235 protein-coding genes and 6 pseudogenes (1 of these 241 cut by a window edge) are annotated in these 230,686 nt (G+C 42.7%); 88 read left to right on the top strand and 153 right to left on the bottom strand.

Features of this window, described 5'->3' with window-relative positions:
- The 9 genes from H8Z79_RS05205 to rpsA all read left to right on the top strand — a co-directional run.
- Positions 1 to 857: the 3' portion of an acyl-CoA carboxylase subunit beta gene (locus tag H8Z79_RS05205; RefSeq protein WP_015542634.1), read on the top strand. The gene continues 580 nt to the left of window position 1, outside the view; the window shows 857 of its 1,437 coding nt (coding positions 581–1,437); its start codon lies off the left edge, out of view; it ends in the stop codon at positions 855 to 857.
- 13 nt (positions 858 to 870) lie between these two features.
- A complete protein-coding gene (locus H8Z79_RS05200) occupies positions 871 to 1,614 on the top strand; it encodes an OadG family transporter subunit (protein WP_015542635.1) in 744 nt (247 codons plus the stop codon).
- A gap of 22 nt (positions 1,615 to 1,636) precedes the next feature.
- Complete coding sequence (locus H8Z79_RS05195) at positions 1,637 to 2,005, top strand: biotin/lipoyl-binding carrier protein (RefSeq protein WP_015542636.1); 369 nt, start codon at positions 1,637 to 1,639, stop codon at positions 2,003 to 2,005.
- Positions 2,006 to 2,021: 16 nt separating this feature from the next.
- A complete protein-coding gene (locus tag H8Z79_RS05190; RefSeq protein WP_005424527.1) occupies positions 2,022 to 3,170 on the top strand; it encodes a sodium ion-translocating decarboxylase subunit beta in 1,149 nt (382 codons plus the stop codon).
- Between the two features lie 88 nt (positions 3,171 to 3,258).
- Positions 3,259 to 4,671, top strand: a complete 1,413-nt coding sequence (locus H8Z79_RS05185) for an oxaloacetate decarboxylase subunit alpha (protein ID WP_015542637.1) — start codon at positions 3,259 to 3,261, stop codon at positions 4,669 to 4,671.
- 58 nt (positions 4,672 to 4,729) lie between these two features.
- Positions 4,730 to 5,986: a BaiN/RdsA family NAD(P)/FAD-dependent oxidoreductase gene (locus tag H8Z79_RS05180; RefSeq protein ID WP_015542638.1), complete on the top strand. Its 1,257-nt coding sequence runs from the start codon at positions 4,730 to 4,732 to the stop codon at positions 5,984 to 5,986.
- A complete protein-coding gene (gene cmk / locus H8Z79_RS05175; protein ID WP_015542639.1) occupies positions 5,983 to 6,672 on the top strand; it encodes a (d)CMP kinase in 690 nt (229 codons plus the stop codon). The genes H8Z79_RS05180 and cmk overlap by 4 nt, the downstream gene beginning before the upstream one ends.
- Positions 6,662 to 7,528 (top strand): 4-hydroxy-3-methylbut-2-enyl diphosphate reductase, encoded by an 867-nt coding sequence (gene ispH, locus H8Z79_RS05170; protein WP_015542640.1) that lies wholly within the window; start codon positions 6,662 to 6,664, stop codon positions 7,526 to 7,528. Before cmk ends, ispH begins: the two co-directional genes overlap by 11 nt.
- Complete coding sequence (rpsA, locus tag H8Z79_RS05165; RefSeq protein WP_015542641.1) at positions 7,509 to 8,585, top strand: 30S ribosomal protein S1; 1,077 nt, start codon at positions 7,509 to 7,511, stop codon at positions 8,583 to 8,585. Before ispH ends, rpsA begins: the two co-directional genes overlap by 20 nt.
- 81 nt (positions 8,586 to 8,666) lie before the next feature.
- Here the strand turns inward: rpsA and H8Z79_RS05160 are convergent, their stop codons facing one another.
- Positions 8,667 to 9,689, bottom strand: a complete 1,023-nt coding sequence (locus H8Z79_RS05160; protein WP_118039699.1) for a ribonuclease H-like domain-containing protein — start codon at positions 9,687 to 9,689, stop codon at positions 8,667 to 8,669.
- A gap of 193 nt (positions 9,690 to 9,882) precedes the next feature.
- On the opposite strand from H8Z79_RS05160, the gene rsxC reads away from it, so the two are divergent.
- The 17 genes from rsxC (at position 9,883) to H8Z79_RS05075 (ending at position 24,878) form a co-directional block, all read left to right on the top strand.
- Entirely contained in the window at positions 9,883 to 11,205 is a 1,323-nt protein-coding gene (gene rsxC, locus H8Z79_RS05155; protein WP_015542643.1) for an electron transport complex subunit RsxC, read from the top strand.
- A gap of 15 nt (positions 11,206 to 11,220) precedes the next feature.
- On the top strand, positions 11,221 to 12,201 hold the full coding sequence (locus H8Z79_RS05150; protein ID WP_015542644.1) for an RnfABCDGE type electron transport complex subunit D: 981 nt from the start codon (positions 11,221 to 11,223) through the stop codon (positions 12,199 to 12,201).
- On the top strand, positions 12,198 to 12,818 hold the full coding sequence (locus H8Z79_RS05145; RefSeq protein ID WP_118039700.1) for an RnfABCDGE type electron transport complex subunit G: 621 nt from the start codon (positions 12,198 to 12,200) through the stop codon (positions 12,816 to 12,818). The genes H8Z79_RS05150 and H8Z79_RS05145 overlap by 4 nt, the downstream gene beginning before the upstream one ends.
- Positions 12,815 to 13,525, top strand: coding sequence for an electron transport complex subunit RsxE (gene rsxE / locus H8Z79_RS05140; protein WP_118039701.1), 711 nt, complete (start codon positions 12,815 to 12,817; stop codon positions 13,523 to 13,525). The genes H8Z79_RS05145 and rsxE overlap by 4 nt, the downstream gene beginning before the upstream one ends.
- Entirely contained in the window at positions 13,522 to 14,097 is a 576-nt protein-coding gene (rsxA, locus tag H8Z79_RS05135) for an electron transport complex subunit RsxA (RefSeq protein WP_118039702.1), read from the top strand. The genes rsxE and rsxA overlap by 4 nt, the downstream gene beginning before the upstream one ends.
- A gap of 12 nt (positions 14,098 to 14,109) precedes the next feature.
- Positions 14,110 to 14,901: an RnfABCDGE type electron transport complex subunit B gene (locus H8Z79_RS05130; protein WP_178705249.1), complete on the top strand. Its 792-nt coding sequence runs from the start codon at positions 14,110 to 14,112 to the stop codon at positions 14,899 to 14,901.
- Between the two features lie 161 nt (positions 14,902 to 15,062).
- Positions 15,063 to 15,674, top strand: coding sequence for a Holliday junction branch migration protein RuvA (gene ruvA, locus H8Z79_RS05125; RefSeq protein WP_015542649.1), 612 nt, complete (start codon positions 15,063 to 15,065; stop codon positions 15,672 to 15,674).
- Positions 15,675 to 15,692: 18 nt separating this feature from the next.
- On the top strand, positions 15,693 to 16,697 hold the full coding sequence (ruvB, locus tag H8Z79_RS05120) for a Holliday junction branch migration DNA helicase RuvB (protein ID WP_118039704.1): 1,005 nt from the start codon (positions 15,693 to 15,695) through the stop codon (positions 16,695 to 16,697).
- Positions 16,698 to 16,801: 104 nt separating this feature from the next.
- The gene (zapA, locus tag H8Z79_RS05115; RefSeq protein WP_015542678.1) at positions 16,802 to 17,209 is read left to right on the top strand and encodes a cell division protein ZapA; all 408 of its coding nucleotides are present in this window, start codon (positions 16,802 to 16,804) and stop codon (positions 17,207 to 17,209) included.
- A gap of 72 nt (positions 17,210 to 17,281) precedes the next feature.
- Complete coding sequence (locus tag H8Z79_RS05110) at positions 17,282 to 19,453, top strand: peptidase U32 family protein (protein WP_207726326.1); 2,172 nt, start codon at positions 17,282 to 17,284, stop codon at positions 19,451 to 19,453.
- 5 nt (positions 19,454 to 19,458) lie between these two features.
- A complete protein-coding gene (locus tag H8Z79_RS05105) occupies positions 19,459 to 20,829 on the top strand; it encodes an FtsW/RodA/SpoVE family cell cycle protein (RefSeq protein WP_118039705.1) in 1,371 nt (456 codons plus the stop codon).
- 61 nt (positions 20,830 to 20,890) lie between these two features.
- Positions 20,891 to 22,234, top strand: a complete 1,344-nt coding sequence (locus tag H8Z79_RS05100; RefSeq protein ID WP_118039764.1) for a peptidoglycan D,D-transpeptidase FtsI family protein — start codon at positions 20,891 to 20,893, stop codon at positions 22,232 to 22,234.
- Positions 22,235 to 22,332: 98 nt separating this feature from the next.
- Positions 22,333 to 22,785, top strand: coding sequence for an NUDIX hydrolase (locus tag H8Z79_RS05095; RefSeq protein ID WP_015542680.1), 453 nt, complete (start codon positions 22,333 to 22,335; stop codon positions 22,783 to 22,785).
- A 133-nt stretch (positions 22,786 to 22,918) separates the two neighbouring features.
- Entirely contained in the window at positions 22,919 to 23,230 is a 312-nt protein-coding gene (locus H8Z79_RS05090) for a hypothetical protein (RefSeq protein WP_118039706.1), read from the top strand.
- A gap of 4 nt (positions 23,231 to 23,234) precedes the next feature.
- Positions 23,235 to 24,260, top strand: coding sequence for a DUF2953 domain-containing protein (locus H8Z79_RS05085; protein ID WP_118039707.1), 1,026 nt, complete (start codon positions 23,235 to 23,237; stop codon positions 24,258 to 24,260).
- 2 nt (positions 24,261 to 24,262) lie between these two features.
- Complete coding sequence (locus tag H8Z79_RS05080; protein ID WP_015542683.1) at positions 24,263 to 24,655, top strand: GerW family sporulation protein; 393 nt, start codon at positions 24,263 to 24,265, stop codon at positions 24,653 to 24,655.
- An 85-nt stretch (positions 24,656 to 24,740) separates the two neighbouring features.
- The gene (locus H8Z79_RS05075; RefSeq protein ID WP_159431345.1) at positions 24,741 to 24,878 is read left to right on the top strand and encodes a hypothetical protein; all 138 of its coding nucleotides are present in this window, start codon (positions 24,741 to 24,743) and stop codon (positions 24,876 to 24,878) included.
- A gap of 97 nt (positions 24,879 to 24,975) precedes the next feature.
- On the opposite strand, the gene rpmB is transcribed toward H8Z79_RS05075, so the two are convergent.
- Complete coding sequence (gene rpmB, locus H8Z79_RS05070; RefSeq protein ID WP_015542684.1) at positions 24,976 to 25,164, bottom strand: 50S ribosomal protein L28; 189 nt, start codon at positions 25,162 to 25,164, stop codon at positions 24,976 to 24,978.
- Positions 25,165 to 25,319: 155 nt separating this feature from the next.
- On the opposite strand from rpmB, the gene H8Z79_RS05065 reads away from it, so the two are divergent.
- The 9 genes from H8Z79_RS05065 to H8Z79_RS05025 all read left to right on the top strand — a co-directional run bounded on the left by H8Z79_RS05065 (position 25,320) and on the right by H8Z79_RS05025 (position 32,542).
- Positions 25,320 to 25,679: an Asp23/Gls24 family envelope stress response protein gene (locus H8Z79_RS05065; RefSeq protein WP_015542685.1), complete on the top strand. Its 360-nt coding sequence runs from the start codon at positions 25,320 to 25,322 to the stop codon at positions 25,677 to 25,679.
- 22 nt (positions 25,680 to 25,701) lie between these two features.
- Positions 25,702 to 27,366, top strand: a complete 1,665-nt coding sequence (locus H8Z79_RS05060) for a DAK2 domain-containing protein (RefSeq protein ID WP_118039708.1) — start codon at positions 25,702 to 25,704, stop codon at positions 27,364 to 27,366.
- A gap of 4 nt (positions 27,367 to 27,370) precedes the next feature.
- Positions 27,371 to 29,416 (top strand): ATP-dependent DNA helicase RecG, encoded by a 2,046-nt coding sequence (recG, locus tag H8Z79_RS05055; RefSeq protein WP_015542687.1) that lies wholly within the window; start codon positions 27,371 to 27,373, stop codon positions 29,414 to 29,416.
- A 30-nt stretch (positions 29,417 to 29,446) separates the two neighbouring features.
- Entirely contained in the window at positions 29,447 to 29,830 is a 384-nt protein-coding gene (locus tag H8Z79_RS05050) for a DUF6465 family protein (protein ID WP_015542688.1), read from the top strand.
- Between the two features lie 170 nt (positions 29,831 to 30,000).
- The gene (locus tag H8Z79_RS05045; protein ID WP_072521173.1) at positions 30,001 to 30,228 is read left to right on the top strand and encodes an alpha/beta-type small acid-soluble spore protein; all 228 of its coding nucleotides are present in this window, start codon (positions 30,001 to 30,003) and stop codon (positions 30,226 to 30,228) included.
- Between the two features lie 212 nt (positions 30,229 to 30,440).
- Positions 30,441 to 30,836 carry a methylglyoxal synthase gene (locus H8Z79_RS05040; RefSeq protein WP_022215179.1) on the top strand — a complete coding sequence of 132 codons (396 nt, stop codon included), beginning with the start codon at positions 30,441 to 30,443 and terminating at the stop codon, positions 30,834 to 30,836.
- Complete coding sequence (gene rsmD, locus H8Z79_RS05035) at positions 30,833 to 31,387, top strand: 16S rRNA (guanine(966)-N(2))-methyltransferase RsmD (RefSeq protein ID WP_118039710.1); 555 nt, start codon at positions 30,833 to 30,835, stop codon at positions 31,385 to 31,387. The genes H8Z79_RS05040 and rsmD overlap by 4 nt, the downstream gene beginning before the upstream one ends.
- 8 nt (positions 31,388 to 31,395) lie before the next feature.
- Positions 31,396 to 31,890, top strand: coding sequence for a pantetheine-phosphate adenylyltransferase (gene coaD, locus H8Z79_RS05030; RefSeq protein ID WP_015542692.1), 495 nt, complete (start codon positions 31,396 to 31,398; stop codon positions 31,888 to 31,890).
- Between the two features lie 19 nt (positions 31,891 to 31,909).
- Entirely contained in the window at positions 31,910 to 32,542 is a 633-nt protein-coding gene (locus tag H8Z79_RS05025; protein ID WP_015542693.1) for a hypothetical protein, read from the top strand.
- Here the strand turns inward: H8Z79_RS05025 and H8Z79_RS05020 are convergent.
- Complete coding sequence (locus tag H8Z79_RS05020) at positions 32,519 to 33,454, bottom strand: hypothetical protein (RefSeq protein WP_147348995.1); 936 nt, start codon at positions 33,452 to 33,454, stop codon at positions 32,519 to 32,521. The genes H8Z79_RS05025 and H8Z79_RS05020 overlap by 24 nt on opposite strands.
- A 111-nt stretch (positions 33,455 to 33,565) precedes the next feature.
- Between H8Z79_RS05020 and H8Z79_RS05015 the strand changes: the two genes are divergently transcribed.
- The 27 genes from H8Z79_RS05015 (at position 33,566) to rsfS (ending at position 56,111) form a co-directional block, all read left to right on the top strand.
- Complete coding sequence (locus H8Z79_RS05015; RefSeq protein ID WP_118039712.1) at positions 33,566 to 35,017, top strand: aminoacyl-histidine dipeptidase; 1,452 nt, start codon at positions 33,566 to 33,568, stop codon at positions 35,015 to 35,017.
- A gap of 106 nt (positions 35,018 to 35,123) precedes the next feature.
- The gene (locus H8Z79_RS05010; RefSeq protein ID WP_118039713.1) at positions 35,124 to 35,939 is read left to right on the top strand and encodes a M23 family metallopeptidase; all 816 of its coding nucleotides are present in this window, start codon (positions 35,124 to 35,126) and stop codon (positions 35,937 to 35,939) included.
- A 99-nt stretch (positions 35,940 to 36,038) separates the two neighbouring features.
- Positions 36,039 to 36,845 (top strand): GTP pyrophosphokinase, encoded by an 807-nt coding sequence (locus H8Z79_RS05005; protein ID WP_118039714.1) that lies wholly within the window; start codon positions 36,039 to 36,041, stop codon positions 36,843 to 36,845.
- A gap of 9 nt (positions 36,846 to 36,854) precedes the next feature.
- Positions 36,855 to 38,765, top strand: a complete 1,911-nt coding sequence (locus H8Z79_RS05000; RefSeq protein ID WP_118039715.1) for a YgiQ family radical SAM protein — start codon at positions 36,855 to 36,857, stop codon at positions 38,763 to 38,765.
- Positions 38,766 to 38,780: 15 nt separating this feature from the next.
- Positions 38,781 to 39,404, top strand: coding sequence for a hypothetical protein (locus tag H8Z79_RS04995; RefSeq protein WP_015542698.1), 624 nt, complete (start codon positions 38,781 to 38,783; stop codon positions 39,402 to 39,404).
- 9 nt (positions 39,405 to 39,413) lie between these two features.
- A complete protein-coding gene (locus tag H8Z79_RS04990; RefSeq protein ID WP_118039716.1) occupies positions 39,414 to 40,406 on the top strand; it encodes an RluA family pseudouridine synthase in 993 nt (330 codons plus the stop codon).
- On the top strand, positions 40,390 to 40,947 hold the full coding sequence (lepB, locus tag H8Z79_RS04985; protein ID WP_015542700.1) for a signal peptidase I: 558 nt from the start codon (positions 40,390 to 40,392) through the stop codon (positions 40,945 to 40,947). The genes H8Z79_RS04990 and lepB (H8Z79_RS04985) overlap by 17 nt, the downstream gene beginning before the upstream one ends.
- A gap of 11 nt (positions 40,948 to 40,958) precedes the next feature.
- Complete coding sequence (locus tag H8Z79_RS04980) at positions 40,959 to 41,492, top strand: Holliday junction resolvase RecU (RefSeq protein ID WP_015542701.1); 534 nt, start codon at positions 40,959 to 40,961, stop codon at positions 41,490 to 41,492.
- 93 nt (positions 41,493 to 41,585) lie between these two features.
- Positions 41,586 to 42,704, top strand: coding sequence for an ATP phosphoribosyltransferase regulatory subunit (hisZ, locus tag H8Z79_RS04975; RefSeq protein WP_118039717.1), 1,119 nt, complete (start codon positions 41,586 to 41,588; stop codon positions 42,702 to 42,704).
- 1 nt (position 42,705) lies between these two features.
- Positions 42,706 to 43,347 carry an ATP phosphoribosyltransferase gene (gene hisG / locus H8Z79_RS04970; protein WP_015542703.1) on the top strand — a complete coding sequence of 214 codons (642 nt, stop codon included), beginning with the start codon at positions 42,706 to 42,708 and terminating at the stop codon, positions 43,345 to 43,347.
- A gap of 20 nt (positions 43,348 to 43,367) precedes the next feature.
- Complete coding sequence (gene hisD, locus H8Z79_RS04965) at positions 43,368 to 44,669, top strand: histidinol dehydrogenase (protein WP_118039718.1); 1,302 nt, start codon at positions 43,368 to 43,370, stop codon at positions 44,667 to 44,669.
- Positions 44,670 to 44,680: 11 nt separating this feature from the next.
- Positions 44,681 to 45,271 (top strand): imidazoleglycerol-phosphate dehydratase HisB, encoded by a 591-nt coding sequence (hisB, locus tag H8Z79_RS04960; protein ID WP_118039719.1) that lies wholly within the window; start codon positions 44,681 to 44,683, stop codon positions 45,269 to 45,271.
- Between the two features lie 15 nt (positions 45,272 to 45,286).
- Positions 45,287 to 46,570 (top strand): bifunctional phosphoribosyl-AMP cyclohydrolase/phosphoribosyl-ATP diphosphatase HisIE, encoded by a 1,284-nt coding sequence (hisIE, locus tag H8Z79_RS04955; RefSeq protein ID WP_118039720.1) that lies wholly within the window; start codon positions 45,287 to 45,289, stop codon positions 46,568 to 46,570.
- A 10-nt stretch (positions 46,571 to 46,580) separates the two neighbouring features.
- Positions 46,581 to 46,910 (top strand): DUF1294 domain-containing protein, encoded by a 330-nt coding sequence (locus H8Z79_RS04950; RefSeq protein WP_015542707.1) that lies wholly within the window; start codon positions 46,581 to 46,583, stop codon positions 46,908 to 46,910.
- A gap of 70 nt (positions 46,911 to 46,980) precedes the next feature.
- Complete coding sequence (locus tag H8Z79_RS04945; protein WP_015542708.1) at positions 46,981 to 47,367, top strand: PH domain-containing protein; 387 nt, start codon at positions 46,981 to 46,983, stop codon at positions 47,365 to 47,367.
- Between the two features lie 40 nt (positions 47,368 to 47,407).
- Positions 47,408 to 47,557 carry a hypothetical protein gene (locus H8Z79_RS04940; protein ID WP_182001867.1) on the top strand — a complete coding sequence of 50 codons (150 nt, stop codon included), beginning with the start codon at positions 47,408 to 47,410 and terminating at the stop codon, positions 47,555 to 47,557.
- A gap of 185 nt (positions 47,558 to 47,742) precedes the next feature.
- Positions 47,743 to 49,614, top strand: coding sequence for a TIGR03960 family B12-binding radical SAM protein (locus H8Z79_RS04935; RefSeq protein ID WP_118039721.1), 1,872 nt, complete (start codon positions 47,743 to 47,745; stop codon positions 49,612 to 49,614).
- Entirely contained in the window at positions 49,598 to 50,305 is a 708-nt protein-coding gene (locus H8Z79_RS04930; RefSeq protein WP_118039722.1) for a TIGR03936 family radical SAM-associated protein, read from the top strand. The genes H8Z79_RS04935 and H8Z79_RS04930 overlap by 17 nt, the downstream gene beginning before the upstream one ends.
- Positions 50,289 to 51,503, top strand: a complete 1,215-nt coding sequence (locus H8Z79_RS04925; RefSeq protein ID WP_243023223.1) for a ribonuclease E/G — start codon at positions 50,289 to 50,291, stop codon at positions 51,501 to 51,503. The genes H8Z79_RS04930 and H8Z79_RS04925 overlap by 17 nt, the downstream gene beginning before the upstream one ends.
- Positions 51,504 to 51,821: 318 nt before the next feature.
- Positions 51,822 to 52,127, top strand: a complete 306-nt coding sequence (gene rplU, locus H8Z79_RS04920; RefSeq protein WP_005422792.1) for a 50S ribosomal protein L21 — start codon at positions 51,822 to 51,824, stop codon at positions 52,125 to 52,127.
- 12 nt (positions 52,128 to 52,139) lie between these two features.
- Positions 52,140 to 52,460 carry a ribosomal-processing cysteine protease Prp gene (locus H8Z79_RS04915; RefSeq protein WP_015542710.1) on the top strand — a complete coding sequence of 107 codons (321 nt, stop codon included), beginning with the start codon at positions 52,140 to 52,142 and terminating at the stop codon, positions 52,458 to 52,460.
- A 4-nt stretch (positions 52,461 to 52,464) separates the two neighbouring features.
- Positions 52,465 to 52,752, top strand: a complete 288-nt coding sequence (gene rpmA, locus H8Z79_RS04910; RefSeq protein ID WP_015542711.1) for a 50S ribosomal protein L27 — start codon at positions 52,465 to 52,467, stop codon at positions 52,750 to 52,752.
- A gap of 76 nt (positions 52,753 to 52,828) precedes the next feature.
- Complete coding sequence (gene obgE / locus H8Z79_RS04905) at positions 52,829 to 54,121, top strand: GTPase ObgE (RefSeq protein WP_118039723.1); 1,293 nt, start codon at positions 52,829 to 52,831, stop codon at positions 54,119 to 54,121.
- Positions 54,122 to 54,139: 18 nt separating this feature from the next.
- Positions 54,140 to 54,430 (top strand): ribosome assembly RNA-binding protein YhbY, encoded by a 291-nt coding sequence (gene yhbY, locus H8Z79_RS04900; RefSeq protein ID WP_015542713.1) that lies wholly within the window; start codon positions 54,140 to 54,142, stop codon positions 54,428 to 54,430.
- A gap of 48 nt (positions 54,431 to 54,478) precedes the next feature.
- The gene (gene nadD / locus H8Z79_RS04895; protein ID WP_015542714.1) at positions 54,479 to 55,126 is read left to right on the top strand and encodes a nicotinate-nucleotide adenylyltransferase; all 648 of its coding nucleotides are present in this window, start codon (positions 54,479 to 54,481) and stop codon (positions 55,124 to 55,126) included.
- A complete protein-coding gene (gene yqeK / locus H8Z79_RS04890) occupies positions 55,119 to 55,715 on the top strand; it encodes a bis(5'-nucleosyl)-tetraphosphatase (symmetrical) YqeK (protein WP_118039724.1) in 597 nt (198 codons plus the stop codon). The genes nadD and yqeK overlap by 8 nt, the downstream gene beginning before the upstream one ends.
- A gap of 39 nt (positions 55,716 to 55,754) precedes the next feature.
- Positions 55,755 to 56,111 (top strand): ribosome silencing factor, encoded by a 357-nt coding sequence (rsfS, locus tag H8Z79_RS04885; RefSeq protein WP_015542716.1) that lies wholly within the window; start codon positions 55,755 to 55,757, stop codon positions 56,109 to 56,111.
- A gap of 124 nt (positions 56,112 to 56,235) precedes the next feature.
- On the opposite strand, the gene lexA is transcribed toward rsfS, so the two are convergent.
- Positions 56,236 to 56,856 carry a transcriptional repressor LexA gene (gene lexA / locus H8Z79_RS04880; protein ID WP_015542717.1) on the bottom strand — a complete coding sequence of 207 codons (621 nt, stop codon included), beginning with the start codon at positions 56,854 to 56,856 and terminating at the stop codon, positions 56,236 to 56,238.
- Positions 56,857 to 57,084: 228 nt separating this feature from the next.
- On the opposite strand from lexA, the gene H8Z79_RS04875 reads away from it, so the two are divergent.
- The 10 genes from H8Z79_RS04875 to H8Z79_RS04830 all read left to right on the top strand — a co-directional run bounded on the left by H8Z79_RS04875 (position 57,085) and on the right by H8Z79_RS04830 (position 65,640).
- The gene (locus H8Z79_RS04875) at positions 57,085 to 58,503 is read left to right on the top strand and encodes an HlyD family efflux transporter periplasmic adaptor subunit (protein WP_225876923.1); all 1,419 of its coding nucleotides are present in this window, start codon (positions 57,085 to 57,087) and stop codon (positions 58,501 to 58,503) included.
- A 30-nt stretch (positions 58,504 to 58,533) separates the two neighbouring features.
- Positions 58,534 to 59,226: a YggS family pyridoxal phosphate-dependent enzyme gene (locus tag H8Z79_RS04870; RefSeq protein WP_015542718.1), complete on the top strand. Its 693-nt coding sequence runs from the start codon at positions 58,534 to 58,536 to the stop codon at positions 59,224 to 59,226.
- 29 nt (positions 59,227 to 59,255) lie between these two features.
- Positions 59,256 to 59,882 (top strand): cell division protein SepF, encoded by a 627-nt coding sequence (locus tag H8Z79_RS04865; RefSeq protein ID WP_118039725.1) that lies wholly within the window; start codon positions 59,256 to 59,258, stop codon positions 59,880 to 59,882.
- A 5-nt stretch (positions 59,883 to 59,887) separates the two neighbouring features.
- Positions 59,888 to 60,640, top strand: coding sequence for a YlmH family RNA-binding protein (locus H8Z79_RS04860; protein ID WP_118039726.1), 753 nt, complete (start codon positions 59,888 to 59,890; stop codon positions 60,638 to 60,640).
- Positions 60,641 to 60,657: 17 nt separating this feature from the next.
- The gene (gene aroB, locus H8Z79_RS04855) at positions 60,658 to 61,749 is read left to right on the top strand and encodes a 3-dehydroquinate synthase (protein WP_118039727.1); all 1,092 of its coding nucleotides are present in this window, start codon (positions 60,658 to 60,660) and stop codon (positions 61,747 to 61,749) included.
- Entirely contained in the window at positions 61,746 to 62,267 is a 522-nt protein-coding gene (gene lspA / locus H8Z79_RS04850; RefSeq protein WP_118039728.1) for a signal peptidase II, read from the top strand. The genes aroB and lspA overlap by 4 nt, the downstream gene beginning before the upstream one ends.
- A gap of 3 nt (positions 62,268 to 62,270) precedes the next feature.
- Positions 62,271 to 63,185 carry an RluA family pseudouridine synthase gene (locus tag H8Z79_RS04845; protein ID WP_118039729.1) on the top strand — a complete coding sequence of 305 codons (915 nt, stop codon included), beginning with the start codon at positions 62,271 to 62,273 and terminating at the stop codon, positions 63,183 to 63,185.
- A gap of 63 nt (positions 63,186 to 63,248) precedes the next feature.
- Positions 63,249 to 63,890, top strand: a complete 642-nt coding sequence (locus tag H8Z79_RS04840; protein WP_015542724.1) for a cytidylate kinase-like family protein — start codon at positions 63,249 to 63,251, stop codon at positions 63,888 to 63,890.
- Positions 63,891 to 64,041: 151 nt separating this feature from the next.
- The gene (gene dtd, locus H8Z79_RS04835) at positions 64,042 to 64,488 is read left to right on the top strand and encodes a D-aminoacyl-tRNA deacylase (RefSeq protein WP_015542725.1); all 447 of its coding nucleotides are present in this window, start codon (positions 64,042 to 64,044) and stop codon (positions 64,486 to 64,488) included.
- A gap of 87 nt (positions 64,489 to 64,575) precedes the next feature.
- Positions 64,576 to 65,640 (top strand): tyrosine-type recombinase/integrase, encoded by a 1,065-nt coding sequence (locus H8Z79_RS04830; protein WP_118039730.1) that lies wholly within the window; start codon positions 64,576 to 64,578, stop codon positions 65,638 to 65,640.
- Here the strand turns inward: H8Z79_RS04830 and mgtE are convergent.
- From mgtE to H8Z79_RS04690, 28 genes are all read right to left on the bottom strand, one after another.
- Positions 65,637 to 67,025, bottom strand: coding sequence for a magnesium transporter (gene mgtE / locus H8Z79_RS04825; protein ID WP_015542727.1), 1,389 nt, complete (start codon positions 67,023 to 67,025; stop codon positions 65,637 to 65,639). The genes H8Z79_RS04830 and mgtE overlap by 4 nt on opposite strands.
- 501 nt (positions 67,026 to 67,526) lie before the next feature.
- The gene (locus tag H8Z79_RS04820) at positions 67,527 to 67,946 is read right to left on the bottom strand and encodes a hypothetical protein (RefSeq protein ID WP_015542728.1); all 420 of its coding nucleotides are present in this window, start codon (positions 67,944 to 67,946) and stop codon (positions 67,527 to 67,529) included.
- A gap of 173 nt (positions 67,947 to 68,119) precedes the next feature.
- Complete coding sequence (locus tag H8Z79_RS04815; protein WP_015542729.1) at positions 68,120 to 69,256, bottom strand: D-alanyl-D-alanine carboxypeptidase family protein; 1,137 nt, start codon at positions 69,254 to 69,256, stop codon at positions 68,120 to 68,122.
- Entirely contained in the window at positions 69,253 to 70,413 is a 1,161-nt protein-coding gene (locus H8Z79_RS04810) for an FtsW/RodA/SpoVE family cell cycle protein (protein WP_118039731.1), read from the bottom strand. The genes H8Z79_RS04815 and H8Z79_RS04810 overlap by 4 nt, the downstream gene beginning before the upstream one ends.
- Positions 70,397 to 70,663 carry a cell division topological specificity factor MinE gene (locus H8Z79_RS04805; protein WP_118039732.1) on the bottom strand — a complete coding sequence of 89 codons (267 nt, stop codon included), beginning with the start codon at positions 70,661 to 70,663 and terminating at the stop codon, positions 70,397 to 70,399. The genes H8Z79_RS04810 and H8Z79_RS04805 overlap by 17 nt, the downstream gene beginning before the upstream one ends.
- A gap of 48 nt (positions 70,664 to 70,711) precedes the next feature.
- A complete protein-coding gene (gene minD / locus H8Z79_RS04800) occupies positions 70,712 to 71,500 on the bottom strand; it encodes a septum site-determining protein MinD (protein ID WP_118039769.1) in 789 nt (262 codons plus the stop codon).
- 94 nt (positions 71,501 to 71,594) lie between these two features.
- Positions 71,595 to 74,504 (bottom strand): penicillin-binding transpeptidase domain-containing protein, encoded by a 2,910-nt coding sequence (locus tag H8Z79_RS04795; RefSeq protein WP_118048760.1) that lies wholly within the window; start codon positions 74,502 to 74,504, stop codon positions 71,595 to 71,597.
- Complete coding sequence (gene mreD, locus H8Z79_RS04790) at positions 74,489 to 75,016, bottom strand: rod shape-determining protein MreD (protein ID WP_015542732.1); 528 nt, start codon at positions 75,014 to 75,016, stop codon at positions 74,489 to 74,491. Before mreD ends, H8Z79_RS04795 begins: the two co-directional genes overlap by 16 nt.
- The gene (gene mreC, locus H8Z79_RS04785; RefSeq protein ID WP_015542733.1) at positions 75,016 to 75,897 is read right to left on the bottom strand and encodes a rod shape-determining protein MreC; all 882 of its coding nucleotides are present in this window, start codon (positions 75,895 to 75,897) and stop codon (positions 75,016 to 75,018) included. Before mreC ends, mreD begins: the two co-directional genes overlap by 1 nt.
- A 19-nt stretch (positions 75,898 to 75,916) precedes the next feature.
- A complete protein-coding gene (locus H8Z79_RS04780; protein ID WP_015542734.1) occupies positions 75,917 to 76,930 on the bottom strand; it encodes a rod shape-determining protein in 1,014 nt (337 codons plus the stop codon).
- 12 nt (positions 76,931 to 76,942) lie between these two features.
- Entirely contained in the window at positions 76,943 to 77,653 is a 711-nt protein-coding gene (radC, locus tag H8Z79_RS04775) for a RadC family protein (protein ID WP_187002738.1), read from the bottom strand.
- Between the two features lie 86 nt (positions 77,654 to 77,739).
- Positions 77,740 to 79,326 (bottom strand): NAD(P)/FAD-dependent oxidoreductase, encoded by a 1,587-nt coding sequence (locus tag H8Z79_RS04770; protein WP_118039734.1) that lies wholly within the window; start codon positions 79,324 to 79,326, stop codon positions 77,740 to 77,742.
- Entirely contained in the window at positions 79,323 to 80,507 is a 1,185-nt protein-coding gene (locus tag H8Z79_RS04765) for a BaiN/RdsA family NAD(P)/FAD-dependent oxidoreductase (protein ID WP_118039735.1), read from the bottom strand. The genes H8Z79_RS04770 and H8Z79_RS04765 overlap by 4 nt, the downstream gene beginning before the upstream one ends.
- Before the next feature lie 19 nt (positions 80,508 to 80,526).
- Entirely contained in the window at positions 80,527 to 81,804 is a 1,278-nt protein-coding gene (locus tag H8Z79_RS04760; RefSeq protein WP_015542738.1) for a methionine gamma-lyase family protein, read from the bottom strand.
- Between the two features lies 1 nt (position 81,805).
- A complete protein-coding gene (miaA, locus tag H8Z79_RS04755; protein ID WP_118039736.1) occupies positions 81,806 to 82,750 on the bottom strand; it encodes a tRNA (adenosine(37)-N6)-dimethylallyltransferase MiaA in 945 nt (314 codons plus the stop codon).
- 16 nt (positions 82,751 to 82,766) lie between these two features.
- Positions 82,767 to 84,779 carry a DNA mismatch repair endonuclease MutL gene (gene mutL / locus H8Z79_RS04750; RefSeq protein WP_118039737.1) on the bottom strand — a complete coding sequence of 671 codons (2,013 nt, stop codon included), beginning with the start codon at positions 84,777 to 84,779 and terminating at the stop codon, positions 82,767 to 82,769.
- 59 nt (positions 84,780 to 84,838) lie between these two features.
- A complete protein-coding gene (gene mutS / locus H8Z79_RS04745) occupies positions 84,839 to 87,457 on the bottom strand; it encodes a DNA mismatch repair protein MutS (protein WP_118039770.1) in 2,619 nt (872 codons plus the stop codon).
- A 790-nt stretch (positions 87,458 to 88,247) separates the two neighbouring features.
- Positions 88,248 to 90,890 (bottom strand): ABC transporter permease, encoded by a 2,643-nt coding sequence (locus H8Z79_RS04740; protein ID WP_118039738.1) that lies wholly within the window; start codon positions 90,888 to 90,890, stop codon positions 88,248 to 88,250.
- A 15-nt stretch (positions 90,891 to 90,905) separates the two neighbouring features.
- Complete coding sequence (locus H8Z79_RS04735; RefSeq protein ID WP_118039739.1) at positions 90,906 to 91,577, bottom strand: ABC transporter ATP-binding protein; 672 nt, start codon at positions 91,575 to 91,577, stop codon at positions 90,906 to 90,908.
- A 135-nt stretch (positions 91,578 to 91,712) separates the two neighbouring features.
- Positions 91,713 to 92,612 (bottom strand): sensor histidine kinase, encoded by a 900-nt coding sequence (locus H8Z79_RS04730; RefSeq protein WP_118039740.1) that lies wholly within the window; start codon positions 92,610 to 92,612, stop codon positions 91,713 to 91,715.
- On the bottom strand, positions 92,605 to 93,282 hold the full coding sequence (locus H8Z79_RS04725; protein WP_117738836.1) for a response regulator transcription factor: 678 nt from the start codon (positions 93,280 to 93,282) through the stop codon (positions 92,605 to 92,607). The genes H8Z79_RS04730 and H8Z79_RS04725 overlap by 8 nt, the downstream gene beginning before the upstream one ends.
- Positions 93,283 to 93,455: 173 nt before the next feature.
- Complete coding sequence (locus tag H8Z79_RS04720) at positions 93,456 to 93,635, bottom strand: DUF2007 domain-containing protein (protein ID WP_225876922.1); 180 nt, start codon at positions 93,633 to 93,635, stop codon at positions 93,456 to 93,458.
- Between the two features lie 195 nt (positions 93,636 to 93,830).
- A complete protein-coding gene (locus tag H8Z79_RS04715; protein ID WP_117738837.1) occupies positions 93,831 to 94,202 on the bottom strand; it encodes a metal-dependent transcriptional regulator in 372 nt (123 codons plus the stop codon).
- 10 nt (positions 94,203 to 94,212) lie between these two features.
- Positions 94,213 to 95,949, bottom strand: coding sequence for an ABC transporter ATP-binding protein (locus H8Z79_RS04710; RefSeq protein ID WP_118039741.1), 1,737 nt, complete (start codon positions 95,947 to 95,949; stop codon positions 94,213 to 94,215).
- Between the two features lie 13 nt (positions 95,950 to 95,962).
- Positions 95,963 to 97,708, bottom strand: coding sequence for an ABC transporter ATP-binding protein (locus H8Z79_RS04705; RefSeq protein WP_187002737.1), 1,746 nt, complete (start codon positions 97,706 to 97,708; stop codon positions 95,963 to 95,965).
- A complete protein-coding gene (locus H8Z79_RS04700; RefSeq protein WP_118039743.1) occupies positions 97,705 to 99,219 on the bottom strand; it encodes an ABC transporter ATP-binding protein in 1,515 nt (504 codons plus the stop codon). Before H8Z79_RS04700 ends, H8Z79_RS04705 begins: the two co-directional genes overlap by 4 nt.
- 5 nt (positions 99,220 to 99,224) lie before the next feature.
- On the bottom strand, positions 99,225 to 99,962 hold the full coding sequence (locus H8Z79_RS04695; RefSeq protein ID WP_118039744.1) for an energy-coupling factor transporter transmembrane component T: 738 nt from the start codon (positions 99,960 to 99,962) through the stop codon (positions 99,225 to 99,227).
- Positions 99,962 to 100,543 carry an MptD family putative ECF transporter S component gene (locus H8Z79_RS04690; protein ID WP_044930260.1) on the bottom strand — a complete coding sequence of 194 codons (582 nt, stop codon included), beginning with the start codon at positions 100,541 to 100,543 and terminating at the stop codon, positions 99,962 to 99,964. Before H8Z79_RS04690 ends, H8Z79_RS04695 begins: the two co-directional genes overlap by 1 nt.
- 224 nt (positions 100,544 to 100,767) lie before the next feature.
- Between H8Z79_RS04690 and H8Z79_RS04685 the strand changes: the two genes are divergently transcribed.
- Positions 100,768 to 101,733 (top strand): AraC family transcriptional regulator, encoded by a 966-nt coding sequence (locus H8Z79_RS04685; RefSeq protein WP_117738842.1) that lies wholly within the window; start codon positions 100,768 to 100,770, stop codon positions 101,731 to 101,733.
- Between the two features lie 111 nt (positions 101,734 to 101,844).
- Here the strand turns inward: H8Z79_RS04685 and H8Z79_RS04680 are convergent, their stop codons facing one another.
- The 12 genes and pseudogenes from H8Z79_RS04680 to H8Z79_RS04625 all read right to left on the bottom strand — a co-directional run bounded on the left by H8Z79_RS04680 (position 101,845) and on the right by H8Z79_RS04625 (position 112,440).
- On the bottom strand, positions 101,845 to 102,117 hold the full coding sequence (locus tag H8Z79_RS04680) for a hypothetical protein (protein ID WP_117738843.1): 273 nt from the start codon (positions 102,115 to 102,117) through the stop codon (positions 101,845 to 101,847).
- A 117-nt stretch (positions 102,118 to 102,234) separates the two neighbouring features.
- Positions 102,235 to 102,438: pseudogene (locus H8Z79_RS17405) on the bottom strand (hypothetical protein); the annotation flags it as partial.
- 422 nt (positions 102,439 to 102,860) lie between these two features.
- Positions 102,861 to 104,654, bottom strand: coding sequence for a DUF4209 domain-containing protein (locus H8Z79_RS04670; protein WP_118039746.1), 1,794 nt, complete (start codon positions 104,652 to 104,654; stop codon positions 102,861 to 102,863).
- 123 nt (positions 104,655 to 104,777) lie between these two features.
- The gene (locus H8Z79_RS04665; RefSeq protein WP_118039747.1) at positions 104,778 to 106,154 is read right to left on the bottom strand and encodes a DUF6034 family protein; all 1,377 of its coding nucleotides are present in this window, start codon (positions 106,152 to 106,154) and stop codon (positions 104,778 to 104,780) included.
- A 110-nt stretch (positions 106,155 to 106,264) separates the two neighbouring features.
- Positions 106,265 to 107,524, bottom strand: coding sequence for a sensor histidine kinase (locus H8Z79_RS04660; protein ID WP_118039748.1), 1,260 nt, complete (start codon positions 107,522 to 107,524; stop codon positions 106,265 to 106,267).
- A 2-nt stretch (positions 107,525 to 107,526) separates the two neighbouring features.
- Complete coding sequence (locus H8Z79_RS04655) at positions 107,527 to 108,186, bottom strand: response regulator transcription factor (RefSeq protein ID WP_118039749.1); 660 nt, start codon at positions 108,184 to 108,186, stop codon at positions 107,527 to 107,529.
- 170 nt (positions 108,187 to 108,356) lie between these two features.
- On the bottom strand, positions 108,357 to 109,151 hold the full coding sequence (locus H8Z79_RS04650) for a CPBP family intramembrane glutamic endopeptidase (RefSeq protein ID WP_015542758.1): 795 nt from the start codon (positions 109,149 to 109,151) through the stop codon (positions 108,357 to 108,359).
- A 69-nt stretch (positions 109,152 to 109,220) separates the two neighbouring features.
- Positions 109,221 to 109,937, bottom strand: coding sequence for an AAA family ATPase (locus H8Z79_RS04645; protein WP_117593977.1), 717 nt, complete (start codon positions 109,935 to 109,937; stop codon positions 109,221 to 109,223).
- A gap of 33 nt (positions 109,938 to 109,970) precedes the next feature.
- The gene (locus H8Z79_RS04640; RefSeq protein ID WP_015542760.1) at positions 109,971 to 110,222 is read right to left on the bottom strand and encodes a DUF6019 family protein; all 252 of its coding nucleotides are present in this window, start codon (positions 110,220 to 110,222) and stop codon (positions 109,971 to 109,973) included.
- A gap of 63 nt (positions 110,223 to 110,285) precedes the next feature.
- Complete coding sequence (locus tag H8Z79_RS04635; protein WP_118039750.1) at positions 110,286 to 110,636, bottom strand: DUF2116 family Zn-ribbon domain-containing protein; 351 nt, start codon at positions 110,634 to 110,636, stop codon at positions 110,286 to 110,288.
- 75 nt (positions 110,637 to 110,711) lie between these two features.
- Positions 110,712 to 110,894 carry a hypothetical protein gene (locus H8Z79_RS04630; RefSeq protein ID WP_225876921.1) on the bottom strand — a complete coding sequence of 61 codons (183 nt, stop codon included), beginning with the start codon at positions 110,892 to 110,894 and terminating at the stop codon, positions 110,712 to 110,714.
- 97 nt (positions 110,895 to 110,991) lie between these two features.
- Positions 110,992 to 112,440, bottom strand: a complete 1,449-nt coding sequence (locus tag H8Z79_RS04625; RefSeq protein WP_118039752.1) for a L,D-transpeptidase — start codon at positions 112,438 to 112,440, stop codon at positions 110,992 to 110,994.
- Positions 112,441 to 112,810: 370 nt separating this feature from the next.
- Here H8Z79_RS04625 and H8Z79_RS04620 point away from each other — a divergent pair, with 370 nt between their 5' ends.
- Positions 112,811 to 113,125 (top strand): hypothetical protein, encoded by a 315-nt coding sequence (locus H8Z79_RS04620; protein WP_182279230.1) that lies wholly within the window; start codon positions 112,811 to 112,813, stop codon positions 113,123 to 113,125.
- Positions 113,126 to 113,213: 88 nt separating this feature from the next.
- On the opposite strand, the gene H8Z79_RS04615 is transcribed toward H8Z79_RS04620, so the two are convergent.
- The 21 genes and pseudogenes from H8Z79_RS04615 to H8Z79_RS04520 all read right to left on the bottom strand — a co-directional run bounded on the left by H8Z79_RS04615 (position 113,214) and on the right by H8Z79_RS04520 (position 135,797).
- Positions 113,214 to 114,962 carry a M56 family metallopeptidase gene (locus tag H8Z79_RS04615; protein ID WP_118039753.1) on the bottom strand — a complete coding sequence of 583 codons (1,749 nt, stop codon included), beginning with the start codon at positions 114,960 to 114,962 and terminating at the stop codon, positions 113,214 to 113,216.
- 6 nt (positions 114,963 to 114,968) lie between these two features.
- A complete protein-coding gene (locus tag H8Z79_RS04610; protein ID WP_118039754.1) occupies positions 114,969 to 115,358 on the bottom strand; it encodes a BlaI/MecI/CopY family transcriptional regulator in 390 nt (129 codons plus the stop codon).
- Positions 115,359 to 115,492: 134 nt separating this feature from the next.
- Positions 115,493 to 116,383, bottom strand: coding sequence for a hypothetical protein (locus H8Z79_RS04605; RefSeq protein ID WP_118039755.1), 891 nt, complete (start codon positions 116,381 to 116,383; stop codon positions 115,493 to 115,495).
- A gap of 410 nt (positions 116,384 to 116,793) precedes the next feature.
- Positions 116,794 to 117,579 carry a class B sortase gene (srtB, locus tag H8Z79_RS04600; protein WP_059085779.1) on the bottom strand — a complete coding sequence of 262 codons (786 nt, stop codon included), beginning with the start codon at positions 117,577 to 117,579 and terminating at the stop codon, positions 116,794 to 116,796.
- Positions 117,580 to 117,647: 68 nt separating this feature from the next.
- The gene (locus H8Z79_RS04595) at positions 117,648 to 124,166 is read right to left on the bottom strand and encodes a SpaA isopeptide-forming pilin-related protein (RefSeq protein ID WP_330607522.1); all 6,519 of its coding nucleotides are present in this window, start codon (positions 124,164 to 124,166) and stop codon (positions 117,648 to 117,650) included.
- A 154-nt stretch (positions 124,167 to 124,320) separates the two neighbouring features.
- Positions 124,321 to 125,586: a DNA primase gene (locus H8Z79_RS04590; protein ID WP_059086887.1), complete on the bottom strand. Its 1,266-nt coding sequence runs from the start codon at positions 125,584 to 125,586 to the stop codon at positions 124,321 to 124,323.
- A gap of 64 nt (positions 125,587 to 125,650) precedes the next feature.
- A complete protein-coding gene (locus H8Z79_RS04585; RefSeq protein ID WP_059085778.1) occupies positions 125,651 to 126,811 on the bottom strand; it encodes an ERF family protein in 1,161 nt (386 codons plus the stop codon).
- A gap of 36 nt (positions 126,812 to 126,847) precedes the next feature.
- Positions 126,848 to 127,561 carry a hypothetical protein gene (locus tag H8Z79_RS04580; RefSeq protein WP_118039756.1) on the bottom strand — a complete coding sequence of 238 codons (714 nt, stop codon included), beginning with the start codon at positions 127,559 to 127,561 and terminating at the stop codon, positions 126,848 to 126,850.
- Between the two features lie 16 nt (positions 127,562 to 127,577).
- Positions 127,578 to 128,096, bottom strand: coding sequence for a hypothetical protein (locus tag H8Z79_RS04575; protein WP_118039757.1), 519 nt, complete (start codon positions 128,094 to 128,096; stop codon positions 127,578 to 127,580).
- A 56-nt stretch (positions 128,097 to 128,152) separates the two neighbouring features.
- A complete protein-coding gene (locus tag H8Z79_RS04570; protein WP_118031066.1) occupies positions 128,153 to 129,265 on the bottom strand; it encodes a hypothetical protein in 1,113 nt (370 codons plus the stop codon).
- A gap of 18 nt (positions 129,266 to 129,283) precedes the next feature.
- The gene (locus tag H8Z79_RS17110; protein WP_005423021.1) at positions 129,284 to 129,415 is read right to left on the bottom strand and encodes a hypothetical protein; all 132 of its coding nucleotides are present in this window, start codon (positions 129,413 to 129,415) and stop codon (positions 129,284 to 129,286) included.
- Between the two features lie 476 nt (positions 129,416 to 129,891).
- Positions 129,892 to 130,119 carry a cold-shock protein gene (locus H8Z79_RS04565; protein ID WP_005423033.1) on the bottom strand — a complete coding sequence of 76 codons (228 nt, stop codon included), beginning with the start codon at positions 130,117 to 130,119 and terminating at the stop codon, positions 129,892 to 129,894.
- Between the two features lie 113 nt (positions 130,120 to 130,232).
- Positions 130,233 to 130,736 carry a hypothetical protein gene (locus H8Z79_RS04560; protein WP_118050886.1) on the bottom strand — a complete coding sequence of 168 codons (504 nt, stop codon included), beginning with the start codon at positions 130,734 to 130,736 and terminating at the stop codon, positions 130,233 to 130,235.
- Positions 130,696 to 131,385, bottom strand: a complete 690-nt coding sequence (locus tag H8Z79_RS04555) for a hypothetical protein (RefSeq protein ID WP_118039758.1) — start codon at positions 131,383 to 131,385, stop codon at positions 130,696 to 130,698. Before H8Z79_RS04555 ends, H8Z79_RS04560 begins: the two co-directional genes overlap by 41 nt.
- 68 nt (positions 131,386 to 131,453) lie before the next feature.
- A complete protein-coding gene (locus tag H8Z79_RS04550) occupies positions 131,454 to 132,110 on the bottom strand; it encodes a hypothetical protein (protein WP_117592333.1) in 657 nt (218 codons plus the stop codon).
- 18 nt (positions 132,111 to 132,128) lie between these two features.
- A complete protein-coding gene (locus H8Z79_RS04545) occupies positions 132,129 to 132,581 on the bottom strand; it encodes a zinc-finger-containing protein (RefSeq protein WP_055066318.1) in 453 nt (150 codons plus the stop codon).
- 91 nt (positions 132,582 to 132,672) lie between these two features.
- On the bottom strand, positions 132,673 to 133,635 hold the full coding sequence (locus tag H8Z79_RS04540) for a S1 RNA-binding domain-containing protein (protein ID WP_118037303.1): 963 nt from the start codon (positions 133,633 to 133,635) through the stop codon (positions 132,673 to 132,675).
- A gap of 437 nt (positions 133,636 to 134,072) precedes the next feature.
- Positions 134,073 to 134,363 (bottom strand): type II toxin-antitoxin system YafQ family toxin, encoded by a 291-nt coding sequence (locus H8Z79_RS04535; RefSeq protein ID WP_117639918.1) that lies wholly within the window; start codon positions 134,361 to 134,363, stop codon positions 134,073 to 134,075.
- Positions 134,360 to 134,638, bottom strand: coding sequence for a type II toxin-antitoxin system RelB/DinJ family antitoxin (locus tag H8Z79_RS04530; RefSeq protein WP_055066319.1), 279 nt, complete (start codon positions 134,636 to 134,638; stop codon positions 134,360 to 134,362). The genes H8Z79_RS04535 and H8Z79_RS04530 overlap by 4 nt, the downstream gene beginning before the upstream one ends.
- Before the next feature lie 227 nt (positions 134,639 to 134,865).
- A pseudogene (locus H8Z79_RS04525) lies at positions 134,866 to 135,348 on the bottom strand (RNA-guided endonuclease TnpB family protein); the annotation flags it as partial.
- A gap of 35 nt (positions 135,349 to 135,383) precedes the next feature.
- Complete coding sequence (locus H8Z79_RS04520) at positions 135,384 to 135,797, bottom strand: sigma-70 family RNA polymerase sigma factor (RefSeq protein ID WP_118034438.1); 414 nt, start codon at positions 135,795 to 135,797, stop codon at positions 135,384 to 135,386.
- A 36-nt stretch (positions 135,798 to 135,833) separates the two neighbouring features.
- Here H8Z79_RS04520 and H8Z79_RS04515 point away from each other — a divergent pair, with 36 nt between their 5' ends.
- Positions 135,834 to 136,028 carry a hypothetical protein gene (locus tag H8Z79_RS04515; protein WP_118034436.1) on the top strand — a complete coding sequence of 65 codons (195 nt, stop codon included), beginning with the start codon at positions 135,834 to 135,836 and terminating at the stop codon, positions 136,026 to 136,028.
- A 260-nt stretch (positions 136,029 to 136,288) separates the two neighbouring features.
- Here the strand turns inward: H8Z79_RS04515 and H8Z79_RS04510 are convergent, their stop codons facing one another.
- From H8Z79_RS04510 to tnpA (H8Z79_RS04465), 10 genes are all read right to left on the bottom strand, one after another.
- Positions 136,289 to 138,703: an ABC transporter permease gene (locus H8Z79_RS04510; protein WP_117738861.1), complete on the bottom strand. Its 2,415-nt coding sequence runs from the start codon at positions 138,701 to 138,703 to the stop codon at positions 136,289 to 136,291.
- Positions 138,704 to 138,717: 14 nt separating this feature from the next.
- A complete protein-coding gene (locus H8Z79_RS04505) occupies positions 138,718 to 139,383 on the bottom strand; it encodes an ABC transporter ATP-binding protein (protein ID WP_187002736.1) in 666 nt (221 codons plus the stop codon).
- Positions 139,384 to 139,580: 197 nt separating this feature from the next.
- A complete protein-coding gene (locus H8Z79_RS04500; protein WP_118041667.1) occupies positions 139,581 to 141,959 on the bottom strand; it encodes an ABC transporter permease in 2,379 nt (792 codons plus the stop codon).
- 14 nt (positions 141,960 to 141,973) lie between these two features.
- A complete protein-coding gene (locus H8Z79_RS04495; RefSeq protein WP_117738863.1) occupies positions 141,974 to 142,639 on the bottom strand; it encodes an ABC transporter ATP-binding protein in 666 nt (221 codons plus the stop codon).
- Between the two features lie 177 nt (positions 142,640 to 142,816).
- Positions 142,817 to 143,848 (bottom strand): sensor histidine kinase, encoded by a 1,032-nt coding sequence (locus tag H8Z79_RS04490; RefSeq protein WP_117996883.1) that lies wholly within the window; start codon positions 143,846 to 143,848, stop codon positions 142,817 to 142,819.
- Positions 143,845 to 144,537 carry a response regulator transcription factor gene (locus H8Z79_RS04485; RefSeq protein ID WP_117738865.1) on the bottom strand — a complete coding sequence of 231 codons (693 nt, stop codon included), beginning with the start codon at positions 144,535 to 144,537 and terminating at the stop codon, positions 143,845 to 143,847. Before H8Z79_RS04485 ends, H8Z79_RS04490 begins: the two co-directional genes overlap by 4 nt.
- Before the next feature lie 4 nt (positions 144,538 to 144,541).
- The gene (locus H8Z79_RS04480) at positions 144,542 to 147,133 is read right to left on the bottom strand and encodes an FtsX-like permease family protein (RefSeq protein WP_225876920.1); all 2,592 of its coding nucleotides are present in this window, start codon (positions 147,131 to 147,133) and stop codon (positions 144,542 to 144,544) included.
- Position 147,134: 1 nt separating this feature from the next.
- Positions 147,135 to 147,797 carry an ABC transporter ATP-binding protein gene (locus H8Z79_RS04475; RefSeq protein ID WP_117715689.1) on the bottom strand — a complete coding sequence of 221 codons (663 nt, stop codon included), beginning with the start codon at positions 147,795 to 147,797 and terminating at the stop codon, positions 147,135 to 147,137.
- A 474-nt stretch (positions 147,798 to 148,271) separates the two neighbouring features.
- Positions 148,272 to 149,528 (bottom strand): RNA-guided endonuclease InsQ/TnpB family protein, encoded by a 1,257-nt coding sequence (locus H8Z79_RS04470; RefSeq protein WP_225876919.1) that lies wholly within the window; start codon positions 149,526 to 149,528, stop codon positions 148,272 to 148,274.
- 55 nt (positions 149,529 to 149,583) lie between these two features.
- Complete coding sequence (tnpA, locus tag H8Z79_RS04465; protein ID WP_207726325.1) at positions 149,584 to 149,994, bottom strand: IS200/IS605 family transposase; 411 nt, start codon at positions 149,992 to 149,994, stop codon at positions 149,584 to 149,586.
- Between the two features lie 443 nt (positions 149,995 to 150,437).
- On the opposite strand from tnpA (H8Z79_RS04465), the gene H8Z79_RS04460 reads away from it, so the two are divergent.
- On the top strand, positions 150,438 to 151,643 hold the full coding sequence (locus H8Z79_RS04460) for an IS110 family RNA-guided transposase (protein WP_172678354.1): 1,206 nt from the start codon (positions 150,438 to 150,440) through the stop codon (positions 151,641 to 151,643).
- A gap of 355 nt (positions 151,644 to 151,998) precedes the next feature.
- Here the strand turns inward: H8Z79_RS04460 and H8Z79_RS04455 are convergent, their stop codons facing one another.
- The 3 genes from H8Z79_RS04455 to H8Z79_RS17580 form a co-directional block, all read right to left on the bottom strand.
- Positions 151,999 to 152,631: a PBECR4 domain-containing protein gene (locus H8Z79_RS04455; RefSeq protein WP_005423087.1), complete on the bottom strand. Its 633-nt coding sequence runs from the start codon at positions 152,629 to 152,631 to the stop codon at positions 151,999 to 152,001.
- A 398-nt stretch (positions 152,632 to 153,029) separates the two neighbouring features.
- A complete protein-coding gene (locus tag H8Z79_RS04450) occupies positions 153,030 to 153,368 on the bottom strand; it encodes a glycoside hydrolase family 95-like protein (RefSeq protein ID WP_227223093.1) in 339 nt (112 codons plus the stop codon).
- Between the two features lie 110 nt (positions 153,369 to 153,478).
- On the bottom strand, positions 153,479 to 153,868 hold the full coding sequence (locus H8Z79_RS17580; protein ID WP_225876929.1) for a group II intron maturase-specific domain-containing protein: 390 nt from the start codon (positions 153,866 to 153,868) through the stop codon (positions 153,479 to 153,481).
- Between the two features lie 272 nt (positions 153,869 to 154,140).
- Here H8Z79_RS17580 and H8Z79_RS04440 point away from each other — a divergent pair.
- A pseudogene (locus tag H8Z79_RS04440) lies at positions 154,141 to 154,539 on the top strand (AraC family ligand binding domain-containing protein); the annotation flags it as partial.
- 105 nt (positions 154,540 to 154,644) lie between these two features.
- Here H8Z79_RS04440 and tnpA (H8Z79_RS04435) read toward each other — a convergent pair.
- Positions 154,645 to 155,073, bottom strand: a complete 429-nt coding sequence (gene tnpA / locus H8Z79_RS04435) for an IS200/IS605 family transposase (RefSeq protein ID WP_118041557.1) — start codon at positions 155,071 to 155,073, stop codon at positions 154,645 to 154,647.
- Between the two features lie 137 nt (positions 155,074 to 155,210).
- On the opposite strand from tnpA (H8Z79_RS04435), the gene H8Z79_RS04430 reads away from it, so the two are divergent.
- Entirely contained in the window at positions 155,211 to 155,684 is a 474-nt protein-coding gene (locus H8Z79_RS04430) for a helix-turn-helix transcriptional regulator (protein ID WP_118041555.1), read from the top strand.
- 47 nt (positions 155,685 to 155,731) lie between these two features.
- On the opposite strand, the gene H8Z79_RS04425 is transcribed toward H8Z79_RS04430, so the two are convergent.
- From H8Z79_RS04425 to H8Z79_RS04390, 8 genes are all read right to left on the bottom strand, one after another.
- Positions 155,732 to 157,090: an FtsW/RodA/SpoVE family cell cycle protein gene (locus tag H8Z79_RS04425; protein WP_118041553.1), complete on the bottom strand. Its 1,359-nt coding sequence runs from the start codon at positions 157,088 to 157,090 to the stop codon at positions 155,732 to 155,734.
- Positions 157,091 to 157,093: 3 nt separating this feature from the next.
- Positions 157,094 to 157,423 carry a PadR family transcriptional regulator gene (locus H8Z79_RS04420; protein WP_055066334.1) on the bottom strand — a complete coding sequence of 110 codons (330 nt, stop codon included), beginning with the start codon at positions 157,421 to 157,423 and terminating at the stop codon, positions 157,094 to 157,096.
- A gap of 487 nt (positions 157,424 to 157,910) precedes the next feature.
- Positions 157,911 to 158,468, bottom strand: a complete 558-nt coding sequence (gene lepB / locus H8Z79_RS04415; RefSeq protein ID WP_055066335.1) for a signal peptidase I — start codon at positions 158,466 to 158,468, stop codon at positions 157,911 to 157,913.
- Between the two features lie 10 nt (positions 158,469 to 158,478).
- A complete protein-coding gene (locus H8Z79_RS04410; RefSeq protein ID WP_070100277.1) occupies positions 158,479 to 158,916 on the bottom strand; it encodes a helix-turn-helix transcriptional regulator in 438 nt (145 codons plus the stop codon).
- A gap of 155 nt (positions 158,917 to 159,071) precedes the next feature.
- The gene (locus H8Z79_RS04405; RefSeq protein WP_118039441.1) at positions 159,072 to 159,299 is read right to left on the bottom strand and encodes a hypothetical protein; all 228 of its coding nucleotides are present in this window, start codon (positions 159,297 to 159,299) and stop codon (positions 159,072 to 159,074) included.
- A gap of 47 nt (positions 159,300 to 159,346) precedes the next feature.
- The gene (asnB, locus tag H8Z79_RS04400; protein WP_118039442.1) at positions 159,347 to 161,206 is read right to left on the bottom strand and encodes an asparagine synthase (glutamine-hydrolyzing); all 1,860 of its coding nucleotides are present in this window, start codon (positions 161,204 to 161,206) and stop codon (positions 159,347 to 159,349) included.
- 521 nt (positions 161,207 to 161,727) lie between these two features.
- Positions 161,728 to 162,834: a DUF4179 domain-containing protein gene (locus H8Z79_RS04395; protein ID WP_055065703.1), complete on the bottom strand. Its 1,107-nt coding sequence runs from the start codon at positions 162,832 to 162,834 to the stop codon at positions 161,728 to 161,730.
- Entirely contained in the window at positions 162,828 to 163,367 is a 540-nt protein-coding gene (locus H8Z79_RS04390; protein WP_092070500.1) for an RNA polymerase sigma factor, read from the bottom strand. Before H8Z79_RS04390 ends, H8Z79_RS04395 begins: the two co-directional genes overlap by 7 nt.
- Positions 163,368 to 163,910: 543 nt before the next feature.
- Here H8Z79_RS04390 and H8Z79_RS04385 point away from each other — a divergent pair.
- Positions 163,911 to 164,588 carry a hypothetical protein gene (locus tag H8Z79_RS04385; protein WP_005424139.1) on the top strand — a complete coding sequence of 226 codons (678 nt, stop codon included), beginning with the start codon at positions 163,911 to 163,913 and terminating at the stop codon, positions 164,586 to 164,588.
- 211 nt (positions 164,589 to 164,799) lie between these two features.
- Here the strand turns inward: H8Z79_RS04385 and H8Z79_RS04380 are convergent, their stop codons facing one another.
- Both H8Z79_RS04380 and H8Z79_RS04375 read right to left on the bottom strand, forming a co-directional pair.
- The gene (locus H8Z79_RS04380; protein ID WP_005424142.1) at positions 164,800 to 165,018 is read right to left on the bottom strand and encodes a helix-turn-helix domain-containing protein; all 219 of its coding nucleotides are present in this window, start codon (positions 165,016 to 165,018) and stop codon (positions 164,800 to 164,802) included.
- 354 nt (positions 165,019 to 165,372) lie between these two features.
- On the bottom strand, positions 165,373 to 166,014 hold the full coding sequence (locus H8Z79_RS04375) for a hypothetical protein (protein ID WP_005424144.1): 642 nt from the start codon (positions 166,012 to 166,014) through the stop codon (positions 165,373 to 165,375).
- A 158-nt stretch (positions 166,015 to 166,172) separates the two neighbouring features.
- Between H8Z79_RS04375 and H8Z79_RS04370 the strand changes: the two genes are divergently transcribed.
- The 6 genes and pseudogenes from H8Z79_RS04370 to H8Z79_RS04345 all read left to right on the top strand — a co-directional run.
- On the top strand, positions 166,173 to 167,630 hold the full coding sequence (locus H8Z79_RS04370; RefSeq protein ID WP_118039443.1) for a DDE-type integrase/transposase/recombinase: 1,458 nt from the start codon (positions 166,173 to 166,175) through the stop codon (positions 167,628 to 167,630).
- Positions 167,631 to 168,112: 482 nt separating this feature from the next.
- The gene (locus tag H8Z79_RS04365; RefSeq protein ID WP_008704785.1) at positions 168,113 to 168,472 is read left to right on the top strand and encodes a BlaI/MecI/CopY family transcriptional regulator; all 360 of its coding nucleotides are present in this window, start codon (positions 168,113 to 168,115) and stop codon (positions 168,470 to 168,472) included.
- 10 nt (positions 168,473 to 168,482) lie between these two features.
- The gene (locus tag H8Z79_RS04360; protein WP_020993729.1) at positions 168,483 to 170,156 is read left to right on the top strand and encodes a M56 family metallopeptidase; all 1,674 of its coding nucleotides are present in this window, start codon (positions 168,483 to 168,485) and stop codon (positions 170,154 to 170,156) included.
- A gap of 54 nt (positions 170,157 to 170,210) precedes the next feature.
- A complete protein-coding gene (locus H8Z79_RS04355; protein WP_008704783.1) occupies positions 170,211 to 170,654 on the top strand; it encodes an RNA polymerase sigma factor in 444 nt (147 codons plus the stop codon).
- A pseudogene (locus tag H8Z79_RS04350) lies at positions 170,641 to 170,730 on the top strand (helix-turn-helix domain-containing protein); the annotation flags it as partial. The gene H8Z79_RS04355 and the pseudogene H8Z79_RS04350, both read left to right, overlap by 14 nt.
- A pseudogene (locus H8Z79_RS04345) lies at positions 170,718 to 171,017 on the top strand (DUF4368 domain-containing protein); the annotation flags it as partial. The pseudogenes H8Z79_RS04350 and H8Z79_RS04345, both read left to right, overlap by 13 nt.
- 466 nt (positions 171,018 to 171,483) lie before the next feature.
- Here the strand turns inward: H8Z79_RS04345 and H8Z79_RS04340 are convergent.
- The 13 genes from H8Z79_RS04340 to H8Z79_RS04280 all read right to left on the bottom strand — a co-directional run bounded on the left by H8Z79_RS04340 (position 171,484) and on the right by H8Z79_RS04280 (position 182,981).
- Positions 171,484 to 171,873, bottom strand: a complete 390-nt coding sequence (locus H8Z79_RS04340) for a HEPN domain-containing protein (protein WP_022388711.1) — start codon at positions 171,871 to 171,873, stop codon at positions 171,484 to 171,486.
- Positions 171,866 to 172,207, bottom strand: coding sequence for a nucleotidyltransferase domain-containing protein (locus tag H8Z79_RS04335; RefSeq protein ID WP_022388712.1), 342 nt, complete (start codon positions 172,205 to 172,207; stop codon positions 171,866 to 171,868). Before H8Z79_RS04335 ends, H8Z79_RS04340 begins: the two co-directional genes overlap by 8 nt.
- 217 nt (positions 172,208 to 172,424) lie before the next feature.
- Positions 172,425 to 172,745 (bottom strand): hypothetical protein, encoded by a 321-nt coding sequence (locus tag H8Z79_RS04330; protein WP_117592288.1) that lies wholly within the window; start codon positions 172,743 to 172,745, stop codon positions 172,425 to 172,427.
- Positions 172,746 to 172,749: 4 nt separating this feature from the next.
- Positions 172,750 to 174,651, bottom strand: a complete 1,902-nt coding sequence (locus H8Z79_RS04325) for a VirD4-like conjugal transfer protein, CD1115 family (protein ID WP_330607521.1) — start codon at positions 174,649 to 174,651, stop codon at positions 172,750 to 172,752.
- Positions 174,648 to 175,643, bottom strand: coding sequence for a DUF6017 domain-containing protein (locus H8Z79_RS04320; RefSeq protein WP_117627843.1), 996 nt, complete (start codon positions 175,641 to 175,643; stop codon positions 174,648 to 174,650). Before H8Z79_RS04320 ends, H8Z79_RS04325 begins: the two co-directional genes overlap by 4 nt.
- A 214-nt stretch (positions 175,644 to 175,857) precedes the next feature.
- Positions 175,858 to 176,691 carry a hypothetical protein gene (locus H8Z79_RS04315; RefSeq protein WP_118039445.1) on the bottom strand — a complete coding sequence of 278 codons (834 nt, stop codon included), beginning with the start codon at positions 176,689 to 176,691 and terminating at the stop codon, positions 175,858 to 175,860.
- A gap of 138 nt (positions 176,692 to 176,829) precedes the next feature.
- The gene (locus tag H8Z79_RS04310) at positions 176,830 to 177,294 is read right to left on the bottom strand and encodes a DUF6100 family protein (RefSeq protein WP_243023216.1); all 465 of its coding nucleotides are present in this window, start codon (positions 177,292 to 177,294) and stop codon (positions 176,830 to 176,832) included.
- Positions 177,242 to 177,850 (bottom strand): phage integrase SAM-like domain-containing protein, encoded by a 609-nt coding sequence (locus H8Z79_RS04305; protein WP_015542796.1) that lies wholly within the window; start codon positions 177,848 to 177,850, stop codon positions 177,242 to 177,244. Before H8Z79_RS04305 ends, H8Z79_RS04310 begins: the two co-directional genes overlap by 53 nt.
- An 89-nt stretch (positions 177,851 to 177,939) precedes the next feature.
- A complete protein-coding gene (locus H8Z79_RS04300; protein WP_147348531.1) occupies positions 177,940 to 179,256 on the bottom strand; it encodes a tyrosine-type recombinase/integrase in 1,317 nt (438 codons plus the stop codon).
- A gap of 319 nt (positions 179,257 to 179,575) precedes the next feature.
- A complete protein-coding gene (locus H8Z79_RS04295) occupies positions 179,576 to 179,962 on the bottom strand; it encodes a hypothetical protein (protein WP_187002735.1) in 387 nt (128 codons plus the stop codon).
- Complete coding sequence (locus tag H8Z79_RS04290; RefSeq protein WP_187002734.1) at positions 179,911 to 181,011, bottom strand: YobI family P-loop NTPase; 1,101 nt, start codon at positions 181,009 to 181,011, stop codon at positions 179,911 to 179,913. Before H8Z79_RS04290 ends, H8Z79_RS04295 begins: the two co-directional genes overlap by 52 nt.
- A gap of 175 nt (positions 181,012 to 181,186) precedes the next feature.
- Complete coding sequence (locus H8Z79_RS04285; protein WP_118039449.1) at positions 181,187 to 182,131, bottom strand: PD-(D/E)XK nuclease family transposase; 945 nt, start codon at positions 182,129 to 182,131, stop codon at positions 181,187 to 181,189.
- A 118-nt stretch (positions 182,132 to 182,249) separates the two neighbouring features.
- A complete protein-coding gene (locus H8Z79_RS04280) occupies positions 182,250 to 182,981 on the bottom strand; it encodes a class I SAM-dependent methyltransferase (RefSeq protein WP_118039450.1) in 732 nt (243 codons plus the stop codon).
- 143 nt (positions 182,982 to 183,124) lie between these two features.
- On the opposite strand from H8Z79_RS04280, the gene H8Z79_RS04275 reads away from it, so the two are divergent.
- On the top strand, positions 183,125 to 183,640 hold the full coding sequence (locus tag H8Z79_RS04275; RefSeq protein WP_118039451.1) for a hypothetical protein: 516 nt from the start codon (positions 183,125 to 183,127) through the stop codon (positions 183,638 to 183,640).
- A 69-nt stretch (positions 183,641 to 183,709) separates the two neighbouring features.
- Here H8Z79_RS04275 and H8Z79_RS04270 read toward each other — a convergent pair whose 3' ends face one another.
- From H8Z79_RS04270 to H8Z79_RS04140, 27 genes are all read right to left on the bottom strand, one after another.
- The gene (locus tag H8Z79_RS04270; protein ID WP_118039452.1) at positions 183,710 to 184,660 is read right to left on the bottom strand and encodes a tRNA dihydrouridine synthase; all 951 of its coding nucleotides are present in this window, start codon (positions 184,658 to 184,660) and stop codon (positions 183,710 to 183,712) included.
- A 3-nt stretch (positions 184,661 to 184,663) separates the two neighbouring features.
- Positions 184,664 to 185,110: a DUF6465 family protein gene (locus tag H8Z79_RS04265; RefSeq protein WP_015542801.1), complete on the bottom strand. Its 447-nt coding sequence runs from the start codon at positions 185,108 to 185,110 to the stop codon at positions 184,664 to 184,666.
- An 86-nt stretch (positions 185,111 to 185,196) separates the two neighbouring features.
- Entirely contained in the window at positions 185,197 to 186,633 is a 1,437-nt protein-coding gene (gene miaB / locus H8Z79_RS04260; RefSeq protein ID WP_118039453.1) for a tRNA (N6-isopentenyl adenosine(37)-C2)-methylthiotransferase MiaB, read from the bottom strand.
- Between the two features lie 130 nt (positions 186,634 to 186,763).
- A complete protein-coding gene (locus tag H8Z79_RS04255) occupies positions 186,764 to 187,660 on the bottom strand; it encodes a M14 family zinc carboxypeptidase (protein WP_015542803.1) in 897 nt (298 codons plus the stop codon).
- Positions 187,661 to 187,764: 104 nt separating this feature from the next.
- On the bottom strand, positions 187,765 to 190,038 hold the full coding sequence (locus tag H8Z79_RS04250) for an ICP22 family protein (RefSeq protein WP_118039454.1): 2,274 nt from the start codon (positions 190,036 to 190,038) through the stop codon (positions 187,765 to 187,767).
- Between the two features lie 96 nt (positions 190,039 to 190,134).
- Complete coding sequence (locus H8Z79_RS04245; protein WP_118039455.1) at positions 190,135 to 191,385, bottom strand: glutamate-5-semialdehyde dehydrogenase; 1,251 nt, start codon at positions 191,383 to 191,385, stop codon at positions 190,135 to 190,137.
- Positions 191,386 to 191,414: 29 nt separating this feature from the next.
- Positions 191,415 to 191,969, bottom strand: coding sequence for a 5-formyltetrahydrofolate cyclo-ligase (locus tag H8Z79_RS04240; protein ID WP_118039456.1), 555 nt, complete (start codon positions 191,967 to 191,969; stop codon positions 191,415 to 191,417).
- Positions 191,947 to 192,168 carry a DUF896 domain-containing protein gene (locus H8Z79_RS04235; RefSeq protein WP_118039628.1) on the bottom strand — a complete coding sequence of 74 codons (222 nt, stop codon included), beginning with the start codon at positions 192,166 to 192,168 and terminating at the stop codon, positions 191,947 to 191,949. The genes H8Z79_RS04240 and H8Z79_RS04235 overlap by 23 nt, the downstream gene beginning before the upstream one ends.
- A gap of 15 nt (positions 192,169 to 192,183) precedes the next feature.
- Positions 192,184 to 193,038, bottom strand: a complete 855-nt coding sequence (proB, locus tag H8Z79_RS04230) for a glutamate 5-kinase (RefSeq protein ID WP_118039457.1) — start codon at positions 193,036 to 193,038, stop codon at positions 192,184 to 192,186.
- 29 nt (positions 193,039 to 193,067) lie between these two features.
- Positions 193,068 to 193,562 (bottom strand): rRNA maturation RNase YbeY, encoded by a 495-nt coding sequence (gene ybeY / locus H8Z79_RS04225; RefSeq protein ID WP_015542808.1) that lies wholly within the window; start codon positions 193,560 to 193,562, stop codon positions 193,068 to 193,070.
- Positions 193,546 to 194,574, bottom strand: a complete 1,029-nt coding sequence (locus H8Z79_RS04220; RefSeq protein WP_015542809.1) for a PhoH family protein — start codon at positions 194,572 to 194,574, stop codon at positions 193,546 to 193,548. The genes ybeY and H8Z79_RS04220 overlap by 17 nt, the downstream gene beginning before the upstream one ends.
- Positions 194,555 to 195,793 (bottom strand): sporulation protein YqfD, encoded by a 1,239-nt coding sequence (locus H8Z79_RS04215; protein WP_118039458.1) that lies wholly within the window; start codon positions 195,791 to 195,793, stop codon positions 194,555 to 194,557. The genes H8Z79_RS04220 and H8Z79_RS04215 overlap by 20 nt, the downstream gene beginning before the upstream one ends.
- A gap of 26 nt (positions 195,794 to 195,819) precedes the next feature.
- A complete protein-coding gene (locus H8Z79_RS04210; RefSeq protein WP_015542811.1) occupies positions 195,820 to 196,101 on the bottom strand; it encodes a YabP/YqfC family sporulation protein in 282 nt (93 codons plus the stop codon).
- 63 nt (positions 196,102 to 196,164) lie between these two features.
- The gene (locus H8Z79_RS04205) at positions 196,165 to 196,716 is read right to left on the bottom strand and encodes a DUF2284 domain-containing protein (RefSeq protein ID WP_015542812.1); all 552 of its coding nucleotides are present in this window, start codon (positions 196,714 to 196,716) and stop codon (positions 196,165 to 196,167) included.
- A gap of 23 nt (positions 196,717 to 196,739) precedes the next feature.
- Positions 196,740 to 197,066 (bottom strand): cupin domain-containing protein, encoded by a 327-nt coding sequence (locus H8Z79_RS04200; protein ID WP_015542813.1) that lies wholly within the window; start codon positions 197,064 to 197,066, stop codon positions 196,740 to 196,742.
- Between the two features lie 71 nt (positions 197,067 to 197,137).
- Entirely contained in the window at positions 197,138 to 197,617 is a 480-nt protein-coding gene (gene rlmH / locus H8Z79_RS04195; protein WP_015542814.1) for a 23S rRNA (pseudouridine(1915)-N(3))-methyltransferase RlmH, read from the bottom strand.
- The gene (locus tag H8Z79_RS04190; protein WP_330360650.1) at positions 197,617 to 200,493 is read right to left on the bottom strand and encodes an FtsK/SpoIIIE family DNA translocase; all 2,877 of its coding nucleotides are present in this window, start codon (positions 200,491 to 200,493) and stop codon (positions 197,617 to 197,619) included. The genes rlmH and H8Z79_RS04190 overlap by 1 nt, the downstream gene beginning before the upstream one ends.
- A gap of 28 nt (positions 200,494 to 200,521) precedes the next feature.
- Positions 200,522 to 201,400 carry an undecaprenyl-diphosphate phosphatase gene (locus tag H8Z79_RS04185; protein WP_015542815.1) on the bottom strand — a complete coding sequence of 293 codons (879 nt, stop codon included), beginning with the start codon at positions 201,398 to 201,400 and terminating at the stop codon, positions 200,522 to 200,524.
- 148 nt (positions 201,401 to 201,548) lie between these two features.
- Entirely contained in the window at positions 201,549 to 202,943 is a 1,395-nt protein-coding gene (gltA, locus tag H8Z79_RS04180; RefSeq protein ID WP_015542817.1) for an NADPH-dependent glutamate synthase, read from the bottom strand.
- Complete coding sequence (locus H8Z79_RS04175) at positions 202,943 to 203,830, bottom strand: sulfide/dihydroorotate dehydrogenase-like FAD/NAD-binding protein (RefSeq protein WP_118039459.1); 888 nt, start codon at positions 203,828 to 203,830, stop codon at positions 202,943 to 202,945. The genes gltA and H8Z79_RS04175 overlap by 1 nt, the downstream gene beginning before the upstream one ends.
- A gap of 107 nt (positions 203,831 to 203,937) precedes the next feature.
- A complete protein-coding gene (locus H8Z79_RS04170) occupies positions 203,938 to 204,699 on the bottom strand; it encodes a ClpP family protease (RefSeq protein ID WP_118039460.1) in 762 nt (253 codons plus the stop codon).
- Positions 204,700 to 204,885: 186 nt separating this feature from the next.
- Positions 204,886 to 205,629, bottom strand: a complete 744-nt coding sequence (locus tag H8Z79_RS04165) for a YebC/PmpR family DNA-binding transcriptional regulator (RefSeq protein ID WP_015542820.1) — start codon at positions 205,627 to 205,629, stop codon at positions 204,886 to 204,888.
- A complete protein-coding gene (locus tag H8Z79_RS04160) occupies positions 205,599 to 206,540 on the bottom strand; it encodes a hemolysin family protein (RefSeq protein ID WP_015542821.1) in 942 nt (313 codons plus the stop codon). The genes H8Z79_RS04165 and H8Z79_RS04160 overlap by 31 nt, the downstream gene beginning before the upstream one ends.
- A 152-nt stretch (positions 206,541 to 206,692) precedes the next feature.
- Positions 206,693 to 207,085, bottom strand: a complete 393-nt coding sequence (locus tag H8Z79_RS04155) for a type II toxin-antitoxin system PemK/MazF family toxin (RefSeq protein ID WP_015542822.1) — start codon at positions 207,083 to 207,085, stop codon at positions 206,693 to 206,695.
- An 89-nt stretch (positions 207,086 to 207,174) separates the two neighbouring features.
- Complete coding sequence (gene alr / locus H8Z79_RS04150) at positions 207,175 to 208,341, bottom strand: alanine racemase (protein ID WP_118039461.1); 1,167 nt, start codon at positions 208,339 to 208,341, stop codon at positions 207,175 to 207,177.
- A gap of 33 nt (positions 208,342 to 208,374) precedes the next feature.
- A complete protein-coding gene (locus H8Z79_RS04145) occupies positions 208,375 to 209,886 on the bottom strand; it encodes an NAD(P)H-hydrate dehydratase (RefSeq protein WP_118039462.1) in 1,512 nt (503 codons plus the stop codon).
- 82 nt (positions 209,887 to 209,968) lie between these two features.
- Complete coding sequence (locus tag H8Z79_RS04140) at positions 209,969 to 210,622, bottom strand: redox-sensing transcriptional repressor Rex (protein ID WP_118039463.1); 654 nt, start codon at positions 210,620 to 210,622, stop codon at positions 209,969 to 209,971.
- A gap of 156 nt (positions 210,623 to 210,778) precedes the next feature.
- Here H8Z79_RS04140 and abc-f point away from each other — a divergent pair, with 156 nt between their 5' ends.
- Positions 210,779 to 212,695, top strand: coding sequence for a ribosomal protection-like ABC-F family protein (gene abc-f / locus H8Z79_RS04135; protein ID WP_118039464.1), 1,917 nt, complete (start codon positions 210,779 to 210,781; stop codon positions 212,693 to 212,695).
- A gap of 67 nt (positions 212,696 to 212,762) precedes the next feature.
- On the opposite strand, the gene H8Z79_RS04130 is transcribed toward abc-f, so the two are convergent.
- Entirely contained in the window at positions 212,763 to 213,971 is a 1,209-nt protein-coding gene (locus H8Z79_RS04130; protein WP_118039465.1) for an NADP-dependent isocitrate dehydrogenase, read from the bottom strand.
- 139 nt (positions 213,972 to 214,110) lie between these two features.
- Complete coding sequence (locus H8Z79_RS04125; RefSeq protein ID WP_015542827.1) at positions 214,111 to 214,947, bottom strand: S8 family peptidase; 837 nt, start codon at positions 214,945 to 214,947, stop codon at positions 214,111 to 214,113.
- A 65-nt stretch (positions 214,948 to 215,012) separates the two neighbouring features.
- Between H8Z79_RS04125 and H8Z79_RS04120 the strand changes: the two genes are divergently transcribed.
- Positions 215,013 to 215,174 carry a hypothetical protein gene (locus tag H8Z79_RS04120; RefSeq protein WP_178706714.1) on the top strand — a complete coding sequence of 54 codons (162 nt, stop codon included), beginning with the start codon at positions 215,013 to 215,015 and terminating at the stop codon, positions 215,172 to 215,174.
- Positions 215,175 to 215,202: 28 nt separating this feature from the next.
- Here H8Z79_RS04120 and H8Z79_RS04115 read toward each other — a convergent pair whose 3' ends face one another.
- The 22 genes and pseudogenes from H8Z79_RS04115 to H8Z79_RS04010 all read right to left on the bottom strand — a co-directional run bounded on the left by H8Z79_RS04115 (position 215,203) and on the right by H8Z79_RS04010 (position 230,485).
- Positions 215,203 to 215,370, bottom strand: a complete 168-nt coding sequence (locus tag H8Z79_RS04115) for a hypothetical protein (RefSeq protein ID WP_015542828.1) — start codon at positions 215,368 to 215,370, stop codon at positions 215,203 to 215,205.
- A gap of 37 nt (positions 215,371 to 215,407) precedes the next feature.
- Complete coding sequence (locus H8Z79_RS04110) at positions 215,408 to 215,821, bottom strand: protein-export chaperone SecB (protein WP_207726324.1); 414 nt, start codon at positions 215,819 to 215,821, stop codon at positions 215,408 to 215,410.
- An 11-nt stretch (positions 215,822 to 215,832) separates the two neighbouring features.
- Positions 215,833 to 216,489, bottom strand: a complete 657-nt coding sequence (locus tag H8Z79_RS04105; RefSeq protein ID WP_015542830.1) for a hypothetical protein — start codon at positions 216,487 to 216,489, stop codon at positions 215,833 to 215,835.
- Positions 216,490 to 216,491: 2 nt separating this feature from the next.
- Complete coding sequence (locus tag H8Z79_RS04100) at positions 216,492 to 216,941, bottom strand: hypothetical protein (RefSeq protein WP_015542831.1); 450 nt, start codon at positions 216,939 to 216,941, stop codon at positions 216,492 to 216,494.
- 132 nt (positions 216,942 to 217,073) lie between these two features.
- Positions 217,074 to 217,478 (bottom strand): helix-turn-helix domain-containing protein, encoded by a 405-nt coding sequence (locus tag H8Z79_RS04095; RefSeq protein WP_015542832.1) that lies wholly within the window; start codon positions 217,476 to 217,478, stop codon positions 217,074 to 217,076.
- Between the two features lie 135 nt (positions 217,479 to 217,613).
- Complete coding sequence (locus H8Z79_RS04090) at positions 217,614 to 217,805, bottom strand: hypothetical protein (RefSeq protein WP_118039467.1); 192 nt, start codon at positions 217,803 to 217,805, stop codon at positions 217,614 to 217,616.
- 28 nt (positions 217,806 to 217,833) lie between these two features.
- Positions 217,834 to 218,805: a radical SAM protein gene (locus H8Z79_RS04085; protein WP_118039468.1), complete on the bottom strand. Its 972-nt coding sequence runs from the start codon at positions 218,803 to 218,805 to the stop codon at positions 217,834 to 217,836.
- Positions 218,765 to 219,721, bottom strand: coding sequence for a nucleotide-binding protein (locus H8Z79_RS04080; protein ID WP_015542833.1), 957 nt, complete (start codon positions 219,719 to 219,721; stop codon positions 218,765 to 218,767). The genes H8Z79_RS04085 and H8Z79_RS04080 overlap by 41 nt, the downstream gene beginning before the upstream one ends.
- 50 nt (positions 219,722 to 219,771) lie before the next feature.
- Positions 219,772 to 219,957, bottom strand: a complete 186-nt coding sequence (locus H8Z79_RS04075; RefSeq protein WP_015542834.1) for a hypothetical protein — start codon at positions 219,955 to 219,957, stop codon at positions 219,772 to 219,774.
- A gap of 166 nt (positions 219,958 to 220,123) precedes the next feature.
- Positions 220,124 to 221,710, bottom strand: a complete 1,587-nt coding sequence (locus tag H8Z79_RS04070; RefSeq protein ID WP_015542835.1) for an AAA family ATPase — start codon at positions 221,708 to 221,710, stop codon at positions 220,124 to 220,126.
- Positions 221,711 to 221,745: 35 nt separating this feature from the next.
- Positions 221,746 to 221,985, bottom strand: coding sequence for a hypothetical protein (locus tag H8Z79_RS04065; protein ID WP_147348990.1), 240 nt, complete (start codon positions 221,983 to 221,985; stop codon positions 221,746 to 221,748).
- A 37-nt stretch (positions 221,986 to 222,022) separates the two neighbouring features.
- Entirely contained in the window at positions 222,023 to 222,895 is an 873-nt protein-coding gene (locus H8Z79_RS04060) for a DUF2806 domain-containing protein (RefSeq protein ID WP_182001876.1), read from the bottom strand.
- A 112-nt stretch (positions 222,896 to 223,007) separates the two neighbouring features.
- Positions 223,008 to 223,232, bottom strand: a pseudogene (locus H8Z79_RS04055) (DUF1653 domain-containing protein); the annotation flags it as partial.
- A 10-nt stretch (positions 223,233 to 223,242) separates the two neighbouring features.
- Positions 223,243 to 223,701 carry a hypothetical protein gene (locus tag H8Z79_RS04050; protein WP_118039470.1) on the bottom strand — a complete coding sequence of 153 codons (459 nt, stop codon included), beginning with the start codon at positions 223,699 to 223,701 and terminating at the stop codon, positions 223,243 to 223,245.
- A 1-nt stretch (position 223,702) separates the two neighbouring features.
- On the bottom strand, positions 223,703 to 224,290 hold the full coding sequence (dcd, locus tag H8Z79_RS04045; RefSeq protein WP_015542839.1) for a dCTP deaminase: 588 nt from the start codon (positions 224,288 to 224,290) through the stop codon (positions 223,703 to 223,705).
- Positions 224,291 to 224,416: 126 nt separating this feature from the next.
- The gene (locus H8Z79_RS04040) at positions 224,417 to 225,001 is read right to left on the bottom strand and encodes an Ig-like domain-containing protein (protein ID WP_015542840.1); all 585 of its coding nucleotides are present in this window, start codon (positions 224,999 to 225,001) and stop codon (positions 224,417 to 224,419) included.
- 116 nt (positions 225,002 to 225,117) lie between these two features.
- Positions 225,118 to 225,861, bottom strand: a complete 744-nt coding sequence (locus H8Z79_RS04035; RefSeq protein WP_015542841.1) for a CpsD/CapB family tyrosine-protein kinase — start codon at positions 225,859 to 225,861, stop codon at positions 225,118 to 225,120.
- Positions 225,854 to 226,600, bottom strand: coding sequence for a YveK family protein (locus H8Z79_RS04030; protein WP_015542842.1), 747 nt, complete (start codon positions 226,598 to 226,600; stop codon positions 225,854 to 225,856). Before H8Z79_RS04030 ends, H8Z79_RS04035 begins: the two co-directional genes overlap by 8 nt.
- 13 nt (positions 226,601 to 226,613) lie before the next feature.
- The gene (locus tag H8Z79_RS04025) at positions 226,614 to 227,615 is read right to left on the bottom strand and encodes an LCP family protein (protein ID WP_187002733.1); all 1,002 of its coding nucleotides are present in this window, start codon (positions 227,613 to 227,615) and stop codon (positions 226,614 to 226,616) included.
- A 168-nt stretch (positions 227,616 to 227,783) separates the two neighbouring features.
- Positions 227,784 to 228,500: a CpsB/CapC family capsule biosynthesis tyrosine phosphatase gene (locus H8Z79_RS04020; protein WP_118039472.1), complete on the bottom strand. Its 717-nt coding sequence runs from the start codon at positions 228,498 to 228,500 to the stop codon at positions 227,784 to 227,786.
- A 320-nt stretch (positions 228,501 to 228,820) separates the two neighbouring features.
- Complete coding sequence (gene gloA2, locus H8Z79_RS04015) at positions 228,821 to 229,204, bottom strand: SMU1112c/YaeR family gloxylase I-like metalloprotein (protein ID WP_118039473.1); 384 nt, start codon at positions 229,202 to 229,204, stop codon at positions 228,821 to 228,823.
- A gap of 72 nt (positions 229,205 to 229,276) precedes the next feature.
- Positions 229,277 to 230,485: a GHMP family kinase ATP-binding protein gene (locus H8Z79_RS04010; RefSeq protein WP_187002732.1), complete on the bottom strand. Its 1,209-nt coding sequence runs from the start codon at positions 230,483 to 230,485 to the stop codon at positions 229,277 to 229,279.
- Positions 230,486 to 230,686: the final 201 nt, after the last annotated feature.

The following is a 230,686-nucleotide window of genomic DNA, read 5'->3' as shown; positions in this document are numbered from 1 at the left end:
TTATCGACGGCACAGGTTCTGAAGAAGAAATCCTCGGACAGATCCGCCAGCTGATTGGTATTCTTCCTTCAAACTTTGAAGACAATGATTCTTTCGTAGAATGCACAGATGATCTCAACCGTACATGCGATGACATCGCAGCATGTGCCGGAGATACATCCATTGCACTTTCCAGAATTGCTGATAATGGTATCTTTTTCGAGACAAAGAAAGATTACGGCAAAGACGTTGTTACAGGTTTCCTTCGTCTGAACGGAGCAACTGTTGGTGCAGTAGCAAACAGAACAGAAGTATATGATGCAGAGGGCAACAAAGCCGAAGAATTCGATGGAACCATCTCTGCAAGAGGCGCAAGAAAAGCAGCCGGATTTGTAAAATTCTGTGATGCATTTGATATCCCTGTTCTGACACTTACAAATGTTACAGGATTCAAAGCAACTCTCTGCAGCGAAAAAATGATTGCAAAAGCAGTTGGCGAAATGATCCATGCATTTGCTGATGCAACCGTTCCGAAAGTAAATGTTGTGATCGGCAAAGCATATGGTACAGCATATGTAGCAATGAACAGCAAATCCGTAGGTGCAGATCTTGTATATGCATGGGACAACGCAGAGATCGGTATGATGGATGCTTCTCTCGCAGCAAAGATCATGTATCCGGGTGAAGAAGCTTCCGTTCTGAACGAAAAAGCAGCTGCATACAGAGAACTTCAGTCCAATGTAGAATCCGCAGCAGCAAGAGGCTATGTTGACACAGTGATTGCTCCGGCTGATACACGTAAATACGTAATCGGAGCTTTTGAAATGCTTTTCACAAAGAGAGAAGACCGTCCATCCAAAAAACATGGCACAGTCTAAGTGAGGTGAGCATATGAATCAGATGTTTAAAAAAGCTTCCTCCGTCCTGACAGCAGTTGTATGTGCCGCATCCATTACATTTTCCGGTGCATCACTGGTTCTGGCAGACGGTGAAATTGACGATCAGACAAAAACAACTATCGAAACAACCGCTGAAGGACTGACCGAAACCATTATTCCGCTGACTGATGAGCAGATTGAAGCATACATGGAATCCGGTGACGAATTTACAGAAAATGCTATGACTGCATGGAATGGTGCAAAAGAAGAACTCGGCGATATGAAAGAGACAGGATCTGTTGAAATCGAATATTCCAATGATGAATATACAGCAACCGTACCTGTTACTTTTGAAAAAGAAGATGCTGAATTTATTTACGTATTCGACAAGAACCTGACACCTACATCACTTTCTGTAGATGTTAAATATTCTTTTGCTACCACTATGAAAAATGCAGCGCTGAATACAGTTATGGGACTTGGAACCGTATTTGTAATTCTTATTATGCTGATTTTCCTGATCTCCCTGTTCCAGTTTATTCCGGGATCCGGAGCACAGGAAGCAAAAGCAAAGAAAAAAGCGGCAGAAGAGGCAGCAGCTCCGACACCGGCTACGGTTGCAGCAGCTCCTGTACAGGAAGCTGACAATTCAGAACTGATTGCCGTGATCGCAGCAGCTATCGCAGCATCCGAAGGAACTTCAACAGACGGATTTGTTGTTCGTTCCATCCGCAAAATCAACCGCAAAAAAAGGTAATTGACAATTAGGAGGATTTAAAATGAAAAGTTATACAATCACTGTAAATGGAACAGCATATGAAGTTACTGTAGAAGAAACAGGCAGCGTTTCCGCTCCGGCAGCAGCACCAGTTGCAGCTCCTAAGGCCGCTCCGGCAGCAGCACCAAAAGCAGCAGCTCCGGCAGCAGGTGCAGGCGCAGTCAAAGTTACCGCTTCCGTACCGGGCAAAGTTCTCAAAATCGTAGCATCTGCCGGCCAGGCAGTAAAAGCCGGTGACAATATCATCATTCTGGAATCCATGAAAATGGAAATCCCGGTTGTTGCTCCACAGGATGGTACAGTAGCCAGCATCGATACATCCGAAGGTGCATCCGTAGAAAACGGAGATACTCTGGCTACAATGAACTAGGACGGGAGGTAATCAAATGTCTTATGTAACAGAAACCTTGTCCAACCTGATCCATCAGACAGCATTCTTCAACCTTACATGGGGAAACTACCTGATGATTGCGGTGGCGTGTGTATTCTTATTCCTTGCTATCAAGAAAGGATTTGAACCGCTTCTTCTGGTTCCGATCGCTTTTGGTATGCTTCTGGTAAACATCTACCCGGACATTATGGCAAATCCGGAAGACATGTCCAACGGTGTTGGTGGTCTTCTGCATTACTTCTACCTGCTTGATGAGTGGAGTATCCTTCCATCCCTGATCTTCATGGGTGTTGGTGCGATGACAGACTTCGGTCCGCTGATTGCCAATCCGAAGAGTTTCCTTCTCGGAGCAGCTGCACAGCTTGGTATCTACGTTGCTTACTTCCTTGCAATCTTCCTTGGATTCAACGGAAAAGCAGCAGCGGCGATTTCCATTATCGGCGGCGCAGATGGTCCTACCTCCATTTTCCTTGCCGGAAAACTCGGACAGACCACATTAATGGGACCGATCGCGGTGGCGGCATATTCTTATATGTCACTGGTTCCGATCATTCAGCCACCAATTATGAAACTCTGTACTACAGAGAAAGAACGTAAAATCAAAATGGATCAGCTTCGTCCGGTAAGCAAACTGGAAAAAATTCTTTTCCCGATCGTAATCACTATCGTTGTATGCTTACTTCTTCCTACAACAGCTCCGCTGGTAGGTATGCTGATGCTCGGTAACCTGTTCCGTGAATCAGGTGTTGTTAAACAGCTTACAGAAACTGCATCCAATGCCCTGATGTACATCGTAGTTATCCTGCTTGGCACATCTGTAGGCGCTTCCACAAGTGCAGAAGCATTCCTTAATGTTGATACTCTGAAAATCGTTGTTCTCGGACTTGTAGCATTCGCGTTCGGTACATTCGGTGGATGTATGCTTGGTAAACTGATGTGCAAACTCTCCGGTGGAAAGATCAATCCTCTGATTGGTTCCGCAGGTGTATCTGCCGTTCCTATGGCAGCACGAGTTTCTCAGAAAGTCGGTGCAGAAGCAGATCCTACAAACTTCCTGCTGATGCATGCCATGGGACCAAACGTAGCCGGTGTAATCGGTACAGCTGTTGCGGCCGGAACATTTATGGCAATCTTTGGAGTTTAATTTGAGGAACTTGATGAAGATGAGCCTCTGGCAAAATCTGAATTTAGTGATTCGAACTTCCGTATAAAAAATATAAGGAGAAAACATAATGGCTGAATTAGAAAAAAAACCTGTAAAAATTGTGGAAACTGTTCTCCGTGATGCGCATCAGTCTCTGATTGCAACAAGACTTACCACAGAACAGATGCTCCCAATCGTTGATAAAATGGATAAAGTCGGCTACCATGCAGTGGAATGCTGGGGTGGAGCTACTTTTGATGCTTCCCTTCGTTTCCTCAAAGAAGACCCATGGGAAAGACTTCGTAAATTACGTGACGGCTTCAAAAACACCAAACTTCAGATGCTCTTCCGTGGACAGAATATCCTTGGATATCGTCCATACGCAGACGATGTAGTAGAATACTTCGTACAGAAATCTGCTGCAAACGGAATCGACATCATCCGTATTTTTGACTGCCTTAACGATATGCGTAACCTTCAGACAGCTGTAAAAGCTGCCAACAAAGAAAAAGCACACGCACAGGTTGCTCTTTCTTACACATTAGGTGATGCATACACACTTGATTACTGGGTAAACATCGCAAAACGTATTGAAGAAATGGGTGCCGATTCTATCTGTATCAAAGATATGGCAGGTCTTCTGCTTCCATACAAAGCAACTGAGCTTGTAGGAGCACTCAAAGATGCTGTCAGCATCCCGATCGATCTTCATACACATTACACATCCGGTGTTGCTTCCATGACATACCTGAAAGCAGTAGAAGCAGGCGTTGATATTATCGATACAGCAATGTCTCCATTTGCTCTCGGTACATCACAGCCGGCTACAGAAGTTATGGTTGAGACCTTCAAAGGTACACCATATGACACAGGATTTGATCAGAAACTCCTCGCTGAGATTGCTGATTACTTCCGCCCGATCCGTGATGATGCACTTGACAGCGGACTTCTGAATCCAAAGAACCTTGGTGTAAACATCAAGACTCTTCTGTATCAGGTACCAGGCGGAATGCTTTCCAACCTGACATCCCAGCTGAAAGAACAGCACGCAGAAGACAAATTCTATAATGTTCTGGAAGAAGTTCCGAAGGTACGTAAAGACCTTGGTGAGCCACCGCTCGTTACTCCGTCTTCCCAGATCGTTGGTACTCAGGCTGTATTTAACGTACTCATGGGCGAGAGATACAAAATGGTTACCAAAGAGACAAAAGACATTCTCTTAGGAAAATATGGTGCAACTGTTAAGCCATTCAATCCGGAAGTACAGAAAAAATGCATCGGTGATGCTGAACCGATTACATGCCGTCCGGCTGATCTTATCGACAATGAGCTGGACAAACTCGAAAAAGAAGTTGCTCCTTACAAAGAACAGGATGAGGACGTATTATCCTATGCACTGTTCCCACAGGTAGCTACTGATTTCTTCAAATACCGTCAGGCACAGGAGAAAAAAGTAGATGAAAAAGCAGCAGATACAAAGAACGGAGCATATCCGGTATAAAACAAAGGTACAGGCCCGTCAGATTATCTGACGGGTCTGTTTTGCAGAAAGGGCAGTTATGAACAAAGTAATCGTCGTAGGTGGCGGTGCAGCCGGAATGCTGGCTTCCATCATAGCAGCAAAAAACGGCTGTGCAGTTACTCTATTCGAAAAAAACGAAAAGCTCGGAAAGAAAATATATATTACAGGTAAGGGAAGATGTAATGTTACAAATAACTGTGATCCCGAAGAATTGCTTCATGCCGTTGTAAGTAATCCCAAATTTCTTTACAGTGCATTTTATTCTTTTTCCAGTCAGGATATGATGCAGTTACTTGAAGATGCAGGTGTTCCCCTCAAAACAGAGCGTGGCAACCGCGTTTTTCCGGTATCTGACCATTCTTCAGATATTATCCACGGACTGGAACGGCTGATGAGAAAATACAGAGTACAGATACATCTTCGAAGCGAAGTCAAAAATCTTCTTACAGAAAATGGAATAGTAACCGGCATACAGCTTACGGATAATAAAGTATCTACTGCCGATGCAGTGATCGTTGCAACCGGAGGTTTATCTTATCCGACTACCGGCTCAACCGGAGACGGCTATCGTTTTGCTGCCGAGACAGGACATACAGTTACAGAATGTATGCCTTCTCTTGTACCACTTACCACAAAAGAGGCATATATTCCTCTGATGAAAGGGCTTTCTCTGCGAAATGTAGAACTTACTGTCAAACGTGGCAAAAAGACAGTTTATCAGGATTTTGGCGAAATGATGTTCACTCATTTCGGAATTACCGGGCCGCTTGTTCTGTCAGCCAGTGCCAGAATCGGTAAATTTCTCCAAAAAGGAGAGGAACTGGACGCTTATCTGGATCTCAAACCTGCATTATCACACGAACAGCTTGATGACCGTATTCTCCGTGAATTTTCTTCTACGCAGAATAAACAGTTCAAGAACGTGATTGGTGTACTTTTCCCATCCTCACTTACTCCTGTAATCATCGGACTCGGCCCGATTCCGGAAGATAAAGTCATTCACGACATTTCAAGAGAAGAGCGGATGGCATTCGGTTCCCTGATAAAATCTTTTCCGTTTACCATTACCGGTCTTGGTGGATTTTCGGAAGCAGTCATCACCCGTGGCGGAGTATCTGTCAGAGAAATTCAGCCCGGAACTATGGAATCAAAAAAAATAAAAAACCTGTATTTTATCGGAGAAGTGCTTGATCTTGATGCTGTGACCGGCGGTTATAATCTTCAGATTGCATGGTCAACCGCATATCTCGCAGCAACAGATGTGTGCAGGAATAAACAGGAGGATACACAATGATCTATAATATTGCAATTGACGGACCGGCAGGTGCCGGCAAAAGTACGATTGCCCGACGTGTGGCAAAGGAATTATCATTTATTTATGTAGATACAGGAGCCATGTATCGTGCCATGGCACTTTATCTTCTGCGCAGAGAAGTCAATAAAGACGATACAGAGCAGATTGGAAACATCTGTCAGGACGCAGAAATTTCTATTGAATATCAGAACGGAGAACAGATCGTACTTCTGAACGATGAGAATGTAAACTCCTATCTGCGTACAGAAGAAGTCGGAAATATGGCATCTGTAAGTTCTGCTGTTCCTCGCGTCCGCGAAAAACTGCTCAGTCTGCAGCGTAAACTTGCCAGGGACATGAGCGTTGTTATGGATGGCCGCGACATCGGTACAACGATTCTTCCGGATGCAGACGTAAAGATCTATCTGACCGCAAGCTCTCTTACCCGCGCTAAAAGACGTTATCTTGAACTTCAGGAAAAAGGAACCGTCTGTAATCTGGATGAAATTCAGAAAGATATCGAAGAAAGAGATCAGCGTGATATGAACCGTGAGATTTCTCCGCTTCGCCAGGCTGAAGATGCTGTACTTGTTGATTCTTCAGATCTTACAATTCAGCAGGTCGTAGACCGTATTCTTCAGATCTTCAGATCCAAAACATCGGGAGAAAAATCTCATGAAAGTTAAAGTTGCCAAAACTGCCGGCTTTTGCTTCGGTGTCAAAAGAGCGGTAGATAAAGTCTACCAGCTCATTGAGCAGGGAGTACAGCCTATCTATACACTAGGTCCGATCATCCACAACGAAGAAGTTGTATCCGACCTTGCAGACAGGGGTGTTCAGGTAATCGAAGAACAGGATCTTGACACTCTTTCCGGGGGAACAGTTGTGATCCGTTCCCATGGTGTGGGCAGAGAAGTTTATCATAAACTGGAAACAAATCATCTGGACTATGTTGATGTTACCTGTCCTTTCGTACTTAAGATACACCGCATTGTCGAAAAGCAGAGCCGGGCCGGAAAACACATCGTTATTTTCGGCGATCCGGATCACCCCGAAGTCAAGGGAATCTGCGGCTGGTGCGAGTGCGCACACACCGTTCTGAAAAACAAAGAGGACACAGAGCAGTTTCTTCCACCGGAAGGCAAAGAAATCTGTGTTGTTTCACAGACGACATTTAATTACAACAAATTTAAAGAATTAGTTGAAATTCTATGCAAAAAGAGGTATGATAATAGTGTTTTAAATATGGGCGATATTTTAAACACTATTTGTAATGCTACTGAAGAACGGCAGAAAGAAGCGCAAAACATAGCCGGAGAGGTAGACACTATGCTTGTCATTGGTGGCAGACATAGTTCCAATACTCAAAAGCTGTTTGAAATATGCAAAGAGGAATGTGGAAATACTTACTATATACAAACACCTGTAGACTTGGATTCTGAAATGTTCCATCACAGTAGTTATGTAGGTATCACAGCAGGGGCATCCACCCCAAAGAAAATTATTGAGGAGGTTCAAGAACATGTCAGAATTGAGTTTTGAACAGATGCTGGAGGATTCCGTAAAAACAATCAGAAATGGAGAGATCGTACAGGGTACAGTCATTGATGTCAAAGATGATGAGATCATCCTGAATATCGGTTATAAAGCAGACGGTATTATCACTAAGAGTGAATATTCCAATGATGCTTCACTTGTACTCACAGATGCAGTTCATGTTGGTGACAGCATGGAAGCAAAAGTACTGAAGGTCAATGACGGTGAAGGACAGGTCATCCTGACTTACAAGAGACTTGCTGCTGAAAAAGGTAACAAACGTCTGGAAGCTGCTTTCGAATCACAGGAAGTACTGAAAGCACCTGTAACACAGGTACTGGATGGCGGACTTTGTGTAAACGTAGAAGAAGCAAGAGTATTCATTCCTGCAAGCCTTGTTTCCGACACATACGAAAAAGACCTTTCCAAATACGCAGATAAAGAAATCGAATTCGTTATCACAGAATTCAATCCGAGAAGACGTCGTATCATCGGTAATCGTAAACAGCTTCTTCTTGCAGAAAAAGCAGAAAAACAGAAAGAACTTATGGAGAGAATCCATGTTGGCGATACTGTAACCGGTACTGTAAAGAATGTTACAGATTTTGGTGCTTTCATCGATCTTGGTGGAGCAGACGGACTTCTTCATATCTCCGAAATGTCCTGGGGCAGAGTTGAAAACCCGAAGAAGGTCTTCAATGTAGGTGATGAAGTAAAAGTTCTCATCAAAGAAATCAATGGTGACAAGATTGCACTTTCCATGAAATTCCCGGAAGAGAATCCATGGCTTTCTGCAGCAGAAGATTTTGCTGTAGGAAATGTTGTTACTGGTAAAGTTGCTCGTATGACAGATTTCGGTGCTTTTGTTGAACTTGCACCTGGAATTGATGCACTTCTTCATGTATCTCAGATTTCCAGAGAACATGTTGCCAAACCATCTGATGTACTTTCCATCGGACAGGAAATTCAGGCTAAAGTTGTTGATTTCAACGGCGAAGACAAGAAAATCAGTCTTAGCATGAAAGCTCTGGAAGCTCCGGCAGAAGAAGCTACAGAAGAATAATTTCAGACTTTTAAAGCCCCGGCGAAATCGTCGGGGCTTTTACATTGCATATTAAGGAAACACCGGTGGCGCGTCCACTGATTATTTATTCAAATTATCAAGAAAAAATGAAAGCGTATGGGTCAGATACTGCATTTGTTTTACAGGATCATTTACAAAACTTTCGTCACATCGGAACCAGGTATAGCAGGTCTGCGGTGTTGCTGCAACGCGAAGACTTTTATCCATATATTTACTGATAGATTTTGGCATTGCCGTATCTTCGCCCGAAATATATTCATAATCTTTATAATTCCGATAATACTGACGCAGCTTTCCTTCATTCAGATGTACAAGAATCTTTGCTTCCTGATCAGACACAGTCAGATAAAAGGAAGTATTTCCACAAGAAACATTTATCGGAACCGCTGCCGGAAGCTCCAGTGTCATTTTCAATTCCTGATTGATCACTTCACACTGCTTTGGACAATATTCTCCATCATAAAGCTTCCGTAAAGAGAGCAGCGGAAAGATTTTTCCAAGCCCCCGCAAATCTTCTTCATTATGTCCCATAACCTCTGTTCCAATTTCCGGCAGCTGTTTTTTTACAAAATTCCTGTAAAGGCGGATACATTGGCCTCCATCTACGTATTTTCTGTTATGAATTCCCACAAGTTTTTCCAGATCCGGCTGTTTCATTCTGGCCAGTTTGAGTAAACTCTGACATGGTTTTAACAACTGATAGAGATCTACAGACGTTTTTCCTGCAAACGGAGAGTCCATTTTGTATTTCCGATAACGTTCTTCCAGAAAAGGCTGGTCAAAACGATTTCCATTATACTGTATCGTATATCCCGCATTTTCCAGAAATACAGAAAATTCCTGTAAAACAGAAGCTTCTTCCTCTGCATTTTCAGCCATCCACTGGTAAAGTATCCACTGATTTTTCTCATAACGCACCGCTCCGATCAGATAGACAGAAGCTGTATATCTTGACAATCCAGTTGTCTCAATATCGTAAAAAATTGCGCTATTTTCTGACAATTCGTTTTTGACATTCGATAAATAATTAACGGTGTCAGGTGCCGGAAACCCTTGTAAAATAGGTATTTTTTTAACAATCATAGTTATTTATCCCTTTCATGATTGTATTTAATTATACACAATATTTTGAAAATTTGATAGTGAATTTTTCTCCAAAAAGATGTATAGTATATTTAGAGTTACTGTTAATATGAACAAAACAGACAGTGACCGGACATGAAAAAGAAAAGAGTATAAGCAGAACTGATGCTTATAAAATAAGGAGGAAAAATATATGGGAAAACTGACCTTTAGGGGCGGAATCCATCCTTACGAAGGTAAGGAACTATCCAAAGACCATCCGATTGAGAAGTATCTCCCAAAGGGTGATCTGGTCTATCCACTTTCTCAGCACATTGGTGCTCCATCTGTTCCATGTGTGAAAAAGGGTGACTCAGTTCTTGCCGGACAGAAAATTGCCGATGCAGGCGGATTTGTTTCCGTGCCGCTGCATGCATCTGTATCCGGTACCGTAAAAGGCATTGAGAAACATCTGAATGCTACCGGATCCATGGTCGACTGTATCGTGATTGAAAACGACCAGCAGTATCAGGAAGTCGAATACCAGGAGACCCGTCTGGAAGATCTGACAAAAGAAGAAATCCTGAACCGTATCAAAGAAGGCGGTGTAGTAGGTATGGGCGGTGCCGGCTTCCCGACACACGTTAAACTTGCGCCGAAGGATCCTTCCAAGATCGAATATATCCTTGTAAACGGAGCAGAGTGTGAACCGTATATCACCAGCGACTATCGCCGTATGATCGAAGAACCGGATAAAGTCGTAAAAGGACTTCAGGTTATCCTGACTCTTTTTGATTCCGCAAAAGGTTATATCTGTATCGAAGACAACAAACCGGACTGTATTGCAAAAATGAAAGAACTGGTCAAAGACATCGACCGTATCGAAGTAAAAGAAGTCATGACCAAATACCCACAGGGTGGTGAGCGTACCCTGATCTATGCAGCAACAGGACGTGAGATCAACTCCGGCATGCTTCCTGCAGATGTAGGATGCGTAGTAGACAATGTTGAAACCGTAATCTCCGTATACAAGGCCGTTATTCTCGGAAGACCGGTCAACAGCCGTGTTGTTACCATGTCCGGTGATGGCATTAAAGAGCCAAAGAACCTTCTCGTTCTTTCCGGTACCGATATGTCCGAACTGATAGATGCTGCCGGCGGACTGAAAGCCAAAATTGCCAAAGCAATTTCCGGTGGTCCTATGATGGGATTTGCTTTATATGACCTTCACGTACCATGCACAAAAACAACTTCTGCATTCCTGTTCCTTGAACATGATGCTGTATCCGAAGCACAGGAGATCCAGACAGCCTGCATCAACTGCGGACGCTGTGTAAGTGTCTGTCCCGGCCACGTTCTTCCTGCCCGTCTTGCCAAACTGGCAGAGCGTGGTGACATGGCAGGTTTTGAAGCAATGGATGGTATGGAGTGCTGCGAATGCGGCTGCTGCAGTTATATCTGTCCGGCAAAGAGACCGCTTACCCAGAGCATCAAATCCATGCGTAAAATGGTTCTTGCCAGCCGCAGGAAGAAATAAGGGGGAGGAAAAGAAATGGAACAAATGTATAACGTATCATCTAATCCCCATGTCAGGGACAAAATGACAACCAGCCGAATCATGCAGCTCGTTGTGATCGCGCTGCTTCCAACCACACTGTTTGGCATCTGGAACTTCGGCTTCCGTGCACTTCTTGTTGTACTTGTGACAGTTGCATCCAGTGTTTTCTTTGAATGGCTGTATAACCGTCTGATGCATAAAAAGAACACCATCAACGATTTCAGTGCAGTAGTAACAGGCCTTCTGCTTGCGCTCAACATGCCACCGCAGATTCCTCTGTGGATGCCGGTACTTGGCAGTGCCTTTGCAATTATCGTAGTAAAACAGCTTTTCGGCGGGCTCGGTCAGAACTTTATGAATCCGGCACTTGCTGCAAGATGTTTCCTGATGATTTCTTTTGCAGGCAAAATGACCAATTTCGCAGTGGACAAGCTCAACGGATACCACTGTATCGATACCGTTACAGGTGCAACTGCACTTGCCGAACTCAAAAACAGCGGATTTACAGCAGATTCTATTCCTGTCAAAAATCTGTTTATCGGTAATATTCACGGAACAATTGGTGAAACTTCTGCAATCGCGATTCTGATCGGTGCAGTGATCCTTCTTGCTTTTAAAGTGATCGATTTTAAAGTACCGCTTACATACATCGGAAGTTTTACCGTATTTGTAATCCTTTACATGCTTGGTTCCGGAATGGGATTCGATGGAAATTACCTGCTCAGCCATCTTTTCGGAGGCGGTCTGATGCTCGGTGCATGGTTCATGGCAACTGATTATGTCACCACACCGATCACCCCAAAAGGTCAGCTTGTATATGGCTGCTGCCTTGGTATTGTGACTGCTGTTTTCCGTCTCTTCGGCGGTTCTGCAGAAGGTGTTTCCTATGCGATCATTTTCTGCAACCTTCTGGTTCCGATCATTGAAAAAGCGACTAAGCCTGCTGCCTTTGGAAAGGGAGGTAAAAAAGCATGAATACAATCTTAAAAAATACCATTTCCATTACAGTGATCACTCTGGTAGCTGGTCTTGCCCTCGGTGTCGTACAGGATATCACAGCCGGACCGATTGCGGCTCAGGCCGAAAAATCCAAAGAGGAAGCTTACAAGACTGTTTTCGAAGATGCTGCCAGTTTCAGCGAATATTCTCTTGATGACAAAGGTCAGGCAGAAGATCTTGTTGGATATCTTAATGACAACGGATTCTCTGCTCAGACGATCGATGAGATCATGGTAGCAGAAGATGCTTCCGGTGAAACTCTTGGATATGCATTTACAATTACCGATTCTGAAGGTTACGGTGGAGACATTCAGTTTGCAATGGGTGTTCAGAATGATGGAACACTGAATGGAATTTCCATCTTATCCATCAGCGAAACCGCCGGTCTTGGTATGAAAGCCACTACAGACGATTTCAAAAATCAGTTTAAAGACAAAAATGTAGAAAAATTCACCTACACAAAAACAGGCGCTTCCACCGATGACGAGATTGATGCCATCAGTGGCGCAACCATTACAACAAATGCCATGACAAACGGTGTGAATGCCGGTCTCTGTGCATTTCGGTATGTGGAAGGAGGAGCAGAGTCATGAAAGCAAACACACCTGCCGAACGTCTTGTAAACGGTATTATTAAAGAAAATCCTACTTTTGTGCTTGTACTGGGCATGTGTCCTACACTGGCTGTTACAACATCTGCAATCAACGGTATCGGAATGGGTCTTACCACTACGGTAGTTCTGGCAATGTCCAATCTGATGATTTCTCTTCTGAGAAAATTCATTCCGGACGGCGTACGTATGCCTGCATTTATCGTTGTCGTAGCATCTTTCGTCACCATCGTACAGATGCTCCTGCAGGGCTTTATCCCGAGTCTTTATTCCGCACTCGGTATTTACATCCCGCTGATCGTAGTAAACTGTATCATCCTTGGCCGTGCCGAAGCATATGCTTCCAAAAATCCGCCAATTCCGTCCCTCTTTGATGGTATTGGAATGGGCCTCGGATTCACCTTAAGCATCACCTGTATCGGTGCAGTCCGTGAACTTCTCGGCGCAGGCCAGATCTTCGGACAGCAGATCCTTCCTCTTGCTGCTGACGGCAAAATGGGATATGAACCAATCACAATCTTTATCCTTGCCCCTGGTGCATTCTTCGTTCTTGCCATGCTTGCCGCACTTCAGAACAAATTCAAAGTCGGCGCAGCAAAACGTGGAATTGATCCAAGTGAAGGATGTGGCTGCTGTTCAGGCTGTGATTCCTGCAACAATACCATGTGTAAAGGAGGCAAACAGGCATGAAAGAATTATTGATTATCCTTGTCAGCTCTGCCATTGTCCATAACGTAGTACTGAGTCAGTTCCTTGGTCTCTGTCCTTTCTTTGGTGTTTCCAAAAAGACCGAGACAGCAGTCGGAATGGGTGGAGCCCTTGTATTCGTTATTACATTGTCTTCCTTCGTTACCGGACTGATCTACAAATTCATCCTTGTTCCTTCAGGCATGGAGTATTTGCAGACAATCGTATTTATCCTGATCATTGCCGCACTGGTTCAGTTTGTAGAGATGTTCCTCAAAAAATGTGTTCCGTCTCTTTATCAGGCACTTGGTGTATACCTTCCTCTGATCACAACAAACTGTGCAGTTCTTGGTGTTGCACTTACAAACGTACAGGACGAATACAACATTCTTCAGGGTACCATCAACGGATTTGCCACAGCAGTAGGCTTTACGATTTCTATCACACTGATGGCCGGTATCCGTGAAAAAATTCAATATAATGATATTCCGGAAGCTTTCAAAGGATTCCCTACTGTACTTCTTACAGCAGGTCTGATGGCGATTGCATTCTTCGGATTTTCAGGATTAATTTAAGGAGGCGTCGTTATGAATATTGGAGCAATTATTACCGCAACTGTAGTTGTTGCAGCCGTCGGCCTCTTTATCGGTATTTTCCTGAGCGTTGCCGGCAAGAAATTTGCTGTTGAAACAGATGAACGTGAAGTTGCCGTTCGTGAAGCCCTTCCGGGAAACAATTGCGGTGGCTGCGGATATCCCGGTTGCGACGGTCTGGCAGCAGCGATTGCAAAAGGCGAAGCACCTGTCAATGCCTGTCCGGTAGGCGGAGAAGCAGTCGGCAAAGTGATCGCAGGAATCATGGGACAGGAAGTTGTAGAATCCACCCGCATGGCTGCATTTGTAAAATGTACCGGTACCTGCGAAAAGACAAACGACAATTACACTTATACCGGTGTAGAAGACTGTGAAATGATGGCATTTATCCCGGGCGGCGGATCCAAAGCCTGCAATTACGGCTGTATGGGATTCGGAAGCTGTGTAAAAGCCTGTCCGTTTGATGCGATCCATATCGTAAACGGTGTTGCAGTCGTTGACCGCGAAGCATGTAAGGCCTGCGGCAAATGTATCGCCAAATGTCCGCATCACCTGATTGAACTTGCACCATACGAACAGCAGACATTCGTAGGATGCAGTTCTACTGCAAAGGGCAAAGCAGTAACAACAGCCTGTGAGATCGGATGTATCGGATGCAAGAAATGCGAGAAGACCTGTCCAAACGGTGCGATCACTGTTACAGACTTCTGTGCACATATTGATTATGACAAATGTACAAACTGTGGTGCATGTAAAGAAGCATGCCCGAGACACGTTATTCTTTAAGTACAGCCTGAATGATCCGGCGGAGGAATTTTCCTTCGCCGGATTTTTGCATGCCGGAGTGTCCGCTGATTTATCCGAATAGATGTTTGCTTTTTACAGATTCCTATGTTATCATTGGGAGAGTAAGTTTTACGGATTCTATAAATTACAGGAGAGACAGCATGATTTCATTTATTCGCGGTCTTGTAGCCGATACCACGGAAAATTCCGTTATTCTGGAAGCCGGCGGAATCGGATATGAGATTTTTATGACAGGTTCATCTATCGAACAGGCATCACGTTCAGATGGGAAAGTTAAGATTCATACATATTTTCATGTAAGAGAAGATGCCATGCAGTTATATGGTTTTCTTTCCAGAGATGATCTGGAAATGTTCCGGCTGCTTCTGAACGTCAACGGTATCGGCCCTAAGGCAGCTCTTGGAGTACTTGCCGGGCTCACTGCAGATGAACTTCGTTTTGCCGTCCTTTCCGATGACATCAAGACGATTTCCCGGGCACCTGGCATTGGTAAGAAGACTGCCCAGAAACTGATTCTTGAACTGAAAGACAAGCTGAAACTTGAAGATGCTTTCGAGAAAAAGCTTGCCCACGAACAGGAAGCTGCTGACATTTCCGGTTCTGTCCTTCATGATGGCAGACAAGAGGCCGTAGAAGCTCTGGTTGCCCTCGGCTACAGCAGTACAGAAGCTATGAAAGCCGTCCGTAAAGTCACCGATGTCTCACCGGACGACGTAGAAGGACTTTTGAAAGCCGCCCTGAAACTCTTCTGATTGGAGTAAAGACTAGCAATGGATAAAAGAATGATCACCACCGATGTGATAGAAGAAGATCTTCCCCTGGAAGGTAATCTCCGTCCTCAGACACTGGACGAATACATCGGTCAGGAAAAAACAAAAAAAACACTTAAAATTTATATAGAAGCTGCAAAACAGCGTCACGATGCACTGGATCATGTACTGTTTTACGGACCTCCCGGACTTGGTAAAACCACCTTATCCGGCATCATTGCCAATGAGATGGGCACACACATGAAAGTTACTTCCGGTCCTGCAATCGAAAAGCCCGGTGAAATGGCTGCCATTCTGAACAACCTTCAGGAAGGTGATATTTTATTTGTCGACGAAATTCATCGTCTGAACCGTCAGGTAGAAGAAGTGCTTTACCCTGCTATGGAAGATTTTGCAATTGATATTATGATCGGTAAGGGGGCTTCTGCAAGATCCATCCGTCTTGACCTTCCGAAATTTACACTGGTCGGTGCTACGACCAGAGCCGGTCTGTTATCCGCACCTTTGCGTGACCGTTTCGGAGTTATGCATCATCTGGAATTTTATGACCAAAAAGAACTGCAGACCATTATTCTTCGTTCCGCAGAAGTTCTCGGAGTGGAAATTGATACACGGGGAGCTGCTGAAATCGCCAAGCGCTCCAGAGGTACCCCTCGTCTTGCAAACCGCCTTCTCAAGAGAGTGCGTGATTTCGCACAGGTAAAATACGACGGACGGATCACTTATGAAGTAGCTGTATTTGCACTCGATCTTCTGGAAGTAGATCAATACGGTCTCGACAAGATTGACCGCCGTATTCTACAGACTCTGATCGTCAATTTTCAAGGGGGTCCGGTCGGTCTCGAGACACTGGCCGCCGCCATCGGTGAAGATGCCGGAACTCTGGAAGATGTATATGAACCATATCTTTTGCAGAATGGATTTCTGAACCGTACGCCGCGTGGCCGTACTGCATCGGCACTGGCTTATGAGCATCTTGGCTTTGAAAAACCCGCGCACGATTAGCGCTGGAACACATTTTTGAAAACAATTCGTAAAAATTCCTATACATTTCTACAAAATTCGATTATAATGATTGGAAGAAACTACAAATTCACGGGAGGCTTGTTATGGCAGTCAAAAATACGGCGCAGGTAGTAATCGGAGGCAAGATCTTCACTCTGGGAGGTTACGAATCTGAGGAGTATTTCCAGAAAGTTGCATCTTATATAAATAATAAAATGGCAGAATTGAGCGAAATGCCGGGGTATTCCCGTCAGTCCGCCGAAACCAAACATACATTACTGAGTCTGAATGTCACAGATGACTATTTCAAAGCAAAAAAGCAGGCTGAAATTTTTGAACAGGATCTTCAGCAGAAAGATCAGGAAATGTACGAGCTGAAGCACGAACTCATCGCGCTTCGCATGAAGATCGAAGAAACAGAGAAAAAGCAGCAGGAAGCACAGCATCAGAATGAGGTTCTTGAAGATAAAGTCAAGAGCCTGAATGAGGAAATTGACAAATTGCTTAAGTAAAACAGGAAGGGGATTGCTTCGGTAGTCCTCTTTATTTGTTTAAATCCTGCTTTTAGAAAAGGATGGTATATTTTGAATATAACACACGAAATCGAACTTCTTGCACCGGCAGGTTCTTATGAAGCCTTTGAAGCAGCCCTTGGCGCAGGTGCCGATGCCGTTTATGTCGGCGGTCCGGACTTCGGTGCAAGAGCATATGCCCGCAATTTCACACAGGAGGAACTGATCCGTGCAATCCATACCGCACACATTCACGGAAAAAAGCTTTATCTGACCGTAAACACTCTTCTCAAAAACAGAGAACTGAAAGAACGTTTATATGATTCCCTTTGCCCTTTATATGAAGAAGGACTTGATGCAGTCATTGTGCAGGACCTCGGAGTATTTCAGTTTATCCGTAATAATTTTCCCGAACTTCATCTTCATGCCAGTACACAGATGACTGTGACCGGCCCTGAAGGAATGAAATTTCTGGAAAGCCAGGGTGCTACCCGTGTGGTTGCTGCCAGAGAGCTGTCTCTTGAAGAACTGTCTGCCATGCATCAGGCAAGTCCTATTGAAATCGAGGCATTTATTCATGGTGCACTTTGTTACAGTTTTTCCGGTCAGTGCCTTATGAGCAGCATGCTTGGCGGCCGAAGCGGAAACCGCGGAAGATGCGCCCAGCCATGTCGTCTTCCCTATCAGGTACGCACCCCTGAGGCACATCATTACAAAACACAAATAGATTTTTGCCCTTTAAGTCTCAAAGACATGTGTACCCTTGATCTTTTACCGGAGATCATAAGTGCCGGTGTCACTTCACTGAAAATAGAAGGCCGTATGAAACAGCCGGGATATACAGCTGCTGTCACCGGAATGTATCGGAAATATCTGGATATACTTCTTAATACCTGCGATCCTTATCATGTCACAGATCAGGATCGTCAGTACCTCCTTGATATTTTCAGCCGTGGAGGCTCCTGTCAGGGATATTACAGGCAGTCAAACGGTCCTTCTATGATGGCATTTACAAACGACAAAAAATCCAAAGGGCTTCCTGAAGCACTTCCTTCACGTAAAGAGCCTGTCAGCGGGACTTTGATCCTGTATCCGGGTGCTCCGGCAATGCTTGATATTTCCTGCCGTAACGCTCATGTCACTGCAACAGCAGAAGAAGTACAGTTTGCCAAAGATCAGCCGATGGCCGAGCCACGAATCAGACAGCAGATGGAAAAGCTCGGCAACACACCATTTATCTGGAATTCTCTGGATATAGAGATGGGAGATCAGATTTTTATTCCAATCCGTGTATTGAATGAACTTCGAAGAAATGCCATACAGCTTCTCGAAGAGAGTCTTTACAGTAATCAGAAACGTACTGTTTCCGGTCAGATCCGATACAGTACAGCTAAGGATGCTGCTCTTTCAGAAAAAGCACTTAAATTCCGGGTTTCCTGCGAAACCAGAGAGCAGGCAGCAGAACTTTGCAAAAATCCTGAAATATCCGGACTGTATGTATATTATGATGCGCTGAAAGAACTGATAAACTCTGGCATATATAAAGAAAAAGAGCTGTATCTTTCACTTCCTTATATCACCCGGGGTCGCGCACCAAAAGGATTTTTTGATACCTGTCGTTTATGGCTTTCTGATGGCAGATTGAAGGGTTTTCTCGTGCGGAATCTCGAGACCTACGGAATGCTAAAAGAACTTGGATGGCAAAAATACTGCATTCTGGACAGTTCCATGTATACATGGAATGATGAGGCGATCGCATTCTGGGAAAGCGAAAATATTCTTAGAAATACGCTTCCTTATGAACTCAACGAGAAAGAACTTCGTCACCGCAACAATGCCGGCAGCGAAATGATTCTGTATGGCAGTACCCCTCTGATGCTTTCCGCACAATGTATCAGAAAAAACACGCAAGGCTGTGACTGCAGTGAACAGTCAATGGTTTTGAAAGACCGTTATGATAAGGAATTCTGCAGCATCTGTGTCTGTCACCCATGGAAAACCGGAACTACAGCAAAAGAAAAGTATTGTTATAATATCCTTTATAACAGCCTTCCGCTTGGACTTCTGCAGGAATCAGCCAAAGTACAAAACCTCGGAATTCAGGATTTACGTCTGAATTTTACTACAGAATCACCAGCTCAGGCGGGTAAAATCCTTCAGGAATTTCTGGATGTCTACCTTCATCATAAAATTCCGGCAGAACGAAATTACACAAAAGGACATTTTAAAAGAGGAGCCGAATAGGGCATATGATTAATGTAATAGTAGAACTTTCCAAATATATCATCCTGACGTTGATGATCATTTATACGTTTCACTGTTTTTATACAGTACGCCAGCCTGATGAGGAGGAGCGCAACGAACTTTTGCGTCAGCAGCTTCTGTTAATTTTTTTCATTGATTTCACTGCATTTCTGGTAATCTATCTGAAAACCTTCAACTTCCAGATTGTAGAATTTTATGCGGAAATGTTGTTATTTTTTGCTACAATACAGATTTTGTACCGTCTCTTTTACAAAAAAGCATCTATACTTCTTCTGAATAATATGTGTATGCTTTTAAGCGTCGGTTTTATCATGTTGTGCAGGCTGGATATCTCCGCGGCACAGAAACAGCTTCTGATTGCAGCCGGAGCCAGCGGTATCGCGCTGATCATTCCCGTAATGATCCGAAAAATGCGATTCCTGCGTAAGCTGACATGGGTTTATGCCGGAATCGGTATCGTTCTGCTTGGTGCAGTTTTTGCTCTTGCAAGGACAAGCTACGGTGCAAAGCTTTCTCTTATGGGGGTACAGCCATCCGAAGCCATCAAGATTACTTTCGTATTCTTTATGGCGTCCTTTTTATCGAGAGGCACCAGTTTTCGTGCCATTGTGCAGGTAACAGTCGTTGCCGCACTCCACGTCGGAATTCTGGTACTTTCTAAAGATCTTGGAAGTGCTGTAATCTTTTTTGCCGCATACCTTATTATGGTTTATGTTGCCACAAGAAATGTCAGTTATCTCGGACTTGGTATTGTCGGAGGTTCCGGTGCGGCAGTTGTGGCTTATCATCTTTTCGGGCATGTCCGTCAGCGAGTAAGCGCATGGAAAGACCCGATGGCTGTTTATCAGAATGAAGGTTACCAGATCGTACAGTCACTTTTTGCAATCGGAACCGGTGGATGGTTTGGCATGGGGCTTTGTCAGGGTTCCCCGGAATCTATTCCTGTTGTCAAAAATGACTTTATTTTCAGTGCAATCTGCGAGGAACTTGGTGGCATTTTTGCAATCTGCCTGATTCTTGTATGCATGAGTTTCTTCCTCATGATCGTAAACATTGCACTGCGTATCATCAATCCTTTTTATAAACTGATTGCACTGGGACTTGGTACGGAATATGCATTTCAGGTTTTTCTTACGATCGGTGGTGCAACCAAATTTATCCCTATGACCGGTGTAACACTCCCTCTTGTAAGCTACGGCGGAAGTTCATTATTATGTACGATCCTGATGCTTGCAATCATTCAGGGACTTTATATTTTAAGAGAAGACGAGGACGAGGAATTTGAGAAACGAAGACAAGAGGCAATACAGAGAATCAGAGAGAGAGAGGAAATTGGAAGAACGCGCCAGATCTAAAAGGCGTCGCGCCCGAAACCGAAGCTACACGTGTGTGTCTGTATTTTTCGTGGCTATTTTTATGGGACTGATCGGTTATCTTATTTATTTCAATACCATAAAGAGTGATGATTTTATCAATAGCCCGTACAACACACGTCAGGATACTTTTTCTGACCGGGTCGTCCGTGGCAGTATTCTGTCCTCCGACGGCGAAGTACTTGCTCAGACCAATGTTTCCGAAGACGGAACAGAAGAGCGTTCTTATCCTTATGGTAATACATTTGCACATGTAGTCGGATATGATACCAATGGAAAAAGTGGCCTTGAATCCGAAGCAAACTTTCAGCTGCTTTCTTCACACGAATTTTTCCTGAATCAGATCCGTAATGAATTTATGGGAACCAAAAATACCGGTGACAGCGTAGTATCTACTCTGAGCGCTGACCTTCAGACCACTGCATATAATTCTCTAGGTGACAGAAGAGGAGCCGTTGTTGCACTTGAGCCATCTACCGGCAAGATACTTGCAATGGTCAGTAAACCGGATTTCGATCCCAACACGATTTCCGAAAACTGGGACAGTCTTGTAAACGACGAAACCAACAGCAGTCTGCTCAACAGAGCTACCATGGGACAGTATCCTCCGGGATCAACTTTTAAGGTAGTCACTGCTCTTGATTATTTCCGCACACACGGAAGTTTTAACGGCTTTTCTTTTGACTGTCAGGGAAGCATCACAAAAGAAGGACATACTATCCAGTGTTACAACGGTAACGTGCATGGTAGCGAAGATTTTTATACGGCATTTGCCAATTCCTGCAACTGTGCCTTTGCTGAGATCGGTACAGAACTCGGTGGCGCATCTCTGTTAAAAACAAGCGAAGATCTTTTGTTTAATAAAAAACTTCCACTTAATTCTTATCGTAAGAGCAGTTTCTCACTGAATGGAAGTTCCGGCATTCCATTGATCATGCAGACTGCCATCGGTCAGGGAAACACCCTTGTTTCTCCGATGCATATGGCACTCATTACAAGCGCTATTGCAAACAATGGCGTTCTTATGAAGCCGTATCTGATTGATAAGGTCGTCAATGCGAACGGTGATACCATCAAAACTACCGAGCCGACTACGTACAAACGTCTGATGACAGGCAACGAGGCAGCAATTCTCGGCAAACTTATGAAAGGCGTTGTAGAAAGTGGTACTGCTTCTGCCTTAAACGGCAGAGGTTATACAGCAGCCGGAAAGACCGGTTCTGCAGAATATGACGAAAATGGTTCCAGTCATTCCTGGTTCATCGGATATTCCAACGTCGATGATCCCGATCTTGTTGTTGCAGTAATCGTTGAAGGTGGTGGTACCGGAAGCGAGGCAGCCGTACCGATTGCAGCAGATCTTTTTGATGCTTATCATTTTGATTAGCAATAATTGATAAATAGTTGCCAGTCGACCAAAAAAGAGTTATACTATATGCAGTTTAAGATATGAAACTCACACGCATTACAGGAGGAAATTGCAAAATGATAGAAGCAACAAGCTGTGGCGGTGTGGTAATTTATCGAGGTAAGATACTGGCACTTTATAAATCTTATAAGAACCGTTATGAAGGTTGGGTGCTCCCGAAAGGAACCGTAGAGCCGGGCGAGACACACATTGAAACTGCTTTACGCGAGGTACATGAAGAAGCAGGAGTAAGGGCGACCGTCGTAAAATACATCGGCAAGAGCCACTATAATTTTACTGTACCTGAAGATATCGTTACAAAAGAAGTACATTGGTATCTGATGACGGCTGATAATTATCATAGCAGACCTCAGAGAGAAGAATTTTTTGTAGATTCCGGATATTACAAATTCCATGAAATCTATCATCTTCTCCGTTTCTCCAACGAGAAACAGATTGTAGAAAAAGCATATCAGGAATATCTGGAAATGCGGAGTCAGGGACTCTGGGGGAAACAGCGCAGAGTATAACTGCTCTGCATAAGATGTATCCATAACAGGGTTGTAGCATTCGCAGCCCTGTTTATTTTTTCGTTTAAATTTTATAAAAGGGGGCATCCTTTTATAAACACTATTTTCTTCACAGAAGGAGCCAGAAACAAGTATGCTGAAATGGCACAAACACTATTATACCGGATCGGGTGTCAAAAACAGCTCTCGCATCCGCCGCCGTCTGGAACATGGAAACCCTGTTCCGGGCATTTATCTGATCACTTTATCAGATAATCCCCGTAATCTTCTGGAAATACTACCTGCGCTGACCCTCATTCAGGAAAGTGCCGCTGATATGTGCCCGGAAATCGTAGGCATTGCCAAAGGAAAAGAAGAAGCAATGGATCTTGTTACAGAAATGATCCGGACAATCTTCTCTGAAACCGGTGGATTTGAAGTAAAAGAATATTGGAAAAACAGGTGAATTTATGCTACATATTCTGTGGATACTGATAAAATTCATATTGATGTTTCTTGCAATTCTGCTGGGACTTGTCGTATTGGTACTTCTTCTTATACTGTTTTGTCCGATACGCTATCAGGCCAGTGCAGCCAAAGAGGGTGTTTCCTTTTTCGATGCATCTGCCAGCGCAAGGATCAGCTGGCTTTTCGGAGGAATCTCATTTCGGCTTGATTACAAAGACCGAAATACCGGATATGAACTTCGAATATTGGGAATCCCCGTATTCAGATTATTGAATTATCTTAGAGAACGCAAGAAGAAAAGGCAGAGAACAGCCGGTATCTCTAAGACCAACGGACAGACACTTATACCAGAAGATTCCATAGATGTAAGAACATATAAGTCACTACCAGATTCGCAAGCTTTTACAGACACTTTCCATACTGCGAATTCCGTCTCCGGAGAAGATTCCCCAACAGATTCTTCGACAGATGAATTTTCAAATACGACAGATTCCGAAGATCAGCAGCGTCTGATCCGGAAGATTGAAAATCTGTGTTACAGTTTAGGGCGTAAGCTTCGCGCATTGTTTGAAACACTTCAGAGATTTTGGCAAAAATTATGTGGGATACCAAAAAACATCGAAAATTTCACATTAACAATCAAAAATATCTGTGATAAAATAAACATGTTTCGAGATTTTCTTGAGCATCCACGGGTCAAAGCTGCGATTGCTCTCGTAAAAGATCATTTCATAAAGCTGCTCCGTCATGTATTTCCGACAAAAATACAGGGAAAGCTTACTATGGGAAGCACGGATCCTTCCATCACAGGAAGTGTACTTGCCGTTCTCGGTATGACCATTCCGCTTCACAAAAACTGTATTTCCGTAACTCCTGTATTTGAGGATAAAAATATACTTGAAGGAAATATCAGCATGAAAGGACGGATCTATGGAGTATTCCTTATAAAGACCGCTCTGGAGCTGTATTTTAATAAGAATATCAAATATGTCATCAGACGATGGAAGCATAAACATAAGGAGGACTGATTATGTCAGGCGAAAACAATTTCAAAGATACTGTAAACTCTCTTTTTAAAGGACTGGATGCATTCATCTCCGCAAAAACCGTAGTGGGAGAGGCAATTCATGTAGGTGACACTATCATCCTTCCACTGGTGGATGTTTCTTTTGGCGTAGGTGCCGGTGCATTCGAAGGAGACAAAAAAAGCAACGGTGGTGGCGGAATGACCGGAAAGCTGACACCAAGTGCCGTACTTGTAATCCAGAACGGTTCCACGAAGCTTGTAAATGTCAAAAATCAGGATGGACTTACCAAAGTTCTGGATATGGTTCCGGATTTTGTAGACCGTTTTGCAAGTGGATTCGGCAAAGATGATACGACTGCAGACAGCAGCACCAAAGCCGAGAACGAAGAAGCATAAATCATATACAGCATATACAGAAATCTGTATTCCCGAAAATTTTTCTGCATATAATATTATAAGCTCTTAAGACGAGGTTCGGATTGTGGGAAGACTTTTGGGTCTGATGCTGTTTTGCATTGGAATCGGTATGGTGATCGGTATGCTGATCTCTGAAAATGTGATCATTGTTATTTCTGCCGGACTTTGTCTTCTGTGCGGATACCATATGTTTTGCAGATGAGGGCGGAAAGCAGATGATGCTTTTCCGCTTTTTGCAACGAATAAAGGCACGGGATCAATCTTCCCGTGCCTTACTTATCGTTCATAATCATGAAATCTTATGCTCTTTCTACTTTTCCGGATCTCAGACAAGAAGTACATACATACATCTTCTGTGCACCGCCAGCAGCGGTTTTAACTCTAACGGATTTTACGTTAGATTTCCACATTTTATTAGATCTTCTATGTGAATGACTTACATTATTTCCGAAATAAGCACCTTTTTCACAAACTGCGCATTTAGCCATGATAGCACCTCCTTGACGCTTTTTTTCAACAGGTTTTATTTTAACAGATGAATTTACCTTTTGCAAGTAAAAAATAGAAATTCTCAAAATTAATATTTCTTTTTGTGCAAAAAAAGGTTATAATACATGCATACTAAAAAATTGGAGGTACCTATATGAGTGGACGTATAGATTCCGGATTGGGGCAGATCGTCATTGATACAGACGTAATCGCCACCTATGCAGGAAGTGTAGCAGTGGAATGTTTCGGTATTGTCGGAATGGCCGCAGTCAGCGTAAAGGACGGCCTTGTCAAACTGCTTCGCAAAGACAGCCTGAAACATGGTATCAGTGTAAATATCACCGACGAAAACAAGATCCGCCTGAATTTCCATGTTATTGTTGCTTATGGAGTAAATATCAGTACAATTGCAGACAACCTTGTCAGCAACGTCAAATATAAAGTTGAAGATTTCACCGGCATGGAAATCGAAAAAATCAACATCTATGTGGAGGGCGTTCGCGCCATAGATTAAGAAATCAGAGGAGGAACTTGTGGTGAACATGAAAACCATAGATGCCAAAGTACTTTCCAGAATGTTTCTGGCCGGTGCCAAAAATCTGGAAGCAAAAAAAGAATGGATTAATGAATTAAACGTATTCCCTGTTCCTGACGGGGATACCGGTACAAATATGACAATGACGATCATGTCAGCAGCCGCTGAAGTCAGTGCCCTGACTGATCCGGATATGGAAACACTTGCAAAAGCAATTTCTTCCGGCTCCTTGCGTGGTGCAAGAGGAAACTCCGGCGTTATTCTTTCTCAGCTTCTCCGTGGATTCACAAGAAGTGTAAGAAAATCCGATGAACTGGATGCGTCTGCCATTGCAGCGGCCATGGAAAAAGCGGTTGAGACTGCATACAAAGCAGTTATGAAACCTAAAGAAGGAACGATCCTTACTGTTGCAAAGGAAGCCGCTCTCAAAGCATCCGAGATCGCACCGGAAGCCGAAGAACTTGAGCCATTTTTCCATGAAGTATTTGATCACGCAGAATATACGCTTTCCCGTACACCGGAAATGCTCCCTGTACTGAAAGAAGCAGGTGTAGTAGACTCCGGCGGCCAGGGTCTTCTGGAAGTTCTGCGCGGAGCAATTGATGGCTTTCTCGGTAAAGAAGTCGATTATTCCGATTTCAAAAAACCGGGTGCAGCCGCAGTCACAAAGATCTCTCCACAGGCAGAAGCAGACATCAAGTTCGGTTACTGCACTGAGTTTATCATTCTTCTGGACAAACCGATGCCGATCGAAGAAGAACATTCTTTCAAGGAATTCCTTACTTCCATCGGAGATTCCATCGTGCTTGTCGCAGATGACGAAATCGTAAAAGTACATGTGCACACCAATCATCCGGGTCAGGCATTTGAACGTGCGCTGACATACGGAGCACTTTCCCGCATGAAGATTGACAACATGCGTGAAGAACATCAGGAAAAACTGATCAAAGACGCAGAAAAGCTTGCCAGACAGCAGGTCGAAGAAGAGAAGAAGCAAACGCCACCGAAAGAAACCGGATTTATTGCAGTTTCCGCAGGTGCAGGTCTTACCGATATCTTCCGTGAACTTGGTGTTGATTACCTGATTGAAGGCGGTCAGACCATGAATCCGAGTACTGAGGATATGCTGAATGCAATTGATAAAGTAAACGCAAAGACCATCTACATTTTACCAAACAACAAAAACATCATTCTTGCAGCAAATCAGGCACGTGACCTGACAGAGGATAAGAAGATTATCGTCATCCCGACCAAGACGATTCCTCAGGGTGTAACTGCTCTGATCAGCTTCGTCCCTGAAAAAACAGATGATGAAAACACAGCCGAAATGACAGATGCAATTTCCCGTGTGCAGACCGGTCAGATCACTTATGCAGTTCGTGATACAAGACTTGACGACAAAGAGATCCATGAGGGTGATATCATGGGAATCGGCGATAAGGGAATCCTTGCTGTAGGTAACGGCAAAGAAAACGTTGCAGTTGCTACCGTAGATGCCATGATGACCGAGGATGCTGAGGTAATCAGTATTTATTACGGTGCAGATGCTTCCGAAGAAAAAGCAGAAGAACTTGCTTCCACACTGGAAGAGAAGTATCCGGATTGTGAAGTTGAAGTCAATAACGGTGGTCAGCCAATTTACTATTACATTATTTCTGTAGAGTAGGACAATGAAACAGAGTTTACAGACCTTAAAAGGTGTCGGAGAAAAAACGGAAAAACTTTTTTTCAGACTCGGTATCTATGATACCGAAGATCTCCTTCACTATTATCCAAGAAATTATGACGCATTTGAAGCGCCGGTAGATATCGCAGACCTTGAAGAGGGGACGGTGAAAGCCGTCTCTGCTGCGGTATGTTCCGGCGTTTATGTTCGTTCGGCGGGCGGAAAACAGATCATCACCGCAACAGTTGCCGACCAGAGCGGAAAACTTTCCGTCATATGGTTCAACATGCCATACTTGAGAACAATTCTCAAAAAAGGCAGTACTTTCGTATTACGTGGACGGGTCATCAAAAAACAAAACCGGATTCAGATGGAACATCCGGAAGTTTTTACCCCGGCAGCATACGAAGAGATCCTGCACAGCCTGCAGCCAATCTACGGCCTGACAAGCGGACTTTCCAACAAAACCATTACCAAAACGATCCGGCAGCTTCTTGAAAATCTTCCTATGTATAGTGAGTTTCTTTCGGAAGATATCCGACAGCGTTACCAGCTTGCAGACATTAATTATGCACTGCGCACTATTCATTTCCCACTCAGTATGGAAGAACTGCTTGTTTCCAGAAAGCGTCTTGTCTTTGATGAATTTCTGCTGTTCATCCTGTCCATCCAGATGATGAAAGAAAAAAATGAAGAAACTCCCAATTATTTTCCGATTCAGAAAACCTGGGTTACTGAACAGATCATCGAAAATCTTCCTTATTCTCTGACAAATGCACAGCTGAATACCTGGCATGAGATTGAACGTGATATGTCCGGTCAGGCACTTATGTCACGTCTGGTACAGGGTGATGTAGGAAGCGGAAAAACGATCATTGCTTTTCTTGCCATGATTCTTTCCTGCGAAAACGGTTATCAGTCAGCATTGATGGTTCCGACAGAAGTCCTTGCCAAACAGCACTATAAAAGTTTTATGGAACTTTTAGCACAACAGGGACTTGATTTTTGTACAGTGCTGCTTACAGGTTCCAACACTGCAAAAGAAAAACGTGAAATTTATGCCAAAATTGCTTCAGGTGAAGCACAGATCATCATTGGCACACACGCACTGATTCAGGAAAAAGTTGTCTACAAAAATCTTTCACTTGTCATCACTGACGAACAGCACCGCTTCGGTGTCAAACAGCGGGAATCTCTTGCCGAACGCGGAAATCCGCCCAATGTCCTTGTCATGAGTGCAACACCGATTCCCCGGACACTGGCAATCATTTTGTACGGAGATCTTGATATCTCGGTAATTGATGAGCTTCCCGCCAGGAGACTTCCGATCAAGAACTGTGTCGTGGATACTTCTTACCGTCCAAAGGCGTATTCCTTTATTCAAAGACAGGTGCGGGAAGGCAGACAGATATATATCATCTGCCCAATGGTAGAAGAAAGCGAGGGCCTCGACGCAGAAAATGTCCTTGACTATACTTCAAAGATCAAATCCATCTTTCCATCGGATATTCAGATAGAATATCTTCACGGTAAAATGAAAGCCTCTGAAAAAAACAAGATCATGGAGCGTTTTGCAGCAAACGAAATACAGATTCTCGTTTCAACGACAGTTGTCGAAGTCGGTGTCAACGTGCCGAATGCCACGGTCATGATGGTTGAAAATGCCGAACGTTTCGGTCTTGCACAGCTTCATCAGCTCCGCGGACGTGTCGGTCGTGGAGAGCATCAGTCCTATTGTATTTTTGTACAGGGAAACAAAGAAGACACTACCTCAAAGAGACTGGAAATCCTCAACAAATCCAACGACGGATTTTATATTGCAGGCGAAGACCTGAAGCTTCGCGGACCGGGAGATCTGTTTGGCATCCGCCAGAGCGGTGTAATGGAATTTCGCATTGGGGACATTTATAACGATTCCTCCATTTTGAAATCCGCCAGTGAGGCAGCTTCGGAAATCCTTTCACTGGACCCGGACCTGACGCTTCCGCAGAATCAGCTTCTGAAAGAACAGTTGCAAATTGTAACAAATCGTAGTATTCTAGTACCGTAAAAAACCAAATCATCTTGTAAGGAGGCTATTATGGCTACAAGAACTACCACAAAAAAAGCAGAACTCAAGACATCCACTGCAAAACCAACTACCGAAAAAGAGGCTCCTGCAAAAAAGACAACTACTGTAAAAGCTGCAGTTAAAGGAACTGTTAAAAAAGCAACTACCAGAAAGACTACTGTCAGAAAAACCGCTTCCAAAAAAGCTGTTTCTTTAAATACCGAAGTATATGTACAGTGGCTTGGTAAAGAAGTATCCGAAAAAGATATTGTAGACAGCATCAAAAGAATCTGGACAGAAGAAATGGGCAAAAAAGAAGCTGATCTTACAGATCTTAAGATTTATATTAAACCAGAAGACAATGGTGCACATTACGTAATCAACAACGATATCACAGGCTTCATCAGTTTATAATCTTTCATTCAATATTACAATATTATTTTTCATTCAGATTCAGATGATCTTTATGGTCATCTGAATTTTTTATTTCCAGATCAGCCAGTAAGTTCCAGTTTATTTTTCTGCATCTTTCATATACTAGCACTGTAACATCCAATTAAACGAAAACCAAGGAGGAAATAATCATGACAAAAAACACTTCTTCTAACAGAGCAGTTGTACCAGAAGCAAAAGGCGCCCTTGATCGTTTTAAATTTGAAGTTGCAAACGAACTGGGAGTACCGCTTACAGACGGATATAACGGAAACCTGACTTCCAAACAGAACGGAAGTGTCGGCGGCTATATGGTCAAAAAAATGATCGAACAGCAGGAACGCCAGATGTCCGGAAGTTCCCAGAACGAACAGTACTGATCATTCTGAGTAATAAACAAAATTCCTGAATTATTCAGGATACAGACAGTGCAGCCCTGAAATCTGTAATCAGATCACGGACTGTACTGTTTTTTTGTATAAATTTTCAAGAAATAATTGCCAATTTTTTGTTGACTTGTTATAATATATGAGAATAGCTATATTTTAACTAAAAAACCAGTAATGTATTGGTGAAAATGGAGAGATGAACAATGAATTTAGGAATCATTGCACACAACAGTAAAAAAGTACTTATCGAAGATTTCTGTATCGCATACAAGAATATACTCGCCAAGCATGAGGTTTATGCCACAGGAACTACCGGTCGTCGAATTGAAGAAGCCACAAACCTTCATGTGCATAAGTTTCTTGCAGGAAGCATTGGCGGAGACAAACAATTTATGGAAATGGTAGAGCGTCAGGATCTGGACATGGTCATTCTTTTTTATAATCCTGTTATGATGGATCCGAAAGAACCTGATATTCATGCCATAGTCATGCGCTGTGACCAGTATAATATCCCGGTTGCTACCAATATCGCAACCGCTGAACTACTGATTCTCGGACTTGCCCGTGGCGATCTGGATTGGAGACTTAATTTAAAATGAGAGTAATAGCAGGAACAGCCAGACGACTCAATCTCAAGACCGTACCTGGCATGGAAACACGACCGACAACTGACCGTATAAAGGAAACTCTGTTCAATATTCTGCAGCCTGAAATGCCGGACTGCCGCTTTCTTGATCTTTTCAGCGGAAGCGGAGGAATCGGCATTGAAGCGTTAAGCCGTGGTGCTGCATATGCTGTATTTGCAGAAAAAAATCCAAAGGCCTGCAGCTGTATACGTGACAATCTTTCATTTACAAAGCTTGCCGAACATGGTAAACTTTTGAACATGGATGTTATACAGGCACTCCGCTCCCTCGAGGGCGAAGAAGCCTTTGACTGTATTTTTATGGATCCGCCATACAATCACAATCTGGAACGTCAGGTACTTGAATACCTGTCCGACAGCTCACTTGCTGATGATCACACACTTATCATCACAGAGGCTGATTTGCATACGGATTTTTCCTATGTGACTGATCTCGGATATGAACTGGCACGGTCTAAAGAATACAAAACAAACAAACATGTATTTTTATATAAAAGAAAGTGAGATCACACATGGTAACAGCAGTATACCCCGGAAGTTTTGATCCGGCGACCTATGGTCATCTGGATGTCATCCGGCGTGCAAGCGTCTCTTTCGACAGAGTAGTAGTCGGAGTTTTGCATAATTCTTCAAAAAGTCCGTTGTTTTCTGTGGAAGAACGTGTTAATATATTGGAAAAGGCGACAAAAGACATACCAAATGTAATCATTAAACCATTTGACGGTCTTTCTGTTAATTTCGCAAGAGAGAATCACGCACAGGTAATCGTGCGTGGTTTACGTGCTGTCACGGACTTCGAATATGAACTTCAGATGGCACAGACAAATCGAGTTCTTGCTCCTGATGTAGATACTATATTCCTCACCACCAGTCTGGAATATGCTTATGTCAGTTCCACCATCATGAAGGAGGTCGCCCGCTTCGGAGGAGATTTGTCCAACTTTGCGCCGCCGGAGATCATTAAGACATTACGCATGAAACTTCAGCAGGTAAACAAGAAAAATTAAAGAGAATGGAGAATATACTATGAGCAGCAGAATCGAACAGATTATTGATGAAATTGATGAATTTATAGAGAGCTGTAAATTCCAGCCTTTATCCGCAACTAAAATCATTGTAAACAAAGAAGAAATCGAAGAACTTTTAAGAGAACTCCGCCTGAAAACACCGGACGAGATCAAACGTTATCAGAAGATTATCAGCAATAAGGATGCCATTCTGGAAGATGCACAGTCCAAAGCAGACGGTATTATTGCCGACGCACAGGCAAAGGCTCAGGAGCTTGTTACACAGCATGAGATCATGCAGAAAGCATACGCACAGGCAAATGATACCATCAATGCAGCCAACAAACAGGCGCAGGAAATTCTTGATTCCGCAACTCAGGATGCAAACAGCATCCGTTTAAGCGCAATCACTTATACAGATGATATGATGGCAAACATCGGTTCCGTACTGGCTCAGACACTGGAAGATGCAGGCGGTAAATACAAAGGATTCATTGATTCCCTTCAGAGCTGCCTTGATGTTGTAAACCACAATCGTCAGGAACTGGCTCCACAGACTGCACAGGCTGCAGCTATGACTGGATCTTATCACGAAGATACCAACAATGCACCGGAAGAAGACAGTCTTTTAGATGATCTTGGCGACGAGTAATATTAAAATCACAGCAATTACTCCGTTCAGAAGTTTTGCCACGATATAAGACCGTGCAGATAGTTCTTTTGTCACAAGACTTCTGGTCTGGGCTGCTATACAGAATCCGCCGGATGCAGTAAGAAAAACAGCCAGTATACTTTTTGTTATGTCCGGCAGTATAAGTGGCTGCAGGCGATAGAGCCCGGTAGTCAGCTCCAGCATTCCTGTCAACAGATATCCCGGAACATTATGTGGTATATAACAGCGACTGATGCAGGCAGACAAAATGGCAAACATAAGAATGTATCCACCCAGCCGGGTAATTGTTTCAAACCCATTCATAATGGAGACATCCAAAAAAGCTTCTGATGAGCTTGTGGCGGGTGTCTCTTTTTTCGTAACTGTTTCTTCGCCGAAATATTTTTTCTTTCGAAAAATTATAAAACGAAAAAATTGTGCCGTCATCCATTCAGACGCAAAAAGAATCAACATCATTTTTGAAAATGGAACTCTGTCATTCAAACAGATCTGACACAGATATGTACGGACAAATACAGGACTTGGCTGATTCACAAAGGTTAGCAGATATTCCGCTTCCTTTTTTGTGATCTGTCCATTTTCATAAAGATCCGATGCTGTTTTTGCCCCCATAGGATAACCGCACAGCATTCCGACCAGAACTGCGTATGCACCGGCAGGAGAGCAGCCAAAAATAATTTTCCATGGCTTTTTGAACGATGCCAGTAACCGGCTGATCAGGCCTGTCTGCACCAGTATTCCGGTAAGGATAAGAAAAGGCAGGAGTGTCGGAATCATGACATTCAGCCACAGATTCAAGCCTTCTCTGGCCGCTTTAAGTGCTTCCGCCGGATACACAAGTATAAAACCAATCTGCATGACGCAGAATATTGTAAAAAAAAGTTTTTTCATATTCATATTTTTTATATGTTTTGCTTTACTTTATGCCACATATCAGACAGATATGTCGATAAAATATAACAAACAATGATTGTCATCATTTATTTCATGGAGGAAATCAATATGAGAGTATTAGAAAATTGCGAACCCAAAAAAGTCTTTTATTATTTTGAGGAAATCTGCAAGATCCCGCATGGTTCCAGAAACACCAGACAGATCAGTGATTATCTTGTAGATTTTGCAAAAGAGCATGGTTTCAAATATGTTCAGGATGAGCTGAACAACGTCGTTATCTACAAACCTGCAACCGCCGGATACGAAAATGCTCCGACCGTCATTCTTCAGGGACATATGGATATGGTCTGCGAAAAAAGGCCTGATGTAGAGCATGACTTTACCAAAGACGGTCTGAACCTTTCTATCAAAGACGGATATGTATCTGCAAACGGCACCACACTCGGTGGTGATGATGGCATTGCAGTTGCTTACTCCCTTGCACTTCTTGACAGCACAGACATCCCTCACCCGGCACTGGAAGTTCTGGTTACTGTAGATGAAGAGATCGGTCTTCTCGGAGCTTTCGGGCTTGATTGCAGCGTACTCAGCGGCAAACGTATGATCAACATGGATTCCGAAGCAGAGGGAAGTCTCTGGATCAGCTGTGCCGGTGGTCTTTCCGCAGTCAGCCATATTCCGGTTCAGCGTGTCGCAGCAGAAGGCGAAAAGCTCGAAGTTAAAGTCGGCGGTCTTATGGGCGGACATTCCGGTTCTGAAATTGATAAAAAACGTGCAAATGCCAACGCTATTATGGGAAGATTTCTCTATGCCCTCAAACAGGAAGCAGATTACGAAATTATTTCTTATGAAGGTGGTCAGAAAGACAATGCCATCACAAGAGAAGCCATATGTGAAATTCTTGTTGCCGGAGAAGATGTCGAAGCAGTAAAAGCCTGTGCCGCCAAAGCAGAAAAAGGGGTACGTGAAGAATACGCAGGTACTGACGGCAACATCTCTGTCCTGATTACAGAAGAAGGACATGCAGAAACTGATGTACTTCATCCGACCAGCCGTGAAAAAGTATTATTCTACCTTGTACAGATTCCGTTTGGCATACAGAAAATGAGCGGCAACATTGAAGGTTTAGTGGAAACATCTACAAACATCGGTATCGTCAAGCTGTCCGACGATGAATTCTTCGCCAGATCCAGTGTCAGAAGTTCCGTAGAAGCTGCCAGAGATGCTCTTTCTGATAAGATTCAGTATCTGACCGAATTCCTTGGCGGAGAATATGAAATTCAGGGTGCTTACCCAGCATGGGAATACCGCAAAGATTCCCCGCTCCGTGACAAAATGGTATCTGTTTACGAGGAAATGTACGGACAAAAACCGGAAGTCGTAGCCATCCATGCCGGTCTCGAATGCGGTCTTTTCTACAAAAAGATTGAAGGTCTTGACTGTGTATCTCTCGGACCAGACATGAAAGACATCCATACTTCTGAAGAAGTGCTTGATATCGCATCCACGGAACGTGTATGGAATTATCTTGTCAAAGTTCTGGAACAGTTAAAAGACTGATTCTGAAATATTTATAACCGATATTTATATACAGAAGATCCCGCACTCTGGCGGGATTTTTCTGCATATACTGTGAAGAAATCTTTACAGAAAGGCTTTCTTCTGTATGAAATCCAATCGCCTATTTTTCTTTATCATACTGCTTGTTCTGATTCTGAACTGCTGCAGCATGATCTGGCTGATTCAGGACCGGAGCCATGTTTCAGATCTTACTTCTGTCTCCTGTAATTCGGAATTCTTTCGCGAACAGTTCCTTTCTCCTTCATTATATGAAAAGTTATCCGAGCTTTCCGATTCCGGACAGTCATTCGCAAAATTCCTTACTGCAACCATGCTTGACGGACATTTTCATCCCGAAACTGTCTCCACAAACACGACGCCTTATCTGAAATACAAAAGAGAAGAATTTCTGCTTCTGAAAAAATGTTATGAAATGATCTGGACAGATCTGGAATATTTTCCTGTTGCAGACCCGGCGGTCTTCTTTGAAAACAGCTGGATGACACCGCGCAGCTATGGCGGAAAACGCCGTCACGAAGGCACTGACATCTTTGCCTCGCACAATATTTCAGACTATTACCCGATTATCAGTATCACTGACGGCATTGTCGAACAAAAAGGCTGGCTTCCTCTTGGCGGCTATCGAATCGGAATCCGTTCTGAATCCGGTGCATATTTTTATTATGCACATCTTGCCTCTTATGAACCGGAACTTACAGTCGGTGATACGGTTTCTGCGGGAGATATTCTTGGATTTATGGGAAATACCGGCTACGGAGAGGAGGGCACTGCCGGAAAATTTCCGGTTCATCTTCATCTCGGAATTTATATTTCTACTCCGTACACCAGCGAGATGAGTGTGAATCCCTACCATATCTTGTACATTCTTCGAAAAAACATAAGAAAGTACACATATTCCTAACATAATTTCTGCAATCTGTGTTATAATGTACGAGAAGTTTTGTCTTCCGGTACTATGGAACATTTCTTCAATGCAACAACTCGTCAAGGAGCGATTTATATGGAAATACAGTTATGGAGAAGTATTTTATGTCCATATGAGCTTGCTGTCAGAGAACTGATGGTAAAATTTGAACATATTATAGATGAACATAAGCAAAATGACCTGTATTCTCCGATAGAGCAGGTCAGCGGCCGTGTAAAAAGCCTTCCAAGCATTCTGGAAAAAATGCAGCGCAAGCATATCCCGATGGATAAAATGGAAGAAGAAATAGAAGACATTGCCGGAATCCGTATCATATGTCAGTTTGAAGAAGATATCGATACTGTTGCCGCGATTATCCGAGGCCGCAGCGATATGGTGATAAAAAGTGAAAAAAATTACCTCAAACACATCAAACAAAGCGGATACCGAAGTTATCATCTGATCATTTATTATACTGTAGATACGATCAGCGGTCCGAAGAAACTGCAAGCAGAAATCCAGATCCGTACCATGGCAATGAATTTCTGGGCAACGATTGAACATTCCCTGCAATACAAATACAAAGGTGAAATGCCTTTGCATGTAGCAGAGCGACTCAGCAATGCAGCCGACGCTATCATTGCACTGGATCATGAAATGTCCTCTGTCCGCAACGAAATCATGGATGCGCAAAATTCTTCTCAAATGCAGTCCAATCTTGTCAAAGATATTCTTCTCAGCATCGAAAATCTTTACAAGATTTCCAACAAACGGGAAGTCGAAAAAATTCAGGACGAATTTTTGCGTGTTTTCCGAACGAAGGATCTGCAGCAGCTTGCACGTTTTCACTGTCAGCTTGATATTATTGCCGAGGGCTATCGTGCACAGTCCGTATCATTTTAGGAGTAACGCATGCAGGATTTTTTACCAATAAATAAAAAAGATATGAAAAAAAGAGGATGGGATTGTGTAGACTTTGTCTACGTTACCGGTGATGCCTACATCGACCATCCTTCTTTTGGTTCCGCGATTATCAGCCGGCTGCTGGAGAGCAGAGGATATCGGGTCGGAATCATTGCACAGCCTGACTGGCGCAAAAAAGAAAGTATTCAGGTATTTGGTGAGCCACGTCTCGGATTTCTTGTTACAGCCGGAAATATGGATTCGATGGTAAACCATTATACCGTATCACGCAAACACCGTCAGAAAGATGCATATTCACCGGGTGGACAGATGGGGCTCCGACCGGATATGCCAACGGTTGTTTACAGCAATCTGATCCGTCAGACCTACAAACATACACCGATCATTCTCGGCGGCATCGAGGCAAGTCTTCGTCGTCTGGCACATTATGACTACTGGAGTAACCGTGTGCGCCGCAGCGTCCTTATGGATTCCGGTGCCGATCTGATTTCATATGGAATGGGAGAGCATTCCATCATTCAGATTGCAGAAGCTCTTCAGAGCGGAATTCCGGTCGAAGAAATCACCTACATTCCGGGAACCGTCTTCAAAAGCAAAGAACTTTCCCGTGTTTATGATCCGATTGTACTTCCGTCTTTTGAAGCCGTCGCTGCAGACAAAAAAACATATGCCGAAAGTTTCAATATACAGTATCGCAATACAGATCCGTTTACTGCACATCCACTTGCAGAAGATTACGGCAACAGAGGATATGTCATACAGAATCCGCCGGCGCTTCCTCTGACACAACAGGAGATGGACGATGTCTATGATCTTCCGTATCGTGAGACATGGCATCCGGTCTATGATTCCATGGGCGGCATTCCTGCTCTGGAAGAAATCAAATTCAGCCTCACGAGCAACCGTGGCTGCTTCGGTGGCTGCAATTTCTGTGCACTGACCTTTCATCAGGGAAGGATCTTACAGACCAGGAGTCATGAATCTATACTCAAAGAAGCCCGAAAAATGACACAGAATCCGGATTTCAAAGGTTATATTCATGATGTCGGCGGACCTACCGCAGATTTCCGTCAGCCTTCGTGTCAGAAACAGCTGACAAAGGGTGTCTGCCAGAACAGGCAGTGTCTGTTTCCTGAACCCTGCAAAAATCTCAGAGTGGATCATTCAGATTACGTTTCTCTGCTTCGGAAACTGCGGGAAATTCCGGGGGTCAAAAAAATATTTATCCGTTCAGGTGTCCGTTTTGATTATGTAGTTGCAGACAAAAATCCTGTTTTTTTGAAAGAACTTGTGAAGCACCATATCAGTGGACAGCTCCGTGTAGCACCGGAACATGTTTCCAATCAGGTACTTCATTATATGGGAAAACCAAACCATCAGGTCTATGAGGCTTTCCTTAAGGCTTATGACAAAGAAAATCAGGCTACCGGCAAAAAGCAGTACGCGGTACCTTATTTTATGTCATCCCATCCGGGATGTACACTCAAAGACGCGGTAAAACTTGCTGAATATGTACGTGATCTCGGTTTCACACCGGAACAGGTACAGGATTTCTATCCGACACCATCTACGCTGTCTACCTGTATGTATTATACCGGCATTGATCCGAGAGACGGAACACCGGTTTATGTACCACGTGATCCACACGAAAAAGCAATTCAGCGCGCCCTGATGCAGTACAAAAATCCTTCCAACCGCAAACTGGTTCTTGAAGGACTAAAAAAAGCGGGACGCATGGATCTGGTTGGCTTTGGACCGAAATGCCTGATTCGTCCGGAGCGAGATGGCAAAGACAACAACCAGCGTACAGAACGTACTTCCTCTGGTCATAAAGCATCATCCGGAAAAAGAACCGGTCGAACGATCCGCAACACCCATAAGAAAAAGACCCGAAAATAACTAAAGGAGCGTTTCATGAGTAAAATAAATATATTTTCCAACAGCAGCAAAGGCGATTTCGGATACCTTTCCTCAGAAAAAAAAAGGCGTATTCTGATCACAGCCATCTTGTTTGCCGTACCGCTGTTGATTTTTTTCACCGCATTATTATATTTTCATACAAGACTGACGATCTGGACTGTCGTAGCCGTTGTAGGCTGTCTGCCCGCATGTAAATCACTGGTCAGCCTGATCATGGTCTATCGCGCCAGACCAATGGATGCTTCTGTTTATAAACAGATCCGCCAGCATACCGGAAAACTTACCATGTCATATGAAATGTACATGACCTTTTATGAAAAAAGTGCTTCCATTGATGCTTTTGCAATCTGCGGAAATGTTGTAGTCGGTTACAGCAGTGATCCGAAAATCAACGTTTCTTATATGGAAAAAGAAGCTCAGAAAATTCTCCGCGGAAACGGTTTCAAGGTCAATGTAAAAATATTTACAAGACTGGAGCAGTTTCTGGAGCGTCTGGATTCCATGAATGAGCATAGGGAATCACTGGAAGAGGGCATCAAATTCCGTCCGGATGAGAAGTATCCGGATCTTTCCAGAGATGAACTGATCAAACACACAATTCTTGCAATCTGCCTGTAAAGGAGCCATATGAAAGAATTTCAGATTACAGATAATGAAGCGGGGCAGCGCTTTGATAAATATCTTGCCAAACTGCTCGGGAATGCGCCCAAAAGTTTCTTTTATAAGATGCTCCGCAAGAAAAACATCACTTTAAACGGCAAAAAGGCAAGCGGGAATGAAAAACTTAAAAACGGCGATCAGATAAAGCTTTTCTTAAGCGACGACACATTTGCAAAATTCAGCCAGCAGGAGCAGACCGCAAGAGCCGTTACAGACCTTGATATTCTTTATGAAGACAGTGATATTCTTTTAATCAACAAACCTGTCGGCATGCTTTCTCAGCCTGATGATACAAAAGAACCATCACTCGTAGAATATCTGATCGGATACCTTTTAAATAATGGTTCCATTACAGAAGAAGGACTGCGTACTTTTCATCCGTCTGTATGCAACCGTCTGGACAAAAATACAAGCGGTATCGTCGCAGCAGGAAAGTCCCTCGCCGGACTTCAGGAATTGTCCTCCCTGTTTCACGACCGCACGATCCATAAGGATTATCTCTGCATTGTCAAAGGTATCCTGACCGAAAAAGAACAAATCCGCGGATATCTTTACAAAGACACAAAGCTTAATAAAGTAACCATATCAAAAATAAAAATAAAAGATGCCCAGCCCATAGAAACACACTATGAACCGCTGGGACATACCAGTCATATGACGTTTCTGCGTGTGCGTCTGATCACTGGACGGACACATCAGATTCGCGCCCATCTTGCCTCCGAGGGGCATCCCCTTGCCGGCGATATGAAATACGGTCAAAAAGAATTTAACCGTTATTTCCATGAAAAATATCATCTGAACCATCAGCTGCTTCATGCATACCGGCTGACTTTCCCGGAGCTTACCGGAAAACTCGCCACATTGTCCGGCAAATGTTTCCTTGCACCTTTGCCAAAGCAGTTTTTAACCATATTAAAAGAAGAACACTTAGAGGAGAGTTATTATGAAAATCTGGAATGAAATCTGGGATTATGTAAAAATGATCATTATTGTCGTTGTCGTTGTTCTTGTAGTAAATAACGTAGTTCTTATCAATGCAAAAATTCCTTCTGAATCCATGGAAAACACGATCATGACCGGCGACCGTATCTTTGGATTCCGCATGGCATACGGTCTTAACTTTGACTTCTTCGGCAAACACATCTCACACAAAACAAAAGATCCGGAACGTTTTGATATCATTATCTTCAAATTCCCGGATGATGAAAGTCAGTTATTCATCAAACGTCTGATCGGACTTCCCGGTGAAACTGTTGAGATCCGTGACGGAAAAGTCTACATAAACGGTTCTGATGAGCCATTGGATGACAGCTTTGTACCGGAAGTGCCGACCGGAAATTATGGCCCGTATACCGTACCGGAAAACAGTTACTTTATGCTTGGAGATAACCGTGAATATTCCAGAGATTCCCGATTCTGGCAGAACACCTTTGTTTCCTTTGATGAGATCGTAGGCAAAGCGATCGTTCGCTATTATCCATCTATTAAACTTCTGAAATAAGAGGAATATTTATGGCAACATGGAACAGCAGGGGTCTCCGGGGATCTACCCTGGAGGATCTCATCAATCGCACAAACGAACAATACGCCGAGAAAAAGCTTGCCCTGATCCAGAAGATTCCCACACCGATCACTCCGGTCCGTATGGACAAAGAAAACCGGCATATCACACTTGCTTATTTCGAACAGAGAAGTACCGTAGATTATATCGGCGCCGTACAGGGGATTCCTGTCTGCTTCGATGCCAAAGAATGCAGTGTTGATACGTTTCCATTAAGCAATATCCACCCGCATCAGGTCGAGTTTATGAATGCATTCGAACAGCAGGGGGGCATTGCTTTTTTTCTTATCTTTTTCAGTCATGCTGATTTATTTTATTACCTGCCATTACGTGATCTGATGATTTTCTGGAACCGCATGAAAGAGGGCGGGCGCAAAAGTTTTCGACGCGAAGAATTAAATAATATTTATTATCTCCAGAAAAAAAACGGATTTCTGATCCCGTATCTTGACGGAATCCAGACAGATTTGAAATTGCGGGATTGACAATTTGGGTTTTTCCTATTATAATTTCTTTGTTTTATATAGTAGCATGGTAGCACGTTAAAGTATTCTACCTACAATGAGGAGGAAACGATTATGCAGCGAATTTTTCACACGCCGGAAGGTGTACGCGATATTTATAACGGAGAGTGCAGTCAGAAGCATCATCTTCAGACAGAAATCCGCAAAGTATTTGACTCCTATGGATATGAGGAGATTGAAACTCCTTCTTTTGAATATTTTGAAGTTTTCAGCAGAGAGGTTGGAACGATTCCATCCAAAGATCTTTATAAATTTTTTGACCGTGAGGGAAACACTCTGGTATTACGTCCGGACTTTACCCCATCTGTTTCAAGAGCCTGTGCCACTTACTTTAATCCGGATCAGGAAGTTGTCACACTTTCCTATACCGGAAATACTTTCATTAATAATTCCAGTTATCAGGGACGTCTGAAAGAAACGACACAGATGGGTGTCGAACGTATCGGTGATGATTCTGCCGAAGCAGATGCAGAACTTCTTGCCATGACTGTAGAATGTCTTCTTAAATCCGGCCTGAAAGAGTTTCAGGTCAGTGTCGGACAAGTGGATTATTTTAAGTCCCTTTTACAGGATGCCGGACTGGATACCGAAGCAGAAGAAAATCTCCGTTCTCTGATTTCCCAGAAGAATTACTTTGGAGTAGAAGATCTTGTACACAGCCAGAACATTCCCGAAAACCTTGAAAAAGCATTTCTGGAGCTGCCGCATCTCTTTGGTTCCGCAGAAGTCCTCACAAAAGCGCGCAGCCTGACAGACAATACCTGCGCGACCAAGGCAGTCGAACGTCTGGAAGAAATCTATGAGATTCTGAAATTCTACGGATACGAAAAATATATCAGTTTTGATTTTGGTATGCTCAGCAAACTGCAGTATTATACCGGAATCATTTTTCAGGCATACACCTACGGAACCGGTGAACCGGTCGTAAAGGGCGGTCGTTACAACGAGCTTCTGAAACACTTCGGAAAACCTGCCGCCTCTATCGGTTTCGGTCTCGCCGTAGATAATCTGCTCATGGCATTAGCCAGACAGAAGATCAGCCTTCCGGAAAAGAAAGCACCGGTTATCCTGACTTATACGGAAGCCAACCGCCGTGAAGCCATCCTGAAAGCTCAGGAACTCAGAAGCAAGGGGACATCCGTTGCCCTGCGCCGTGAAAAGGAGGACTGCTGATATGAGATATCTTACTGTTGCACTTACAAAAGGACGACTTGCCCAGAAAACTCTGGATATGTTTGAAAAAATCGGTATCACCTGTGAGGAGATGCGTGATAAAGATACGCGCAAACTTATTTTTGTCAATGAGGAACTGAAATTACGGTTTTTCCTTGCAAAAGGTCCTGACGTACCTACCTATGTTGAGTACGGTGCCGCTGATATCGGCGTTACCGGCAAAGACATCATCCTTGAAGAAGGACGCAAAATGTATGAAGTTATGGATCTCGGTTTCGGAAAATGCCGTATGTGCGTCTGCGGACCGGAAAGCGCCCGTGAACTTCTGCAGAATAATCAGCTGATCCGCGTAGCAACAAAATATCCGAATATTGCAAAAGATTATTTTTATAATAAGAAACATCAGACTGTAGAAATCATCAAACTCAATGGCTCCATCGAACTTGCTCCGATCGTCGGACTGTCCGAAGTGATCGTTGATATTGTAGAAACAGGAAGCACACTCCGCGAAAACGGATTGAATGTTCTCGAGGAAGTCTGCCCGCTTTCCGCAAGAATGGTCGTCAATCAGGTCAGCATGAAAATGGAAGATGAACGAATCCGCAATCTGATCCGTGATCTTCGAAATGTAATTGATAAGTAAAAACAGAAGGGATGAGCACAATGCGTACAGTAGCACTCACAAAAGAAAGCACAAAAGATATTCTGGAAAATCTCCTGAAACGAAGTCCGAATAACTACGGCAAATTCGAATCTGCCGTTGACGAGATTCTCCACAAAGTAAAAACCGAAGGCGATTCCGCCCTTTTTGCCTATACGAAAGAATTCGACAAAACCGAAATTACCGCAGATACGATCAAAGTCACCGAAGAAGAGATCAAAGAAGCTTATGAAGCTGTGGATCCGGCACTGATCGATGTCATCCGCAAAGCACTGGTCAACATCAGAAGCTATCATGAAAAGCAGAGACAGAACAGCTGGTTCACCAGCGAAACAAACGGAACCATGCTCGGTCAGAAAGTAACTGCCCTTGAAAGAGTCGGTGTATATGTACCGGGTGGCAAGGCAGTATATCCTTCCTCCGTTCTTATGAACATCGTACCTGCCAAAGTTGCAGGTGTTGATCAGATCGTTATGACCACGCCTCCGGGAAAAGACGGTAAAGTAAACCCTTCCACACTTGTCGCCGCAAAAGAAGCCGGTGCTGACGAAATTTACAAAGTCGGCGGTGCGCAGGCGATCGGAGCTCTTGCTTACGGTACAGAAAGTATCCCGAAAGTTGATAAGATCGTAGGACCTGGAAACATTTTTGTTGCTCTCGCAAAGAAAGCCGTATATGGATATGTCAGCATCGATTCTATCGCAGGACCAAGTGAAATTCTTGTGCTTGCCGATGAAACAGCAAATCCGAGATATGTAGCCGCAGACCTCCTTTCTCAGGCAGAACACGACGAACTTGCTTCCGCAATTCTGATCACCACAAGTAAAGAATTGGCTGCAAAAGTCAGCGAAGAAGTGGATGGTTTTGTCAAAATTCTTTCCCGTAAAGAAATCATCCGGAAATCCCTTGACAATTTTGGCTACATTCTGATTGCTGAAGATATGGACGAAGCAATTGAAGCTGCAAACGCCATTGCTTCCGAACATATGGAAATCGTAACTGCCAATCCGTTCGAAGTCATGATGAAAGTACGTAATGCAGGTGCTATCTTTATCGGAGAAAACAGTTCTGAACCTCTCGGTGATTATTTTGCAGGACCAAACCACGTTCTTCCTACAAACGGAACAGCTAAATTTTTCTCCGCACTTTCCGTAGACGATTTTGTCAAAAAATCAAGCATCGTATATTATTCAAGAGAAGCACTGCGTAAGATTCACACGGATATCGAGCAGTTTGCTACATCCGAACAGCTGACCGCACACGCAAATTCCATTGCGGTACGATTCGAAGACGAAGAACAGTAGGAGGAAAAACCATGGCAAGAGAAGCTTCTGTAGAACGAAACACCAAAGAAACTGAAATCAAATTAAAACTGAATCTCGACGGAACCGGTTATTCAGATATCGAGACCGGTGTCGGCTTTTTTGATCATATGCTGGACGGTTTTACACGTCACGGACTTTTTGACCTGGCTGTACGGGTACACGGTGACCTCGAAGTAGACGATCACCACACGATTGAAGATACCGGTATTGTTCTCGGCAATGCGATCAAAGAAGCCATTGGTGACAAAAAAGGTATCCGCCGCTATGGAAGCTGTATTCTGCCAATGGACGAAGTTCTGGTGCTGTGTGCCATTGATTTATCCGGACGTCCTTATTTTTCATGGGATGCAGAATTTACCTCTGAAAAAATCGGAGACATGTCCTCTGAAATGGTAAAAGAATTTTTCTATGCCATTTCTTATTCCTGTGGAATGAACCTGCATATCAAAGTACTTACCGGCGGCAACAGTCACCATGTCGCAGAAGCAATGTTCAAAAGCTTTGCAAAAGCTCTGGATCAGGCTGTTTCTTATGATCCGCGTATCACAGATGTACTCTCTACCAAAGGAAGTCTTGCATAAGGAGGAAATTCAGCCATGGCAGATAAATTATTGATTCCCTGTCTGTATCTGCAGTCCGGAAAAGCAGTCACAGGTTTCGGTCAAAGAAACCTGTTCGGTGACGGAAATATAGAAAATCTTGTCCGTTTTTACAGAGACAATGGTGCCGATGAACTTCTGGTTTTTGATATCTCTTCCGGGGACGCAGAGCATGAGCAGGCCATCTCCAACATTAAGAGCATCTGTTCTGCTGCCGAAATTCCTGTTATGGCAGCAGGAAATATCAACCGCATGGAAGATGTCAAAAAACTTCTTTATGCCGGCTGTACAAAAGTTGTCCTGAATTTTTCAAAAGCAAATAATATTTCCCTTCTTGAAGAAGTATCCAAACGTTTCGGCAAAGAAAAAATGGCAGTCTGTATTTCTTCTACGGAAGAATTCACCGCAAACCAGACATTGATCGAGTCATTTGCAGATGAAGTCCTCGCACTTGATACCATCCAGGATGAAATTCATGCATGTTCCGCTATCAAAATCATCCTTCATACCGAAGTAAGTAAGACTGCCGCACTTAAATCTCTGCTTCAGAAGGATTCTGTGTATGCTTTAAGCGGTGCTTATATCAGCTCTCTTGATATTTCTCTTCAGGCTTTCAAGGCAGATTGTAAAGCTGACGGAATTCCTGTTGTTACCTTTGAGAGTGCCATTGCATGGGCTGATTTTAAACTGAACAGCGACGGCCTGATTCCGGTAGTCGTTCAGGATTATAAAACGGATCAGGTACTTATGGTCGCATATATGAATGAAGAAGCTTTCAATAATACACTCAAAACAGGAAAAATGACTTACTGGAGCCGCAGTCGTCAGGAACTCTGGCTCAAGGGACTTACCTCCGGTCATTTCCAGTATGTCAAATCACTTGCCCTCGACTGTGACAACGACACGATCCTTGCAAAAGTAGATCAGATCGGAGCGGCCTGCCATACCGGAAGCAGAAGCTGTTTCTTTAAGCCTCTGGTTCAAAAGGAATACAACGACACCAATCCACTTCATATATTTCAGGATGTGTATGATGTCATTGCCGACCGCAAACTGCATCCAAAGGAAGGTTCCTATACCAACTATCTCTTTGAGAAAGGCATCGATAAAATCCTCAAGAAAGTAGGAGAAGAGTGCGCAGAGATCATCATTGCCGCCAAGAACCCTGACAAAGAAGAAATCAAATACGAGATTTCTGATTTTCTGTACCATGTCATGGTTCTTATGGTCGAAAAGGGAGTCACCTGGGAAGAGATCACCACCGAACTTGCCAGAAGGTAGGTAATTGCCAATGAACAATTTCGACTATCATATGCTCGCCAATTTTCAGGATTTTTTTATCCGACACAGGGGAGTGTATATTTATCTGATCATCATAAATCTTGTCACGTTCGCTGTGTTTGGAATTGATAAGTTTAATGCGATACATCATCGTTCAAGGATACGGGTTGCCACACTTTTCAGACTTTCTCTGATCGGCGGCTCCATCGGCGGACTGTCGGCAATGTATCTGTTTCGCCACAAGACACGAAAGCTTAATTTTACATTGGGTATCCCCCTCATCCTTTTTGTACAGATAATTATATTGTTTTTTGCAGCAAATACCAGATGGCAGATCTGATCTTATTGCATCTGGCAAATTGTTCCTTTATGTGATAAAATAAAGCAAAAACAACGAGGGAGGATTAATAATGACTTATACAGAAAAAAAACGTTCCATGTTTCTGGGATTACCATGGACTTTTACCTCTTATACCGTGACAGATGAGATCATAACAATAAACAACGGATTATTAAGAAAAGAGGAGAATGACTGTTACCTGTATAAAGTGATTGATGTACGTCTGGAGAGTACTCTGCTGGAGCGTATGCTGGGACTCGGAACCATTCATTGCTTTACAGGAGATGTTACAGATCCGGATCTCAAACTGTGTCATATCAAACATTCCAAAGAAATCAAGGACTTTATCCTGAAACAGTCTGAGGAAGAGCGGATGAAAAGAAAAACATTAAACATGCAGCATCTGGACGGCAATCCAGCCATGAGCCAAATGGCAGAGACCGACAGCTGCAGATAAAATCTCTCTAATGGGCAGGTCTGCTACAGACCTGTCCTTTTTGCTTACAATTGATTGCTTTTTATCCGCCGAGAAATATTTTCGAAAACCGGCAGTTGCAGTGAGGGATGCCAACAGTCTGGAAGACATTGTAAAAGATTTTAATGCACTGCTTGCCAACCTAAGAGATGCAGGAATACTGGAACGTTGATTCTCCTTTCTCACCGAAAAATCAAAAAATCTGTCATGCCGAATTATTGCTTGAATTCCCCATGCAAACCATATATAATAGGAATACTGTGAAGAAATATCATTATGTCTCGGAATACTACCTGTGAACAGTGGCAGATATCTCTTCATGTAACCTGTTATATATGAACCTTTGAAAGGAAAACTATGAGAAAACTAGCATTACGCGATGAAATACTCCTGCAGATTGACAAGGCCGCGCGTTACATCGGCGGGGAAGTCAATGCAGTTATGAAAAACAAAGATGACGTGGACATCCGGTTTGCGATGGCATTCCCGGATGTCTACGAGATCGGTATGTCAAACCTCGGTATGATGATCTTATATGATATGTTTAATAAGAGAGACGACGTATGGTGTGAGCGTCTTTTTTCTCCGTGGACAGATCTTGACAAAATCATGAGAGAAGAACATATTCCTCTGTTCACTCTGGAATCTCAGGACCCGGTAAAAGATTTTGATTTTCTCGGCATTACTCTCGGATATGAGATGTGTTATACAAATGTCCTTCAGCTTCTGGATCTCAGCGGAATCGCACTTTTGTCAGCCGACCGCGAAGAAAATGATCCTATCGTGATCGGCGGTGGTGCCTGCGCATACAATCCGGAACCTCTGGCAGAATTTTTTGACCTCTTTTATATTGGTGAAGGTGAAACTGTTTATGACGCACTTTTTGATGTATATAAAGCAAACAAAAAAGCCGGCGGCAGCAGATCGGATTTTCTTTTGAAAGCCGCACAGATTCCGGGAATCTATGTACCTTCTCTTTATGAAGTTACCTATAAAGAAGACGGTACGATCGAATCTTTCCATCCGACATGCGAAGGTGTTCCGGAAAAAATTGAAAAGCAGCTGATCATTGACATGGATAAGGATTATAACAATCTGGAGGCTCCGGTCGTTCCTCATATCAAAGCAACACAGGACCGTGTCACTCTGGAGATCCAGAGAGGATGTATCCGTGGATGCCGTTTCTGTCAGGCAGGTATGATCTATCGTCCAACAAGAGAACGCGACGTGGAAAAACTGAAAAAAGCTGCAAGAACCATGCTTCAGAAAACAGGACACGAGGAAATTTCCCTAAGTTCTTTAAGTTCCAGTGATTACAGTCACCTGAAAGAAATCGTAAATTTTCTGATTGATGAATTCCGTGATGAGGCAGTCAATATTTCCCTGCCGTCACTCCGAATTGATGCATTTGCACTGGATGTCATGAGTAAGGTACAGGATGTCAAAAAAAGCAGTCTGACTTTTGCACCGGAAGCAGGTTCCCAGAGACTTCGTAACGTTATCAACAAAGGACTTACGGAAGAAGACATCCTTCACGGTGCCGGAGAAGCCTTCAAAGGCGGATGGAATCAGGTAAAACTTTATTTCATGCTCGGTCTTCCAACTGAGACAGAAGACGATATGAAGGGTATTGCACATCTTGCTCAGAAGATTGCAGAAACTTACTATGAAACCGTTCCGAAGGAACAGCGCAAAGGAAAGGTTCAGATCAATGTCAGTACCTCATTCTTTGTACCGAAGCCTTTCACTCCATTCCAGTGGGCTCCTATGTTCCGTGAAGAAGACTTTATCGAAAAGGCAAAAATTGTCAAAAATGAAATCCGCTCTCAGTTAAATCAGAGAAGCATCCGCTACAACTGGCACGAGCCGGACGTTACTGTACTTGAAGGTTTTCTCGCAAGAGGTGACAGACGCTGCTCCAAAGTTATTCTCAAAGCATACGAAAAAGGCGCGCTTTATGATGCCTGGTCCGAAAGTTTCCACTATGATATCTGGAAAGAAGCTTTCAAAGAGACAGGTATTGACATTGAATTTTATACACTGCGTGAACGCAGTACAGATGAAATTCTTCCATGGGACTTCATTGATGCAGGTGTGACCAAGAAATTCCTGATCCGTGAATGGGAGCAGGCCAAAGCAGAAACTGTAACACCAAACTGCCGCCAGAAATGCTCCGGCTGTGGTGTTCTCAAATACAAAGGAGGTGTGTGCTGTGAAAGTAAGAATTAAATTTGCCAAAACCGGACATATGAAATTTGTCGGCCATCTGGACACCATGCGCTATTTCCAGAAAGCAATCCGCAGAGCAGAGCTTCCGGTTGCTTTTTCCGGCGGCTACAGCCCACATATGATCATGTCCTTTGCAGCGCCACTCGGTGTTGGTACGACCAGTCTCGGAGAATATTTTGATATGGAACTGACAGACACTGTTCCGACAAAGGAAATCGAGGAACGACTGAATGCTGTCATGGCAGACGGTGTTTCCGTATGTTCCGCCCGTCAGGTAGAAGACGGCAAAGCAAGCACAGCCATGGCTCTGGTAGCAGCAGCAGACTATTTTGTACAGTTCCGTGAGGGAAAAGAACCTGCTACATCCTGGAGAGAGAAACTGGACGGATTTCTTGCCCAGAAAGAGATTATCGTGACCAAGAAAACAAAGCGCAGCGAAAAGACCATAGATATCCGTCCATATATTTATGAGATGCGTCTCGATGGCGAAGGCATTTTCATGCAGCTCGCTTCCGCAAGTTCCAACTACACCAAACCGGAACTTGTCATGGATACATTCCTTCGATGGATGGGAGATGAGCCGCTTCCGTTCGCGTATATGATCGAACGCCGCGAGATCTATGCAAACAAAGGCGATGAGGAACATCTGAAACTTGTTTCTATGGAAGCATTAGGTGAGAAAGTTGAATAAGCTTGTAATTACAGAAATGTATCTTCGCGAAGTTCTGTGTACTGTCTGCGCAGTTGTAAAAGATCAGAAAGTCATTGAACTTCGTCTGGAACCTTCCGGAAAGAAAAATATCTTAAATAATATTTACGTAGGACAGGTAGAAAAAATTGCAACCAACATTCAGGCAGCATTTGTCCGCCTGAATGATTCTGTCAATGGTTATCTGCCACTGAACCAATGTGAACATGCCATATTCGCAGACGGTCACAGGGAAGGACAGCCGCTTCGTCCCGGTGACCAGATTCTGATACAGATAAACCGGGATGCCATGAAGGGCAAACTCCCGGCGCTTACCGCCAATCTGAATTTTTCCGGCAAATTTCTGGTTCTTACCACAGGCAATCGCAAAATCGGAATTTCCAACAAACTTTCCAAAGAGGAAAGCAGTAAATTGAGTAAATGGCTGGATGAGGAAAGAAATATTCCTGACCGTGGATATGGACTTATCGCCCGCACAAATGCCGCCGATGCTTCCAAAGAAGAATTTTTTCATGAACTGGATATGCTTAAGAAACAGTACGAAAAGGTTGCCGTATATGGAAGAAACCGCACCTGTTTCAGCCTTCTGTATGAGTCCGAGCCTTTTTATCTTTCTGCTGTGCGCGACATTTACGGCAGAGATCTGGATGAGATTGTTACAGATATTTCGGAAATGCACACAAAAATTTCTGATTATCTGAATGAATTTCAGCCTGAAAAACTGGCAATACTTAATTTGTATCAGGACAAACTCCTTCCATTATATAAGCTGCATAGTCTGGAAAGCGCCATCGATGAAATCTGCCATGAAAAAATATGGCTGAAGAGTGGAGGTTTTCTCGTGATCCAGCAGACAGAAGCATTTGTATCCATTGATGTCAACAGTGGCAAATACACCGGTAAGAAAAAAGCAGAAGAGACCTACCGCAAAATCAACCTCGAGGCAGCAGCAGAAATTGCCAGACAACTTCGCCTTCGGAACCTTTCCGGCATCATCCTGATTGATTTTATCAACATGCAGAATACCGACCACCAGGACGAACTTTTCCATGTTTTACAAAAACATCTGCGTAAGGACCCCGTCAAATGCACAGCAGTTGATATAACCCCACTTCATATTCTCGAGATGACCCGCCAGAAAGTCCGCCGCCCCGTAATCGAAGACATCCACAGCCTTTAAAGTAATTGACACTTTCTTCATAATTACTTTTTATTTAATTCTCTTCTCCATACCCGCCATTCGCTTTTCAGCGGTGGTCAAAAAGGGGGAGCGCGAGGGGGAGATTCGGCCGTTCGCAACTCTGAGATCCTCCCCCTCGCATACCTTTTCCATTTTTTTATTCTTTTTTACAAAAAAAAGAAAAATCCCTCTTGACGCATCCCAAAACCCATGCTATTATATAGCAGATGCCGCACAGAGAGGTTTAAGCGCATGAGATTTTATCATAAATCCTCATCCACCATATCTGGCGAGTAAAGATTATAGGAGGTGCCACAGATGTACGCAATTATTGCAACAGGTGGTAAACAGTACAAAGTTGCCGAGGGCGACGTAATCAGAGTTGAAAAGCTCGGTGTTGAAGCTGGTGAAACCGTTACTTTTGATAACGTTCTTGCAGTTAGCAACGAAGGTTTAAAAGTTGGAGCAGATGTAGCTAATGCCAGTGTTACCGCTTCTGTAGTTGAAAACGGAAAAGCTAAAAAAGTTATCGTTTACAAATACAAAAGAAAAACTGGATATCACAAGAAAAACGGTCACAGACAGCAGTTTACAAAAGTTAAAATCGAAAAGATCAACGCTTAATCTGGTGTTTGCATGATTACAGTGACAGTCAGCAGGAAAAATAATTCCTATATCAGTTTTGTTTCTGAGGGACATGCCGGTTATGCCGGGGAAGGGCAGGACATTATATGCGCCGCCGTTTCCGCTCTGGTTATCAATACCGTCAATTCTCTGGAACAGCTGACAGGGGATTCCATTAAAGCAAAAGAAAAGGACGGTTTTGTTTCTTTTACTTTCACAGCTCCGATTTCGGAGGGTGGAACACTTTTGATGGATTCATTACTTCTTGGTCTGACAGAAATTGAACATAGTTATTCAAAACGTTATTTAAAAGTAAAAGTCAGGGAGGTGTAACGACATGATGAAAATGAACCTTCAGTTATTCGCACATAAAAAAGGTGTTGGTTCTACAAAGAACGGCCGTGACTCCGAATCCAAGAGATTAGGTGCCAAAAGAGCAGACGGACAGTTTGTTAAAGCTGGAAACATCCTTTACAGACAGCGTGGAACCAAGATTCATGCAGGTGAGAACGTAGGCTGTGGTAAAGATTATACATTATTTGCACTGACAGATGGTGTAGTAAGATTCACCAGAAAAGGACGCGATAAGAAACAGGTTTCTATCGTTCCGGTAGAGGCAGAATAATCAAGTTCAGCGTGAGGCTTCAAATCGTTCAGGTTTGGAGCCTTTCTTTGAATCCAAAAATAATAAGGAGCGACATATGTTTGCAGACAGAGCAAAAATCATCATCCGTTCAGGAAAAGGCGGAGACGGACATGTAAGCTTTCGCCGGGAGCTTTATGTACCCAATGGCGGTCCTGACGGCGGCGACGGCGGACGCGGCGGTGATGTGATCTTTGAAGTAGATGAAGGCCAGAACACACTTGGCGAATACCGTCATAAACACAAATTTAAAGCACAGGACGGTCAGGAAGGCGGCAAGAAACGCTGCCACGGTGCAGACGGAGATGATATCATCCTGAAAGTGCCGGAAGGAACCGTAATCATGGAAGCACAGTCACACAAAGTAATTGCTGATATGTCCGGTGAAAACCGCCGTCAGATTGTCTTAAAAGGCGGACGTGGTGGTAAAGGCAACCAGCATTATGCAACTCCTACCATGCAGGTTCCAAAGTATGCACAGCCGGGACAGCCTGCGCAGGAGCTTGAAGTGCTTCTTGAATTAAAGGTAATTGCAGACGTTGGTCTTGTAGGTTTCCCAAATGTCGGAAAATCCACATTCCTGTCCCGTGTTACCAACGCCCAGCCAAAGATTGCCAATTATCACTTTACAACATTAAGCCCGAATCTTGGTGTTGTTGACACCGCAAACGGAGGTTTTGTTATCGCAGATATACCGGGACTGATTGAAGGAGCTTCTGAGGGTGTTGGTCTGGGTCATGAATTTCTTCGTCATATCGAACGAACCAGAGTGCTGGTACACATTGTAGATGCAGCATCTACCGAAGGCCGTGATCCGATTGATGATATTTACAAGATCAATCACGAACTCGAAGCATACAATCCGGAAATCGCAGCCAGACCACAGCTTATTGCCGCTAATAAAGTGGACTGTATTTTTGACGGTGATGATGAAAACCCGATAGAGAAATTAAAAGCAGAATTTGAACCAAAAGGTATCAAAGTCTATCCGATTTCTGCAGTGACCGGACAGGGTATCAAAGAACTTCTCTTTGCGATCAAAGATCTTCTTCTGAGTGTCCCTGCCGAGCGTATCGTATTTGAACAGGAATTCTTCCCTGAAGATGAACTATTTACAGAGAATCTTCCATTTACAGTCGAAAGACTTCCGGAAGATCCTGAAATTTTTGTTGTAGAAGGTCCGAAGATTGAAAAAATGCTTGGCTATACCAATCTGGACTCCGAAAAAGGCTTTGCTTTCTTCCAGCGTTTCCTGAAAGAGGGCGGTATTCTTGAAGAACTGGAAAAAGCCGGAATCGAAGAGGGCAATACGGTCCGTATGTACGGTTTTGACTTTGATTATTACAAATAACAGAAAGGTCGTAAAAATATGACAAGTAAACAGAGAGCATATCTGAAAAGCCTTGCGATGAAAATGGATCCGATCATGCAGCTCGGAAAGGGCAGCGTGACACCGGAAAATACCGCTTCCGTTGATGAGGCTCTTGCAGCCCGTGAACTGATCAAGATCAGCGTTCTCCAGAACTGCCTGGATGACCCTCGTCAGATGGCAGAAGTCCTTGCAGAAAGAACACATTCTGAAGTTGTTCAGGTAATCGGAAGAAAAATCGTTCTTTACCGCGAAGGTAAAAAAGACAAAAAGAAAATCATTCTTCCATAAACCGGCGTATATTGTCCAAAATATATTCAGGAAGGAAATAAAACCCGCATGGATACCAGACGAAAAAAAATCGGGATCATGGGCGGAACTTTTGATCCGATCCATGTAGGCCATCTGATTCTGGGTGAAAAAACATACGAACAGCTTGGTCTGGACAAAATATGGTTTATGCCTGCCGGCAATCCGCCTCATAAGCGTAACCGCGCCGGCCGTGCAACCGATGAGCAGAGAGTTGCCATGGTAGAACGGGCAATTTCCGGAAATCCCCATTTTGAGCTTTCTCTGATCGAGATGCATGACCATGGTTTATCTTACACGTATCACACACTTGAGAATCTCAGAAAGCAGAATCCTGATACCGATTACTACTTTATCATCGGTGCAGATTCCCTATACAGTTTCACCACCTGGATGAAGCCCGAGAGAATCTGTGCTGCATGTACGATCGTGGTTGCCACGAGAGACCATACACCCGTAAAAGAGCTGTCTGAAGAAATGGAACGCCTGACACAGCTTTATCATGGTCATTTTGTACGGCTGGACACCATGAATATTGATATTTCCAGTCAGTTGCTGCGCCAGTGGCATCAGGAGGGCAAAAGCCTTCGTTATTATGTACCGGACGCAGTTGCCGACTATATCAACGAGCACCATATTTATGACATTACGGAAGGAGCGCCCAAAACGAATGGCTGATTACGATTTTATAAAAATGCAGAAAAAACTTTCCAAATATCTCGATGAAGATCGTTTTGAGCATACGCTCGGTGTCATGTTCACCTGCGCCTCGCTGGCAATGGTCCACGGATATGACCTCAAAGATGCCCAGGCTGCAGGGCTGCTCCATGACAGCGCAAAATGCATTCCGAATAAAAAGAAACTAAAAATGTGTGCAGAACATAATATCCCGGTTACTCCATTTGAAAAAGAACATCCTTTTCTTCTTCATGCCAAACTTGGAGCTTATGTCGCCCGCACAAAATACGGAATCACAAATGAAGAAATTCTTTCTTCCATCACATTCCATACCACCGGTAAGCCGGAGATGAGTACCCTCGAAAAAATTGTTTATATTGCCGATTATATCGAACCGGCAAGAAACAAAGCACCAAACCTGACCGAAGTCCGCAAGCTTGCTTTCGAGGACCTGGATGAATGCATGTACGTGATTCTCCGGGATACTCTGACTTATCTGGACAAAAATCCGGATGATGTCGATTCTGCAACAAAAGATGCATTCACCTATTATGACACCTTACATAAGGAACGGCAGGAAAGCAGATAATACCTGACTTTCTGTCCAACCGGAAAGGATGAGACAATTATGAATAAAGAACAGGAAATGGTACGCATCGCCTGCAAGGCGATTGATGACAAGAAAGCAATTGATATCAAAGTAATCGATATTCACGAAGTATCTGTAATTGCTGATTATTTCATTATCACAAGCGGAAGCAACCTGAATCAGGTACAGGCAATCGTAGATAATGTAGAAGAGCATCTCGGAAGAGCAGGATATGAACCAAAACAGGTAGAAGGAACCCGTGGTTCCAACTGGATCCTGATGGACTACGGCGATGTGATCATCCATGTTTTCGATGAAGAAAACCGACTTTTCTATGATCTGGAACGAATCTGGAGAGATGGAAAAGAATTAGATGCTGCTGAATTCTTAAAATGAGTTTACGATAATAAAATTATGTAAATCATATCTATAAAAAAGACATGCCCCCAAAGTCATACAGAGACTTACGGACATGTCTTTTGATTTTTCATATACAAATTTCAACAGTATGATCTGCTGATTACTGATAAAGGCGGAACACACCAAATACCTTTCCAAGTATCTGAATGTCACCATGTACCAGAATCGGATCCATAGAATCATTTTCCGGCTGAAGACGATAATAGCCATCCTCTTTATAAAAAGTCTTCACTGTAGCAGAATCCTCTACCAGCGCTACAACAATATCTCCGTTAGATGCAGAAGCCTGCTGCTTTACCAGCACCTGATCACCGTCAAAGATTCCTGCATTTACCATGCTGTCTCCCTTAACTTTCAGCATAAAGCTCTGTGCATTCGGCATGTATTCTGCCGGCACCGGGAAATATCCTTCGATATTCTCTACTGCCAGGATCGGCTGGCCGGCCGCAACCGTACCTACAAGCGGTACATTGACAACCTCTCTGCGTACAAGGTTAAAATTATCGTCGATGATCTCGATTGCTCTGGGCTTAGTGGCGTCTCTGCGGATATATCCATTCTTTTCCAGTGCTTCCAGATGTGAATGAACAGAAGAAGTGGATTTCAGATTGACTGCCTCGCAGATTTCACGTACTGCCGGTGGAAATCCACGGTTCAGAATTTCATTTTTTATATAATCAAGAATTTCCTGCTGTTTTTTACTGATTCGACCGTATGACATAAGTTCACCTCCAAAAATATGAACATTCTTTTTTTAAAAAAAGTATAACATACACTTTCAGAAATAGCAAACAGATATTCGGAAAATATGTTCGTTTTCCATATATTTGTTTTCTGTCTTAATTATTTTGCCTTTTTCTTGTCAGATACCCCACAAAATGTTACAATACTTATATTGTCTTTTTATATGATTTTAAATGAGAATTTGAGAAATAAAGGAGGCATTTTTTTGCCTGTAAATAATAAACAAAACGGAGCCGGTTCCGGCATCCTCAAAAAACTTAAAAATTTATTCGGCATGAATATCGGAACCATGCTGTTTGGTGTATTGTTTATTTATATGCTGTTCAGTATGATCCTGTATCTGACTTCCTCAAACATCGAATCCTATCTGGTAATCGCAGGACCACTTTCCCGAAACGAAACGTATACCGGTCTTGCTGTACGTGAGGAAACCGTTCACAAAGCAGAGACCAGCGGTTATGTTAATTATTACGCCCGTGAAGGTTCCAAGATCAATGCAAACGGTGTGGTATACGGCATCAGCAGTTCCAAAAAAACAGAAGGCACGACAGAATTAAGTAACGAAGAACTTTCCAGCATCCGAAGCCAGCTCCAGAGCTTTTCAAAAGGCTTCAATGCCAGCAAATTTAACACTACCTACAGTTTTAAGTACAATCTGGAAGGCAGCATTCTTCAATATGCAGGTGTTACCGGAGGAACTTCTTCCACATCCAGTGTGGTTACTTATGGTAATCAGACCTTAAGTAAAGCAGAGCAGGACGGCATCGTTCTTTACTCTATGGACGGATATGAGAACAAGTCTGTATCCTCACTGAGCACTGAAGATTTCGACCAGAATGCGTACCATGAAACAGACTTAAAGACGCAGAATTCAGTATCGGCCGGTGACAGCCTGTATACACTGATTTCTGATGAAAACTGGAGTCTTATGATTCCGCTCAGTGCCAAGCAGGCCGCAAAGCTTGCCGACCGCAGTACTGTGCGCGTAAAATTCCTCAAAGACGATATGACACAGACCGGTGATTTCAGCATTGTTGAAATTGACGGTTCTAAATATGGTAAGATTGATTTTAACAAAGGTGTAATCCGTTATGCGGCAGACCGTTTTCTGGAAATAGAACTGGTTACCAATACTGTGACCGGTCTTAAGATTCCGCTTTCCTCCATTGTGACCAAAGAATTTTATCTGATTCCTTCCAAATATTCAACAAAAAACGAAGACAGTCAGGATATCGGTTTCATGGTGCAGGGCAAAGATAATAAAGACAGTCTTTCCTTTGTAAAGGCTTCTATCTATGCCAGCATTGAGGAAGACGCTGCTGATAATGCGGACAAACCTGAGGACCAGAAATCATATATTTATTATGTAGATAAAAAGTCATTTGCCGAGGGTGATGTGATCGTCAGCCAGAAAGATCAAAGTAAATACGTTGTAAGTGATGTAGGTGTACTCGAAGGTGTTTATTGTATCAATCAGGGATATGCGGTATTCCGCCGGATTGAAATCCTTGATCAGAACGAAGAATATGCCATCGCATCCAAATCCACCTCATACGGTCTTTCCCGTTATGACCATATCGTCCGGAATGCAGACAAAGTAAATGAAGAAGAGATTTTATACTAGATATATACGAATCAGGAGGCTTAATCTATTATGGTAGCAGAAAATCTTGAACAGGTAAGAAAAAATATTGAACTTGCATGCAAAGAAGCAGGCCGTGACCCGAAAGAGGTTACATTGATTTCAGTCAGCAAAACCAAGCCTGTCTCCATGCTTCAGGAAGCATATGATGCCGGTTCCAGGGATTTTGGAGAAAACAAAGTACAGGAGATTATGGATAAGGTACCTCAGCTTCCTTCTGATATCCGCTGGCACATGATCGGACATCTGCAACGCAACAAAGTCAAATATATCGTAGATAAAGTGGCTCTTATCCATTCCGTGGACTCCCTGCGTCTTGCAGAAACGATCGAGCATGAAGCAGCCAAACATAGTGTTACTGTTCCGGTTCTTATTGAGGTGAATGTAGCACAGGAGGAGAGCAAATTCGGCCTGAAAACCGAAGAAGTTCTTTCTCTCGTGGAATCTGTCGCATCCTTTCCGCATATACATATAGAAGGGCTTATGACGATTGCTCCATATGTAGAAGACCCTGAAGAGAACCGCGGTATTTTCCGTCAATTAAAAAAATTAAGTGTTGACATTGCTGCCAAAAACATTAATAATGTTAATATGAGTGTTTTGAGCATGGGTATGACCGGGGATTATCAGGTAGCCGTGCAGGAAGGCGCTACAATGGTTCGCGTCGGAACCGGAATTTTCGGTGAAAGAAATTATGCAGTCTGACGCGCAGAACAATAAGATTGGAGATTAAAATGAGTGTTTTAGATAAACTTTTAGATGCTGTAAAACTGAATGATGATTACGATGAGGATGATTATTTAGATGATGATCTCCTTGACGATGATGACGATGATTTTCTCGATGAAGACCGGGAAGACAAGCCAGTCAAGAAGTTCTTCCAGAAATTCTCCAAAAAATCCGAAGAGGATGACTATGATGATTTCGATGATGAACCGGAGACTCCTGTTTCCAAACAGTCCACATCCAAATCCATCTCTGTTCCGAAGACAACTTTCAAGCAGGACAAGCCTACACGTACTTCCTCAAAGATCACACCAATGAGAAGCAGCCGCAAGGGTTCACAGGCAACTAACATGGAAGTCTGTGTTATTCGCCCAACCTCTATGGAAGATACTCGCGAAATTGCAGATACACTTGTCGATAACTCTACCGTAATCCTGAATCTTGAGGGAATTGATATGGAACTTGCACAGCGTATTATCGACTTTACTTCAGGAGCATGTTATTCTCTGGGTGGAACGCTTCAGAAAGTATCCAGTTATATCTTTATTCTTGGTCCATATAACGTAGATATTACCGGAGACCTTCAGAATATTCTCGGTGGAAATTCCATTCCGTCCGTAAGAGCAGGATATTAAGATCAATGAACAAAGACGAATTCTTTATCAAGAGAATCCGGGAACTGGCAAATCTCTCTTATCAGAGAGATATTGTCACCTTTTCGGATTTTCTTAATTTAAATGAACAAAATATTGTAAATGAACAAAAGAATCAGATGCCGGGCGTAATCATAGAATGCTCAGGCGGTTATGAGCAAGCAGAGCGTCAGATGGTGGCATTTCATCCTGATGCTCTTTTGTTTCCCTGGGAATACCCGATCACATGCCTTAAAATTGAACCACTGGCAGCAAAATTTTCTGAGTCACTGACACATCGTGACTTTCTGGGAGCTGTCCTCAATCTCGGTATTGAACGTTCCGTGATCGGAGACATCCTTGTACAGGAACACACAGCCTGGATATTCTGCCACAATAAGATTGCAGATTATATCATTGAAAACCTCACCCGGGTACGTCATACCGCTATGAAAATCTCCAAAGTTGACAATCCGGAACATTTTCCGACACCACATTTTGAAACGATCAGCGGCACATGTGCATCTGTTCGTCTGGATACCCTGATCGGACTTGCTTTTCAGAGTTCCCGCAGCAACATGGTTTCCTTCATCGAAGGTGGACAGGTCTTCGTAAACGGCAAACTGATCACTTCTAATGGATACGAGCCCAAAGATGGTGATATTGTTTCTGTCCGCGGCAAAGGACGTTTTCGCTATGAGGGCATTTGGGGCCAGACGAAAAAAGGTCGCTACAGCATAAAATTATCACGCTACCAATAGATGAGGAGGGACATTCTATGAATACAGAACCATTACAGGTAAAACGCAGCGGTGATTTTTATTATCCGATATATTTCGAAGAGGGATTTGAAGCACTTGCCGACGCCATCCGTACAGAGGGGCTTGACGGCCGCAAAATGTGTATTGTTTCCGATACCAATGTTGCACCCTTATACGCAGATTCTCTGAAATCTGCCCTTTCTTCTGTTGCCTCGTCTATTTCCCTTTTTGTTTTTGAAGCAGGCGAAAAGAGCAAACATCTTCGTACCGTACAGGATCTGTACGAAAAGCTGATTGAATCTGAGCTGGATCGCAAAAGCCTGATTGTTGCACTCGGAGGAGGTGTCGTCGGTGACCTTGCAGGATTCAGTGCGGCAACTTACCTTCGCGGAATTGATTTCATTCAGGTACCGACTACACTTCTCGCTCAGGTAGACAGCAGTGTCGGAGGAAAAACCGGTGTAGACTTTAATCAGTACAAAAATATGGTCGGAGCATTTCATCAACCACGTCTTGTCTATATGAATCTTCAGACACTGAAAAGCCTTCCTGATATGCAGTTTGCATGCGGAATGGGTGAGGTCTTAAAAACCGGACTGATCTGTGATGGCACTTTTTATCACTTTGTGTGTAAGCATCAAAAAAACATCCAGGCTCTTGATCTGGAACTTCTTGCTCAGATGATCCGGCGTTGCTGTGAAATCAAAGCCGGCGTCGTAGAACGTGACCCGAAAGAGCAGGGCGAGCGTGCACTTTTAAACCTTGGGCATACTATCGGACATGCTGTCGAAAAACTGATGGATTTTCAGCTTCTTCACGGACAGTGTGTTGCAATCGGCCTTGTTGCCGCAGCTTTCATCTCTATGAAGCGTGGTCTTCTTACCGAAAACGAGTATCAGCAGATCAGAACCGGCTGTGAACTTTATTGTCTTCCGGTTCATGTAAGTGGTCTGGATCCGCAAAAGGTGCTTGCCGCTACAAAAAAAGACAAAAAGATGGAACAGGGCAGTATCAAATTCATTCTGATGGACGGCATCGGCAAAAGCTTTATTGACCGCTCCGTGACAGATGAAGAACTTCTTTCCGGTATTCAGGAGATTCTTCAATGAAAAAAACATCTCAACAGAACAGACAGATCTGGTATATGCTACTCTGGTTTGGGGGGATTACCATTCTGACTGTCATTGATCAGCTTACCAAACATCTGGCAGTAAAATATCTGAAGGGGACATCCGGGATCATACTGATTCCAAATGTTCTTGAATTTCAATACGTAGAAAACCGCGGCATGGCTTTTGGATTGCTTCAGGGGCGCCAGATCCTGTTTTTAATCCTTTGCGTTGCCTTCTGCGCAGGAATTCTCTATTTATATGCCAGAATTCCTAAAAACAGCTATTACGCGCCTCTGAGCGTCATTGGCGGAATTCTTTTCAGCGGCGCACTCGGCAATTTTATTGACCGCGCATTTTACGGTTATGTCACAGACTTTATTTATTTTTCTCTGATTGATTTTCCGGTATTCAATATTGCCGATATCTACGTTGTCTGTGGCGGCATTCTGCTGGCGGTGCTTGTTATTTTCCGCTACAAAGATGAAGATTTTTATTTTATTAATCATAAAGGATAACTCATGGAAACATTAGAATTTAACGTAGATGCATCCGCAAACAATATACGGATCGACCGTTATCTTGCAGATCAGTGCCCGGAGCATTCCCGTTCTTATATCCAGAAACTTCTCAAAGAAGAACAGGTACTCGTAAATGGCCGCATTATCAAAGCAAATTATAAGACTCAGTCCGGAGATTATATCGAGTTTCATATCCCTGATCCGGAAGTTCCGGATATCCTCCCCGAAAATATTCCTCTGGATATTCTGTATGAAGATGACTATGTACTAGTCGTAAACAAACCAAAAGACATGGTCGTACATCCCAGTGCCGGACATACTTCCGGCACACTTGTCAATGCAGTTATGGCACACTGCGGAGAACATTTATCCGGTATTAACGGAGTCCTTCGCCCAGGTATTGTACACCGAATTGACAAAGATACCACCGGTGCGCTTCTGATCTGCAAGGATGATGTCGTACACCGTGACCTTGCCGAACAGCTCAAAAAACACAGCATCAAACGCCGTTATCGCGCGGTTGTACAGGGAAATCTCAAAGAAAATGAGGGCACTGTAAATGCACCTGTCGGCCGTCATCCTACAGACCGCAAAAAAATGGCAATCAACCACAAAAACGGCAAAGAGGCAATCACACATTATAAAGTACTTGAACGTTTCGGACAGGCAACATACATTGAATGCCGTCTGGAAACAGGTCGTACACACCAGATCCGTGTTCATATGGCAAGCCTCGGACATCCGCTTCTCGGAGATACTGTATATGGCTCTTCCAAAAATCCTTATCACCTTCAAGGCCAGGCATTACATGCAATGATTCTTGGTTTTGTTCATCCGATAACGGGAGAATATCTGGAGTTCGAAGCCCCTTTGCCTGAATATTTTTCAAAACTTTTAGAAAAATTGAGAAAATAGTTGGATTTTCTTTGTAAATATTATATAATACTAATATGATTTTTGCAGAAGGGAGTGTCTATTATGAGCAATACCAGTTCAATTATTACAATCGGTCGTGAATATGGAAGTGGTGGCAGACAGATCGGAAAGGAGATTGCCAATTATTTCGGCATTAAATATTATGATAAAGAACTGTTAGAGCATGCAGCAAATGACAGTGGTATCTGTAAAGAGCTTTTTGAACATCACGACGAGAAACCAACAAACAGTTTTCTTTATTCACTCGTGATGGACACCTATTCATTTGGTTATTCCTCCGCAGGTTTTTCAGATATGCCTATGAATCACAAGATTTTCCTTGCACAGTTTGATGCTATCAAGAAACTTGCAGGAGAAGGTCCGTGTGTAATGGTCGGCCGTTGTGCTGATTATGCTCTTGCTGACTGGAAAGACTGTTTCAGTGTTTTCGTACACGCAGATTTTGACTGGCGAATCAACCGAATTGCTGCCAAATACAATAAATCCCCAAAGGAAGCTCGCGATATCATCACAAAAACCGATAAGAGCAGAGCAAGTTATTATAATTATTACACAAATAAGAAATGGGGATCTGCCAAGAGCTACAACCTCTGCATTGACAGCAGCAAGTACGGAATCGACAATACCGTCAAAGCGATTATCGAATCTATTAAAATTTTTGATTCAACAAAAGTATCCCGTTAAAGCTATATATTCTTGAATTCACAGCTCCGATTCATCAGACTGCATCTGGCAGGATTGCTGAACAGGAGCTTTTTTTCTTTGTCCAAACATGCTATAATAGGTTCATTGTTTGAAATATTTGAGATGAAATAAAAGAATCGGAGGAACATTTATGCGTCTGGTCATTCAGCGTGTACTTCATGCCGAAGTACAGGTAGATGGAAATACAATCGGAAAAATAGGGAAAGGACTTCTGGTTTTTGTCGGAGCAGGTCAGAACGATACAAAAGAAATTGCAGATAAATATCTTCGCAAACTTCTCGGTCTTCGCATTTTTGAAGATAAAAATGGTAAAACCAATTTATCATTGAAAGATGTGGATGGTGAATTGCTGATCGTGTCGCAGTTTACCCTATATGCAAACTGTAAGAAAGGAAATCGGCCAAGTTTTATCGAAGCCGGAGAACCACACATGGCGGAGGCTTTGTATGAATATATGATCGAAGAAGCAAAAAAATCCGTTCCGGTCGTTGAGCACGGCGAATTTGGCGCAGACATGAAAGTGTCCCTACTTAACGACGGACCGTTTACGATCATTTTAGATGAAAAGATTTTATAACAATGAGGAATAGAAGATTTTATGAATACAATAGATCTATACGACAAACCCGAGTTTTTCAAATAGATGTATAAGGAGTTTTTTATTATGCCCGTAAATACCTCAAGAACCACTTACCGTGAACATACCGATACCGAAAACATCTTAAAGCTTCGGCAGGTTCTTTCGACGCTGCCTGCGTTTTGCAAAGATTATTTTCGTGCCATTGATTCTACAACAACCACAAAGACACGAATTTCTTATGCATACGACATACGGATTTTTTTCCAGTTTCTTCTTGATGAAAATCCGGTCTTCAAAAATTATGCAATGACTGATTTTTCTGTGGACGTGCTGGATCAGATCAAAGCAATCGATCTCGAAGAATACATGGAATATCTCAAGGTATACCAGAACGGTGACAAAACAGAAACCAATGGTGAACGTGGATTAAAACGTAAAATTTCTGCTCTGCGCAGTTTTTATGCTTATTATTATAAACGTGAAATGATTCATTCAAATCCGACCGTCCTGATCGATGTCCCAAAAATTCATGACAAAAGCATCATCCGCCTGGACACAGATGAAGTTGCATTACTTCTGGACTATATCGAACACTGTGGAGACAGCCTGACCGGTCAGAAACGTGTATATTACGAAAAAACAAAGGAACGTGACCTGGCAATCGTCACGCTTCTTCTCGGCACCGGGATCCGTGTATCTGAATGTGTCGGTCTTGATATTGAAGATGTAGATTTTAAAAACAATGGAATTAAAGTCACCCGAAAAGGTGGAAACGAAATGGTTGTTTATTTTGGTGAAGAAGTTGAAAAAGCTCTGAAACGCTATCTGGAGGTACGCGCAGGCATCACTCCTCTTGCCGGTCATGAACATGCTCTCTTCTACTCTGCCCAGCGTAAACGTATGGGAGTGCAGGCAGTCGAAAACATGGTCAAAAAGTACTCCCGCCAGATCACAACTACCAAAAAAATAACGCCCCATAAACTCCGCAGTACATATGGCACAGCCCTGTATCAGGAAACCGGCGATATTTACCTTGTAGCGGACGTTCTGGGGCATAAGGATGTCAATACTACCAAGAAGCATTACGCAGCCTTAGACGATGCCAGACGGCGTCAGGCAGCCACAGCAGTCAGACTTCGCGAAGACTAAAGATGAAGTATCTCGATCAAAAAAATCCAGCTCAGTCCATAGTAGGAAATAACCGCAACCAGGTCATTTACTGTAGTGATCAACGGCCCGGATGCAACTGCCGGATCAATATGGATCTTTTTGAAAAACAGAGGAATACAGGTTCCCACCGCACTGGATATCAGCATTGCCAGAAGCAGGGAAAAACCAATGCAGCCGGATACCGCATATGCAAATACCAGCGTTTTTCCCTTAAACAGCCAGATATACAGACCAATCAGTACAAAGGATAAAATGCCGAGTACCCCACCGTTACAGAGACCAATCTTCATCTCTTTCAGCACAAGTTCCAGTTTCTGTCTGCCGGTGAGCGATTCGTCCATAAGAACACGGATCGTAACCGCCAGAGACTGTGTGCCGACATTTCCTGCCATGTCAAGAATCAGTGACTGGAAACACATAATAATCGGCAGATTTGTGACAACTTTTTCGAATATCCCAACAACAGAAGAAACTACCATACCCAATCCCAAAAGAATGATCAGCCATGGCATTCTTTTTTTCATACTTTCTTTCAATGGTTCCTGCAGATCTTCCTCTGCAGTCAGACCAGCCAGCTTCGCATAGTCCTCTCCCATTTCATCATCAACAAGATCTACGATATTTGCCGAAGTAATAACACCCAGAAGACGGTTATCATTATCCAGCACCGGAATCGAATCCTCGGAATAATCTTTCAGATTTTCGATACAGTCATCAATCAGTTCCGTTCCATAAACATATGGATAAGAAGTAACGATCAGTTCCTCCAGCGGATGATTCTGTCTCGCGATAATGAGGTCCTTAAGATCAATTGCTCCATAAAATTCTTCAGCATCATTGATTACAAAAATCGTTGAGATATTATCATTCTCTGCCGCCTGTGTGACCAGCTGACTCATTGCCTCTTTGACACTGATGTTTTCATGTATCACAATATAATTCGTTGTCATACGGCTACCGATCTCATCGTCATCAAATGATGTAATCAGTTCAATGTCATGTCTTACTTTATCATCAAGAAGCTCAATTAAAATCTTTCTTTTGGAGCGCTCAAACTGCTGGAGTACATCTGCCAGTACATTTGTCTCCATCCTTGACAGTATCGCCGCAGCTTTTTTTACCTCCATTTCTTCCAGATATTTTACTACATCATCTTCCTCTGTATATTCAAAAATATCAGACAGCGTATCCATATCCAGCACACGGTAAAGCTTACAGCGTTCTACCACTGACAGTTCCTGCAAAACGTCTGCAAGATCATTTTCGTGGAAATCCTGAAGTCTCTTTGCCAGAACTGCCGGAGAAACATTACTTCTCACAACATTCAGAATTTCTTTTCCATAATCCTGTACTCTTTTTTCCATTCTGTATTTTCTCCTTTTCTCCCATAATAATCGTACAAAAAGGCATAACCATAGAAGCTGCCATCAATAAACATGACAACACAAAAAAGCATGTCTTTCTGCAAAACATGTCAAATATCTGATTTGAACTCAATTGTGTTCAGGGATTTTTACAGAACAGAAAATTATCTGGAAATGAAAAAGAGAATAATAGCCAAATTAAAACAGAATGTAGTAACTGTACTCACAGACTGCTTTTAATTTCTGTCCTGTGTAACTACTTCGCCCGTGAGAATCACAATTATCCATTCTGTTCACCTGCCTTTACTTTAGAATTATTTTTTGACGTACACATTATAACGTATGCCTTCTTAAAAGTCAACGCTTTATCAACCATATGATTTGCACAATATAATTGCACAAAAAGAGGATCATGTCCCCCAACAGAATCCTCTCTGATTTCCCCATTATATGTACCTTATATAGTCTAAAAAGACTAATCCCGATTTTCTTTTTTACGGTTTATAATGCTGTAATAATCTTGTCCTGTAAGGAAGCAGGAACTTCTTCTTTGTCAAGAGACATACTTACAACAAATTTTACGTTGAACTTCTCGCCAACTGCACTTAACTGCTCTAATGTATTCGTAACATCCTGTCCCTCAAGTTTCGCTGTTGTCAGGAAACTGTCAAGATAAATCTGCTCAAGATCATGATCCTGAGAAATAATGCCACAAACAAATCCTACAAACTCGTCTGCATTCTTAATCGGATATCCGGATACATCGATCAGACGAACTTTATTATTTAATTCATACATATGTTTTGCACTTTTATCTAAGTAAACAATGCTGCCATTGGCTTCTTTAATTGCGCCGTTCACTTTGTCTAACAGTACTTTTGTTTTGCCCTTACCTTTCTTACCTACGATCAGTTCAACCATCCTGTTTTCCTCCTTAGACACAATATAATATTAATTTTGAACAAAAACGATAATTAATATGTTTGTATTATAGTGCATTTTATCTCAAATTTCAATAGATAAATGTAACTTTTTGTGAAATTTTAAGCCTTTGCTGTAAACAGTTGAACAGCAAAGGCTTTTGTCTATTATATCTACTGATTAATTTTTTCAAGAAGCGATGTCATCTGCTGATAAAGAAGTTCTTTGCTCGATGCACCCATAACAATTGAAATATATGGAGAACCATAGGAATTCTGACTGAGCAGAGCCAGGCAGTTACCCGCACTGTTGGTCGTACCGGTCTTTCCTCCGAGAACTGTAACACCTTTCGGTACATTTGCCTCGCCTGTCAGATAGTGGTCCGTTGCAGTCAACGCCACACTTTCCTCTGATCCGTCACTGTGTGTAAATGTAACTGTATAGCTAGGCATCTGTGTGATCTCTGTAAATTCCGGATAATTCAATGCCTCTTTCAGCATCAGATAAATATCATACGGTGTTGTATAATGGTTTTCATCCTGCAATCCATGCGGATTCGTAAAATGAGTTCCTGTACATCCAAGCTGAGCAGCATACTCATTCATCATGGAAACAAAATTCTCTGTCGTGCCGCCTACGTGTGTCGCAATCGCAGACGCAGCATCATTTCCGGAATAAACCAAAAGACAATGCACAAGCTGATCCATGGTCACCTGATCACCTTCCTGAAATCCTACTACCTGAGAGCCTTCCTCCAATGTAATGTTTTCCTGTGAAATGGTCACCACATCATCCATGTTGCTGTTCTTAAACGCAAGAAGTGCTGTGATGATTTTTGTGATACTGGCCGGATATACGCGCTCATATGCACCTTTTGCAAATAACACGGATTTATCTTTCAGATCCAGTAAAACGCCCTCCTGTCCATCTTCCAGCGATACAGAATCCATTGGCTGATCTCCGTCTACTACACAGAGATCAGCAGCAAACGCTGATGCTCTCTGACTGGTCCCCACAAGACTCTGATGCTGAAATTCTCTGGTAATATCATACGCCTGCGCCGGAGTGGAAATACTGCCTCCTCTGAGAACATAAAGCACACCAAATGCACCGACAAAAACAACCATCAGAAAAAGGACCAGTATAATTGTACTTTTTACACGTTTCCGGCGCATTTTACGCATTCTCGGGGATCTGCGTTCCTGCGGGCGAGCCGGCTTGGGAGACTTTTCTGGAACCTGTTCCGGCCTTGCCGTTTTGCGCCGCTGTCCCTGTCCGGCTGCATTTCTTTTTTGCTGTCTTTCTGTCATAAATAATCCTCTTTCTTATCAATCGTGCTCTTGCGGATTTCTTTATTATAGGCACTGCTCTGAAGTCCTACATTCAATACAAGTCCCATACCAATATAAAGACTTACAAGAGAGGTAAGTCCATAACTGACAAAAGGAAGCGGTGTACCGGTATTTGGTGCAATTCCTGTCGCTACACAGATATTCAGGAAACTCTGAAGCGATACAATACTTGCCATACCGCAGCATATAACCTTCCCCGACAAGTCTTTTGCCCTGAGACTCATCCGAATACATTCTACCGAAATTGCCAGCAGTAAAAGGACGATTGCACAGCATCCCATAAATCCATATTCCTCACCGGCCACAGCAAAAATAAAGTCTGTCTGATTCTCTGATACGAAGTTACCCTCATTTACAGAAGCCACTTCTTTATCTCCGGAGAGCTTTTTACCAGTCAGCTCTCCGGAAGCAATTGCTGTCTTAGAGTTGTTCTGCTGTTCAATATCATCACCGTATTCTTCATTCTCCGGATAAAGAAAAGCCATAATACGCTTTCTCTGGTAATCTTTGATCAGATTCTGATCCGGCTGAACAACAATTGATAAAAATATAATAGAAAGCGGAATTATGATCAGAAACATTCCGCCAATGATCTTATAACTCAATCCTGCAATATAAATCAGAATACAAAATACAGCAAGCATCATCAGTGTATTTTTCATGTCCGGCTGTTCATAGATCAAGATCAGCGGGATTGCCAGCAGAATTACAGATTTTGCCAGCGTTCGAAACGTATTCAGATCTTCCTCATGATCCATAAAAAATCGCGCAAAAAACAATATGATTATAATCTTTGACAGCTCAGTCGGCTGAAATCGAATAAATCCAAAATCAATCCATCTTGCCGCACCATTGGCTGAATCACCAAACAGACGCACGATCAAAAGCAGAACGATATTGGCGCCATACATGATCCACTGGAAGTTTGAAATCCATGAATAATCCATCAACGAAAGGATTACCATAATGATCAAACCGATAATGACACCTGCAAGCTGTTTGGATTTCAGATCTTCTCTTGCACTTCCGACCAGAATAATACCAAATGTACTGATTGCAAGCAAAAATATTACCAGTCTGAAATTGTAAAATCTTAACTTATATTGTTTTATCATTTTCCTGTGTTCCTTTATTTTCAGACCGTACCGGTATCTTTGCATGAATGATCGGAGGTTCCTGTGTAATACAGATATTAACACCCTTCTCATCCACCGGAATATATTTTTTTACGGTACGGATCAAATCGTTTTTCAGCATATTTATCATTTGCGGAGAGCAGTCAAGCCGTTCCGACACAAGAAGAAGTGTCATCCTCTTTCTTGCGTATTCTGCCGAGCGGCCCTTTATCTTATTGACAGATTTCACTGGGAACACCCTCCTTTAACGGAACTTTACGGAAACAGAACCGGCTGTCTATTTATGAAAGATTTCACTCAACCTCCTGAACATGCCTTTTTTCTGTTTCAGTTCCGCAAACGGGACTTCCTCCCCCAGAAGTCTCCGGCAGATATTTTTATATTCTTCTTCCGCCTGAGAATTCTGTCCTGAAAGCGGCTCTCCCTGATTTGCAGCCACAACAATCTGCTCATCATCAAGAATAGTTCCGATCAGATCCACGGCAAGAATCTCTGTTACATCATCAACAGACATCATATCTCCTCTGGCAATCATATCCGGTCTTAAACGGTTTATGATCAGATGGATATCCCGAAGGTCTGATGCCTCCAGAAGTCCGATAATGCGGTCCGCATCGCGAATTGCTGACACTTCCGGAGTGGTCACTACAATTGCCTTATCGGCTCCCGCGATCGCATTCCGAAATCCCCGTTCAATCCCTGCCGGGCAATCCAGAAGAACATAATCAAATTCTTCCCTGAGTTCATCTGTCAGTTTGATCATCTGCTCCGGAGAAACAGCAGACTTGTCCTTCGTCTGCGCTGACGGAAGCAAAAACAGATCCGGATAACGCCGGTCTTTGATCAATGCCTGTTTCAGCCTGCAGCTTCCATTGATCACATCCACCAGATTATATACAATCCTGTTTTCCAGACCAAGAATAACGTCCAGATTACGAAGTCCGATATCGGTGTCTACTACGACTGTTTTTTTGTTCAGCATGGCAAGCCCGGTTCCGAGATTCGCAACTGTTGTCGTTTTGCCAACACCACCCTTGCCAGATGTTACTACTATGACTTCTCCCATTTTTGTTCCCTCCTGAAAATATGTTCCAGACTTCTGGTATTCTCCTGTGTAGCTTTTTCTGCCATTTCCGGAAAGATCTTTTTCGGAAGACACATCAGTCATTTGATGTATTACTGGTATCACTGGAGGCATAGCCTGTCAGAATGGTATCTTCATCTGCCAGATTGTAAATATATTTTAATATATCATTTGCTGTCAGACATGCATTACCGGAAGAATAACCGTTCGCAATTCTGACTGCAATAGAATATTCCGGTTCATTTGACTCGGACGATGTAGTATATCCGATAAAGAGACCATGGTTCGGATGGTAAATATCAAGCTCTGCCGTACCTGTCTTACCGGATAATGTCACTCCCAGTCCGTTAAACTGCTCATGAGTTTCTACCACTCGACGCATACCGTCATGAATATCTTCCCATACATTACCCGGAACATCACTCATCTCATTTGCAACTGATGGTGCATATTCTTCAATCGTTTTGCCCTGTGCATCAGTCACCTTATCAAGCAGTGACAGGTCATAAACTGTACCGGAAGTGGCAAGTGCTGTCGCATAACGGGCAAGCTGTGTCGTAGTAAACAAATGGTTACCCTGTCCAATATAAGACGGTACCGCCTTACTGTCTGAAACATGCGGTGATGCCTCAGAAATCTCGATTCCGGTCTTTTTGTCCAGATAAAACTCCGATGCATATTTCTGAAGTTTCGTCAGACTTAAGTTCTCAGAAAAATCTCCGTCTGAATTCTTGCCTGCAAGAAAGCCGACCATATTAAAGAAATAGTTACAGGACTGTTCGATTGCCCCTCTGATTTCAAGCGATCCATGACCCTGCTTATTCCAGCACCAGATAGATGGTGTTACCAGATCAAATTCACCGGTACAGTCAAAATAAGTACCATCGTCAATGACACCTTCCATCATGCCGGTAACTGCAGACAGAAGCTTCAGTGTAGAACCAGGTGCTGTTGTCTGCTGTGTTGCCTTATTGAAAAACGGACTGGACTGATCCAGTGCAAGTTTCGTGTAATAAGACGTATCCATATTATTACTGAGACGGTTGTTGTCATATCCCGGATAGGAAACGCATGCCAGTACCTTACCGGTCTTTGCATCTGTGACTACCGCAGATGCGGAACACGGAGTCAGTGCAAGCTGTGCAGGTTCAATCTCAAGATTAGAAATCTTATTGATCATAAAATCATATGATGACATCGCACCGGATGCCAGATTTTCATAGCAGTTGTCTTCTTTTGACAGAATGCCCTGTTCATACAGCACCAGACAGATCTGCTGCCCGGAGATCTGATCATTCATAAGCAGATATTTATACAGAAGTTTTGAAAATCCGGTATCCGTCTTCAGATAATCTATCACATAGTCCGTCAGTGCCTGATAAATTTCCTGTGAATCCAGATATTCTCCTTTTGGAGAAATTACCGAAATATTGATCCAGTTCTGGCTCGCTGCATAATTCAGATAATCCTTCAGGCTGATACTCTGGTCATTCACCCATGCCTGATACGTCGCATCAGAAGTATCTACTGCATTTTTGTCAATGACACCAAGCGTATCTCTCAGAACTGTATCACAGATATAACTTAAATATTCCTGTACTTCTTTACTTTCATCTTTATAGGCTGCCGGATTTGAACTTGTCAGCCTGTTAGTTATTGTATCAAAAACTTCCTGCTGCTTTTGTTGAAATTTGGCATAAAGATTTTTTTCTGTATCGGAGGCCTTCTCGTCACTGAATTTATCAATATCAATTACGCTGTTTGAAATCAGTGCATTGTAAACATCATAAATCGGAACGATGATCTGGCTGGCATCATTTACGCCTTCATAATCATATTCTTTGACTGCCTCGATCTTGTTCAGAAGGATACCTGCCACACGCTGTTTCAGGATCTGATAAATCGCACTCTGCCAGTCAGAGTCCACTGAAAGATAGACATCGTTTCCGGCAACAGGTTCTACGGTTGTGGCATTGTCAATCTTAAGTACTTTACCAAGGTTGTCGACTGTAACTGTTTCCTGACCGTCTTTGCCCTGCAGCTGAAGTTCCATATACTGTTCGATGCCGGCTTTACCAATGATCGCATCATTGGAATAATCTGCATTTTGTTTTTTGAGGCTTTCCAGCTCTTCTGATGATGCACGTCCGGTATAACCAAGAAGAGGTCCCATACTGTCATCATCTACATACTGACGGACAGAATCTTCCAGCACATCAATACCCTGTAATTCATTCTGATTTTCCATTACAGCAGCAACTGTACTTTCACTGACATTGGTCGCGATCGTAACTGCCATGTATTTCTGAAAACTGTTTGTGCTGAGTTCATAACGCATGATAGCAATATTCAGGATTTCCTGCTTCGTAAGTTCTTTCGGAAGACCGTATTGCTCCAGTTCTGCATCCGTATAAGCATTATCACCGTAAAGAACGATAGAAAAGCCCTTACTTCCGGTAAGGTAATTCATCATCTCATCTGCCGTAGCATTTGCCTCATCTTCCGTCAGATCATCGATCAATGCGTGACCATAAATATCCGCCCGGAATCGGTTCAGAGTAAATCCCTCATCTACGTCAAAACTGTAATTTCCTTCTTTATCCAGCTGGATATGGAAAGAATTGGACAGCGAATCTCCGTTGGATGCAAGGATTTTCAATACTTTATATGCAACCCCGTTCAGTGTGAGATTTTTTTCCCTTGTTGTATCATACGTTCCGTTGTCCTCAAATGTAAGAGAATACGACAGAACATTTGACGCGATCAGCTTATTGTTTTTGTCATAAATATTTCCACGGGTGCTCTTAAGCACACGCGTCTTGGTCGTTCTTGTCTGAAACTCATCTATGTAGTTTTCTCCCTGAATGATCTGGAGATTAAATAACTGTCTGATCAGTACAAATGCCATAAGAAAAAACACAAGAAGAAGTACAGACGTTCTCTTTAACTGAATTTTTTTGAATAGTTTTTTTATTTTAGTACCCAAATAGACTCACTTTCTTTCCTTGTTGCGCTCATGAAATGATAGTTAATATAGCGAAAGATTCGATACACGATCACAGTAAGGAACACTGTGTAAAAAACTTCCGGAACAATGATTCTTGTAAAATATGTACCCAGCCCCAGTCTTCCGCGGAGCAGAAACTGCAGTCCATATACAGCAAGATTATAGAATATATCCATGATCACTGTCAGCATGATCGGCACTTTAATGTCGTCATCATAATAAATACGAAATGCGTAACCGCTGAAAAAGCCGACATACATATAGATCAGTGCATAGAAACCAAATACTGAGCCATAAAACAGATCTATCAGAATACCGCTGAAAAAGCCTGTCCACAAGCCTACTTTACGTCCTCTCATAAGTCCCATGGAAACACAGAGAATCAGCAGCAGATTAGGTGTGATCGAACCAATAGATATCAGATGCAGCACAGTCGACTGGATCAGAAAACAGACAACTGTCGTCAAAAGCAAAACAAACTTGCTTCTCATCACTGTTCTCCTTCCTCTATGGAATCCTGTTTATTTACGGTAATTACAAACACATCTTTGAGATGCTGAAAATCAACAGGTGTAACAAGTGTCCCTGTCTTTGTCAGATTGTTGGAATCCAGCGAAATCTCACTGACATATCCGATAAAAAGTCCCTCGACATACTTTTCGCTGATATTTGAAGTAACAATCCGTTCTCCTGCTGTTACTTTATCTTCTTTGTCATAGAGCTGTGTAAAACGCAGTTTACCCTCATCGATCAGTTCCAGATCACCTTCGACTACGCAGGTATCATCGGTACCGACAGTCATTGCACTTACATTACTGCTGTCGTCAATGATCGAACGGACAGTTGCCCAGTTGCTGCCTACCTCAGTGACAATACCAACCAGACCTTTTCCGGCGATAACATTATTGTCTACACGTATTCCGTCTTTACTTCCTTTATTGATCATAAATGTATCATACCAGTTGCCCGGATCTTTCGAAATGATCCTTGCCGCAATTTTCGGATAATCGGAATACTCTTCATCCAGCTTATACAGTTCCTGAAGCCGTGTAAGCTCAGACTGACTCTGAATCAGAATATTATTCTGCTCTGTCAGTGTATCTACTGTATTCTGAAGTTCCTTATTTGCATCTACAAGATCCTGCTTGTCCTTAAATGCTCTGTTAAGATCAGTAAGCCATACACCAATCGTAGTGATACTCTTTTCGAAAGGAACTATAATTGCTCCGGCGGCCTCCTGAAACGGAGCTGCCGTAATACCGGATGCCAGTGTGGCAACAATCGTACTTCCACAGAAAAGTGTCATAATAACAAGCAGATGTTTACTTTTTAAATGTATACGAAACCGAAACTTTTTTTTCAGGTTTTTCATGTATCATACCCCTAAAAGATCATAATTTACGTTGTTTTACGGGCTGAGCCCACTTCATCATGTCACGGTCACGGATAATTTTTTCCAGTCCCGTGACCGTTGCTTTTTCGTAAAGATCTGAAAGCCTAAACGAAAAGCCGGTGTAACTTGCAAGATAATTATCTATATATGGAATCTTTGTACTTCCTCCTGTAAGGAAAATCCCCTCGCGCGCAATGTGATAGGAAATCTGCGGAGGAATACGTTCAAGAAAAGTCTTCATCTCTGCCGCAATCTCATTGACGCAGTTCATAATCCCTGCATTGACCACATATCCGGAGATTACTTCTTCTCTGGGAAGGCCGGATATTCCGTCGATACCAACGACTTTACGTGCATCCTTACGCTGATCATTCAGACGTCCCATCGCAAGTTTCAGACGTTTTCCTGTACGCGTACCGATCTGAAGATTGTAGCGCTTACGTATCTCATTGCAGATTGCCTCATTCATCTGCCTGCCACCGATCGGAATCTTCCTGGCAATGATGATCTTGCCGTCAGTAATAACCGAAAACTGCGTACTCTGTGCGCCGATATTAACAATCATGCTTCCCGCATTTTTATTAAGATCCACTCCCATGGCAATCGCATCTGCGATCGGTGCCTCTACCATATAGACTCTGTTCTGACGGAGCCAGTGTCCGTTTGCCACATGATAGTATGCTCTTTTTTCGATGGCTGTCATATCAAGCGGTACCGAAAAAAACATATCAGAACCGATACCGAGAAAACGGTCGATCTTTTTCATCATACTGTACAGTGCGATCTCCTGCAGTTCCAGATTGGCAATCATACCAAAAGCCATCGGCGAATTAACTACGATATCAGCAGGTGCTTTTTCAAACATATCGTATGCTTCATTGCCCACGGCGATAATCCTGCGTCCCTTTGATGCAAGCATGTTCTTTTCCATGTAACTTTTGTTTTTAAAAAAGGAATAGACTTTAATGCTGCTGCTTCCCAGATCTATTCCGTATGTTTTTCTTAAAAGCATAAAACAATCCCTTCATACCGGATATTCGTCCAACAGTCCCTGTTCTCTGAAACTTACGTATCTCTGATCGCCGATGATAATATGATCCAGCAGACAGATGCCAAGCATCTCACCTGCCTGACTGATTCTCTCTGTGATTTCTTTGTCGCATACACTGGGGGACGGATTTCCTCCCGGATGATTGTGAATCAGTATCAGGTTGACCGCATGATAACGCAGAGCTTCCAGAAAGATTTCTCTCGGAGTGATCAGCGTTGCATTGACGGTTCCCTTAGACAGCAACGTATCACCAAGCAGATGGTTCTGATTATCCAGCATCATGCAGATCATCACTTCCTGCTCCTGATGACGGAGCTGCTCCATATAATACGCAGCAATCGAATCCGGATTTTTAAAATCCAGCATAGGCCTCGCGGCCTCACTGGCGATCCGCTTCGACAGTTCCCCGATACATTTTAGCTGAACTGCCTTGACGGCACCTATTCCGTGAATCCTGCGCAGTTCAGGAAGTGAACTGTGAATGATTCCCAGAAGTCCCGGATAAGAAGACTGCTCCATGTGTTTTAAAATATCATTTGCCAGAGTCAGTGAATTGCTTCCCCTGGTTCCTGTCCGGAGTATCACTGCCAGAAGCTCGCTGTCGCTTAAAGAGCCTTCGCCTTCCCGTATACATTTCTCATAGGGTCTCTGTGATTCCGGCATTTCTTTGATCGTATGGTTCATTTGATTTACCTGCCGCTCTCTGTGACAGAATCTCAAAAGAATCAAAGATTATTCTAGCATAAAAAGAGGGAGATGTATACTCCCTCCTAAAAATTCTTAAATTTTTCACATATGAATTCAGCAGTTTTTATGCCGTCCATAGCCGCAGAAGTAATACCTCCCGCATATCCGGCGCCTTCGCCACAGGGGTAAATCCCCTCAATATTTGCACACCCCTGTCTGTCCCGCACAATACGCACAGGAGAAGACGTACGGCTTTCGATGCCGCTCAAAAGTGCATCCGGCCGGTCGAAACCTTTTATCTTTCTGCCAAATGCAGTCACACCTTCTTCAATGGAATCTCCTATTTCTTTCGGAAGAATCGAACGAACATCTGCAAGGACATATGCCCCTTTCATCTGTGGCACAACCTCGCCAAATTCCGTACTTTTCCTGTGTTCTTTGAAATCTCCGAAAAGCTGTACCGGGATCCTGCCTTTTCCAAATTCCCATGCTGCCTTTTCCAGATTTCTCTGAAAAGCAATACCTCCAAGAACACCTTCCTCCGGAAAATCCTCCGGTGAAACAGTAACGATCAGCGCACTGTTGGCATTTTTGCTGTCACGTGCCTGATAGCTCATCCCGTTGACTGCAAGCATTCCCTCTTCTGAGGACGCATTGACTACATAACCTCCCGGACACATACAGAACGAATAAACACCTCTGCCATTCTCACAGGTATGTGTCACTTTATAGCTGGCTGCTCCCAGCGCTTCGTTTTCTTCTTCGCCATAAAGATCCATATTGATCATTTTCTGAGGATGCTCTATACGAAGTCCTACTGCAAAAGATTTCGGCTGCATAAAGATCCCGCGTCTGTGAAGCATGGAAAAAGTATCGCGGGCACTGTGTCCAAGTGCAAGTACACAGATCTCCGCCGGTATTTTTTCTTTATCATTAATTTCCACAGCGCAAAGCCGCCCGTTTTCCATACAAAGGTCTGTTACTTTTGATTCAAAACGGAACGCCCCACCCATTTCTTCAATCTGATGGCGCATGGTCTCAACAATACCGATCAGCACGTCCGTTCCGAGATGTGGCTTCTGCTGATATACAATTTCCTGCGGCGCACCTGCTTCCACAAAGCGTTTCAGCACCTCATGATTACGTCCGTTCGGATCTTTTACCAGCGTATTCAGCTTTCCGTCAGAAAACGTACCCGCACCGCCTTCACCAAACTGTACATTAGACTCCGGATCAAGAATCCCGTCTTTCCAGAAACGATCAACCGTTTCCTTACGCTTCTGTGCCTCCTGTCCGCGTTCCAGTACCAGCGGCCGGTAACCTGCTCTCGCAAGATACCATGCACAAAAAAGGCCTGCCGGTCCACTTCCGACAACTACCGGAGGATTCTTCAGAACCTCTTCACCTGATTTCGGAAAACAATATTCTTTCTTTTCAAAGAAAGTCACATTTTTATCTCTGTTTTTGCGAAGCAGTTTCTTTTCTGCCGGAGTATTCACATCTATCGTATAAACAAATTTTTTGTCATCTTTATGACGGGCATCCAGAGACTGGCGTACAATTTCGTAAGAAAAGGTATCTTCCCCGCATCTCAGAGTCCTGGCTATTTTTTTTCGTAATTGCTCCTGCCTGTGATCAACAGGAAGTTTCAACTGTGTAATACGTATCATAACTTCTCCTTCGCGCTGTGTAAACCGGCTGCTGCACCACTTGACCATGCCCACTGTAGATTATAGCCACCGCATGGTCCGTCAATATCCAGAAGTTCTCCTGCAAAATAAAGTCCTTTATGGATATTGGATTCAAGTGTTTCCGCATTTACCTGAGTCGTATCCACGCCACCGGAGCAGACCTGTGCCTGTTCCATTCCGGTACTTCCTCTGACTGTCAGTCTGTATGAAGTCAGGGTCTGAATAAGATCTTTTTGTTTGCGAAAAACACGGATCAGTTTATCCGGCAGAAGTCCTACAAGAAGTTCTGCTTCTGACTGATACGGACAAAGCTCCCGTCGCCTGTCCAGAAGCTCCGTCAGTTCTTCTGTCGTATATTCCGGGAAGAAATTGATGGAAAGTTCTGCTTTTTGGCTTTCTTCCAGTGCACGGACCGCATATCTGCTGAGCTGAAAAACCGGAATTCCCGAAATGCCGTAGTCCGTAAGCTGAAGTTCGCCCCGTTCTTTATAAAGCGGCTTTCCATCCAGAAGCAGGGTCACTTCGCCTTCTGTACGCACCCCTGCCCAGGCAGAAAATACATTTCCCTTACAGCGTAATCCTGTAAGTGCCGGAAGCGGCTTGATGATACGGTGCCCGAGCTTCTCTGCAATCGCATATCCGCTTCCGTCAGAACCGGGAACCTGTGAAGCACCGGAACCATTTGCCAGTATCACCCTGTCACCTTCGTAGGTCCATCCTTCGGTCCGGACTTTCCATCTGCCGTCTTTCTGATAAACATCCTTCACTTTTTCTCTTGTTTTTATTTTTACTTTCAGAGAGCGCGCTTTCAAAAGCATCAGTTCCGGAATGCATTTTGCCTGATTACTTCTGGGATAAACCCATCCATTACGGTCAGTAAAAGCCACACCCATCTGTCCAAAAAACTCCAGTGTATCTTCCATGGAAAACTGTTTTAAAACGCTTTGTACAATTTCCGGGTGTTCTCCACGAAAAATTTCCGGACGCATCTCTTTATTGGTCAGATTGCAGCGGCCGTTTCCGGTCACGCAGATCTTACGGCCCGGATTTTCATTCTGTTCAAGAACAGTTACGGTTGCACCGTTCTGTGCCGCCACAATTGCCGCGGTCAGCCCTGATGCGCCGCCGCCAACCACGATCACCTGCGGATTTTCACTCATACTTTCTCCCTTTCTCTGATCAGGGAAGTGTCACAATCTTTGCGTCAACAAGCTTCTGCAAAGACATCAGTACACCGAGTTTTGCATGTTCCCATGTGAGTCCGCCCTGGAAATAAACTGCATATGGCGGTTTGACCGGACCGTCTGCTGAAAGTTCAATTGAAGATCCCTGCACAAAAGCACCTGCCGCCATGATTACCTGACTGTCATATCCCGGCATATCCCACGGTTCCGGATCCACATAGCTGTCTACCGGTGCCGCTGCCTGAATGCCCTTGCAGAATGCAATCAGCCCTTCCGGTGTACCCAAAGTTACTGCCTGAATGATATCCTGACGTGGTTCACTTCCGTTCGGAACAACCGGGAAACCAAGTTTTTCATAAATATTTGCAGCAAATACAGCACCTTTTAACGCGCCCTTCGTCACCATTGGCGCAAGGAAAAATCCCTGATAGAAAGAGCGATTTACGCCAAGAGATGCTCCGACTTCCATGCCAAGTCCCGGACAGGTCATACGTGTTGCTGCATTTTCCACGCATTCTTTTGTTCCTGCAATATAACCACCGATCGGTGCAAGTCCGCCTCCCGGATTTTTGATCAGAGAACCAACGATCATGTCTGCACCTACATCACTAGGTTCTACTGTATCTACAAATTCTCCGTAGCAGTTGTCGACCATACAGATTACATCCGGTTTGATACTCTTGACAAAAGAGATCAGTTCTCCAATCTGTTTTACAGAATAAGAAGGTCTTGTCTGATAACCTTTGGAACGCTGAATTTCGACAAGTTTTGTTTTTTCATTGATAGCTGCACGGATCGCATCATAATCGAAGGTTCCGTCTTCTTTCAGATCAACCTGTCTATAGGTTACACCATATTCTGCAAGAGAACCTCTGGATGGACGGATTCCGATTACTTCTTCCAGAGTATCATATGGTTTTCCTGCCGGTGCAAGAAGTTCATCTCCCGGCCGGAGATTTCCAAAAAGCGCAATTGCAAGTGCATGTGTACCACAGGTAATCTGTGAACGGATCAGACATGCTTCTGTATGGAAGGTGTCCGCATAGACTTTTTCCAGTGTGTCTCTTCCGAAATCATCATACCCATAACCGGAAGAAGACTGAAAACACTCTGCGCTTACTTTATTTTTCTGCATTGCCATCAGTACTTTTAGCTGATTATACTCTGCTGTTTTATCAAACTGTTCAAATCGTTCTTTCAGAGATTCTTCGATCTCTGCTCCAAAATCATATACCTGAGAAGAAATCCCAAGCTGTTCATAAAGTTCTTTCATTCTAAATGATCTTCCTTTCCTCACAAATGCGTTTCATATAATTCAGGATTTCTTTTTCATCCCAGTCAAATTTCTCTTTATCTACCCAGATCACATCCGACTCCCTGCGAAACCAGGTAAGCTGACGCTTTGCAAAATGCCTGGTATCACGTTTCAGAATACGTACAGCCTCTTCCAGTGGATATTCTCCCTCCAGATACGCAAGGATTTCTTTATAGCCAAGTCCCTGCATGGAGACCATTCCCCGGTGACAGCCTTCCTGCCTGAGATCTGCAACCTCTTTTACCAGACCCTCTTCCAGCATCTGATCCACGCGCCTGTCAATTCTCTCATATAGAATCTCACGAGGTGCATTCAACACAAAATAGGCAAGATTATATGGGCTTACCTGTTTTTTTTGTTCTTCATTATGTTCAGAAATCGGTGTTCCGTTCTGATGATAAAATTCCAATGCCCGGATCACACGTTTGACATTATTGGCATGAATCGCCTCTGCGCTCGCCGGATCGACTTCGCGAAGGCACTCATGAAGATACTCCGCACCTTTTTCTTCTGCCAGCTTTTCCAGTTCGGCTCGGTAAGTATTTTCCTGCTGTGCCTCTGTAAAATCAATATCTCTTGTCACTGCCTGAATATAAAAGCCAGTTCCGCCGACCAAAATCGGGAGTTTCCCCTTTGCATAGATTTCTTCCATGGCAGCTTTTGCCATATCCTGAAATTTCACAATATGAAATTCCTCTTCCGGTTCAAGTACATCCACCAGATAATGCTTCACGCCCTGCATTTCTTCCTTACGGATTTTTGCCGAGCCGATATCCATTCTTTTATATACCTGCATGGAATCCGCGGAAATAATTTCCCCGTTCACCGCTTTTGCAAGTGAGATAGACAGACTTGTTTTTCCCACTGCCGTCGGTCCGGTAAGGACAATTAAAGGTCTTTTCATAACTGCTCCTGTATTATTATACAATTCTTTTAAATTTCTTTTCCAGTTCTGTACGCGTCATCGCAATGATCGTCGGACGTCCATGTGGACAGTGATACGGATTATCCAGTGTCAGAAGCTCATCGATCAGCTTTTCTGCTTCTTCAAAAGACATTGCATGATTGCCTTTTACTGCCGCTTTGCATGCCATAGTCGCGAGTTTTGATGCAAAAATATCCAAAGCATCTCTGCTGTTATTTCCGGAAAGATTGTCAAGCATTTCCAGAAACAGATCTTCTTCTGTCAATCCATAAAGGTTCGACGGAACAGCGCTGATCCGATACTCACGACCGCCGAAGTTCTCAATTTCAAAACCGAACTGTTCAAAATAATCTTTATTTGAATTCAGAACTTCTTCTTCCTGCATACTTAAGGTAACGATCATCGGCGGACTCAGATACTGCGAATCAATGGAATGTTCACGGAACTGTTTCACCATGCGCTCGTAGTATACTTTTTCGTGCGCTGCATGCTGATCGATGATATAAAAGTTATCTTCAAACTGCACCAGCCAGTAAGTATCAAAGATCTGTCCGACTACACGGATGCGGCTTCTGGATTCCGGTGCAAGAAGTTTTTCCTCGAAGAGTTCAAGTTGCTGCGGAGGTGCCTGTTTCTTTTCCGGCTCTTCTGTCAGCTTTAATTCCGCCTGCTTCTTCTCTTCATCCAGTTTCTGGTTTTCACGAAGTGTACCACTGAACATTTCTTCCTCTGCCTCAGAGAATGCAGGTCTGTATTCTGCTGCCGGTTCGCGGACAATTGTTTCGGATTGGGTACCCTGCGAAAAAGGCTTTCGTATTTCCGTTCTTGCATTTAAGCCATCCCTTACTTCCGGCTTTGGATTTAAACTTGCCTGTACTTCCGGCTTTCTCACCGTATTCGGGTACATTTCTTCCCGTCGTTTCGTTTCAAACGGTTCCGGCACCGCAGCACGGGTGATTTTTTCTTCTTTTGCTTCTGTTTTTGCAGGAGTACTGTCTACAGATACTTTCGGTATCATTTCCTTTCTGGTCAGTGCACTCCGAACCATATCATACACTGCATCATAAACTTCCTGTTCTCTGGCAAAACGTACCTCTCTTTTTGCCGGATGTACGTTGACATCGAGATCATTCCCCTCCATCTCCATACGAAGCGAAACGAACGGAAATTTGTGCTGCATCAGAAATCCTCTGTATGCATTTTCGATAGCCTTTGTAATGATATTGTTTTTTACATAACGGCCATTGATATAATAGTTTTCAAAGCTGCGGTTTCCTCTGGCAATCTCCGGTTTTCCTACAAATCCTTCTACTTTCATAAAAGAATTTTCATAATTTACATCCAGAAGAGCTTTTGCAATTTCCCTGCCATACACGCTGTATATGACATCTTTCACACTGTAGTTTCCGGATGTATGCAGCTTGACCTGTTTATTCTGAATATATTTAAAGGAAATCTCCGGATGTGACAGAGCAAGCTGTTCCATCAGCGTATGGATATAATTTGCTTCTGTCATATCTGATTTCAAAAATTTACTTCTCGCCGGTGTATTATAAAAAAGATTTCGCACAAGGAACGTCGTTCCTTCCGGCGCACCGAGTTCTTCCAGCGCAATTTCATTCCCACCTTCGATCACATAACGGGAGCCGCTGATATCCGAAGGTGTTTTAGTGATCAGTTCCACCTGTGAAACAGCTGCAATACTGGAAAGTGCCTCACCACGGAATCCCAGTGATGCAATATGCTCGAGATCCTCAACCTTTTCAATCTTGCTTGTCGCATGACGCAAAAAAGCAAGCGGGATCTGCTCAGATTCCATTCCGGATCCATTATCTGTGATACGGATCAGCTTTTTTCCGCCATCTGTGATTTCCACAGTCACTGCCGTTGCTCCGGCATCTATGGCATTCTCTACCAGTTCTTTTACAACCGAAGACGGACGCTCCACTACCTCTCCGGCAGCAATCTTGTCAATTGTATTCTGATCTAAAACTGCGATTTTTCTCAAAGCACCCTCCATACAGCAGATTGTCCGTTACTGTTCACAGTAACGATCATCCCGCCCTTTTACCAGCGATTTTTGATCTTGTTCTGTAAATTATATAAAATATTCATAGCTTCCATCGGTGTCAGATGTGTCATATCAAGATCACGGATTTCATCTACGATATCATTATCCTGTACGGTGTCAAAAAGTGACATCTGGGCCATATCTACCTGATCATACATGATTTTCTGCTTTTTCTTCGGAGCGGTCAGATCTTTAACTGCAGCTGTGATATCAGCGTCGCTCAGTTCCTCTACCAGCTCCTTCGCGCGACTGATAACAGAATCCGGAACACCTGCCAGCTTGGCAACCTGAATACCATAACTCTTGTCAGCGCCGCCTTTGACAATCTTTCGAAGGAAAACAATATCGTCGCCCTTTTCTTTGACTGCAATACAGTAATTGTTCACTCCCGGAATCTTGCCTTCCAGCTCGGTCAGTTCGTGATAGTGTGTCGCAAAAAGAGTCTTCGCACCGCAAAGCTTTGTATTGCTGATGTGTTCGATCACTGCCCAGGCAATGGCAAGTCCGTCAAATGTACTTGTACCACGTCCGATCTCATCGAGGATCAGAAGACTCTTTGCGGTAGCATTACGGAGAATATTTGCAACCTCTGTCATCTCTACCATAAAAGTACTCTGACCGCTTGCAAGATCATCAGAAGCCCCGACACGGGTAAAAATCCGGTCTACGATTCCGATATTTGCTTTTTCCGCCGGAACAAAACTTCCGATCTGCGCCATCAGAACGATCAGTGCAGTCTGACGCATATATGTAGATTTACCTGCCATATTCGGTCCAGTAATGACAGAAACACGCTTTTTCTGGTTGTCCAGATATGTATCGTTCGCAATAAACATGTCGTTCTCGATCATCTGCTCAACAACCGGATGACGTCCGCCTTTGATGTCAAGGACACCATTCTCGTTAATCTTTGGTTTCACGAAATTGTTGCGTTCTGCCACAAGTGCAAGTGAAGCAAATACATCAAGTGCCGCAACTGCTTTTGCGGTCTTCTGGATACGTACAACTTCCTGTCCGACCTTTTCTCTTACATCTGCAAACAATTCATATTCCAGAGCATAGAGGCGGTCTTCCGCACCAAGGATCAGATCTTCCAGGTCTTTCAGTTCCTGTGTGATATAACGCTCTGCATTTGCCAGTGTCTGTTTCCGGACATAGTTGTCCGGAACCTGGTCTTTAAACGAATTTGTCACTTCAAGAGAATAGCCGAATACACGGTTATATTTGATCTTGAGGGTTTTGATACCGGTGCGTTCTTTCTCTCTTGCCTCAAGTTCTGCCAGCCATTTCTTGCCGTCTGTACGGGAGCGGCGGTATTTGTCTACGTCCGGATTAAAACCTTCCCGGATGATACCTCCGTCTTTTTGTGCAAGCGGCGGATCTTCTACGATCGCGCGTTTGATCAGATTCGTCACATCTTCCAGCGGATCCATGTCTTCATAGATCTGCCTCAGGACAGGTGCCTCAAAATCTTTCAGAATCTGACGGATAAACGGAAGCATTTCCAGTGAAGATGCAAAAGAAACCATATCTCTCGGATTTGCAGACTGATAGCTGATACGGCTGACCAGTCGCTCAAGATCATAGATCGGGTTTAAGTATTCTCTGATCTCTTCGCGGAGCATCGGTTTCTGTGTCAGTTCTTCCACTGCTGCCAGTCTCCGGTTGATCTCGTCAGCATCGATCAGCGGCTGCTCTACATATCCACGCAGTGTACGGGCACCCATTGCCGTCTTTGTCTTGTCCAGAACCCACAGAAGAGATCCACGTTTCTGTTTTTCGCGAAGGGTTTCTACAAGTTCAAGATTTCGTCTTGTAGAACTGTCGATCAGCATAAATTTATCTGCCGTGTATGGATGGATCGTTGCCATATGTGACAGTGCCGTTTTCTGTGTCTCGTTGAGATACTGGAACAAAGCACCTGCTGCGATCACACCGCTGTCATAATCCTGAAGCCCCAGACCTTCCAGCGTATTTACATGGAAGTGTTCTTTCAGAGTACGCTGACAGAGACTGTCATCAAAATACCAGTTATCCAATGGGAAAATACAGATTCTCAGGCGGTCCTTTAAATCTTCTGTATCAACTCCGCTCATAAAAAAGGCTTCATTACAGATAATTTCTGCCGGAACGAATTTATTGATCTCGTCAAGCAGCTTCTGTGGTCTGTCTACCTCGGTCAGGAAACAGTCACCGGTAGTAATATCTGCAATAGCACAGCCAAAATGGTCTTCGAGTGAAACGATCGACATCAGATAGTTGTTTTTGGATTCATCCAGAGATGTTGCATCCAGCGTTGTTCCCGGTGTCACCACTCGGATAACTTCACGCTTTACAAGTCCCTTTGCTTTCTTTGGGTCTTCTACCTGCTCACAGATCGCAACCTTATGCCCTTTTTCGATCAGTCGTTTGATGTACACTTCGGATGCATGAAACGGAATACCGCACATCGGCGCACGTTCTTCCAGTCCGCAGTCCTTTCCGGTCAGTGTCAGTTCCAGTTCTTTAGATACAAGAAGCGCATCGTCAAAGAACATTTCATAAAAGTCACCCAGCCTGTAAAAAAGCACACAATCCTTATATTTTTCCTTTGTTTTGCAGTATTCCTGCATCATCGGTGATAATGTACTGGTATCAGCCGGAAACCCCGTGTTTATGCGGGTTGTGGATGCCTCATATTCTTTTTTGACCCACTTTTGACCCATTTTTTTTTCTTCTTCAATGTTTCTTGCTTTTTCCAAATATTTAAACCTCTTCCTAAAATCTCATTTCATCAGCAAAATCAGCTTTCTTTTCCATACTTTTCTTCATAATTTCTTATCGTGGTTGCTTTAAGATTCCGAACCTTATAAAGTTCCATCCATTTCTCATACCATTTTAAAACGGACATACTCGAATCAAAGCCTGGAACACCTGGGAGAACCTCCGCTAAATACATGCTTCTTTGCTTTCTCACTTGCTGAAGATTTGTTCCATAGATAGAAAAAGGCGGTTTGCCAGAACCCTTAATTGTGATTCTGGCTTCATACCGCCCATCTTTTCTTTGTCGGATTCCCTTACCTATTTCTTTTCCTTTTAGATTTTTCCCATAACATTACCATCCTTTTTCTAATAACAATAGATGATCATGCATGGCACTGGACTTAATTTTAACACAACCCCAAAAACCTTTCAAGACTGCCGATCTATCCATTTCTGAAATTTTTTCTTATCAATCAGTGTTCTGCGCCCAATCCGTACCATGAAACAGTTTTCATTCATCAATGATCTCATTGTGTTGTTTTTTGCACAGTAACGGAAATGACCTGTTTCTTGCCGCTGGCCAGTGTAATGGTCACTTTGATTATTATTTGAATTCCAGCCCTCAGCCTTTTCATTGACAGAGGGCTAATTTTGGCTTAACAATTATTGAGCATCCCTTAACTGATCTACAATGCTGCATTTCGCTGTGTTATCATACATCATGCAAGGAATCAGCCACCCAAGCAGAAGAAATACCGGAATTGTCAGCAGGACAGGCAGAACGGTGAACCGATACTCAAAGAACCAGAACATACTGCCCAGCATTTTCCCCGCAAGCGGTCCCACCGCCAGTGAAAGCACAAAGGCCGCCGCTACAGAAGACATTGCGTAAAACAACCCCTCGTAGATCAGCATGGTTTTGAGCTGCCGGTTTGTCATTCCTACAGCCTGAAGCACAGCAAATTCACGGCGGCGGGAAAGAATACCGGTCATCATGGCGTTGAAGAAATTTAAGAGTCCCACCAGCCCAATGATAGCACAGAGGATACCACCTATCAGAAGGAACATCTGCCGGAACTGAGCAAATTCAGAGCGAGCCGTGGCCTTGCTTTCATACATCAAGGGCGAAAACTCACCGGCAGTGAGCTTCGATAGATATTGCTCTGCTTCGGCCTCGTCAACTTCGTCCGCTGTGTCGAACAGGTAGAGCATCGGAATGGCTGCACCACCGCTGTCCCTCTGTGCGGTGTCCACAGACAAAACTACGTCATATCCAATACCACCATAACGATAACTCATGGAATTCGGAAGTTCTACTAAGGCGCAGACCGTGTACTCTACATCTCTGGCTCCATACAATTTTGCCTGAAAGTACTCCTCCGGTGTATCTTCGGTGAGTTCCCCGGTGCGGCTGTCGATATATTTCACATCGTCCGCATAGGTAACGGTGATCGTGTCTCCCACCTTGGGGTAGTATTCAAGATTGGGCAGATTACCGTAGTCATCTAAGGAAACCGCAATGGCAATGGCGTTATTGTCCGGCTCCAACATGGGAGAAATATCTCCGTCGAATACTTGCAGCTTGTCAAACAGACTGTTATCCAGAGCCTCGATCCTGGTATCTCCCATCACCATATTGCCCCGGTGCTCCAGACGGCTCATATGGCTGTCCAACTGCTCGGCGCTTTCGTACCTTGCATAGTCCTGCCGCAGAGCATCCTCCGTCATCCACAGGTAGGCGGGTTTTCGCACAGCATATCCCGTGCCGGAAAGACTGGCCTTTGTGTTTGCTGCGATCTCCTCGATCTGTTCTGGCGTGATGAATTCATCTGCCGGGTTGTAACGGAAATAGTCGGGCGTGCTGACGATAAAATCGGCGCAGGTCATGGCGGATACATACTTCTCCATGCTGAAGCCGCCCACAAAGGCACACAGCGCATTGAACAGTGTCACCGACAGTGCCAGAGACACCACCACCAGCACCGTCTTTTTCTTGTTTCGTCCCAGATTGGCAAAGGCCATCTGATGGAGCTTTGCTCCCCGGATGCTGCGCCGTTTTTTCTTGGTCTGCATCACATCCGTATATTTGGTAGCCTCCACCGGAGAGACCTTAGCTGCCATTTTTCCGGGCTTGGAACAGGACAAGAGCACCGTCAACAAGGCGAACAGCATAGAACCAAGGAAGATCACAGGCGATGTGCTGATGGTGGTGATGCCTGCATCCAACCGGGTGGAGCGCAAGACAACAGGAACCAAAACAGCGCCAATGCCGTAGCCCAGCAGCAGCCCCGCCGGAATACCGATCAGACAAAGCAGAAGTGCCTGCTGGCGAATGATGCGTTTGAGCTGCCGGGGCGTTGTGCCAATGGTTTTCAGAAGTCCGTAAAACCGGATATCCCCCGCAACAGAGATCTGGAAAATGTTATAGATGATAAGATACCCGGTAAAAATCACCAGCAGCAAAAAAGCTGCTATGGCAATCACAAGTTCCGGGTCGAGCTGCGACTCCAGCTGGGATGAGGTATATCCCCAGTTGACGCCGATCCGGACGCTGTTGGTATCGGTATAGCTGTCCCATGTGTAACCAAGATCGGTATCCACCTGCTCCATCTGCCCTTGAATGTTTGTGCCGGAGGCCAGCATGACATTCAAATCGGTGCGGAAAGGCTGTAAACCTGTTTTCACTGCCTGCGCTTCGATGTCATCTGCGTAATCACGGCTGATGTTGATGTAATGAACAGGCATTAGTTCATCATAGTCCCAATAGCCCACCAGCGTAAAGGTATCTGTTACAGTAAAGGCGGTTTGATCCTTGTCCGTAATGGAATAGGAAACCGTGACCTCGGCGCCCAGCTCCGGCGTTACGCCAAGCAGCTGCAACGCTGCCGTATCCATGGCTACCTCTTTGCCGCTTTCGGGCATCCGTCCGGTAGTAGGGGTGGCATAGCTCCATTTGGTGCAGTTGGCATCCATGTAGCTGATCTCTGCCGGTATTTTGGCAAAGACCCCCTCCGCAGTGATACCGATTACCTTCCGTGCCCCCGTAGCCTTCACCTTTGGGTGGACAGCGATGCGTTCCGCCTGCTCGGGGGAAACATCCTTAAAGGTGCCATGCGCATAGCCGCCTACCTGCCGAAACTGGTAGGTTTCATAACTGGCGTTCAGCGACAAGACAATGGTGAACATGGAAGTAAATAGCAGCGTTGTCAGCGCAATGGCAAAAATAGCGATCAGATTGCGGCGACGGTTCGCATAAAGAGATTTTAAGCTGAGCTTTCGAATACATTTTCGATTTTTGACATTCATCGTAGCCACCTCCCGTTAGTTCTGGGAGACGATCCGACCATCTTCGATACGGATAATGCGGTCTGCCATCTGTGCAATTTCTTCGTTGTGAGTGATCATTACGATTGTCTGGGAGAACTTTTGACTGGTGACTTTCAAAAGACTTAATACATCCTGGCTGGTTTTGGAATCCAGATTGCCGGTGGGTTCATCTGCCAGAATGATAGCGGGTGCTGCCGCCAGCGCACGGGCAATGGCTACCCGCTGCTGTTGACCACCTGAGAGCTGATTGGGCAGTGCATCCAGACGGTCACTCAATCCAAGCGTCTGCCCGATCTGCTTCACAAAAGATTTATTTACCTTTCCACCATCCAGTTCAATGGGAAGAATGATATTTTCATATACATTCAGCACCGGAACAAGATTGTAGCTCTGAAATACAAAGCCGATTTTTCTGCGGCGGAAGATGGTCAGCGCCTCCTCCTTCAGGGAGAAAATATCCTGTCCGTCCACCATGACCGTGCCGTTTGTAGGGCGATCCAGCCCGCCCAGCATGTGCAGCAGCGTGGATTTGCCGGAGCCGGATGTGCCGACAATTGCAACAAATTCGCCCTTCTTTACACTTAAATCAACTCCATCCAACGCATGAACTGCGTTATTGCCGGAGCCATAAATCTTTTTCAGGTCTTTTGCCTGTAAAACCTCCATAAACGAGTACCTCCATGAAAAAATCTGTATGTATGAAAGGAAACGATCCTTTGATACATACAGATTATCGCATAGGATTCTTTCCATATTCTTTCCGGCGGAAAATGAAATCTAACAATTTTGATAGAATTGTTATTATTTCGGCAGAAATATGGAAAACGTACTTCCTTTTCCCGGAACGGAAGCAACCTTGATATAACCGCCCTCACCGGATATAATCTGTCGGGCAAGGTATAAGCCGATGCCAACCCCTTCTTGTTCCTGAACAGCATTTGAACGATAAAAACGGGAAAATATCTTTGCCTGCTCGTTTTCCGGGATACCTGAACCGGTATCCGATATATCGATCCTTGTAAACATTTCGTAACTTACGGTAGAAATCGTGATTGTTCCATGCTCCGTATATTTGATGGCATTGTCTACAATATTAGCCAGTGCTTCCGCTGTCCATTTGAAGTCAAATGTAGCGGAAATATCTGTATCGTACAGATATATGGATAATCCTTTTCCAGAAGCCTTGGCGGCATATTGTTCTACTACGCTTTCAAGCAGCGGCTGAAGTGATGCTTGCTGAGGGGAAAGTGAAATGATCCCATTTTCCAGTCTGGAAAGTTTTACGAGAGAATCAATCAGAAATCGTAGCTTTTCCGATTGTTTGTACAGTGCCTCCACGTTTTCCTTTGCCGATGCAGGCAGAGTTTCCTCCATCAAAAGCTCGCTGTATAACAGCAGGTTTGCAATCGGCGTTTTCGTCTGGTGGGAAATGTCCGCAATCAAGGATTTGATTTTTTCTTTTTCCTGTGCCATATTTCGAGAAGATGCTTCTGCGGCAGAAAGATAGTGTGCAAACTTTGTTTCCAAAGCAGACAGCTGGCTTTCATCAAAAGTGATTTCAGAAAAAGAACCGGTCATGGCAACGTCCAACATCCTTTCGATTTCTTCCATCGTTTTTCTGACCTTTCTCCGCTCCCATAATACAACAGCTACCGCCGCCAGAGAACACAGCAGTATGATCATGATGCCGCTTTTATTCATCTTTTGTCACCCAGCTATAACCGATTCCATAGATGGTTTTAATGTATTTCTGTGCCCCAAGCTTATCCCTCAAACGCTTGATCGTAACAGACAAAGCATTTTCATCCACATATTCTGCACCATCTGTCCAGATCCTGTCTATAAGGTTTCCACGCGTCATGGTCTGACCGCGGTTTTCAACAAGCAGACGCAGTAATTTTTGTTCTGTTTTACTCAATTCTACTTTTGAATCTCCCACATAAAAGGTCATTGCTTCAAAGTCAAAGTGAAATAGATCAATATGGATCGGTGCATTTTTATGGCTTGACGCTTGCTTTCGCAGTTGGGTATTCACCCTTGCCCGCAAAACCGAAAGAGAAAAGGGCTTGGTAATGTAATCATCAGCGCCCCTCTCCAGTCCGTCCACGATGTCCAGATCGGTATCATTGGCAGTCAGCAGAATAACAGGAATCCCGGGTGTGTTTTCCTTGACCTCCCGTAGCAATTCAAGCCCACTGCCATCCGGCAGATTGATATCTAACAGGATCAGGGATACACCGCCGCAAAGCATCTGCTCCTTCGCCGTTTTCAGGTCTTGGCAGGAAATGATTTTCCGATCATCTACTTTCAGTGCTTTGCATAAACCTTGATTCAAACCAATATCATCTTCAACAATCAATAATTGCTCCATATATCTCACTCCCTCGTTACTCAAAGGTATTCGGCAAAGATAATAACAAGACAAAAAAATAACCGCTCCAGCGTGAAGTGAACGGTTATTTTCAATCAATTAAGTATGTGGACTAACCGTTTATCGGCAGCACACTTTTTCTATAATCATATTAGCACGCATATGTGACAATGTCAAAAAATTTCTTCATTCTCTTGGTTATTAATCTCCTTGATCAGCTGTACTGCCTTCTCTGCATCATCGGTTTTCACGAATATATTCACACCATATATTCCAAATCCAGGTGCTCCATGCATTGCAACATTCGCACCTGCTTCCTGGGAAAAAGCTTCTATTTCACTTTGCTTTAACATTTCTACGAGCTGTTCTGTCTCTACTATATTCTGTGCATTATAAATCTTTGTCCATTCTGTCTTAGATTGGGAAGTTTCTTTTCTCTCCTTTTTTCTTTTCTACTTATTACATACGTTTTCTGTACGTGAAACGCAAAATAATAAGTAGAAAATCATAAAAAGACCTTCTATATTATTATAGGTAAGTTCTCGCCATCATCCCTTGCCTTTTTCTCGATGTTCCTTTAGTTTAAGAAACGATTCGTCACTGATACAGTGTTCAATACGGCAGGCCTCCGTTTCCGCTATATTAGGTCTTACTCCCGCAGATATAAGCTGCTCCTTAAAAAATTTATGTCGTTCATAAATTTTTTCCGCAACCTTTCGCCCTTCCTCTGTTAAAGAAATGAAGTGCTTATCGTCCTTTGTAAGAAAACCGCCATCACATAAGACATTAACTGCATGGCATACGCTTGGCTTTGATACTCCCATGTGTCGAGCGATGTCTACCGAGCGGACGCTTCCAAATTTTTTATAGAGAACCAAAATTGCTTCTAAATAATCTTCTCCAGATGCATAAAGGTTCATAAGTCCTCCTTTACTGAGCCAGCTTCCAGCCGATGGCCTCCTGTCTGGCCGATACAAAATCGGCATACAGGCCCTTTTGCTGGATCAGCTCCGCATGAGTGCCGCGCTGGACGATATGAGCGTTGTCCAGTACAAGGATCTGATCGGCGTTGCGGACGGTTTTCAGACGGTGGGCAATCATGATGATGGTCTTGTCATGGGTCAATGCCTCGATAGCCCGCTGCAATTCATCCTCATTCTCCGGGTCAACGCTGCTTGTTGCCTCGTCCAAAATGATGATAGGTGCGTCCTTCAGCATGGCGCGGGCGATGGAAATCCGCTGTTTCTCGCCGCCGGACAAAGTACCGCCTCCCTCGCCAATCACGGTGTCATAGCCATCCGGCAGGGCAGAAATAAAGTTATGGCAGCAAGCCTTTTTCGCCGCTTCAACCACTTGTTCATGGGTAGCATCCGGGCAGCCAAACTTGATATTGTTCTCAATCGTATCTGCAAATAGGTACACGCTCTGGAACACCATCGAGATATTCTTCATCAGGCTGTCCAGCTTGAAATCTCGTACATCCGTACCGCCTATGGTAATCTTCCCGGCATTCACATCCCAAAAACGGGCAATCAGGTTGCACATCGTTGTCTTTCCTGCCCCGGAAGGGCCGACAATGGCCGTAGTCGTTTTTTCTGTAATGGTAAAGCTGACCTGGTCTAATATCTTACGGTCTGCGTAGGAAAAATCCACCTTGTTAAACACGATCTCGCTGGACTTCGGCGTAATATCAGCGCCTTTCTCGTCCATTACCGGCGTGTCATCAATGGAGTTTGCCGTATCCATCGAGGCCGCCAGCATTTGCAGCAAAGAGGCCATATTCCCGGCGTTCTCCAAATCGTTGAACACCATGAAAGAAGCAATCACCAAAATCAGACCGTAGGCCAGCGGCAGGGAGCCGTCCAGCCAGAACCAGACCGAGGCCAAAAGTAACAGGACGCTGAACACTCGGACAACAGCCTGTTTGATAGCGTCATAGGGAACACTGGCCTTTGTCAATTTCAGGTTATCCCGGCAGCTCGCCTTAAATGCACTGCCGATAGACTGCGTGCTGTCCCGTTCCAGTCCAAATGCTTTAACAATCCCCATCCCCTGAATGTACTCCAACACAGACTCCACAAGGGACTCCTGTGTGTGCTGGCGTACACCGCTGAGCGCGGCTGATTTGCGAAGCGCCAGTTCCGCCGCCGCAAGGTAAATCAGGACACCGGCAGTGGCCACAAGACCGATCCGCCAGTCAAATACCAACAGGACGATGACGAGGGCAACCGAGTTGAAAAAACCGCCCAGCACTGACACCAGGACACGGGCTGCTGAGTTCTCTACATCACCCAAAGTTGTTGTGACAATGGCGGTAATATTCCCAATACTATTCATGTTGAAGTAGCCCATCGGGATGTAGCGCAGCCGATCTCCGATGTGGATACGCTTTTCCGCCACCATGCAATAGCCGGTTTCCGTCTGCTCCATCGTGGAAAAATAGGTCGTGATGATACGCCCAATGAGGGAAACGGCCATAATTCCCAGCGAAATGCAGATAAACTTTCCGTCCCGGTTGTCAGATACTAACGCGCCGATCACTACAAAGAGGGCGGCAAACTGCATGGCTGAAAACAGCCCGGACAGGAATGAGAATAACAGGGATTTTTTTAGAAGCCCCTTTTTGCTGCCTGCAAAAGCAAAGATTTTTTTCAATGTTCCATACATCTGACAACCCCCCTTACATCTGGTCTTTCGCGCCGATGTGCGCCTGCCACATATCCCGGTAGAGGGGGCAGGTTTCCAGCAGCTTCTCATGCGTACCCTGTGCGTGGATGGTTCCATCCTTCACCACAACGATGTTATCTGCGCCAACAATGGTAGACAGCCGGTGTGCGATCACAATCAGGGTCTTGCCGACAGTTAAAGTGGAAATGGCTTTCTGCACCAGCGCCTCATTCTCTGGGTCGATATAGGCAGTTGCCTCGTCCAAAATGACAACCGGCGCATTTTTCAGCATGGCGCGGGCGATGGCAATCCGCTGGCGTTCACCGCCGGAAAGATGGGAACCGGCGCTGCCGACAACCGTATCATAGCCATTATCCAGCTTGCGGATAAAGGCGTCGCAGCCGCTTTGTTTGGCTGCCTGCTCCACCTCTGCATCCGTGGCACTGGGTCTTCCCATGCGGATATTCTCCCGGATACTGCGGTTAAACAGGTAGTTGTCCTGAGATACATAGGATATCTGGTCTGCAATTTCAGACAGCGGCATATCCTTCAGCTCATGGCCGCCGAGGGTAATGCTGCCGGATGTAACATCCCAATACCCGGCAATCAGCTTCGCCACCGTAGACTTGCCGGAGCCGGACGGCCCTACAAGGGCGGTCATGGTTCCGGGGTGGATGGCGAGATTCACATCATGCAAAACCTCTGTTGTCCCGTCATAGGAAAACGACACAGACCTAAGAGAAATGCCGGTATCTTCCAGCTTGATCGGCGTTTCTTTATGGTTCAGTTCTTCGGCGTTCAGAAGCTGGCTGATTTCTTCCACATTTGTCCCCAGTACAGCCAAATCGTCCGTAAAGGTAAAGGCCGCAATAATCGGCCCAACAAGGCCCAGCGAGAAAATCACAATGGACAGGAAGGTGGAAAGCTCCAGACTGCCGGAGAGCCAGAACGCGAAGCCACAGGGCAGCACGCAGATTAGCACTGAGGGCAGGATGGCGTTGTAGGCACTCATGGTTTTCTGGTTTTCACGCATCCAGTTCACATAATAGTTGGCGTTATAATTCACCGCGTCAGAATATTTTTTGTAGGAACCGGCGAACTGGCTGAACGCTTTTACCACCTCAATCCCGCCGATGTATTCTACAATGGCGTTTGCCATCTGCTTTCCCGCTTTAACCGCGCCCTCCCATTTGACGGGATAATTCTTCATACCGGCGGACATGACAGCAAGGCCCACCACCAGCGTAACAAGGGACAGGAGCGCCATGCGCCAGTCCATAACGAACAGATATACGACAATCACCAAAGGCACCAGCACATTTGCGGTCATTTCCGGGATCAGGTGCGCAAAGGTCGATTCCATGCCTTCAACCCGGTCAACAATCGTCGTTTTATACTGGCCGGACGGAGTATCTAAAATCGTCCCCATCGGGACGCGAGCCAGCTTTGCGGTGATATTCTCCCGCAGATCGCGTAGCGTGTAATAGGTCGCTGTGTGGGAAATCGTTGTAGAAAGACAGGAAAACAGCACCTTTCCAAAGTAGCCGCACAGTGCAATAATACCAGCAGTCACATAGCGGGAAAAATTCTGTTCCCCAGACAACATCATTGTGACAATATGCGCCACGCAGAAATAGGGCACCATCTGGCAGGCCACGCCTAATACCGCAAGGATAACACTGCCAATGAATTTCCCGTGATATAGCTTGCCCCATCCCCATAAGACGCCTATGGGCGACTCTTTCTTTTCCTCCTTCATTCTGTGGACACCTCCTTCTTCATATCACTCAGGAAAAACTTTAGCAGGCGTTCTCGGCCATCGCTGTCCTCTATGGAATAACTTTCCTGAATTTGCCCGTTTTCTAAGTGAAGGACATAATTGCAGCAGCGTAGAATAAATTCCGGGTCATGCGTTACCACAAGCGCAGTTCTTCCAGTATTCGCCACCTGATTAACAACATTGGCAACCTGCCTCATGTGAAACAGGTCAAGACCGCTGGTCGGTTCATCAAATAAAATCAGAGGCCGCTCCGAAGCAATCGCAGAGGCAACCGCCACGCGCTGCTTTTGGCCGCCGGACAGTCCCATCGGGTGGCAGTCCTCATAAGGCAGCAGGTCCATCTCCTGCAAGATTTCTCTTGCCCTCTGCTTATCCTCAGTTCCCATACTGAGCAGAATTTCATCCAGAACACTTTCAGTAAAGAGTTGGTGGTTCACATCCTGCATGACCATATAGCAGAGTTTCAATCGTTCTTTTCTGGAATAAGTCTTGCTCTGATCCTGCACTGTTCCCTTGAAGTGCTTTTCCAATCCGCATAGACACCGGGCAAATGTGGATTTTCCAGCACCATTATGTCCGATGATGGCCGTGGCGCTGCCGGATGGGAAAGAGGTTTCCGTTATATGCAAGGTTTCCGGCTCATGCTTATAGGCGAAGGACACATTCTTTATCGTCCAAACCGCCTCATTCATTCTCTGCGGCGTGCCTTCAACTTCTGAAAGCCCCGCAAGATCAAGAGGGCGCAATCCCATATCATCGCGCTGTCTTGCCGACAGGCCGCAAAATTCCTTTGCTGTATAATCACCTTCGATTTCTCCATCTTTCAGGTACAGGACACGGTCAAAGAGGCCGGACAGATAATACAGCCGATGTTCAGAGATGATGATGGTCTTTCCCTGCGATTTCAAAGTAAAGAGTAGCTGTCTGAAATCAGCGATAGCGTATGCGTCAAGGTTGGATGATGGCTCATCAAGCACATAAATATCCGGGTCAATCGCTGCTGCCGATCCGCAGGCGATTTTTTGCTTTTCACCGCCGGACAAAGAAAAAATACTTCTATCAAGCAGCGGCTCCAACTTTAGCTGTGCAGCTACACGCTTTACACGGTCACGCACAAGATCTTCCGCTATGCCGTGATTCTCTGGGCCGAAAGCCAGTTCGCTGGTCGTGTCCACATTGAAAAACTGAGAACGCGGATTTTGAAATACAGAACCGACTTTCAGAGAAATATCAAACAGTGACAGGTCACGGGTATCCTTTCCATCCAGATAGACGGAGCCGGTATAAGTCCCCTCATGATAATGGGGGATCAAGCCGTTAAACAACCGGGTCATGGTTGTTTTCCCACAGCCGGAAGTCCCGCAGAGCAGGACAAAAGAACCGTCCTCAATAGTGCAGGAAATATGTTTCAAAGCGCCACCGGCCTGCCTCTCACTTTCGGGAAGGGTACTGGCAGGATAAGAAAAGGACACATCTTGACATTCAATCATTTCCTTCACCCCCTTGCGGCAAGCACATAGATTTGCGTTGCAAATGCTCCAAGACAGATCAGCAGGAAAATAACATCCTGCACATGAAAACCCAGCTTACAGATATTCGTCCGTTTTACCGGGCCTCCCAATCCCCGCGTAAGGGCTGCCTGGGACAGTTCCTCTCCGATTTTGACGGAGCAGATCATCATGGGAACAATCCGATACTCTAAAATCGTACCAGCTTTACCACCGCCAAAGCGGACGCCACGCATCCGCATGGCGTCCCCAATGGCGCTCCATTCTTCCGCAACCGTGGGAAAGAAGCGAAACATCACAGACATGGGAATGGTGATCTGCTGCGGCAGGTGGAGCCGTTCCATCGCCGCAACAAATTCGCTGACCGTGGTTGTCGTTACCACAAAATATCCCATGACCACGCTGGGGGTGAACCTCAGCAGAATGCCAACAATGGCTACCGCGATGTAGTTTGCTACGCCAGCCAGTCGTGACAGACCGAACATTTCCAGGCACAGACTGCCTCCAAAAATCAGGATATAGAGAACAGCGCCTTTCCATTTTCTGGCCGTTGACAAAAGTAACAGCGGGATCGCCGCCAACACGATGATGTAATACTGCATGATGCCTTCATACGAACCGCCTAAAATAAAGACAGCTATGGTAATCAGTACCGCCAGTTTTGTCCGGGGGTCTAATAAAATTCCGCGATTGTTTTTTTGACTTGCAAGAAGTTCGCGGCTCATTACACAATTCCCGCCCGCTCAAAGTGCTTTTTGAAAATCTTTCGTCCGATCAGGCCACCGACAAGACCACTGACGAAAGCAGCAATAAGCAGTACCGGCAAAATCCAGTCGGGCATATAGGCCATGAGCGTGTCGGCATATTCCTGACCGTAGCCGGGGAGCAGGTTCTGGTAGTAAGCGTCACGTGTCACAACGATGGGAATAAAGGCGCCGATTACCCACATGGAAAAAACGCCGTGAATCAACACTTCGCGCTTGGCATTTTTGTAGTCACAGGCTTTCATCATAAAATCGGAAATCAGCCCGAAGATCAGCCCGGTAGGGATGCACCACCAGCCCATGCCGGTCAGCAGCATAATGATACCCAGCAGCACTCCGCAGATGGTGAGCATACCGAATTTCTTAATTTTGGAGAAGAACAACATCATCGGAATACCGCCGACAAGCGGCACGATCACGCTGATAAGCGGAATAAAGATCGGGATAAAACCGATAGACGCCGCTGCGAAAATGACGATAAAGTAAATCGCCGTAAAAATACCGATGTTGATTAAGTCCTTTCCTTGCAATTTGTTGTTCATTGCGAAACCTCCTAACATGATTACTTTCGTCTTTGTTAGTTCTTGCTAACCAGCCCTAATGATAGCATAAATTCAGCTGTGCTTCTATGCACATATCGGTATTTTAAGCCCGTATAGCAAGGAGTTTTTTCGCTCTGCCAGATATCCATTGACCGGGAGTTTTCTCGCAGGTATAATAATATCAGCGATTTTGCGTGATGAAAGGGGCGAAGCAGTTGCGTAACATGATATACAACATTTTAGAAAACAGCGATGCTGTTTCTGGTGTGACCTTGAAAAACAGTCCAAATAGCAGCACATTGCTTTTGGATCGGGCAGATGGCAAGGGACGCATGACATTCCATACGCTCTTTCCGGGGCTGACTTTGGCTTTTATTTTTGTAAACGCTCCCGTATGGCCGGAGTCGGATGAAAATTCAAATCTAAAGCCTTTGCTGATTAACTATTGCGTTTCGGGCAGAAGTGAATTGCTTCTGGATGACGGCTCCTACATTTACCTGAAGGAAAATGATTTTTGTGTCAGTGAACAGACCGCACAGAAAGAATATATCTTTCCCACACGGCAATATCAGGGCATAAAAATATACTTTGACCTGCCACTTCTTTTACAGTCCTGCGGTGAACTTTTGAAATCTTTTTCACTTGACCTCCCTACGCTGGAAAAAAGTTATTGTGGCAACCATAAGACATATATCAACGAAGCGGACAGCGAGCTGGAAAATATATTTCAAAAACTCTGGCGGCTATCCGAAAGACCCTCTGCCTTCCTTTTGCAAATCTATACTCTTGAACTTCTCCACCGGCTTCTTAACATGGAAATCCGGCCTCCGAAAACTTGCGGCTTCTACACGGAAACACAGGTTGAAATTGCAAAAAGGGCGGCACAAATCCTTTCTGATGACCTTCGCCAGCACATCCCTGTAAGACAGATTGCAGAACGATTTTCGGTCAGTGAAACCAGCCTGAAAAATTATTTTAGAGGCGTATATGGACAGAATATATCCACCTGGCTGCGGGAAATCCGTATGAACGAAGCCGCAAGGCTTCTTTCGAACACAAAGCGTCCGATTGCCGAAATATCAGAACAGGTTGGCTATTCTAATCAAGGAAAATTTGCAGCTGTATTTAAAAAACAGCTTGGATTATCACCCTTAGAATATCGACGATTCAAAAATTTGGAAAAATACTAAAGCCGAGATAGATTAATACTCTCGGCTTTATTCATTTCACATTCTTTATACAAAATTATCCCTCTAAAAGTTTATTATCATTTGCGTACCTATATTTGTCATTGCACAATGTCAAAGTTTCTTAATTTCTTTATAGGCTGACATAAATTCTTTTTTTCCAACAGGTGCCCATTTAAAACCCAGTTTTTCTAAAATGTATATTGTTTTATCAACTTTGATCTTCCTAATATTTCTACCAATATCCTGAACAATTTGGCATTCAAAAACTAATTGTTTGATCCACTCCTTCTCTTTGATATTTGCTTGTTCGTAATAATTATAGATTTCCTCTACAGAGAGTTCTTTTAAAACCTTGTTTTGCACTTCTTTTCGGTCGGAATCCATAGGAACATTCTCTAAAGTCAGCTTCGAATACTGGCTCTATTGCTATCTTTGTACGGTATCAATGATTGTTACCTCTTTTCCAGCTTCAATCTCTTTGTTGCCGTTCTTATCAGTAGCAACACGCTCTTTTGACTCCGTCCAGTATTGCTTACTTTCTGCATGAACGGGTGTAGTCGGTAAAGCAGTAACGACAGTTGCAAGAGCTAAGAAGCCCGTACACAATCGTTTCAATGTCTTTTTCATAAATCTAATGCTCCTTTCATTTTGGGTAATAAAATAGCCGTCCAATAAGAACGGCTGGACATAGAAAAGGAACGTCATTTTAGGCGTTCCATAGTCTATGAGTTATTCATTTTTTTGTTGTTTCAATACTGATGTGCTGTACCATATCTTTGCATATCTAGGAAAACTTGCGTATCAAGGCTCATTCGTTAGTAGTAAATAAGTAGTAAATTGATGTGTTTGTTTCCTTGAAAATGCTGATAGATACTGTGTTTTAGTGGATAATCAGATTTTTATTGTGTTTTTTATTTAAAAATATATGTTTATGAAAAACACTCTGACTACTAATAAGTTGGAGTGTTTTTATAATTCATATTATATTTATAGATTTACTCTCAGTGCTACACATTCCGGGGGTTGAGGCCGTCCCCAAAGTGCGTTTTGATATCCAAACGCTATGCTTGCCAGATACTTCCGAACACTTTTTAAGGAAACCATACCATCCGTCCAACCATTTTATATTAATTCTCATCCATATTATCTTTCTTCTCCATCAGCTGTTTCAGCTTTTTATTTATTTTGCTTCTATTCTCCTCCTGTAATTTTCCGCAGAATAGATAGCAAAATTTCAGTGCAAACCACCAGATATACAAAGCTTTAAAGCTCTGGAATGCCTGATCATCCAGCATTCCATGTGCCACATTGTTGCGCATGTTAAATCCAAATTTTGAACAGAAAATCGTATTTAAAGCAAATATAAGGTCTTCATCCAGGCTTTCTTTTACTCCTTCCAATTCTAAGACAGCGTGCATTGGTTTTACTTCTTCAATCCCTTCTTCATTCATGTTGTAAACAGGTTCTCCACATTCCACTGCCAGATATCTTACTGCATTTTCTATCTGTGGAATCAGGATACTTAGCGCCGTCAAAAAATCTCCTGAAAAGCCAAACATAAGACCCTTGGTATACGATTCTTTTCTCCCCTCTGGAATCGCACAACTTACATCTACAATCTTTTTTACATCACTCTCTTCGATCACAAATCTGGAACGAATATATTCAAACGTATTTCTCACCAGAATCTGTGCAAAATAATCCATCTCCATGGCTGCTGTCCGCTCCATATTATCCTTAAGCGCACCTTCATCGATTGTTCCATCAGGCTTTTTCACAGGCCTGCTTTTAGCAATTAATTTTCCTCCTTTTCCAAGGATTGCCGCTGGAAATATCGTGTTCAGGATCCCAGTCCTATTTAATACTTGATTCTTTACCTTTTCTCTTACCGGAATCGGAAGAAATGAAGCAAAATAACATAATGCCTCTTCTTTATCAAGATCTTCCAGTTGGCGGAACAGTTCTTTTACAATGCCGCTGGCATCCTGTTTATCACTCCATACCATCATCTCCGAAAGGGAAGCTTCTTCTATCTGTGCTATTTCCTGCAACAGTGCCTTTCTTTCTTCTTCCGTACCCTGTATGGTCTTTAACAACTGAATAACCTCTTTCAAATAGTGAATCTTTCTCATTAAATTTCCTTTGGAAGAGGCCCCGGCATATTCAGCCTCCATCCGGATAGCCTGAATCTTACGTCTTCGTATCGCAATCAGTTTAGGTTCAGTAATACACTTTTTCTTCTGCCAGTTATTTTTTCTGCAATAGAGTTCTTCCAACAGATCACAAAACTTACCAATGAGCGGTGCATCACAGCTATTATCATCGTAAGTTTTCAAGATATTTTCCACATAAGGGATCAGATATCCTGTATCCACTTTTTCCTCCATGGCAGTTTTTATCAAATATCCAATTTTTGCGTGGCTGCTGTTATCATACTCTTCTAATACTTTTATCAGCAGATTCTTTCGCACCTCTTCATTGATTTCCTTGCTTCGGATTTTTTTAGAGATAAACAAGATCCGGTTTATAGCCATGATATGATCTGCAAATGCACCGGTGTTCTTCAAGTGTTCGTAATAAGCCGTTTCTGCTATTTTAGCATTTGAAAAATCATTTTCCACAACCCATAAAAAATCCGATATCTTTGCCTTGTTGATCAGTGCGATGGGATAGCTTCGGATTTCCTCCAGCAATGCCTGATACTCTTCTCTATTTATATCTTTCCGATTCCAAATGCTGCGGGCATAGGAAAACGGTACGTCTTTAGGCGTATCAATCCATCGTTCCACAATAATATCCACCAGAAGATTCCTGAATTCCCCATCCATCGGTCCGCAGAAATCTGTCAGTGCTTTCTCTGCCGTTTGAAAATTAGGTTCTTTTAAAATCTCTGCGATCCGTTCTGCCATTTTTTCTGCCATACATATTCCTCCAACCTTTTTCTATAGGAAAAGTATAACGTATTTTTCTTTTTCCTGTAAAGCAGAAAGACCTGAAAATCCAGGTCTTTCTGTCATCATTTATTAGGAATTGAAATTCACACTCTATTTTATATCCTTAGAGTCCATAGAAGCCGCCCATCCAGCCTGAATCCTTTGTATTACGCTTCCATCCCGTGCATCGATCGTAAGGAGTGGAACACCTGCATCATCCATCGTCACGTCTCCCATGACCAGTCCATCCTCCCCATTTCCATACTCTGGCTCTTGGGATGTCCAGGTTCCATAAAAATCCCACACCGGGATCAGGACTGCTTCGGTATCGCTGCCTTCACTGTCTGGCATGCACATATAGCCCAGCTGTACCTTTGTTATGGTTATCTCTGCACTCTGTGCATCAATGGACGGATAACGGTAGTGGCTTCCTCCATCGACAGATATCATCCGATTCCTGTCTTCTGTCATGACCTGCAAAGTGATCGTTTTTTCAAAGATATCCCTGACCTCATCAAAAGGAAGTAAGAACAGCCTCTCATCGGAAGCATTCGAAGCTTCTATGGGATTTCTGTGCAGAAAACTTTGAAGTGTCCCACTGCAAAAGTCCATTGTCAGTACTTCATTTTCCCATCCTTCAGGCTGTCCTTCATGAAGTGTTCCGTCCTCATTTTCCCATTCAAGAGCCTGCTCATTAACAGGCAGAGAGGTTTCCCTCACATAATTAACCGGAACCCCGTCTATCATCCGTTCAAAAATGAAGTCATCTTTTTCCAGGGTAGTACTTCCTTCTGTAAGTTCTTTTGAAGAACTTTCAAATATCTCCCAGGCTCCGGAAACAAGGCCTGAAACCTTCTCCTTTGCTTCCTTTTCAGAGATTTGGCCACTTCCTGCTTTTATATAATTTTGAAAGCGTTCTTCCCTTTCTTTTTTCTCGTTCGATGCCAGGGTCATGTCCCCACAATCATCAAAGATAAACTTCGCTATCCGAAATTCGAGTTCCTCCACATCAGACTTCTGTTCACTCTTTACATAAGAATAGCGATAGGTCAGTCCATCTACTGTATATATCCCCGCCTGTTCATTCTCATCGTTCTCTTCCTGCATGGGCTGTCCTTTTCCGAATGTGTCTTTTATTTTATTCTGTTCTTCTTCAGGAATCGCCAATCTTTTTACTTTTTTTAAACAGATTGCATCTACATCCGGCACTTTTACCGGTGCATCCGCTGTCAGGGTAAATTTCATCGGGGTTTCTTTATCCTCCCGGTCCGCTGATCTTAGATCTGCCTGGATCGTTGTCTGGTATGTTTCCGGTGCCTCTACCTGTTCTGCAACGGTTTTCTGAACTGTTTCCTTTTTCTCTTCATTTTTCTGTTCTGTCTGATCCTTTTCTTCCACAACAGCAGACTGGACAACACGGTCACATCCGGATAATGTCAAAAGATTCATACACAGAACGGCTCCCATAAACATTTTTATTTTCTTCATCCTTTTTCCATCCTTTCCTTTCGGTATTAAAAAAGGTACCCTCTTCTTATGAGAAAAGAGTACCATATTGCTTCGCCGATGTATTCATCAAGATGTAAACAAATTGTAAATCAGAAGATAGCTCTTACCGTGGTCCCCTCTCTCAGTCTGCTTTCGATTTTCAGGCATCCGCCATGGATTTCTGCCACCTTCACACAGAGTGCCAGCCCAAGTCCTGATCCGCCTTCTTTTCGGCTTCGTGATTTGTCCACCATATAGAATGCATCTGTGATTTTTCCCAGTTCTTCCTCCGGGATCCCCATTCCGGTATCCGACACCTCAAAAATCTTTTTTCCAGCTTTCTCATAAGCCTTTACCAAAATGCTTCCACCGGCATCCGTGGCCTTTAGGGCATTGTCGATCAGGTTTACCAGAAGGCTTTCCATCAAGGCCGGGTCCATTTTCATGGAAAAAGCTTCACATTCCATTTTGAGGTGCACCGTTTTCTTTTCTGCCTGTTCCTTTTCCATGTCTATGACATGGTTTAAAAGATCACCTGCCGTGGTCATTTCCATCTGTATGGCATGGTTCTGATAAAGCCCCAGCATCTGTAGCATCTTCCCAGAAAGAGCCTCCAGGCGTTTTCCCTCCCGGTTGATATGTTCCAGTGCCCGGTCTTTCTGTTCGTCTTTCAGCTTTACATGGCGCAGGGTATCCGAATACCCGATAATGGACGTTAACGGGGTACGCATTTCATGGGAAAGTGCCCCCATGAGCAGCTCCTGTTTCTCTGCCACTTCCTGTAGCTTCTCCATCTGTTCCACAGTTCTTCGCATCATCATATAAATAAAAAGGCCGGCGATCAGGAACACAGACAGATAAATTCCCAAAAACCAGACAGCGGTCTGTCTCAGCTCTGCAAAAAGCCCTGTGACTTCCCGAACAGAGAGGACTTCGTATCCTTCCGGTCTGGATAATGGTTCCAGCTGGAGAAGGAGGTATTTCTGTCCCAGTTTCTGTATCTTGTAGGCATAAGGATCTCCTTCATCCTTTAAGCCTAAGTTTTCGAGCCCCACAACTTTATAATCTGTCAGGTTTTCACTGACGGCATTGCTTTTTCGGTCGATGAGAGCCATGCCTTCCCCACAGCATCGCTGGAACTGAAAGCCCATATAAGCCCGCTTTCCAGTCTCGGACATCTGCTCATATTTGCTGTTATCCCAAAATTGTTCCAGGAGTACCTTTCCATTTTCCAGCTGTCTTCCGTAGGTCTCTGCAGCATTATTGAGGCTTCGTTTTCCTGTGATATAAAGACTTAGCGTTCCCACTGGGATCAGGGCACACAATAGCGTTACCAGCATAAGAAGTACCGTTCGTTTCCACAGCTTCATCCCTATTCCTCCAGACGGTATCCAAGTTTCGGAATCGTCCTGATTTCATCATAAAGTTCCAACTTTTTTCTGAGCTGTCCGATATGGACATCCACCGTCCTACTTTCCCCCAGATAGTCTTCTCCCCAGACCCGTTTCAACAGTTCTTCCCTTCCAAGGGCAATGTTTTTATTTTGGAGCAGCAGCACAAAGAGGTCATATTCCATTGGCTTTAGGCTTACCGGAAGCCCGTCTTTGTAGACCTGATGGCTTTGCATGTCCACCAGGATGTTCCGGACCGTTAAGACTTTCTTGGCCCGTCCCGTCCTCTCCAGCACCTTCTCAATGCGTACCAGAAGTTCCAGCATCTCAAAAGGTTTTACCATATAATCTTCCGCACCCAGCTTTAATCCCTTCACCTTGGAAGCCACATCATCCTTTGCAGTCAGGTAGAGCACCGGAAGCTCCTTCTTTTTAAAATCCTCCATCAATGCAAACCCGTCTTTTCCCGGCAGCATGATATCCACTACTGCCAGGTCCGCGTCCTCCTGCCATAAGAGCAGCCTCTGGGCTTCTTCCCCATCATACGCTGCCACAGTCTCATACCCTGCTGCCTCCAGGTTCATGCACAGCAATTCTGAAATTGCACGGTCATCTTCTATCACCAAAATTTTATTTTTCATTCCCGCTGCCACCTCTAACGCTTTTCTATAGTATAGTTTTTTATATCCCAAGTCTACATTGCATTTGTTCTTGTTTTCTCATCATTTATACGCATCAGGGCACGATAATGTGACCAGCTCAATTCAGGGCACAGTGTGTCTCGAATTAGAAAAGTACAATAAAACTGAAATTATAGATTTTTGTCCCTTTTCTTTTTTGCCATTACGAATCCAAACATTAAAATCAAGTTCATAAACAGTACAACTATGCTACCTTCAATTTTACAGCTGCCACCCGACAAAATTGAATTTCCACTAATTATCATGTTGAACAAATGCGGATAATCTTCTGCTAATGATACTCCACCCAAAATAATTGCACCAACTCCATTCCATAAAAAATGGATTACAATCGGAGCAACTAAGGATTCCGTGTATTCCAAAACTGCCGTCACGAAAAGACTCATCGTTATAACGTTTAGTACAGGAAGTATTCCTGCCTCAAAAGCCCCACCATGTGCAAATGTAAATAATCCGGTAGATATAAGGACAGCGACAACTATGTTGTAATTATTTTTTATCATCTGATATAAGTAACCACGAACTAACACTTCCTGCATAACGCTATTGATAAAAGCTGAAAATAACCATAACCAAAGCATAGAAATTTGGTTTCTGCCATCAATATGTATGGCCCCTGTTAAAGATAATATTACAACAGATACTCCTAACCAAATAGCTCCTGTGATACACCCAAGTACGATATTATAAACAGGTTTTCCAGTCAGATGTAATCGTATGTTTCTTTTATCTATTAACCAGAAAATAATTGTAAAACCAATAACTGACAATAATGGAATCAATTCTGCCCAAAATCTCCAGACTGCCGCACTTTTTGTATCTGGTATAGGCAAAATTGAAACACATATAGCCCAGCCTACAAAAAAGGCAAACGTTTTTAATGATACCAATACTAATTTCTTCATGTAATATTTTCCTCTACAATCCAGATTTTCTTAATTTCACAAACTTGAATCCGTCGATTCCTTTCTTGTCTAATCTGTTAGCAATTTATCCAACAGCATCTGCCTGTTGTTTATGAACATTTCTGTTATCCGATAGCTCTCTGTTTCTTCATATTCGCATAAATGTATTCGTCCATCATCAAAACAATAGATATCTGCATCAGGTATTCCTAACAAAATTGGCGAATGCGTAACTATAATAAACTGTGCTCCCTCTTTTGCACAACTATATATTTGCATCAACAATGTAAGCTGTCTCTGTGGGGATAATGCAGCTTCAGGTTCGTCAAAAAGATACAAGCCATTTGGACGCAGATTATTCTGTGCCAATGCGAGAAAACTCTCTCCATGTGATTTTTCATGATATTTAGCGGAAGGATGTGTGAGATCCGCATATTCTTCTTCCTTCGTTGCAACATTATAAAAACTTTCAGCCCTAAGAAAATAACCCCACTTTTCCTTCCGATAGCCTTTGGAAATTCTTATCGCATCACACAATTCTGAATGTGTATCATGCGTAGAAAAAACATAATTCTTTGTTCCACCCTCCGGATTAAAACCATGTGCTACAGCAAGTGCCTCCAATAAAGTCGATTTACCACTGCCATTTTCTCCGACAAAAAAGGTAATTGGTTTATTGAAAACAAGTTTTTCAATCCCTTTAAAAGCCTTAATTCTCTTTAAATAACTATCGTTATCAATTCTATTCCAATCGAATAATACTCCTTGTAAGAATTGATCATTCATCTAATCACCTGCCTGTAAAAAACACTTTCTAATCTACCTTTTCTTGCTCTTTGGACAAGAAGCATCATTCGCTCTAAGTAGCTCGGTCAACTGGAATTTATCTTCTAACTCAAATCCGAGTTCTTTCAATTCTTTTTCGTTTCTGACATCTTCTTCCGTTTTCTTTCCAGTAATGGCACTGTAGGCTTCTTTGATTCCATTTTTCACTGCCCATTTGATGACGAAATACAGCGCAATCAAAATAATAATTGCGGTTCCCCCGCTTAAGCCTAATTCATTCCACATAATCATTAACTCCTCCGATTTCGTGACTTTCAATTTATTTTCAATTTTGCAGGCTGGGATTTATCATTGAATAAAACACATCCATACTCCAACTGCTATAAGCAATATGCCTGATATTCTTCCTGCGAATTTTGACTTTTGATATCCTAGAAAACTAATTGTTTCGGGAGTTGTAAATGGCAATAAAACAACATCTATACCCATTACTATAATCCCAATTCCTATTATAAAGACATTATTGTTAGAAATAATGCCATAAAACATAACTAAGAATCCCAAAATAATGCCTAATGTAAAATACTTGATTTTATGGCTGTCTTTATCCATCATCTTTTCATAACAATTTTCACATTTACTGTTACAAAATTCAAAATTATCATTGAGTTTTTTGCCACAATATTTGCATTTTTTCACACTCTATTCCTCCATAATTTCCGTTTTGTTACTAACATGATATCATATTTTTTTCTCAATTACATCCACCTAATTTTAATACACTGCCATTCGTTTTGCTTCTGTAACCAGCATCCTCTTGCTCTTCTCCTGCAAGGTTTCCTTTGCATTTTCATCAATCGAATAGATCTCATTTATCTCGAATTTTTTCGCTTCCCGGTCAAAATGGTCAAAGACTTCTTTCCATATCTGGACGGAAAATACACACTTTTCTTCCATGAAAATATTGCTGATAATTATAAAAAAACAGAAGACCATTTAAGATCTTCCATTTTATAAACAAACCTCTATATAAAACTATATATACTGCCCATTTTTAATAAAAACAGACAATCGGCACACTTTCGTCTATCCTATTATAAAGTTCTGCCGCTTTGTCTGCCGGAAGATTAATGCATCCATGGGATCCACCACCTTCCCGGAAACGATTTCCTCCAAAGTATGGCTGCCATGAAGCATCATGAAATCCAATCCCCCCATTAAAAGGCATCCAGTAAGTTACTGGTCTTTCATATTCATATTTCCCATTTTCCAACATCTTTCCTTTCAGCACAGATGGACTTTTCTTGTAATACAGTTGAAAAATCCCCGGTGGTGTCTGCCGTTCTACATACTGCATATCTCCTGACACAATATCCGATTCCAAAATGATAGAACCATCCTGATAGTAATATAAATGCTGTGCAGACAGGTCCACTTCAATATACGTGTTGCCTATATCATTCATACCCCGTGCATTCGCCCGCATAGCGTATACCGGTTCCCGGTTTATCTGTACTCCTGCAATCATTTCCTGCATGATGGTTTCTATTTCCCTTTCCTGATCGATCTTCCATCCATAAACGGAACTATACACCTGAACAGTACGTCCGCTTGTTGTGCAAAATTTCCTCTCTGTATTTACGGTATCATGTGTGGCAGCCAGCTGTGCCACATATTCTGCTACACACTGTCTCAGCTCATTCTCATTTTTTTGCAGCTGTCCTCTCTCATCAAAAATCAGCCAGTTTCTGATTTCCTCTCCATCCAATGTTACCGTTTCTTCTCCAAATATATATACGATTTTGGTCCGGATCAGATTTTGGCATTCTTCCAATGAATTTTTAAGATCTGGATCATCTTTCATTACTGCCGCTTTTACATAAACAGCCGGACAGCTATTCAGATCAATGGTTCTTTTTTTGCCAGCAACTGCTTCTGACAGTGCCTGATAGGCTCCATTGAAATCCAGGGTATTCCCTTCTGTTTCCGGTACGATTTCAAACTTCGAATCTTTATAAGCTACATACGCATCTTCTGGTGCTATCTGATTCTCTTTTTTTACACATTCCAGTTTTTCCAGCTGTTCTTTTAACTTCACTTTATCATAGATCATGTTTTCCTTGGCTGTATAATTTTGCTTCTTCCAAAATCCCTGAACCCATTTATATGGTTTTTGTTCATCCAGATATTGGGAAATACTGCCATCCGAAACATAACGATATCCGATCAATTTTCCATTGATACTCTGTGATTTCAGCTTTCTTGCCTTTACTTCCAGCAGATAGTCCTCTGCTTTCTTTGCAACCGCCTGTTCTGCCTCTTCCGATGTTTTTCCAGAACAGTTAATCCCATTGATCGTTGTTCCCCGAAAAAATCTGTCAGAATAGTAATAAGACATTCCTGCATAGCCAGCCATAGCAAAGAACACTATGATGACAGTGATCATTATCCACATTTTTTGCTTTCCATTATCCTTATCGGTTATCTCTTTTCTTTTTCCCATCCATGCCCCCTGTTTTTAACGATAAACAGCATTCAGACAAATTTTTTAAATCGTCTGATTTTAATATCTCCGATTTAATAAAAAATAACCAAGGCTGCTGGAAAAAACATTTTCTTTTCAAGCGCTTTTTCTGAGAAACGTTCAGGAACTCCTGCCAAGCAAAACGGCAACTCTAAGTTGTATTTTTCCAAGGGTTTCCGGTTCCATAAAATGTCCCGCACAGATCCATCCGCTACCAATTTCCCTTGATTTAAAACCAATACCCGGTCACAGGTTTCCAGTAGCAGATCCAGATCATGGGTTACAATGATCTTTGTTGTCAGAAGCTTCTGCAGGATTCGTATCAGCCGTCTCCGGTTCTTTGGGTCTAATGCTGTTGATGGTTCATGGAAAAGTACAGCTTTACATTCCAACAGAACAGGCCGGCGATGGCTATGACTACATTAGCTGGGCCGGCGTGGCAAAGACAGGAGGAATGGTATATTATAGCATCTCTGAAAATTATGGCAACGGTGGAAACTACATTTCCTCTATAAAACCAGGCGAAAGTGTGCAGCTGAACATGGCCTGGATCGTAAATGAAAGCGACCTTAAAAATCTGTATCTGAATGTGACTGGGAGCGGAGCTTCGTATGAGTTCTCTGAACATATACTGAAAAAGGGACTGCTAGATATTCGCCAATAATGTGTCATCGTTTATAATCCCATTTTTTATATGTCATATATAAAAAAAGCGTTTTTCGATTCCTTTTGGTTTCGAAAAACGCTTTCTTTTATTCTGTATAGATGTTCCCATTCTCATCCGTCCAGGTGCCGTCACCATTGTCTGTGTATCCGACCCCATCTGCGTCACAATAATAATAATCTCCGTTTGTTGTTTCTATTACATTAACAGTACCGTTACTGCCCTGAAGTTCATGCTGTTCCAGTTGGTTTCCGAAATGATAACCTTCGTCATTCCAGGTACGATATGAATTTCCATTGGCATCTGCCCAGTTTCCATCTCCCTGATAACTGTATCGACTCCCATAATCATCAGAATAGGTCCCATCTCCGTTATCGTAAAGAACTCTGGATTCTTCATCTCCTCCACCCGGTGCTACAATTGATGCTACACCGGAAGTAGTAGTGAATCCACTGGTATATGGTACGCCTGCTGGCAGATTTTCATAAGATGAAACAGACCCGTTGTTGTCAGAGGTAATTCCATCATCGGTCGTTTCACTTACCTGTCCGCTGTTTTCCATGGCAGGTTCATCATTTGTTTCCGCATCCGCTTTTTCCTCTTCGTCTACAGAATCCTCTGTATCTGTATTCTCTGTCACTCCTCCTTCGTCCTGTGTTTCAGCAGCTTTCTGCATAGTTACCATTTCAGAAAACGGTGCATAATCCGGTACATTATTTTTCTCTGGATCTGCATTTTTTTCAATACCAGACTTCTCCGTCTCTACTGAAACTGTATCTGTCCCGGCAGAGACATTAAATACCAGATTACCGCCTGCAAGCAGCAGCGTCACAAGAATTCCCGGAAGAATTCCTTTGCGGAGTTTCCGAATGTTCACCATATACAGAATCCGATCTTTAAACACCATTTCGCTGTCATTAAGACTTGCTGTCACATATGGAATCTGATTTTCCATGGCCACTGTCCTGAGAAGCAGCTGTCGATATAATTTATGTTCCTTTTTATTAACTCTGCGAACAACCGCTGTATCACACAGATTTTCAATATCCTTATCCGCTTCTTTCAGCATGATAAGAAGAAAGGGATTGAACCAGTATATCGATGCACAGATTCGAAGGAGCATCTTATACCAGAGATCCCGATGGCAATAATGTGTAAGTTCATGGTAAAAGATAAGTTTTCTTTCTTCTGCTGAATACCCGGTTGCTGGTAGATACAATTTTGTATGTAAAAGTCCTGCAAGAAGCGGTGTGGTAAGACCTGCGTTTTGCCTGAGTTCCGGTATTCTGCGTACGTGCTTCTTTTGACACGCTGCACGGTACATCTGAATACTCACCGTATCACTTACCTGTAGACTCATCCGTTCCAGATTCCTTATAGAAAAATAATATGCCAGCAATTCTCCTGTCAGTTTAAGTACCGCTACGCTCGGCCAGACAACAACAAAAATCACAGCCACAATTCCCAGCCATTTATCTGATTCGTACCTAACAGTTCTCTTTTGTTCCGGAATTTCTGTCAGATTTTTCATGTCATTGCTCGCAGATGATACGGTTTCTGTTATCTTCTGACTTTCCTCTGGTCTGACTGCATAATCCGTTATCTTCGGGTTTTGCGTATTCTGTTGACTGCTTCTAAGTACTTTGAAATCCACCAGTGCCAGATTCTCCGGAAGGCGCACCGGAATACAAAGGCTTATCGTAATCAACAGCCAGATAAAGTACTTCCATCTCGCTGATACACGTCCTTTAAACAGAGTCGCAAGCACTTTTACCAGTAAAATTACTACTGCTGCAATAATGTTCAGTTTCAGAATGTGCAGAATGAAAACCTCCATAATTTGCTATTCCTCCCTGTCCTCCAGGTTCTTAAGAAATTCACTGAGATCCTGGACTTCTTCCGAGCTGATTTTCTTTCCATGATAAAGTGAAGTTACAAACTTTTTTAGTGAATTCCCATAAAGCTTCTCAAGAACACTCTGGCTTTCATGTGCCTGATAATCTGACTGCGAAACCAGGGGTGTATACAGATTCATTTTTCCCTGTTTCGTCACTTCCACGAAATTTTTGTTCTCCAGTCTGGTCAGCAATGACAAAATTGTTGTTGATGCAAGCTTTTTCTTCATATTGATCACTTTCTCAATCTCCGGTCTGGTCATCGGCGGAGTATTATTCCAAAGAACGAGCATAATATCCAGTTCTGATTTCGGAAGTCTCTGGTAAGTTTTTTTCACTTTTTCATACCTCCCCTGTTACATATTTTCTACAAATGTAGGAATAACTCTATTTTACCACGGTTCACGGAAATGGCAAGGGCTTTTGCACAATTTGCAAATGCTCTTGCCATTCCTGCAGCTACTGACCACTATCAGTCTATTTCTGTATAGCTGCTGCCATTTTCATCACTCCATGTCCCGTCTCCGTTGTCCGTAAATCCTGTACCATTTTCGTCCTGGAAATAATAATCACCATTTGTAGTTTCCGTAACCGTCACAGTATTACCGTTTGCATCCTGAAGGTCATGCTGTTCCAACGTATGTCCCAGATGATGAGTGTCATCATTCAGAGCTGAGTAGGTATTTCCATTTTCGTCGGTATAAGTTTCATCCCCATTATCGGTATAGTTCATTCCATCATCTCCACGATATTCACAAGAATAATCTTTGTGAAGAATGTAATTAATCTCAATGGTATTTCCATCACTGTCAACTAATGTCATTGGTGAGGTAGTAAGGATATCGGAATCATCATTGCTGTCCGAGGATTTTGTAGAAGCATTTTCTTCTGTATCGGAGGAATCTGAATCTCCTCCTGACTTCTGACTGGCAGTATCTGTAGTTGCCTTATCAGAATCATCTGTCTGGTTTCCGTTCTCCTGTCTGGTAAGCGAAGGATTTCCAGGATAAGAAATATATTCTACAAATTTTCTGACGTCACTGATGTCATCTGCATCTTTTGCATATCCCACTGCCATGTACAGGCTGTTTCCCTCTGAGTAAATTGTCTGATAGCAGGCATCGTATGTGTCATTGCATTTGGCAATCCCTGTTTTGACATCCTTCAGCGAATATTTATAGATATTTACATAATCATTTCCGTTCGTATAGCTTGCATAGGTACCTTCAGTATCTGCTTTTTCCCATTCAGATCCAGCCGGCGGCTGTGTATAGAAATCGTTATTTTCTGCTGCCATAACCGTTGCAGCTGAAAAAATCCCAAGTGTTGCTACCGTCATAAGTGTCATAAATTTTGTCTTCATCGTGGATTCTCCTAGAATTTTATTTTCTACATCTGTAGAAGTTAATTGTATTCTACAACTGTAGAATACAATTGTCAATTCTTTTTTTATATTTTTTTACCATCTCAGTTTAATTTCTATTTTTCCTTCCACTGGGCTATATAAATCCAGAGGATCTTCATCGCTTTCATAAACACGTCCTTCGCCTTCTCCAAATGATTTGCGGCATACTGGACATGATAGTCAGAACTAATATTTCTTTTTTCATTTTTCTGCAATCGTATTTCCATCAAAAGTGCCATTTTACGCCATTCTTGCAATAAAAAAAAGGTCCTCCCGGATAGACTATTATTGTTCCTGTCCATCCAGAAAGACCTGAAAATTAAAATGTTATATTTTTTAGAAATTATCCATTAAATTTCTGCAAACATTTAAATAAAATCATGGGTTTCGTTTTCTACAAACTCCCCATCTAAGAAAGCAAGATCATCCGTAGCTTCCTGTACTTCTGCTTCCTCGTCAGAATATTCTATCTGCCCACCTTTCTCTTCCTGCCTTTCACACCATATGACCAGACGTTTGGAGGCATCTGTTCCACAGGTGGAAAGCAGAAGCGTCGGGACTTCTTCCTGCGTTCCAAGTAAAAAAGCATCTCCATCTGCCGGTGTATACTCGCATTTTACGATCACAAAGATCCATACCCCTTCATCCGGAAGATACAGATAGAGGATATGGTGTTCTTTTAAAAATTTATCGCCAAGGAAATTTCGAAGTCCGCGGAACATGCTGCCATCTTTCATATTGTGACCATAAATGATGTTCTTGTCATCAGAAAAATCGGCATTGTTATCGGAATCCAGGAAAATGGCCCCTGCCACATGTTCTGTCTTCTTAAAAGTATGTGTCAGGTAATAGGAGTCATCGTTTCCCTGAACTACCGGGTAATCAATGCTGGTATCTGGGATCCGGATCCATGCAACGATATCCGGATTGATCTTTTTTAATGCCTTAAAATCAACCACGGTCTGTTTCCCATCGCTTCCGTCTGTTCCTTCTGTGTGGTCATCCTCATCTGTTTCCTTGACGTATGTACGCAGGTCTTCATATTCCTGCACACCTTCCCGGTACATAAAGTAAATGCCAAAACCGGTACATACGCAAAAACTGAGTACCATCAGGCAGACTGCCACGATCATGATTTCTTTTATGTATCTCATACAAACCTCCGATTATTCTTCCTGGAAAAAGGGCTGCCGGTAAATCGAGCAGCCCTGAACCGTATTCCTTAATTTCCTTTTTTCTTCTTATACCAGATCACGCCGCCAATGCCGCAGGCAGAAAGGACTGCCAGAAGGATCGGAAGCCAGATGTTGGTGCTGTCCCCTGTTTTCGGGCTGTTTCCTGTCGGTGTGCTACCGGAAGGGGATTTGGTGTTTTTGATCTCTTTTACGATCTCGATCACCTTGGTTTTTCCGTCTTTGTATTCAAAGCGGATCTCTTCTTTTTTGCTGCTTAATTCATAACCATTTGGTGCTTTGGTCTCTACCAGGATATATTCCACGGTTTTCTCTACTTTTCCATTTTTATAAGTAGCAATCGGAAGCTTGCCGCTTGTCGCTGTTCCGGTCTTATCCGTTACCAGTTTTTCTACGACTTTTCCGCTTTCCTTTTCACGCAGTTCAAATTCTGCTCCTGAAAGGGCTGCCTTACTGGTGGAATCGGTCTTTTTGATGACCAGTTTTCCATATGGATGTGCGTCCTTCATTTTGACTTTCTGGACTTTTCCGGTATCTTTTACCGTAAATTTCACATCTTCCGCAATGAGGTATCCATCCGGAGCCTGCTCTTCACGAAGGGTATATTCGCCTACCGGAAGTTTTTCGACCATATGCGGTTTATCCGTGGACGTCCAGCTTTCAACTTTCTTTCCATCTTTATCCAGGATGATCAGTTTTGCTCCCGGTACCTCACTGGAATCCGTAATGTCTTTCTTGCTGATTTCCACTTTGGTCACATCATCAAGCATCTGGTGTTTCTGTACTTCTTTTGTGTTTTCGACGGTAAATTCAATACTTTCCGCAGTCACATAACCATCTGCCGGCTTTGTTTCTGTCATCTTGTATTTCTTTCCTACGATAAGGCCCTTGATGATATGTGCTTCCTCTTTGGATACCCATTCATCCACCGTATTTCCATCCTCATCTGTTACCTTTAAGGATGCTCCCGGAAGTTCTTTTTTGTCCGTCAGGTCTGCTTTGGAAAGTTCTACCGTAGTCTGTTCATCTTCAAAGGTGAACGCATACTCTGCAACACTGGTTCCACTGCCCTGGTACTCAAAAGTGAATTCCTGCGGTTCCTGGTCTGTCACATAGCCATCCGGGGCGGCAAGTTCCTTAATGTAGTACCTGCTGTCAATCGGGAGATCTGCAACAAACTGGATCTTTCCATCCTCATCTGTGGTCTTCAGTTCGATCAGAGTGTCTTTCGCAAGGAGTACTTTTCCTTTTGAAGATACGATGTCGTCTGCTGCATAGAGGCCAAAGATTGCCCCGGAAAGTACTTTGTCACTGTCCTTTTCTTTTTTCAGGACTTCCACCTGTACCCTCTGGCGCGCATTCTGCCAGTCGGCACTATAAGTAACCAGAGGTGTATCCTGGTCACGGTATGTAAGATCCACATATCTTGGTTCATTATCCAGAACGTAGCCATGTGCGGTCTCTTTTTCCACGATGTAATAACGTCCAAGCGGGAGGTTATCCATCTGGGCGATACCATTTCCATCTGTTGTAATGGAGCCGACCAGTTCATCTGCCGCATAATAATCTGCACTTACCCCGTCTGCTGCACGGATGGCTTCTGCCGCGTAAACATTGAAGGTTACATCAGTCAGGTTTCCGGTCACATAGTTGAACAGGTGCTCGATCATGCCTTTTGCATTGTCAAGAAGGGATACGCTGTCTAAGAATTCCCCTTTCTTGTTTACCAGAAGTCTTGCTACCGGGACTTCATCTTCCATTTTGACTTTCTGTACTTCTGCAGTATCAGAGATCGTAAACTCTACGTCTGTTGCACGTAAGTAGCCATATGGTGCAAGCTCTTCACGCAGAATGTAAGTTTTTCCAACCTGAAGTCGCTTGATCACATGTGGGGAATCCTTTACGGATGTCCAGGAATCGATCACGTTGCCATCCTTATCCAGTACACTCATGGAAGCCCCGTCAAGTTCTGTTCCGGTCGTGATATCTGCTTTTGTTACTTCTACCGTTGTCGGCTGGTTTTTCTTCACGGATTTTAATTTGATCGTTTTTACGTCCTGGCCCTGGTATGTGGCATCAAATTCCAGGATCTCATCAGAAGATACATAACCCGCCGGTGCCTGCAGCTCTTTCACATAGTATCTGCCAAGCGGAAGATCCAGCGTAAACGCTGCCTTACCTTTTTCGTTGCTTGTGATCTCCTGAAGCAGTGTATCTGCTTTTACAATCACCTTGTCGCCGGAAGAAATTGCTTCTTTATTGTATAATCCAAAGGTTGCACCTTTTAAAGCCTTTCCGGTCTCAGCATCCCGTTTTTCCACACTCAGCTCTACTTTCTGGCGTTCATTGGAAAATTCCAGTTTTTCTTCGATCTCCGGTGTGTTCTGATCCTTATAGATAAAGGCTACTTCCTGACTGTCTGGATTTAAGACAAATCCGGCCGGTGCTTTTGTTTCTTTCACACGGTATTTTCCAAGCGGAAGGTCTTTGATAACAGCTTCCCCATTTTTATTAGTGGTCACTGTTTTTACCAGGGTATCCTTTGCATAGATCACGTGACGGTTTCCCTGCTCGTCCACCTGATGATCCGGTGTGAAAATATCTTCTGCTGCGTAGATTTCAAATTCTGCCCCTTCCAGGGAAGCTTCTTCGTATACAAAATCCTTTTTAAAGGATTTTAAGGTTTCACCGGATTTATGGATCACCAGTTTGCCCTTGACCGGATGGTTTTCATAGGTCACGGTAATGATGGCATCCCCGCTGACGGAATCCATCTGATAAGCTGTATTCTTATCAACTTTGATCTCCACATACTGGGTATTCTGGGTGTAGCCATCAGGCGCTCTCACTTCCTCAATCCTGTAATTTCCGCATTTTAAGGATTCCGGAAGAATCAGGTAACCATTTTCGTCCGTAAAATAGGATTTATGGACAACCGTATTTGGATAGGTCGTTACCTGTTCCACGTACTTTTTCGCATCCAGGTCGTACACTTTGAATTCTGTATTGGCAAGGAGGACCGGCTGTTTGGTCTCATCATCCTGTTTCACGATCTTAAGCTTTGCTTTGAACTCATCGTCCAAAAGGACTCTCCATACCTGCGGTGTGCTGCTGTTCTCGGTTACGGTTACGATAAAATCATCTACCGGCATGAAATTATGCGGTGTTGTGGTCTCACGGACAATGTAGCGTCCATAAGGAATCGGGATGCTGCACGCATAGCCGCGTTCATCGGTAAACATTTCTGTTTTTCCATCTTCCGTAAGAACGATCGGGGTCGCATTTGTAAAGTCATAGCTTCCATCGTCCTTTACAGTCAGGCTGCTGATCAGATAAGCAGAGAATCCGGCACCTTTTAAAAGGTCCGCATCGGTCTTATCATTATCCGCTGCTTTAATCAACTGGAATGGCTGTTTGATCACGTCTTCTTTGGAAACGGTATTTCGTTTTACCGTCTCTACCTGGTCTCCTTCGTAGTTACAGTTTACATCATGCTCCTCTTCGTCCAGAAGATAACCTACTGGAGGCGTGATCTCCTTCAAATAATACTTTCCAAGATACAGATTGCTTACGCTTGCTTTTCCCTCTTTATCGGTCGTCAGGGTAGCTACCTGTTCGTCCTTTTTATAAAGGACTCCGCTCCTGCCATCCGGATGGTTAATGTCTTCCCTTGCATAGAGCCCGTAAATGGCTCCTTCAAATACGGCATCTCCCTGTGCGCTGTTTCCTGTCTCGCTGTCTTCTTTTACCAGGTCGATTGTTGCATTTACACGCTTATTTGTAAAGGTATGGCTAAAGTTTACCTTTTCTTCCTTATCATTGGTGAACTTAAAAGTGAAGGTGTAAGTATCCTCACTGTTTCTAAGGTAAAGTTCCGGTGCCTGGATCTCCCGGATGCTGTAGCTGTAATTAATCGGAAGTTCCGCTTTATAAGAAGCTTTTCCATCGGCTCCGGTCGTTGCTTTTTCGATCAGGGTTCCTTTGGGAACAACGGTCTTACCATCAACTTTGATATCTTCTGCTGCATACAGCCCGTAGATGCCTCCGGAGAGCGGATTTTTTGTCTCTTCGTCCTGCTTTTCCACACGGACTGCAGCCTTCTGGCGTTCATTTAAAAATGTTGCACTGACAGTCTGCACTTCTACGGTCTGGCCTGCATACACAAGCTCAACAGTCTTAGACTCTCCTTTGCATACATAATTATCCGGAGCTTTCGTCTCGGTTACTGTGTAGGTGCCAAGATAGAGATCCTTTAACGTAACGCTTCCGTCATCTCCGGTAACCAGATTATCCTTGACAAGTGCACCTTTTTTATAGATGAGGGTGCCATCTGCCGCCTTGATATCTGCACCTGCATAAACACTGTAAACGGCTCCTTTCAATTTCCGTTTTTCGTAGGCAAAGGTCACACCATCTTCCGTGACGGTCGCTCCAGTAAGCACTTCTCCTTCTTTATAAATGGTGAGTGCACCTTTTTGCTCTTTATCCGTTAAGTTCTTGGAAGCGGTCTGCCCCACGACCAGTTTTACCCCATAGGCTTTCGTATCCAGCACATATCCGGATGGGCCTGAGATTTCACGAAGGTAAACGGTATCCTGTGTTTTGGTGATCTTTACTTCGGATTCCCCTTTTGCATTTGTTGCCGGCATTTTTTTGATAAGTTTCGTGCAGGCTTCATCTGCATAGATGCCGTAAACGGCACCTGCAAGGAGCGCGTTGCTTCCCTTATCTTTTTTGATGATCTTGACCGTTGCTTCATCCGGCCAGTCTACCTCCAGATTCAGCTCCAGTGTATCGGTATAATATCCAAAGCCGATATCCTGGCTGTTCGCCAGCTTTAAGAGCATGGCATGGAAATTAAGCGGATAGTTGGATGTGATCGCATATTTTCCTTTCAGGCTTCCAATATTCTGGGTGGTTGCTTCCAGATGGAATTTTTCACCGCCCTTTACGCTCACATTTCCGGTCCCGGTTTTTCCTGTCGTCTCATTTACAAGGGAGACCCCGTTTTCCAGATGGATCGTGATCACAAAAGCTGCGTTTGCCTTCCATGTGAAGGTCGGGCTCTGGTTTCCATTTGCAGAAGCACTGAGCCCAGGTGTCAGCTCCATGGTCGTTGGATCCGGCATCTTTGCAAGGGCTGCCTTGATCTCTTTTAACATGTTTTTGGCAGTTGTCGAAAGGGATCCTCCAAATCCGGATTCCCCGTCATATAAATAATCGACCAGATAATGCTGCATTGCACGGGTCTCGGAGGAACAGCCGTATTTTTCCATGATGGATTTGATATTATAGCCGTTGAATGTGCCGCCCCATCCGGGACCGCCATATCCGTAAAACATGGCCTTCCTTAAATAACGGTCATCGCCGCCCTCATCCAGTTCGACCATATTTTTATAAGTCGTTCCACTTGGCGGGGACTGTTTACTGTGCTGCATGCAGTATGCATAGACGGTATAAGTCTTTCCGCCTGCTTTGTAACGGATATACTTATAGGAATCATTTCCGCCCTGTCCCATAACAGAATCAAAAGGATGCAGTTTTCCATCTGAATAATAGTAATAGGTATTAGCTTCAATGTCTGTTGAATCATCCCACAAGTCTCCATCGGAAGCTGCCATGGTACTAATACCGCCCTCAGCCTGGTCATATACCACACTTAATGCAACATCATCTTCCGGCATCTCAAAGCTGAAGGAATTTGTTCCCTCATCGTAGCTTACTTCTGCATACAGAAGATCTTCGGTATTCTCTGTCTGGTTTGCTTCGACAAGACTTGTTCCCACTGCGATCAGGCTTCCCTGCGGGATATCACCGGAAAAGTTGACCGTCTCCCCCGTCTGGTAACGTCCGTCCTCGTGGTCCAGTTCAATATTGAATTCATTTCCCTGTACGATGTCAACCTGATAGCTTCCATCCTCTGGTTCCTCATCGGAAAATTCTTCTGCTTCCTCTTCTTCTGGCTCCTCCGTTTCTTCCGGCTCTTCCAGGGTTTCCGGGGCATCTTCCGGGCTTATGGTCGGGAGGACGGGGTCTGCCTCCGGTTCGTCATCGCCGCTTTCCTGTTCCTGACCGCCATTGGATCCGTCTGTTTCTGCTTCCCTTGGTGTCACCGTAATGTTTCTGGCAACCAGATAGGCTTCCCCGGATGCGGGTGTAACAAGATATACGCATTTATAGGTTCCCGCATGGTTATAATCAAATACAGTCCCGTCTTCCATTGCTGCTTTTTTCAGTTCCACATGGTCTCCTTCAGAGAGTTTCAGTCCTGTAAAATCATTCTGGATATCAAAGGCTTCCCCTTCGGTAACCATAAGCGCAAGTTCCGGATCAGCAACGGTTTCCTCGATCAGTTCTTCCTCGCTTTTCTCCGTCTGCGTTTCTGTCTGTGTTTCTGTCTGTACCTCGATCTGCGTCTCGCTCTGTGCGGAAACGCCTCCCACCTCAGCGGCGGATACTGCAGAAGCTCCCGTCTGCAAGAGCGTAGTGCAGCACAGAGCAAAAGCCATCGCACCCGCCATCCATCTTTTCTTCCAGTTTTTTTCCAAGTGCACGTTCTCCTTTCATGATCGCTTTTTTCCCTGCAGTTTTCTTTTGGTCCGTCTCTTATCTGCATCGCTTTCTCCTTTCTTCCGGCTTTTTCAGCCAGATAAAAAGGAAACTGAAAAAAATTCCAGTTTCCCTTTTATCTGACCAAACATTTTATGCCGTCTTCCTGTGTTCTTTTTCCTCTTTTTGAAGGATCCAGTCATCCACGCCTTTGTAGTGTTCCATCCAGGTACCGGATGCATCGGTATCCCAGGTAACTCTTTTGCAGGACACATTCAGTTCCTCACAGATCTCATATAGTTTTATGCAGCCTTTTCGGATCATGTCCCTCTTTCTGCGCTTTCTGGGGCATTCTCCATGATACAGATGAATTCCATGTTCACATTGCCGGCACGCACTTTTTTCATCGTGCTTACAGGACAATTCCATCATTTTATCCATGTCGTAACATTCGTAAACTCTTTTTAACCCCTGCTCTTTCAGTTTTCGCAAGACAGTTTCCAGTCCTTTATGATTGGAAACTCCAGGGACTCCGATATAAGGATTTCCTGTACACATCCATGCGATCTCTGCCTTTAAGATCCCTTCTGTTACGTAAACCGTGCCATCCTTTATTTTCCCAAACATTCCTGCCGGGCTGCCGCTTGATGTGCCTTTTTCTAAGCCGCTGCTGGTAAACCAGAGGTACTTCCGTTCTTTTAAAGGAACATCCAGCCGGATCTGGAATCCTATGATCCGTTCCTTCCCATCCCGGACCGGGCAAAGATACCCGTTATTCTTCCTATAAAAAGCAGCTTCCCAGTCACCATCCCGGTTGATGAAAAATCCAGGAACCCCATCCAGGCGAAATCCCTTTTTTAAGAGCTTTCTGGCAATGGCCACGGAATTCTCCTCATCCGTACTTAAAAAACCTCGTTCTTCCATCTGTCTGACCTCATTTAACGTCAGCCCACGTAGGAGGAGGTTCCTCCGGTGTGTTTCCTTAAGCTTAAGAAAAGTGAGCATCTCCTTATATACCTGGTCCCGGTAATCCCATTCCTCTTCCGTAAGGGAAATGCGTTTCTTTTTAGGAACGATAGAAGCGAACCCATTTCGTGTCGTGGCCTGCTGCCTTTCATCCGTTCCAGAAAAAGAAAGTGCCTGCCTTATCTCACGGTAGGCTTCTTTATACCGGTTCCTTCCATAAATGCCGGATAGTTCCGCATACAATGTCAGCATGTTTCCGGATGCTCCGCAATGATAGCAATGGTAAACATTTTTCAGTTCTCCATTTTTGCAGATGCAAAAACTGCATTTTCCTCTTAAATCCCCGCAAAAAGGACATTCCACCGGAAATTCGTCCTGGTAAGAATCACTCAGTCTTCGGATTGACAAAAGATCTGCTACTTCTGCGATCGTAAACGATTCTCTGGCATACATGCCTTCCTCCTTTTCATAAAAGATGGCCCCGTTCCCGGAGCCACCTCGAACTGTTTCTCTGTTTTCAGGCTGCTTTTTGCATTTCCTTTTCATGATCCAAAAGAATCTTCGCAGCTTTCTGTATTTCCTGATTCTGGCCTTTGTAACGCTGTACCAGCCATTTGATCGTCTGGTAACCTCTGGCATCCTGCATCATTTCCCCAAGAGGGGTTCCGGCATAGACACCAAAATTGCAGATAACCTTTTCTGCCCATTTCACTTCGTCTTCTGCATCCTCTACGTTATCTATATCCTCTACCGTTTCCTCTGCCGTCTCTTCTGGTGTTTCTTCCTCTTCTTCTGCATCAAAAGAAATCTCATCATCCTCATCAAATGGAACTTCATCCGTTTCTTCTACTGCACGGAAACCGTCTGCATCCGTCTCGGCAGTAATTTCCTCATCTACGGAGATTTCCTCGGTCTGAACCGGATCTTCCGCTTTGGTTTCTTCATCGGAAAATTCTTCCAGTCCGCTTTCACTTTCTTCCATTCCAAAAGTCATCTGTCCAGGCAGGTTTTCTTCTGTATCCGTTACTGCATATTCCACTTTTACAGGATCTTCGGATATGGCATTTCCATCACGCAGTTTTTTACGGTCCGTTTTCTTTTCCCTGACCGGTTCCGTTTGCTCCTGCTTTGCTGCGGTTTCTTTTCTTTCTGTCTTTTCCTGTTTCTTTTTCGGTTTTTCCGGTTTTACGGAAGCTTCCTGCTTCGGCATTTCTTCTTTTTCCGTCCCACGCATGTCCGGATCGTCCATTCCAGATGCCTGCATGATATTGAATTTATTCAAGAAATAATATTTCAGGCCATACGTCCATGCCGCACCTTTTGCTTTATCCGGTGCTTCATTGGTTCCAATGACATGCAAAAAGCTCCGTACCTTGTCTCCCGGACGGTCTGCATTGGTCCAGCACAGTTCCAGATCAGCCTCATATCTCCAGAGTGCTCCCATTTCCTTTAAAAACACGGAATTGCCCTGTTCGTCCATCTGAGTCGGCCTTTCACTTAAGATGTCAAAATCGACCCCGTATTTATTAAGGGCCGGTGTCAGGCATTCATAAATATCATCCAGTTTTACAAAATCATAAGTAACGTCCTCACTGTACCGTTTGCGGATCAGCTTCGGCACCTTTCTTCTGATCTTGATCATCTTCTGGTTCAGATTCATGTAATTGTATTTACCCATATTATTCGTTTCCTCCTGATTTTTTCATTTTTTATACTAAGCAGAACGCGGAAGGCTTGCCTCCGGCCCTGTCCCAGTCTTTTTTAACATTTCTTCCATTTCTTCCCGGATACATCCGATACAGATCTTCTTTTTTGAGATCTCCGGAAGTTTTTCAAGCAGCCACTTCTGGGCGAAAAGCTCTGCTGCCCGCTGTGGGTTGCTTAAATATTCCAGAAACATCCAGTCAGAAAATTCCCACTTCATATCCGCAAAATGAAACTGCGGCTGATAGATCAGATCCTCCGTCCGCTTTCCTTTTTTAGTAAAACGGTCTGCATTTAGCTGGATATAAACCCTGCTGATCTCCGGGATCATCTGTGCAGCTGTATACCCGCCTTTTAACAAAAGTTCATCCCATTGTTCCCGAATAAGTTTCTTTCCAATGCGGCTTACCTGTGTTTCCAGTTTCGGGATCAGATCCTCACGCACAGGAAAACCAAAATCATCCGGTATCCCGATCGGCTTCAGAAAAAGATCTTCTGCTTCATAAAGGGAATACTCCGGCATGTGGATCACGGCACACCAGTTCCGGTCTGTTTTTCTGTTTTCCTTTAAACAGTCAAAGAAAAAGAAACAGTTTCCATATCTTGCCTTTATAAACAGCTGTCCGGAAAATTCTTTTACTTCACAATCCGGCGATTTCAGCCATGCGATCAGTTTTTCTGCCTCCCTGCTCTCTTTTAACCAGTCCGGAAGTTTTCTATCCATCACATACCTCCGTAATTTAGATATATGGCAGGGAATACCTGGAATACACCATCTTTGCCCGTTTTAAAAATGCAGAGCCTTTTTCTGCTTTTGCAAACCATTCCACAAAAAACCGTGTCAGGTTCTGTTGCAGTGTCCGGTGGGTATCAAGGGCATAATCCACAAATTCCCCATATCCGTCCATACTTCCTGCAAGCAGGTAGCAGGTAAACATTTTTGCCATCTGTTCTTCGTCTGACTGATCGATCTCCATTTCCTCTGCGCCGTCATACACCAGGCGCACCCTCTCTGGCTGTTCCTTTACATGCAGGCACAGATCATCGGCCATCAGTTTCGATGCTTCGTTTCGAAGGTCGTAATATCTGACCTCTGAAAGACCTTTTAGCCAGGCAAACCCAAGATAAGTGTAATTGTCTTTTATTTCCTGCTGCTCTTTTGCCATGGACTCCATAAATTTTTTGTGTCCGGTGGGATGGCAGTTCAAGTATTCATCTACCAGCAGCCTTGCCACATCTTTTCCATTCGTAACCTTCATGTTTTCCTCCCATCAAAAAAAGACAGTCCATGCTGTCTCCATTCTTTTAAATCCTGTTAGTATTTTACAGTGCCAGGAATATCATATTCATGCCAGCGTTTTGACACACAGCCGGCAATTTTTTCTTCCAGAGCTAAAAGTCCTCTCTCATTCGTCTTTTCCTGCCTTGCAATGGTAATGGATTCACAGATCCCACAGTAGATCTCGTATGCGCTGCATGGCTCATCCCCAGTAGTAGCCTTAAACTGCTCCACGGTTTCTGCAAGCAGTTTTTTTCCAAATCCCGCCTGCTTCATGATCCCTGCCATGGCATTTGCCGGATGCTCGATCCAGATATCACACAGCCGCATGACCCCTTTTAAGACTTCCCGGTAGTAATCGAAGATCGACTCTATGTTTTCCGTGAAATCTTCCATTCCTTTACAGTTTTTGTGCGTAACCTTCAGGGCATTGCCAAGGATCACATTTCTTGTCGGCTCCTGCAGGGAATAAAAAATATTCGCTCCGGACACACCAACGTCTGACGTAGTGATCCGTACAACTGCTTTTATGTCCTTATCGGTCTTTCTTCCATAATTCTGCATCAGTTCCTTATAAACATCTGTAAGTTTCGTATCTTCCAGCTGCCAGGACGCCGTAACAGAATAATGGTCTGCATAGCCGTTTAAAAACGTTGCCTTCTCATAGTCCCCATGGATATATGCCGAGGTAACCATGTACATATCCGGCATGGATATGATGGCATAATCTTTTTCATCACCAGACAGGACTGCCCTTATTTTTCCTTCACAGAAACGGATCAGTGCTCTTCCTCTTGCAACCTTCAGGCATTTATTCAAGATCTCTGCCAGTGTTTTCTTATCGACATCTGCCAGGGCTTTGCCATCAATCCTGGCCCGTCCTTTCAACGATTTGATTGCTGAATTTCCTATATAACAGATCCTCTCGGGCAGGATAAGAACCAGCCTGGAATGAGATAAGGTATCTTTTTCCAGTGCTTCCAGGGAAATGCCCGGAACCTCTGTACAGGTTTCCTCTCCTGCAGCTGCTACCTTTAATTTCTTACTGGTGATCCGGATCCATTCTGCCCGGCTGTCTATCTCTTCCAGATACTCGCACAGTTCCTTTTCTGTCCGGAACTCCTTATAAAAGTCATCTTTATAATACATAATGTCCGCCTTTCCACGCTAGCTGAAAATCCGGACTTCAACAGCCTGTATCTTTCCATCTTCGATGCAAAATACATAGCCGTCTTCTGCCATCTCCATAAGCATTCCAATTTCCAGTGCATTTGCGTTTTCCCATTTAATTGTCTCCATAATCGACCCTCCTGATTTTACAATGTGTTTTCTTTTTTTGATGTTCTTAAGGTATTTCTTTTTGCAGTTTCCTTAACTGCCAGTTTCATTCGTGCTCCTCCTTTCTGCTTTTTATGCAATAAAAAAAGACACAAAAAGAATCTTCTTTCCTTCTTGCATCTTCCTTATATTTTGCATATCCATTTTTTCTCATTAAGGGCAAGACCACCCCAAAGTGTTTCTTCCGGAATGTCCGGAACTAAAGAATAACCACAGTCTTTTATAGACTGTTAAATTATTTTTCATTTAAAGACTACCACAACATTTTGTGGTTGTCAATTATTTTTAACTATATATTGTGTTATTGTGTGAGCTATCTTTATTATTCTGTTACATGTTGTGACAGGCGGCATGATACCGCCTGTCTTTTCATCCGTCTGCATAAATGCATGTATCTGAGGGGAATAGGTAATCTGTACATGCACTATGAAAACGTCTTACTCAGCGTTTGGATCCGCCGGGGAAATATTTTTGGCAAGGCTTCGCCCGTTGGCATCCGTCCCTGCTTCAAAAAGGACCGGCTGGCCACCGCTTAATTTCCGGTATCCATCCATCTGGATCTCCGAAAAGTGGGCGAAATAATCAATCCCGTCTTCACCGGTGATAAAACCGTATCCTTTCTGTGCGCTGAACCATTTCACGGTTCCCTGTAGTGTTTCTGACATATCCTTCTCTCCTTTGCTGTATTTCCCGCAATAGTCTTTTGCGGAAACAGGGCAGCATGGAATCGAACCATGCCTGGTGCTCCCCTCCCTGCTATAAAATGGATCTCTTCCTCTTATATTTCTTCGTTTCCCAAAAAAGTCCCGTTATTGAGTGCTGCATCCACCCGGCGGATTCCTACCAGCTTCTTTTCATTTATGCCAAAATAAAACCGGTAACGTTTTCCCTCCAAAACTTTTACGTTTTTATCCAGCAAAAGTTCACTCTGCCGTCCGGCCGGATCACTTACCCGGATCTTCCGTAATCTTGCAAAGGGATTTTTCCCGTCTATCCCGGTTACCAGCCCTTCCACGATTTCATAGGTCTTTTTATCCGCGGTGCGGAAAATAAGATATGTTCTTATAAACCCGATAATCCCAAGCAGGAAAGACCAGAAAATAAAAGTTTTATCTTTCATCCATGTTCCCATAAATGATCCGAAAAGCAGGATAAAAAGAGACAGGATACCATATCGCTGGATCCTGTCCTTAAAAAAATCCGGTATATTCTGATAACGTGTTCCAAAATCTTCCAAGCATCTATACAGCCTGTGCCAATACGGATGTTCCGTTTGCTTCAAGGCAGTCCTCCCTTCTTATGTTGTCGATCACAAGCTGTTTCTTATAGTAAAGCTGCGCTACGCGGCTTATAAATTCCCGTTGTATCTGTTCCTGGCGGGAATCTGCTAAATTGGGTTCCCTGCTTTTTGCCTCTTCTTTTAAACATTTCAGGTGGCAGGAAACATCCCCTTCTCTTTGAAGATAGGAAAGTAGCTGGTATTCCTCTTCTGTAAGCAGCGGCTTTTTAAAAGCTCTCAGTGAAAACTTCAGTCCTTTTCCCATGGAAAGGGCTTCCATAAAATGCTTCATGCGTTCTGTCCGTGAAAAGGCCATGGGAGACATGACTGACCGGCTGATAATGCTGTATACAGCTTCCTCTCTGGTACATCCTTCTGTCAGCACAACCAGGCCCCGCTTTACCAGACGGTTCAGGCAAAACTGAAAATCCTCTTTGTCCGCCCATTCCTGTGCCTGTTTTTCTCCAAGGCTAAATACAAGAAGACGATGCATCTGGGAATGGATCTTATCCTCTTCACAGAAAGACCAGGTGAGCGCAGCCCACAAAATAGTTTCCATTTCTGTAAGTACTTTTTCTTCCCCATCTACCCAGACACAAAACCTTCCATCTGCATCATCTTTTTTCATTCCGATTGCTGTATACCATCTCATGACATTTCCTCCTTGTCATTTTCACTCTTTCTAATCTCTGCTTCTGATCTGTTTTCTTTCATAACTTGTTACCCATACATCATCATTTCCAGGAGTTTTGGAAGTACATACCCCAAAAGCATGCCTGCTGCCGTACAGATTCCGATATTCGGCCGTCGCAGTTTCCATACTTCCTGTGTTTTGGTCCCGATAATCCTTGTTCTTCCCGGTACGATCCACCTGAGTTTCCGATAAAACTCCATGAATCCCTGATTGTCAAAGCCAAAGGATCGTACACAGAAAACATCCCGTTCCTGTTCTTCTTCATCCAAAAGGAAAAAGCTTTTCTGTTCTTTCCCTTCTTTTCGGATCACGATATAAAATTCCGGAACTCCCCGTCTGGTTCCTTCTACGATCTTATCCATCTCATCGTAAAAGATCCTGCAGGACTCATATTTTCCGTTTTTTTCCGGCTGGCAGACTGCCAGGCTGTCCTCTTCAAGTGCCATATAACAGTTTTCTGCCTCCATGATCCTCCGGCTGATTTTTATGGCCTGACGAAGAAGCAGGATTATCGCAAGCGCCAGTGCAGTACACAAATATGCAAGATCCCAGCATCTTTTCTGGTATATGAAAAAGTATGCGCTGATTCCCTCTGCCACACTGCATATTGCTGTCATAATAAAATACTGTTCTTTAAGGTCCATCAGATGATATACATCATCTTCTGTCGCCTGTAGTCTCAAGGGCATCCATCCTTTCCGTCATGCCACGCTTATTTTATCCGGGGATTTCTTTTTTTCCTCTCGGCTTTTTATATAGTCTGTACATTCCCGGATGGTCTGTTCACACAGGTAATAAGAAAATTTCCCGATATGTGTGTCCTTTTCCCGGAGATTCAAACGGTTCTGAAGCCAGATATATGTGCTGTGTTTGGTCATATAACCATTTTTCCAGATTGCATCCAAAGCTCTGTGTGCTTCGATCCGCTTATTACGCAGATTGCTGTCAGCCATGGTTCCCATGGGACGCATACTTTTTTTGTGTGCCCCAATGTATGAATCACAGGAAGGATAGCCGCTGCATACATACAGGTATTTCTCCGGATCCAGGTTGTTATCCCCATAGACATAGGCTGCCGGCCTAAGTACCCCGGGTCTTTTGCAATATGGACAGTACAAGGTTTCCCGCATCTGTTTTTTCTTCTTTTTTGCCATCTGACGTCACTCCTTTCCATCTTTATCTCCGATGTTAAAGAATTCCCTTTTTCTGTGTCAACAGAATTCTTTGAAAATCATAAAAACATTTTCAGGAAGCTCTTTTGATAAGCCTTGTGATAATACCTTCTGCCACTTCATAGTTGTCGTTGATGCGGGTCACCACAAATCCGATCTTATCTTTCTTTCCCGGAAGTGCGGACATATTGCAGGAATGTGCCACGGCATTGACTCCGATATCAAGGCGGATAAAATAGGTTCCCTTATAGACTTCCGTAATAATCCCTGTATATTTTCCCTGTTTATGGCATTTCCGGAGGTTATCTTTATTGATATTGGCTGTCGGACTCTTTGCATCCACTTCTATAATGATCTGGTCAACAGAGCTTGCTTCCACCTTATTGACCATGACCAGCACCAGATCACCTACCTGGAATTTTTCTCCGGCATCTACCATCCACTCCCAGGCCATGTCTCTGGCCCGGACAGATACTTCTACACCAAAGACTTCCAGGCGGACTGCTTTGGGAGCTACTGCGATCACCCTTGCTTCTACGATTCTGCCTTCATAGAGCATTGGTTTTTCTGTATCTTCTCCGATATAAAAAGTCTGTCTCTTTTTAAGCATTGCATCTTTTCTGGATGCTACAACGCTCCGGCTCTTGTTATCCAGATCTTTGATGATGAAATCAATGTCACAGCCGAGCATATTGTTTGCGATACGGACCTGACGGTTTAAGGTATCCGCATTTTCACGCCCGTCGCCCTGAAGGTTGATCATCATTTCATTCATTGGGATAATGATCCGGAAACCATTAAAGTATGTAACAGCGACCATCCACCCGCTCTCCAGTTTTTCAATGCCCCCGAGCTGGCCCGTCAGGATCTTTCTGGTACGATGTGCATTCAAAAGCTGATGCCATCTGGCTTCTTCCTGTTCCTCCATGCTTTCAACCTGTGCGTCTACATCAATTGTCAAAACACCATCGTAGACCGCACGCGGAACATCTTTTTCCCCATTTCCCGCCAAAACTGTTTTTTTGGTATCCTCCATATACTTCCTCCTGTTCTTATTTATTTTTGTCTTCTCTGCTCCATCCAGAAGACTCCTGTTCCTCCGGTACTCAGGAAAGACAAAAGAAGACACAAAAAAAGCAGCCCGTTTAAAGCTGCTTTCTTCATGCCTTCTTTTTACAGATACCATTCTATAATACATGGAATTCTATGTCAATATTACCTTAATTGCAATAGCGTCGCATATCGGTTTCTTTTATGAAATTTCGAAAATTATTATTGCAACAATAGCGGCAACTATCATATATGAGTAAGCAAAGTTCAACATTGCAGATATTCCCGATCCATTTTCAAAATATCGAAGCGGTAAGGGCTACCGCGTTTTGGCGTACCACTATCAAGGTAGTCGCGTTTCACGACACCCTTTTGCGTACAGAAAAACCGCCATACAGGTTTCCCCATACGGCGGCAGAATGTTTATTTGCCGAACAAGTCGCTGTGTGTACCGGTGCGGGCCAGCGTCAGCACCAGAACATCATCTTCTATGCGGTAGACAAGTAGCCAGTCCGGGAGAATATGACATTCCCGATGACCTGCCCAATCGCCGGACAGGTCATGGTCGCGGTTCTTATCTGGCAGTGGTTCGCCCATTGCCAGCATTGCTACGACTTCCTCCAGCAGCTCGATCTTCAAGCCACGCTTGATGGCTCGTTTGTAGTCTTTTTTGAAACTGGTCGTGTACTTGACGGTATATTTGGTTTCTTTCATCTTTTCAGGTCAGCAAACAACTCGTCAAGGTCATTGAAGCCCTTTACAGACGGGTCTTTTGCAATCCTTTCCGCTTCCAGCATGGCAGCAACCGTTTCTTTGTTCGGCTGTTCCAGCCTTACTTCAAAGGGAATGCCGCCTTCACGAAGCGACTGACGCACAAAGATGTTAAACGCCGTAGTCAGGTTCATGCCAAGTTCAGTAAACAGTGCGTCCGCCTGCGCTTTCAAATCTGCGTCCATGCGGATACTGATGTTTGTGGTATTTCTAGCCATACGATCAACCCCTTTCTGCTGGCAATTATAGTATACGCCATTTGCACGAAGAAAACAATACTTTGCACGAATATTTAACAATAAATTCATTCAATGAGGTTAGCTGCACTGTCAACTACCCAGTCGTAGTAACGGCTTACGCCTCCGACCTTTTATCCCCAATAGGCATTGCTGCCTAAAGTGGCGTTACATCATTGGATGGTTGACAGCACCCTTTTTAGCAGAGTTTACTCTGTTACAACTGTATTAGGTACTTGGCTATCAGTAAGATAGTTTATTCCCATACGATACAGATTCATAGCTCCAATACGGTCATCATTAGACGTATAACCGCAGTTTTTGCAAGTAAACAAGTGTATTTTCTTATTACCATTAGACTTTTCAGTATGTCCACAAGCAGGACAGCATTGACTGGTATAACGAGGATCCACCTTTATTACAGAAGATTGATTCTGCTTTGCTTTGTAAATCAGCTTCTGCTCAAGGTCATAAAAAGACCATGATACAGAAACATAGCGGTCTTTTGTTTTGACACGCTCTGCAGCATTGCGAATACCAGTCAAATCTTCTAATACAAAGAGAGTATGCTTTGGATTACCGGTGGCGAGTGCCTTCGATACCTGATGGTTAATATCCTGCATCCAACGGTTTTCTCGCTGACCGATAGCTTTTAGTCTTCGTCTTGAGGATGGCGTATGTCGCATGCAGAAGCACTTTGAGACCTTGCGCCCTCTGTTATTCTACCCTAGAAATACTTTGCCAGCTGCTTCAGACCACGCCGGATGCTGTCACGGACACGGCTTGGATCTACACCTTCTACTTCGGCAATTTCATTTACCGTCATTCCCAGATAGTATCGGGCATAAATTCGCTTTGCCTGTTTCTCCGGCAGCTTCATCACAGCGGCATAGACCTGCTCCTGAAACTGTTTTTCCTCCAGAAGCATCTCCGGTGTCTGGGGCTTCATCAGAATCGCATTTTCAATGCCGTTGTCGCAGTCCAGGGAGTAGTACGCCTTATAGCGATACATCCTCCGGTCATAAGCAGCTTCCGTACGCTCAGCGGCTCGGATCGTCTCCAGCACATCTTCTGTTACTTCTACAAAGTAATCATTTTTATAAACATCGGGATATAAGTCCCTAAGATTGACTTTCTTCATTATGTACCTCCATTTCGATTCACGGGCGATTGACGAGTGAATCGAAAGGAGGCGGAGATCGGCATCGACATACTTCGGGAGCTTTCCCGAAAAATCGACAATAAAAAGCGCCAGCTCCCCGCAACGGGAAACTGGCGCAACAAAAATGACTATGATTCTTCTGCTTTAGTAGGAATGATAATGCCGATAGGTAGTCATACCGCCCCGGAGGAGGGGCAAGGCTTTTTTTAATTGGTGCAGCTCATGGGTGCTATGAATGACGAAAATTGACATGGCGGTATCCTCCCATATACCGCCCTCCTGATTGCATGAGCATCGGTCCTAAAAGCAAAAAGAAACGGCGGCTCTGATCTTCTCAAAGCCGCCGCTCCATAGGCGCGTGAAAATGTATCTGCTGTACGACGGCTTTTTTTCTTTTGCCGTCGTCCGGCAGATTTTCTTCTCTTGCAGAAATATTTATAAAGTTTATGATACAACAAAATCTAATAAATCTACTCGCTTTTTATTGCTGATAAAATGCTCGCTTTTTTCAATTCCATTTGGGAATACATCGAAAAAACAAAATATATCACAAATAATATACCAGTCAGCGCCAATAGGAAAAACCATGGTAATTTCAATGTAATACAATGATTGATGGCATCTAACCGTCTGCATACAATTATGCTAAAAATACTTCCGCATATAAGAGATATTGCCAATGAACCTCCGAGGTAAATTCCTATCTCCCTATCCAGCATTGCTTTCAACTGTTGCCGTGTTGTTCCAACAGCTTCAAGCAAACCGAATTCACGCTTTCTATTCTGAAAATCAACCATAAGCATATTCATAAGGCTGATACTTCCAAAGACGAACAGAATAGCAGAAGTCATATATAGAGCATTTATAGATGCACTGTATCGATACTGAATATTTTTAATCGTTTGTTCAATCGTATTTACTTCTATTTTTTCATTTTTATCCGCAATCTTCTGAACTGCGGTCAAAACTTCATCAAAACGTCCCTCTGAATTTTTAACCGCCAGAATCCCCGTCTGTTCCGTTATCCCTGTCAGTTTCTTTGCTGTGTCATAAGTCATAATGAAGTAGGGGCTTCCGGGAACAACCGGGCTATCCTCCATTAAATCAGACCTATTGTATGTGCCTACAACAACGGCTTCCACATCAAAGGTTCTACCATCAAAAGCTCTGCCCTCAATCTTCAAAGTATCGCCAACTTGTGCTATATCTTCTGCAACCAATATTCCATTTTTCTCAACCATATCGTTGTAATCTGCTGTTCCAGAGGATAACACCGCCTGCTTTTCTTCTGTCTGTTCCCGATTTAAGGTTGGAAAGAAGTCTGAAATGCTCGTGATAGAACCACTTTCGCCCGAAAAAGTAGCTGTCATATAAACGCTGTCAAATGTGGTAATCTTTTCTATCCCATCTACCTTTTCTAATTCCTGCATCAATGCCTGATCTTCAAGTGGATTTTCTTCCAGTTGCAATTTTGCGCTTCCGTATGGCTCCGCTTCGTTATCGAAAGAGCTGCCCACTGTATTTCTTATTTGTATAATAATGTTACCGGCAGGATAATATTTGAAACTTGCCTGTTTTGCCGGATCAATAGAACCAGCAACCGTAGAAGTAACCAGTAAAAGAGCCCCGCTTACTCCAAGCATTAAAAGCGTCAGAACTGCTTTTTGTTTGTTTCTTTGTATATTTATTTTCGCCAGATTAAACGGCGTAAGTTTCCGATGCAGTTTTGAGCTGCTTTTTGCCTTTCCAGCATACGCAAGGTATTTAGCACCCTCTACCGGGGAAGTATTCATTGCTACTCGGACAGGCTTAAAAATGGCAATATTCACTGTTACAAAGGCTACTGCAGCAATCAGTACAGCATAAATAACTGTTGTTTTTAGCCGGAATCCATCAGGACAGCCAATAAATCCAATCAGTACACCAATGACAAGCCCCAAAGGAATACCAGCTAAGGCATATAAACGTCCCTCTTTACTTGCCATCCGTTTAATCTGTCTTTTTGTCATGCCAACTGTCCGCAGTTGCCCAAACATCTGAACATTTTTTACAATCTTTGTGTAAAAAACACCATAGACAATCGTTGCCGCCAAAATAGCCGTCAACGCCGCCAGTAGTGGTACTGGAATCGGAATACCCGATGTTATCACACCCGACATAACAGCAGAATATTCTGTAAGCATTACCTGTTCCTCGACAATGCCTGTATTTTGTATTGCTTTGCCGGCAAAATCAAGAATAGCCGTGGAACTTATGGCGTCTGTGTTCAACCGCGTATATGCTGTAACCTGAAAAGAATCTTTTGCCAAATCTTGGGCAAGCTCTTTACTAACATAAATAAAATATCCGTTGCTTTCTTTCGTATTATTCAAAACACCTGAAAGTGTATATTCTGCTTTCTGTCCTGTTCCAGTCAGGTCAATAGAAATTGTATCGCCAGTCTGATAGGATTTTCCTAAAAAATCAAGGTAGTTCTGGGGGAGCATAATCTCATCCGCTTTCTGCGGCACACTTCCCTGAAAAGTTTTTTCTTCCTGATGTAAAAAATAATCTTCATTTCCATAAGCAACAGTGATTGTTTTATTTTCAACATAAAACACACCTAGAGCGGAATATTCGCCAACCCATGTAATATTTTCGTTTTGATGCAGCTGAGCCGTTTGTTCGTCCGTAACTCCCAAAATGCCAATCTGCGCTTTATTCCTCTGTGTGTTCTTGAATTTCTCTTGTGTACCTGTTGATATTAGGAGAATCGAAAAAACCATACAGACAGAGATGGCGATTGTCAAAAGCAGAAATGCCTTGTTTCTCTTATCCGCTTGCATACTCCTACCTGCCAATTTTTTTACAATGGCACTTGTATCATTCTCAAAAGGCCATGTCATAGTCTGCCACCTCCTTATTCCACAATCTTGCCGTCCTCAATGCGGATAATCCGATCTGCAAGGCGGGCAATGTCGTTGTTGTGTGTAATCATCACTACGGTTTGTCGGAACTCTGCACTGGTGCGCTTGATTAGCCCCAGCACCTCTGCACTGGTCTTGCTGTCAAGGTTGCCGGTCGGTTCGTCGGCCAACACGATAGCCGGTTTGGTAATCAAGGCACGAGCAATCGCTACTCGCTGTTGCTGACCGCCGGATAGATTATTTGGCATATTTTTCAGTTTATCTTCCAGCCCCAGCAGATGAACAATCTCATTCAAAAACTTTTTATCTACCGTGTCCCCGTCCAGTTCCACCGGCAGGACGATGTTCTCATACACATTCAGGATCGGAACAAGGTTATAGTTCTGGAAGATAAAGCCGATGTTACGGCGGCGGAAGATGGTAAGCTGTTCATCGTTCATTTTTGACAGTTCTTTGTCCCGGACAATCACATTGCCGGAAGTAGGGGTGTCCAGCCCTCCCATCATGTGAAGCAGGGTGGATTTGCCGCTGCCGGAGGTTCCCACAACGGCCACAAACTCGCCGTCCTCCACGGAGAAGTTCACGCCGTCAAGGGCGCGGGTGATGTTCGGCTCTGTGCCGTAATACTTTTTCAGATCAATCGTCTGTAAAACGCTCATACTCAAAACTCCTTTCAAGGCTTTCTGCCTGTTGATAAGGGTATTGTAAAACCCAAATGTCCGCGAAATGTTACAGCGGCCAAAATAATTTATTAAAAATCAGGGAGAAATGTTACAACGCTCAGACATTTCAAAAATTTTTTGAGAAATGGCGAAAAAAGCGGGGCAGCACACGCCGCCCCGCCGATCCCATACGATTATTCCATCGCCCGCATTTGTTCGATCAGGGATTGTTTTTTCTGTCTGTGGATTGTCCATACAGACAAGATCAGCTCCATTCCGAACAATACCAGAATGAACAGCCCCATTTCCAAAACCGGGAATTGATAAGGCACTACATTTCCGGCAAAAGCACCTACACTCATTTTTCTGCAAGCAAAGATGGAAGCCGGAAGCCCAACGATCAGCGTTGCCAATGTTGCAAAGAGCGCATAGCACAGCCCCTCACAGATGTTCATTTTACATAGCTGTTTTTGTGTTAGGCCGATAGAACGCAGAATACTGTTTTCCTGCTTTCGGGCTATCTGGTTAGAGAGTGTCGTATTGATAAGGTTGATAACGCCAAAGAGAAATACCAACCATGAAAGTATCTCCATACTGCCAAACGCAAAAGAATTTGTCATTTCTTCATATTCAATCACTGTATTGATTTCATCTAAGGCAATATTACTATGGCTGGCAACAATATTTTTCAATTCAGCTCCCACATAGTCCGTTTTTTTAGCGTCATTTACAATGCTCCATGAATAGTCAAAAGAGGTGATTTCCGGGTGCAGTTCGTGGAACAACGCTTCTGGTGCAAAAAGAGTTGCCCCATCTAAGGGCATCCTGCCATGTCCTGAATATACCTTTGCAGGAGCGTATAACCCCGATATGGTAACAGAAACGGATGGCTGTTCTTCTCCCAAAGAAATCTCAACCGTTGAACCAACACCCATATCCTCATTCTGCTTTAGCACATTATAGTCAATTACAATACTACGGGAATCTGTTGGCATGGTTCCCTCTGTCAGAGCCGCTTCAACTGCCGCATAATTCTGGTCGGTCAGCATATCGCACATACCACCAGCTTGATGAATCTCTGTTTTATAAGTTGCATGGAGAGATTGTCTGCTTGGAATTATATCTGTAACGCCATCAATAGATAAGATTTCCTGCTTTAATTCCTCATTCAATGGATTTCCCGCTGCCATAACCTTTTCTTCTGTCATTTCAGAATCCAAATAAATTTTATAGTCGCCGTCTGGGAAAAACTGTCTTGCAAGCGCCTCTGGTGAGCGCAGCAAAACAATGGAGGATACCACAAGCAGGATAATTCCGCCCAAACTCAATGAGGCTACAATAGCAACGGTCTTTTTTCGGTCACGCCTAAAATTTGCAATTCCAATTGAAACAGGATTGAGCTTGATATTCTTTTTCCGGCTGCGGATGTCCTTTTGCGCTGGGGTAAAACGGACGGCTTCAATCGGGGAAATCCCTGCCGCAATTTTTACCGGCTTACGGATGGAAACAGATACCATGATCCAACTGCTTATGAGTGTCAAAATAACCGTTGCCACATAGGAAACAGCGTTAAAACCCTTAGAAAACAGGAGAAAACCGCCACATATGCCCAACACTGTACCAATCACAATCCCGATACTGCCGAGTTTGCGTCCCTCCCGCTTTACAATCCGCTTGATTTGCTTTGGCGTTGCACCAATCGTCCGAAGCTGCCCGTAGCTCTGGATTTTGTCATTGATGGAGATACGGAAGATACTCTGGATCACAATATAGCCGCCAATCAGAACAAGGGCAATCACACCTGCCATCAGTGCAAAATCAAAGGATTTAGAAGCATAGGCAAAATACTTACTGTTCATTTTGGGCATAGGAAGCTGATATTCCTCCGCAATCTCCCTGCAATAAGAGGTCATCAGTTCTTCGCCCAACTGGTCGCTGTTTTTGAAATGGACATAGGCGCGATAGCCAGCCGGGTCAAACCCGTTCCATTCTGTCAGGGCAGCGTTGGAAAGAATGATAGCGCAGGTATTCGCTTCTTTTTCATTTACGCTGTCCGTAATGCCGGTAACGACATAATCACCATGAAAACTCTCTGTATCTAAGGTCACAGTGTCCCCGATCTTGGCATTGTTTCCATAGGTGGAAAGAAAGTATTCGCTTACAACAACTTCATTTGCTTTTTCAGGAACCCGGCCCCCTAACAACTCCATCTGCGCCTTGGCAATCTCCATCATTTGCGCGTCGCAATACACATAGGACGCATGATAGCCCTGTTCTGAAAGCTCCTCACCCAGCATATAGTAGCCGCCTACGCGCTCAAACTCCGGCAGTCCTTTCAGGGTTTCAATGTCGTTTTCCTCTACGCCCAGCCAGACCGCCTCATAAGTATCGACAACCTGATTGCGCTGCATTTGTGTCAGGGAGGTAGACACAATTCCCGTAAAGCAGATCAGAAATGCCGCCAGCGCAACGGCAATCACCACCATCAGATTCCGGCGCTTCTCGCTTTGCAAACTTTTCTTTGCCAGCTTCTTTGTAATGGCGCTGGTATCATTCTCAAAAGGCCATGTCATAGCCTGCCACCTCCTTACTCCACAATCTTGCCGTCCTCAATGCGGATAATCCGATCTGCAAGGCGGGCAATGTCGTTGTTGTGTGTAATCATCACTACGGTTTGTCGGAACTCTGCACTGGTGCGCTTGATTAGCCCCAGCACCTCTGCACTGGTCTTGCTGTCAAGGTTGCCGGTCGGTTCGTCGGCCAACACGATAGCCGGTTTGGTAATCAAGGCACGAGCAATCGCTACTCGCTGTTGCTGACCGCCGGATAGATTATTTGGCATATTTTTCAGTTTATCTTCCAGCCCCAGCAGATGAACAATCTCATTCAAAAACTTTTTATCTACCGTGTCCCCGTCCAGTTCCACCGGCAGGACGATGTTCTCATACACATTCAGGATCGGAACAAGGTTATAGTTCTGGAAGATAAAGCCGATGTTACGGCGGCGGAAGATGGTAAGCTGTTCATCGTTCATTTTTGACAGTTCTTTGTCCCGGACAATCACATTGCCGGAAGTAGGTGTGTCCAGCCCTCCCATCATGTGAAGTAAGGTGGATTTGCCGCTGCCAGATGTTCCCACAACAGCCACAAACTCGCCGTCCTCCACGGAGAAGTTCACACCGTCAAGGGCACGGGTAATGTTCGGCTTTGTGCCATAATACTTTTTCAGGTCAATAGTCTGTAAAACGCTCATATTCAAAACTCCTTTCAAGGCTTCTTGCCTGTTGATAAAGGTATTATAAAACCCAAATGTCCGCGAAATGTTACAGCGGCCAAAAAATTTCATTGAAAATCGGGGTGAAATGTTACAACGCTCGGACATTTCAAAAAAATTTACGGCGGGCAGCCGGGAATGGCCGTCCGCCGCGTTCTATTTTGTAGGCAGCATAATGGAAAATTCCGAACCCTTGCCCGGCTCCGAAACCACTTTGATATAGCCGCCCTGTCGCGTTACGATCTCGCGGGCCAGATACAGACCAATGCCCACGCCCTGCTGTTCGTGTACTTCTTCCTCACGATAGAAGCGCCGGAAGATGGCAGCCTGATTGCTTTCGGAAATGCCCTTGCCGGTGTCGGTCACTTTGATCTCCACATACATTTCCCACAGCACCACCGACACAGCGATTTTCCCTACCGCCGGGGTGTACTTCACCGCATTGTCCAGCAGGTTAAAGAGAGCTTCGGATGTCCACTTGCTGTCATGGGAAACGGTCAAATCCTCCGGGCAGTCCACAGACACGGCGATTTCCTTTTTCTCCGCTGCATACACGATCCCACTCATGGCCTGCGCCACGGTATCAAAGAGGCGGCCCGGTTTCTTATCCAACTGGATCACGCCCGTTTCCAGCCGTGAGGTTTTCACAAGGGCCTGAAAGAGAAAGTCCAGCTTATCCGTCTGGCTGCGGATTCCCCGGATAAAGTCGGTACGCTCCGCCTCGGTCATAGGCTTTTCCAGCAGGGTGTCCGTCGCCATTTTCAGATTGCTTACCGGCGTTTTCACCTGATGGGAAATATCCGATACAAGGGTCTGTAACTCCTGCCGTTCCTCGTCCACCCGGCGGCGGTTCTCCTGCATGATCTGGTAAAGCCTTGCCAGCCGGTGTCCGATTCTGGCAAGCTGGGTTTCGCTGTCCTCTGGCCGCTGGGGTGCTTCATTTCCGGCGATCATGTGGTCTAAAGTCTGGCACAGGTCAGCGGTAAACTGCGACAGCCGCTTTCCAAACGCCTGCGTCAGTACAATAATCCCCACAAGGGCGCACAGTAGCAGCGCCCCGCCAGTCAGCAGCACCGCCGTCTGTTTTGTCACAAGAAACAGGGCTATGGTGATCCCGGACATGGAAAGGACAAGTCCTATTGCCACCAGGCTAAACAGCCGCTTTACCGATAGGTTTTGAAACTTCATTTTGCCTCGCCTCCCGTCCATTGATAACCCATGCCGTAAACGGTCTTGATGTAGGACGCGCCGCCGTCGGATTCGATCTTGCTGCGAATCCGGCTGATGGAGGTTGTCAGGGTGTGTTCGTCCACAAACCTTTCGTCTATATCCCACAGCTTTTCCAAAAGCCACCCACGGGTCAGCACTTGCCGGGGATTTTTACGGAACAGGTTCAGCATTTTGTACTCCATCGGGGATAGGGTCAGGGGCTTGCCGTTTAGGGAGGCCGCCTGCTCCGAGAAGTCCAGAAACAGCCGCCCGTCGTCGTAAATGTCCTTGGCCGGTCTGTGGTGTTCCAGCATGGCGAACATGGCTTTGATTTTCCGCTGCAAGGCCCCGATCACAAAGGGCTTTGTGATGTAGTCCACCGCGCCCGCCTCATAGCCCCGTATCTGGTCGCTCTCCTGATCGTTGGCGGTCAGGAAAATTACAATGGTGTCCGGGTGCTGGGGCTTTATCAGCTTGCACAGCTCAAAACCATTTCCATCCGGCAGGTTGATGTCCAGCAGCACTAAATCAAATTCCCGGTGGCGGATGGCGTCGGCTGCGGTTCTGGCATTTAGGGCAGAAGTCACGCCGTAGCCGTCTGCGGTCAGGTTATAGTCTAACATCTTATTCAAAAAACTGTCGTCCTCGACAATTAAAATCTGCTTCATATCCTCACTTCCTTTTCTTTTTTAGTTTTTTATAAATAATTCCTGGAAAAATAATGCTGAACAATAATAAAAATACCATCAACGCAATCATTTCTTTTACCGGATAGCGGAAAGCGAAATAGGAAATCTGCATTTTCATATACCACTGCATGATACCAATCCCTAAATTTCCAAAACTCATAAGCAATCCACATAACAGTAACCAATAGAAAAGACCCTCTGTTACAAACATTCGATATTCTTGTTTTTTTGTCATCCCTACACGTTCCAGGATTTTACACTCCCATTGCCGAAGCATAATATCCGATATTCTTGTATTTGCGAAATTCATAATTCCTATAAATATTAAAATTCCACTAATACTCATAAGCAGCCATCTACTTGTCTGAATATAGTTCTGCTCCTTTAGCAAACGTTCTGATTTAGAATCTAAATAAAACAAGTTCAATTTATCAGCGTGTCCATATTTTGATTGAAATTCCATATTATAATTGCGAATCATCTGATTCAGTCTTTCTCGGATAACTGACTCCTGATTTTTGTCAACATTAAATTGTATTTCAAAAATTTGTGGTGTTAATTTTTCTACCAGCCAATCATATGTAGTCTCTGTTACCAATAGGATATTTATATTTTTACCATCCCAGCACAATTTCATCTCTGGGAAATCATCCTCTGTTATATCCAGATAACCACAATTTACTAATTTCTCAGGAACTAAACTGCTCATTTCCGTACCAACCGGAACCAGATCATAAAATTCCATCTCTGTTCCTATATAATCCTGCACTTCTCCTGCTATATAATCTGACATCCTATGATCATGTAGCACGATTGTTCCATGATTATTTTGAAACTGCTCCCAATTTACTAGCTTATCATTTTTCTGAATAAAGTCTTTTAGTTCTTCCTGCTCCCCGATACTAACTGTCTGAATTACCGTGGATATTTTATCTCCATCGATTAGAATCTTTATATTCTCCTTGCCATTTTTTTCGACGATCGGATAAAATCCTTTGATGTTTTCTACTGAATGAAGTTCGTTTCCTATGGTCGTTTCAATATCATTCATAAGGGACTTCGGAAAAAACTTCATATTCTTTGTGTCCGGTGATGATTCAATTAAATAATTGCAAGCTTCCTCTGTAATTCCTATTTGGAAGTCCGGCTCTTTACTATAATAATTCTGTAAATCCACTCCGTTCACAATTACCGCAGAACATAATGCCAATTCGCACCCAAGCCATAATGACAAACTTGTTATCCCAAATGTTTTTTTATTCCGAAATAAATATTTCTTTGCAAGATAAATTTCAGGATGTTTTCCCCAGCAGTGGAATTTCTTTATCTTCGGTTTCTTCCTGCTTTTATGATAAGTAACCGCCTCCGTATATTTCATACACTCCAACGGACTTAATTTCCTCATTTTTCTTTTCAGACATTCCACTGCCACTCCCAACGTGAAAATCACAAGAAGAATCGCTAGGATAAGAAGTTTGGGTTGAAAGAAAACCATTCTTTCTAATTTCCATGTATTCTCTGCATACATTTTTTCTAATAACAATGGCATAATACCCCATATAAACATTCCCCCTAAAACTGCTCCAGCGATACTTCCCGTAAGTCCTATTTTTAGCATCTCACGATTCATAACTTTAATATTCTGCTTTTGTTCCACACCAATTACTTGTAAAAGACCATAACGTTGTAAATCTTTTTCCAGCGAAATATTTAGGATATTGTAAATAAACAAAAACATAGAAAGTAAAACCATAACCGAAAAAAAGACTGCAAATCCATAACTTCCCATCATTTCACTTATTGCCCGATATTCTGCTGGGTTCATACTTACAATTCTCTGTCCCTCATTCAACTTTATGTTATTTGTCAGCATATGTTCTATTTGCGAACCACTGGAATATTTCTTTGTATGATCTATTAAAATCCTACATGGCTCCCATTGAAGCCCGTTCTTCTCCATTGATTTCTCTGATATAAAAGCCACAGAAGCACCGGAGGTTTGATTTTGATACTCTGTAAAATACCCAGAAAGTAAAAAGTTCTGCATACCGGTTCCACTGGTATTGAAAATGTCATTCCAATAAAAATCCAGTTCAATTTCCATGCCCACTTCGGGATTCTTGATTCCAAGATATTGCAGAGTTTTCGTAGAAAGCATAATTTCATTTTCTTTTTCTGGATAAGTCCCTACCACATTTGTAAATGCAGGACGTATCATTTTTTCAAATCCGGTCACATCTGTAATGACGCAATCACAATATTTTATGGAATCATCTAATAATTTTCCTGCAAACTTTTCTTTCCCAATGCTTTCTATGCATGGTAGCTGTGTAAGCTGTTGTGTCATATCCGCTGTACCATTTTCAATATAGGTCGATACAGCCATACCATCGGCTTTCATATTTTTCTGAATATCAATCTCCATCTTCCCATAGATTAAAGAGAACACACTAAAAATCACGCCTACAGTAATTGTAATTACGATAAACAGTAGACGATTTCTGTTTTGATTCTTTTTCCTGGAAGCATCCATAAGCACTCTTTCAGCCGACTGATTACAATCGTAATTCTCCATCCTATACAACCCTCCCATCTTTCATCTGAATAATCCGATCTGCCATAGCTGCTATTCTTTCATCATGTGTAACGATAATCATTGTCTGGCTATATTTTTTACACATCTTTTTCAAAAATTTCATAACGGATATACTGGTTGTAGAATCTAAATTTCCTGTCAACTCGTCTCCCAAAAGTATAGTAGGATGTGTATAAATAGCTCTGGCGATTGCGACCCGCTGCTGTTGTCCACCAGATAAAGTCATAGGATTTTGTAATAGTTTTTCCTCAATTTCCAGTTCTTCAGCTATCCGCATTACTTCTTTTTTACTGATATTTCTTTCCATAAGTTTGGCAGGTAAAACTATATTTTCAAATACATTCATCTCTGGGATTAAATTAAAATTTTGAAAAATAAACCCAATATGCCATCTTCTGAAGGAACTCCTTTCCTCCATAGATAACTGTGTAATATCTACATCATTGATATAGACACATCCGTGTGTGGGATTTTCCAAACCACCTAGTAAATTGAGCAACGTGGTCTTTCCGCAACCTGAACTTCCCATAATAGCTACAAATTCATTTTCTTCAACTGTGAAAGATATATCATCAACTGCTCTTAAATAGTGTTCTCCATTAGAATATTCTTTTGTTAAAGATACTGTCTTTACTGCTGCCATATCAATCCCCCCTTATCTTTTTCAGATAGTATAACAGGCAAATGTCCGCGAAATGTTACAGCGGACGGATTTTTTTCTTTTGCCGTCGTCCGGCAGATTTAATCACATTTTCTATCTTACTTGTAATTCTATAATAAAGACCAAATGTTGCAGAAATCTCCTAACCATTTTCTTTTTTGACAAGAAAACAGGCTGAATTGCTTCATTTTTGTAGCAATTCAATTCATAGATGTACCTCCAAAACCAGAACGGAGGGTAATACTATTGCATTTTCTTTTGTTGATAAGGTCACTGTAAAACGCAAAAAGTTAGGCAGATGCAGACTTATTAAACAAGACCCATGTACTAATAAAGTAACTTATTAAAAGGGCACGTGAACTACTCGGCAACTAAGTTACCAGAGCATCTGAAACCTGGCGGGATACCGCCTTTTTTCAGGGTGCGTCCATGACACCAATACTGCTTGCCTTTCGGCTATGCAGCTACTTTTATTATTTCCGGGGTTTTTAGTCCGGTTACGGACAGTTCCTTCTGTTTTCCGGATACGGAAAGATGTTTCCGCAGGATATTAAATGCGCCTACTGCATCTGCGTTAAATCTTACTCCATCAGTTATATACATACCACGTTCTTTTCGATTTGATGCTTCTGCATGTCTTTTTGATACTTCTGGTGATAACGGGCTGCACTGACTGGTATAGCTTTCCTCCTGCTTTATCAATTGTATCCCATACAGTTTCAGCTTATATTCCAGCATGATATACAGCCTGTTATATGGCAGTCCGTGAAACTTCTGGTTTGTCTTATGCCCCATATCTTTTTCTTTGCGGATATTTCGAATGTCTCCCACAACCACACAGCGGATATCTTCTTTTCTGCAGTATTCTGCGATCCATCTGGTTGTTTTATGAAGGTAATCCTTCACTGCATTCTGCTTTTTCCTGTAAAGTCTCTGGATATGTTTCGATGATTTTGGATATTTTATTCCTCTTTCCGACTGCTGTGCATACCATACGGACTGCACTCTGGCAATCTCTTTATGAAAATATCTTTCCAATGAAAGGTATTTTCTTCCCAGGATAAAAGTCCTGCCATTTCCGGAATCATAACAGGTCATCAGATTATGAAGTCCCAGATCAACAGATAAATAATGTCCATTCTGAGAATGCTGTTCCGGCTCTTCAATCTCATAAATGACAATAAGGTCGCACTTTCCGTTTTTTGGTGGATAGATCCGCAGCTGTTTTATACGATCCATCTTCCTGAAAATCTTATTTTCAAGATATAGAAATTTTTCATGGATCCCATAGGTTTCTTCCATATAGCTTTTCAGATCCTTTGGCAGAGACAGACGCAGTTGGTCTGAGCCTTTCTCATGCCGGATCCCCATCTGCATATATGTGACCGGTATATTGTCCTGTTTAAAACGGGGCGGATTTGGCGCTTTGATCCCTCCGGTCTTTTTCAGGACATAAAAAGATTTCCATGCCTTGTCCAGCTGCTTGCAGGTCTCCTGCGCTGTCTGTGACGGCAGCTGTCTGTACCACAGATCTCCTTTATGTGCTTTTTTCTGATAATACCAGTCAGGATACTTTTCCAGTCCCAGTTCTTTGTAATGATGGCGTTCATAGTTGCAGATATTCCAGAGTTTGGATGCTGCATAACACATATGTCCTATGATATTGGAATATTCCTGACTGATCTTTATGGATGTTTTATGTGACAGCAGCATTCCTCTCCCCTCCTTCAGACAGCTATGCAGATGGAGTTTTACACTCCACCCTGATTTAATACGATTTGCTCTGATGTTCAATATAACGGCGGATATTTTCTTCAGATACTGATCCGATTGTCTCCACATAATAGGAATGGTTCCACAGCTCTCCCTTCCATAGCTGGTTTCTTATTTCCGGAAAACGTTCGAATAATTTTCTGCCGGTGATCCCCTTCAGATACTTGACAATTGCTGTTATAGACAGCTTTGGTGGAGCTGATACAAAACAATGGACATGGTCACCTTCACCACATTCAAATAAATGAACGGCAAAGCCCTTGTCCTCAGCAATCTGCTGCACCAGTTCCTGAAGGTATTCCTCAATTTCTGGATTTAATATTTTCTGCCGGTATTTCACTGACCATACCATATGGTAGTTAATATTACACACACAAGTTCTATAATGTATTAGATTTTCTTTCATACATATAGTATAACATAACGAGTGAAAACGCACAACAAAAAGTCGAACATATTTTCGATTGATTATATGCCGGTTACGGCATTAATATCAAGGAGTTAAGGGATTATTATATTATTTCCATGTGCAGATATGCACAATTCTACGCTTTCATCTACTACAATATATTTATGGTTAATATCCCTTACAGCCAGTAAGGAATTATCCATCTTGTTGCTTAAGCTGTTAAAATGTATGGAGCAATCGGTATATCGTCTTATTCATCTTGGACTTCGCGTCCGTTGCCGAGACTGATAACCAGCTCCTCATTTGCAGCGTTCGTTTTATGCAGGTTGAACTGCCTTCGGTACGTTCGTGTCACACCACAGTAGATGGAATAGGCAATGAGTAAAACTGGTCTTTATCCATTGCATAATCTGATTTTAAGGAGTGACAAATTTATGAATATGAATGCAGTAGGTATTGATGTTTCCAAAGGAAAAAGCATGGTTGCTATCCTTCGTTCTTATGGTGAGATCATTTCAAAACCATTTGAAGTCAAACACACAGTCAGTGGGATTCGCTCTCTCATTGAGCAGATCCAATCCATTGATGGCGAATCTCGTATTGTCATGGAACACACCGGTCGTTATTACGAACCTCTTGTCCGTGAACTTTCGAAAGCTGACCTTTTTGTATCTGCCATAAATCCCAAACTCATCAAAGATTTTGGAGACAACTCTCTCCGCAAAGTAAAGTCCGATAAAGCGGATGCAGTAAAAATTGCACGCTATACTCTTGACAGTTGGACGGAACTCAGACAGTATAGTCTCATGGATGAAATTCGTAATCAACTGAAAACCATGAACCGCCAGTTTGATTTTTACATGAAACACAAAACCGCTATGAAAAATAATCTAATCAGCATCCTTGACCAAACTTATCCGGGAGCTAACACTTATTTTGACAGCCCTGCCCGTGAGGATGGAAGTCAAAAATGGGTTGACTTTTCAGCCACCTACTGGCATGTGGATTGTGTTCGTAAACTCTCTCTAAACGCCTTTATCGACCACTATCAAAAGTGGTGTAAACGCAGGAAGTACAACTTCAGCCGTTCAAAAGCTGTTGAAATCTATGAAGCATCTAAGGAGCTTGTTTCTATACTTCCAAAAGACGATCTGACAAAGTTAATCATCAAACAGGCTGTAGAACAATTAAATACGGCTTCACAGACTGTGGAACAGCTTCGTACCATGATGAATGAGGCTGCTTCTAAACTGCCGGAATACCCTGTTGTCATGGCTATGAAAGGTGTAGGTAAATCGCTTGGTCCACAGCTTATGGCAGAGATTGGTGATGTCTCCCGATTTACCCACAAAGGAGCCATTACAGCCTTTGCAGGCGTTGATCCCGGTGTAAATGAATCCGGTTCATATGAGCAGAAAAGCGTTCCTGCTTCCAAGCGCGGTTCCAGTACTCTTCGTAAGACTCTGTTTCAAGTCATGGATGTTCTCATCAAAACAAAGCCACAGGATGATCCTGTCTACTTGTTTATGGATAAGAAACGAGCACAAGGAAAGCCTTATTACGTCTACATGACAGCCGGTGCGAATAAGTTTCTTCGCATCTACTATGGTCGAGTGAAAGAATATCTGTCTTCACTCCCAGAATAAATATCTCGTCAATACCTTTATTTTAGACCAGCGAATATCGGTGGTCTTATTTTAATGTTCAAAATCTTGCAAAAATTTTTGCCTGAAATCATCAATTTGCTATTGACTTTTTATTTGCAGGCTCGGTAATTGAATTGCCGAGGATTCCCGCTTATCGTCCTAAAAAGGTTGCAAATATTTTTAAAAAAATTATCTCAGATAAAAACACCCCCGAAATCGTTCAAATTTTATGATCATCAGGTCCTATTAGGGTATAAAAACAGCCGTACCATGTGCGTTTTACATGATACGGCTGTCAATAATTCTCATACCCTCAGGATAGATTAATTGAATCGCCAACTAAGACTCTCCATTTTTATTTATGTAATAAAGTTTGATCCAGCATGTTTTTAATTTCATCCGGAAGACTGTCTATCATTGCATTTTCATCCAAAAACAGTAAAGTTGTATATTTTTTCGCATCATTCGGTGCTGAGAAAATATGAGTTACTGTATATGCTGTTGTACTTTTAGAAAAACAATCTTCATCTCGCAGTGATTCTACTACAAAGCAATCGCCTTTTTGCTGTCCCTGATCATCATACTCTTTATTTAAGCATAGAGTAAAATTAAGATCTGTTGTGCCAAACTTATAAGTTCTCGTATCTGTAACAATCTCTTCCAACATAAAGCCTTCTGAGCCAGCCAGCATTGCAATCTGTCCGATATGCTTAATTTTACGCTTACACAATGAAAAAGGGTGCTGCGGTGTAAAAAATATCTGCGAAGCCTGAAGCAGTTTTTTTGCTGCATAACTATAAAACTTTTTTGCGGAAAGGTTTGTGGCCACACCTGTTAAGTGCCTGAAATTGGCAGCTTTATAAAGCACCTCAATATATCTGCCTTCAAATACATATAGAAATCTTTTACCTACTAAATGCTTCCTATACAGATCGGCAGCTATTTTAATCTCCTGTACGATTTTCTCTCTATCCTGTTGTTTTCCCATCTATCTTTTCCCAATCATCACTATAATATAAAAACAGCACCGGACAACTTTTTGTTATCCAGTGCCCATAATCTTAAAAAGCGGTTTTATGCTGGCTGTCAGCCGCGACATCCTTCCGAATGTCTAAAATGTCGCCGGTATCATTAAGTCCCCGGCGCGGACTCACCGTATCTCCCTGGTGTGGGCGTAATACCCTTCCGAGTATCAAATAGTCCCAGTAATTACCCTGCCCGGGCACAGTACAGCTTTTACGTGCCGCTACACGAAACCTTTTGGTTTAACTATATTATATGCGATACCCTAAGAAATATCAATAGTTTCTGGCAAAATCGATTGGCTGTATTTTATTGTACCCCATTACTTACCACTGTCTATGATTTCCAGGCCCTCAGGACAGATCAATCAAAAATCATATTCTCTGTCCCATCAGGTTTTAAAAATACTGTTTTCGAAATTCCATTGCATTCCAGCGTTACTTTCTGCTCACGGGAAGAACAGAGGCGAACCCTGTGTATCCTGCCCTCTCTCCATTCAAAATCAACTGTGATGTCACCCTGTGCCTTCATTCCCCCGACTTTTCCGTCTTTCCACTCATCCGGAAGTGCCGGAAGCAACAGGAAATGCCCTTTCCTGCTCTGGATAAGCATCTCTGCAACTGCAGCTGCAAAGCCAAAATTCCCATCGATCTGGAACGGAGGGTGTGCACACAACATGTTGGGATAAATGCTGCCTCCCACACAGGAGATATTTTCCTCCCTGGTATAACGGAGCTGGTTTGATCGAGTAGGAGACGGCTTTTGCCGCCGACCTCTCACACCACCGGACATGCGGTTCCGCATCCGGCGGTTCAGTTAACTTGACATCTCGCTTTACAAAGATATTCCTCGGCTGAGAGTAAACCAAATTTCTTCAAACGTGCATTTGACATCGCATAACAAACAGTTTTTGTACGGCACACTCGGGCATATCCATGAAATCCCGCCGCACACCTTGCATTCTTTTTACTAATACCCAGTTTTACCAAATTTTTATATCTGGTTTTTGGATTTTTCCAGTGTTTCCATATGCACATCCTGAATCTATACCTGATTACTGTATCAAGTTTTCGGCTTACTGTAAGAATTGAGCCAATTTTAAAGTAATTAATCCATCCTCTTACTACCTTTGCTATCTTTTTCGCTTTGTATGAATTACTCACGCTCCACTTGCGGCTCGTAAGTTTCCTGACTTTCTTCATTACTTTATCCAATGACTTTTTCGGAACTTTCATCCTATATTTCTTTTCCTGAAATTGATAATAAAAAGCAAATCCCAGATATTTTGCTTTTGTCGTACTATCATTATACTTTTTTATTATAAAAAAATACATAAACAACATTCGCCAAAACATGCACAAAATGTTATACCTTTACATAATAGCCAACTATTTTTTAACAATATTTTGTAGAATCGTAAAATTGCACAATTCATATTGTTGTGTTTTGTGCAATATGACAAGAAAGACATTGCTTGTATACATTATCAGCATACTATCACAAATCCAGGGTTGATTTTATGGATAAAAAACATCCCCTGTTTATTGGAAGCTGCGGTACTTATCATCTATACACCGTAGAAAAGCTTCCTACCCACCGCCCGAAAGGCCGGCTTGATTATCAGCTTCTTTACATCGCATCCGGACGGGCACATTTTTATTTTGATGGAAAACCTACTGTTGTAGAAGCCGGCAATATGGTACTCTACCGTCCACGTGAGGAACAACGCTATTATTATTATGGAGCGGATCAGACCGAAGTTTACTGGGTTCACTTTACTGGAAATAATGTAAAGAACTTTCTGAGAAGATATGGGATTGCCGACGATACCCGCATTATTTATACCGGTATCTCCATTGAGTACAAAAATCTAAGTTAGCAACCACCAGTTCAACTGGTGGTTTATCCTTTGCCCTCCAAAGGGCCATTGTTACTGCTCGCCCCAAAGGGCAGTATCGCAAGCACTTTTACTGGCCCGCTATAAAGCGGTACTACTGGAATCTTCTCTTCTCGATTCCTCTGCTTGCTCATTTATATATTTCTGAACTGCTGCATCTGTTATATTGCCGATTGTTTCAACATAATATCCTCTAGCCCAAAAGGCTTTATCCCATTTACTTTGCAGTTCTGGATGTCTGTCGTAAAGCATCAATGTGCTTTTCCCTTTCAGATATCCCATAAAGTCTGATACACTAAGTTTCGGCGGAATTGCTACGCTTAAATGCACATGATCGATACATACGGCTCCCGCAATTATTTCTACACTTTTATATTTGCATAGAATTGATATTATTTCTCTCACATCTTCTCGTACCTTTCCATACAATACTTTCTTCCTATATTTAGGAATGAATACGATATGATACTGGCATTTCCAGCGAGTATGTGATAGACTTTTATTGTCCATTTGGACCGCCTCCTTTGATTTTGAGTTTGGCTTGCGACACCATTCTCATCATATCACAGGAGGCTTTATTTGTTATCCTCACCGCTTCCGCCTACTCCATTCTCCCCAGCATAGCTGGGGGATTAGGCTTTTCATTTATGTCTATGATTGAGGAACTGAATCTGCAGCGAATTGATTACGAGGAGATGCTGATAAATTATTTCACGATTCTCCTGATCAGCCTCCATAGAATAGCACTGCAAAAGCCACGTAAAAAGAACCTTCAGAACATGAACGATATGGAACAGGCTGCACAGTACTTTCGGATGCATTATAATAAACCTATAAGTATTGAGGACTATGCTGTTTCCCACAATATGAGTATCAGCTGGTTCATCCAGAACTTCCGTCAGTATGCCAATACTACACCTGCTCAATACGTGCAGTCTCTGAGGCTTACCAATGCAAAAATGCTTTTGGAAACGACCAATTATAATATCACAGAAATAGCCAACCTGGTCGGGTACGAAAATCCATTATATTTCAGCCGATTTTTCCGAAAACAGTGTGGCATGTCCCCTTCACAGTTCCGCAAGCAGCTGGTGCTGAATGCAGAAAACTGTCCAAAATAAAACCAACCAAAAACGCTGGGAGCAATTCTCAGCGTTTTTGATTGGTTTTAAATATTACGATACTTTTTTACCTTAGAATTAATGGACATAAAGCCTGTTTCAGGATGTCGCGGATAAATATTCTTATACCTGTAAGTACTCAGCACGATCCCCATGAGTCCATAAGAAATTATAATACAGCTTCCTCCGGCTGAAAAAAACGGAAGAAATGTTATTGATTGCGGAAATACGCCAAGATTCTCAAGGACATTTATCAAAAAACTGATGAGAAATACAATTCCGCACCCGCATCCCATCATCATACCCAGCTGATTTTTCTGTCGCAACGCAGTGTTAAAGATTGCAAAAATCAGAACCGCAAGAACACAGCACAAAAGTATAGCTGCAATTATTCCATATACAGATGACAGATAGGTCAGAATATAATCCGCGTTAAATGCTGGCAGGATTCCCGTTACATCTGATTTGCTTTTCCCGATCAGCTTATTCTGTCTCCAAAGTGAATGCAACATTTTTGTGAGATAGTCTGTTTCGCTACCGCTGGAAAACATCGCCTGTATGCGCGCAATTTGATATTCCGCCAGCCTGTTTCTCAGGTACATACCCAGGAAAGCTGCTATGGGCGCGGTCAAAAACACAGCCCAGATTCCACAGATAGTTCTTTTCTTTCTGACAGTAAACCAGTCCTTTTTGATTGCGATCGTCAACATAGTCAGCATAGTTACCAGCATCACACAAGCTGTCCTGAGTGCCGGCAGGCTGTAAACTAATATTACTGGAGCAATCAGCCATAAGATTGCTCTTATCAGTCCCTTATATCCCCACCCATGATATTTATATAAAATTGCTCCATATATGGGGACATAAAACAGCATCAGTTTTTGTACATCCATGCCTCTTCTGCCTCCTGGCAGTGATATAAAAATCCTTGCTCCGTTTACCTGGCCTCCTTCCAATATAACCAGCAAACAGACGGACAATAAAACAGCTGCAATTATTTTTGAAAATTTTGCCAGTACGGTATAGTCCAGCAGATACAAAATCATCATGGCAGCCAGCCCGATCATAACATGAAACACATATCTGTCAGAACCGGCTGCCGCATTCTCACTGGCTTTTCCGGAAATCCCTGCATGTATCAGAACACCTGCAATGCTGATAAATATAATCATTCCCAAAAGTTTCCATGCAGCCTGAGGTCTGTGGATACTGTCAAGGGAGATTCCTGTTTCCACAGGATCCCCCATGTCTCTGACGGCTTCCTTCTCTGCCTGTTCATGATCCATGCCTGCCTTCATGTTTTCCGCAATCTGATCCTCCATATGATCCTGCAGTTCCTGTTTTATGTATGGTCTGGCTTTTGTGCAGCGAATCTGTTCCAGCAATAATTTCAGATATTCATCCATAACTCACACCTCCAGTATAAGCACATTGGTCACTGCTGCAGAATACTCTTTCCATTCCTCTATTTTCTTTTCAAGGAATCCTCTTCCCTGTCTGGTAAGGCTATAATACTTTCTGGTCTTTCCAGCTACATCCTGTTCATATACTGTCAGGAGTCCTTTCTCTTCCAGGCTGTGCAGCAATGGATAAAGAGTTCCTGCCTTCAGCTCAAATACATTCTGAGATTTTTGCCTCAGTGTGTCGATCATCTCATATCCATACATATCCTTTTCAGACAAAAGTTTCATTACAAGCATTGCCATACTTCCTGAAACCAATGCTCTTTCAATAGCCATCTGGTCCACCCCCTTCTTAGAATAAGCTATATGTCGACGTTCTATATATCGGTTGTCTATATAATAGATTATTTTACGTTATTTGTCAATATATCAATAAGATTTATCAAAAATTTTATATTTTATATCTAATTTTTGATTATCCGCATAGATACTATACTTTCACGTATTTTGAAGTATAGAAAAACTATAGAAAATCATTCATTATACCACGATTTGCATTGTAGAACAAATGTTTTTTTATTTTGCAATTCATCTCCCACCTGTAGAGGAAGGAGAATTCTTGCTATATATTCTGTTAAATACCTTACGGCTGGACATGCTCTACGGAAAAGGCTTCCTTGCAATCCTCCCAATGCGTATTGTAAAGAACTTGATCATGTGGCCAACTGATTACATATATTTGAAAATATATAATCTTAGTGATATCAAATAAAAAACGCGAATATTCCAGTGCTTAATAAGCCACTGATATTCGCGTTTCTTATTATCCTAACCACTTGAAAGATGGATAGTATCTTACAATAGCTTTCCCCACAAGCTGGTCAAATCGCACGAATTTGTTTTTCCATGAACGTGAATCCTTCGAATCATTCCGGTTGTCACCAAGCATGAAATAACTGTTTTCCGGAACTGTATATGGACCATAACTTCCGATCATTTTCTCCGGAATGAAAGAGTCATCCAATGGAGTGGGTGAACCATCAATGTAAACTTTCCCATCCTTAATTTCCACTACCTCTCCCGGCAGTCCGATCACTCTTTTGATAAAAAGACGGCTTTCATCATCTGGGTATTTGAATATTACAATATCAAATCGCTCCGGGTCCTTGAACTTTTCAGAAATTTCATAACCGAACAGATTAAGATTAATTCCATACGCAAGCCGAAAGCCGAAAAGGCGGTCTTTCACCATAAGTGTTTTTTCCATGGAGGGTGAAGGGATTTTTGCGTTAATCAAAACAACATTATTGATAACCAGAGTAATTGCCACTACTATTACAATCAATTTCACATAGCCTAACAGTTCACGCCAGATTTTCATGCTCTCCACCTCACCGTTCTTCATTATTCATATATCTGAACAATCTTTTGTCATATTTTGCTTCCCGGTACCAGCCAATTCCGATCATGACCACGCCTAATACAATGGTAACCGTTCTGACCATTGTATCAGCTGAAAACAGGCAGGAAATTACAATTCCAGTTCCTGCACCTGTAAAAAAGTCAATAACAGACTTTTCCCGTTTCAATGATCCAAGCACTCTTTCTTTATCCATGGTTTTTACCATTTTGACATCTTCCTTTATTAAGACATCGAGAGAAATATCAAAACGGTTGCTGATGTCTATGAGAATCTGCAGATCCGGATAGCTCTTTTCATTTTCCCAATTAGACACAGTCTGTCTGGTAACATGAAATATTTTTCCAAATTCCTCCTGGGTCAGTCCCTTTTCTTTTCGTATTTTTAGTATCTGCGTTCCAATATTCATATTGCTCTGCTCCTGTTCTTCCAATCGGTTTTGCTTTCTCACTTGGATTATATAAAAATTTCTGCCAAATGAAAAGCAATTTACCTTTTACAGCGAAAAAACAGGTATGCAAAGCTTCTTTGACATGGGATTTTTGAAAACAGATTCACGTTTCTCTACTTAATCTGAATCCTTATTTTATCCCCGACAGGTGTCCAGCCGGATTCTGCAGTGATTTCACCTGTAGCTCCATCATAATATGCGCTTTCTTCGGTTCCGTAATCTTCATCCGTTTTATCTGCTGCGTCGGTATTTTCTTTCTGGTCTGTATCGTCTTGAAGCCTTACTTCTGTGGGAGCATCTGCCCCTCCGATAATTTGAGTTTCAACCTGATCCTCTGTCAACGGATTTTTCGTATATTTATATTTTTACCGTCTCATAACCAACTCTCTCACTTCGAACATGTAGCAAAAAATCTATCATACCAGATAAGGAATGTCAAGACTGTCCAGATTTTACGGCTGTTATCTGCCTTTTTCTCTTTATGGTCTTTCAGAAGCTGAAGCAGTTCCTCTGTATGAAAAAATTCTTCTGCTTCTTTCGAGGTAAATAACTCCTTTACCATCTGATACCAGTCATCCTGCCGTAGCCACACACGGATTGGAATTGGAAAACCAAGTTTCTTACGTTCATCGGTTTCCTGTGGTATGAATTGGGAAACAGCTTTACGGAAAATATATTTGGTTGTACCCGCTGCAATCTTGGCTTCTTTCGGAAGCTTTGCTGCAAAGTCAAAAACTTCTTTATCCAGAAATGGTACCCTGACTTCCAATGAATGTGCCATGCTCATTTTATCTGCTTTCTGCAAAATATCGCCAGGAAGCCAGTAGCTCAGATCTACAGACTGCATTTTTTCCATGTCTTGAAGTAATCCTCTGTTTTCTGACTCAAGTTCTTCAAAAAATGGTCTTAAATATTCCTGTGTGGAAGGTCCTGTTACTTTATTTTTCAAAATCTGCGCTTTCTCTTTTTCACGGTAAATATATGCATTTCCGATGAAACGTTCTTCCACTTTCATTCCTGCACGGATAAGGAAATCTCGTCCCTTCACATCCGGCAGCTTTGCAGCCAGTTTTCCAATTACACGTCTGACGCCAAATGGAATCCAGTCAATTTTTTTCAAAGATTCCGGTTCTCTGTAAATATTATATCCACCGAAAAGCTCGTCTGCTCCTTCTCCGGAAAGAACAACCTTGACATGACCTGCAGCCTCTTTTGAGAGAAAATAGAGTGCAACGGCGGAAGCATCCCCAAGGGGCTCATCCATATGATACATAACATCTGGAAGGGCATCCCAGAATTCCTGCTTGGATATGATTTTCACATGGTGTTTCAAACCTGCTTTTTCTGCCACTTTGGCAGCTTTGTTTACTTCACTATATCGGTCTCCCTCATCGAATCCCACTGTAAATGCCTGATCTGCACCAGAGGAAGAAGCCAGATAACCGGAATCCACTCCCCCGGATAAAAACGCGCCGACTTCCACATCACTTAACATATGGTGCTCCACTGAATCCTTTAAATTCTCTGCAAGCTCATTCCGCAGCTGCTCCATATTCGTCTTACGGTCCCATTGGCCTGGTGCAAGCTTTGTTTTGAAATAAGTCTTTATCTCATAGTTTCCGTTTTTATATAAAAGCATATGACCTGGCATAAGCTTATAAATCCCCCTGAAAAAAGTTTCTTCCAGAGGGGAATATTGAAATGACAAATACTGCTCCAGTGCCTTCTGATTTACTTTCCTTTCATAGCCTGGAAATGCAAGGATACTCTTAATTTCAGAAGCAAATACAAAGTGTCCATCTATTTCGGCATAGTACACAGGCTTAATTCCGAAGAAATCCCTTGCAAGCATCAAACTCTGCTCCTGTTCATTCCATACAGCAAACCCAAACATTCCCCTGAGCTTATTCAGTGCCTTCTCCCCATACAGCTGAATAGTATTTATCAGAACCTCCGTGTCAGAATGAGTACAGAAAGAAATGCCGAAAGCCTCAAGTTCTGCCCGCAGTTCCTTATAATCATAGATTTCTCCATTAAAAACAATATGAAGGTTTCCGTCCGCACTTTCCATAGGCTGCTGCCCATCTTCTAAATCAATAATACTAAGTCTTCGAAAGCCCAGCGTGATCTTCTCCCTGCAAAAAGAGCCCTCACTATCCGGGCCCCTATGCTCAATGGCTTTCATCATCCTTTCAATTACTGTCTTCTGATCCTGTCTGTAACCTGTAAATCCACAGATTCCGCACATTTTATCCTCCGTATCTATTTGATGTAGTTTATATGCTGCAACAACTTTTTTACCACAAGTGAATCCCACATGGTCACATCGTAATCATAGTGGTCTGTGAGTCTGCGCCTCAGCTTGTGTTTTCCCTTCTTTTTCTACTTTTGTAGAAATCATCTCTAATTCTACATCTGTAGAATTAGAAAGTCAATCTTATTTTCTACAATTGTAGAATCTATGTCATATATTTGATTACCCGTCATGACATACCCCAATGACTCAGATCTTACAGATTTTCAAACGGTGTGAATGCCTCACTACTGATAAAATGAAAAGCCGGAAAAACGGTCTTTTGTTACAGAGCCATTTTTCCGACTGTATGGTTACCTATATTTAGTCAACTACCCATCACCTAAAGGTAATGGGCTTGGCAGACTTGGCCAAAAAGAACCGATATCAGTCTTGCAAAGACCTTGTATCGGTTCTTTTTGTATTTTCTCATTATCTAATTATGGGAGGATTTTTCTGTATCACCGAAAAAACTTTTATTCCCGCACTTCAAGCCACTGGTCAATGTTCCCAAAATGTACTGCCTGCAGGTTATCTACATCAACCAGTTGCGGGAAGCTGTTTCTGATGATCATGACACCATTTTCCTTATCCTGTTTTTCTCCACCGCCAGCGATGCCTCCCATGGTCCTATCAAGTGTTAAAACCGTTCCATCTTTATAACGCACCTGGTCAATACTAGTTCTGGCATAAAGATCCATGCCATAATCCGTACCTGTGTACTCAAACTTGTTTTTCTCATCTTCATACACCTTCATAGCTTCATCATAATCAAGATATAATGACCATAAAAGGGGCGTTACTTCCATTTTTTTCACTGTGATTTCATAACCTCCAAAATCACATTTCCGGTTCACTTCCAGAGTTGTCGGAGGCTTTACTGCACCCAGGGTCCATTTAAAATCCCATGTTCCATCTGTAATAACAGTCGTATCATAATCTCCTTCCTCCGTAAGATTCTTTAATGTGATTTCTACTGTTTTATTACTCAGATCATAATCACCGTCATAAGATATACAGGCGTTAAAATATTTAAGATGTGCAGAATTTTGATCTGTTTTCAGTAACACATCCTGTCCTACCCCAGTATTGAAACTTCCAAATCTGTTATCGTCCACTGCATATACTTCCTTTCCATCGATCTTAAAATGTGTCATCTCCTCAAAAGAAGTATGATCAGTCATAGAAATACTGTCATCTGTTTTCACTTCAAAAAAAGCATACAGGAATCCCTGATCCTGAATAGAATCTGTCAGGGTAACCGTCACACCATTTTGTGTTACAGACTGGTCTATATTCTGAATATAGGTTGATTCCTGCAGTGTCTTCTGCTGTTCTTCCGATGGCTCCAGTCTTTTCACCAGGTAATTATTCCATTTAAAGAACTCTTTTGCAGCCACAGTAACAGCCATACCAGTACAGATTACTGCTGCTGCAATCAATAATCGGCCACTGATTTTTTTTCTTTTGTATTTTTTATCAGCTGAATCCGCCTGTTCAATCTGTTTTAGTGTATCTTCAAATTTATTATGAAAATCCTGTGGTACTTCCGGTGCGATATTATTCCATTTGTTCTCTAACATGACATTTTCCCCTTTCCTGTTATTCTTTTTAATTGCTTGCTGTTTTTCCCAGTTGCCGGTCTTTTCTCTTCTTCGGATAACTGCACCTTCAAAAACTCTCTTGCACGTGAAAGTCTGCTTTTGATCGTTCCTTCCGGAATATCCAGAGCCTCACTGATCTCTTTCAAGGAAAATCCTTCTAAATAATACAATGTTACCAAAACCCTCAGATCCTCCGGAAGTTCCATAATCGCCATATACAAATGACTGTATCTGTCCTCCTCAGTCATTTTCATATTGTCCATATATTCTTCATATGGAATAACATTTTTTCTTTTCCGAAGAATCCCTTTGCATTCATTGATCAATATCCTTGTGATCCATGTTCGGAAATATTTTTCTTTCTTTAAAGTGGAAAGTTTTTCATATGCCTTAAGAATTGTTTCCTGCACAGCATCCCCACAATCAGAGTCATTCTTCAGAATGGACTTCGATATATGATACAGCATGGCTTCTGCATCCCGAACCTCCTTAATAAATACATCTTTTGTCATAACTTTGTCTTCTCCTTTTGTCCAGCTGGATTACTATTCATGTTTACTTTTACACTAATTAGATGCATCGGAAAGGAAATCGGTTCTCATAAAAGTATTTTTTTCCGTTGGCTCTTCTATTGCCAACGAAATATCCGATTTTTTAATCTCTGTTCTGTTTGTGTTTATATTTTTTATGTAATTCCGTAATATATTCCTCAAGCTTCTCTTTGTCTTGCTCTCCACAAGCAACTAAACCAAAATACTGCTTAGATCGATCCTATATGCTTTCGCTGTTTTCTGACCCAGTTTCTCTGTATATGTGCAATAATTCCAGAAACGGTGCTATTTTATCCGGTAGTCTCATTTTTCGTTCTCCCCTACGTTTGCGGTAATCCCTGTTACCATTGTTCTTAGCAAACTCTAGTATACAGGTAAATCCACGTTGCTACAAATGTGGGGTCACTTCATATTATCTAAAACATATTTCGATAAGTCAAAATTACAATTTTCACACTTTAATTGATATAATATTCAATAACTAAACAAGGAGGCCATTTAACCATGAATAATGTAAAAATTCTATGTATCGCAGGCAGTATCGTACTCGGTAGTATATTGCTATCCGGACAAGCTTTTGGCAAAGCCCCCTCAGATCTAATCACCCTTTCCGCCCCTAAGGAGCCTGAGGGGCAATATGTATCTTATGATATAGATGGTTCCGGCTCTTATTATGATAGTGATTCAGATATAACTTACTATTTTGTCAAGGGGATTGTCACTTCTTATTCTAATCATGCAAAAACCTTTTCGCTGACTTCTGACGCCGGTGAAACTTATGAGTTACCGGCAGATACGGATATTAATATAACCGACTATCTCAACACAGAAGCACATATATGGTACTCAGAAGACTCTCAAAAAAACTTAAAATTACTTGCGTTCTCTCCTCAAATTTTTTGGGAACATATTAATGAGCTGGAATCAGATGAACAAATTCTGGATGGTGCCACAGAAATTGATGGGACTCTTTCAAAATATATCTCTTTCTGGTTAACAGAAGATAAAATAGATGTTACTCTCTTATTTGTTGAGGACAACGATGGAAACACTCATATATATGCAGAGGATAACACCAAAACAATCGAAGACTATATCAAGTTATATGAAGATATGCATTTAAATTCTCAAGTATATGATGATTTTAATGTTGCATATCTTATATCAGAAGCATCATCTTGACTTACCCAAATGTCTGGTTGAGAACCTGATGTTTTTTACATCAAACATATCATATATTTTAAATGCCGCAGCCAATATTTTCAAAGGCTGCGGCATTTTTGACTTAATTTTTCTTTCAAACATGTTGCTTCTTCTTTTGACTGCTGCAAATATGTTTATGTCACAAATTCAAGCAATAATTCAGCACTTACTATTTATGTAAAAAATCATTTCAGAAATTGATATATTTTTTCTTTTCTCTGTTTACATATTGACGGCTAAAGTGTAAGAAAGATGCGATTTCACTATCTGACCACCCTAAAATCAAGTATTTTAAAATATCCCTTTGGTTTGAAGTCATTTTTAAGGTTATATTTTTCAGATCAAATGCTAATTCCACAGATGAATAATCCGCTCTATAGCTTTCTTGTAAATCACCTTCATTATCCATATATGCACATTCGTATTTTTCTTTTTTTAAGTTTTTTTTGCATATGATTTTACTAAAGGTTCCATTATGCAAAGTAAGCTTTGCATATATTTTGAATCATTTTTCGCCTGTATAACCAAATCTTTATATTCCTGCATCATATACCCTTTTATTTTTTAAAGAGTATCTGGGCATAAAAATGTAAACTTATTTTTTGTTCAGAATCAAAGGTTTCTTATATCTATAAAAAAAGGAATATTGTATTTAAACAATATTCCCCAGACTGTAGACAAACTTGGTGTTGGGTGTTATACCCAGCACCAAGTTTGTCTACAGTCTGAGGCGCTGCATATGCAGTGCCTTTTCCGAGAAAATCTAATATTCACTGGGAGGGGTATCTTCAAAATCTTCGTTTTCCGATTCACTCACATCAGGTACATATTCGTCGGCCATTTTCTGCGCTTCCTCTAATGTACTGGAAGGTAAATATTCCTCCCCATCACTCGTAAGCATGATTACTATATTAACGTTATTCTGACTATAATACTCCAGGTCAACATTCAGTCCGGATCGTACAGCACTCCCATTAGCTATATTCAGGACGGCGTTTTCTATATTAAAAACCATATTATAATAATTTCCTGATTCGCCCACTTCTACTGTTATCGTATTTTCATCGGAATACAGAATATTACCAGTGATATATTGGGTATCATAAGTTTCTTCCTGTGCAGATTCCTGATCTGCGGGATCTCCCTGGCTTTGGTAAATTTCCGCTTCTGCGTTATTTCCAGACTGTTGATTCTGCACACTGTCTCCTGGATTTGCTGCCACAGCTGTGGGCGTTGGCTTCCTGGTAACAGCCGTAGTAAGATTTGGAATAAACTTTACAGCATCCTTACCACTTTCGCTTTCCGTTTGCGCGGATTCGTTGCTTCCTGACAATTCACATCCTGTCAGGGTCACCGTGATACCTGTCAATATCACAAAAAACACTTTCAGAATCTTTTTTCTCATTTTTTTATCCTTTCTTTTTTACTGGTAGTGTCAAATTACTACCTGATTTTTATTGTTTAAACCTTGATTTTATGGGAGTTCGCAATAAAAAGAGCAATGACCTCTTTTTTGGTATAATGCAATCACCACAAGCAACACTACCAAAGGAGACATTGCTCATGGACATTATACTCTATTTACTTCAATTCATTCAATACCAACATAAACAAATTTGCTGGCTTATTAACCTTATCTGTAGATATATCCCTCTTAAGCAGTGGGCTTTCGATGATTCCCATTCTCCAAAGTACCAGAAGTTTAAGATTGATGAACTTCCCAAAGTCATATCCTATCAGCAGGACTGGAACTGGAAAGACCTTATCTCTTACTACCAGCAACGCTACCACAAGACCATTCGCCCTATATTTCGTCGAGTTGAGTGCGATATACCCAAACACTGCACTTGCCCTGCCTGTGATGTGCCTGTGGACTATCTGATGTGGAACGATGGCAGGAAGAAAAGTCAGGTTCTATGCAAGGTCTGCCAAACGCTTTTTTCTCCAACCAAAGATAATCGTTTTTCCAAAAACACCGTCTTGAGATGTCCTCATTGCAACCACAGCCTGGTGCATAAGAAAGACCATAAACACTTTATCATCCACAAATGTGTGAATCCCAAATGCCCTTACTATCTCCACAACTTGAAGAAAGTGGATAAGAAACATCTGGACGAAGACTATGGCAAAAACAAATACAAACTCCACTATATCTACCATGAATTTACGATAGATTTCTTTAAACTGGACTTAAACTCCCTGACGAAGAACGCTTCTTCCCTAAAATTCACCAAGTTTGATTCCAACACCATGTCCTTATGCCTAACTCTTCACGTAAATCTTGGTCTATCTCTTAGAAAAACGAAACAGGCTCTCAAAGATCTGTACAACATCGATATCTCACACCAGAGCATTGCTAACTACTGCAAATCCGCCGCTATGTGTATCAAACCCTTTGTTGTCAACTATGACTACGGAACTGGCAAGGTATTTACTGCTGATGAAACCTACATCAAAATCCGTGGTGTAAAAGCTTATATCTGGTTCATCATGGATGCTTCCAAACGTTCCATCATTGGCAATCAAGTCTCTGATAACCGCGGCGTTGGTCCCTGCATTCTAGCCATGCGAATGGCTTTCCGGCACTTGAAAAAGCTTCCTGAAAACTTCCACTTTATTGCAGATGGTTACAGCGCCTATCCATTAGCTGCACAACAGTTTTTCCGTGAGTTCGGTGATAAGTTTAAGTTTGATATCACTCAAGTAATTGGACTTACCAACGACGATGAAGTATCAAGAGTATTCCGACCATACAAACAGATGATCGAAAGATTAAACCGTACATACAAGGTTTCTTACAGACCTACAAACGGCTTTGATAACATCGACGGTGCCAACTATGACCTGGCTCTATGGGTCGCCTACTACAACTTTCTCAGACCTCACAAGCACGCAGGATGCAAAGTTCTAAATAAAGTAGAGATGTTGGAAGGTGCAGAAAATATGCCAGGTAAATGGCAACTGTTGATTTTCCTTGGTCAGCAAACTATCTTAAATCTACAAAATCAGGCATCTGCATAACTGGAGCGGAACCGTTGTCAGGAGAACCGTGGAATACCGCAGCACCTGTGGTGCGAGGATATGCCGCGAAAGTCTCTTGACATAATGCTCATGTACAGTAAAGAAGCAAACAACCGAAAACAAGAGATAGACCGCCAGCACCACACTATTCCGAACCAAAGAGCAAACGACAAGCACCATGGAAATGTGTATAACTTGCTATTCCGTTATGGAAAAGTCCGTTCACAGAACATGGAAAAGCTAAAGAGCAGCTTTCCCACATTCTGCAAACGGACTTTCCCACAACTCCATAAGATAGCAAGTTATGCACATTACGCACAGTGCCGACTGCTGCGGAAGCCCTCTCATTTCATTATCTATTCAAGAAAATAAATTATGAATTTTTTCTTAACACTACTGCGGTAGTGTTGACAACCGATTAAGAAAGGTGTAATGTGTAATCAAGCAGAAACTACTGCGGTCTTGTGGAAAGGAGGAAACAAATGGATATTAAACTTTTCGATTCAGAATTGAAAGTAATGTGTGTGCTTTGGAACGAGGGCGACACCACTGCAAAACACATATCCGACGTTCTGAAAAAAGAAATTGGCTGGAACATGAATACTACCTACACACTGATAAAAAGGTGTATCAAAAAAGGGGCGATTGAACGTTCCGAGCCTAATTTCATGTGCCATGCCCTTATTCCCAAAGAAGAAGTACAGGAAGCGGAAACAAAAGAATTGGTTGACAAGATTTATGACGGTTCAGTTGACAAACTGTTTGCAGCCCTGTTAGGCAGAAAAAAGCTTTCCGCTGAACAGATTCAGAAGCTCAAGCAGATTGTGGAAGATTTGGAATGAGGTGGTGTAAATGAATTTACTGCAAATGAGCTTTTCGGGGGCTGCTTTCATTACTGCGGTAGTGATTATCCGTGCGGTGGCAATCAATAAACTGCCGAAAAAGACTTTTCTTGTTTTATGGGAATTGGTGATATTAAGACTGCTTATCCCGTTTTCGATTCCGTCAATGTTTAGTGTTTATACGTTGGTAACTCATAGCATATCTTCTACAACATTGCCGGAAGCTGGAACAGATTACAACATTCCCACTATGCAAGGGCTGTTTGTTACGACACAGGGAGCAGAACAGCCGCCAGAGAATATTTTATCATCTGTTTCCATGTGGTTTATTGTATGGTGTGCAGGAATAATACTTATCGCATTGTTTTTTGTAATATCCTATTTGCGTTGTCTGATTGAATTTCGGACAGCTTTACCCGTCCACAACCATTATGTAGAAAAGTGGCTGGCGGAACGCCCATTGAAACGTCCAATTTTGGTAAAGCAATCTGATAGGATTTCCGCCCCATTAACTTATGGCATTTTCCGTCCTGTTATTTTGGTGCCGAAAAAAATGGACTGGAAAAATGAAAAACAACTGCAATATGTCCTCTCACATGAATATGTGCATATTTATCGCTATGATACTGTAACAAAGCTGATTGCGACACTTGCCCTTTGTATTCATTGGTTCAACCCCTTTGTGTGGGTGATGTATATTCTTTTTAACCGTGATATAGAACTGGCTTGTGATGAAAGCGTCATACGACAATTTGGAGAAAAATCAAAATCTGCCTATTCGCTAATGCTTATCAACATGGAAGCAACGAAAAGTGGGCTATTGCCATTTTGTAACAGCTTTAGTAAAAATGCTATCGAAGAAAGGATAACTGCTATTATGAAAACAAAAAAAACAACTATTTTTTCGCTGGTACTGGCGTGTCTGATTGTTGTCGGGGTAGCTACAGCATTTGCAACTTCCGCCCAAGCTAATAATAATCCAATTTTTGAAGAACAGGAGTACAAACCAATACATGCTTCCGAGAATGCTTCAGATTACGATACGGCGGCAGAACTGCCCGGCGGTAATATTGACTATGGGATATATGAAGAATATGGATTGATTTATGATAAGAATAGCAAGTGCTACACTTACAAGGGAAATGTTGTCCGATTTTTTAATGACCCAGTGGGCGGCGCAAGTTTTACCAATTTCTTTACGGGAACAGTGGATATTGAAGCGGAACGGGATACAAACGATAAACTTATTGGTATTCGGGAATGCACAAAAGAAGTTTATGACAGGCATACAGAAAAGTATGAAAATTCAGGACTTAAATCAATGCCCGCTGGCACTTCTACAGAAAATGGAGATATGATTAGAAATCATGAATCTTACAGCATGGAATCTGGAGATAAGACAGAAAACATGAATACGCTCCAAGATTATGAATCCTATGGCATAGTTTATCACCCAAAAGATGGGTATTGGTACTACAACGACCAGATAATTGGTATATTCATTGATACTAAAAAACCCATCATCTATTTTAATAACAGTGGCAGTATATATCTTTCCATTGCTGAAAATAGTGAAAATGGAGTTATGGAGATTAAGGAAATTTCCGAAGCGGAAGCACAAAAACTTTTACGGGATAATAATTCGGGCAATTCTGCTTCATTCACAGTAGAAACCTTGAAATAACAAGTGTCTTATAAACCATACGCCGTATTATGTGGGAGAAAGGGGGAACTATTTATGCCTTGCACAGAAGCATATAAGGAGCATATCGAGTACACCTTTAATGCCTTTTGCAGAGTTGTCATACACTATGCAGCAATCAACGCATGGCGTGACAGGGATAAACGGCGGCAAAGGGAAATATCCTTTGAATATCTCACAGAAGAAAAGTTTTATCCATTTTGTACGTCAGACACATATTTCATAGACCCTTACAAGCAATACCCTGTTACGATATGCGGTCAGAGGGTTATCCTCACAAATGGAAATCTTGCCGAAGCCCTGTCCTCTCTGCCAGAGAAAAAGAGGGAAATCATTTACCTTTATTTTTTCGGGCGTTACACACAGCAGGAAATCGGGGAACTGTACGGACGCTGCCGGAGTACGGCGTGGCATCACATACACAGTGCCTTGCAAATGCTGCATGAAGAAATGGAGGTGCTTTTCCATGAGGAATCCTAAACTTGTACCGTATGAAACCATTGTCCGGGCGACCAGCGGAGAGCCGGAAGCCATTGACGAGGTTTTGCGGAACTTTCGGCAGACTACGAAGCCGAGCAAAAGGAACTGAAAGAGAAAGCCGCCGCCTTGCAGAGCGAGCTTTCCAAGACGCTGGAAGCCACGGCAAACGCTGAAAAGTTTATGAAAGTAGTACGCAAGTACACCAGCTTTGAGGAACTCACCCCTACCCTGCTGCGGGAGTTTGTGGAGAAAATCGTAATCCATGAATCGGAAGCACTGGACGGGAAACGGCGGGGGAAGCTCCGCAGACAGGAAATCGAAATCTATTACTCTTTTGTCGGCAAGGTAGAGCTGCCCGACTAAAGCCCGACCCGTCCGGCAGTCAGCCGGACAGGGAACGGCAAAATTTTTTACACTTCTTTTACTTCTTTATCTCACATGAGCAAAGGTTCACGGATTATCCTATTTCAGCAGAAAAGGGGGCAACTGCGCCCTTTTCCTGCCTTCCGGCGAGGATGGGTTCGGGCAAAGCCCGAATCTGGGTCAAGGGACGAGTCCCTTGCGGGTACTTAGGGCAGCGCCCTAAGCCCTCGGAGAGCTTATTGTTATCAATATCTACAATTTTCAAGGTTCGTTTGAGCCTTATTTTTGGGCTCAGTTTTTTCATAAATCATTTGACACTATCACGTTTTTTAATTCTCCGTATCATACTACTATTTCACCAGAATATTTTCAGAAATTTTATATACAAAAAAGACAGGGTATAGAAATATAACTTACCCCGTCTGTAGTTGCTTCATGAAATATTTTATTTGTTCTCACCAATATTTTATGCTTTTAAAAACTCTTCTATCGCCGTTAAAAACTCCTTTGCCCTATCAGCCTGTTCACGGGCATCTTCAAATGATACTACAAAAAAATCGGCATAGTCCGTATTGTTTCTAATCTGAAATGCCTGACTCAAATATTTTGAATATTTCTTTTCGAATTTTTGTGTTTTAATATACTCTCGCTGGAAATAGGAAATTACTCCTGCATGTTTTGAATAATCAACGCCATCTTTTGCAAGCAATGCGCGAACTGCAGTAAACATGGCATAATAAGATCTTCCGATAGAATCTTTATAACTTTTCGATGCAAGCAATACTTCTGCTGAATTTAAACGCTCTCTTGCACTTTCCAGTCGATATTTTATCAGTTCCCTTCGATTATCAGGCACTAATTACCACTCCTTCCTGTGAAATGTTACGATAATATGGAAGAATTGTCTGGTATTGTTTAAACTCTTCATACGGAATTACGGTCGGAGAAAGAATTGTATCGTACTCTAACTCCAGCTCGCAAGAGAAATCCCATACCTTTTTCAACTGCTGCTGCAATGTTTTCCTGTCACCATGCACGATTGCAACAACATCTACATCTGAATCCGTATGATAATCTCCTCTTGCATAAGAGCCGTATAAAATTACCTGAACAAGATTTTCTCCATATACTGAGCGATAAATCTGTGTCAACTTTTGTAAAATACTATTCAGTTCATTTTTTGTGCACATATCATCCCTCCTGTTTTCTGGCATCTTTTTGCCTACAAGAATCAAAGCACTTGTCATCCATCATTTCAATGTTTCTATAATAATTTTAACTCAAATAAGCGAAAATCACAAGCAAATGTCCTATTTTTGCTTTTGGCTTTTTACAATAAAAAAAGGCAGTAACACCCTTTTGGCCAGGATATTACCGCCCTTTCACACTTTAAATACTGCGTATTCTCTAATTGAAGCCCTGCTTCATTCCCCGCAATCCATTTTCATACTGTATTCTTGAAAAATACCAGATTTTACCCTGGATTTTTCTACAGATATGATTTTCAAATAAATAGCATTCACTGCACAATTCTGGATTATCCCGTCTCCATCCGCTTTTTTCCAGAAATTCCTCTACATCTTCATATACTTCAATGCAGCTTTCTGCAAGCAGTATTTTTTCCACCTCCTGCTCCTTCAGATAAAGTCCAAATTCTTTGGCAAGCAGAACTCTGAATCCATAGCGGACCAGTGAATTTCCCCGTATTTCATTTAGATTAATTTCCAAACCTTCACCCCTTTGATTTTTTTACAAAAAGATCATCTACTTTCATGACCGTATTACCATTACCTGTCCGCTTTTTATTCTTTGGTTTTTGAACAGCCCCATTTACAGTCAGTGGTTCTTGCACATCATTTTCTTTTATCGGATTCTCATTTTTTTCCAATGGATCCGAAGCTTCATATACCTGCTCATCCAGTATCTGAAATTCCTGCTGCTGTTTTTCCCACTTTCGATACCAGTTCGGAATATGATCCACAACCTTTTCCATCTTCAGTTTTCCGGCATCTGCATGTTCCGTATAATCCATTTTTTTAAACCGAAGCACATTGTGTCCTCGGATGATCAGGATTCCCTGATCCAGCGGATAACGAAGGATCTCATCTGGCAAAAGGAGCTGCCGTTTTCCAATGGAACGTGATTCCGAATATTCCGGCACATAATCTGTGGCACGGATCGTAAAAAAGTTCTTTCGGATAGAAGCAACTGAAACTGTAATCTCACCGGTCCGGTCACTGTAGTAGGTAGCGGTTGTCATATCATTACAGCCAAGAAAGATCGAGAAATCACAGCCGCCAAGGATCTCTTCCCACTGGTTATCCGGATAACGGTTCTGAAGCTGTGGAATATTCTGAAACAGGATGCTCATGCCTATCCGCCGGGATCTGGCCGTAGCCAGTTTCTTTTTAAAATCCGGAACAACACCGATATTTGGAAATTCATCCAGTATAAAACTTACCGGTACTGGTAGGACACGTTCTTCCGTTCTGTCAGCCAGGCGAACCAGCTTGATACTTAAAAATGATGTAAACAGTGTAGCAAGCATATCGTATGTAGAATCCTGATCCGAAGTAATACAAAAATACGCACACTTTTGCTTTCCCGGCAGTGACAGGTCTATATCTGTATGGCTCGTAATCTGCTGCACCATCTTATTCTGCAAAATCTGCAGACGGGTTCCAAGACCAAGCACAGCATTTCCTTTTACTTTTTCTGCCTTGGAAAATAACTGATAGGGACCTTTTGCCGGATGATCCGTTGGAAGCCTTTCAAAAATGGAATCCAGCATTTCCACACTTTTATTGAGCAATAATTTATAAGCTTCCGGAAAAGTTTTCTGCTCTTGTGGATACTCTTCAAAAACATATAAGCACAGAGCTTTTAAGAGATCCATTTCCACATTGTCATAAAAATGATCAAACTTATCCGTTGTGTTACGAATCACGACATCACAGAACACATCAATCAGCTCCCCGTCTTCAATCTCTGCGAGACAGTTCCATGCATCTGAATGGGTAAGCTGAATCAGATTCAGCTGCTTTACAACATATCCCTCTTCTTTGAGATACGCACAAAGATCCTCATAAAGTTCTGATTTTGGATCCGTAATATACATACTCTCACCCCTGCGCACACACTGTAATGCCATCACTCTTGCGAAAGCCCTGGATTTCATGGAACCTTGCGAACCGCATACCGCGATATTTCGGTTCAGTCTTGAATCCACCGGAAGACTTAATATATTTCCATTAGACAACTCCCTTCCGAAAATAATCCCCTTTATATGCTCCATTCCACGGTCTGCCTGCAGTATCTCTTTTTGTTCCTGTGTTCCCATAAATCCTGCCGTTCCATAAGTTCCCTGATCCGAAATCTCAAAATTCCGTTCATCATGCAATGGATTGTCTTTTCCTCGCCAGATTACCAGTACCGTTAAAGCCAAAAGCAGTACCACGGCTGCCATTGACCATTTTCTTCCTGACGAAGTACCACACCCTGCATACAGACATTGCAGAGGACTTAAGCATACTTCTGATCTGGAAAACAAGATTTCAAAAAAGCCTCCCACATATGCTGCTAACAAAACCATTCCGCATCCGGTCACGATTTTTTTCCAGTTTTCTGTTCTCAATCCGTTTCCTCCATTTCTCTTCTGGTTTCTTCTGCCAGATGGAAATGATAGCGGTTCCCGTAGTAGCTGTTTATTGTATTGACAGAATTGTATAATGCAGTCAGGAGCACCGCTCGGATATTTCTGGCCTTTGTGCTGGTATCATCCATACTCTGAAGCACGAATTCGACATGATCCTTCGTAAGCTTCGCAAACTGTGCTTTCACAATCTCTATATCTTTTTCCTCACGGTTAATCCGAAGTTTAGGTGCTGTAGAAACCATTACATCCAGAATAAGTCCCAGGATTTCTTCAACTCTTCTGTCATATGGATGATCGTTTTTTAACGCATCATAAGAAATCTGTATCCGAATCGCACGCTCCACAGCCTGATAGGAACAGAGTGGATACTCTATGTCTGTATTCTCTTCCGTAATCTCTGTATTTGTATCCCCTTCAAAAGAGAGATATGCCTCGTTTGACTGTGATATCCTGTCACATCCTGATGTGGCACCTCTCTCTTTGTGTGGTGACAGCTCTCCCTTTAAGAAGTGATACCCTGCATCTGACAGATTTTCCGGATAAGTCAGTTGTATCAGGACATCTACATTCAGCTCCAGAAACAGCACGTTTGAGTTCCGCATTCCTCCTTTCCTGACAGTTCGAAAAACTCTTCTCACAACTCCTATTTTCTCCAGTTCAACTACCGCGTTCACAGCTTCTCTTTTTGAGATTCCAAACTGATCTGCAAGCTGCTGGTAATTTCTCTGTAAAATATCTGCTTTGAATTTCTTTCTGAATCCACATAATTGTCCCGTTAATTCATCTCGGATTTCCACCGGCCGATACCAATACACAACATCTGACAAAATAATGATTGCTGTCAGATTGGGTTTCCCATTATCTCTGGTAATTGTACGATACCACGCTGCCGGGATTACATTTCCGGTAAACTGCAGCCGACACATCCGGTCCACAATCGGACTGCCTGTTGAATGAAAAGGATTCGCCATCTTGCAGCCACCTCCATCGACCAAGATCATTCTCCTAGGTCATTTATAAGGTATTTCATTACATTTTCTGCATTGAGCTCATAAATGATCACCTTCTCTCCCAAATATTCTCTTATTGTTTCCGCCTGATAATCCATGCACACAATACTTACTGACGGTCTCCATAAGAGTTCCTGTTTAATACGGCATAATTGACGCATTTCTAAATCATAGCCTAAATATACAGGGTTCTGGGAAATCTTGAAAGCAAAAACTGCTTTAGCTTTTCTCTTTTCTGCTTCTCTGTCAGCAGGATAATCTGCAATATTCCCTCTTGGCACATGGGAATATAATAATATTGATCATAAATATCATCCGGCCGAAACAGATCCTTTTTTATGCCTCCATCACTTTCCAGAAGCTTTAACAATACTTTTATGTTTTGTCCTACAATAAGCGCATCCGCTCTGCTGTTATATCCGCCCTTTAAGAGCATTCGCTCTGTCCAGGTACGCATGGAACATTCCATTTTTTTCGCCCATTTCATATTTCGATCCATGGTATTGTAAACAACTAACGCAGTATCCCCGGATAAAAGCATCCCACATGATCTGGAACCCCTGATTGCTTCCGACATTCCTTTAAATTCCAGACTGCCATAATAAAACGCTTTTCCCCGATCTCTCACGAACCCTTTATCCATATCTGGTTTATGGTTCCGCAAGATCTCTATACCCGCCTTCCAGAAGAAGACCCATACCTCGCTCATTCGATACAGCCGCATTCTTTTTTCTGGTTCACTTTTCACATGCCCCGTCTGCCCGGAACCGGAAATAAAAAAAGAGAGTTCTTTTTCATATTCTGAAAGAAGATAATTTCTGCCTTTTTCTAATAAAACGTATCCTCTATATCCATCCTTGCATCTCAAAGAAATATATCTTTCTTTTTTTAATCTTGTAATCAGGGCAGCAGTATATGAAATCGAGCCAGTCACGTATTGTCCTAAATAAGTCGGCATTTCACCCGACATCGCTATAATAATCAATAATTTATCCTGTTGTCTTTTCAATTATTTTCCCCTCGTTGAAAAAGCAAAAATACCCTATCTGTTGAATACCTGGGTACATAACCTGGCAATTTTGTTCAGATTTTTGCTTATTTTATGCCTTATCAGATATTCTTTTCCCATGTAGAATCCCCATGCAATTTACTCATGATTTTTTTCGATACCTGTTTCTTTGCCAAAATCAGAAATCCACGCTGGAAATTTGCTGCTGTCCATCACATATAACAGTGTACGGTCTTCCTCGCCCATACGTGTCACATGACAGGTATTCGTGTATAATCCACTATCTGACCGCAGGAAAAAATTTGTAATAATATCCTGCACATGTTTTTCTTCATAATTGTCATGATCTCTCACTCTTGCAAGCGGAAGTGTTTCATCATAAACATGTACAAAACAAATCGTACAATTTGTATATGTCGGAATTTCCAGCTTCTCCTCCGCTCTCTGCATGCACCAATTTCGAAAAGCGGTATGCAATGGTTTATAAAGATAATCCGTATAACAATCTTTCCGGTGAGGGATCAGGACGGGAGCAGATACCCGAAGAATCTCATCCTTCTTTAATTGTAATCCCTGAATACAACAACAATAAAAACAAATCACAATATCTTCTTCCCTGACAAACTTGTTCGAATATCTTTATTTCATCCTGTTCAAGATAATTTTTTTCAAACAGTTGTTTATGTTCAGAATATATTTTAATTTCTTGTATTGGATTATATGACACAGATCCGTTTTCCCATGCTCTATGAAAAATTTTCCGTAACATATTAACAATCTGTCGACATGTGCTCCATAAATATTCCTGCTGCAATTTATTGATAACAGATTGTACTTTTGCTGGTGTCACTTCGTTTAATGGCATGTTTGTCAAATATTGACTGAGGATTCTATAATGATAATCATAATTTTTCAATGAATCTTCTTGAATATGTCCTGCCCATTCTATTCTCAGCATACTATAAATTTCATCTATTCCACATAAACCAACGTCTTTCTGTTTTTTACTATATTTCTTGTGCAATGTCCTTGCTTCAGATGCTGTTTTTACATAAAAGCTTTTAGAAACTCCATTTCTATATATTCTTACCTCATAGCGTCTATCTTTGCGTTGATGAATTTCTCTTCCAAGTTCTGTTCCTTTCAAATCTTTTCCCATCCGAATGTCTCCTGTCATTTTTGATTAAATTACCCCTTCATAATAAAAGAATAATAAATTCCATAAAATTCTGTAAAAAAATCAATTTTTTAATGAACTTCATGTTGACGCAATATAAATTCATCAGACAGACGCGTATAATGCTGCGTCATTCTTATTTCTGCATGTCCTGTGATTTTTCCAATCATCACAGGATTCATTCCTTTTTCTACGCACTTTGTTACATAAAAATATCTGAATAGGTGAGGATGGATATGTATAAACCCTGATTCCCGATTTTCTGACAGAGCCATCTGCTTTTCTCTTCGATTTATACAATCAGATATTCGTTTGCATTCCTGTGTTGCATATCCCGGTAAATATGTTTTTCCTGGAGATGTCGTAAAAATCAAATCTGGAAAATCTTTCAATAGTTCATTTTTTATTCCCCATTTTCTACCCCATCGCTGTTTATCTGCAAGCTGTTTTGTCTTCCATGCAGCAAATGCATTCACTGTTTCATCTGAAATAGGTACTATACGATAACTGGCCTGTTTTTTGGGTGAAGTAATCTGTGCTACCATTTTAGAACTCTCCATTTTTCTTCCTTTAGAATCATAATATTTTTTTACTTTATTAACTGTCTTATCAATATAAATACATTTTCTTTCTAGATCGACATCCTTCCACTCCAGAGCACAGGCCTCTCCAATTCGGAGTCCTGTTCTGGACAGGATATAAAACAATTCATAATATCTTGTATGTCTGCACACATCTAAAAATCGTTGAACATCCTTTTCAAGATTCTGACTTTCTTCTCTCTCGATTATTTCCTGATGTGTTCTTTCTGTCGGTGCCCGCATTCCCTCACATGGATTATACAAAACAGCTCTAACTCGATATGCCATTGAAAACATTACCTTTAATATTGTAAATGTTTGTTTGATTGTTGCCGGTGCATAACCATTTTCCTTTAGTACATATAGCGCACTCAGAATATTATTTGATTTTATATCTATAACTCTGCGGTCTCCGATTAACGGCTGGATTCTTTTAAAACCATCCCAGTAATTTCTTATAGTTGTTGCCTTTAATACCGGCACATTATATATTTCCATCCATTGCTCAAACCACTCTGTTACAGTCATGCTTATATCCCATTGTGAAGTTCCTGCCAGAGCTCGATAAGTATTTACTTTGTTTTTCAACATTTTCAGATTCCTATCATATAATGTAACTTCTTTTTTGCTTCCTCTTATATGAATCCTCCCCATGTATCTGCCATCTTTTCTCTGTGTGATTCCTCTTCCAAGTTCTTTACCATTTAAATCTTTTCCCATCTTCAGCCTCCATATATTTTTGTATATATGATAACTTACTTTTTTAGGAGTATAAAAAAGACAGAGGGTATTCCATTCATCGAACACCTTCTGTCTGTATTATAGTATCAATTTCAAATTTTTAAGTTACTAAATTTTGATTTAATGAATTATAGAATACTTCTACTATATTCATATTTAAAGCATCTTACTGTATATTGCCCTAAACCTTTCTTCTTAAAGAAATTCCGGTGGAAGATCGTTTCTTTTTTTAGTTGAACGAGTATAACTGTAAATACCCGATTTTTCATTAAATTCGTAGGATATAATAAAACGATTATCTTTAAGTGCATTTAACAATTGCTTATGCTCATTATTCGCTGAAATCCTAGGACGAGTTTTGTTGTCTAAAAGTTTACTTACTTCTTCATATCCTGCAATAATCAATGCTTCTATAGTGTGTATCTACAATTTTATTACTTGCTTGTATATACTCTGCAAATTGCTGTATTATATTCTCATCATAATCTACCAATGAAAAATCTAACTCATTTGAAATTTCATTAATAAATCTAATCAATACCTCTGTTAAAGATTGTTTGGAGAAATATTCACATATATTTTCTGCCGATTCATCTACTAAATGTCTGTTTAATAAATCATCTCTGCAGTTCGCATCCATTACCTTACTCAAATCATGTAATACCGTTTTTAATAAAGAAATGTACATTTCTTTCGTTTCTTCATTCACCTGCTCTGAATTCAGAATATAAAGAATAATCTCTTCGTCATCATCAACTCCTTCTGTAGACATACTCTTATATCATCAATATAAAGTGCCAATCCTTTCAAAAATCGATCATTTAATTTTTCTTCAACTGTCGATCCTACAAAAAATTCTTTAATCTTATTATAAGAATTCGAACTATCCAGAACAGGAACAACCGGTAAAATGTAATCAAAAAATTTCGCTCTATCTTTTGTAATAAAGATATCATCTTTGAGTAGATAAAAAAAACGAAGCACCTTTTCTTCCTCTTCATGTTGCTGCAATCTACAGTTTGTTAACATATTTATTTCTCTGAGTCTCTCAAATATCTGAACATTTTCAAAGCGATCAATATCCTCAAAAACAATTACATCTGCTTTAGAATTTTCAAATAAATAAAGAACCTCATTTAAATACTTATCAAAATATGAATTCTGTGAATCTTCAAAAATTTCTATTTCATTTCCCTGTACACTTATCTTTTTAAAAATATTCTTATTGGTCTGAATATTTAATAGGTTATATAATCCCAAGCATGCAATTACTACTATACACAACACACTCAAAACCCATCCAAAAGGAGATGCTAAAAAGAACATAAATTTTCTTAGCCACTCATAATTCCATACCGCTGAATTCATTTCGTTAATCCAAGTACAATATTTACCATAATTCAAAACAAACAACAACATACCAATAAAAGCAACTATTCCCATTGCCCAATATCCATTATAATTGGTTCCTGTAGTTCTTTTTATCCTAAAATTACTCTGAGGTATATTTTCAATCGGTATTTGCTGAATTAATTGATTTAGGATTTTCCCCTCAATAACTGTTTCACTATCCTTAATTTCTTTTTCTTCGTTATCTTTATTTTCATTTGTAAAATGAGCAAGTGAAATATGAATAAAAGTTTTTTGAGGGTATTTCTTTTTATAACTTTCCAATAAGCTGCTTTTCCCAGAACTATATGGCCCAGAAACAGCTATGTTTCGTATATCATCATTACTAAATATGAATTCGAATCCTTCTTCATAGACATTTAAATCTACATTACTGGTCGGTGTCAATTTTTGAAATCTTAAGTCACTCAATCTATCACCTCTTTAATATCGTGTTTTTAAATACTGGTCATTTTAATCTTATTCAAACGCTCCAGGTTACTCTGACCATGACATCGTATAATAAAAAACGGCGAGATGCTTATCGTAACACCCCGCCCAACATCCAATTACACAAACTTTGTACAATCAGATTCTGTTCAATCTTTTATACTGTCAACAATTCAGCATTTTTTATAATCTCTTTTATCTGTTTTTCGTCCATTTCAGCTACATCTGCGATCTGAGCAGCTGTATAACCCTTGTTGTACATTTTCATAATCATTTCCCGTTTGCCCATTTCAATTCCAGTTTCTTTAATTTTCTGGCTCAAATTACACATAATACTCACATCCTCTCTAAAATCCTTCTCCATTGGAATTGCATATTCATTTCCAATGATATCCAGTTTTTCGTTTGCTGTTAAATCCTGAGATAACAATGCTCCCAGTAATCTATGTAGTTCATATTTCGCCTCATGCTTCGGAAGTTCTTTGGCAAGTCCGATCATTACGATATTAACCAAGTTCAGTTTGCCTTTCCATGCATGGGAATTTACAATACTATCTTTCACCAGGTGAATGTGTTCCAGACTATTTTCCGGCATATTCATACAAACCCAGATGGAATAAACTCGCTTGATATCATTATAATTTGAATTTGAAAAATCTCTTTCCTTTTGTGAGGAAATCATACGGCTTACATAAAAGATTGCCCGATTCAATATATCATACCCATTTGGTTCGTCCTTTTGGGCTTCTACATTGATAATAATCTGCGACAATCCATCCCTCATCCTGACATAGAATATAATGTCAAATCGTATCATTCCCTCATGAAGTTCCGGGTTTTCAGAATTAAGACCAACCACACGAGATTCATCATTTTTAATAACAGTATTAGTAAAACCTGTTTCTATTGGAACAGTGTTAATAAATGGTTCGCCTTCAATGTAAGAAACCACATCTTTCGGATCCATCCCTGCAAATTCATCAACAGTCTTTACTAATATATGGGCCAGGATACTTTTCTGGCCAAGTAATCGTTTCGCACTTTCATCATATTGTGCGTCTTTATCTGTCGTAAGAATTGTATTTTTGATTTCTGTATTCAAAGTCTTTCTCCTTTTCTACAGCACATCTAAAACTATTCTTCGGCTATATATTTATTATACTCTAAATCTGTATTTGCAACAACATTCAAATTATTTATGTGAATTTTTTCCAAAATTTCTATAAAGTGTAGCAGTCATACCGGATTGCCTTTCCGTTTAAGGTGTAGGACGGCTTCCTGCCTGCGAGAAATTTGCTCTTCAGCGGGCGTTTTACGATGATTTTCTCCGGATTTGCCATGATCGCCGCATCAAAAAGATCTGTCTCTTCGGAGCACGGCGGCTCAAGTTTCTGGATCAGCTGAAGTTTTTTGTTGATCAGGCCGGATTTCTGTCTTGCCGGAAACATTGGATCAAGATAGATCACGTCTGCCGGATCAAGCTGCTTCGCCAGGCATTCCACGCTGTTCCCCTCGATCAGTTTCATTCGGACCGCAATATCTTTTAAAACCATATGTTTCTTTGCACGACGCAGCGCATCTTTCAGAAGTGCCGCGATCACCGGGTTTTGTTCATACAGTGTTACTTCATACCCCTGTGCCGCCAGAAGAAACGCATCTTCGCCCATGCCTGCTGTCGCATCAATTGCCCTGCGGCCGGGCTTTTCCGACTTGGCCGCGCGAACCAGCATTTCATGCTGCAGTCTGCCGTTCGTGACGCGGTGGAGCATATTTTCGAAGTCTCCCTGATAAGTCAGTCCGAAACCTGTCAGAGACACTCCCTTCGCACTGAAAAGGACCGTCAGATAATCTCCCTGTTTTTCTGCAATGCGATAGCCTGTGCGTCTGGCAAAGGCTTCCGCCATATCTCTCTGTCCGCCTTTCTCGAGGCAGATTACAATTTTATCACTCATTTTTTTCTTTCACTTTCCTGGAATAGTCCTATTTTACAATGGAACGCAAAATATTGCAATTGTGGTAGATTTTTCTTTACAAAAACAGCTCAGGACATGATATACTATGAAAAGATCAAACACATAAGCAAAGAGGGATATCTATGAAATACAGAGACGAAATACACATTGCCATGATGGCGCTTGTTTTTTCCTGCGCCATGTTTGCTATTTATGCAGTAGTACCAAAGGATGCTGTCACAGCCGCCAAAGCCCGTGCTACGGTCACTGAAGCCCCTGAGACAGCGGCCGAAGCTGAGGCGATCCGTTCCTCACAGGAAGAAGATGCTGGATTCCCGATTTATACTCAGGACAACAATTATGATTATGACGATTCTTCGGATAATTCTGACAGTTATGACCCGTCTTATGATAACAGTTCAGATACCGGCACGGATACTTCTGACACGGACAATTCCAATATCGATTCATCCACTGACAACAATTATGATGACGGTTCCGGTGATAACGTAGTTGATGAGGGCATTTCACAGCCGGGTGATTACGATTATCCTGACAGCACCGACGATGGCGGTGACGGATTCACCTATTACGAACCGGATAACACCGGCACAGATGACACCACATCCTCTGATAACGGCGACTATGCAGAAGAATAATTGCTTTCTATTAATACAAAGAAGCACGAAAGGAAAGGGACACTTTAACGTATTCCCTTTCCTTTTCTTTTACTGTCCGGCTGTAATATTGAATGGACAATTTGCGAACAATTCGTTCACCGCACATTCATACACCGCACATTTTTCACTTTTTTTGATCTTTTTAACATATTTTTTGCTGTCAGTAAACATCGGTGCCAGATAAAACCAGAGTTCTTTCATTTTAAAAAGGACATTTCTGTCTCCGGATACTTCCTGACAGTATGTATGATATACAATATCGTGAAACTTACGTATCTCCTCTTTATCAGCAGCCTTTCCGCCTCGGATCTCTCTTGCAAGAGAAGGCAACGCCAGTACACCGCGTCCCATCATAAAACAATCTACAGACGAAAAGCGTTCCTGCACTTTTGCAAAATCTTCTGCTGAGAAAATATCCCCATTGTAGCAAAGCGGATTTTTACTCTTTTGAACCGCATATTCAAAAGCTTCCAGATTCGGAACATTTTTATAAAAGTCTTTCTGAACTCTCGGATGAACGATCAGTTCTTCCAGTGGAAAGCGGTTATAAATTTCCAGTAAATCTTCAAATTCCTCCGCATCATCCATACCCAGTCGCGTCTTTATGGATATTTTTAAATCGGTATTTGCAAAAATATGATTCAGGAAACGTTCCAGTTCATCCGGCCTGTCAAGGAAACCAGCACCGCAGCCCTTCGTAACTACAGTCTTGGACGGACAACCCAGATTCAGATTGATCTCCCGATATCCGAGCCCGGCAAGCTGTGATGCCGTACGCAGAAAATCATCTGCATTTCTGGTCAGAATCTGCGGAACCGCATACATTCCATGATTATTTTCCGGATCAATATCTTTCTTTTCCCGACCGCTGAAATTCAGGTTCTGTTTTGCCCTGATAAAAGGAATGAAATATTTATCAAAACCTCCGAAACATTCATGAAGAGCTTTTCGATAAATATGATTTGTGATTCCTTCAAGCGGAGCAAGATACAGCTTCATAAATTATAAATTTCCAAGGTCTACTTTGTATTCGTCAGAACCTTCCTGATTTACTGTATAATATGCAGCACGTCTCTCAGCGTTGATGTAGATGCTGATATCTCCTGTCAATCCTTTATCTGCAACCGCTTTTTTGACTGCTTTCTCTACATCTTTCAGAGAAACATTTGTCTCAAAAATTTCGAGAGACACTTCTTTTACTCTTGTGCCTGCAGCTTTGCGTACAGTCCTGGTTGCTGTCTTTGTAGCAGTCTTAACTGTTTTTTCTGCTTTCTGAACAACTTCCGGTGCTTTGTTGACAACTTCCTTTACAACCTCTGCTGTCTTCTCAGCCGGTGCGGAAGCCTCAACTTTTTTGGCTGCTGTTTTTACAGTCTCTTTTACTTTTGCTGCTGTTTCAGCAATTGCTTCTGTTGACTTAGCTGTTGTTTTTGCACTTCTTTTTCTCATAATAATTTTCCTCCTGAGCATGTATAAATACACTACTTTCTTCTCCGTTACAGTACCACATTCCTCCAAAGCTGTCAAATCTGTCCTTATTCTTCAACAAGAGAACCCATATAATAGAAACCATGACACTCATCCAGACTGACTTTGACATACTTGCCAAGAAGATCGGCACTGCCCGGGAAATGTACAAGAAGATTATATTCGGTTCTTCCTGTAAAAATTCCTTTTTCTTTGCTTTCTTCCTCAACCAGTACTTCCTGTACAGAACCTTCAAATCTGGAAGAACGTGTACGGCCCTCCTTTTGTACCAGTGCAAGAAGACGGTTAAAACGTTCCTTTGCCACATCCTGCGGAACCTGATTTTCCATTGCGGCAGCAGGTGTGTCACTTCTCTTTGAATAAAGGAAAGTGAATGCTGTATCATAGCCACATTTTGCCACAACATCCAGAGTCTCCCTGAAATCTTCCTCTGTCTCTCCCGGGAAACCAACGATGATATCTGTAGTCAGGGAAATATCCGGGATTGCCTTGCGGATCTTTTCGACCAGATTCAGATATTTTTCCTTATCGTAGCGTCTGTTCATGATCTTCAGGATACGGCTGCTTCCGGACTGAAGCGGCAGATGAAGATGATGACAGATTTTTTTACTTTTTGCCATTGTTTCGATCAGTTCATCAGAAAGATCCTTCGGATGAGAAGTCATAAAGCGGATACGTTTCAAACCTTCCACATCTTCCAGCATTTCCAAAAGCTGTGCGAATGTAACCGGATGTTCCAGTGTTTTTCCATAAGAGTTTACGTTCTGTCCGAGAAGCATGACCTCTGAGACACCATCTGCAACCAGACGTTTTACCTCTTTTACGATTGCTTCCGGTTCACGGCTTCTCTCACGTCCGCGTACGTATGGTACAATACAGTAACTGCAGAAATTGTTGCAGCCAAACATGATATTAACACCTGATTTAAATGTATAATTACGTTCTGTCGGAAGATCTTCTACGATCTGGTCTGTTCCTTCCCAGATATTGATGATCTGCTGATCCGACTGCAGCATCTCATAGAAAAGCTCTGCAAATTTAAAGATGTTGTGTGTTCCGAATACAAGGTCTACAAATGGATAAGACTTCCTGATCTTGTCAACCACATGCTGTTCCTGCATCATACAGCCAAAAAGAATAATCTTCATATCCGGATTGCGGTCTTTCAGACTATGCAGATGGCCAAGTCTTCCGTATACTTTGAGGTTTGCATTCTCGCGGACAGTACAGGTATTGTACAAGACCACATCCGCCTCTTCATTATCCTGTCGTACATATCCGATTTCGTCCATAATTCCCGCTACGGCCTCAGACTGCTTTTCATTCATCTGGCAGCCGAATGTCGTCAGGCAATAAGTAAGCGGACGGCCTGCCGCATTGGATTTCTGTGCAGTTAATGCCTGCGCAAGTTCTATAAATGAACGCTGACGCAGAGTTTCTTCTGCGCTTGTAGTCTTTTTCTCTTTAGAGGATTCATTTGTCATTTCGTACTGACTCCTTCGTTATAATAATCATTTATAATGGTAAATTAATTAATTGCATTTTATTATCATACCGTAATTTCAGGGCTTGTGCAAGCGTTATCTCCCCTGTACCATTGATTTGTACTTCCGATTACAGCGAAAAAATATATTCCAGCGGCAGTGTATGGATTTCTCTGTATTCAATCCGTTTTTCAATGGAAGCCTCATTTTCGCAGGGCACTTCGATGCGAAACGCCGGCTGGTGACAGATTTCTGTATAAAATTGTTCCGGAGAACCGTATCCCTGTCGGCCTGCAGGTTCCACATCTTCGAGATGGAAATTCTTTTTGTCCAGCTCGGAAGCACTGCATTTTTGCAGATGTCGTGCCATGCGGTATGATTTCTGGTTCGCAGTGAATGCCTGAGACTGACGAAAATAAACGATTCGTTTGCCTGCATATCCAAAGGAAAGGAGTCCTCTGCCGGGATCATCCTGAAACAGTCTTACCAGCGCCTTCGTTTCATTTTCACTTGCAGGCTGTTGGTGGATCTGCTTTCTCCGGTAATAACCGGTAGGAAAGTTTTTCCTGAGTTCTGTTCCACGGGCATTTCCGGTAAATTCTTTGCAGGAGACTTCCTGCATACGGAGCATCTGCCGATAGATGGGATTACGTATGGCAAAAAAGTCATTTTCATAGATTTCATAGCCATCCGGATTAAGAAGCGGAACAAAACAGATTGTCCACTTTTCAAACAGATCTTTAAGATTATAGATTTCTTCAAGCTTCCATCCACATTCCCAGGCTCTTGTGTATTCTTTTATCATCTCTACCAGATAACCGGGCATATATCGGTCTGTGCCGATCATCCCGGCAATACAAAAAACTGTCTGGTTACCATTCCCGACCCATACTGCCGGGATCAGTCTTTCATCATGAGAGCTTCCGATTACCTGAAAGCGTGTAATCTTACTGTAGCGTCCTGCCGTTTCCCACATTTCGTAATAAAGTTCTTCATATGTACAGGGTGTGTTGTTTGTCTTGATCATATCTTCGTTCCTGCTATGTATGAAAAAAGTTATTTGTTCCTCTATCAGTATATGAAAAGAGACAGGTCAAAAGACCTGCCTCTTAAAAATATTTCTTATGTGAATCAGATTTCTTCTTTTTTGCGTTTGCGAACTACTACATAACCGCCTGCAAGAAGTGAAAGTGCTGCGAGTACAGACATCGTACCGATTGGGGATTCGTCGGCTGTAGATACCGCAGATTTGGATTTGGAGCCTGCATCTTTTGCAGATGCTGCTGCCGTTGCGGTCAGTTTTGCATCTGTTCCGCCAGATCCATCTCCGCTGCCATCGCCACCGGCTCCATCATTGCCACCGTTTCCATCCGTGCCATTCTGTTTTGCCCATTCTGCTGCTTCCTCATCGGTATACTCAACAGCGGTAAAGCTTGTCGTGTAATATCCTGTTACATCGGTCGGTTCCCATGTCTTGCCATTGTATACTTCCTTTGTGCAGTAAACATAAACCGTATAAGATTTGGAACCCTGTCCTTTAAGCTGAAGACCTTTGGCAGCACCAACACTCCAGCTTGTGTGTTTTTCTGCATTATCAGCCGTAGAGAATGTCCAGTATGACGGAACCCATCTCTCATCACCGCTTACATACGGTGCGCTGTCCCGTGTACCTGCACCGATTGCCGTAAAGGAAATATAACGTTTCGGGAAGAATTTAACCGGATTCTCAAAGCCTTCTACAGTACCTTCTGTTACTTTATGGGTACGTTCTGGGCGTATAGTCGCTGTAGCCTGCGGTTTTGCCGGACGGGCTTTTTTCATGGAAGAAGTACTGAGATTGATTGCTACCGCTTTAGGCTTCGTGTCACTTGAATTCTTTCTTGTAAGCACTACTAATTTGGAATCTGTCTCCGGAACGCCCTCGGCTTTTACAGTAAATTCTGTATTCGCCTTAACTGATGTAAATTTAAGGCTCTTTTTCAGTCCTGCATAGGTTGAAGTAATTGAAGCGTTGTCTGCTTTTGCATCTACAAAGAAATATGTCCATTCACAATCACCTGTAACGGAGCATTTTGCCTGTACGGTCGTATGATTGATCCATTTCTTTGAATTACTTGTATATGACAGCTTATAGTCTGTCGTCACCGGTTTATCAGGTTCCTCTTTCTTTACTTCCTTCAGAGAATAGGAAAGTCCATCAGAAACGGCGCTCAACTCATATTTTGCTGCATTTTCGTAGCTGATATTCTTTACTGCCGCAGCAAGAACATCCTTTGTCACACCTTCTCCGGCTTTGATCACTGCCAGACCATCTTTCTCTCCTTTATGGCTGAATGAAGATGTACCTGTCAGATCTCTGGTGACTACCAGCTTCGCCTCACCATCCAGAGTAATATTTTTATTTCCGTCATTTCCGGCAACACTTGCATCGCCCTCTATGGAAATGTCCTTATTGCTGTATACAGCTCCCATATCACCGAAGTTACCGGTAACAGAACCACCTACAAGAACAACGGTAGCATCTTTACTGTTGATTGCAGAACTACCTGCTGAATAGCTGTTGTCTTTCAGAGTGACACCCGGGTTCAGGCCAAACACTGCTGAATCTGAAACCTCTACGATCGCGCCTTCTGCTTCCTCTCCCTCGTCATCTGAGAATTTACCTGAAACAGTAAGTGCTGCACTGTCACTTCCATCTGCAAAAAACTGAAGCTGGCTGTTTGCTCCTTTTACAGAGAACATAGCTCCTTTGTAAGGTTCTCCCTCTGTCTTTCTTGTAATTGTCACATCTGCTGCTGTTGACTGAATATTAACTTTTTTGCCACTGATCTCAACAGTACTGTCAAGCACGATCGGCTTGCTGATCTGAATGGTCGTCGCACCCGGATTGGCTGCTTCATCATAATCTGCTACTGCCGCAACAGCCTCCTGCAAGGTCTTATAATATACTACATTTCCAGTATCATCTTTAACAGGATCTCCATTCGCATCAGCAATCACAATCCCCGTATCTTCTACAGTTTCTGTGCTCTCACCTTCCTGCGGATCCACTTCTTTATTCTCTTCCGTCTGCTCCTGTGTCTGAGCCTCTTCTGCCGGTGTCGTATCTGCTGGTGTCTCTTCCGCTGCCGGAGTCTCCTCTGCCGCGGTATTGTCTGCTGCCGGAGTCTCCTCTGCCGCGGTATTGTCTGCTGCAGGTGTATTAGTTGCTGCATCTGCTGCATCCCCGCCATCTGTTACAGGTGCTTCTGCATCACTGCTTCCTGCATCTTCGGAACCGGCATCTCCGGTGCCTTCTTCTGACATGGCCGCCATATCGCTCTCAGCGGCAAATACTGCTGCCGGAGCGCTTCCTGCTGCAAGTGCCCCTGCAAGAATTATTGCAAATAACTGTTTTCGTCTCAATTTAATGTTCCTCCATTATGAGTCTGTAAGCTGTAACTAATTATACACACGCACACTTTAAATGTCAAATCAACACATGTGCTCTTTTGTCCAATATTACCTGCGAATCTGTCCGTTTCCATAGATGATATATTTCGTGGTCGTCAGGGCAAGTAATCCCATAGGTCCTCTGGCGTGAAGCTTCTGGGTACTGATGCCGATCTCTGCACCGTAACCGAACTCAAATCCGTCGGTAAATCTCGTGGAGGCATTTACATATACTGCTGCCGCGTCCACTTCATCAAGGAATTTCTGGGCATTGGTATAATCATTGGTGATGATCGCCTCAGAGTGTCCTGTATTATAATGGTTGATATGTGCAATTGCCTCGTCTACAGAATACACCACTTTGATTGACAATATGTAATCCAGATATTCCGTTCCCCAGTCTTCTTCTGTGGCATCCACAGATCCCGGCATCAGTTCATGTGCTTCTTTATCCGCACGCATCTCCACATGCTTTTCTTTCAGTTTCTGTGCAAGTACCGGGAGAAGTTTTTCTTTTACATTGGCATGTACCAGAAGTGATTCACACGCGTTGCAGACACCGACACGCTGAGTCTTTGCGTTGAGGATGATATTCACTGCCATATCCAGATCTGCACTCTCATCTACATAAATATGACAGTTTCCCGTACCGGTCTCAATTACCGGAATCGTGCTCTGGTTCACAACCGCTTTGATCAGTCCCTTACCGCCTCTCGGAATCAGCACATCTACATACTCATTCATTTTCATGAATTCTGCCGCGGTCTCTCTGGAAGTATCTGCAATAAGCTGGATCGCATTTTCCGTAATGCCGCATGCTTTCAATGATTCACGGATGCAGTCCACGATCGCCTCATTGGAATGGATTGCATCACTGCCGCCTTTCAGGATCACCACATTGCCTGTTTTGAAACAGAGACCAAATGCATCGGCTGTCACATTCGGACGCGCCTCATAAATAATACCGACCACACCGAGCGGCACTCGCTTCTGCCCGATCAGAAGACCATTCGGACGTTTTTTCATGCCGGTGACTTCACCGATCGGATCTTCAAGTGCCACAAGCTGTCTGAGTCCCTCTGCCATACCTTCGATTCTCTCAGGGCTCAACATAAGACGATCTACCAGACCTTCCGGCATGTGGTTCTGCTTCGCATTCGCCACATCGACTGCATTCGCTTCCAGCAGCTTGTCTGTCGATGCGATAAGATGATCGGCAACCGCCGCAAGTACCTGATTCTTCTGGTCTGTCGTGATCGTGCGCATGGTATTTTCTGCTTCTTTTGCATTTATTCCAAGTTGTAACAGCATTTTATTCATTGCATGACCTCCCCGGGGCATCTGTCCCTTTATTTAAGATGATAAGCTGATTTTTCGGTAACAATGATCTCCGGCGAAATATCCGTCGGTTCTGTCGGTACTTCCGGAAGCATCTGAAATTCAAATGCCACCGCCACACGTCTGACCTGCGGATGCTTTTCCAGAAAGCGGTCGTAAAAGCCACCGCCATAGCCGACCCGGTGATTTTCTTTATCAAAAGCCACCCCCGGCATAACCATCATAGCATCTTCCCACTGAACGATCTCACCTCTTGCCGGCTCCGGAATCCCGAAGTAGCCCTTTTCAAGCTGTGCAAAATCTGTCAGTTTATAAAACACCATATCCTGACCGACTACCTTCGGTACGGCAACTTCTTTGCCATCTCTCCATGCGGCTTCGATGATAAAGTCGGTCATAACTTCATGGTTATAATCTGCATAGGCAAGAATACGCTTCGCATCCTTATATTCCGGAAGTGTGGTCACCCGATCTGCGATCATCCGGCTCCAGTCTTCAATCTGTGCATCGGTATGTGCTTTTCGCGCTGCAAAAATCTGTTTTCTAATTTGCTTTTTTTCTTCCATATTTTTCACCCAGATTTGTAACTGAACCATCTTTTTCTTTGACATCAATGTTGTTGAGCTGTGCTTTCAGATTCTGACGTACAGCCGCCAGATATTCCTGTCTGAGTTCTGCCTGTTCCTTCTTTTCTTCTTCTGTAAGGCCTACACTCTTCGCCTTATGTGCAAGCGTATTGATGCGGTCGATCTTTGTATTGTCCATCATATCGTTTTCCTCCTAGAGAAGCTTTTCTATATAGTCGATCAGATAAAATTCTTCTTTTTTGTTACCGGCAAACAGCGTGCCATATTTCCTGCCTTCGATGAGTTTGTGAATGATATGAAAATCTCTGCCGTTGGCAATGATCATATCTGCTCCTGCCGATGTTGCAATCTCGGCAGCAGTCAGTTTCGTCGCCATGCCGCCTGTTCCGACTTTACTCTTCGGTCCTTTGCCCATGCTGAGCAGGCGGTCATCCAGTTCCTCCACAGTATCAATAAACTCTGCATCCGGATTGGTATTCGGATCATCAGTGAACAGGCCGTCAATATCCGAGAGCAAAATCAGAAGATCTGCACCGATCAGTCCTGCAATTACTGCTGACAGTGTATCGTTATCACCAAAAGATTCCAGCATCTCCAGCTCATAGCTTGAAATCGAGTCATTTTCGTTGACAACCGGAATTGCCCCGAGTTCAAGAAGTTCTTCGAATGTATTTCGGGCATTTATGCGATTCAGGTTGTTGACCATTGTGTTTTTGGTCATCAAAATCTGTGCTGCCATCTGATTATATTCTGAAAAAAGTTTTTGGTAGATCATCATCAGACGTGCCTGTCCGACTGCGGAGCAGGCCTGTTTTTTCTTTAATTCCACAGGTTTCCCATGCATTCCGAACGCAGATGCGCCGACTGCCACCGCACCGGAAGTAACCAGTACGACATCTTTGCCCTGATTGTGAAGATCACTTAATTCGCGGACAAGAACTTCAAGCTTGCGAAGGTCCAGTTTGTTGGTTTCTTTGTGGATCAGAGACGAAGAGCCGACCTTGACCACGATACGTTTTTTGTCTTTCAGTAATTCACGGTAATTCATGTTATCTATTCTCCAGTATGTTAATCTGTTTATCTGGTGATTCCCAGATCTTCGAGTGCTTTTGCCTGTTTGGCTTCCATCACAGCTGCCTCATCCGGTTCCATATGGTCATATCCGAGAAGATGAAGCATACTGTGTGCAAAAAGAAAGCTGAATTCTCTTTCTGTGCTGTGTCCGTATTCTTCTGCCTGCGCATAGACTTTATCTACAGAGATCATCACATCACCAAGGATCAGTTCCTCTGTATCGAGGTCAAAATAACTGTCATCACCCTCAATAACAGAATAGTCTGCCGGTGTCTCAAACGGAATCATCGGGAAAGAAAGTACATCCGTCGGTGCTCCGATCGAACGAAATTCTGTATTGACACGCTTGATCTCCTCATTGTCTGTGATCACAAGGTTCACGCAGACATCATACGGACAATGCTCTGTTTCAAGGATGTGAGCCGCTACTTTTGATGCCAGCTTCTCATAATCTATATCAAGTTTTCGTTCTGCTTCATAATCAATCTGTATGGTCATTCTTTTTCCTCCGGACTGTCCTTGTACTTCCCGTACTGCGGGATGGTTTCTGTTTCTTTTCATAATCGTCGTATGCCTGTACGATCTGCTGTACAAGCGGATGTCTCACAACATCCTTGCTGGTAAGCTGGCAAAAACCGATGTCATCAATCTTTTTGAGTACTTTTGCAGCCACATCCAGGCCGGATACCGCATCACGCGGAAGATCTTTCTGCGAAGCATCACCGGTCACAACAACTTTTGAGCCGAAACCGATACGCGTCAGAAACATCTTCATCTGTGCCGGTGTTGTGTTCTGTGCCTCATCCAGAATGATAAAGGCATTATCCAGCGTACGGCCTCTCATATAGGCAAGTGGTGCAACTTCGATCAGTCCACGCTCCATGTTCTTTGCAAAGCTGTCTGCCCCCATGATCTGATACAGCGCATCATACAGCGGACGAAGATACGGATCTACCTTACTCTGCAGATCACCCGGCAGAAAACCAAGCTTTTCGCCGGCCTCGATCGCCGGTCGTGTCAGAATGATACGGCTGACTTCTTCATTTCGAAATGCAGTAACTGCCATCGCCATTGCAAGGTATGTTTTACCGGTTCCCGCCGGTCCTATACCGAAGACGATCATTTTTTTGCGGATCTGCTCTACGTAATCCTTCTGTCCTAAAGTCTTTGGCTTAATAGGACGTCCCTGTATCGTATTGCAGATAAAATCTTTATCTATCTCTGTAAGTACCTGATTGCGTTCTTCCATCGCAAGTGACAATCCGTAACTTACATTCTGTCTCGTAATGGTGTTGCCCTTTCCGGCAAGCCCCACCAGTTCTTCTATCAGTTTCTTTGTCTGAGTGGCACTCTGCTCTGTCCCGAGAATCTTTAACAATCCGTCTCTTGAGATCAGTGTGACATTCAGTGTCCGTTCAATCAGTTTCAGGTGTTCGTCAAACTGTCCGAACACATTTCCCTCCAGATCTGCAGGAACCTGCGTATATAGCTCAATAATGCTGTTCGCCATCCTCTGTTGTCCTTTCTGCAGGCTGCTCCGGTATTTCTACAGGAGTCTCCCTTCCGATTTTTTCTATAATTTCCAGAAAACCCTTGCTTATACAGGTCTTGTGGTCAACCTCTATTTTAACATTATTTGCAGATATTTGAACCCCTTTTTCAATTAATTTTTCCTCGTAAAGCTGCAAAGTGCTCCATGCAAGCGCGCGGACCTCTTTTTCGGTGTATTCTCTGCTCACTGTTTCGTAGTGTTTCCGGGTAATTTTGCCCACTGTAAACGGCAGCCGGAAACTGTCTGTCAGCCGGAGAATCTCCTCCTCCATGGTATTCTGCCAGTTGTTTTCGGCACTTCCTCCCAGTTCCAGATAAATATTTCCTGTTTTAAAAAAATAGTTTTTTCGTTCTTTTCCATCATATTCTTCTGCCTGATATTCCAGCGGAATTTCCCGGTAATAGGCCTTTTTTCTCTTTATATAAATATCCGCATCGGCATGAACGCCCTCGTACCTTACCACCTCCTGACTGTCGTTTTTCAGCTCCAGGCAGCCGGAAACCAGCACATCTCCGATGTGACACTCTTCACCGACATGAAGTTTCGGATATCCCGCCCGTGTGATCATCCGGACGATCACGCCATTCTGATCTGCGGTCAGATTACAGGGATTTTTTTCATCCGTCTTCACTGCCTCCGTAAAAATCCCCTCCTTGACTGTAAGCACCAGACGTGTCCCTTCTATTCTGGCCGACACCCAGGTAATGTCATTATAATTTTCTCTGATCGCCGCAGCAATGGCACTGCAGCTGATCTTACTCCGCTGCATCCCATGCACAATGCCTTCCTCTTTAAGAAAATCCAATATCTCCTGTGTACTGTTCCGCACATTTCCCGATACGTCAATTTCCCAGACGCGCCCTGATAAAACAGCTAAAAGCAGTGCACAGGCAAAGATTCCGATAAAAAAAGCCTTTCTCTTTTTACTTCGGTAAAAAAAGAAGGGCAGTCCATGTTTTTCAAGAATATGTATTTTTACACCTGTTTTTCTGCGAATCGGTGAAAGCCGGAAAAAATCTGCTATCAGCATATTTCCCTCCAGACTTTGTTCACCCGTTCGAATCAGCTTTGAAATTTTTATTTCACGGGCTTTGCAGAGATTGAGAAAACGCTCCGTCTGTTCTCCCTGAACCCGAATTCTGACAGCGCCTTTTCGAAATCCGGTCAGATCTCTCATAGCAGCCTCCTGACATTCTATTACAATTATTCCATTACAATTTCTGAAATCATTCCATGTATCTGCATTTCCTCCGGTGTATATTTCGGAATCATAAGTCTTTTTCCCCGGATGGCTACCTTTCCACGAAATCCCAGCACAATGATTTCCTCCTGCTGATACCGGAGAATGCTTTTGTAATTGCAGATCACCGCATGGCTTCGGCCGGTAAGTGTCACGATTGTTTCTTTCATGGCAAGATCACCCGGAACCTCCAGTGAAGTGACCAGATTCTCCCGCCAGTTCTTTCGCTCTTTTTCTTTTTTCATAAAAAGAACCTCTCCGGTCTTTATCACTACTTTATGCCGGAGAGGTCTTTGTTATGTAATGTTTTATGCTGTTCGGTACAGAACCATGGAAAACCAGAGGATGGTATTTCCGCCCAGATTATATTCCATGTGTTCTTTCTCAACAATCTCGCTTACCACGACACCATGGCTTTCCAGACAGGGATGCATCCTTTCCGGAAATCTGCACGGCTCGCCCTGTGTGTAAGCACAGGTTTCACAGATATCGCAGGATTCTGTCGACAGAGTAAATGTATCAAATCCCTGTTCTTTCAGAAATCCGACAACTTCAGTAGTCAGCTCTTCGTGCGCATCCCTTGTAGAAAGCATTTCCTGCATATTCATAAGATCTGAAACCTCTGCAACACTGGAAAAAAACACAGCTTTCCCATAGCTGCGGATCCTTTTTTCGCACGCCTCAAGTGTACCAACCGCCGGAGGACAGGCCCATGTACTTCCATATCGTTCACATTCCTGTCTGCAGATCTGACGTACTCTTGTTTCTACAGAAAGATCAGACGTGTCCAGAATGCGATATTCATATATCGGATACGCGGAAATAAATTCTTCGAATTTTGCAGTATCCAGTTCAGTCATGTGTACTTCCTCCGTTTCGCTTATTAATCCAGAATGATCAGCGCCATGAAAACAAGGTCTTCATCGCCGGTATTTGTCATTCCATGTCCTTGACCGTCCGGTGTAAAGGTCACATCACCGGCTTTCACCATACGCAGTGTGCCGTTGTCACTGTAGATGCCTTTTCCTGAAAGGATATAATAAGTTTCACTTTCGTTGTGATGTTCGTGGTATCCCAGAGAACATCCCGGCTCCAGTGTTACTTCTGAATACAGGCCGCATTTACCGTTTAACTGTTTTTCGTTAAGAAGTCTTTTGATCAGTACGTGTCCCTGACCGCCTGCCATGTTCTCTATTCTTTCTGTTGTCATATCACTTATCCTCCTTTATGGAATCCTTTATTACAAACCGGACTGTCCGGAATGTTTCTACAATACTTCCGTCATTTGTGGTACGGTTCGTTGTTCATGATCCGATAACTCCGATATATCTGCTCGAGAAGAATCATCTGCATGAGCTGATGCGGAAAAGTCATTTTGGAAAAACTGAGCTTATAATCTGCCCTGCGTAAAACTTCTTCTCCAAGTCCAAGTGAACCACCTATTACAAAGGCAATCGAACTTTTGCCCTCCACACCCAGATGGCTGATTTTTTCCGAAAGTTCTACGGAATCCAGCATCTTACCGTCAAGTGCAAGCGCGATCACATAATCCTGCTCACGGATCTGTTTCATCAGACGCTGCGCCTCCGTATTCTTGATCTGTTCGTTCAGAGCATCCGAAGCTTTGTCCGGTGTTTTTTCATCCGGCACCTGACAGAATGTGAGCTTACAGTAACGGCTGAGACGTTTCGCATATTCTGCAATTCCGTCATTCAGATATTTTTCTTTGATTTTTCCTACTGTTACGATTCGTATCTCCATCAGCCGTTTTCCTCTAAGTAATTTTCAAACTGTTCCTGCGACATCAGTACTTTACGCGGTTTTGTCCCCTCTTCCGGACCTACAACCCCAGCATCACACAACTGGTCCATAATCCTGGCAGCTCTGTTGAATCCGATCTTAAACATTCTCTGGAGCATACCGATCGATGCCTTTTCTTTCTCAATGATAAATTTACCGGCATCCACGAAATAAACATCTCTCTCATCCCCGGAAGAAGTGCCTCCGGCAGACATACCAACCGTATTTACCTGCTGTTCGATCTGTGTATTGTACTGTGTTCCCGGATTCTTATCTGCAAGAAAATCAACAATTGCGCTGACTTCTTCATCCGATACAAACGCGCCCTGCAGTCGTGCCGGTTTCTGATAGCCCTGCGGATAAAACAGCATATCTCCTTTACCCAGAAGTTTCTCGGCACCGTTCATATCCAGAATAGTTCTGGAGTCTACACCCGAAGAAACAGAGAAAGCGATTCGGGACGGCATATTTGCCTTGATCAGACCGGTAATAACGTTTACAGACGGACGCTGTGTTGCAATGATCAGATGAATACCTGCTGCACGTGCAAGCTGTGCCAGACGGCAGATCGCATCCTCAACTTCGCCCGGTGCAACCATCATAAGGTCAGCAAGCTCGTCTACCACGATCACGATCTGCGGCATACGTTCCGGTCGTTCTTCCCCTTCTGGAATACGCATTCCATCAACCTTTCGATTGTATTCCTGCAAATTGCGGACACCAAACTCCGCAAAAGTATTGTAACGGCCCATCATCTCTGTAACAGCCCAGTTCAGTGCACCGGCAGCCTTTTTCGGGTCAGTCACTACCGGAATCAGCAGATGTGGAATTCCGTTGTATACACTCAGTTCTACTACTTTCGGGTCGATCATGATAAGTTTGACATCTTCCGGTGCCGCCTTATACAAGATGCTGACGATCAGTGTGTTGATACATACCGATTTACCGGAACCGGTTGCTCCCGCGATCAGAAGATGTGGCATCTTCGCGATATCTGTTACGACCGGTTTACCTGCGATATCTTTGCCGACGGCGAATGCCAGTTTTGACTTCGCAGTCTGGAATTCCTGTGACTGCAGCAGTTCCCGCAGCATGACCGCATGATTTTCTTTGTTCGGTACTTCGATGCCGACCGCTGCCTTGCCCGGTATCGGTGCTTCGATTCGGATATCCGGTGTCGCAAGGTTCAACTTGATGTCGTCTGCAAGATTTACGATTTTACTTACCTTTACACCCATCTCCGGCTGAAGTTCATAACGGGTAACAGTCGGGCCACAGCTTACATTCGTCACTGTGACATTGACACCGAAGTTGTGCAGCGTATCCTGTAATTTCTTCGCGGTTTTGCGAAGATGCTCGTCAGAATCTCCCTGTGATTTGCCGTCACCACGCTTCAGAAGCTTCAGCGGCGGATAATGATATTCCTTTTTGACCTCTTCATTTTTCTGCGTGATTTCTTTCTGGATATTCTGGATTCCACTCTCAATCTCCTTCGGAGAAGATTTCGGATTCTTCGCAGGCTGTGAAGGGGCTTTTTCCACAGCAACAGTCGGCTGAAATTCTGACGTATCGACTGTCGCATCTGATTTATACACTGTTTCGCTCTGTACCTGCTGTGGATCATAATCCGGCTCTGCCTCAGGATAAATTTCCTGCGGTGCGCCATAATCGCGGTGTTGCTCCGCCACATAATTATTCTGTGGCTCTTCATAAGATAATGTTGATTCTGTATACACCGGAGGCTGATCTTCTGCATAAAGAGACTGCTCCTCTGTATAAGGAGACTGCTCTTCCTGCACCTCCGATTCTTCATATACAGATTCTTCATATACCGGCTCTGCACGATGGATTTCAAAATCTGCTTCCTGCAACGGTACCGGTGCACCGGCATCCTCTGCCGCATTCTCACGAGGTGTCAGTTTCGTACCTTCGAGGAATCCGGAACGTTTCTTTCTCAGAATTCCCTTATTAGCCGCCTTTGTTTCCTTAACAGTCTCTTTTTCTTTTGTATTTGCTTCTGTATCTGCTGTTTTATTTGCCGTGCCTTTTTCTGCCTTTGCCACAGCATTTTCATCTTCTGCAGCCGCATCTTCTGCCAGAGCTTCCTCCAGCTCACGGATACGCTGTGCCTGACGCTCTTCTCGTCGCTGACGACGCTCCTGCACACGGAGTTCTTTTCTTAAATCACGTTCCGGCTGTCCTTCCATATACATATCACGGCCGTCACGTGCAAGTGCACAGATCGCATCCCACACACGGAATACAAATCCGAAGAAAGATTTCTGTGTTATAAGAATCAGAGAAATCAACAATACCAGAACAATGATCACATAACCACCTGCCACACCAAATGCAGAGGTAGTCGAAATACAGATTGCTCCGCCGATCACACCGCCACCGGTATGATAAACAGAACTTACGGAATAATAATCAGCCAGTGTCATACTTGGCATATATCCTTCCGTCAGAAGCTGGATCAGTCCACACAGAAAGATACAAAACAGCAGTACCGCAAGCGCCTTTTTGTATGCCAGCGGATTCCTGCGGTTCGATACCAGAAATACCGCACATCCGAAGATCAGAAGCGGAAACAGATATGCAAGGATACCCATCACACCGAAAAATGCCGCACTGATCGTTGCACCGACAGTACCTCCCATTCCGAGGTTACTGAAAATCAAAATGAGCGAAGCCGCCAGAATGATAAGCAGAATGATCTCTGTCTGAAATCCACTTGTCACACTCTGTTTTGCTGTCGTTTTCTTTTTTGTATTTTTACGTCCGGAAGAAGACCTGCCGGTCCCTTTTCGGTTGGTCTGTTTCTTTGTTGCTGCCACTCTGGCACCCCTCCTAAAATTTCAAGCTTTATAATGCAGAATTCGTGATCAGGGCAATAAATCCTGCAAGGAAACAATAATAAGCAAAGTAGCGGAATTTTCCCTTATGCACCAGACGCAGACAGGTACGAATCGTAAGCATACCGACCACTGCTGCAATGATCATCCCAAATACATAAGCAAATCCAAGTCCTACTGTCATGTCTGCAGAGCCAAACTGACCAAGCTCCATGATCGTCGCACCGATGATTGCCGGAATTGATAATATGTAAGAATATTTAACCGCAAATGTGCGTGAAAATCCGCTCATCAAACCTGCACTGATCGTAAGTCCGCTTCTGGAAAGTCCCGGGAATACAGAAAGTCCCTGACAGATACCGATCCACATCGCATCAGAAAAATGCGCATCTTTCGCTGCCTTCGTGCCACCAACACGGCTCAGATCAATAACCAGCAAAAGAATACCTGTCACCAGAATCCCGGCCCCCGGAATCAATACAGACGTGGCGGACACCGAAACCAGCCGTCTTGCAGTGCAACCCAGAAATGCAGTCGGAATCATAGATACAAGAAGCAAAACTACAAACTTCCGATATACATTACTGATAATACGTGTATAGTGAAGCTGCTCTCCTGTCCTTCTGTTGTGTATGTACAGATTTGCATTTCCGATCAGATCCATAAACATATCCAGCGCTTCGAACGCAAGATGTCGGATATCTTTCTGGAATGTCATAAAAATTGCTGCCAGTGTTCCCAGATGCAGCATGGTCTCAAGCAGGACACCCGGTCCGTGCTCCATACCAAGAAGATTCTGCACAAAACAGAGATGCCCGAAACTGCTGACCGGCAAAAACTCTGTAATTCCCTGTACAATGGCGAGTAAAATGATGTATAAAACCGTCATAACTTTTTCCTTTTCTTATGATTTGCCTGTTCTTTTTGATAAAAAGGCACATTACCAGTGGTCAGTATAACACATTTTCGAGAAAAAAAAAAGCCTTTTGACCGCATCCCATCAGCGGCCAAAGGCTCCTTCGTATAAGCATTGCTAATTATTTATTTTTCAGATATTCGTCGATACCTTTTGCACCGGCTTTACCTGCTCCCATAGCAAGGATAACAGTAGCTGCACCTGTAACGGCATCACCACCGGCGTAAACACCGTCTTTGGATGTCTTACCCGTTTCTTCTTCGGCAACGATACATCTTCTCTTGTTGATCTCAAGACCTTTTGTAGTGGAAGAAATCAGCGGGTTCGGAGAAGTACCAAGAGACATGATAACGGTATCTACATCCATGTCATACTCAGATCCCGGAATCTCAACAGGACGTCTTCTTCCGGATGCATCCGGCTCGCCCAGTTCCATCTTGACAACTTTCATGCCATTTACATGACCATTTTCGTCAACAAGGATTTCCTTCGGATTTGTAAGAAGATCAAAAATAATGCCTTCTTCTTTTGCGTGATGAACTTCTTCAGCTCGTGCCGGAAGCTCTGCTTCACTTCTTCTGTAAACGATATGTACTTCTGCACCAAGTCTCAGAGCTGTTCTTGCTGCATCCATAGCTACGTTACCACCACCGACAACAGCAACTTTCCTGCCTGCTGCGATCGGTGTATCATAAGAATCATCGAAAGCTTTCATCAGGTTGCTTCTTGTCAGGTATTCGTTTGCAGAGAATACACCACTTGCGTTCTCGCCCGGGATTCCCATAAACATCGGAAGACCTGCGCCGGAACCGATAAATACTGCTTCAAATCCTTCATCCTCGATCAGCTGATCGATCGTTGTGGATTTACCGATAACAACGTTTGTTTCGAATTTAACGCCAAGTTCTTTGACTTTTTCGATTTCTTTCTTAACGACTTTCTGTTTTGGAAGACGGAATTCCGGAATACCATAAACAAGAACACCGCCGAGTTCATGAAGTGCTTCGAATACAGTTACATCGTAACCTGCTTTTGCAAGATCACCTGCACAGGTAAGTCCGGACGGACCTGAACCGATAACTGCAACTTTGTGTCCGTTCTTCACTTCTGCGCCGGCCGGTTTGATATCATGCTCCAGAGCGTAATCAGCAACAAATCTTTCCAGTTTACCGATAGAAACAGCTTCACCCTTCTTACCACGGATACACTGTCCTTCACACTGGGACTCCTGCGGACATACACGGCCACAGATAGCCGGGAGTGCGGAAGAAAGCCCGATTACTTTGTAAGCTTCTTCCATGTTGCCTTCTTTGATATGCTCGATGAATCCAGGGATATTGATAGATACCGGACATCCCTCTACGCATTTCGGTTTCTTACAGCCCAGGCATCTCTGAGCTTCTTCCATTGCTTCTTCCTGATTATATCCAAGACAAACTTCTTCAAAGTTTGTTGCACGTACCTTCGGATCCTGTTCTCTTACAGGTACTTTTTTTAACATTTTTGCATCTGCCATTACTTGTCACCTCCGCACTGTCCGCATCCACCGTGGTGGGTATCGCCTTCCTGAAGCTTCAGTAATGCACGACCCTCTTCAGTCTTGTACATCTGGCTTCTCTTCATGGCCTGATCGAAATCTACAAGATGTCCGTCAAATTCCGGTCCGTCTACGCAGGCAAATTTGATCTCATCGCCAACCTGAAGACGGCATGCTCCACACATACCTGTTCCATCAACCATGATCGGGTTCATGCTGACGATTGTATGGATGCCCAGCTTCTTAGTAAGAAGACAGACGAATTTCATCATAATCATCGGTCCGATTGCAACACAGACATCATACTGCTTGCCTTCGTTTGTAACGAGATCTTCCAGAGTCTTTGTAACCATACCGGAACGTCCGTAAGATCCGTCATCTGTTGTAACATAAAGGTTGGAAACTGCTGCAAGTTCTTTTTCAAGAATTACCATATCTTTGGTCTTGGAACCAAGGATTACATCCGCAGTAATACCATATTCTTTCAGCCATTTTACCTGTGGGTAAACCGGTGCAGTACCAACACCTCCGGCAATAAATACCATTTTCTTTTTCTTTAATTCTTCAATATCCTCATGAACAAATTCAGAAGGACATCCCAGAGGTCCTACAAAATCGCGGAAAGAATCTCCTGCTTTTAAATCGGACATCCTGATTGTAGATGCACCAACTTCCTGGAATACGATTGTTACTGTGCCTTCTTCACGATCATAGTCACAGATTGTAAGCGGAATTCTCTCGCCCTTTTCATCCATTTTTACGATGATAAATTGTCCTGGCTGACAGTGGCTTGCAACACGCGGTGCGTGAACGACCATAAGATGGATCTTAGCTGCCAGTGTCTCAGCTTTTAAAATCTTATACATTGTTTCCCTCCTAGCGTATATTCATTCAATCCCTTAATAATAATACGCTAAAATCTTTCCTATTACAAGGAAAAGATTTACAAGCATGCATAAAACTGACTATTTTTTCACATTCCTTTCTTGTCTGCAGCCTCTTTTTCTTCAATCATCTGATGCAGCCGTGCAAGCGCCTCCCGTATTCCGCCAATCTCATTAATCAGCCCTTCCTTAACTGCCTCTCTTCCTTCCAGCATTGTCCCTACATCTTTGACAAGCTGGCTGGTATCCAGCATCAGTTCCTCAAGCCGTTCCTGCGTCGTGCCGGAATGTGCCGCAATAAATCCCGTAATGCGATCCTGAATTTTCTCGATATTCCGGTAAGACTGCGCCACACCAATAAACATCCCACTGGAGCGCACCGGATGGATCACCATTGTCGCACTCGGCACCGCAAAAGAATAATCCGCCGACACCGCCATCGGCACTCCAATCGAATGCCCTCCTCCCAGCACAAGAGAAACTGTAGGAATACTCAAAGATGCGATCATTTCCGCGATTGCAAGCCCCGCCTCAACATCTCCACCGACCGTATTCAGAAGGATCAAAAGCCCGTCCACGTCTTTATCATCCTCGATCAGTGCCAGTTTCGGAAGAACATGTTCATACTTCGTCGTCTTACTCTGTGAAGGCGCGCTGTCATGACCTTCCACCTCACCGATGATCGTCAGAAGTTCAATCCTGTGTTTTCTTTTGTTCTGATCAAGTGTAAGCTGCCCCGTCTCCCTGATCTGCTCATCCTGTTCTTTTTGTGTGTCGAGTTCCTGCTGCTTATTATTCCTGTCCTGCGGAGCATTGAGTTCCTGATGACTTTTGGTTTTGTTTTCAGACATAAAAATACCTCCATGTACATTCATGAAGGTATTTTGTGTAAAACTATGGATTCATATACATCAGGACTGTATCCAGCTTCTCCATCAGACTCAAGTGATTCTTTCTTAATCCGGCAAGCAGAAGTACCCTTACTTATACAAATCTATTTTATTTAGATGTATCTTTTCAAATCAATTTCTGATGTATCATTCATCCCAGTTTGTCCAGACGTCTGTAACATCATCGTCCTCATCGAGAAGATCCAGTGTTCTCTGAAGGTTCTTGACATCCTGTTCATCTGTCAGTTCTACGTATGTCTGCGGAACCATGGCAACCTGTGCTTCTACCATCGGGATTCCTGCTTTTTCCAGAGCTTCACGCACAGCACTGAAATCATCCGGAGCTGTCAGGATCTCGAAGCTGTCTTCTTCTTCGTTGAAGTCCTCAGCGCCAGCATCAAGAGCAGTCATCATCAGCTCATCTGCATCCATATCGCCGCATTCGTCTTCCAGTTCTTCTTTATCAATGATGATCTGACCTTTCTGGTCAAACATGAAGGATACACACCCCTGTGTTCCGATGCTTCCGTAACCTTTTGTAAATGCATTTCTAACATTACTTGCTGTACGGTTTTTGTTGTCTGTCAGAGTTTCAACGATGATTGCAACACCATTCGGGCCATAACCTTCGTATGTAGCATGCTCGTAACTGTCTGCGGAATCTGCACCTGCTGCTTTCTTGATACCACGGTCGATTGTATCGTTCGGCATGTTGTTTGCTTTTGCTTTTGCAATGACATCACGAAGTTTGCTGTTGTTGTTCGGATCCGGACCGCCGGCCTTTACAGCCATAACGATCTCACGGCCGATAACGGTAAAAATCTTACCCTTTTTGGCATCATTTTTTTCCTTTTTGTGCTTTATGTTTGCGAATTTTGAATGTCCTGACATGTTTCACTCTCTCCTTTTGTTTCTTTGTCATTTATTTTCTCGGCTCTGACCCTTCCGATCGTCCGGTTGCCCAGCGAAAGAATCTTAAATCTATAGCCGTTTGCAACTATTTCTCTGTCGAGATCATCCTGGGCAGGTATGTGTCCCAGATGCTCCGTCAGATATCCGTTGAGTGTCTCCATCTCAACATCTCCGAAATCAATATCCAGCTCCTGCTCTACATCCGTAAGACTCGCAAGTCCGTCAATGATGATACTGTTGTCCACCTGGGGTCGGAATGTATCTTTACTTTCATCGTACTCATCAAAAATATCACCGACGATCTCTTCCAGAATATCTTCCATCGTCACGATACCTGCTGTCTGACCATATTCATCCACCACAACCGCCATATGTACCTGTCTGGCCTGCATGGTACGAAAAAGCTGACCGATGTGTCTGGTCTCCGGAACAAAAGTCACTTTACGTATCAATCCCGGCAGTTCTTTCAATGGTTTGAACTTCGCCCATGAATTCTGTGTAAAGAATTTCAGCGCATCCTTATAATGGATCAGTCCCCGGATATCATCCATATCCTCTCCGCAGACAGGATAACGGGAATTTCCCTCTTCCATCATATGTTCCACAACATCTTTGAGCAGATCATCCAGCGCAAACGCTGCCACATGGCTTCGATGCGTCATGACCGCACCCACTTCCTTATCCTCGAAAGCAAAAATATTCTGGATCATTTCAGCTTCATCCTTGTGAAGGACACCTTTCTCATGTGCCTCATCCACCATGGAAATGATTTCTTTCTCGGTCACTGCATCCTGTTGCTTCCCATGAAAAATATGTGTCAGTTTATCAAATATCCCTGATTTTTTCTTTACATGCCCCTCCTCAAGGGGCAGGCGACTGCCATCGTCCATTTTATTTCCTTTTCCTTCCACAATCTGTCTTACTGATTTCAAATGTAAAATATACGTAACTGTGAAGATACCGAACAGTTACAAATCTGCATAATTACTGATAAAATATAGCACTTTCACTTACGTTCGTCAAGGATAACACCTTTAAACAGCTAAAAAGTAAGCTCCAGACTGATCTCAAGGGCATGATTCACCCGGTCAAGCATCGCCTGATCCAGATGACAGACCTTATCTTTCAGACGTTTTTTGTCAATGGTACGCAGCTGTTCCAGTAAAATCACGGAATCTTTTTCGATTCCATATGCAGATGCATCGATTTCTATGTGCGTCGGCAGCTTTGCCTTATTCATCTTTGATGTAATCGCTGCGCAGATCACCGTAGGGCTGTGGCGGTTGCCGACATCATTCTGAATGATCAGGACCGGACGCACACCGCCCTGTTCACTTCCGACAACCGGTCTTAAATCTGCGTAAAAAATATCCCCTCGCTTAATTACCACACAATCACACTCCGATTCTTTTTTCTCTGGAATTAGTATTTCCATTTTTCTTCTGTGTATACATGCGTGGTATTTTCACTACATCCTTATGGAGCTGCAGGTATCTTTCCGAACTGTCCCCACAATCCGGAGGTTTATTTAAAGAAGGTCAGATCTCCCCATTCTCTGCCGTCTTTTATATAGACTCTCGGTACACGCTTGCTGATGTCACATGCAAATTCATAAGAAAATCTGCCTGACAGATCACCAAATGTCTCAATACTGATAAATTCCTCTCCGTCTTTTCCGATCAGGGTAACTTCATCCCCGTGTTTTACCTCCGGAATGTCTGTCACATCTACCATAAACTGATCCATGCAGATTCTTCCGATGATCGGAGCTTTCTGTCCGTGGATCAGAACCCAGCCTTTATTGGAAAGACTTCTCGGATATCCATCTGCATAACCTACCGGGATCGTTGCCACACGCAGGTCTTTTTCAGATGCAAAAGTTCCGCCGTAGCTGATCGGTGTGCCTGCCGGAAGATCTTTGACGTATGATACGTGACTCTTTAATTCCATTGCAGGAATCAGTTTGACAATGTCTCTCTCCACTTCATTTGACGGATAAATGCCATAAATCGTAATACCGGCTCTTACAGCATTTAAGTTTGCCTCCGGAACACGAATGATACCGGCGCTGTTGGAGCAGTGTTTCATCGGGATCTCTACTCCTGCTTTTTCGAGAAGCTCTGCAAATGCAAGATAACGGTTCAGCTGTGTGATCGCAGGAGAACGATCTGTCTCGTCTGCTCTTGCAAAATGTGTAAACATACCCTCAATCTCTACATTCGGAAGAGCTGCGATCTTTTTGATCGTCTCTACGCTTTCCGGTACATCGGCAAATCCGATACGGCTCATTCCCGTATCCAGTCCGATATGGATATGTACCTGCCTGCCCTGACGGACAGCTTCTTCGGAAAGCGCAGCAGCCATCTCATATTCACAGACAGTCATGCGTACTTCATGTGCGATCAGTTCTTTATAGTATTCTTCAAAAACAATTCCAAGAATCAGAATCGGTTTGTCAATTCCGGCATCTCTTAACTGGAGTGCTTCCTCCGGCGTGGCAGTCGCATATCCCCAGATATACTCATAATCTTCGATCAGACGCGCAATTGCTTCCGCGCCGTGTCCATAACCGTCTGCCTTGATAACAGCAACGATCTTTGTTCCTTCTGCGATATTTTTTTTCATTTCTTCGAAGTTGTGTGCAATTGCATCCAATGAAACAACTGCCTTCACTCTGTCAAATTTTTTCATGATAGAACTCTCCTTTGTATTTCAAAACTTTTTTCAAAAGTTCTGTTGTTCTTTTAAAATTTCCGCAACACCACAGGCTATATCTCCGGCCTTCATGCCGGCCATGCCTTTTCTCATTGCCGCCTGATCACCGCCCGCTCCGTGAAGCAGGACACCAAGTGCCGCATAAAATCCGGTATCTTTCTCCTCAACAGGTGTTTCCGGATACATTGCCTGGATACCGGCAAGCACCCCGGACAAAACATCTCCGCTTCCGGCTGTCGCCATACCGGCATTTCCGGAAAGGCTGATCCACGCACGCCCATCAGGCGCAGCAGTCACCGTGCACGCGTCTTTCAGTACACATACCGCCCCGGTCTCCGCCGCGAGTGCACGTGCTGCACCTGCCCGATCACTCTTTAATTCTCTGATTGATTTACCGGTCAGGCGGCTCATCTCTCCCATATGTGGTGTCAGGATCACATGACTATCCAGATAATTTTTCCATTTCGGATTCTCTGCCAGAAGATTCAATCCATCTGCATCCAGCACAACCGGTTTCTTTTCCTGTTTTGCTTTTTTAAGGAAAAACTGCACTTTATCAGCCGCCTTCACCGTCATTCCGATTCCCGGGCCGATCACCAGCACGTCACACCAGTCAAAATCCTTTTCCAAGTCATCGGTACACGAAATCATCGCCTCCGGAAGCATCGTCTGAAGCGGGATTCGATTTTCCTCCGGTGTTACGATTTTTACCATTCCGGCCCCTGTTGCAAAAGCTCCCGAAGCACTCAAAAATGCTGCTCCGCACATGCCACTGCTTCCGGCCACTGCAAGGATTTTTCCAAAGGTACCCTTGTTTCCGTCTGCCTCTTTCTCCGGCAATTCACGCAGATCCGATTTTTCCATTGAAAACAGTTTCGGCTCTGCTCCGTCTTCTCTGTAGATGCCAACATCTGCGACAACGACCTGTCCTGCAAGCTTTCTTCCCGGATACAGACAAAGCCCCGCTTTACGAAAAGCAAACGTCACAGTGAGATCTGCATGAAATGCAATTCCAAGCTCAGCACCGGTATCGCCATCCACTCCCGAAGGCAGATCAACCGCCACTTTCCAGCCGGGCATCTCATTCAGTTCAGCGATCAGATTACGGTATTCACCCTTTATTTCTCTGGTCAGTCCAACGCCGAAAATGGCATCTACTATAGTAGTATATTCCTCACTATGCAGGTTATTCACAACAGGCACCTGATAATTTGCAGCAATCTGGCACTGTCGCCGCATTTCTTCCGTCCTGTGATCCGGATTTCCTGCCAGATAAATTGTGCTCTGACAGTCGTGCTGATGCAGGATACGCGCAATAGCCACACCATCCCCGCCATTATTTCCACTTCCGCAGACGCACAGGATCTTTTGCTTTTTATTCTCACCTGCAAATCTTTTTTCCAGTTCTTCTACAACTTTCAGAGCCGCCCGCTCCATAAGCACACAGGACGGTACTCCCATCCTCTCAATCGTGTAACTGTCGCAGAATTTCATTTCCTGGCAGGTCACTACCTGTTTCATCCGGTCACCTCCTGCTTATAACAACAGACAGGCTATTACACAGCATCCCCTGAAAAGGAGCCATGCAACAGCCTGTCCTGAATTATTTCTCATCATCCACATGTTCCTGCCGATACTGGCTGAGATTATATGACAATGTCATCAGACTTTCAGAAAGATGAACATTCTCAACAATTACACCGTCCGGTGTATCCAGATCTACATGTGCAAAATTCCAGATTGCCTTGATTCCATTTTCGATAAGGATATCTGCCATATCTATCGCTTTGTTTTTCGGCAATGTCAAAATTGCGATCTCCACATTATTTTCCTTAAGGAAAAATGGCAGATCACTGATCATCTGAATTTCAATTCCCCTTACCGCAATGCCCTCAAGCACCGGATTTACATCAAAAATACCAACCAGTTTAAATCCACGTTTCTCAAATTCTACGTAATTGGCAAGCGCCTGACCGAGATTACCGGCACCGACAATAACCATCGGATGTACCGTATCCAATCCAAGGATTTTACCAATCTCTGTATATAAATATTTTACATTATATCCGTAACCCTGCTGTCCAAATCCCCCGAAGTTATTTAAGTCCTGTCTGATCTGTGATGCTGTCACACGCATTTTCTTACTAAGGTCATTTGAAGAAATACGCTCTACATTATCCTCCAGAAGTTCACCCAGGTATCTATAGTAACGTGGCAGTCTCTTGATCACAGCTTTTGAAATCTGTTTTGCTTCCACCGTTGTCCCTCCTTACACTTTCCCGTTAATTATAACGAAATGACATTTTATTGTCAATCTTTGTTGTGAAATCCATACAATTTTTGCTGTTTTTCTTTACAAAAAAAGTTTTTACTTTTATAATCATTACGGTATATTTACAATGGAGGAAAGATTATGATCTTATCATGTCAGGGCATCTCGAAATCCTTTGGTGAAAAAGTGATTCTGGAAGATGCCTCATTTCATATAGAAGAACGCGAAAAAGCCGCTCTGATCGGTAACAATGGCGCAGGCAAAACCACACTTCTCCGTATCATCATGAACGAACTGCATGCTGATTCCGGTCAGGTCGTCCTGATGAAAGACAGGCAGATCGGTTATCTCGCACAGTATCAGGATGTACAGGGACACCGCACCGTTTACGAAGAGCTGCTCAGCACCAAACAATACATCATTGACATGGAAGAGCGCATGCGTTCCATGGAGCTTGAGATGAAACACGCTTCCGGCGAAGAACTGGATCGTCTGATGAACAGCTACACGCGTCTGACACACGAATTTGAGCTTGAAAACGGTTATGCATACAAGAGTGAGCTGATGGGTGTTCTGAATGGTCTTGGTTTCGCTGAAGAAGATTTCAACAAACAGGTTGCCACTCTTTCCGGTGGTCAGAAAACACGTGTCGCACTCGGTAAACTGCTGATTTCCAAACCGGATATCCTGCTTCTCGACGAGCCGACCAACCACCTCGATATGGAAAGCATCGCCTGGCTGGAAACTTATCTTCTGAATTATCCGGGCGCTGTATTCATCGTTTCCCATGACCGTTATTTTCTCGATAAAGTTGTAACTAAAGTTATTGAGATTGAAGCCGGTCACGTCCGTATGTACAGTGGAAACTATTCCGCCTACGCAGAAAAGAAGGCGCAGCTCCGTGATGCACAGTACAAAGCCTACCTGAATCAACAGCGCGACATCAAGCATCAGGAAGCTGTCATCGTCAAACTTAAATCCTTCAACAGGGAAAAATCCATCAAGCGCGCCGAGAGCCGTGAAAAAATGCTGAACAAAATCCAGCGGATTGAAAAGCCGCTCGAAGTCCGGAGTCAGATGCGACTCTCTCTCGAACCACGTGTAGTCAGCGGAAATGACGTTCTGACTGTCGAAGAACTTGCAAAAAGCTTTCCGCAGCAGAAACTTTTTTCCAATATTTCCTTCCAGATCAAACGCGGTGAACGTGTCGCCCTGATCGGCAACAACGGTACCGGCAAGACCACAATGCTCAAGATACTCAACGGGCTTCTCGATGCCGATGCCGGAAGTTTCTCACTCGGAGCAAAGGTACAGATCGGATATTACGATCAGGAACATCATGTCCTGCATGCTGAGAAAACTATTTTTCAGGAAATTTCTGACACGTACCCGACTCTCACAGAAACAGAAATCCGCAATATGCTCGCGGCATTTTTGTTTACCGGAGATGATGTTTTTAAAGAAATTTCCGCACTTTCCGGTGGTGAGCGCGGACGTGTATCCCTCGCGAAGCTGATGCTCTCCGAGGCAAACTTCCTGATCCTCGATGAGCCGACCAACCATCTTGACATTGCTTCGAAAGAAATCCTCGAAGAAGCGCTGAACAGCTATACAGGAACCGTTCTTTACGTATCACATGACCGATATTTCATCAACCAGACCGCAACACGTATTCTGGATCTGACCAATCAGTCTGTTGTGAATTACATCGGTGACTATGACTATTATCTGGAGAAAAAAGAAGAACTGACTGAGAAATATGCCCCGTCCACTGCTGAAACCGCCACTGAAGCAAAAGAAGAAACTCCTTCCGAGGGCAAGCTCACCTGGCAGCAGCAAAAAGAAGAACAGGCACGCAAACGTAAACAGGAAAATGAACTGAAAAAAGTCGAAAAACGTATCGAAGAACTCGAGACACGCGACAAAGAAATCGACGACACCCTTGTTCTGCCGGACGTGTGTACAAATGTCGGACGCTGTGCCGAGCTTAGCCGTGAAAAAGACAAAATCCAGCAGGAACTTGAGGAATTATACGAAAAATGGGAGACCCTTGCATAAGTCTCCCACTTTCAAAAGATATGAGCCATTGTATCATCATCCGATACAATGGCTCTTCTTGTCTTAGTTATAACATTTTTTCCAGTTCTTCTCTGATTGCAAGAATAAAGTCACGGCTGTTCAGTACCGTCGGATTTTCGATGCTGGTGATCAGTGCAAGGTCTTTGGTCATCTTGCCGCTTTCAATTGTAGAAAGAGTTGCTTTCTCCAGTTTGTCCGCAAAATCAGAAAGCTCCTGACTGCCATCCAGTTCGCCACGTTTACGAAGTGCTCCTGTCCATGCAAAGATGGTTGCTACGGAATTCGTAGAGGTCTCTTTGCCCTCCAGATGACGATAATAATGTCTCTGAACAGTTCCGTGTGCAGCTTCATATTCGTAATAGCCCTGCGGAGACACCAGTACAGAAGTCATCATTGCAAGTGAACCAAATGCGGAAGAAACCATATCGCTCATAACGTCTCCGTCATAGTTCTTGCATGCCCAGATAAATCCGCCTTCTGCTTTCATGACACGTGCAACGATATCATCGATCAGGCTGTAGAAATATGTCAGACCTGCTTCTTCGAATTTATCTTTAAATTCTGTATCAAAAATTGTCTGGAATACTTCCTTAAATTTAGCATCGTATGTTTTGGAAATGGTATCTTTCGCGCCAAACCATACGTCCTGCTTTGTATCAAGCGCATAATTGAAGCAGCTTCTTGCAAAGCTTTCGATGGATGCAGTCATATTGTGCATACCCATCGCAACTCCCGGTGCTTTAAATTCCTGTACAAGGGAACGTTTCTCCTCACCGTCTTCTGATGTATAAACAAGCTCTACTTTACCAGGTCTGTCAATGTACATCTCGGTATTTTTATAAATGTCTCCGTATGCATGACGTGCAAGCGTGATCGGCTTTTTCCAGTTGCGTACGCATGGCTCGATTCCCTTCACAACGATCGGTGCACGGAAAACAGTTCCGTCAAGAATCGCACGGATTGTACCGTTCGGACTCTTGTACATCTTCTTCAAATCGTATTCATCCATACGTGCATGATTCGGTGTAATTGTCGCACATTTTACTGCAACGCCATATTTCTTCGTAGCTTCTGCTGCATCGATCGTTACCTGATCGTCTGTCTCATTACGATAATTCAGTCCAAGATCGTAGTACTCTGTATTCAGATCAATAAACGGAAGAAGGAGCTCATCCTTGATCATCTTCCAGAGGATTCTTGTCATCTCGTCTCCGTCCATTTCTACCAGCGGTGTCGTCATTTGAATTTTTTTCATAATACTTCTCCCTTGCTTGATATCTGATTTTGTAATTGTTTTTCTTTACACAATTCCCAATTTCCTACTATTCTATCTGAAAAAAGGATTTCCGTCAATACTTTCAGCCTTTACTATAGTAAAATTTTATAGCGAACTTTTATAGCGCCAGAAATTTTTGACAGTTAAATTTTCCCCAGCCCTGCTGATTTCTCGGCAGTCCCATATCCTCCGTACTCTCCCATAACATCATTTTGACTTCAAGATTTGTAAGCAGCGGATCTTTTTCCAATGCAAGCGCAATTGCCCCGGAAACCAGCGGAGTAGACATTGACGTGCCGCTTTTCATGCTGTACAGATTGCCCGCTCCGGGTGAACATGCCATGATGTTTTTCCCCGGCGCCACCAGATCCGGTTTACACACACACTCAAACGTCGGCCCACGTCCTGAAACTGCCCGCTTCCCGGAAAGCATGTCGCTGGAACCGACTGTGATGATCTTTTTGCTGCACCCCGGAGCAGTGACGCTTCCCGGATCCGGCCCCTGATTGCCAGCCGCAGCCACCACCACAAGACCTTCGTCCCACAGCTTTTCTACCCCCTTTACAAGTACATCCTGCTCACTCCGTGTCCGATATGTTGTCCCCACAGAAATATTCACGATCCGGATATTATACCGCTGCCGGTTACATAAGATCCATTCAAATGCCTTCAGTACATCTTCTTTGTTTCCATTGCCAAAGCGATCCAGCACTTTCAGTGCCACAAGGTGACAGCCCGGTGCCGCACCCTTATATTTTCCCATTGACGCAGCGCCGCTCCCGGCAAGGATCCCGGCAACGCAAGTTCCATGTCCATTGTCATCATATGCTATTTTTTTATTTAAAATAAAATCCACAAAAGCACAGATTCTGCTGTCAAAATCTATATGCGGATAAATTCCTGTGTCAAGAATTGCCACTCCGATGCCTTTTCCAGTATAAAATGGCTGATTCATGCATATACTCCAAAAAGAGGATTTATAATACTATATTCCAGTCCACTCTAAAGGGGGTGTCTTTTTTGATCATAGTCGTACTCATTGTATTTTTCTGCCTGCAGGGATTTGTACTGTTTTGCTGCCTCGCCGCCGGCGATGATCCCGGCTCGCAGGAAGTCTCCGATCGGGAACAGATGGAATATATTGAAATGTGGATGGAGAAAAGAAAGAGGAAAGCCGGATGACTTTCCTCTGGACAATTTTGTGTGATTATCAGCATCGATTTGAATCTGTGTCATGTTTCTCGATGCTAAATTTGGATTTTGAATCCTGAGCAGATCGTTTCGCTGATTCAACAATTGTTTTTATTTCATAATCGGAAAGTCCTTCTGTAACCCATTTTGCTTTTTTCGCATGAGCAATTTTTTCTGTAATTCCCATTAGTGTTCCCCTTACTCTCCAATTTATTGAATTTCTCTTAATTATGTTCTGCATTATCCAGCATATTATTAATATTAAATGCTGGTAATACCACACATTCCATTCCTGGTTGTGCAGTTAATAGTGAGACCTGACTTCTCATATATGGCATCAAAATAGCAATTGCATTTTTATCAATCAACCGTTGTTTGTTAACTTCTTCTAATTGTTCCCCATAAATCTCAAAATATCCCGTCAGAATAATTTCAAACAAATATTCCTCTAGTTTATTTCCCTTGAGCGCTAACGAAACTTTATATAAATCCATTCCTTCCTTTTGAGCAATTCTCGATTCGATTTTCAATTTCAACTCGTGTTCAGACTCATCAAGTCCTAATCTTTCAAAGCTTATTTTTTCAAAAACAAGTCTACGCAAACGCAATGCACTTTTAATCTCTTTTTTATTTTCCATTTTTTTCTCCATCAAGCTGCGGTTCCTAACCATTCACTGCTTTCCCACATTCCATTATTACTGCAATTTACATACGTTGCAGAATTTGGTTCTCTTGAACAAAATCCCTTATCATATATTCTCTCGGATACTGTTGGTTTTATCTCAATGTCATAAGACAAATCAGACATATCTAAAAATTCCTCTATTCTGCAACCCAAAATACCATCGCAATTTTCTTTTATTTCCTCCACTATTGTTGTAAAGGAATTACTATATCCCTGCTGAAAGAACATTGAATCAAAAGATTTCACATATTTTTCCATATCACTTGTTAAAATCCTAAATTCAGCCCCTGACTCTGGCAAAACATTTACATCCAATTGTTCTTTCGTACATCTCTCAACACGGTCTAATGTAACATTCTCTCCTGAGCTTACTTTCCAAAATCTTTCATGTAGCAAAAATACATCTCGCATTGCAATTTCTCCATGAAACAATTTATATACTTCTCCTACCGAAAGACGTTCTACAATGTAATCTAGTTCTTCCATATCTATACACAAAACTATATAATATGATTTCTTACTTTTGCATAGAAAAAAAATAGGAACATCTAAATAATCCACCAAAACTTTTTCCAAAAAAAGTTTATCCTCTTCAATTATAAAACACAACTCTTTTTCCATTTTCACTCTTTCTCCAATTTGAATCCACTCACATCAGCCTCTTTATATAACCACCAACATACATGACCATTTTCTAATTTTGTTTCTTGCGGCCCACCTTCCATATGTACATATCCACTTGCCATTTTCTTTTTGGGATTCGGAAATTTCATCTTCATTTCAACTAATTCTTTATTCATAAAACTCGAAACCCCATAATAATGTGGATCACTTAAAAAGTCTTCCGAAGTCCCTCGGGGTCTTTTTTTAGGTGTCTTTCCAAGTTCAAAATAAGATTTGAAATCTTCTCTTGTGATAGGACTATAATCATCTTCATTTCGTTGTACTGCTCTATACGTCAATATAGGTTCATATTCTATTTGTACCAAATCTGGTAATTCGATTTCTCTTTTTAATAATTTCTGTTTTAAAACTTCAGGAAATTTCATACATAAATTTTCATCTATTTGCATATATTGTTTCCCACCTTATTTTTTCAAGTAAACAATATACACAATTTCAAAAGGATTGATTTATTATATCATTTACTTTATTTTATGTAAATATTCAAGTGTTCATTCAAAAACGTTTTTCTTGGTTTTGTTTTATATTTCCTTAAACTGCTCCAGCATTTTCATATATGTCTCAAGCATCCTCTTTTTGGATCCGGAAAGTTTTCGATATGAAGAAATGATCTCGCTCTCTTTCGCACTCAACTCCGTTGTGTTTTCGGGCATATCTTCATCATCCAGAAGATCCATTATAGAAATATCCAAAGCATTACACAGCTTATATACTGTATACATATACGGTTTGGTCTTTCCTCCCATCAGGGTATGCAAAGTAGAGGTTGACACATCTGCCTCTTTTGCGAGCGCATAATAAGAAATATTGTGCTTCTCACATTGCTCTCTTATATTCCGAATCAAATCCTCACATTTCTGCTCCGGATTGTATCTTTTCTTTTTCATCGCACCGTTCTTTTTGTCATTCGTATTTTTCTCTGACATTTTTGCATATTCCTTCCTCATTATGTTCTTAAGAGAAGCGAATAAAAACCTCTCTATAATAAATACGTAATAATAAGGAAAAAATCACTCTAAAATTCAAAATTTTATCAATTTTTGCAAAAATACCTTTGTATTTTAATGGCTGGTAGGTCCACAATCACCACAATACAGTGGTTTAGACACTTCACTCTTCTCCTTTCCTCTGGAAGGAGCTCCTGAGCCACAGTCCCCTGATACGAAATCACTATCTATAAAAGTTCCCTGATATTCTCTTTTCGTTTTGTAAACAACTAATTTTTCTATTTTTCCTTTTAATTCTCGTTTCACTTTTATTTTCTCCTTTTACAAATCATTCTCATAACCAATGCAATATGCAGCTACCACCACATTTTTCCCACATATCACATTTTATGCATTTCTTCATGGGACATCCTGCCAGCTTATTATATAGGCTGATAATGTCCGGTTTTCTATAAACCTCAACCATACTTCCGTAATCCCAAAAGTCTTTCTGATAGTTTCCCATTACTATATGCCGTAATTCATTACACAGAATAATATTTAAATCAGGATCTACAAAAATCCCCTGCTGTTTCTTCACAGCACATGTAGACATTACTCTTTTTGAATTCATAAATTGCTTCAAAAAATTCGAATCGTAACGACAAAACGGCTGATTTAAACGTATGTAAGAAACAATTCCTGCCTTCTCCAGTTCCTGTGCTATAACCTGTAACGGCTCCGCCGAATTTTCCTTTATAATTTCGTCTGATTCTGTAACATATGGTCTGATATCATGTAAAACAATCTCATGCAATCCATAATATCTCAGAAAATGTACAAAATCAGATATCATAGACTGGCTTAAGATTTCTGTACAATTATAATTAGCTCTGATACACAATCTTTTTTCTCTCAAATTTTCGATTGCACTGCAAAATTCAGCAAATGCTTTTTCATCCGAAAATTTTTCAAATGATTTTTCATTAAATCCTTTTATAGATATTGTGATATCTTTTAGATTTTTTTGCCTACACACATCTTTGCAGAAATCTTTTTCCGAAAATCTGATTGCATTGGTAAATAAATGTACTTCCTGCTCTTTTAATTTTCTTAGTATCTCCACAAACTGTGGATGTATTGTCGGTTCTCCGCCAATCAGAGCAATCGACGTAATATTATTTTTAATGATATCTTCGTAAAACTTTACAAACAACTCAAACTTCAATAACCTGTGTTGTTTTTCCTGATTGTAACACCATTTACAATGTAAATTGCATGTGGTATTAAGATTCAATGTCACAATATTGCATAACTGATGTCTCATAGTTCTTTTTGGTATCTTCAAATCGCGTAATGTATTCTTTTATCCATGTTCGTCCAGTCTCTGTCTGGTTATCAATAAGCATTACATTTTTGCTGAAGGTATACTCTTTCTTATCCATTTCGTATTTTAAATTTCCTAATATCAGGTATTTATCGTCAAAAATATAATACCCTTCATCCGGATGATAATTGAAACGAAAAATATCAAGCTCTTTAATTTTATGGTCATTTTCAAGCATATGTTTCCAATTCAAAATTGCATTATCAATCGCACCTTCCATCGATTGATCATAATATTCATCATTCTTATTATCATATTCTCGAAGCATAATTTCTGCATGGTTAATAGAAATATCGTTTATTAAACGAAGCATTTGCACAGATTTAAATGTTGAAATTGCAAAGATTCTTAACTTTTCAGTCTTTTGGTTTTTCAGAGCTATCTGAAACGCATCATTTAAGTCTGTAATCTTAAATCCTTTGACTTTTTTCTGGTTGCTTGCCCGTATAGAATTTATCCAATTTTCCAGTTTAATTCTTACACTGTTTTTCTTTCTTATATCTCCCCATGTGATTCCCTCAAGATCACTCGCAAGTTTTGGTCTACCGTCGCACAGAAAAATCGTATTAGCTTTTGAAAGTTTTCCTGAAAACAGGCCATATTCCAGCAATACATTATCCCGCACTGTCATGGTGCTTTCACCTCTGAACCAAATTTGGTCATCTTCTCCAAATATGAATATAGCCGCATCTACGTTCTCGCTTAAATCAATAAGCGCATCCCATGTATAAGCACCCAAAGGAAAAACCTCCGGTTCATTCCACAATACTGGTTCTACATTCATGCCTTCCAGCCAGCTTCCAACCTCAATTGCCATATTTAATCGTTCTCCGGAACTTGCAATAAATATTCTCATATGCCCTCTTCCTCCTGCTAAAATAAAAAGCGCCCTAAACGAGCGCTTTCCTAAAATTCAACATCATAGCTTGGAATACTTATATATGGAACACCTTGTGGTTCCTCAAGATCCCGTCTTGTTATGTCAAATTCCTGATTATCTTCATCTATTGGTGATCTCCTGATCCAATTACCCGGAAATATATCCGGTTCCCCACCATAGCAGACTTCCTTTCTCTCCTTAATTGAAATCATAAGCTGTTCCACCCTGCAAATTCATCAATTTTTTATATTATCACTTATCTTTTTACTTATATTTTTCTCAGCGCCATAATTTATTCTATCACACATTTCGCATTTTCATCCTTTCGGTTTCACGATATAATAATTCGGTCTTTCGAATGCTCTGAGTGTTTTCAGGTCAATTCTCCGCCTTTTCTATTATACAGATGTGCACCTTTGTCTTTTTATCATAGCTGATTCCCACAAGTAAAATTTTGCCAGTGTACTGTCTTACTGTATCCGGATATTTTTTCTCTTTTATCTGCTGTATTGCAGTCTGTGCGCCTTTATTCCATTTGAGTTCCACCACTAATGCAGGATAATTACTGATATATTCCGGCTTTGGTATAAATACAAAATCTGCAAAGCCTCTTCCTGACGGCAATTCCCTGACTGGCTTAAAGTAATACTTCATCGCACTTAAATAACCGATTGTGAGCACACTGCTCAGAGAATTTTCATCATTATATTGAATCATAGACACATATTCTGTATGAATTCTCTCTATTTGCTTTGCAACCTGATCTGATTCCAGATTCAATGTAGCTTCCAGCAATGCATCTGATTCCTGTTGAAAATTCATCCACTCATTCCACTTCTTACGTTTTACCGCCTTCGTAAGCTCCTGACGGATTTCTTCATTCGGAATAAATGCAGTCTGATTATTTTCATCATATCCCAAATACCCCAGATGGATCAGGTATGTCAATACATCATCTCTGTTTGCAAAACTGATTGTGTCATTCTGAAATGAACTTACATCCACTTCAACTGCTGTCCCGGAAATCATCTCGATTATGGCAGTTTTCAACCCATCAAAATCCATATTTATAAGAGGCACAACCACTTCATAAGTACCGGTATCCGACCAATAGTTTTTGTACTTTCCCCGAGTCATCAAACTCACAACTGCTTTCGGATTATATACCTGATATTCCTCCAGTATATAGCCGTCATACCACTGCTTTACTTTAGTATAATCCTGATTATATTTTGCACAAAGTCCTTTTACTTCCTCTTCTGTAAAACCTATATACGGAGCCAGCACAGAAGCGTCCAACATTGTAAATTCAGAAAAATTGTTAAGTGCTGACTGTGTTCTTATTTTTTTAATCGGAAGAATACCTGTCAGATAAGCAAGCTGAATATATTTTGTCGGCTCACTTCCCTTAAACAGGCCTCTGAGAAATCCTATATACTCATCCTGTACCTTCTGGTTCAGTGCTTCATCTCTGATCAGGACATCCCACTCATCAATAATTACTACAAATTTCTTTCCCGTTGCTGCATTAATTCTGGATAATGCTCCATATACTTTCTCATCATTATCCGGCACAATATCCGGATAAATTTCCTGCAATTCCGAAATCAGATGTTCATTCATATAGGCAACTGTATTTTCCGGTGAACCGGCGTCCATCATACACCATTGTACATCCAGATGAATCACATCGTATTTATTCAAATGTTTCTTAAAATCGCTTTTTCGGCTGATTTCCAGCCCCTCGAACAATTCTTCTGAATCACATGAACAGCTGTAATATGCCGTAAGCATATCCGCTGTAATCGACTTTCCAAATCGCCTTGGACGACTGTTACAGATAAATGCCTGTGTGGTATTCATCACTTTATTTGTATATTCGATCAATCCTGTTTTATCGATGTATATTTCTGAATTTAAAGCAACCCGAAACGCTTCATTTCCCGGATTTACAAATCGGCCCATTTCCACACCTCACAATCAAAAAAAGGTTCACGATATCAATAAAATAATGATACCATGAAACCTTTTTTCCGTAAAGAAAATCGCCCCAACTCTCGCCTATATGTCGAATATTTTTTATGAATAATACTATATACATACCTGCCATATTTCTCTATTGCGGCTTCATTTCCCAGACGCGGATTCATCTGGTACAATTTCATAATTTTTTCATCTGTTATTTCTTCCTGTTTTTCCTGAAAACATTCAATTTTCACTGGCAACTTCTTCATTGACACCAACGCCTCACCTCCACCACCATATAAAAATTCCACACTATTCAATATAATCCGTATTCTTCGTTTTTTCTAAGTCATCTTTTTTCCATAAGGGTAAACAATACTCCTCCCAAAATCCATCTTTTTTTTCTATTGAAATTGTCCTGCATAAAGCCTGTCCCGATTTGGTAAAAATAACATTGCCAATAGGTAATTTCTCTCTCTTTGTATTCACTTCGCACTTCAAATCAAAATAATGCACCACTATTTTGGTTTTTATATTTTTTGTATTTTCCATTTCATAACCTGTTGCAAACGGTCCAAAATCCATTTCAATTAACCCAAGAGCACTAAGACTAACTAATTTATCAAAAGTCAGCCCCCACTTCTTATATTCGTCAAATTTTTTATCCATTATAACGGGTTGATATTCGTCCTCAACTCTTATTGCCAAAGAGCATAATATAGTAAAAGTTTCCGCATCCTCTCTGTCCATTTGTGCCAATATATATATAAGACTTCTAGGTATATTATTGTCTTCACATTCTGCTGCCAAAACTTTTCCCCATATTTTTTGAACTTCTTTATTTGAAATAAGTCTTGCTTTATCCATAAAAACCGCAATCCAATCATCATCTACTTCTTCAAATCTACCTTCTGTTTGTAAAGAAGCAAGCGCCACCTCTACTATGTCTTTCTGATTACAGTATTCCTTTATTGTTTTCTTCGCCCGACTAATCAAAGCAGCCTTCGTCAATGGATCATAATTGCTATTTTGAATATCTTCAATATACGTATTGACAGCAATCTTGGCAGGTGTCTTTCGACTGGCAATCCAGCCCGCCCCAGAGGTCAATTTATCTATTAAATTGTTTGCAACATCAGATATTCCACTGCAATCAATTAAATTAAATTTTTGTTCTTCACTCATCTTTCGTTTTCCCTTAAGGCCTTTGTTTTTACAGGTCACCATATTAAAGCATCGGCTTATTTATTCACCGACGCAACTCTAATATCAATAAACAATACTTCTCACAACTTCAGTCAATAAGTTCAAAGCGATATTTTTGTTTCACTTCTGGATATTTCTTATGATCTACCTCAGATACAAACATATCATATGGTCGAACATAAATGCCATAATTACCATACAAAGCCTGATAAACAACATATTGTTCACCTGTCTCAGAATGCTCCGCAACACATAAAACCAGATACTTATTTCCTTTAAAATGCTTATATTTTCTATTAATTTCTATTTTTCTCATGTTCACATACTTATTCTTTTTTAGTAATATCTTTATCTATTATCAACGCATACACTTTTTTGAAAAAAGTATATATGTATGTACAAAGACATATTCCAATCAATACAGCTAAAGCAATCAAAGTTACCAGAACGTAACAATCCGCAAACCATTTTTCTTTCGCAACAGATATAAGGTCAGTCGCTTGGTTTACCGCTAACCCAACCAGAAATGCCAGAAAGAACCCCTCTGTCATCAAATTCTTTAACTCTGTAATTTTCTGCCTGTTAAGCTCCTTTTTCATTTCTATATCGGCTTCCTGCATCACTTGTTGCTTATACTCTTCTTTTATCTCATTAATAATTCGCTGCCTTTTCTGTTCTTTTAAAGCATCCATGACTTCATTCTTATCTTCCGAAGATGCGCTCTTCTCTATTATATCTTCTTTCAACCTCATAACAGTATCAAGAACTTTATCTAATTCACTCATACTAATTTAACATTTCATCCCATATAGAATCCAAAAATTTGTCATCAAACTTCGCACCTCTGAATGCACCATTTTCGTTCTGATAATGTACATCTTCTCTATTTTTATACAATTTTTCAGAAGACGGTACTTCTTCCAGTTCTTCAAAAACTAATTGTGCAATTGTATAGTCAGGATAAATATGAATCGGGTACTCTGTCGCATTAAACAATCCTATTCTTAAATGTCCTGAATACGTTGAATTACAATGCTGATCTGTAACCAATAAACCAAGCCTTGTATATCTGGTCTTTGGTCGTAAATGAACTGTAATATCATCCGGCACTTTTAAAGTTTCCCTTAAAGATACAAGTAAATATTGCTTCGGAGAAATAATATATCCATTTTCCGATATATCTATATTTATATATATATTATCCACCGTTTCCTGTTTAGAAATATCAATACAATGTATTTCTTTGCTCAACTCCGTTATTTCAGTACCAATAGTCACATCATACGATTCACTCTGCAGATTGCTTTCATTAAACGGAACTATAAGTTCTTCCTTCTTTACCAATTCTCTTATTTTTTTATCAGTCAATACCATAGCAACATGCATCTCCTAAATTCTTATATTCATTTATTATATCACCGCCATAATTTAATTCAACTACTATTTCTTCTTCATGCAATAAAAAAACTTCCTCGTGGCCAGGAAGTCTTTTTGCTTTAATTATTTAACTCTTACTTTAATCTTCTTGGTAACTGTCTTGTAGTTTGCCTTCTTAACAGTTACAGTGATTGTGTAAGTGCCTTTTTTAGCTTTTTTAGCAACTGAAATTCTACCGTTCTTGCTAACTTTTACAGCTTTAGAGTTGCTGGATTTCCACGTAACAGTTCCGGTTTTCTTTTTAACCTTAACTGTAGCAGCTTTTCCTCTCTTGAGGGAGAGTTTGCTCTTGGAAACAGATACCTTCTGAGTTGCAGGTTTGATCGTGTAAGTAACAGTTTTTGTATATCCTGCGTATTTACCAATACCTTTAATGGTGATCACTTTTTTGCCGGCAGATTTCATGTTCTTCGGATAATAAACTTTGAAGTCTTTGTTAAGCTTCAGAGTTTTCTTACCTGCTTTAACAGTCTTGATCGCCGGTTTCTGTTTCTTACCATTATAAGTAGTACTGGTTTTCTTCAGAGTTGCGCTTGTAAAAGTCTTTTTAACCGGTGAATTTGAGGCTGCCATTGTCGGTACTGTCATAGTTCCGAAAAGAACTGTGATAGCCAGCATTACAACAGCCAACTTTTTAAACATTTTCATTTCAACTCACCTCTTCATTACACTGTGCCTTAATTAAAAGGCTTATAAAACTTGTAAATCTATGATAAACAGCCCCGCCACGAAAAACTGTTTATACCAAACTCAATATACAGGCATTATTTCTTAGATTTTTTGTTCTCTTCTTCTGCCTGCGGTCCATAGCCATACTGTCCATAATGACCGTATTTGCCATATTTGCCGTAGTGACCATATTTTCCGTATCGTCCTCCGGCACCCTCAACACAGTTCAATACCGTGCCGAGAAGTTTACAGCCCGCCTGATCTATCTCATGCAGGGACTGGCGAATGATCGTCTTTGGAACAGAACCTGCTCTGATAACAAGAAGGGCTCCATCACACATAGACGCAATCAGCGCTCCATCAGATACGCTTCCGAGCGGAGGTGTATCGATGATCACAAACCTGTATTCTGTCGCAAGTTTATCCAGAAGCTCTCTGAATCGTATATCCTCCAGAAGTGGAGATGGATTCTCCAGAAGCTGTGTACACGGAACAATACTTGCATTTTCAATATTTGTCTTATATACAACCTCATCATATTCCGCAAGACCGGAAAGATAATGATTCAGTCCCTTTTTGTCCGAAACATCCACCTGAACACTTTTCATCAGGACGGAATTACGCAGATCCACATCAACAAGTACACTCGGAAATCCTGCCTCTGCAAGCATTTTCCACAGATATACAGCTACCGTACTCTTTCCCTCGTTCGGGAGGCAGCTCGTCAGCATGATCTTCTTGGTATTTTTGCCACAGAATTTAACGTTTATTCGAAGACGGTTCATCGCTTCTTCCACTGCGTAAGGAAGATCCGGAAATACCAGTTTCAGTTCATCCATTTTTCTTTCTCCTTTTTTTCTTACTGCTGTGTGTTGTTTCCATCTGTGCCACCTGGTCACTCTCCGGAATCACAGTCAACGGAACAAGTCCGAAATATTTCTCCATATCTTCCGCTGTATGAATGGTATCATCCATCAGATATCTGACAATCAGGACACCCGCACAGAGGATCAGACCAAGAAGTCCCCCCATCATTGTGTACCTGGAATAGCTCGGTGCCGCTTTATATTCCGGAAGTTTTGCATGCTGCGCAATGTTCGGTGCCTTCGTACTCATGGTATCCGGCAGATAAGACACAGCCTCCACCGCCATCGTCTCGGCAAGATCCATCGACAGCTGCGGATCTGTCGTTGTTGCAGTGATCTGCAGTACACGTGTATCTGTCGGATTGTTTAACGTATACAGCTGTTTCAGCTGATTGTAATCCATATCGAGATCCAGCTTTTCGATCACACGGTTCAGTACCGGGTAGCTCAACATCAGTTCCTCATAATCAGAGGTCAGTGAAGTACCGAGGTTCAGGTCATTCAGGTTTACTACGGAATCATCTGACGTAGAAACTATGTAAAGCTTGGAAGTTGACTGATATGTCGGCTGAATGCAGAAAAATGAATATGCATTCAGAAGCAGTGCTCCTGCCAGCAGACAGATCAGCAGATAATGCCAGTTATCCAACAGCATATACGCAAGATCCAGCAGATCAATCTCCATTTCTTCATTTTGTTCTTTCTGGTTCATATTTTATCTCCTTTTAATTTTTTTCATAAAAAAGCTCAATTATCGCCTGCTGCAGACTGTCTTCATCCGGTGTGAACGTCTGCCATTCATCCTCGTCAAGGCCATAAGTTCCGCTTATTGAAAGCTTTTCATCTTCGTTTTCGTCGGAAAGTAAAAGTGCCAGCCTGCAGAACTTCTTCGCACTGATATCTGTCGTCATATATTCCTCCAGTGCATGATAAACCTCAAGCGGAAACTTGTTGTCCTCATTACATTTCGTCCTGAAAGCAGACTTAAATGCCTCCTCGTAACTGCTCTGGCGATGCATTCTGTTTTCATTTCTTCCGTCCGCAACTTCTTTTCGCTGTCTCACGTAGTTCTCGGCATGCTCGCCCATCAACGTGACAGTCTCACCCATTTTCAGAGTCGGATCCACTTCCGAAAAGTCATCCTCAATCGTAACGGTAACACCGCCAACCATATCATTCACGACCGAAACAGCTCCCACATTGACCATCGCATATCCATCGATCGTGGCATCGCCCAGCAAATGTGACACCGCATCTACCGTATTCTCTGCACGCACTTTCTGATCCAGTCCCATCGAATGTGCAAGTGAGATCTGAATATCCGTCGTCGCCAGACAGGTTCCGTCATCATCCAGACTCTTTACTTCCGTAATGGTATTTCTATCAATGGTAAGCAGCTTACATTCATCTGTAGATCTGTCCCTGACGATCACGACCAGTACATCGCATTGTCCGGTACCATCATATTCTTTCAATTCCTGTACCTTGCCCGGCGAATCAATTCCGGTGATCAGATATGTCTCAATATTTCCCTTGCGGGTATATGTCTGGTCTTTATATGTAATTGTATCGCGGCTGTCTACGCTGTTGTCATTATTGAATCGGTAATGATCCGCCATTCCAAGAACCAGCGCAACAAACACAATTCCAACAATCAGGACAGCTGCCGCAATGCCAAGGCCCTTATACAGCCTCTTTTTGTCCTGTCGTCTCCTGTATCCCGACATAAATTCTCACTTCCGTTAAAAAATCTGATTCAAAAATACCTGTCCGCCCGCCGGATTCATCACTTCACAGGCCATCACCGCAACCAGCAGAACAAATAATATGCAGCTGATGATAATCGCAGTCTTTCTTGACATACTGTTTCCCCCTATCCTGCTCACTATAATCAGTTAATTTCCAAATAAAAGAGCTTCTCCCTGCCGGTCTATCCTCTGCAGGAGTTCCTCTCCACATTTTTTCTTTATGATCTCCCTGCCCGTCAGAAGATCCGGTACACGATGATGTGCGCCGTGACAATCACTTCCGAGGACATGTGCACTTCCGGACCGGAACATTTTCAACAGGTATCTCCTGTGTCTCCAGTCCTGAAGCCCCTCACTGTTAATCTGTATCCTGACCGGAATCTCCAAAAGGCTCCTGATGCCCTTTTTATTTCCCGGAATCCAGATAAAACGCTCCAGATGCGCGATCAGAACATTAAATCCCCGATCCCGCACAAGCACCTCAACTTCATGAATATTCTGCGAGGTCCATGGCGCAAATGGCATCTCCAGCAGCAGAACTCGTGTATTCTGTATCGTCAGATCTTCGATAAGCTCTGCCTTACTGATTCCGTCAAAAAAAGCCACTTCACTTCCCGTCAAAATCTGCGGTACATCCGAAATACTCTCCTTATGAACAGCTTCCTTCAGACTGTTATACGCATCTTCTCTTCTGTTCAAAAAGGCATCTACCCTGTCATGGGATGCATAGAAATGCGGCGTCGCGATCATGTAGTCAACCCCCTGGCTGCTCACCTGCCGCAACATTGCCAGTGATGTCTCCAGATTTCTGGCTCCATCATCAATTCCCGGCAAAATGTGAGAATGAAAATCTATAACACTCATTTTTCTCTTCTCTCTATCATAATATTAATCAATTTCACAGCAAAAAGACAGTTCCCCCGATTTTGCCGATGGTATGATATCATATTTTTTCTTTTATAACAACTCATTTTCAAAATAACCGTGTTTTTTTTCAAATACGTGAATTATGTGTCAGAATTTGCCACTCTGTTGCCTTTTCCGGTATAAAATGGCTGATTCATGCATATACTCCAAAAAGAGGAAAGCCTGATGACTTTCCTTTTTCATTTTTAACGCTTCTCCACAGCGACCCTGCAACGCTTCTTATAGAATGCAATCCCATGCTCTTTTCTCTCCCATACTTATTCGTGCAGCTCCAGCGGCAGGCCATCCGGGTCATGGAAGAAAGTCATCTTCTTTCCAGTATAATCGTCAACTCGAATCGGCTCACAGAAGATTCCGACTTCCGCCAGCTCCTTCACTGTCTGTTCCACGTTATCAACGTAAAACGCAAGGTGGCGCAGCCCACAGGCCTCCGGGCGGTTCACACGCTTCGGCGGGTTTTCCTCAGCGAAAATCTCCAGCTCCGTGTATTCATTGACACGTAGATCCAACTTCCAGTCCTTACGTTCTGGACGATAGTTTTCTCTGATGACAGAGAATCCCAGCTTATTCACATAGAAATCCTTAGCTGCTTCGTAATCAGATACTATGATTGCAATGTGGTGTATTTTTGATAAGTTCATTTTGTATTACGCTCCATTTCTTTGTCGTTCATACTTTTTCTCCCATCCTATAACTCACAGCCTCTTCATTCATTACCAAACCAGCTTACAGTCAGCCACACCAACAAGGCTGTCCATGAAAACTTCATTCAGACGCTTTTCTACATCCTCTCTGGTAATGCCCTTTTTCAGGATCACCTGAAGGAAACCACCTCCGCCGGCTCCACACACAAGCCGGCCGTCGATCATTTCCTCAATGCTGCTGAAAATCTGTTCGATCAGCGTATTGCTGCTTCCGGCATCTACCTTCTCGCTAAGCTCCCAGTGATAGTCCAGCAGCTTTGCAAATCCATCTACATTACCGCGTTCAAGTTCAAATCTCATCAATGCAGCTGTCTTCTGAATTTCTTCCAATGCAAATAAACTGTCCGGTTCATTTCCAACGTATCTTCCGACAACATCACGAAGAAGATTTCTTGCCAGTCTTCTCTGACCTGTATAAATCAGAACAAATCTCTCATCAAGCTCTTTCCTTGCACTTTCCGGAATCTCCACATGAGTCACCTTGATCTCCTGCTTTAATCCCGGCATTGAAGAAATATATTTCAGGCCAGGCGTTGCTCCGCCAACCTGATCCTGCCAGCCGCCTCCTGTAGACATGATCTGTTCCATTGCAAGAACATGCGCATATAAATCTTCCTCGGTAAATTCAATTCCTGTAAATTCAAAAACTGCCTTTACACAGGCTGCCGAAAGAATTGAGGATGTTCCCAGTCCAGAGCCCTTCGGTACATCCGTAACCTCGGAATGCATAACAAAACCGCCCCCGAGACGTCTCAGTATATCTTCAAGCTTATATCCCTTTTGCGGAATAATTCCACAGGCAAGCAAACACGCCTTTTGCAGCGCAAAAGGATCAAACGGATCACCGGTTGCCTGAAGAGGTTCAATCGTATCGAACTCACCATGTACATCCATATCCCTGCTGTCAAATACTATTTTGAGTTCATCAATCCGTTCCAGTGTAACCTCGACCGGTTTTTTCCCGTTAAGAAGTATTGCCACATTTAATACCGTGCCGCCATTTTCATTACAGTATGGCGGAGTATCACTCCAGCCGCCACCCCAGTTTACACGAAGCGGCAGATTTACGGTATGCCTGTCCGTAACAATTCTGGCATTTTCATTATAACTCAGACTCTTTACCGTTGCTTCCAGCATCTCCGCCTGGATTATATGAAAACACTCCTGAATCTCGTTTTCATCCTCGAGTACGACGCCAAGATAATAATGAAGACGCATTCTTTCGCCAAATTCCGATTGAGATTTCACCTGTTTTAAGAAATTTAATAACTGTTATATTTTATTATTAAATTCTTCGCACCCCCTTGAAAACACTGGATTTGTCGCAGGTGAGCTTTCCCTTATTATTTCCCTTGTGTTATATCGTCCCATCAGTGTTTATGCACTCTGATAAGGGCAAATACAAGGGCAAGAAAAATC

The organism is Blautia intestinalis (genome assembly GCF_014297355.1).
GTDB lineage: Bacteria > Bacillota > Clostridia > Lachnospirales > Lachnospiraceae > Blautia_A > Blautia_A intestinalis.
Note: the sequence above shows the minus strand (reverse complement) of the source record. Positions and strands in the feature narration are given on the sequence as shown.

Coding starts and splice junctions, on each gene's coding strand:
- H8Z79_RS05200 (WP_015542635.1), top strand. CDS start 871: ATGAATCAGATGTTTAAAAAAGCTTCCTCCGTCCTGACAGCAGTTGTA.
- H8Z79_RS05195 (WP_015542636.1), top strand. CDS start 1,637: ATGAAAAGTTATACAATCACTGTAAATGGAACAGCATATGAAGTTACT.
- H8Z79_RS05190 (WP_005424527.1), top strand. CDS start 2,022: ATGTCTTATGTAACAGAAACCTTGTCCAACCTGATCCATCAGACAGCA.
- H8Z79_RS05185 (WP_015542637.1), top strand. CDS start 3,259: ATGGCTGAATTAGAAAAAAAACCTGTAAAAATTGTGGAAACTGTTCTC.
- H8Z79_RS05180 (WP_015542638.1), top strand. CDS start 4,730: ATGAACAAAGTAATCGTCGTAGGTGGCGGTGCAGCCGGAATGCTGGCT.
- cmk (WP_015542639.1), top strand. CDS start 5,983: ATGATCTATAATATTGCAATTGACGGACCGGCAGGTGCCGGCAAAAGT.
- ispH (WP_015542640.1), top strand. CDS start 6,662: ATGAAAGTTAAAGTTGCCAAAACTGCCGGCTTTTGCTTCGGTGTCAAA.
- rpsA (WP_015542641.1), top strand. CDS start 7,509: ATGTCAGAATTGAGTTTTGAACAGATGCTGGAGGATTCCGTAAAAACA.
- H8Z79_RS05160 (WP_118039699.1), bottom strand. CDS start 9,689: ATGATTGTTAAAAAAATACCTATTTTACAAGGGTTTCCGGCACCTGAC.
- rsxC (WP_015542643.1), top strand. CDS start 9,883: ATGGGAAAACTGACCTTTAGGGGCGGAATCCATCCTTACGAAGGTAAG.
- H8Z79_RS05150 (WP_015542644.1), top strand. CDS start 11,221: ATGGAACAAATGTATAACGTATCATCTAATCCCCATGTCAGGGACAAA.
- H8Z79_RS05145 (WP_118039700.1), top strand. CDS start 12,198: ATGAATACAATCTTAAAAAATACCATTTCCATTACAGTGATCACTCTG.
- rsxE (WP_118039701.1), top strand. CDS start 12,815: ATGAAAGCAAACACACCTGCCGAACGTCTTGTAAACGGTATTATTAAA.
- rsxA (WP_118039702.1), top strand. CDS start 13,522: ATGAAAGAATTATTGATTATCCTTGTCAGCTCTGCCATTGTCCATAAC.
- H8Z79_RS05130 (WP_178705249.1), top strand. CDS start 14,110: ATGAATATTGGAGCAATTATTACCGCAACTGTAGTTGTTGCAGCCGTC.
- ruvA (WP_015542649.1), top strand. CDS start 15,063: ATGATTTCATTTATTCGCGGTCTTGTAGCCGATACCACGGAAAATTCC.
- ruvB (WP_118039704.1), top strand. CDS start 15,693: ATGGATAAAAGAATGATCACCACCGATGTGATAGAAGAAGATCTTCCC.
- zapA (WP_015542678.1), top strand. CDS start 16,802: ATGGCAGTCAAAAATACGGCGCAGGTAGTAATCGGAGGCAAGATCTTC.
- H8Z79_RS05105 (WP_118039705.1), top strand. CDS start 19,459: ATGATTAATGTAATAGTAGAACTTTCCAAATATATCATCCTGACGTTG.
- H8Z79_RS05100 (WP_118039764.1), top strand. CDS start 20,891: ATGGGACTGATCGGTTATCTTATTTATTTCAATACCATAAAGAGTGAT.
- H8Z79_RS05095 (WP_015542680.1), top strand. CDS start 22,333: ATGATAGAAGCAACAAGCTGTGGCGGTGTGGTAATTTATCGAGGTAAG.
- H8Z79_RS05090 (WP_118039706.1), top strand. CDS start 22,919: ATGCTGAAATGGCACAAACACTATTATACCGGATCGGGTGTCAAAAAC.
- H8Z79_RS05085 (WP_118039707.1), top strand. CDS start 23,235: ATGCTACATATTCTGTGGATACTGATAAAATTCATATTGATGTTTCTT.
- H8Z79_RS05080 (WP_015542683.1), top strand. CDS start 24,263: ATGTCAGGCGAAAACAATTTCAAAGATACTGTAAACTCTCTTTTTAAA.
- rpmB (WP_015542684.1), bottom strand. CDS start 25,164: ATGGCTAAATGCGCAGTTTGTGAAAAAGGTGCTTATTTCGGAAATAAT.
- H8Z79_RS05065 (WP_015542685.1), top strand. CDS start 25,320: ATGAGTGGACGTATAGATTCCGGATTGGGGCAGATCGTCATTGATACA.
- recG (WP_015542687.1), top strand. CDS start 27,371: ATGAAACAGAGTTTACAGACCTTAAAAGGTGTCGGAGAAAAAACGGAA.
- H8Z79_RS05050 (WP_015542688.1), top strand. CDS start 29,447: ATGGCTACAAGAACTACCACAAAAAAAGCAGAACTCAAGACATCCACT.
- H8Z79_RS05045 (WP_072521173.1), top strand. CDS start 30,001: ATGACAAAAAACACTTCTTCTAACAGAGCAGTTGTACCAGAAGCAAAA.
- H8Z79_RS05040 (WP_022215179.1), top strand. CDS start 30,441: ATGAATTTAGGAATCATTGCACACAACAGTAAAAAAGTACTTATCGAA.
- rsmD (WP_118039710.1), top strand. CDS start 30,833: ATGAGAGTAATAGCAGGAACAGCCAGACGACTCAATCTCAAGACCGTA.
- coaD (WP_015542692.1), top strand. CDS start 31,396: ATGGTAACAGCAGTATACCCCGGAAGTTTTGATCCGGCGACCTATGGT.
- H8Z79_RS05025 (WP_015542693.1), top strand. CDS start 31,910: ATGAGCAGCAGAATCGAACAGATTATTGATGAAATTGATGAATTTATA.
- H8Z79_RS05020 (WP_147348995.1), bottom strand. CDS start 33,454: ATGAAAAAACTTTTTTTTACAATATTCTGCGTCATGCAGATTGGTTTT.
- H8Z79_RS05015 (WP_118039712.1), top strand. CDS start 33,566: ATGAGAGTATTAGAAAATTGCGAACCCAAAAAAGTCTTTTATTATTTT.
- H8Z79_RS05010 (WP_118039713.1), top strand. CDS start 35,124: ATGAAATCCAATCGCCTATTTTTCTTTATCATACTGCTTGTTCTGATT.
- H8Z79_RS05005 (WP_118039714.1), top strand. CDS start 36,039: ATGGAAATACAGTTATGGAGAAGTATTTTATGTCCATATGAGCTTGCT.
- H8Z79_RS05000 (WP_118039715.1), top strand. CDS start 36,855: ATGCAGGATTTTTTACCAATAAATAAAAAAGATATGAAAAAAAGAGGA.
- H8Z79_RS04995 (WP_015542698.1), top strand. CDS start 38,781: ATGAGTAAAATAAATATATTTTCCAACAGCAGCAAAGGCGATTTCGGA.
- H8Z79_RS04990 (WP_118039716.1), top strand. CDS start 39,414: ATGAAAGAATTTCAGATTACAGATAATGAAGCGGGGCAGCGCTTTGAT.
- lepB (WP_015542700.1), top strand. CDS start 40,390: ATGAAAATCTGGAATGAAATCTGGGATTATGTAAAAATGATCATTATT.
- H8Z79_RS04980 (WP_015542701.1), top strand. CDS start 40,959: ATGGCAACATGGAACAGCAGGGGTCTCCGGGGATCTACCCTGGAGGAT.
- hisZ (WP_118039717.1), top strand. CDS start 41,586: ATGCAGCGAATTTTTCACACGCCGGAAGGTGTACGCGATATTTATAAC.
- hisG (WP_015542703.1), top strand. CDS start 42,706: ATGAGATATCTTACTGTTGCACTTACAAAAGGACGACTTGCCCAGAAA.
- hisD (WP_118039718.1), top strand. CDS start 43,368: ATGCGTACAGTAGCACTCACAAAAGAAAGCACAAAAGATATTCTGGAA.
- hisB (WP_118039719.1), top strand. CDS start 44,681: ATGGCAAGAGAAGCTTCTGTAGAACGAAACACCAAAGAAACTGAAATC.
- hisIE (WP_118039720.1), top strand. CDS start 45,287: ATGGCAGATAAATTATTGATTCCCTGTCTGTATCTGCAGTCCGGAAAA.
- H8Z79_RS04950 (WP_015542707.1), top strand. CDS start 46,581: ATGAACAATTTCGACTATCATATGCTCGCCAATTTTCAGGATTTTTTT.
- H8Z79_RS04945 (WP_015542708.1), top strand. CDS start 46,981: ATGACTTATACAGAAAAAAAACGTTCCATGTTTCTGGGATTACCATGG.
- H8Z79_RS04935 (WP_118039721.1), top strand. CDS start 47,743: ATGAGAAAACTAGCATTACGCGATGAAATACTCCTGCAGATTGACAAG.
- rplU (WP_005422792.1), top strand. CDS start 51,822: ATGTACGCAATTATTGCAACAGGTGGTAAACAGTACAAAGTTGCCGAG.
- H8Z79_RS04915 (WP_015542710.1), top strand. CDS start 52,140: ATGATTACAGTGACAGTCAGCAGGAAAAATAATTCCTATATCAGTTTT.
- rpmA (WP_015542711.1), top strand. CDS start 52,465: ATGATGAAAATGAACCTTCAGTTATTCGCACATAAAAAAGGTGTTGGT.
- obgE (WP_118039723.1), top strand. CDS start 52,829: ATGTTTGCAGACAGAGCAAAAATCATCATCCGTTCAGGAAAAGGCGGA.
- yhbY (WP_015542713.1), top strand. CDS start 54,140: ATGACAAGTAAACAGAGAGCATATCTGAAAAGCCTTGCGATGAAAATG.
- nadD (WP_015542714.1), top strand. CDS start 54,479: ATGGATACCAGACGAAAAAAAATCGGGATCATGGGCGGAACTTTTGAT.
- yqeK (WP_118039724.1), top strand. CDS start 55,119: ATGGCTGATTACGATTTTATAAAAATGCAGAAAAAACTTTCCAAATAT.
- rsfS (WP_015542716.1), top strand. CDS start 55,755: ATGAATAAAGAACAGGAAATGGTACGCATCGCCTGCAAGGCGATTGAT.
- lexA (WP_015542717.1), bottom strand. CDS start 56,856: ATGTCATACGGTCGAATCAGTAAAAAACAGCAGGAAATTCTTGATTAT.
- H8Z79_RS04870 (WP_015542718.1), top strand. CDS start 58,534: ATGGTAGCAGAAAATCTTGAACAGGTAAGAAAAAATATTGAACTTGCA.
- H8Z79_RS04865 (WP_118039725.1), top strand. CDS start 59,256: ATGAGTGTTTTAGATAAACTTTTAGATGCTGTAAAACTGAATGATGAT.
- H8Z79_RS04860 (WP_118039726.1), top strand. CDS start 59,888: ATGAACAAAGACGAATTCTTTATCAAGAGAATCCGGGAACTGGCAAAT.
- aroB (WP_118039727.1), top strand. CDS start 60,658: ATGAATACAGAACCATTACAGGTAAAACGCAGCGGTGATTTTTATTAT.
- lspA (WP_118039728.1), top strand. CDS start 61,746: ATGAAAAAAACATCTCAACAGAACAGACAGATCTGGTATATGCTACTC.
- H8Z79_RS04845 (WP_118039729.1), top strand. CDS start 62,271: ATGGAAACATTAGAATTTAACGTAGATGCATCCGCAAACAATATACGG.
- H8Z79_RS04840 (WP_015542724.1), top strand. CDS start 63,249: ATGAGCAATACCAGTTCAATTATTACAATCGGTCGTGAATATGGAAGT.
- dtd (WP_015542725.1), top strand. CDS start 64,042: ATGCGTCTGGTCATTCAGCGTGTACTTCATGCCGAAGTACAGGTAGAT.
- H8Z79_RS04830 (WP_118039730.1), top strand. CDS start 64,576: ATGCCCGTAAATACCTCAAGAACCACTTACCGTGAACATACCGATACC.
- mgtE (WP_015542727.1), bottom strand. CDS start 67,025: ATGGAAAAAAGAGTACAGGATTATGGAAAAGAAATTCTGAATGTTGTG.
- H8Z79_RS04820 (WP_015542728.1), bottom strand. CDS start 67,946: ATGGTTGAACTGATCGTAGGTAAGAAAGGTAAGGGCAAAACAAAAGTA.
- H8Z79_RS04815 (WP_015542729.1), bottom strand. CDS start 69,256: ATGACAGAAAGACAGCAAAAAAGAAATGCAGCCGGACAGGGACAGCGG.
- H8Z79_RS04810 (WP_118039731.1), bottom strand. CDS start 70,413: ATGATAAAACAATATAAGTTAAGATTTTACAATTTCAGACTGGTAATA.
- minD (WP_118039769.1), bottom strand. CDS start 71,500: ATGGGAGAAGTCATAGTAGTAACATCTGGCAAGGGTGGTGTTGGCAAA.
- mreD (WP_015542732.1), bottom strand. CDS start 75,016: ATGAGAAGCAAGTTTGTTTTGCTTTTGACGACAGTTGTCTGTTTTCTG.
- mreC (WP_015542733.1), bottom strand. CDS start 75,897: ATGAAAAACCTGAAAAAAAAGTTTCGGTTTCGTATACATTTAAAAAGT.
- H8Z79_RS04780 (WP_015542734.1), bottom strand. CDS start 76,930: ATGCTTTTAAGAAAAACATACGGAATAGATCTGGGAAGCAGCAGCATT.
- radC (WP_187002738.1), bottom strand. CDS start 77,653: ATGAACCATACGATCAAAGAAATGCCGGAATCACAGAGACCCTATGAG.
- H8Z79_RS04770 (WP_118039734.1), bottom strand. CDS start 79,326: ATGATACGTATTACACAGTTGAAACTTCCTGTTGATCACAGGCAGGAG.
- H8Z79_RS04765 (WP_118039735.1), bottom strand. CDS start 80,507: ATGAGTGAAAATCCGCAGGTGATCGTGGTTGGCGGCGGCGCATCAGGG.
- H8Z79_RS04760 (WP_015542738.1), bottom strand. CDS start 81,804: ATGAAAGAACTTTATGAACAGCTTGGGATTTCTTCTCAGGTATATGAT.
- miaA (WP_118039736.1), bottom strand. CDS start 82,750: ATGAAAAGACCTTTAATTGTCCTTACCGGACCGACGGCAGTGGGAAAA.
- mutS (WP_118039770.1), bottom strand. CDS start 87,457: ATGATGCAGGAATACTGCAAAACAAAGGAAAAATATAAGGATTGTGTG.
- H8Z79_RS04740 (WP_118039738.1), bottom strand. CDS start 90,890: ATGAATGTCAAAAATCGAAAATGTATTCGAAAGCTCAGCTTAAAATCT.
- H8Z79_RS04735 (WP_118039739.1), bottom strand. CDS start 91,577: ATGGAGGTTTTACAGGCAAAAGACCTGAAAAAGATTTATGGCTCCGGC.
- H8Z79_RS04730 (WP_118039740.1), bottom strand. CDS start 92,612: ATGAATAAAAGCGGCATCATGATCATACTGCTGTGTTCTCTGGCGGCG.
- H8Z79_RS04725 (WP_117738836.1), bottom strand. CDS start 93,282: ATGGAGCAATTATTGATTGTTGAAGATGATATTGGTTTGAATCAAGGT.
- H8Z79_RS04720 (WP_225876922.1), bottom strand. CDS start 93,635: ATGTTAAAGCAAAGTGAAATAGAAGCTTTTTCCCAGGAAGCAGGTGCG.
- H8Z79_RS04715 (WP_117738837.1), bottom strand. CDS start 94,202: ATGAACCTTTATGCATCTGGAGAAGATTATTTAGAAGCAATTTTGGTT.
- H8Z79_RS04710 (WP_118039741.1), bottom strand. CDS start 95,949: ATGTATGGAACATTGAAAAAAATCTTTGCTTTTGCAGGCAGCAAAAAG.
- H8Z79_RS04705 (WP_187002737.1), bottom strand. CDS start 97,708: ATGAAGGAGGAAAAGAAAGAGTCGCCCATAGGCGTCTTATGGGGATGG.
- H8Z79_RS04700 (WP_118039743.1), bottom strand. CDS start 99,219: ATGATTGAATGTCAAGATGTGTCCTTTTCTTATCCTGCCAGTACCCTT.
- H8Z79_RS04695 (WP_118039744.1), bottom strand. CDS start 99,962: ATGAGCCGCGAACTTCTTGCAAGTCAAAAAAACAATCGCGGAATTTTA.
- H8Z79_RS04690 (WP_044930260.1), bottom strand. CDS start 100,543: ATGAACAACAAATTGCAAGGAAAGGACTTAATCAACATCGGTATTTTT.
- H8Z79_RS04685 (WP_117738842.1), top strand. CDS start 100,768: ATGATATACAACATTTTAGAAAACAGCGATGCTGTTTCTGGTGTGACC.
- H8Z79_RS04680 (WP_117738843.1), bottom strand. CDS start 102,117: ATGGATTCCGACCGAAAAGAAGTGCAAAACAAGGTTTTAAAAGAACTC.
- H8Z79_RS04670 (WP_118039746.1), bottom strand. CDS start 104,654: ATGGCAGAAAAAATGGCAGAACGGATCGCAGAGATTTTAAAAGAACCT.
- H8Z79_RS04665 (WP_118039747.1), bottom strand. CDS start 106,154: ATGAAGAAAATAAAAATGTTTATGGGAGCCGTTCTGTGTATGAATCTT.
- H8Z79_RS04660 (WP_118039748.1), bottom strand. CDS start 107,524: ATGAAGCTGTGGAAACGAACGGTACTTCTTATGCTGGTAACGCTATTG.
- H8Z79_RS04655 (WP_118039749.1), bottom strand. CDS start 108,186: ATGAAAAATAAAATTTTGGTGATAGAAGATGACCGTGCAATTTCAGAA.
- H8Z79_RS04650 (WP_015542758.1), bottom strand. CDS start 109,151: ATGAAGAAATTAGTATTGGTATCATTAAAAACGTTTGCCTTTTTTGTA.
- H8Z79_RS04645 (WP_117593977.1), bottom strand. CDS start 109,937: ATGAATGATCAATTCTTACAAGGAGTATTATTCGATTGGAATAGAATT.
- H8Z79_RS04640 (WP_015542760.1), bottom strand. CDS start 110,222: ATGTGGAATGAATTAGGCTTAAGCGGGGGAACCGCAATTATTATTTTG.
- H8Z79_RS04630 (WP_225876921.1), bottom strand. CDS start 110,894: ATGGAAGAAAAGTGTGTATTTTCCGTCCAGATATGGAAAGAAGTCTTT.
- H8Z79_RS04625 (WP_118039752.1), bottom strand. CDS start 112,440: ATGGGAAAAAGAAAAGAGATAACCGATAAGGATAATGGAAAGCAAAAA.
- H8Z79_RS04620 (WP_182279230.1), top strand. CDS start 112,811: ATGCTGTTGATGGTTCATGGAAAAGTACAGCTTTACATTCCAACAGAA.
- H8Z79_RS04615 (WP_118039753.1), bottom strand. CDS start 114,962: ATGGAGGTTTTCATTCTGCACATTCTGAAACTGAACATTATTGCAGCA.
- H8Z79_RS04605 (WP_118039755.1), bottom strand. CDS start 116,383: ATGAAGACAAAATTTATGACACTTATGACGGTAGCAACACTTGGGATT.
- srtB (WP_059085779.1), bottom strand. CDS start 117,579: ATGAGATACATAAAAGAAATCATGATCGTGGCAGTCTGCCTGATGGTA.
- H8Z79_RS04590 (WP_059086887.1), bottom strand. CDS start 125,586: ATGTATGCCAGAGAATCGTTTACGATCGCAGAAGTAGCAGATCTTTTG.
- H8Z79_RS04585 (WP_059085778.1), bottom strand. CDS start 126,811: ATGGGTAAATACAATTACATGAATCTGAACCAGAAGATGATCAAGATC.
- H8Z79_RS04580 (WP_118039756.1), bottom strand. CDS start 127,561: ATGGATAGAAAACTTCCGGACTGGTTAAAAGAGAGCAGGGAGGCAGAA.
- H8Z79_RS04575 (WP_118039757.1), bottom strand. CDS start 128,096: ATGAAGGTTACGAATGGAAAAGATGTGGCAAGGCTGCTGGTAGATGAA.
- H8Z79_RS04570 (WP_118031066.1), bottom strand. CDS start 129,265: ATGTATTATAAAGATGACTTTTATAAGGAGTTCCGGACAGAAAAGGAA.
- H8Z79_RS17110 (WP_005423021.1), bottom strand. CDS start 129,415: ATGGAGACAATTAAATGGGAAAACGCAAATGCACTGGAAATTGGAATG.
- H8Z79_RS04565 (WP_005423033.1), bottom strand. CDS start 130,119: ATGTCAGAAACACTACAGGGAACCGTGAAATGGTTCAGCGCACAGAAA.
- H8Z79_RS04555 (WP_118039758.1), bottom strand. CDS start 131,385: ATGAGATGGTATACAGCAATCGGAATGAAAAAAGATGATGCAGATGGA.
- H8Z79_RS04545 (WP_055066318.1), bottom strand. CDS start 132,581: ATGGCAAAAAAGAAGAAAAAACAGATGCGGGAAACCTTGTACTGTCCA.
- H8Z79_RS04540 (WP_118037303.1), bottom strand. CDS start 133,635: ATGGAGGATACCAAAAAAACAGTTTTGGCGGGAAATGGGGAAAAAGAT.
- H8Z79_RS04535 (WP_117639918.1), bottom strand. CDS start 134,363: ATGAAAGAAACCAAATATACCGTCAAGTACACGACCAGTTTCAAAAAA.
- H8Z79_RS04530 (WP_055066319.1), bottom strand. CDS start 134,638: ATGGCTAGAAATACCACAAACATCAGTATCCGCATGGACGCAGATTTG.
- H8Z79_RS04520 (WP_118034438.1), bottom strand. CDS start 135,797: ATGAAGAAAGTCAATCTTAGGGACTTATATCCCGATGTTTATAAAAAT.
- H8Z79_RS04510 (WP_117738861.1), bottom strand. CDS start 138,703: ATGACATGGCCTTTTGAGAATGATACAAGTGCCATTGTAAAAAAATTG.
- H8Z79_RS04505 (WP_187002736.1), bottom strand. CDS start 139,383: ATGAGCGTTTTACAGACGATTGATCTGAAAAAGTATTACGGCACAGAG.
- H8Z79_RS04500 (WP_118041667.1), bottom strand. CDS start 141,959: ATGACATGGCCTTTTGAGAATGATACCAGCGCCATTACAAAGAAGCTG.
- H8Z79_RS04495 (WP_117738863.1), bottom strand. CDS start 142,639: ATGAGCGTTTTACAGACTATTGACCTGAAAAAGTATTATGGCACAAAG.
- H8Z79_RS04490 (WP_117996883.1), bottom strand. CDS start 143,848: ATGAAGTTTCAAAACCTATCGGTAAAGCGGCTGTTTAGCCTGGTGGCA.
- H8Z79_RS04485 (WP_117738865.1), bottom strand. CDS start 144,537: ATGAAGCAGATTTTAATTGTCGAGGACGACAGTTTTTTGAATAAGATG.
- H8Z79_RS04480 (WP_225876920.1), bottom strand. CDS start 147,133: ATGGAGAATTACGATTGTAATCAGTCGGCTGAAAGAGTGCTTATGGAT.
- H8Z79_RS04475 (WP_117715689.1), bottom strand. CDS start 147,797: ATGGCAGCAGTAAAGACAGTATCTTTAACAAAAGAATATTCTAATGGA.
- H8Z79_RS04470 (WP_225876919.1), bottom strand. CDS start 149,528: ATGCTGCTGTCACATAAAACATCCATAAAGATCAGTCAGGAATATTCC.
- tnpA (WP_207726325.1), bottom strand. CDS start 149,994: ATGAAAGAAAATCTAATACATTATAGAACTTGTGTGTGTAATATTAAC.
- H8Z79_RS04460 (WP_172678354.1), top strand. CDS start 150,438: ATGAATGCAGTAGGTATTGATGTTTCCAAAGGAAAAAGCATGGTTGCT.
- H8Z79_RS04455 (WP_005423087.1), bottom strand. CDS start 152,631: ATGGGAAAACAACAGGATAGAGAGAAAATCGTACAGGAGATTAAAATA.
- H8Z79_RS17580 (WP_225876929.1), bottom strand. CDS start 153,868: ATGAAGAAAGTCAGGAAACTTACGAGCCGCAAGTGGAGCGTGAGTAAT.
- tnpA (WP_118041557.1), bottom strand. CDS start 155,073: ATGGACAATAAAAGTCTATCACATACTCGCTGGAAATGCCAGTATCAT.
- H8Z79_RS04430 (WP_118041555.1), top strand. CDS start 155,211: ATGTCTATGATTGAGGAACTGAATCTGCAGCGAATTGATTACGAGGAG.
- H8Z79_RS04425 (WP_118041553.1), bottom strand. CDS start 157,090: ATGGATGAATATCTGAAATTATTGCTGGAACAGATTCGCTGCACAAAA.
- H8Z79_RS04420 (WP_055066334.1), bottom strand. CDS start 157,423: ATGGCTATTGAAAGAGCATTGGTTTCAGGAAGTATGGCAATGCTTGTA.
- lepB (WP_055066335.1), bottom strand. CDS start 158,468: ATGAAAATCTGGCGTGAACTGTTAGGCTATGTGAAATTGATTGTAATA.
- H8Z79_RS04410 (WP_070100277.1), bottom strand. CDS start 158,916: ATGAATATTGGAACGCAGATACTAAAAATACGAAAAGAAAAGGGACTG.
- asnB (WP_118039442.1), bottom strand. CDS start 161,206: ATGTGCGGAATCTGTGGATTTACAGGTTACAGACAGGATCAGAAGACA.
- H8Z79_RS04395 (WP_055065703.1), bottom strand. CDS start 162,834: ATGTTAGAGAACAAATGGAATAATATCGCACCGGAAGTACCACAGGAT.
- H8Z79_RS04390 (WP_092070500.1), bottom strand. CDS start 163,367: ATGACAAAAGATGTATTTATTAAGGAGGTTCGGGATGCAGAAGCCATG.
- H8Z79_RS04385 (WP_005424139.1), top strand. CDS start 163,911: ATGAATAATGTAAAAATTCTATGTATCGCAGGCAGTATCGTACTCGGT.
- H8Z79_RS04380 (WP_005424142.1), bottom strand. CDS start 165,018: ATGGATAATGAAGGTGATTTACAAGAAAGCTATAGAGCGGATTATTCA.
- H8Z79_RS04375 (WP_005424144.1), bottom strand. CDS start 166,014: ATGAGAAAAAAGATTCTGAAAGTGTTTTTTGTGATATTGACAGGTATC.
- H8Z79_RS04370 (WP_118039443.1), top strand. CDS start 166,173: ATGGACATTATACTCTATTTACTTCAATTCATTCAATACCAACATAAA.
- H8Z79_RS04365 (WP_008704785.1), top strand. CDS start 168,113: ATGGATATTAAACTTTTCGATTCAGAATTGAAAGTAATGTGTGTGCTT.
- H8Z79_RS04360 (WP_020993729.1), top strand. CDS start 168,483: ATGAATTTACTGCAAATGAGCTTTTCGGGGGCTGCTTTCATTACTGCG.
- H8Z79_RS04355 (WP_008704783.1), top strand. CDS start 170,211: ATGCCTTGCACAGAAGCATATAAGGAGCATATCGAGTACACCTTTAAT.
- H8Z79_RS04335 (WP_022388712.1), bottom strand. CDS start 172,207: ATGTGCACAAAAAATGAACTGAATAGTATTTTACAAAAGTTGACACAG.
- H8Z79_RS04320 (WP_117627843.1), bottom strand. CDS start 175,643: ATGGCGAATCCTTTTCATTCAACAGGCAGTCCGATTGTGGACCGGATG.
- H8Z79_RS04305 (WP_015542796.1), bottom strand. CDS start 177,850: ATGGGAAAAGATTTGAAAGGAACAGAACTTGGAAGAGAAATTCATCAA.
- H8Z79_RS04295 (WP_187002735.1), bottom strand. CDS start 179,962: ATGTCTACAGAAGGAGTTGATGATGACGAAGAGATTATTCTTTATATT.
- H8Z79_RS04280 (WP_118039450.1), bottom strand. CDS start 182,981: ATGAGTGATAAAATTGTAATCTGCCTCGAGAAAGGCGGACAGAGAGAT.
- H8Z79_RS04275 (WP_118039451.1), top strand. CDS start 183,125: ATGAAATACAGAGACGAAATACACATTGCCATGATGGCGCTTGTTTTT.
- H8Z79_RS04270 (WP_118039452.1), bottom strand. CDS start 184,660: ATGAAGCTGTATCTTGCTCCGCTTGAAGGAATCACAAATCATATTTAT.
- H8Z79_RS04265 (WP_015542801.1), bottom strand. CDS start 185,110: ATGAGAAAAAGAAGTGCAAAAACAACAGCTAAGTCAACAGAAGCAATT.
- miaB (WP_118039453.1), bottom strand. CDS start 186,633: ATGACAAATGAATCCTCTAAAGAGAAAAAGACTACAAGCGCAGAAGAA.
- H8Z79_RS04255 (WP_015542803.1), bottom strand. CDS start 187,660: ATGATCAAGACAAACAACACACCCTGTACATATGAAGAACTTTATTAC.
- H8Z79_RS04245 (WP_118039455.1), bottom strand. CDS start 191,385: ATGAATAAAATGCTGTTACAACTTGGAATAAATGCAAAAGAAGCAGAA.
- H8Z79_RS04240 (WP_118039456.1), bottom strand. CDS start 191,969: ATGGAAGAAAAAAAGCAAATTAGAAAACAGATTTTTGCAGCGCGAAAA.
- H8Z79_RS04235 (WP_118039628.1), bottom strand. CDS start 192,168: ATGGACAATACAAAGATCGACCGCATCAATACGCTTGCACATAAGGCG.
- proB (WP_118039457.1), bottom strand. CDS start 193,038: ATGAATTACCGTGAATTACTGAAAGACAAAAAACGTATCGTGGTCAAG.
- ybeY (WP_015542808.1), bottom strand. CDS start 193,562: ATGACCATACAGATTGATTATGAAGCAGAACGAAAACTTGATATAGAT.
- H8Z79_RS04220 (WP_015542809.1), bottom strand. CDS start 194,574: ATGGCGAACAGCATTATTGAGCTATATACGCAGGTTCCTGCAGATCTG.
- H8Z79_RS04215 (WP_118039458.1), bottom strand. CDS start 195,793: ATGAGAGATCTGACCGGATTTCGAAAAGGCGCTGTCAGAATTCGGGTT.
- H8Z79_RS04210 (WP_015542811.1), bottom strand. CDS start 196,101: ATGAAAAAAGAAAAAGAGCGAAAGAACTGGCGGGAGAATCTGGTCACT.
- H8Z79_RS04205 (WP_015542812.1), bottom strand. CDS start 196,716: ATGACTGAACTGGATACTGCAAAATTCGAAGAATTTATTTCCGCGTAT.
- H8Z79_RS04200 (WP_015542813.1), bottom strand. CDS start 197,066: ATGACAACAGAAAGAATAGAGAACATGGCAGGCGGTCAGGGACACGTA.
- rlmH (WP_015542814.1), bottom strand. CDS start 197,617: ATGGAGATACGAATCGTAACAGTAGGAAAAATCAAAGAAAAATATCTG.
- H8Z79_RS04185 (WP_015542815.1), bottom strand. CDS start 201,400: ATGACGGTTTTATACATCATTTTACTCGCCATTGTACAGGGAATTACA.
- gltA (WP_015542817.1), bottom strand. CDS start 202,943: ATGGCAGATGCAAAAATGTTAAAAAAAGTACCTGTAAGAGAACAGGAT.
- H8Z79_RS04175 (WP_118039459.1), bottom strand. CDS start 203,830: ATGTATAAGATTTTAAAAGCTGAGACACTGGCAGCTAAGATCCATCTT.
- H8Z79_RS04170 (WP_118039460.1), bottom strand. CDS start 204,699: ATGTCTGAAAACAAAACCAAAAGTCATCAGGAACTCAATGCTCCGCAG.
- H8Z79_RS04165 (WP_015542820.1), bottom strand. CDS start 205,629: ATGTCAGGACATTCAAAATTCGCAAACATAAAGCACAAAAAGGAAAAA.
- H8Z79_RS04160 (WP_015542821.1), bottom strand. CDS start 206,540: ATGGACGATGGCAGTCGCCTGCCCCTTGAGGAGGGGCATGTAAAGAAA.
- H8Z79_RS04155 (WP_015542822.1), bottom strand. CDS start 207,085: ATGGAAATACTAATTCCAGAGAAAAAAGAATCGGAGTGTGATTGTGTG.
- alr (WP_118039461.1), bottom strand. CDS start 208,341: ATGAAAAAATTTGACAGAGTGAAGGCAGTTGTTTCATTGGATGCAATT.
- H8Z79_RS04145 (WP_118039462.1), bottom strand. CDS start 209,886: ATGAAACAGGTAGTGACCTGCCAGGAAATGAAATTCTGCGACAGTTAC.
- abc-f (WP_118039464.1), top strand. CDS start 210,779: ATGATCTTATCATGTCAGGGCATCTCGAAATCCTTTGGTGAAAAAGTG.
- H8Z79_RS04130 (WP_118039465.1), bottom strand. CDS start 213,971: ATGAAAAAAATTCAAATGACGACACCGCTGGTAGAAATGGACGGAGAC.
- H8Z79_RS04125 (WP_015542827.1), bottom strand. CDS start 214,947: ATGAATCAGCCATTTTATACTGGAAAAGGCATCGGAGTGGCAATTCTT.
- H8Z79_RS04115 (WP_015542828.1), bottom strand. CDS start 215,370: ATGGGAATTACAGAAAAAATTGCTCATGCGAAAAAAGCAAAATGGGTT.
- H8Z79_RS04110 (WP_207726324.1), bottom strand. CDS start 215,821: ATGGAAAATAAAAAAGAGATTAAAAGTGCATTGCGTTTGCGTAGACTT.
- H8Z79_RS04105 (WP_015542830.1), bottom strand. CDS start 216,489: ATGGAAAAAGAGTTGTGTTTTATAATTGAAGAGGATAAACTTTTTTTG.
- H8Z79_RS04100 (WP_015542831.1), bottom strand. CDS start 216,941: ATGCAAATAGATGAAAATTTATGTATGAAATTTCCTGAAGTTTTAAAA.
- H8Z79_RS04095 (WP_015542832.1), bottom strand. CDS start 217,478: ATGTCAGAGAAAAATACGAATGACAAAAAGAACGGTGCGATGAAAAAG.
- H8Z79_RS04085 (WP_118039468.1), bottom strand. CDS start 218,805: ATGAGACATCAGTTATGCAATATTGTGACATTGAATCTTAATACCACA.
- H8Z79_RS04080 (WP_015542833.1), bottom strand. CDS start 219,721: ATGAGAATATTTATTGCAAGTTCCGGAGAACGATTAAATATGGCAATT.
- H8Z79_RS04075 (WP_015542834.1), bottom strand. CDS start 219,957: ATGATTTCAATTAAGGAGAGAAAGGAAGTCTGCTATGGTGGGGAACCG.
- H8Z79_RS04070 (WP_015542835.1), bottom strand. CDS start 221,710: ATGGGCCGATTTGTAAATCCGGGAAATGAAGCGTTTCGGGTTGCTTTA.
- H8Z79_RS04060 (WP_182001876.1), bottom strand. CDS start 222,895: ATGAGTGAAGAACAAAAATTTAATTTAATTGATTGCAGTGGAATATCT.
- H8Z79_RS04050 (WP_118039470.1), bottom strand. CDS start 223,701: ATGAGTGAATTAGATAAAGTTCTTGATACTGTTATGAGGTTGAAAGAA.
- dcd (WP_015542839.1), bottom strand. CDS start 224,290: ATGGTATTGACTGATAAAAAAATAAGAGAATTGGTAAAGAAGGAAGAA.
- H8Z79_RS04040 (WP_015542840.1), bottom strand. CDS start 225,001: ATGAAAATGTTTAAAAAGTTGGCTGTTGTAATGCTGGCTATCACAGTT.
- H8Z79_RS04035 (WP_015542841.1), bottom strand. CDS start 225,861: ATGGATGAACTGAAACTGGTATTTCCGGATCTTCCTTACGCAGTGGAA.
- H8Z79_RS04030 (WP_015542842.1), bottom strand. CDS start 226,600: ATGAACCAGAAAGAACAAAATGAAGAAATGGAGATTGATCTGCTGGAT.
- H8Z79_RS04025 (WP_187002733.1), bottom strand. CDS start 227,615: ATGTCGGGATACAGGAGACGACAGGACAAAAAGAGGCTGTATAAGGGC.
- H8Z79_RS04020 (WP_118039472.1), bottom strand. CDS start 228,500: ATGAGTGTTATAGATTTTCATTCTCACATTTTGCCGGGAATTGATGAT.
- gloA2 (WP_118039473.1), bottom strand. CDS start 229,204: ATGAACTTATCAAAAATACACCACATTGCAATCATAGTATCTGATTAC.
- H8Z79_RS04010 (WP_187002732.1), bottom strand. CDS start 230,485: ATGCGTCTTCATTATTATCTTGGCGTCGTACTCGAGGATGAAAACGAG.